This is a genomic window from Kaistia granuli DSM 23481 (assembly GCF_000380505.1).
Classification (GTDB): domain Bacteria; phylum Pseudomonadota; class Alphaproteobacteria; order Rhizobiales; family Kaistiaceae; genus Kaistia; species Kaistia granuli.
Genome location: NZ_AQYH01000006.1, coordinates 55,206 through 280,834, shown reverse-complemented (window position 1 = coordinate 280,834; position 225,629 = coordinate 55,206). Strand labels below are relative to the sequence as shown.

General features: G+C 66.1%; 220 protein-coding genes, 1 tRNA gene and 2 riboswitches (2 of these 223 cut by a window edge). Of the genes, 124 read left to right on the top strand and 97 right to left on the bottom strand.

Annotated features, from left to right (window positions below; translation table 11 throughout):
• A protein-coding gene (locus G342_RS0108920) for a heavy metal translocating P-type ATPase (protein ID WP_018182785.1) crosses the window boundary here: on the top strand, positions 1-1,675 show its 3' portion. The gene continues 599 nt to the left of window position 1, outside the view; only the last 1,675 of its 2,274 coding nucleotides appear in the window; its start codon lies beyond the left edge, outside the window; it ends in the stop codon at positions 1,673-1,675.
• A gap of 2 nt (positions 1,676-1,677) precedes the next feature.
• Positions 1,678-1,827, top strand: a complete 150-nt coding sequence (gene ccoS, locus G342_RS0108915; RefSeq protein WP_018182784.1) for a cbb3-type cytochrome oxidase assembly protein CcoS — start codon at positions 1,678-1,680, stop codon at positions 1,825-1,827.
• A 12-nt stretch (positions 1,828-1,839) separates the two neighbouring features.
• Here ccoS and G342_RS0108910 read toward each other — a convergent pair whose 3' ends face one another.
• On the bottom strand, positions 1,840-2,694 hold the full coding sequence (locus tag G342_RS0108910) for a LysR family transcriptional regulator (protein WP_018182783.1): 855 nt from the start codon (positions 2,692-2,694) through the stop codon (positions 1,840-1,842).
• A gap of 247 nt (positions 2,695-2,941) precedes the next feature.
• Between G342_RS0108910 and G342_RS0108905 the strand changes: the two genes are divergently transcribed.
• Genes G342_RS0108905 through G342_RS0108895 form a run of 3 tightly spaced genes read left to right on the top strand, consistent with a single transcriptional unit; the run spans position 2,942 to position 5,319 of the window.
• A complete protein-coding gene (locus G342_RS0108905) occupies positions 2,942-3,613 on the top strand; it encodes an ankyrin repeat domain-containing protein (protein ID WP_018182782.1) in 672 nt (223 codons plus the stop codon).
• 14 nt (positions 3,614-3,627) lie between these two features.
• Positions 3,628-4,101 carry a nucleoside deaminase gene (locus tag G342_RS0108900; protein ID WP_018182781.1) on the top strand — a complete coding sequence of 158 codons (474 nt, stop codon included), beginning with the start codon at positions 3,628-3,630 and terminating at the stop codon, positions 4,099-4,101.
• Positions 4,102-4,104: 3 nt separating this feature from the next.
• Positions 4,105-5,319 (top strand): cyanate transporter, encoded by a 1,215-nt coding sequence (locus G342_RS0108895; protein WP_018182780.1) that lies wholly within the window; start codon positions 4,105-4,107, stop codon positions 5,317-5,319.
• Here G342_RS0108895 and G342_RS0108890 read toward each other — a convergent pair.
• The 3 genes from G342_RS0108890 to G342_RS23670 are packed head-to-tail and all read right to left on the bottom strand — an operon-like array spanning position 5,316 to position 6,970.
• A complete protein-coding gene (locus tag G342_RS0108890; protein ID WP_018182779.1) occupies positions 5,316-5,654 on the bottom strand; it encodes a DUF6616 family protein in 339 nt (112 codons plus the stop codon). The genes G342_RS0108895 and G342_RS0108890 overlap by 4 nt on opposite strands.
• A 21-nt stretch (positions 5,655-5,675) precedes the next feature.
• Entirely contained in the window at positions 5,676-6,440 is a 765-nt protein-coding gene (locus G342_RS0108885; protein ID WP_018182778.1) for a DNA alkylation repair protein, read from the bottom strand.
• Positions 6,437-6,970, bottom strand: coding sequence for a MarR family winged helix-turn-helix transcriptional regulator (locus G342_RS23670; RefSeq protein ID WP_018182777.1), 534 nt, complete (start codon positions 6,968-6,970; stop codon positions 6,437-6,439). The genes G342_RS0108885 and G342_RS23670 overlap by 4 nt, the downstream gene beginning before the upstream one ends.
• Before the next feature lie 378 nt (positions 6,971-7,348).
• Between G342_RS23670 and G342_RS0108875 the strand changes: the two genes are divergently transcribed.
• The 6 genes from G342_RS0108875 (at position 7,349) to G342_RS0108850 (ending at position 13,317) form a co-directional block, all read left to right on the top strand.
• Positions 7,349-8,233, top strand: coding sequence for an AraC family transcriptional regulator (locus G342_RS0108875; protein WP_018182776.1), 885 nt, complete (start codon positions 7,349-7,351; stop codon positions 8,231-8,233).
• A 247-nt stretch (positions 8,234-8,480) separates the two neighbouring features.
• Positions 8,481-9,551: an ABC transporter substrate-binding protein gene (locus tag G342_RS0108870; protein WP_018182775.1), complete on the top strand. Its 1,071-nt coding sequence runs from the start codon at positions 8,481-8,483 to the stop codon at positions 9,549-9,551.
• 77 nt (positions 9,552-9,628) lie between these two features.
• Complete coding sequence (locus G342_RS0108865) at positions 9,629-10,450, top strand: ATP-binding cassette domain-containing protein (protein WP_018182774.1); 822 nt, start codon at positions 9,629-9,631, stop codon at positions 10,448-10,450.
• A complete protein-coding gene (locus tag G342_RS0108860) occupies positions 10,447-11,706 on the top strand; it encodes a sugar ABC transporter permease (protein WP_018182773.1) in 1,260 nt (419 codons plus the stop codon). Before G342_RS0108865 ends, G342_RS0108860 begins: the two co-directional genes overlap by 4 nt.
• A gap of 157 nt (positions 11,707-11,863) precedes the next feature.
• A complete protein-coding gene (locus tag G342_RS0108855; RefSeq protein WP_018182772.1) occupies positions 11,864-12,628 on the top strand; it encodes an SDR family NAD(P)-dependent oxidoreductase in 765 nt (254 codons plus the stop codon).
• Between the two features lie 89 nt (positions 12,629-12,717).
• The gene (locus G342_RS0108850) at positions 12,718-13,317 is read left to right on the top strand and encodes a YdeI/OmpD-associated family protein (protein WP_018182771.1); all 600 of its coding nucleotides are present in this window, start codon (positions 12,718-12,720) and stop codon (positions 13,315-13,317) included.
• Positions 13,318-13,327: 10 nt separating this feature from the next.
• On the opposite strand, the gene G342_RS26425 is transcribed toward G342_RS0108850, so the two are convergent.
• Positions 13,328-13,657, bottom strand: coding sequence for a hypothetical protein (locus G342_RS26425; protein WP_083931164.1), 330 nt, complete (start codon positions 13,655-13,657; stop codon positions 13,328-13,330).
• Between the two features lie 174 nt (positions 13,658-13,831).
• Between G342_RS26425 and G342_RS0108840 the strand changes: the two genes are divergently transcribed.
• From G342_RS0108840 to G342_RS0108755, 18 genes are all read left to right on the top strand, one after another.
• Positions 13,832-14,947, top strand: coding sequence for an NAD(P)-dependent alcohol dehydrogenase (locus G342_RS0108840; RefSeq protein WP_018182770.1), 1,116 nt, complete (start codon positions 13,832-13,834; stop codon positions 14,945-14,947).
• Between the two features lie 215 nt (positions 14,948-15,162).
• Entirely contained in the window at positions 15,163-16,275 is a 1,113-nt protein-coding gene (locus G342_RS0108835; protein WP_018182769.1) for an ABC transporter ATP-binding protein, read from the top strand.
• Positions 16,276-16,280: 5 nt separating this feature from the next.
• Entirely contained in the window at positions 16,281-17,414 is a 1,134-nt protein-coding gene (locus G342_RS0108830; RefSeq protein ID WP_018182768.1) for an ABC transporter ATP-binding protein, read from the top strand.
• 76 nt (positions 17,415-17,490) lie between these two features.
• Positions 17,491-18,399, top strand: a complete 909-nt coding sequence (locus G342_RS0108825; protein ID WP_245557244.1) for a carbohydrate ABC transporter permease — start codon at positions 17,491-17,493, stop codon at positions 18,397-18,399.
• A gap of 11 nt (positions 18,400-18,410) precedes the next feature.
• Positions 18,411-19,235 (top strand): carbohydrate ABC transporter permease, encoded by an 825-nt coding sequence (locus G342_RS0108820; RefSeq protein WP_018182766.1) that lies wholly within the window; start codon positions 18,411-18,413, stop codon positions 19,233-19,235.
• 28 nt (positions 19,236-19,263) lie between these two features.
• On the top strand, positions 19,264-20,223 hold the full coding sequence (locus G342_RS0108815; protein ID WP_026304263.1) for an acetamidase/formamidase family protein: 960 nt from the start codon (positions 19,264-19,266) through the stop codon (positions 20,221-20,223).
• Positions 20,224-20,316: 93 nt separating this feature from the next.
• Positions 20,317-21,792, top strand: a complete 1,476-nt coding sequence (locus G342_RS0108810; protein WP_018182764.1) for an aldehyde dehydrogenase family protein — start codon at positions 20,317-20,319, stop codon at positions 21,790-21,792.
• 149 nt (positions 21,793-21,941) lie between these two features.
• Positions 21,942-23,369 (top strand): ABC transporter substrate-binding protein, encoded by a 1,428-nt coding sequence (locus G342_RS0108805; protein ID WP_245557243.1) that lies wholly within the window; start codon positions 21,942-21,944, stop codon positions 23,367-23,369.
• 352 nt (positions 23,370-23,721) lie between these two features.
• A complete protein-coding gene (locus G342_RS0108800) occupies positions 23,722-24,705 on the top strand; it encodes an ABC transporter substrate-binding protein (protein ID WP_040878501.1) in 984 nt (327 codons plus the stop codon).
• Positions 24,706-24,807: 102 nt separating this feature from the next.
• Entirely contained in the window at positions 24,808-26,370 is a 1,563-nt protein-coding gene (locus tag G342_RS0108795) for a sugar ABC transporter ATP-binding protein (protein ID WP_040878500.1), read from the top strand.
• Complete coding sequence (locus tag G342_RS0108790; RefSeq protein WP_040878583.1) at positions 26,336-27,319, top strand: ABC transporter permease; 984 nt, start codon at positions 26,336-26,338, stop codon at positions 27,317-27,319. Before G342_RS0108795 ends, G342_RS0108790 begins: the two co-directional genes overlap by 35 nt.
• The gene (locus G342_RS0108785) at positions 27,316-28,371 is read left to right on the top strand and encodes an ABC transporter permease (RefSeq protein WP_018182759.1); all 1,056 of its coding nucleotides are present in this window, start codon (positions 27,316-27,318) and stop codon (positions 28,369-28,371) included. Before G342_RS0108790 ends, G342_RS0108785 begins: the two co-directional genes overlap by 4 nt.
• A 109-nt stretch (positions 28,372-28,480) precedes the next feature.
• The gene (locus tag G342_RS0108780; protein WP_018182758.1) at positions 28,481-29,536 is read left to right on the top strand and encodes an aldose epimerase family protein; all 1,056 of its coding nucleotides are present in this window, start codon (positions 28,481-28,483) and stop codon (positions 29,534-29,536) included.
• Between the two features lie 210 nt (positions 29,537-29,746).
• Complete coding sequence (locus G342_RS0108775; RefSeq protein ID WP_040878580.1) at positions 29,747-30,781, top strand: aldo/keto reductase; 1,035 nt, start codon at positions 29,747-29,749, stop codon at positions 30,779-30,781.
• A 384-nt stretch (positions 30,782-31,165) separates the two neighbouring features.
• The gene (locus tag G342_RS0108770) at positions 31,166-32,299 is read left to right on the top strand and encodes a sugar ABC transporter substrate-binding protein (protein WP_018182756.1); all 1,134 of its coding nucleotides are present in this window, start codon (positions 31,166-31,168) and stop codon (positions 32,297-32,299) included.
• A 71-nt stretch (positions 32,300-32,370) separates the two neighbouring features.
• On the top strand, positions 32,371-33,903 hold the full coding sequence (locus G342_RS0108765; RefSeq protein WP_018182755.1) for a sugar ABC transporter ATP-binding protein: 1,533 nt from the start codon (positions 32,371-32,373) through the stop codon (positions 33,901-33,903).
• The gene (locus G342_RS23665; RefSeq protein WP_018182754.1) at positions 33,900-34,958 is read left to right on the top strand and encodes an ABC transporter permease; all 1,059 of its coding nucleotides are present in this window, start codon (positions 33,900-33,902) and stop codon (positions 34,956-34,958) included. Before G342_RS0108765 ends, G342_RS23665 begins: the two co-directional genes overlap by 4 nt.
• 136 nt (positions 34,959-35,094) lie before the next feature.
• Positions 35,095-35,793 carry a FadR/GntR family transcriptional regulator gene (locus G342_RS0108755; RefSeq protein WP_018182753.1) on the top strand — a complete coding sequence of 233 codons (699 nt, stop codon included), beginning with the start codon at positions 35,095-35,097 and terminating at the stop codon, positions 35,791-35,793.
• Positions 35,794-35,804: 11 nt separating this feature from the next.
• Here the strand turns inward: G342_RS0108755 and G342_RS0108750 are convergent, their stop codons facing one another.
• Positions 35,805-36,392, bottom strand: a complete 588-nt coding sequence (locus G342_RS0108750) for an IMPACT family protein (protein WP_018182752.1) — start codon at positions 36,390-36,392, stop codon at positions 35,805-35,807.
• A gap of 426 nt (positions 36,393-36,818) precedes the next feature.
• Here G342_RS0108750 and G342_RS0108745 point away from each other — a divergent pair, with 426 nt between their 5' ends.
• The 10 genes from G342_RS0108745 (at position 36,819) to G342_RS0108700 (ending at position 48,309) form a co-directional block, all read left to right on the top strand.
• Complete coding sequence (locus G342_RS0108745) at positions 36,819-37,505, top strand: GntR family transcriptional regulator (RefSeq protein WP_018182751.1); 687 nt, start codon at positions 36,819-36,821, stop codon at positions 37,503-37,505.
• 642 nt (positions 37,506-38,147) lie between these two features.
• Complete coding sequence (locus G342_RS0108740) at positions 38,148-39,893, top strand: ABC transporter substrate-binding protein (RefSeq protein ID WP_156830865.1); 1,746 nt, start codon at positions 38,148-38,150, stop codon at positions 39,891-39,893.
• Positions 39,894-39,968: 75 nt separating this feature from the next.
• Positions 39,969-40,967: an ABC transporter permease gene (locus G342_RS0108735; protein WP_018182749.1), complete on the top strand. Its 999-nt coding sequence runs from the start codon at positions 39,969-39,971 to the stop codon at positions 40,965-40,967.
• 9 nt (positions 40,968-40,976) lie between these two features.
• Positions 40,977-41,885, top strand: coding sequence for an ABC transporter permease (locus tag G342_RS0108730; RefSeq protein WP_018182748.1), 909 nt, complete (start codon positions 40,977-40,979; stop codon positions 41,883-41,885).
• A 5-nt stretch (positions 41,886-41,890) separates the two neighbouring features.
• On the top strand, positions 41,891-42,919 hold the full coding sequence (locus tag G342_RS0108725) for an ABC transporter ATP-binding protein (RefSeq protein ID WP_018182747.1): 1,029 nt from the start codon (positions 41,891-41,893) through the stop codon (positions 42,917-42,919).
• 1 nt (position 42,920) lies between these two features.
• A complete protein-coding gene (locus G342_RS0108720; protein WP_018182746.1) occupies positions 42,921-43,925 on the top strand; it encodes an ABC transporter ATP-binding protein in 1,005 nt (334 codons plus the stop codon).
• A 90-nt stretch (positions 43,926-44,015) separates the two neighbouring features.
• Positions 44,016-44,978, top strand: coding sequence for a mannonate dehydratase (locus G342_RS0108715; protein WP_018182745.1), 963 nt, complete (start codon positions 44,016-44,018; stop codon positions 44,976-44,978).
• 10 nt (positions 44,979-44,988) lie between these two features.
• Positions 44,989-45,819 (top strand): NAD-dependent epimerase/dehydratase family protein, encoded by an 831-nt coding sequence (locus tag G342_RS0108710; protein ID WP_018182744.1) that lies wholly within the window; start codon positions 44,989-44,991, stop codon positions 45,817-45,819.
• 51 nt (positions 45,820-45,870) lie between these two features.
• Positions 45,871-47,082 (top strand): D-mannonate dehydratase ManD, encoded by a 1,212-nt coding sequence (manD, locus tag G342_RS0108705; RefSeq protein WP_018182743.1) that lies wholly within the window; start codon positions 45,871-45,873, stop codon positions 47,080-47,082.
• Between the two features lie 75 nt (positions 47,083-47,157).
• Positions 47,158-48,309, top strand: a complete 1,152-nt coding sequence (locus G342_RS0108700) for a mandelate racemase/muconate lactonizing enzyme family protein (protein ID WP_018182742.1) — start codon at positions 47,158-47,160, stop codon at positions 48,307-48,309.
• Between the two features lie 91 nt (positions 48,310-48,400).
• Here G342_RS0108700 and G342_RS0108695 read toward each other — a convergent pair whose 3' ends face one another.
• From G342_RS0108695 to G342_RS0108645, 11 genes are all read right to left on the bottom strand, one after another.
• Positions 48,401-50,509 (bottom strand): ADP-ribosylglycohydrolase family protein, encoded by a 2,109-nt coding sequence (locus G342_RS0108695; RefSeq protein WP_018182741.1) that lies wholly within the window; start codon positions 50,507-50,509, stop codon positions 48,401-48,403.
• A 25-nt stretch (positions 50,510-50,534) separates the two neighbouring features.
• Positions 50,535-51,380, bottom strand: coding sequence for a carbohydrate ABC transporter permease (locus G342_RS0108690; protein WP_018182740.1), 846 nt, complete (start codon positions 51,378-51,380; stop codon positions 50,535-50,537).
• Positions 51,377-52,222, bottom strand: a complete 846-nt coding sequence (locus G342_RS0108685) for a carbohydrate ABC transporter permease (protein WP_018182739.1) — start codon at positions 52,220-52,222, stop codon at positions 51,377-51,379. Before G342_RS0108685 ends, G342_RS0108690 begins: the two co-directional genes overlap by 4 nt.
• 64 nt (positions 52,223-52,286) lie before the next feature.
• Positions 52,287-53,603: an ABC transporter substrate-binding protein gene (locus G342_RS0108680; protein WP_018182738.1), complete on the bottom strand. Its 1,317-nt coding sequence runs from the start codon at positions 53,601-53,603 to the stop codon at positions 52,287-52,289.
• Positions 53,604-53,631: 28 nt separating this feature from the next.
• Positions 53,632-54,636: a LacI family DNA-binding transcriptional regulator gene (locus tag G342_RS0108675; protein WP_018182737.1), complete on the bottom strand. Its 1,005-nt coding sequence runs from the start codon at positions 54,634-54,636 to the stop codon at positions 53,632-53,634.
• Between the two features lie 380 nt (positions 54,637-55,016).
• Positions 55,017-56,030 carry a carbohydrate kinase family protein gene (locus G342_RS0108670; RefSeq protein ID WP_018182736.1) on the bottom strand — a complete coding sequence of 338 codons (1,014 nt, stop codon included), beginning with the start codon at positions 56,028-56,030 and terminating at the stop codon, positions 55,017-55,019.
• 11 nt (positions 56,031-56,041) lie between these two features.
• Entirely contained in the window at positions 56,042-57,064 is a 1,023-nt protein-coding gene (locus G342_RS0108665; RefSeq protein WP_018182735.1) for a hypothetical protein, read from the bottom strand.
• Between the two features lie 52 nt (positions 57,065-57,116).
• Positions 57,117-57,905 carry an ATP-binding cassette domain-containing protein gene (locus G342_RS0108660; RefSeq protein ID WP_018182734.1) on the bottom strand — a complete coding sequence of 263 codons (789 nt, stop codon included), beginning with the start codon at positions 57,903-57,905 and terminating at the stop codon, positions 57,117-57,119.
• Positions 57,905-58,891: an ABC transporter permease gene (locus G342_RS0108655; RefSeq protein ID WP_018182733.1), complete on the bottom strand. Its 987-nt coding sequence runs from the start codon at positions 58,889-58,891 to the stop codon at positions 57,905-57,907. The genes G342_RS0108660 and G342_RS0108655 overlap by 1 nt, the downstream gene beginning before the upstream one ends.
• A 119-nt stretch (positions 58,892-59,010) precedes the next feature.
• Complete coding sequence (locus G342_RS0108650) at positions 59,011-60,003, bottom strand: substrate-binding domain-containing protein (RefSeq protein ID WP_018182732.1); 993 nt, start codon at positions 60,001-60,003, stop codon at positions 59,011-59,013.
• A 169-nt stretch (positions 60,004-60,172) separates the two neighbouring features.
• The gene (locus tag G342_RS0108645; RefSeq protein ID WP_018182731.1) at positions 60,173-61,759 is read right to left on the bottom strand and encodes an FGGY-family carbohydrate kinase; all 1,587 of its coding nucleotides are present in this window, start codon (positions 61,757-61,759) and stop codon (positions 60,173-60,175) included.
• 252 nt (positions 61,760-62,011) lie between these two features.
• On the opposite strand from G342_RS0108645, the gene G342_RS0108640 reads away from it, so the two are divergent.
• Positions 62,012-63,226, top strand: a complete 1,215-nt coding sequence (locus tag G342_RS0108640; RefSeq protein WP_018182730.1) for an ROK family transcriptional regulator — start codon at positions 62,012-62,014, stop codon at positions 63,224-63,226.
• 91 nt (positions 63,227-63,317) lie between these two features.
• On the opposite strand, the gene G342_RS0108635 is transcribed toward G342_RS0108640, so the two are convergent.
• The gene (locus tag G342_RS0108635) at positions 63,318-64,133 is read right to left on the bottom strand and encodes a hypothetical protein (protein WP_018182729.1); all 816 of its coding nucleotides are present in this window, start codon (positions 64,131-64,133) and stop codon (positions 63,318-63,320) included.
• A gap of 283 nt (positions 64,134-64,416) precedes the next feature.
• Entirely contained in the window at positions 64,417-65,262 is an 846-nt protein-coding gene (locus G342_RS23660) for an SDR family oxidoreductase (protein WP_018182728.1), read from the bottom strand.
• Between the two features lie 93 nt (positions 65,263-65,355).
• Here G342_RS23660 and G342_RS0108625 point away from each other — a divergent pair, with 93 nt between their 5' ends.
• Both G342_RS0108625 and abc-f read left to right on the top strand, forming a co-directional pair.
• Entirely contained in the window at positions 65,356-66,330 is a 975-nt protein-coding gene (locus tag G342_RS0108625; RefSeq protein WP_018182727.1) for an AraC family transcriptional regulator, read from the top strand.
• Positions 66,331-66,374: 44 nt separating this feature from the next.
• Entirely contained in the window at positions 66,375-68,003 is a 1,629-nt protein-coding gene (abc-f, locus tag G342_RS0108620; protein ID WP_018182726.1) for a ribosomal protection-like ABC-F family protein, read from the top strand.
• 29 nt (positions 68,004-68,032) lie between these two features.
• Here abc-f and G342_RS0108615 read toward each other — a convergent pair whose 3' ends face one another.
• The 13 genes from G342_RS0108615 to G342_RS0108550 all read right to left on the bottom strand — a co-directional run bounded on the left by G342_RS0108615 (position 68,033) and on the right by G342_RS0108550 (position 79,720).
• Positions 68,033-68,383, bottom strand: coding sequence for a RidA family protein (locus G342_RS0108615; RefSeq protein ID WP_018182725.1), 351 nt, complete (start codon positions 68,381-68,383; stop codon positions 68,033-68,035).
• A 98-nt stretch (positions 68,384-68,481) separates the two neighbouring features.
• Positions 68,482-69,975 (bottom strand): xylulokinase, encoded by a 1,494-nt coding sequence (locus tag G342_RS23655; RefSeq protein WP_018182724.1) that lies wholly within the window; start codon positions 69,973-69,975, stop codon positions 68,482-68,484.
• 6 nt (positions 69,976-69,981) lie between these two features.
• A complete protein-coding gene (locus tag G342_RS0108605) occupies positions 69,982-70,908 on the bottom strand; it encodes a phosphotriesterase family protein (protein WP_018182723.1) in 927 nt (308 codons plus the stop codon).
• The gene (locus G342_RS23650; RefSeq protein ID WP_018182722.1) at positions 70,905-71,669 is read right to left on the bottom strand and encodes a creatininase family protein; all 765 of its coding nucleotides are present in this window, start codon (positions 71,667-71,669) and stop codon (positions 70,905-70,907) included. The genes G342_RS0108605 and G342_RS23650 overlap by 4 nt, the downstream gene beginning before the upstream one ends.
• The gene (locus G342_RS0108595; RefSeq protein ID WP_018182721.1) at positions 71,666-72,400 is read right to left on the bottom strand and encodes an SDR family NAD(P)-dependent oxidoreductase; all 735 of its coding nucleotides are present in this window, start codon (positions 72,398-72,400) and stop codon (positions 71,666-71,668) included. The genes G342_RS23650 and G342_RS0108595 overlap by 4 nt, the downstream gene beginning before the upstream one ends.
• On the bottom strand, positions 72,397-73,233 hold the full coding sequence (locus tag G342_RS0108590; protein ID WP_018182720.1) for a carbohydrate ABC transporter permease: 837 nt from the start codon (positions 73,231-73,233) through the stop codon (positions 72,397-72,399). Before G342_RS0108590 ends, G342_RS0108595 begins: the two co-directional genes overlap by 4 nt.
• Positions 73,230-74,084 carry a carbohydrate ABC transporter permease gene (locus tag G342_RS0108585; RefSeq protein ID WP_040878494.1) on the bottom strand — a complete coding sequence of 285 codons (855 nt, stop codon included), beginning with the start codon at positions 74,082-74,084 and terminating at the stop codon, positions 73,230-73,232. Before G342_RS0108585 ends, G342_RS0108590 begins: the two co-directional genes overlap by 4 nt.
• Before the next feature lie 75 nt (positions 74,085-74,159).
• On the bottom strand, positions 74,160-75,536 hold the full coding sequence (locus G342_RS0108580) for an ABC transporter substrate-binding protein (RefSeq protein WP_018182718.1): 1,377 nt from the start codon (positions 75,534-75,536) through the stop codon (positions 74,160-74,162).
• A gap of 84 nt (positions 75,537-75,620) precedes the next feature.
• Positions 75,621-76,697, bottom strand: a complete 1,077-nt coding sequence (locus G342_RS0108575) for an ABC transporter ATP-binding protein (RefSeq protein WP_018182717.1) — start codon at positions 76,695-76,697, stop codon at positions 75,621-75,623.
• A 211-nt stretch (positions 76,698-76,908) separates the two neighbouring features.
• The gene (locus tag G342_RS23645; RefSeq protein ID WP_018182716.1) at positions 76,909-77,943 is read right to left on the bottom strand and encodes a LacI family DNA-binding transcriptional regulator; all 1,035 of its coding nucleotides are present in this window, start codon (positions 77,941-77,943) and stop codon (positions 76,909-76,911) included.
• A gap of 400 nt (positions 77,944-78,343) precedes the next feature.
• Positions 78,344-78,420: transfer RNA gene (locus tag G342_RS0108560), tRNA-His, on the bottom strand.
• A gap of 156 nt (positions 78,421-78,576) precedes the next feature.
• Positions 78,577-79,077, bottom strand: coding sequence for a phasin family protein (locus G342_RS0108555; protein ID WP_018182714.1), 501 nt, complete (start codon positions 79,075-79,077; stop codon positions 78,577-78,579).
• A gap of 262 nt (positions 79,078-79,339) precedes the next feature.
• Positions 79,340-79,720 (bottom strand): phasin family protein, encoded by a 381-nt coding sequence (locus tag G342_RS0108550; RefSeq protein WP_018182713.1) that lies wholly within the window; start codon positions 79,718-79,720, stop codon positions 79,340-79,342.
• A gap of 355 nt (positions 79,721-80,075) precedes the next feature.
• Here G342_RS0108550 and G342_RS25225 point away from each other — a divergent pair, with 355 nt between their 5' ends.
• Complete coding sequence (locus tag G342_RS25225; RefSeq protein WP_018182712.1) at positions 80,076-83,342, top strand: ATP-binding protein; 3,267 nt, start codon at positions 80,076-80,078, stop codon at positions 83,340-83,342.
• Positions 83,343-83,415: 73 nt separating this feature from the next.
• Here G342_RS25225 and G342_RS0108540 read toward each other — a convergent pair whose 3' ends face one another.
• Positions 83,416-84,297: a LysR substrate-binding domain-containing protein gene (locus tag G342_RS0108540; RefSeq protein WP_018182711.1), complete on the bottom strand. Its 882-nt coding sequence runs from the start codon at positions 84,295-84,297 to the stop codon at positions 83,416-83,418.
• 266 nt (positions 84,298-84,563) lie between these two features.
• Here G342_RS0108540 and G342_RS23635 point away from each other — a divergent pair, with 266 nt between their 5' ends.
• Positions 84,564-84,917 carry a YjiS-like domain-containing protein gene (locus G342_RS23635; protein ID WP_198010760.1) on the top strand — a complete coding sequence of 118 codons (354 nt, stop codon included), beginning with the start codon at positions 84,564-84,566 and terminating at the stop codon, positions 84,915-84,917.
• 107 nt (positions 84,918-85,024) lie between these two features.
• Here the strand turns inward: G342_RS23635 and G342_RS25220 are convergent, their stop codons facing one another.
• The 3 genes from G342_RS25220 to G342_RS0108520 all read right to left on the bottom strand — a co-directional run bounded on the left by G342_RS25220 (position 85,025) and on the right by G342_RS0108520 (position 88,082).
• Positions 85,025-85,717 (bottom strand): DUF937 domain-containing protein, encoded by a 693-nt coding sequence (locus G342_RS25220; RefSeq protein ID WP_018182709.1) that lies wholly within the window; start codon positions 85,715-85,717, stop codon positions 85,025-85,027.
• Between the two features lie 80 nt (positions 85,718-85,797).
• Complete coding sequence (locus G342_RS0108525; RefSeq protein WP_026304258.1) at positions 85,798-86,622, bottom strand: universal stress protein; 825 nt, start codon at positions 86,620-86,622, stop codon at positions 85,798-85,800.
• Positions 86,623-86,711: 89 nt separating this feature from the next.
• A complete protein-coding gene (locus G342_RS0108520) occupies positions 86,712-88,082 on the bottom strand; it encodes a glutamate--cysteine ligase (protein WP_018182707.1) in 1,371 nt (456 codons plus the stop codon).
• A gap of 159 nt (positions 88,083-88,241) precedes the next feature.
• Here G342_RS0108520 and G342_RS0108515 point away from each other — a divergent pair, with 159 nt between their 5' ends.
• Entirely contained in the window at positions 88,242-88,988 is a 747-nt protein-coding gene (locus tag G342_RS0108515) for an SDR family NAD(P)-dependent oxidoreductase (protein ID WP_018182706.1), read from the top strand.
• Positions 88,989-89,033: 45 nt separating this feature from the next.
• On the opposite strand, the gene G342_RS0108510 is transcribed toward G342_RS0108515, so the two are convergent.
• Positions 89,034-89,972 (bottom strand): DMT family transporter, encoded by a 939-nt coding sequence (locus tag G342_RS0108510; RefSeq protein WP_245557240.1) that lies wholly within the window; start codon positions 89,970-89,972, stop codon positions 89,034-89,036.
• Positions 89,973-90,194: 222 nt separating this feature from the next.
• Here G342_RS0108510 and G342_RS0108505 point away from each other — a divergent pair, with 222 nt between their 5' ends.
• From G342_RS0108505 to G342_RS0108490, 4 genes are all read left to right on the top strand, one after another.
• Entirely contained in the window at positions 90,195-90,680 is a 486-nt protein-coding gene (locus G342_RS0108505) for a VOC family protein (protein WP_018182704.1), read from the top strand.
• 87 nt (positions 90,681-90,767) lie between these two features.
• Positions 90,768-91,469, top strand: coding sequence for a type 1 glutamine amidotransferase (locus G342_RS0108500; protein ID WP_018182703.1), 702 nt, complete (start codon positions 90,768-90,770; stop codon positions 91,467-91,469).
• Between the two features lie 102 nt (positions 91,470-91,571).
• A complete protein-coding gene (locus G342_RS0108495; RefSeq protein WP_018182702.1) occupies positions 91,572-92,369 on the top strand; it encodes a transporter substrate-binding domain-containing protein in 798 nt (265 codons plus the stop codon).
• A 78-nt stretch (positions 92,370-92,447) separates the two neighbouring features.
• Positions 92,448-93,260, top strand: a complete 813-nt coding sequence (locus G342_RS0108490) for an amino acid ABC transporter permease (protein ID WP_018182701.1) — start codon at positions 92,448-92,450, stop codon at positions 93,258-93,260.
• A gap of 3 nt (positions 93,261-93,263) precedes the next feature.
• Here G342_RS0108490 and G342_RS0108485 read toward each other — a convergent pair whose 3' ends face one another.
• Together G342_RS0108485 and G342_RS0108480 are read right to left on the bottom strand one after the other, a co-directional pair.
• The gene (locus G342_RS0108485) at positions 93,264-93,728 is read right to left on the bottom strand and encodes a DUF29 domain-containing protein (protein ID WP_018182700.1); all 465 of its coding nucleotides are present in this window, start codon (positions 93,726-93,728) and stop codon (positions 93,264-93,266) included.
• A 93-nt stretch (positions 93,729-93,821) separates the two neighbouring features.
• Positions 93,822-94,619, bottom strand: a complete 798-nt coding sequence (locus tag G342_RS0108480; RefSeq protein WP_018182699.1) for a FadR/GntR family transcriptional regulator — start codon at positions 94,617-94,619, stop codon at positions 93,822-93,824.
• Between the two features lie 112 nt (positions 94,620-94,731).
• Between G342_RS0108480 and G342_RS0108475 the strand changes: the two genes are divergently transcribed.
• Positions 94,732-95,868 carry an alpha-hydroxy acid oxidase gene (locus tag G342_RS0108475; protein WP_026304254.1) on the top strand — a complete coding sequence of 379 codons (1,137 nt, stop codon included), beginning with the start codon at positions 94,732-94,734 and terminating at the stop codon, positions 95,866-95,868.
• Between the two features lie 56 nt (positions 95,869-95,924).
• A complete protein-coding gene (locus G342_RS0108470) occupies positions 95,925-97,205 on the top strand; it encodes a DUF3422 family protein (RefSeq protein ID WP_018182697.1) in 1,281 nt (426 codons plus the stop codon).
• A gap of 9 nt (positions 97,206-97,214) precedes the next feature.
• Here the strand turns inward: G342_RS0108470 and G342_RS0108465 are convergent, their stop codons facing one another.
• Positions 97,215-98,144 (bottom strand): LysR family transcriptional regulator, encoded by a 930-nt coding sequence (locus tag G342_RS0108465; protein WP_026304253.1) that lies wholly within the window; start codon positions 98,142-98,144, stop codon positions 97,215-97,217.
• 127 nt (positions 98,145-98,271) lie between these two features.
• On the opposite strand from G342_RS0108465, the gene G342_RS0108460 reads away from it, so the two are divergent.
• Both G342_RS0108460 and G342_RS0108455 read left to right on the top strand, forming a co-directional pair.
• Positions 98,272-99,705: an FAD-linked oxidase C-terminal domain-containing protein gene (locus G342_RS0108460; protein ID WP_018182695.1), complete on the top strand. Its 1,434-nt coding sequence runs from the start codon at positions 98,272-98,274 to the stop codon at positions 99,703-99,705.
• 34 nt (positions 99,706-99,739) lie between these two features.
• Positions 99,740-100,912, top strand: a complete 1,173-nt coding sequence (locus G342_RS0108455; protein ID WP_026304252.1) for an FAD-binding protein — start codon at positions 99,740-99,742, stop codon at positions 100,910-100,912.
• Between the two features lie 69 nt (positions 100,913-100,981).
• Here the strand turns inward: G342_RS0108455 and G342_RS0108450 are convergent, their stop codons facing one another.
• Positions 100,982-101,317, bottom strand: a complete 336-nt coding sequence (locus tag G342_RS0108450) for a hypothetical protein (RefSeq protein WP_018182693.1) — start codon at positions 101,315-101,317, stop codon at positions 100,982-100,984.
• A gap of 120 nt (positions 101,318-101,437) precedes the next feature.
• Between G342_RS0108450 and glcF the strand changes: the two genes are divergently transcribed.
• The gene (gene glcF / locus G342_RS0108445; protein WP_018182692.1) at positions 101,438-102,742 is read left to right on the top strand and encodes a glycolate oxidase subunit GlcF; all 1,305 of its coding nucleotides are present in this window, start codon (positions 101,438-101,440) and stop codon (positions 102,740-102,742) included.
• Positions 102,743-102,786: 44 nt separating this feature from the next.
• Here glcF and G342_RS0108440 read toward each other — a convergent pair whose 3' ends face one another.
• Together G342_RS0108440 and G342_RS0108435 are read right to left on the bottom strand one after the other, a co-directional pair.
• On the bottom strand, positions 102,787-103,050 hold the full coding sequence (locus G342_RS0108440; protein WP_018182691.1) for a DUF1488 family protein: 264 nt from the start codon (positions 103,048-103,050) through the stop codon (positions 102,787-102,789).
• Positions 103,051-103,238: 188 nt separating this feature from the next.
• Positions 103,239-103,859, bottom strand: a complete 621-nt coding sequence (locus G342_RS0108435) for a TMEM175 family protein (RefSeq protein WP_018182690.1) — start codon at positions 103,857-103,859, stop codon at positions 103,239-103,241.
• Between the two features lie 142 nt (positions 103,860-104,001).
• Positions 104,002-104,113, top strand: a riboswitch (TPP riboswitch).
• 48 nt (positions 104,114-104,161) lie between these two features.
• Between G342_RS0108435 and thiM the strand changes: the two genes are divergently transcribed.
• The 4 genes from thiM (at position 104,162) to G342_RS0108415 (ending at position 108,104) form a co-directional block, all read left to right on the top strand.
• Complete coding sequence (thiM, locus tag G342_RS23625; protein WP_018182689.1) at positions 104,162-104,995, top strand: hydroxyethylthiazole kinase; 834 nt, start codon at positions 104,162-104,164, stop codon at positions 104,993-104,995.
• On the top strand, positions 104,992-105,633 hold the full coding sequence (gene thiE, locus G342_RS0108425; protein ID WP_018182688.1) for a thiamine phosphate synthase: 642 nt from the start codon (positions 104,992-104,994) through the stop codon (positions 105,631-105,633). The genes thiM and thiE overlap by 4 nt, the downstream gene beginning before the upstream one ends.
• Before the next feature lie 104 nt (positions 105,634-105,737).
• A complete protein-coding gene (gene aceB, locus G342_RS0108420; RefSeq protein WP_018182687.1) occupies positions 105,738-107,333 on the top strand; it encodes a malate synthase A in 1,596 nt (531 codons plus the stop codon).
• A gap of 186 nt (positions 107,334-107,519) precedes the next feature.
• Positions 107,520-108,104: a glyoxalase superfamily protein gene (locus G342_RS0108415; RefSeq protein WP_018182686.1), complete on the top strand. Its 585-nt coding sequence runs from the start codon at positions 107,520-107,522 to the stop codon at positions 108,102-108,104.
• On the opposite strand, the gene G342_RS0108410 is transcribed toward G342_RS0108415, so the two are convergent.
• The 3 genes from G342_RS0108410 to G342_RS0108400 form a co-directional block, all read right to left on the bottom strand.
• Complete coding sequence (locus G342_RS0108410) at positions 108,101-109,600, bottom strand: MDR family MFS transporter (RefSeq protein WP_018182685.1); 1,500 nt, start codon at positions 109,598-109,600, stop codon at positions 108,101-108,103. The two genes, G342_RS0108415 and G342_RS0108410, sit on opposite strands and share 4 nt — an antisense overlap.
• Before the next feature lie 150 nt (positions 109,601-109,750).
• Complete coding sequence (locus G342_RS0108405) at positions 109,751-111,322, bottom strand: DHA2 family efflux MFS transporter permease subunit (protein WP_018182684.1); 1,572 nt, start codon at positions 111,320-111,322, stop codon at positions 109,751-109,753.
• A 163-nt stretch (positions 111,323-111,485) separates the two neighbouring features.
• Complete coding sequence (locus G342_RS0108400) at positions 111,486-112,730, bottom strand: HlyD family secretion protein (protein WP_018182683.1); 1,245 nt, start codon at positions 112,728-112,730, stop codon at positions 111,486-111,488.
• A gap of 252 nt (positions 112,731-112,982) precedes the next feature.
• Here G342_RS0108400 and G342_RS23620 point away from each other — a divergent pair, with 252 nt between their 5' ends.
• On the top strand, positions 112,983-113,642 hold the full coding sequence (locus tag G342_RS23620) for a TetR/AcrR family transcriptional regulator (protein WP_018182682.1): 660 nt from the start codon (positions 112,983-112,985) through the stop codon (positions 113,640-113,642).
• 37 nt (positions 113,643-113,679) lie between these two features.
• Here G342_RS23620 and G342_RS23615 read toward each other — a convergent pair whose 3' ends face one another.
• The gene (locus tag G342_RS23615; RefSeq protein ID WP_083931181.1) at positions 113,680-114,300 is read right to left on the bottom strand and encodes a L,D-transpeptidase; all 621 of its coding nucleotides are present in this window, start codon (positions 114,298-114,300) and stop codon (positions 113,680-113,682) included.
• Between the two features lie 247 nt (positions 114,301-114,547).
• Here G342_RS23615 and G342_RS0108385 point away from each other — a divergent pair, with 247 nt between their 5' ends.
• The 6 genes from G342_RS0108385 to G342_RS25980 all read left to right on the top strand — a co-directional run bounded on the left by G342_RS0108385 (position 114,548) and on the right by G342_RS25980 (position 121,013).
• The gene (locus G342_RS0108385) at positions 114,548-116,299 is read left to right on the top strand and encodes an ABC transporter ATP-binding protein/permease (RefSeq protein ID WP_018182680.1); all 1,752 of its coding nucleotides are present in this window, start codon (positions 114,548-114,550) and stop codon (positions 116,297-116,299) included.
• 151 nt (positions 116,300-116,450) lie between these two features.
• Complete coding sequence (locus G342_RS0108380) at positions 116,451-116,915, top strand: DoxX family protein (protein ID WP_018182679.1); 465 nt, start codon at positions 116,451-116,453, stop codon at positions 116,913-116,915.
• A 183-nt stretch (positions 116,916-117,098) separates the two neighbouring features.
• Entirely contained in the window at positions 117,099-118,589 is a 1,491-nt protein-coding gene (hisS, locus tag G342_RS0108375) for a histidine--tRNA ligase (protein ID WP_018182678.1), read from the top strand.
• A 5-nt stretch (positions 118,590-118,594) separates the two neighbouring features.
• Positions 118,595-119,707: an ATP phosphoribosyltransferase regulatory subunit gene (locus G342_RS0108370; RefSeq protein WP_018182677.1), complete on the top strand. Its 1,113-nt coding sequence runs from the start codon at positions 118,595-118,597 to the stop codon at positions 119,705-119,707.
• On the top strand, positions 119,704-120,690 hold the full coding sequence (gene hisG, locus G342_RS0108365) for an ATP phosphoribosyltransferase (protein ID WP_018182676.1): 987 nt from the start codon (positions 119,704-119,706) through the stop codon (positions 120,688-120,690). The genes G342_RS0108370 and hisG overlap by 4 nt, the downstream gene beginning before the upstream one ends.
• 164 nt (positions 120,691-120,854) lie before the next feature.
• Entirely contained in the window at positions 120,855-121,013 is a 159-nt protein-coding gene (locus G342_RS25980; RefSeq protein ID WP_156830863.1) for a hypothetical protein, read from the top strand.
• A 1-nt stretch (position 121,014) separates the two neighbouring features.
• Here the strand turns inward: G342_RS25980 and G342_RS0108355 are convergent, their stop codons facing one another.
• Positions 121,015-121,659: a DNA-3-methyladenine glycosylase I gene (locus G342_RS0108355; RefSeq protein ID WP_018182674.1), complete on the bottom strand. Its 645-nt coding sequence runs from the start codon at positions 121,657-121,659 to the stop codon at positions 121,015-121,017.
• Positions 121,660-121,934: 275 nt separating this feature from the next.
• Here G342_RS0108355 and G342_RS0108350 point away from each other — a divergent pair, with 275 nt between their 5' ends.
• Positions 121,935-122,627, top strand: a complete 693-nt coding sequence (locus tag G342_RS0108350; RefSeq protein ID WP_018182673.1) for a L,D-transpeptidase — start codon at positions 121,935-121,937, stop codon at positions 122,625-122,627.
• 110 nt (positions 122,628-122,737) lie between these two features.
• Here G342_RS0108350 and G342_RS0108345 read toward each other — a convergent pair whose 3' ends face one another.
• From G342_RS0108345 to G342_RS0108335, 3 genes are all read right to left on the bottom strand, one after another.
• Positions 122,738-123,208: a hypothetical protein gene (locus G342_RS0108345; RefSeq protein WP_156830862.1), complete on the bottom strand. Its 471-nt coding sequence runs from the start codon at positions 123,206-123,208 to the stop codon at positions 122,738-122,740.
• Positions 123,209-123,445: 237 nt separating this feature from the next.
• Positions 123,446-124,483 carry a bifunctional riboflavin kinase/FAD synthetase gene (locus tag G342_RS23610; RefSeq protein ID WP_018182671.1) on the bottom strand — a complete coding sequence of 346 codons (1,038 nt, stop codon included), beginning with the start codon at positions 124,481-124,483 and terminating at the stop codon, positions 123,446-123,448.
• 124 nt (positions 124,484-124,607) lie between these two features.
• The gene (locus tag G342_RS0108335) at positions 124,608-125,480 is read right to left on the bottom strand and encodes a TIGR01459 family HAD-type hydrolase (protein ID WP_018182670.1); all 873 of its coding nucleotides are present in this window, start codon (positions 125,478-125,480) and stop codon (positions 124,608-124,610) included.
• 546 nt (positions 125,481-126,026) lie between these two features.
• Here G342_RS0108335 and G342_RS0108330 point away from each other — a divergent pair.
• The 13 genes from G342_RS0108330 (at position 126,027) to G342_RS0108270 (ending at position 138,122) form a co-directional block, all read left to right on the top strand.
• Positions 126,027-127,802, top strand: coding sequence for a tetratricopeptide repeat protein (locus G342_RS0108330; RefSeq protein ID WP_018182669.1), 1,776 nt, complete (start codon positions 126,027-126,029; stop codon positions 127,800-127,802).
• Positions 127,803-127,814: 12 nt separating this feature from the next.
• A complete protein-coding gene (locus tag G342_RS0108325; RefSeq protein WP_018182668.1) occupies positions 127,815-129,563 on the top strand; it encodes a hypothetical protein in 1,749 nt (582 codons plus the stop codon).
• 116 nt (positions 129,564-129,679) lie between these two features.
• Positions 129,680-131,125 (top strand): sigma-54-dependent transcriptional regulator, encoded by a 1,446-nt coding sequence (locus tag G342_RS0108320; protein WP_018182667.1) that lies wholly within the window; start codon positions 129,680-129,682, stop codon positions 131,123-131,125.
• Positions 131,126-131,248: 123 nt separating this feature from the next.
• A complete protein-coding gene (locus tag G342_RS0108315) occupies positions 131,249-131,833 on the top strand; it encodes a hypothetical protein (RefSeq protein WP_040878488.1) in 585 nt (194 codons plus the stop codon).
• Between the two features lie 117 nt (positions 131,834-131,950).
• The gene (locus G342_RS0108310; protein WP_018182665.1) at positions 131,951-132,562 is read left to right on the top strand and encodes a CDP-alcohol phosphatidyltransferase family protein; all 612 of its coding nucleotides are present in this window, start codon (positions 131,951-131,953) and stop codon (positions 132,560-132,562) included.
• Between the two features lie 2 nt (positions 132,563-132,564).
• Positions 132,565-133,542: a phosphatidate cytidylyltransferase gene (locus tag G342_RS0108305; protein WP_018182664.1), complete on the top strand. Its 978-nt coding sequence runs from the start codon at positions 132,565-132,567 to the stop codon at positions 133,540-133,542.
• Positions 133,543-133,549: 7 nt separating this feature from the next.
• A complete protein-coding gene (locus G342_RS0108300; RefSeq protein ID WP_018182663.1) occupies positions 133,550-134,191 on the top strand; it encodes a lysophospholipid acyltransferase family protein in 642 nt (213 codons plus the stop codon).
• A gap of 184 nt (positions 134,192-134,375) precedes the next feature.
• On the top strand, positions 134,376-134,684 hold the full coding sequence (groES, locus tag G342_RS0108295; protein WP_018182662.1) for a co-chaperone GroES: 309 nt from the start codon (positions 134,376-134,378) through the stop codon (positions 134,682-134,684).
• A gap of 68 nt (positions 134,685-134,752) precedes the next feature.
• Positions 134,753-136,393 carry a chaperonin GroEL gene (gene groL / locus G342_RS0108290; protein ID WP_026304249.1) on the top strand — a complete coding sequence of 547 codons (1,641 nt, stop codon included), beginning with the start codon at positions 134,753-134,755 and terminating at the stop codon, positions 136,391-136,393.
• A 136-nt stretch (positions 136,394-136,529) separates the two neighbouring features.
• Positions 136,530-136,832 (top strand): BrnT family toxin, encoded by a 303-nt coding sequence (locus tag G342_RS0108285; RefSeq protein WP_018182660.1) that lies wholly within the window; start codon positions 136,530-136,532, stop codon positions 136,830-136,832.
• Complete coding sequence (locus G342_RS0108280) at positions 136,816-137,076, top strand: BrnA antitoxin family protein (protein WP_018182659.1); 261 nt, start codon at positions 136,816-136,818, stop codon at positions 137,074-137,076. The genes G342_RS0108285 and G342_RS0108280 overlap by 17 nt, the downstream gene beginning before the upstream one ends.
• Positions 137,077-137,200: 124 nt before the next feature.
• A complete protein-coding gene (locus G342_RS0108275; protein WP_018182658.1) occupies positions 137,201-137,782 on the top strand; it encodes a DJ-1/PfpI family protein in 582 nt (193 codons plus the stop codon).
• Between the two features lie 34 nt (positions 137,783-137,816).
• A complete protein-coding gene (locus tag G342_RS0108270) occupies positions 137,817-138,122 on the top strand; it encodes a ribbon-helix-helix domain-containing protein (RefSeq protein WP_018182657.1) in 306 nt (101 codons plus the stop codon).
• 11 nt (positions 138,123-138,133) lie between these two features.
• Here G342_RS0108270 and G342_RS0108265 read toward each other — a convergent pair whose 3' ends face one another.
• Positions 138,134-138,586, bottom strand: a complete 453-nt coding sequence (locus G342_RS0108265) for a nucleoside deaminase (RefSeq protein ID WP_018182656.1) — start codon at positions 138,584-138,586, stop codon at positions 138,134-138,136.
• A gap of 116 nt (positions 138,587-138,702) precedes the next feature.
• Between G342_RS0108265 and G342_RS23605 the strand changes: the two genes are divergently transcribed.
• The 4 genes from G342_RS23605 (at position 138,703) to G342_RS0108245 (ending at position 143,733) form a co-directional block, all read left to right on the top strand.
• Positions 138,703-140,343, top strand: coding sequence for a pseudouridine synthase (locus tag G342_RS23605; RefSeq protein WP_018182655.1), 1,641 nt, complete (start codon positions 138,703-138,705; stop codon positions 140,341-140,343).
• Positions 140,324-140,881 carry a 16S rRNA (guanine(966)-N(2))-methyltransferase RsmD gene (gene rsmD / locus G342_RS0108255; RefSeq protein ID WP_018182654.1) on the top strand — a complete coding sequence of 186 codons (558 nt, stop codon included), beginning with the start codon at positions 140,324-140,326 and terminating at the stop codon, positions 140,879-140,881. Before G342_RS23605 ends, rsmD begins: the two co-directional genes overlap by 20 nt.
• An 82-nt stretch (positions 140,882-140,963) precedes the next feature.
• Entirely contained in the window at positions 140,964-142,409 is a 1,446-nt protein-coding gene (locus G342_RS0108250; RefSeq protein ID WP_018182653.1) for a M16 family metallopeptidase, read from the top strand.
• 19 nt (positions 142,410-142,428) lie between these two features.
• Complete coding sequence (locus tag G342_RS0108245; RefSeq protein WP_018182652.1) at positions 142,429-143,733, top strand: M16 family metallopeptidase; 1,305 nt, start codon at positions 142,429-142,431, stop codon at positions 143,731-143,733.
• A 243-nt stretch (positions 143,734-143,976) separates the two neighbouring features.
• Here the strand turns inward: G342_RS0108245 and G342_RS0108240 are convergent, their stop codons facing one another.
• The gene (locus G342_RS0108240; protein WP_018182651.1) at positions 143,977-145,800 is read right to left on the bottom strand and encodes a monovalent cation:proton antiporter-2 (CPA2) family protein; all 1,824 of its coding nucleotides are present in this window, start codon (positions 145,798-145,800) and stop codon (positions 143,977-143,979) included.
• 175 nt (positions 145,801-145,975) lie between these two features.
• Here G342_RS0108240 and G342_RS0108235 point away from each other — a divergent pair, with 175 nt between their 5' ends.
• From G342_RS0108235 to lpxK, 6 genes are all read left to right on the top strand, one after another.
• Positions 145,976-147,319 carry a TldD/PmbA family protein gene (locus tag G342_RS0108235; protein ID WP_018182650.1) on the top strand — a complete coding sequence of 448 codons (1,344 nt, stop codon included), beginning with the start codon at positions 145,976-145,978 and terminating at the stop codon, positions 147,317-147,319.
• A gap of 4 nt (positions 147,320-147,323) precedes the next feature.
• Positions 147,324-148,139: a 3'(2'),5'-bisphosphate nucleotidase CysQ gene (locus G342_RS0108230; protein WP_018182649.1), complete on the top strand. Its 816-nt coding sequence runs from the start codon at positions 147,324-147,326 to the stop codon at positions 148,137-148,139.
• A gap of 37 nt (positions 148,140-148,176) precedes the next feature.
• A complete protein-coding gene (locus G342_RS0108225; protein ID WP_018182648.1) occupies positions 148,177-148,413 on the top strand; it encodes a DUF4170 domain-containing protein in 237 nt (78 codons plus the stop codon).
• Between the two features lie 126 nt (positions 148,414-148,539).
• A complete protein-coding gene (locus G342_RS0108220) occupies positions 148,540-149,235 on the top strand; it encodes a lysophospholipid acyltransferase family protein (RefSeq protein WP_018182647.1) in 696 nt (231 codons plus the stop codon).
• Complete coding sequence (locus G342_RS0108215) at positions 149,228-150,565, top strand: 3-deoxy-D-manno-octulosonic acid transferase (protein WP_026304248.1); 1,338 nt, start codon at positions 149,228-149,230, stop codon at positions 150,563-150,565. Before G342_RS0108220 ends, G342_RS0108215 begins: the two co-directional genes overlap by 8 nt.
• Positions 150,562-151,578, top strand: coding sequence for a tetraacyldisaccharide 4'-kinase (lpxK, locus tag G342_RS0108210; RefSeq protein ID WP_018182645.1), 1,017 nt, complete (start codon positions 150,562-150,564; stop codon positions 151,576-151,578). Before G342_RS0108215 ends, lpxK begins: the two co-directional genes overlap by 4 nt.
• Positions 151,579-151,708: 130 nt before the next feature.
• Here lpxK and G342_RS0108205 read toward each other — a convergent pair whose 3' ends face one another.
• Both G342_RS0108205 and mutL read right to left on the bottom strand, forming a co-directional pair.
• Positions 151,709-151,933, bottom strand: coding sequence for a DUF2093 domain-containing protein (locus G342_RS0108205; protein WP_018182644.1), 225 nt, complete (start codon positions 151,931-151,933; stop codon positions 151,709-151,711).
• Positions 151,934-152,168: 235 nt separating this feature from the next.
• Complete coding sequence (gene mutL / locus G342_RS0108200; protein WP_018182643.1) at positions 152,169-154,001, bottom strand: DNA mismatch repair endonuclease MutL; 1,833 nt, start codon at positions 153,999-154,001, stop codon at positions 152,169-152,171.
• 134 nt (positions 154,002-154,135) lie between these two features.
• Here mutL and G342_RS0108195 point away from each other — a divergent pair, with 134 nt between their 5' ends.
• Positions 154,136-154,672, top strand: a complete 537-nt coding sequence (locus tag G342_RS0108195) for a hypothetical protein (protein WP_156830859.1) — start codon at positions 154,136-154,138, stop codon at positions 154,670-154,672.
• A 5-nt stretch (positions 154,673-154,677) separates the two neighbouring features.
• Here the strand turns inward: G342_RS0108195 and G342_RS0108190 are convergent, their stop codons facing one another.
• The 3 genes from G342_RS0108190 to G342_RS0108180 form a co-directional block, all read right to left on the bottom strand.
• Positions 154,678-154,902 (bottom strand): alkylphosphonate utilization protein, encoded by a 225-nt coding sequence (locus tag G342_RS0108190; RefSeq protein WP_018182641.1) that lies wholly within the window; start codon positions 154,900-154,902, stop codon positions 154,678-154,680.
• 45 nt (positions 154,903-154,947) lie between these two features.
• Positions 154,948-156,210, bottom strand: a complete 1,263-nt coding sequence (purD, locus tag G342_RS0108185) for a phosphoribosylamine--glycine ligase (protein WP_026304247.1) — start codon at positions 156,208-156,210, stop codon at positions 154,948-154,950.
• Positions 156,211-156,309: 99 nt separating this feature from the next.
• A complete protein-coding gene (locus G342_RS0108180; RefSeq protein WP_018182639.1) occupies positions 156,310-156,792 on the bottom strand; it encodes a GNAT family N-acetyltransferase in 483 nt (160 codons plus the stop codon).
• A 139-nt stretch (positions 156,793-156,931) separates the two neighbouring features.
• On the opposite strand from G342_RS0108180, the gene ubiA reads away from it, so the two are divergent.
• Both ubiA and G342_RS0108170 read left to right on the top strand, forming a co-directional pair.
• The gene (gene ubiA / locus G342_RS0108175) at positions 156,932-157,858 is read left to right on the top strand and encodes a 4-hydroxybenzoate octaprenyltransferase (protein WP_018182638.1); all 927 of its coding nucleotides are present in this window, start codon (positions 156,932-156,934) and stop codon (positions 157,856-157,858) included.
• 172 nt (positions 157,859-158,030) lie between these two features.
• Positions 158,031-159,056: a class I SAM-dependent methyltransferase gene (locus tag G342_RS0108170; protein WP_018182637.1), complete on the top strand. Its 1,026-nt coding sequence runs from the start codon at positions 158,031-158,033 to the stop codon at positions 159,054-159,056.
• A gap of 12 nt (positions 159,057-159,068) precedes the next feature.
• Here the strand turns inward: G342_RS0108170 and G342_RS0108165 are convergent, their stop codons facing one another.
• The 3 genes from G342_RS0108165 to G342_RS0108155 all read right to left on the bottom strand — a co-directional run bounded on the left by G342_RS0108165 (position 159,069) and on the right by G342_RS0108155 (position 163,692).
• Complete coding sequence (locus tag G342_RS0108165; protein WP_018182636.1) at positions 159,069-159,641, bottom strand: DUF6101 family protein; 573 nt, start codon at positions 159,639-159,641, stop codon at positions 159,069-159,071.
• 583 nt (positions 159,642-160,224) lie between these two features.
• Positions 160,225-161,652 carry an FAD-binding oxidoreductase gene (locus G342_RS0108160; RefSeq protein WP_018182635.1) on the bottom strand — a complete coding sequence of 476 codons (1,428 nt, stop codon included), beginning with the start codon at positions 161,650-161,652 and terminating at the stop codon, positions 160,225-160,227.
• 237 nt (positions 161,653-161,889) lie between these two features.
• On the bottom strand, positions 161,890-163,692 hold the full coding sequence (locus G342_RS0108155) for a DUF3300 domain-containing protein (protein WP_018182634.1): 1,803 nt from the start codon (positions 163,690-163,692) through the stop codon (positions 161,890-161,892).
• A gap of 303 nt (positions 163,693-163,995) precedes the next feature.
• Between G342_RS0108155 and fabI the strand changes: the two genes are divergently transcribed.
• Both fabI and G342_RS0108145 read left to right on the top strand, forming a co-directional pair.
• Positions 163,996-164,814 (top strand): enoyl-ACP reductase FabI, encoded by an 819-nt coding sequence (gene fabI / locus G342_RS0108150; RefSeq protein ID WP_018182633.1) that lies wholly within the window; start codon positions 163,996-163,998, stop codon positions 164,812-164,814.
• Between the two features lie 113 nt (positions 164,815-164,927).
• Positions 164,928-165,506: a histidine phosphatase family protein gene (locus G342_RS0108145; RefSeq protein WP_018182632.1), complete on the top strand. Its 579-nt coding sequence runs from the start codon at positions 164,928-164,930 to the stop codon at positions 165,504-165,506.
• A gap of 281 nt (positions 165,507-165,787) precedes the next feature.
• Here G342_RS0108145 and G342_RS0108140 read toward each other — a convergent pair whose 3' ends face one another.
• The 3 genes from G342_RS0108140 to G342_RS0108130 form a co-directional block, all read right to left on the bottom strand.
• Positions 165,788-166,045 (bottom strand): DUF1344 domain-containing protein, encoded by a 258-nt coding sequence (locus tag G342_RS0108140; RefSeq protein ID WP_018182631.1) that lies wholly within the window; start codon positions 166,043-166,045, stop codon positions 165,788-165,790.
• A 185-nt stretch (positions 166,046-166,230) separates the two neighbouring features.
• The gene (locus G342_RS0108135; protein WP_018182630.1) at positions 166,231-166,488 is read right to left on the bottom strand and encodes a DUF1344 domain-containing protein; all 258 of its coding nucleotides are present in this window, start codon (positions 166,486-166,488) and stop codon (positions 166,231-166,233) included.
• Between the two features lie 187 nt (positions 166,489-166,675).
• The gene (locus G342_RS0108130; protein ID WP_018182629.1) at positions 166,676-166,933 is read right to left on the bottom strand and encodes a DUF1344 domain-containing protein; all 258 of its coding nucleotides are present in this window, start codon (positions 166,931-166,933) and stop codon (positions 166,676-166,678) included.
• 795 nt (positions 166,934-167,728) lie between these two features.
• Here G342_RS0108130 and aroC point away from each other — a divergent pair.
• The 4 genes from aroC to G342_RS0108110 all read left to right on the top strand — a co-directional run bounded on the left by aroC (position 167,729) and on the right by G342_RS0108110 (position 170,932).
• Entirely contained in the window at positions 167,729-168,814 is a 1,086-nt protein-coding gene (gene aroC / locus G342_RS0108125) for a chorismate synthase (protein WP_018182628.1), read from the top strand.
• Positions 168,815-168,948: 134 nt separating this feature from the next.
• On the top strand, positions 168,949-169,902 hold the full coding sequence (locus G342_RS0108120) for an ATP-grasp fold amidoligase family protein (protein ID WP_198010757.1): 954 nt from the start codon (positions 168,949-168,951) through the stop codon (positions 169,900-169,902).
• 74 nt (positions 169,903-169,976) lie between these two features.
• Entirely contained in the window at positions 169,977-170,264 is a 288-nt protein-coding gene (locus G342_RS0108115) for a putative quinol monooxygenase (protein ID WP_018182626.1), read from the top strand.
• Positions 170,265-170,359: 95 nt separating this feature from the next.
• Complete coding sequence (locus G342_RS0108110; protein WP_018182625.1) at positions 170,360-170,932, top strand: NADPH-dependent FMN reductase; 573 nt, start codon at positions 170,360-170,362, stop codon at positions 170,930-170,932.
• A 136-nt stretch (positions 170,933-171,068) separates the two neighbouring features.
• Here G342_RS0108110 and G342_RS0108105 read toward each other — a convergent pair whose 3' ends face one another.
• The 9 genes from G342_RS0108105 to G342_RS0108065 form a co-directional block, all read right to left on the bottom strand.
• A complete protein-coding gene (locus G342_RS0108105) occupies positions 171,069-171,539 on the bottom strand; it encodes a DUF1203 domain-containing protein (RefSeq protein ID WP_018182624.1) in 471 nt (156 codons plus the stop codon).
• Positions 171,540-171,642: 103 nt separating this feature from the next.
• Positions 171,643-172,917, bottom strand: a complete 1,275-nt coding sequence (locus G342_RS23600) for a class I SAM-dependent RNA methyltransferase (RefSeq protein WP_018182623.1) — start codon at positions 172,915-172,917, stop codon at positions 171,643-171,645.
• Positions 172,910-173,659: a TlyA family RNA methyltransferase gene (locus G342_RS0108095; RefSeq protein WP_040878544.1), complete on the bottom strand. Its 750-nt coding sequence runs from the start codon at positions 173,657-173,659 to the stop codon at positions 172,910-172,912. The genes G342_RS23600 and G342_RS0108095 overlap by 8 nt, the downstream gene beginning before the upstream one ends.
• Positions 173,660-173,749: 90 nt before the next feature.
• On the bottom strand, positions 173,750-174,478 hold the full coding sequence (locus G342_RS0108090) for a class I SAM-dependent methyltransferase (RefSeq protein ID WP_018182621.1): 729 nt from the start codon (positions 174,476-174,478) through the stop codon (positions 173,750-173,752).
• 63 nt (positions 174,479-174,541) lie between these two features.
• The gene (dmeF, locus tag G342_RS0108085) at positions 174,542-175,507 is read right to left on the bottom strand and encodes a CDF family Co(II)/Ni(II) efflux transporter DmeF (RefSeq protein WP_018182620.1); all 966 of its coding nucleotides are present in this window, start codon (positions 175,505-175,507) and stop codon (positions 174,542-174,544) included.
• Positions 175,508-175,545: 38 nt separating this feature from the next.
• Positions 175,546-175,815 carry a metal-sensing transcriptional repressor gene (locus G342_RS0108080; protein WP_018182619.1) on the bottom strand — a complete coding sequence of 90 codons (270 nt, stop codon included), beginning with the start codon at positions 175,813-175,815 and terminating at the stop codon, positions 175,546-175,548.
• 795 nt (positions 175,816-176,610) lie between these two features.
• Positions 176,611-177,234, bottom strand: coding sequence for an SCO family protein (locus G342_RS0108075; protein ID WP_018182618.1), 624 nt, complete (start codon positions 177,232-177,234; stop codon positions 176,611-176,613).
• Positions 177,231-177,746: a copper chaperone PCu(A)C gene (locus G342_RS23595; protein ID WP_018182617.1), complete on the bottom strand. Its 516-nt coding sequence runs from the start codon at positions 177,744-177,746 to the stop codon at positions 177,231-177,233. The genes G342_RS0108075 and G342_RS23595 overlap by 4 nt, the downstream gene beginning before the upstream one ends.
• 82 nt (positions 177,747-177,828) lie before the next feature.
• The gene (locus G342_RS0108065; protein WP_018182616.1) at positions 177,829-178,527 is read right to left on the bottom strand and encodes an ArsR/SmtB family transcription factor; all 699 of its coding nucleotides are present in this window, start codon (positions 178,525-178,527) and stop codon (positions 177,829-177,831) included.
• Positions 178,528-178,600: 73 nt separating this feature from the next.
• Here G342_RS0108065 and G342_RS0108060 point away from each other — a divergent pair, with 73 nt between their 5' ends.
• Positions 178,601-178,930 carry an NIPSNAP family protein gene (locus G342_RS0108060; RefSeq protein WP_018182615.1) on the top strand — a complete coding sequence of 110 codons (330 nt, stop codon included), beginning with the start codon at positions 178,601-178,603 and terminating at the stop codon, positions 178,928-178,930.
• Positions 178,927-179,289, top strand: a complete 363-nt coding sequence (locus G342_RS0108055; protein WP_018182614.1) for an antibiotic biosynthesis monooxygenase family protein — start codon at positions 178,927-178,929, stop codon at positions 179,287-179,289. The genes G342_RS0108060 and G342_RS0108055 overlap by 4 nt, the downstream gene beginning before the upstream one ends.
• Here the strand turns inward: G342_RS0108055 and dxs are convergent.
• The gene (dxs, locus tag G342_RS0108050; protein WP_018182613.1) at positions 179,286-181,208 is read right to left on the bottom strand and encodes a 1-deoxy-D-xylulose-5-phosphate synthase; all 1,923 of its coding nucleotides are present in this window, start codon (positions 181,206-181,208) and stop codon (positions 179,286-179,288) included. The two genes, G342_RS0108055 and dxs, sit on opposite strands and share 4 nt — an antisense overlap.
• Positions 181,209-181,364: 156 nt before the next feature.
• On the opposite strand from dxs, the gene G342_RS0108045 reads away from it, so the two are divergent.
• The 3 genes from G342_RS0108045 (at position 181,365) to murB (ending at position 184,166) form a co-directional block, all read left to right on the top strand.
• Complete coding sequence (locus G342_RS0108045; RefSeq protein WP_018182612.1) at positions 181,365-181,667, top strand: Dabb family protein; 303 nt, start codon at positions 181,365-181,367, stop codon at positions 181,665-181,667.
• A 79-nt stretch (positions 181,668-181,746) separates the two neighbouring features.
• Positions 181,747-183,054, top strand: a complete 1,308-nt coding sequence (locus G342_RS0108040) for a chloride channel protein (protein ID WP_425402212.1) — start codon at positions 181,747-181,749, stop codon at positions 183,052-183,054.
• Between the two features lie 101 nt (positions 183,055-183,155).
• Positions 183,156-184,166 carry a UDP-N-acetylmuramate dehydrogenase gene (murB, locus tag G342_RS0108035; RefSeq protein ID WP_018182610.1) on the top strand — a complete coding sequence of 337 codons (1,011 nt, stop codon included), beginning with the start codon at positions 183,156-183,158 and terminating at the stop codon, positions 184,164-184,166.
• Between the two features lie 56 nt (positions 184,167-184,222).
• Here murB and G342_RS0108030 read toward each other — a convergent pair whose 3' ends face one another.
• From G342_RS0108030 to G342_RS0108010, 4 genes are all read right to left on the bottom strand, one after another.
• Complete coding sequence (locus tag G342_RS0108030) at positions 184,223-185,152, bottom strand: pirin family protein (RefSeq protein ID WP_018182609.1); 930 nt, start codon at positions 185,150-185,152, stop codon at positions 184,223-184,225.
• Between the two features lie 120 nt (positions 185,153-185,272).
• The gene (locus G342_RS0108025) at positions 185,273-185,521 is read right to left on the bottom strand and encodes an exodeoxyribonuclease VII small subunit (protein ID WP_018182608.1); all 249 of its coding nucleotides are present in this window, start codon (positions 185,519-185,521) and stop codon (positions 185,273-185,275) included.
• Positions 185,522-185,610: 89 nt separating this feature from the next.
• Positions 185,611-186,540 carry a histone deacetylase family protein gene (locus G342_RS0108015; protein ID WP_026304243.1) on the bottom strand — a complete coding sequence of 310 codons (930 nt, stop codon included), beginning with the start codon at positions 186,538-186,540 and terminating at the stop codon, positions 185,611-185,613.
• Positions 186,541-186,613: 73 nt separating this feature from the next.
• Complete coding sequence (locus G342_RS0108010; protein WP_018182606.1) at positions 186,614-187,375, bottom strand: enoyl-CoA hydratase-related protein; 762 nt, start codon at positions 187,373-187,375, stop codon at positions 186,614-186,616.
• Between the two features lie 197 nt (positions 187,376-187,572).
• Between G342_RS0108010 and G342_RS0108005 the strand changes: the two genes are divergently transcribed.
• A complete protein-coding gene (locus tag G342_RS0108005) occupies positions 187,573-188,562 on the top strand; it encodes an L-threonylcarbamoyladenylate synthase (protein ID WP_018182605.1) in 990 nt (329 codons plus the stop codon).
• Here the strand turns inward: G342_RS0108005 and G342_RS0108000 are convergent.
• Complete coding sequence (locus tag G342_RS0108000) at positions 188,559-189,557, bottom strand: DnaJ C-terminal domain-containing protein (RefSeq protein ID WP_018182604.1); 999 nt, start codon at positions 189,555-189,557, stop codon at positions 188,559-188,561. The genes G342_RS0108005 and G342_RS0108000 overlap by 4 nt on opposite strands.
• 112 nt (positions 189,558-189,669) lie before the next feature.
• A complete protein-coding gene (locus G342_RS0107995; RefSeq protein WP_018182603.1) occupies positions 189,670-190,116 on the bottom strand; it encodes an RT0821/Lpp0805 family surface protein in 447 nt (148 codons plus the stop codon).
• 130 nt (positions 190,117-190,246) lie between these two features.
• On the opposite strand from G342_RS0107995, the gene pdxH reads away from it, so the two are divergent.
• A complete protein-coding gene (pdxH, locus tag G342_RS0107990; RefSeq protein WP_018182602.1) occupies positions 190,247-190,849 on the top strand; it encodes a pyridoxamine 5'-phosphate oxidase in 603 nt (200 codons plus the stop codon).
• A gap of 23 nt (positions 190,850-190,872) precedes the next feature.
• Here pdxH and tldD read toward each other — a convergent pair whose 3' ends face one another.
• Complete coding sequence (gene tldD / locus G342_RS0107985) at positions 190,873-192,297, bottom strand: metalloprotease TldD (protein WP_018182601.1); 1,425 nt, start codon at positions 192,295-192,297, stop codon at positions 190,873-190,875.
• A gap of 114 nt (positions 192,298-192,411) precedes the next feature.
• Complete coding sequence (locus G342_RS0107980) at positions 192,412-192,768, bottom strand: lysozyme inhibitor LprI family protein (protein ID WP_018182600.1); 357 nt, start codon at positions 192,766-192,768, stop codon at positions 192,412-192,414.
• A gap of 216 nt (positions 192,769-192,984) precedes the next feature.
• Between G342_RS0107980 and G342_RS0107975 the strand changes: the two genes are divergently transcribed.
• Positions 192,985-194,256 carry a 3-phosphoshikimate 1-carboxyvinyltransferase gene (locus tag G342_RS0107975; RefSeq protein ID WP_018182599.1) on the top strand — a complete coding sequence of 424 codons (1,272 nt, stop codon included), beginning with the start codon at positions 192,985-192,987 and terminating at the stop codon, positions 194,254-194,256.
• 42 nt (positions 194,257-194,298) lie between these two features.
• Here G342_RS0107975 and G342_RS0107970 read toward each other — a convergent pair whose 3' ends face one another.
• Entirely contained in the window at positions 194,299-194,910 is a 612-nt protein-coding gene (locus G342_RS0107970; protein ID WP_018182598.1) for a pyridoxamine 5'-phosphate oxidase family protein, read from the bottom strand.
• Positions 194,911-194,932: 22 nt separating this feature from the next.
• Positions 194,933-195,409 carry an invasion associated locus B family protein gene (locus G342_RS0107965; protein WP_018182597.1) on the bottom strand — a complete coding sequence of 159 codons (477 nt, stop codon included), beginning with the start codon at positions 195,407-195,409 and terminating at the stop codon, positions 194,933-194,935.
• Positions 195,410-195,812: 403 nt separating this feature from the next.
• On the opposite strand from G342_RS0107965, the gene coxB reads away from it, so the two are divergent.
• The 8 genes from coxB (at position 195,813) to G342_RS0107925 (ending at position 202,336) form a co-directional block, all read left to right on the top strand.
• The gene (gene coxB, locus G342_RS0107960) at positions 195,813-196,697 is read left to right on the top strand and encodes a cytochrome c oxidase subunit II (RefSeq protein ID WP_018182596.1); all 885 of its coding nucleotides are present in this window, start codon (positions 195,813-195,815) and stop codon (positions 196,695-196,697) included.
• 90 nt (positions 196,698-196,787) lie between these two features.
• Positions 196,788-198,410 carry a cytochrome c oxidase subunit I gene (gene ctaD, locus G342_RS0107955; RefSeq protein ID WP_018182595.1) on the top strand — a complete coding sequence of 541 codons (1,623 nt, stop codon included), beginning with the start codon at positions 196,788-196,790 and terminating at the stop codon, positions 198,408-198,410.
• Positions 198,411-198,470: 60 nt separating this feature from the next.
• Positions 198,471-199,403, top strand: coding sequence for a heme o synthase (cyoE, locus tag G342_RS0107950; RefSeq protein WP_018182594.1), 933 nt, complete (start codon positions 198,471-198,473; stop codon positions 199,401-199,403).
• A gap of 11 nt (positions 199,404-199,414) precedes the next feature.
• The gene (locus G342_RS26250; protein ID WP_198010756.1) at positions 199,415-199,573 is read left to right on the top strand and encodes a hypothetical protein; all 159 of its coding nucleotides are present in this window, start codon (positions 199,415-199,417) and stop codon (positions 199,571-199,573) included.
• 7 nt (positions 199,574-199,580) lie between these two features.
• The gene (locus G342_RS25970) at positions 199,581-200,177 is read left to right on the top strand and encodes a cytochrome c oxidase assembly protein (protein ID WP_018182592.1); all 597 of its coding nucleotides are present in this window, start codon (positions 199,581-199,583) and stop codon (positions 200,175-200,177) included.
• 21 nt (positions 200,178-200,198) lie between these two features.
• On the top strand, positions 200,199-201,038 hold the full coding sequence (locus tag G342_RS25965) for a cytochrome c oxidase subunit 3 (protein ID WP_018182591.1): 840 nt from the start codon (positions 200,199-200,201) through the stop codon (positions 201,036-201,038).
• 122 nt (positions 201,039-201,160) lie between these two features.
• Positions 201,161-201,562, top strand: a complete 402-nt coding sequence (locus tag G342_RS0107930) for a DUF983 domain-containing protein (protein ID WP_018182590.1) — start codon at positions 201,161-201,163, stop codon at positions 201,560-201,562.
• Between the two features lie 12 nt (positions 201,563-201,574).
• The gene (locus tag G342_RS0107925; RefSeq protein ID WP_018182589.1) at positions 201,575-202,336 is read left to right on the top strand and encodes an SURF1 family protein; all 762 of its coding nucleotides are present in this window, start codon (positions 201,575-201,577) and stop codon (positions 202,334-202,336) included.
• Positions 202,337-202,349: 13 nt separating this feature from the next.
• Here G342_RS0107925 and G342_RS0107920 read toward each other — a convergent pair whose 3' ends face one another.
• The gene (locus tag G342_RS0107920; protein WP_018182588.1) at positions 202,350-202,961 is read right to left on the bottom strand and encodes a YqgE/AlgH family protein; all 612 of its coding nucleotides are present in this window, start codon (positions 202,959-202,961) and stop codon (positions 202,350-202,352) included.
• A 131-nt stretch (positions 202,962-203,092) separates the two neighbouring features.
• On the opposite strand from G342_RS0107920, the gene G342_RS23590 reads away from it, so the two are divergent.
• The 4 genes from G342_RS23590 to G342_RS0107900 all read left to right on the top strand — a co-directional run bounded on the left by G342_RS23590 (position 203,093) and on the right by G342_RS0107900 (position 205,198).
• Positions 203,093-203,929, top strand: a complete 837-nt coding sequence (locus G342_RS23590) for a protein-disulfide reductase DsbD domain-containing protein (protein WP_018182587.1) — start codon at positions 203,093-203,095, stop codon at positions 203,927-203,929.
• A 78-nt stretch (positions 203,930-204,007) separates the two neighbouring features.
• Positions 204,008-204,490, top strand: a complete 483-nt coding sequence (locus G342_RS0107910; protein ID WP_018182586.1) for a peroxiredoxin — start codon at positions 204,008-204,010, stop codon at positions 204,488-204,490.
• A gap of 46 nt (positions 204,491-204,536) precedes the next feature.
• Positions 204,537-204,803, top strand: coding sequence for a type II toxin-antitoxin system Phd/YefM family antitoxin (locus G342_RS0107905; RefSeq protein ID WP_018182585.1), 267 nt, complete (start codon positions 204,537-204,539; stop codon positions 204,801-204,803).
• A 2-nt stretch (positions 204,804-204,805) separates the two neighbouring features.
• Positions 204,806-205,198 (top strand): type II toxin-antitoxin system VapC family toxin, encoded by a 393-nt coding sequence (locus tag G342_RS0107900; RefSeq protein ID WP_018182584.1) that lies wholly within the window; start codon positions 204,806-204,808, stop codon positions 205,196-205,198.
• A 24-nt stretch (positions 205,199-205,222) separates the two neighbouring features.
• Here G342_RS0107900 and rnhA read toward each other — a convergent pair whose 3' ends face one another.
• From rnhA to thrC, 7 genes are all read right to left on the bottom strand, one after another.
• The gene (gene rnhA, locus G342_RS0107895) at positions 205,223-205,693 is read right to left on the bottom strand and encodes a ribonuclease HI (RefSeq protein WP_018182583.1); all 471 of its coding nucleotides are present in this window, start codon (positions 205,691-205,693) and stop codon (positions 205,223-205,225) included.
• Positions 205,690-206,655, bottom strand: coding sequence for a homoserine kinase (locus tag G342_RS0107890; RefSeq protein ID WP_026304237.1), 966 nt, complete (start codon positions 206,653-206,655; stop codon positions 205,690-205,692). Before G342_RS0107890 ends, rnhA begins: the two co-directional genes overlap by 4 nt.
• A 10-nt stretch (positions 206,656-206,665) precedes the next feature.
• The gene (gene ispH, locus G342_RS0107885) at positions 206,666-207,652 is read right to left on the bottom strand and encodes a 4-hydroxy-3-methylbut-2-enyl diphosphate reductase (RefSeq protein ID WP_018182581.1); all 987 of its coding nucleotides are present in this window, start codon (positions 207,650-207,652) and stop codon (positions 206,666-206,668) included.
• Positions 207,653-207,791: 139 nt separating this feature from the next.
• Entirely contained in the window at positions 207,792-210,680 is a 2,889-nt protein-coding gene (locus tag G342_RS0107880; protein ID WP_018182580.1) for an EAL domain-containing protein, read from the bottom strand.
• Positions 210,681-210,814: 134 nt separating this feature from the next.
• Positions 210,815-211,402 (bottom strand): GNAT family N-acetyltransferase, encoded by a 588-nt coding sequence (locus G342_RS0107875; RefSeq protein ID WP_018182579.1) that lies wholly within the window; start codon positions 211,400-211,402, stop codon positions 210,815-210,817.
• Between the two features lie 115 nt (positions 211,403-211,517).
• On the bottom strand, positions 211,518-212,792 hold the full coding sequence (locus tag G342_RS0107870) for a M16 family metallopeptidase (protein WP_018182578.1): 1,275 nt from the start codon (positions 212,790-212,792) through the stop codon (positions 211,518-211,520).
• Between the two features lie 41 nt (positions 212,793-212,833).
• Positions 212,834-214,240, bottom strand: a complete 1,407-nt coding sequence (gene thrC, locus G342_RS0107865; RefSeq protein WP_018182577.1) for a threonine synthase — start codon at positions 214,238-214,240, stop codon at positions 212,834-212,836.
• Between the two features lie 168 nt (positions 214,241-214,408).
• Between thrC and G342_RS0107860 the strand changes: the two genes are divergently transcribed.
• The 5 genes from G342_RS0107860 (at position 214,409) to gcvPB (ending at position 219,980) form a co-directional block, all read left to right on the top strand.
• Positions 214,409-215,059 carry a hypothetical protein gene (locus G342_RS0107860; RefSeq protein WP_018182576.1) on the top strand — a complete coding sequence of 217 codons (651 nt, stop codon included), beginning with the start codon at positions 214,409-214,411 and terminating at the stop codon, positions 215,057-215,059.
• A 144-nt stretch (positions 215,060-215,203) separates the two neighbouring features.
• Positions 215,204-215,302: riboswitch (glycine riboswitch) on the top strand.
• Positions 215,303-215,471: 169 nt separating this feature from the next.
• Positions 215,472-216,620, top strand: a complete 1,149-nt coding sequence (gene gcvT, locus G342_RS0107855; protein ID WP_018182575.1) for a glycine cleavage system aminomethyltransferase GcvT — start codon at positions 215,472-215,474, stop codon at positions 216,618-216,620.
• A 26-nt stretch (positions 216,621-216,646) separates the two neighbouring features.
• Entirely contained in the window at positions 216,647-217,018 is a 372-nt protein-coding gene (gcvH, locus tag G342_RS0107850) for a glycine cleavage system protein GcvH (protein ID WP_018182574.1), read from the top strand.
• A gap of 41 nt (positions 217,019-217,059) precedes the next feature.
• Positions 217,060-218,403 carry an aminomethyl-transferring glycine dehydrogenase subunit GcvPA gene (gene gcvPA / locus G342_RS0107845; protein ID WP_018182573.1) on the top strand — a complete coding sequence of 448 codons (1,344 nt, stop codon included), beginning with the start codon at positions 217,060-217,062 and terminating at the stop codon, positions 218,401-218,403.
• Positions 218,400-219,980 carry an aminomethyl-transferring glycine dehydrogenase subunit GcvPB gene (gene gcvPB / locus G342_RS0107840; protein WP_018182572.1) on the top strand — a complete coding sequence of 527 codons (1,581 nt, stop codon included), beginning with the start codon at positions 218,400-218,402 and terminating at the stop codon, positions 219,978-219,980. The genes gcvPA and gcvPB overlap by 4 nt, the downstream gene beginning before the upstream one ends.
• A 178-nt stretch (positions 219,981-220,158) precedes the next feature.
• On the opposite strand, the gene G342_RS0107835 is transcribed toward gcvPB, so the two are convergent.
• From G342_RS0107835 to G342_RS0107825, 3 genes are all read right to left on the bottom strand, one after another.
• The gene (locus G342_RS0107835) at positions 220,159-220,578 is read right to left on the bottom strand and encodes a DUF1284 domain-containing protein (RefSeq protein ID WP_018182571.1); all 420 of its coding nucleotides are present in this window, start codon (positions 220,576-220,578) and stop codon (positions 220,159-220,161) included.
• Positions 220,579-220,594: 16 nt separating this feature from the next.
• Positions 220,595-221,275, bottom strand: coding sequence for an HAD family hydrolase (locus G342_RS0107830; RefSeq protein ID WP_018182570.1), 681 nt, complete (start codon positions 221,273-221,275; stop codon positions 220,595-220,597).
• A 204-nt stretch (positions 221,276-221,479) separates the two neighbouring features.
• Positions 221,480-222,925, bottom strand: coding sequence for a vWA domain-containing protein (locus G342_RS0107825; protein ID WP_156830855.1), 1,446 nt, complete (start codon positions 222,923-222,925; stop codon positions 221,480-221,482).
• Positions 222,926-223,125: 200 nt separating this feature from the next.
• Between G342_RS0107825 and G342_RS0107820 the strand changes: the two genes are divergently transcribed.
• Positions 223,126-224,250, top strand: a complete 1,125-nt coding sequence (locus tag G342_RS0107820) for a site-specific DNA-methyltransferase (protein WP_018182568.1) — start codon at positions 223,126-223,128, stop codon at positions 224,248-224,250.
• 59 nt (positions 224,251-224,309) lie between these two features.
• Here the strand turns inward: G342_RS0107820 and G342_RS0107815 are convergent, their stop codons facing one another.
• Positions 224,310-225,218, bottom strand: coding sequence for an NAD(P)/FAD-dependent oxidoreductase (locus G342_RS0107815; RefSeq protein WP_018182567.1), 909 nt, complete (start codon positions 225,216-225,218; stop codon positions 224,310-224,312).
• A protein-coding gene (locus G342_RS0107810) for an Rrf2 family transcriptional regulator (RefSeq protein WP_026304236.1) crosses the window boundary here: on the bottom strand, positions 225,208-225,629 show its 3' portion. 40 nt of this gene lie beyond the right edge of the window; 422 of the gene's 462 nt are visible here — the last part of the coding sequence; the start codon falls outside the window, past its right edge — the gene reads right to left on this strand; its stop codon occupies positions 225,208-225,210. Before G342_RS0107810 ends, G342_RS0107815 begins: the two co-directional genes overlap by 11 nt.

Sequence of the window (225,629 nt, the reverse complement as noted above, 5' to 3'; positions counted from 1 at the left end):
CACCTACCAGAACGGCCCGCATGCCTATTTCGACGCCGCGACCTCGCTGCTGTTCTTCCTGCTGATCGGCCGCGTGCTCGACCACATGATGCGCGAGAAGGCGCGGAAGGCGGTTAGCGGTCTCGTGCGGCTGGCGCCGCGCGGCGCCACCGTGCTTCGCGAGGATGGCAGTCGGGATTATCTGCCGGTCGGCGAGATCGAGCCGGGCATGGCCCTCATGGTTGCCGCGGGCGACCGCGTGCCGGTCGACGGAACGGTCGCCAGCGGCGCCTCCGAGCTGGACTGTTCGGTCGTCACCGGCGAGAGCATGCCGCAGCCGGTTGGGGCCGGCTCCGAACTCAAGGCCGGCATGCTGAACCTGACCGGCGGCCTGACCATGGTCGCGACCGCCCGCAGCGAGAACTCCTTCCTCGCCGAGATGGTCCGGCTGATGGAAGTTGCTGAGGGCGGCAAGGCGCGCTACCGGCAGCTCGCCGATCGCGCGGCGCAGCTCTATTCGCCGGTCATCCATGCGACGGCCTTGCTGACCTTCATCGGCTGGTTGGCGATGACCGGCGACTGGCACCGGTCGATCGGCATTGCCATCGCGGTGCTCATCATCACCTGTCCCTGCGCTCTCGGCCTCGCCGTTCCGATCGTCCAGGTCGTCGCCGCGCGGCGCCTGTTCGAGAACGGCATCATGGTCAAGGACGGTTCGGCGATGGAGCGCATGGCCGAGATCGACACCGTCGCCTTCGACAAGACCGGCACGCTGACGCTTGGCCGCCTCCGGCTGGAAGCGGGCGGGGCGATCGATCCGGCCGCCGCCGCGATCGCCGCGTCGCTCGCCGCGACATCGAACCATCCTGTCTCGCGGGCAATTGCCGCTCGTTACGGCGCCGGCGCGGCCGGACTGCATTTCACGCGGCTGGCGGAAATCCCGGGCCAGGGCATCGAGGCGGAAGCCGATGGCGCCGTCTATCGGCTCGGCCGTGCCGACTGGGCGCTCGGCGCGGCAGGCAGGCCGGGCGAGGGCACGGTGCTGAGCCGCGATGGTCAGGCGCTCGCGGCCTTCGCTTTCCGCGACGATCTGCGCCCGGAAGCCCGGGAGGCGGTCGCCGACCTGCGCCAGCAAGGGATCGCCACGCTCATTCTCTCCGGTGATCAGCCGCCGGCGGTCGCCGCCGTCGCCCGCGATCTCGGCATCGGCGACTATGCCGCCTCCGTGCTGCCGGCCGAAAAACTGGCGCGGGTCACCGCGCTCGCCGCGGCTGGCCACAAGACCCTGATGGTCGGCGACGGCCTCAATGATGCGCCGGTGCTGGCGGCCGCCCATGTCTCGATGGCGCCGGCGACCGCCGCCGATATCGGCCGCAACGCCGCCGATTTCGTCTTCCTGCGCGCCGGCCTCGGCGCGGTGCCGCTGGCGCTGGCCGTCTCCAGGGAGGCCGGCCGGCTCATCCAGCAGAATTTCGGCCTCGCCATCCTCTACAATCTGATCGCGTTGCCGATCGCCATAGCCGGCTTCGTGACGCCGCTGATCGCCTCGCTGGCTATGTCGCTGTCGTCGATCGTCGTGGTGGCGAACGCCCTGCGTCTCAAGGCCGGGCGCGAGGACCGCCGGAAGGCATCGCGGTCGCCGGCGTTGCCGGCCGCCCAGGCCGACACTCGGGCCATCCCGGCCGGATCGCGCTAGCCATGGACAGTCTGGTCTTCCTCATCCCGCTGGCATTGGTCTTCGGCGTGGTGGCGCTCGGGATCTTCTTCTGGTCGCTGCGCAGCGACCAGTACGAGGATCTCGACGGCGCCGCCGAACGCATCCTGCTGGATGACGAAGACGACGCCTGACCGGATGCTGGCCTATGCGCCGGCGTGCTGGAAGCGGTCGGCGAGGACCGCTGTCATTGCCGCCACCAGCGCTTCGACCGCTCCGGATCGTTCCCAGGAATAGAGCGAGACCACCATGGCGGGTTCCTGGTCGAAGCCGGCGAGCCTCCTGACGCGTCGGCCCGCCGTCGCGCCGATCGGCAGCAGCGACAAGCCCAGCCCTGCCTCGACCGCGACGACGACACTCTGCAGGCTGCTGGCGGTGAAGGCGATGTACCAGCCGCGCTGCTCGCGCTCGATCCGTTCGAACATCGTTTCGCGATAGAGGCCCCCGGGCGGAAAGGCCACCAGCGGCACGGGATCGGGCCAGGGGCGGGAGTTGTCGCTGCTTTCGAACCAGCCGATCGCCTCCGGAAACGTCGCCCGATGATCGGCGCTGGCGGTCGGTTCCTTGACGATGATGATGTCGAATTCGCCGTTTCGGAAGCGCCGGGTCAGATCGCGGCTGAGGCCGGTCGTGACGTCCAGGCGCATTTCCCGGTGCTGTTCGGAGAAGCTCGCGAAGGTTCGGGTCATCGCCAGGGTCACGACGTCGTCGGGAACGCCGATGCGGATGGCTGCCGTGCCGACCGGGTCGGCGAGCAGGACTTCCGCCTCCTGCTGCAGCGACAGGATCCGACGCGCATGGCCAAGCAGCCGCTCGCCGGAGGCGGTCGGCTGGACGGGCCTCGCCGTGCGATCGATCAGGTCCCTGCCGATCGCCTGTTCCAGGCGGCCGAGCTGCTGGCTGATGGTCGATTGCGTCATGTGCAGCCGATCGGCGGCCTGCGTGAAGCTGCCGGTGTCGGCGATCGCCACGAAGGCGCGCAGCAGGCGGGGATCCAGCATGGGCGATCATCTCCGGGACAATCCGCGCTCCATCCGGCGTAGCCGGACGCTGCGCTCCAAAGCAGACATTCATATCCATAATGAAGACTATCAGGACATTTAATTTCTGAATATTGATCCGATTTGCTACGAAGTCGGCGTCGCGTCGGCGCGGCCTTCGCCTCGACGCCCTTGCGCGGACCGCGGACAGTTCGGATATGCGCGCTGCGCGGTCGCATGCTGCTATCAATCCCTCGCAGAGGTGATCATGTTGAAGACTTCCATCCTCGTCGCTTTCGCCTTTCTGGCGATCGCCATTTTTCCCCTGACGGCGTCTGGACAGGAAATGCAAGAAATCAGTCTGCATGCGGCGGCGGCGAAGGATGATGCCGCGAAAATTCGCGAGCTATTGGCCGGGTCGGCGGCGATCGACGCGCGCGACGAGAACGGACGCACCGCGCTGCTGGTTGCCACCCACGGCAACAAGATCCAGGCGGCGAAGGCGCTGATCGAGGCCGGCGCTGACGTCAATGCCAAGGACAATATCCAGGATAGCCCGTATCTCTACGCCGGCGCGCGCGGCCATCTCGAGATCCTGAAGATGACGCTGGAGCATGGCGCCGATCTCAAAAGCACCAATCGCTATGGCGGCACGGCGATCATTCCCGCCTCGGAGCGCGGACATGTCGAAACCGTGCGCACGCTGGTCGAGGCGGGTACCGAGATCGATCATGTCAACAATCTCGGTTGGACGGCCCTTCTGGAGGCGATCATCCTTGGAGACGGTGGCGAGCGCCACCAGCAGATCGTCCGGCTTCTGCTGGCGGCCGGCGCCGACCCCAATCTGGCCGACCGCGAGGGTGTCTCTCCCCTTCGCCATGCGCGCGACCGCGGGTTTGGAACCATCGAGACCCTTCTCGTCGCGGCGGGCGCCCGCTGAAAGGAACTAAGACCATGACCGACACGCAGCGCTTCCTCTGCGACGCGATCGAACTCGCCTATGACAATGTCGAAAAGGGCGGCCGCCCTTTTGGCGCCGTCGTCGTCAGGGAAGGCGAGATCGTCGCCACCGGGGTGAACGAGGTCATTGAGAGCCACGATCCGACCGCGCATGCCGAGCTGATGGCGATCCGCGCCGCGAGCCGGAAACTCGGTTCGCCCAATCTCGACGGCTGCGTCGTCTATGCCAGTGGCCATCCTTGTCCGATGTGCATGGCCGCGATGCGCCTGGCCGGGGTCCGGGAGGTCTACTACGCCCATTCGAACGAGGACGGTGCTCCCTTTGGCCTGTCCACGGCGGCAATCTATGCCGATCTCGCCAAGCCCTTCGCCGAGCAATCCATGCGGATCCGCCACGTCCCGACCCGGTTGGAGGCTCGGCCGGAGCTCTATGCGGACTGGAAGCGGAAACAGGGCGGGCAAGCCTAGATCGTGACCCGGATCGAAAGCCCGAAGCTTGCCGGGTGGCTCCTGCTCGGCGCGGTTGCCATGGTCGGCCTCAATCTGCGGCCCTTTCTCACCGCGGTCGGCCCGCTAGCCTCCGGCATCCGCCACGACACCGGCCTTGACCTGCAGGGCATGGCGCTGCTGACGTTGGTGCCGATGCTGCTGATGGGTGTCTTTGCGTTCGCCGGCCCGTATCTGCAGCGCATTCTCGGCGCGCGCCGCGCTGTCCTTGTCGCCCTCGCCATCCTTGGTGTCGGCTCGCTGCTGCGCCTGTTCGCCGGCACCGGCGCGGCGCTGCTCGGGACGGCGGCGCTGTGCGGCCTCGGCGTCGCCATCGTGCAGGCGGTGTTTCCGGGCATCATCAAGCAGCAGTTTCCGCAGCGCGTCACAGCCGTGACGGGGCTCTATTCCTCGATGCTGATGGTCGGCGGGGCGCTCGGTGCGCAGATCGCGCCAATCGTTGCGACCGTCTCGGGCAGCTGGCGAGTCGGCCTGGCGTGGATCGCGCTGCCGGCGGTCGTCGCGATCGCCATGGCGGCGCGCCTGCTGCCGCGCGACCCGACGGAGCGGCCGTTGCAACAGCCGATCTCGACGCTCTTGAAGCGGCCGCGAACCTGGCTGCTGATGGCGTGCTTCGGTCTGGTGAATGGTGGCTATTCCTCGATCGTCGCCTGGCTGGCGCCCGCCTATCAGGAGGCCGGCTGGTCTGGCGCGGCGAGCGGCGGGCTGATGGCGATCATGGCCGCGAGCCAGGCCGTCGCGGCGCTGCTGGTGCCGATGCTGGCCGCGCGCGGCTTGGATCGCCGTCCCTGGATTTGGCTGGCGCTGTCCATGCAGATCGCTGGCTTCGCCGGCCTCGGCCTATGGCCGGTGGCGGCGCCGGTGCTCTGGGCGGTGCTGGTCGGCGCCGGCCTCGGCAGTGGCTTTGCGCTGTTGATGGTGGTTGCGCTGGACCATCTGCGCGATCCGGCGCAGGCCGGCGCCCTCTCGGCCCTGATGCAGGGAGGCGGATTCCTGATCGCCGCGATCCCGCCCTGGATCGTCGCCGTGGCGCATGATCTGACCGGCAGCTTCGCGGCGGGATGGTTCCTGCATCTCGGTTGCGCGGCGCTGGTCGCCGTCCTCGTGGTTCGCCTCGCGCCGGAGGGCTATGCGACTTCCATGCGCGTTGCCGGGTCCGCCGAGGCAAAGGCCGTCTAGACGGCCGCGAGCTGAGCGAGATGGCCCGGCAGGTCGGTGCCGAGGCCGGCCGCGTTGATCGTCTCGAAATAGTCGTGCCATCCGGACGCGGCAATTCCCGAGAGCAGCGCATCGAGCGCCGCCTCGTCTGGAAAGCGCCAGATCGCGAAGAACCGCTGTGGCGCCGGGTGAAGCTTCGTTGCATCCGTTTCGCCGAGGGCTATGGCCTCGACGCCGAGCGCCGACAGCTCGGCCATCCCGGCGCTGACCGCTTCGAAGAACTGGTTGCGATCGATCGGATCGAGCGCCAGCCAGGCAGGCTTCGGAGTGTAGAGCTCGGCGAGATAGTGCGACATGCGGTGTCCTTTGGCAGTTTTTCAGGTCTTGGAACCGATCGAGCGCTGCGCTCGTCGGCAGATGCGCGCGGTCGCGGCAGTCGGGCTTTCCCGCGACCAGCGGGCGCAGAGATCTCGGACCCAGTCCGGCTGGTCCTTGGCCGCGTCGTTCAGCCAGTTGCCGACTGAATCCTGCACATAGGCCGCCGGGTCCGAGCGCAGCGCTTCCAGGACCGGCAGGGCTTGTTCCGGCCGCTGCTTCAGGGTGCCGATATGCGCGCACCAGACGCCGCGCGGCCGGATCGCCTCGCAGGCGAAACGCCTCAGCCGTTCGGAGGGATCGCTCGTCCATGGCACGAGCCTGGCGATCGCCTCGTCGAGATCGGCCGTCAGATGGGGGCGCACCGCCATCCAGGACCATTCCCGCACACCGAAATGAACATCGTCAGCGAGGGGGCGGATCCCGTCCAGCCGATCGGCGAGGGTCAGGCCGGCCCTGTCCCCGATCGCAAAGCAGGCCCATCCTCGGACCGTGTCGGAGGGATGATGACGCAAAGCCTCGATGGTGGCTTCGGCCAGCCTTTCCCGGATCAGCCGGCCGGCGAGGGCCATGCGCCGGGAAATGCCGGCACCTGACTGCTCCCTCATGTGCGCGGCAGCCTCTTCGCCCATTTCGGGCAGGGCCGCTCGCATCAGCACGGCGAAATCGACGGCGAGGCATTCGGTCAGGGTGGTGGTTTCGAACCTGCCCGAACTGAGCTCGGCAAGACGGTCGGGCTTGATATCGGCGACGCGCCGGCCGTTCATGAAGGGCGTCCGACGGTAGTGTCGGCTGCTGCCGCATTGGCCGCGGCGTCGGTATTCTGCCAGACGCGCCGAAGCAGCTGGCTCAGGACCTGCCGCTCCTCGGCGTCGAGACCGGCGAAGAGTGATCCGATCCACTGCGTGTGTTCGCGAAACAGCTCGCCGGCCGTCGAAAGGCCTTTTGCGGTCAGCCGGACAACTACCTTGCGGCGATCTTCGCGGTCGTCGTGCCGTGCCAGGAAGCCGTCCCGCTCCAGTCCGTCGAGAAGTCCGGTGATCGTCGCGCGGGTGACGCCGGCCCGTTCGGCCAGTTCATGCGGGGACAGGCCGCCCGCCTGGTCGTGCAGCAGGAACAGCAGCACGAACTTGCCCTCGGACAATCGATACGGGGCGAGACGCGCGGCGCAATCGCGGTCGATCGCGGAGGCGAGCCCCAGCAATTCGAAGCAGAGCTGGATGCTGCCGGCTTCCGGCTGTTTCCGACGTTGGACTTCGTCCAGCAGGGCGAGATGCTTTTGTTCGAGCATGGTCATGTGGCGGCATATAGTATGGCGCCTAATTACGGGTCAATACCATTTCGGCGTAATGATGCGAGTCCGCAGCCGGTATCGACGCGATGGCGGCGAGGGCTGGCCGAAACGGCCCGATGGCAGCGTCGGTGGGTGGCGGAAGCGATGGTTCCGTCGTGGCTATCACATTGGCGATCGCAGCCGGTCGGCTCGAATTGCGCCTGAAAAGGCGAGGCACATCAAAAAAGTATCAGTCAGATGATGCCGGTTTGGTAGCATGGGGCTTCATAGCTCCCTACGGTCAGGGCATGCAGAGAACCACATAAAGCTGGCCTGCTGGGAGTTCCGAGACAAGACCGGCGAAGACCCGGCATGTAGCGGTTTTGGGTGGGGAGGTCCGCCATGACGCCTGATCTGGAAGTTGTACAAATCTGTCGCGGCGAGTCCTTCAAGGCCTGGTCGCACGGCTATCCGTTTCGTACCGTTCGCTGGCATTTTCATCCCGAATACGAACTGCATCACGTCGTGGCGACGCGCGGCCGCTATTTCGTCGGTGATTTCATCGGCGAGTTCGAGCCGGGAAATCTGGTGCTGACGGGGCCGAACCTGCCGCACAACTGGATCAGCGATCTGCCGGAAGGCGCGACGGTGCCTCTGCGCTGCCGCATGGTCCTGTTCTCCCAGGAACTCATCGGCAGCCTGATCAATCTGCTGCCGGAACTGTCGGCCTTCGACCGCGTGCTCGAGATGAGCCGGCGCGGCGCCCTGTTCTCGACGGAGACGGCGGCCGAGGTCGCGCCGCTGATCAAGGAAATGACCGAAGCGCAGGGCATCCGCCGGATCGAGCTGTTCGTCAGCCTGATGGGCATACTGAGCCGGTCGCCCGACATGCGGCCGCTGGCCAGTTCGCACTATCTGCCGGACCCCTCCGGCTACATGTCGGTCGGCATCAACAAGGCGCTCGCCTATGTCGGCGAACATCTGACCGAGCCCTTCAACGAGACCGATCTCGCCGCGATCGCCGGCCAGAGCCCGAGCGCCTTTTCGCGCAGCTTCCGGCGGCATACCGGCATGGCGCTGGTGCAGTTCGTGAACCGCCTGCGGATCAACCTCGCCTGTCAGCTGCTGATGAGCAACGCGGCGCAACCGATCACCGAGATCTGCTACGCGGTCGGATTCAACAATCTGTCCAACTTCAATCGCCAGTTCCTGGCGCAGAAGGGCATGCCGCCCTCGCGCTTCAGGACGTTGCTTGCGGAGAATTCAAAGGTGGCACAGGCCGCCTGAGCAGCGGAGGAGCAGGGAGGAACCCATCATTGACGAAGGCCCAAGGCGAGGCGTCTGCCCGCTTCGCCGCCGGGGACGCTTGTTCAAAAATTCAAGAAGGAAGCGGGGCAAGGCGAAACGACAAACGGCGCTCTGCAAACGACCGGACCGGACTGGGACCGGCGTCGGACTGCCGAAAAGTCGATCTTCGCGGACCTCTGCGCTGACAGCTTCCCATAACCAAGATTTTTCAAAGGGAGAAGACCGAATGACCCATTTCGCTTGGAAACGAGCCGGCGCTCTGGCGCTCGCGGCCAGCTTGCTCGGCGGCGCCGCCACCCTGGTTCAGGCCGCCGAAGTCACCGACGCGACCGTCGCGTTCCTGATGCCCGACCAGGGCTCGACCCGCTATGAGGAGCACGACTATCCGGGCTTCAAGGCCGAGATGGCCAAGCTCTGCCCCGACTGCAAGGTGATCTATCTGAACGCCGGCGCCGACGCGACGCGCCAGCAGCAGCAGTTCAACTCGGTCATCTCGCAGGGCGCCAAGGCGATCGTGCTCGATCCGGTCGACTCGGCCGCCGCCGCCTCGCTGGTGCAGCTCGCCCAGAGCCAGGGCATCAAGGTCGTCGCCTATGACCGCCCGATCCCTGACGCCAAGGCCGACTTCTACGTCTCCTTCAACAATGAGGGCATCGGCAAGGCGATCGCGGAATCGCTGGTCGACGAACTCAAGGCGCGCAACGTCCCGGCGGACGCCGGCGGCGTGCTGCAGATCAACGGCTCGCCCACCGACGCGGCGGCCGGCCTGATCAAGAAGGGCATCCATTCCGGCCTCGACAACAGCGGCTACAAGATCCTGGCCGAATACGACACGCCGGACTGGACGCCGGCCAAGGCACAGGAATGGGCGAGCGGTCAGGTGACCCGCTTTGGCGACAAGATCGTCGGCATCGTCGCTGCCAATGACGGCACCGGCGGCGGCGCCATCGCGGCCCTCAAGGCTGCCGGCGTCGATCCGCTGCCGCCCGTCACAGGCAATGACGCGACGATCGCTGCCCTGCAGCTGATCATCGCCGGCGACCAGTTCAACACGATCTCCAAGCCGAGCGAGATCGTGGCCGCCGCCGCCGCCAACGTGGTCATGCAGCTCCTGAAGGGCGAGACGCCGAAGGCCGAGATGGAACTCTACAACACGCCGTCGCAGCTCTTCACCCCGGCGGTCGTGACCAAGAAGAACCTGAAGGCCGAGATCATCGACAAGAACATCACCCCGGCCGAAGTGCTCTGCGTCGATCGCTATGTCGACGGCTGCAAGGAACTGGGTATCGTGAAGTAAGGGGATGCGCCCGGCTTCTCCGGAGGCCGGGCGACCTCATGCAGCGTTGCGCGTTTCCTGAAGAGGCTTGCCAAGGCATGACAGACAGACTGCAAGGCGCCCCTGCCACCGGCGAGCCGGTTCTCAGCCTCAGGGGCATTTCAAAGCATTTCGGCGCCGTCTCGGCGCTTACCGATATCGATCTCGACGTACATGCGGGCGAGGTCGTGGCGCTGGTCGGCGACAACGGCGCCGGCAAGTCGACGCTGGTCAAGATCCTTTCCGGCGTGCACCAGCCGAGCGCCGGCACGATCCGCTTCCAGGGCGAGACGGTGACGCTGGACGATCCGAGCGCGGCGTTGTCGCTTGGCATCGCCACCGTGTTCCAGGACCTCGCGCTCTGCGAGAACCTCGACGTCGTCGCCAACATCTTCCTCGGCAAGGAGCTCAATCCGTTGCAGATGGACGAGGTCTCCATGGAGACCCGATCCTGGACGCTGCTGAATGAATTGTCGGCGCGCATCCCGAGCGTGCGGGTCGCGGTGGCCTCGCTTTCGGGCGGCCAGCGCCAGACCGTCGCCATCGCCCGCTCGCTGCTGCTCGATCCGAAGCTGATCCTGCTCGATGAGCCGACGGCGGCGCTCGGCGTTGCCCAGACGGCCGAGGTGCTCGACCTCATCGAGCGTGTGCGCGATCGCGGCCTCGCCGTGGTGATGATCAGCCACAACATGGAAGATGTGCGCGCCGTCGCCGACCGGATCGTCGTCCTGCGGCTCGGCAAGAACAATGGCGAGTTCACGCCGGATGCCTCGAACGAGGCGCTGGTGAGCGCCATCACCGGCGCATCGAACAACTCGGTTTCCAGGCGCGCCGGTCGACGGCAGGCCCAGGCCGCCCAGCATCCGGAGAGCGGCCAATGACCGACAACAGCAAATCCGGCGCTCCCGCAGCCCCGATGCTCGACCGCCGCGACGAGCGTGTCGCCCATTCCGCCAGCATCGGCGACAGCATCCGCGCCTTTCTCGACCGGATCCGTTCCGGCGATCTCGGCATGCTGCCGGTCATCGTCGGCCTCGTCATCATCTGGACGGTGTTCTCGATCCTCAACCCCGTCTTCCTGACGCCGAACAACCTGGTCAACCTGCTATTCGATTCCTCGACGGTCGGCATCATTTCGCTCGGCATCGTCTGCATGCTGATGGTCGGCGAGATCGACTTGTCGGTCGGTTCCGTCAGCGGCGTCGCGTCGGCGATCCTCGGCGTGCTGTGGGTCAACCAGGGCGTTCCGGCCGGCTTCGCCATCCTGGCGGCGGTCGCCGCCGGCGCCCTGATCGGCTTCCTCTATGCGCAGCTCTTCAATCGCTTCGGCATGCCGAGCTTCGTGGCGACTTTGGCTGGCCTTCTGACCTTTCTCGGCCTGCAGCTCTATCTGCTCGGCACGACGGGCTCGATCAACCTGCCCTATGGCTCGCCGCTGGTCCGCTTCGGCCAGCTGATGGTGATGCCGGCCATCGTCTCCGTCATCCTGGCCGCCGTGCCGGGCGTGGTGATGCTCTATACAGGCTACCGCACCGCCGCCCGCCGCCGGGCCGCCGGTCTTTCCTCGCAGTCGTCGACCGGAATCATCACGCGCGCCGTCGCCGTGACGGTGGTGGCGGAACTGGTCGTCGCCTACCTCAACCAGGGCCGCGGCGTGCCGTGGATGTTCGGCCTGTTCGTCGGCCTCGTCCTGGCGATGCAATACGCCCTGACCCGCACGCGCTGGGGCCGGTCGATGTTCGCCGTCGGCGGCAATCGCGAGGCGGCACGGCGCGCCGGCATCAATGTCCGGGCGATCTACACCAGCGCCTTCGTCTGCTGTTCAACGCTGGCGGCCTTCGGTGGCGTCATGGCGGCGTCGCGGCTTGCCTCGTCGAGCCAGCAGGCCGGCACCGGTGATGTCAATCTGAACGCCATCGCGGCGGCGGTCATCGGCGGCACCAGCCTGTTCGGCGGACGCGGCAGCGCCTATTCGGCCCTGCTCGGCATCATCGTCATCCAGTCGATCTCGAGCGGCCTGACCTTGCTCGATCTGTCGTCGTCGCTTCGATACATGATCACCGGCGGCGTGCTCGCCATCGCTGTGATCGTCGACTCGCTCGCCCGCAGGTCCCGCGTCAGCCACGGCCGCGCCTGATCCGGCCCCGTGGGTGCCGGCGGCCAAGCCGGCGCCCATCCTTTGAAAGCTCCGTCGCCGCCGACGCGTCGCGGCGCGCTGGTTGCTGTCCCCATGCCAGTCATCTCCAGGACTGGTCCCTCCCGCTCATTCAAAATCTGCAAGAAGGAAAACGATCGTGATTCCCAGGAGAGGCGAAGGCCAGGCCGTTCTGATCACAGGTGCATCGCGTGGCATCGGCCGCGCGATCGCGCTGCGCTTCGCAGCCGAAGGCTACCATGTCGTGGCGATGGACATTCCCCGTCAGGAAGGCGAGATCAAGGAGGTCCAGGACCTGATCCGCAAGGATGGCGGCAAATGCGATCTCGTCTTCGGCGATGTCAGCAATCCGGAATCGGTCAAGTCGTTCGTCGGCGAGGCGAGGGCGCTTGCCGGCCATATCGACGTGCTGGTCAACAATGCCGGCGTGCTGTCGCTGGCCAAGGTCGACGACATCGAGCCCGATGAATGGGACCGCATGTACGACGTCAACACCAAGGGCACGTTCCTGGTCTGCAAGGCGCTGCTTGACCAGTTCCGCGAGGCCGGCAAGGGCCGCATCGTCAACATCGCCTCGATCGGCGGCAAGCGCGGTGCGCCGCTGCAGGCGCACTACTGCTCGTCCAAGGCCGCCGTCATCGGCTTCACCCACATCCTGGCGCAGGAAGTGGCCAAGGACGGCATCACCGTCAACGCTGTCTGTCCCGGCATCATCGACACCGATATGGGCCGGAACAATTATCGCGATGCCGCGGCCCTGCAGGCGGTCAAGGACAAGACCGCGATGGGCCGTCTCGGCTATCCGGACGATGTCGTCGGTGCCGTCGCCTTTTTCGCCTCCGACGACGCATCGTTCATCACAGGACAGGCGCTGAACGTCTGCGGCGGCATCATTTTCCACTAGCGCTGTCGGCCAAGGGCCCCGAAACTCCGTGCCGTTTCGGGGCCGTCGGTTCGCCGTCGGCTTGCATGGCGGCGGAAGGGGCGCGATCGATGGCACCGGTGAAGGTCGATCCGGACAAGGTCCATGAATTCCAGGACCTTGACGGGTTCTATCAATGGCTCGGCCGCCATCATGCCGAGGCGGACGAGGTCTGGATCAAGATCCACAAGGTCGGCTCCGGCCTGAAGTCGATCACGCCGAAGGAGGCGATCGACGCTGCGCTCTGCTGGGGCTGGATCGACGCGGTGCGCAAATCGCTCGATGATCGCAGCTATCTGCAGCGCTATACGCCGCGCGGCAGGCGCAGCATCTGGAGCCAGATCAATGTCGACAATGTCGGCCGGTTGATCGCTGAAGGCCGGATGACCGAGTTCGGACTTCGCCACGTCGAAGCCGCCAAGGCCGACGGCCGATGGGATCGCGCCTATCCAAGCGGTCGCAACCTGAAAATCCCCGACGATCTGCAGGCGGCGATCGATGCCGAACCCGAGGCCAGCGCGATGCTGGCGAGGCTCAGCGAGCAGAACCGCTTCGCGCTCGCCTTCCGCATACATGACATGAAGACTGAGGCCGGTCGCCGGAAGAAGATCGAGGGCTTCGTCGCCATGCTGAAGCGCGGCGAGACGATCTATCCCCAACGGCAGAAATGATCTTCATCGGCTAGGCGACGCCATAGTCCCCGTGCCAGTCCTGCAGCGCCGGCAGCGCCAGTCCGTCTTCGTCGAACAGGTGGACGTATTCCGCCTCCGCCGCATATCCGGTCGCCGAATCGTCGGCGAGGTCGAGGATGCCGCGGAACGAGCCGGTGATCCTCTCGCCTGACTTCAGCCGCGCGAACCGGAGATTCTCGTAGACGCTCCTATGCGGGTAGAGCGCATAGCACTGGAACACCATCGCCATACCGCGCGAGGACGGCAGCAGGTGGTCGCATCGTTCGCCGGCAATGTGGATCTCGCCGGAGGACACCTCCCGAGGGAAAGCGTGCCCCATTATTGATTCTATTATTGGGATGATAGATTGACGGATCGAGGTGCCGTACGTATCGTCAGCTCAATCGGGGAGCAGCTGGCGTTATAAGCTGGCGCGAATTGCATAGATCATTCGTGGTGAACGGCTCTGCCTGGCTTGTCCGGAGAAGCCTGCATCAAGCTTAAGTGGGGGAGCATGAGCTATCGTATCAGGGCTGCGCTGGTAAAGAAGAAGTCGGGTCCTTTCGTCGTCGAGATGGTTGACCTGGCGGAGCCGCGCGATGATGAAGTTCTGGTCAAGATACTGGCCACCGGCGTTTGCCATACGGATATCGGCGTTCGCAACCAGAGCTATCCTGTGCCGCTGCCGGCCGTTCTTGGGCATGAGGGGGCTGGTATCGTCGAGAAGGTCGGCCGGAATGTCACCAAGGTCGTCCCCGGTGATCATGTCATCGTCACCTATGATTTTTGCGGCCGTTGCGAGAACTGCCAGCAGGGGCAGCCCGGCTTCTGCGTCGAATTCTATGCGCGCAATCTGAGCGGCGCGCGGGTCGACGGAACCTCGCCGATCATCGCCGACGGCCATGTCATCAGCGGCTGCTTCTTCTGCCAGTCGTCCTTTGCCGACAAGGCGATCGCCTCCGAGCGCAATGTCGTGAAGATCCGCAAGGATGTCCCGATCGAGATCATGGGGCCGCTTGGTTGCGGCATCCAGACCGGGGCCGGGGCGGTGATCAATTCGCTGGCGCCGCGGGCCGGGTCGAGCATCGCGATTTTCGGCGCGGGAGCCGTGGGGCTCTCGGCGGTCATGGCGGCGAAGATCGTCGGCTGCACCACCATCATCGCGATCGACCTCAATGAGGGTCGTCTCCAGCTGGCCCGCGAACTGGGCGCCACGCATGTCGTCAACGGCGCGAAGGTCGATGCGGTCAAGGAGATCCAGGCGATCACCGATGGCGGCGCGCAGTACTCGCTGGAGTGCACGTCCGTGCCGCGCGTATTCCGCCAGGCGGTCGACTGCCTGCGGATCCCCGGCACCTGCGGCCTGATCGGGGCGGCGGCGTTGGGCGTCGAGGTCAATCTCGAGATGAGCAAGATCCTGTTCGGGCGCACGATCAAGGGCATCATGCAGGGCGACTGCGTGGCCGATGTCTTCGTTCCGAAACTGATCGAGTTCTGGCGTGCGGGCCTGTTCCCGTTCGACCGCCTCACCAAGCTCTACGATCTCAGCGAGATCAATGAGGCCGTCCACGCCGCCGAGAGCGGCGAGGTGGTCAAGCCGATCGTCACGACGTCACGCGCGGCCGCCTAGCGTCGTCGGCAGGTGGGCGGCCTAGCCGCCTGCCTGGCAATCCCGGTCTGTCCGGGCTCATGCAAGTCATTGATATTTAATGCTGTCTACAATCAGGGCATCGCCTGGCGCGATTGCGGGCAGGACAAGCTTCTTCGACTGAATTGGTACGGTTTTTACTAAGATGGCATGAGTTTTGCTGCTCGGCATTTGTCTAGGTAGGGAGATTGGCTTTTATGGCGACGGTTGAATTCCAGTCCGTTTCGAAGCGGTACCAGCCCGGCACGCCGATGGCGGTCATCGACCTCAACCTGGTCTGTCAGGAAGGCGAGATGCTGGCCCTGCTGGGGCCGTCCGGCTGCGGCAAGAGTTCGACCCTGAAGATGGCAGCCGGCCTGGAGGAACTGACCGAGGGCGAGATCCTGTTCGGCGGCGTTCCGGTTTCGCGGCTGCCGGCCGGCCAGCGCAATATCGCGATGGTGTTCGAGGATTACTGCCTCTACCCGAACCTCACGATCGCCGAGAACATCGATTTTCCCCTTTCCGTGCGGGGCTACAGCAAGGCCGTGCGCAAGGAGCGCGTCGACGAGGTTCTTGCCATGCTCGGCCTGACCGACATGGCGGACCGCAAGGTGCATGATCTCTCCGGCGGCGCCCAGCAGCGCATTGCCATCGGCCGCGCCGTGGTGCGCGATCCAGCCTTGATCCTGTTCGACGAACCGCTCTCGCATCTGGATGGCGAGCAGAAGATCCATCTGCGGGCGGAGATCTCCCGGCTGCAGAAGTCGAGAGGGGTCACCTCCATCCTGGTCACACATGACCAGACCGAGGCAACGGCGATGGCCGATCGCATCGCGATCATGCGCGGCGGCGTGCTGCAGCAGGTGGCGCCACCCTCCCGGCTCTATGAGCGCCCAGCCAATATTTTCGTCGCCAACTTCATTGGCGAGCCGCCGATGAACCTCTTTCCCGCCTCGGTCTCGGCCGTCGTCGGCCACATCGATGTTCCCATTCTCGCGGCCACCATCGCGGTCGGCGACGAGCGTCGCCGGATGCTGGAGGCGCGGCAGACGCGCGATCTGGTCGTCGGCCTGCGGCCCGAGCATCTGATCGTCGAAACGGTCTCGGCTGATCGGTCGGTGAACGCGATCATCCGCTACCGCGAACCGCGCGGCGACGCGGATTCACTGGTTCTCGAAATCCTCAATCGGAGCGGCGACACGCTGGTCGCCGAACTGCCGGGTCCGACGCTGTTCCGGGCCGGCGACGGTGTCCATCTGCGCATCCCAGCCGAGCGGATGCACCTGTTCGACGCGGATACGGAGTTCAACCTGGAGCTGGATAAGTGACCGCGATGGCGACTTCATTTCCGACGATCGACCGGCGGCCGCGTGATGGCCTCGCCGTGGCCGGGCTCAGCAAGCGGTTCGGCGGCAACGAGGTCATCCAGAACGTAAGCCTTGCCGTGGCTCCGGGCGAGGTGCTGGCCCTGGTCGGGCCGTCCGGCGCCGGCAAGACGACCTTGTGCCGGATGATCGCCGGTCTGGAATCGCCGGATCGGGGTTCGTGCCATCTGGCGGGCCAGGATGTCGGCGCGGTCGCGCCGGGCGACCGCCGCGTCGCCCTGATGTTCGAATCCTATGCGCTCTACCCGCATCTGACGGTGCGGGAGAACATCACATCGCCTTTGCAGGCGCGCTCCAGGGGCCGGTTGGCCGAGGGCGTGAAGGAGGCCGTCGACCAGCTGCTGACGCTGCTCGAGATCGCCCATCTCGGCGACCGGCAGCCGGTTGCCCTGTCCGGCGGCCAGAAGCAGCGCGTGGCACTCGCCCGCGCCCTGGTGCAGAACCCGAGCGCACTGCTGCTTGACGAGCCGATCTCCCATCTCGATGCCAAGCTCCGGCACAAGCTGCGCGGCGAAATCCGGCGCCGGCTGAGCGGCAAGGACCATCCCTCTATCTGGTCCACCCCGGATGGGCTGGAAGGATTGTCGGTCGGCGACCGGGTCGCGGTCCTGGCCGAAGGGCGGATCGAGCAGATCGGCACGCCCGAGGATATCTGGCTGCGGCCGGCCAGCATCAAGGTGGCGAAGCTGTTCGGCGATCCGCCGATGAACGTCCTGAAGGGCGAACTGCACTCGCAGGGCGAGATGAGCTTCTTCCGCGGTCCGGAAGTCTCGATCGAGCTGCCACCTTCGCTGGCGGCGAGGGCCAAGTCCGGTGCCGATCGCGGGGTCTATCTCGGCGTGCGGCCGGGCGCCCTGACGCTCGCCGAGGTCGGTGCGCCGGCCGGAGTGCCGGCCCAGGTCTATTCGAACGAAGCCTTCGGCAAGCACTCGATCGTGACCCTGCGCACCGGCGCCGGCGACCTCGTCAAGATCAAGCAGAAGGACCACGTCGCGCTGACACTCGGCGCGCCGGTCAGCTTCCTGTACGGCGCCGGCGAGTTCTTCCTGTTCGATGGGAAGACCGGATCGCTGACGACCTAGAAATGCTCGGGCGTCGCATGGCGCAGCTCGATGAATATTGGCGCGCCTTGGGCGTGTTTTGGAACTGGAGGCGACGGTGACCTTGACCATTACCGGTGATGTGGCGGCGAGACCGAAGCGGGCGTCGTGGTATCCATATCTGCTGATCGCGCCGACGATGATAACGCTCTGCGTCGTCTCGCTCGTTCCCTTCATCTATGCGGTCTATCTGAGCTTCCACAGCGCCAAATACGGGCGCGTGACCGACTTCATCTGGTTCGACAACTACAAGGCGCTGATCTCGAATCCCGATTTCTGGAATTCGATGTATGTCGCCGGCATCTTCGTCGCCATCGCGGTGCCGATCGAATTCATGCTCGGCATGGCCGGCGCGCTGGTCCTCAGCAAGGGTGTCAAAGGCCGCTCGATCTTGGTGCCGCTGCTGTTCATCCCGACGATGATGGCTCCCATCGTGGTCGGCCTGCTCTGGAAGATCATGCTCGCCGGCTCGTGGGGCGTGCTCTCCTACAATGTCATCGAGCGCTTCAACATTGTCAGCGGGACGTCGATCTTCGCCTCCGAGCAATACGCGCTCTACGCCCTGATCTTCATCGACATCTGGCAGTGGACGCCGTTCATGATGCTGGCGTTCTTCGCTGGCCTTCAGGCCTTGCCGCAGGGGCCCTACCGGGCGGCGGCCGTCGACGGCGCCGGCGCGTTCCAGATCTTCTTCCGCCTGACGATGCCGCTGATGGCGCCGCTGCTGTTCGTCATCGGGCTGCTGCGCTTCATCGATGCCTTCAAGGTGTTCGACACGATCTTCATCTTGACCCGCGGCGGGCCCGGCACGGCGACGGAGTCGCCCAGCCTGCTTGCCTACAAGATGACGTTCGACTTCTGGAACATCGGCGAAGCCTCGGCGCTGGCGGTATTCGTCTGGCTGATCTTCTTCATCGCCTGCAACGTCTTCTATCAGATTGCCAAAAAGAAACTGAACGCGTTCTGAAGGAAACGACCATGAACAACAGCACTCCGCTCGGAACGTTCTTCAGAACAGCGATCGCCGTCATTTGCGCCCTGACCATCCTGTTTCCGGTCATCTGGATGGTCTCGATGATGTTCAAGCCGGCGGACGTCATGTTCGCGCGGCCGACGCAATTCTTCTTCTCGCCGACGCTCGCCAATTTCGACTACGTGATCGCGCAGGGCTTCCTGAGCAATCTGGTGACCTCGCTGCTGCTGGGTGTCATCTCGACGGCGATGGTGGTGGTGATCGGCACGCCGGCCGCCTACGCCTTCGCCCGATTCGAAATGAAGAAGAAGGACGATCTGTTCCTGTTCATCCTGGCGAGCCGCATGGCGCCGCCCGTCTGTCTGGTCATTCCCTTCTATCTGATCTACGCGAAGATCGGCCTGCTCGACACGTTTGTTGGCCTCAGCCTGGCCTATATGACGTTCAATCTGTCCTTCTACGTCTGGGTGCTACGCAGCTTCTGCCGCGATCTGCCCGTGGAGCTGGAAGAAGCGGCGATCCTGGAAGGCTGGTCGAAGCCGCAGGTGTTCTGGCGCGTTGTCTTCCCGTTGCTTCGGAACGGCATCGTCGCGACCTCGGTGCTCTGCTTCATCTTCGCCTGGAACGAGTTCCTCTTCGCTTTCATGCTGGGCGGAAGTTCGGTTCAGACCCTTCCGGTCGCCATTCCAAAGCTGATTACCGCGCAAGGCGTGCGCTGGGGCGAGGTCGCCGTCGTCGGCGTCGTCTCGCTGGCCCCGGTGCTGGCCGTCGTCGTCCTGCTTCAGCGTCACATCGTGCGCGGCCTGACCATGGGCGCGGTCAAGGGCTGAGCGATCGAAGCCAGGGGAGGGCACATCGGTGGCAGACCATAAACTCGAAGCAACACCCGAGACCGTGCGATGGGGATACTGGGACGGTAGCCTGGCGCCGGTCCTGACCATCGCGTCCGGCGACCGGGTCGTCATCGATACCGTATCGGGCGAGCCGGAGGACATGCCGGACGCGGCGCTGGGCTTCACGATCCTCGATGCGCATCGGGCGGTGCTGGACAAGGGCGCGAGGGGAAGCGGTCCGCATTTCCTGACCGGACCGATCGCCATCGAAGGGGCCGAGCCGGGTGATGTCCTCGAGGTTCTCGTCGAGAGCATAGACTATCTGCAGGATTGGGGCTGGAACGTGCAGCTGCCGCTGCATGGCACGCTTCCGGAGGATTTTCCGGAACTGCGCCGCCTGCATGTGCCGATCGACATGGATCGGGGCGAGGTGGCCATGCCCTGGGGCCAGACGCTCGCGCTCGCGCCGTTCTTCGGCAATATCGGCGTCGCGCCACCGCTGGCGCATGGCCGCCTTTCCTCGGTCCAGCCGCGCGCCTTCGGCGGCAACATGGACAACAAGGAACTGGGCGCCGGTACGACCATCTATTTTCCGGTGTTCCGGCCGGGAGCCCTGTTCTCGGTCGGCGATGGCCATGCCCTTCAGGGTGATGGCGAGGTCTGCCTCAGCGCCATCGAGACGGCGCTGCGTGGGTCGTTCCGCTTCGTCCTGCACAAGGGCAGGTCGCTGAAGGCGCCGCGCGCCGAGACCGCCGAAACCTGGATCACCATGGGGTTCGACCCCGATCTCGATGACGCCGCCAAGCAGGCGCTGCGCGAGATGATCTCGCTGATCGGCGAGCTCTCCGGCCTGTCGCCGCAGGACGCCTACACGCTCTGTTCGATCGCCGCCGATCTGCGGATCACGCAGACCGTCGATCAGGAGAAGGGCGTTCACTGCGTCATTGCCAAGAAAAACCTGCCGGCAAGACCTGGCGGCAACTGAGACGACAGCGTCGCCGCGCGGAACGAACGTGCGGCGGGCGCAGGCATGCAGCGACAACAGACGGCTGAGGCCGGCATTACGGGGGATCTCGGGATGAATCCGAATTCATATGAGACGACGGACGGCATCCGTACCTACAAGCTGTTCATCAATGGCAGCTGGGTCGCCTCGTCGCGCAACCAGCTCGCCGACAGCCTCAACCCGGCGACCGGCAAGGTCTTCGCCCGCACGCACCAGGCCGGCGCCGAGGAAGTCCTGAGCGCCATCGACGCGGCCGAGAAGGCGAACGCCACCTGGGGAAAGAGTGTGGCCAGTGAGCGCGAGCAGATGCTGCTGCGCACCGGCGACGTGATCGCGCGCCGCACCGAAGAGATCCGCGACATGCTGATCAACGAATGCGGGTCCGTGTCGAACAAGGCGATGTGGGAGATCGACTATGTGACCGACCTGCTGCGCAGCGCCGCCGGCGATGTGCGGCATGTCATGGGCGAGACGATGCCGGTCACCATTCCGGGGCAGCTCTCCATGTCGGTCCGCCGCCCGCTCGGCGTGGTGGCGGGCATCGCGCCGTTCAATTCGCCCTTCCTGCTGTCGATGAAGAAGATCGCCTTCGCGCTCGCGGCCGGCAACACTTTCGTGCTGAAGCCGTCGGAGGAAACGCCGATCTCCGGCGCGCTGATCGCCGATCTGTTCCAGGAGGCCGGTCTGCCGGCCGGTGTGCTGAACGTCGTGCCGGGCGTGCCGGACGAGGTCGGAAAATTGCTGATCTCCGACCCGCGGGTGCGGCTGATCACCTTCACCGGATCGACCCGGACCGGCCGCTATCTGGCGGTTGAGGCGGCGAAGCATCTCAAGAAGTTCACGCTTGAAATGGGCGGCAAGAGCCCGCTCGTCGTGCTGCGGGATGCCGATCTCGACTATGCGGTCAATGTCGCCACCTTCGGCGCCTTCCTGCACCAGGGCCAGGTCTGCATGGCGAGCTCGAAGGTGGTCGTCGAGGCGCCGCTGTTCGAGGAATTCTGCAAGCGTTTCGCTGCCAAGGCGGCCACGCTCGTCGTCGGCGACCCGCATGACACCAAGACCTTCATCGGCCCGCTCATCCGCCGGACGCAATGCGATTTCATCGCCGGCCAGCTGGAGGACGCACGGGAGAAGGGCGCCGTCGTGCTGACAGGCGGCACCTTCGAGGACAGGTTCTTCCAGCCGACCGTGCTGCGCGATGTGAACAGCGACATGCGGATCTACCACGAGGAGAGCTTTGGCCCGGTTGTCTCGGTGATCCAGGCGGAGGACTCGGAAGAGGCGCTGCGCATCGCCAACGATACGCGCTACGGCCTCTCGGCGGCGGTCATCACCAACGACATGCAAAAGGCGCTCGATTTCTCGCTGCGTCTCGAATCCGGAATGGTCCACGTCAACGACACGACCATTTCCGACGAGCCGCACGTGCCGTTCGGCGGCGTCAAGGACAGCGGCTTCGGTCGCGAAGGCGGGAAGTTCTCCTGGGAAGAACTGACCGAGATCAAGTGGATCACCGTGCAACTCGGCCAGAGGGATTTCGGCGTCTAGCCGAAAGAGCCGGCACGGCGAACGCCCGGGATACGGGACGAAGACGAGACGCCCACCGCGCCAAGGCCAAGACTGCGGGCTGATGGCGCGGAAGAGCAAGAAAATCGACAGCAGGGACAACAAGACCAAAACAAACAGGAGAGTTCGACATGGGATACTCTTTACGGGTTCTGAGGGGAACGACGGCGGCCGCGGCCATCCTAGCGGCGATGTCCTTCGCGGTCGGATCGGCCAGCGCGGAGGGGACGTTCTCCTACAAGGAGGCGGCCAAGCCCTATGCCGGCACGACGATCAAGGTGCTGGACGAAGTCACGCCACTGCAGGAGACGCTCGCCACCCTGGTGCCCAAGTTCACCGAAGAGACGGGCATCAAGGTCGAGTACGAGCTGCTGAGCCATCTCGACGTCATCAACAAGGGCCAGGCGGACATGCTGTCCGGCCGCGGCAACTATGATGGCGTCATGCTGCACGGGTTCCAGATGGGCCCGATGCTGGAAGCCGACGCGATCCTGCCGATCAATGATCTGATGGCCAATCCGGCGATCAGCAATCCCAATCTCGACCCGGCCGACTTCATCCAGACGCCGTTCAAGACGCTCGCCTTCTTCGGCGACAAGCAATACGGCTTCCTCAACTGGAACTACAATTACGTCTACTGGACCCGCGCCGATCTGATGAACGACGCGACAGAGAAGGCCGACTTCGAAAAGAAGTACGGCTATGCGCTGGCTCCGGCCAAGACGCTCGAACAGCTGCGCGACATGTCGGAATTCTTCACCCGCAAGAAGGGCGAGAACCTCAAGGGCCAGCCGCTCGACAGCGATTTCTACGGCATCGTGCTGGAGGGCCTGAAGGGCCAGACCTCCGTGTCGCTGTTTATCGGCAATCTCCTGCACAATTTCGGCGGCGACATCGTCGATGCGCAGGGCAAGCCGACCTTCAACACGCCCGTCGTGATCGACGCGCTCAAATTGTGGGCGGAACTCTGGAAGTACGCGCCGCCGGGAACCGCCGAATACTCGGTCGTCGACGTGCCGACGGTGATGGGCAACGGCATTGCGGCGCAGTCGCTCGCCTATTCCGACTTCGTGCTCGGCATCGACAAGGAAGGCAGCTCGCCGCTGCATGGTCAGTTCCTGTATGCGGCGCCGCCGGTCAAGGAAGGCGTCGACGCCAGCAAGCGTTCGATCGAATCCGAACCGTCGATGATCGTCATCAGCCGGTTCAGCGAGAAGCCGGAGGCGACGTTCCTGTTCCAGCAATGGCTGGTCGACAAGCAGCAGCAGCAGGCCCTGCTCGAGGCCGGCAATGGCGGCGTGCCGATCCGTGTCAGCTCGTGGGGGCATCTCGGTTCGCTTGAGAAGAGCAATCCGACGCTCCTGACCGCCATGAAGTCGAGCCTGGAAGTGTCGCGCTCGAAGCCGCCGATGCCGAACTATTTCCAGATCATCGATGTGCTGTCCGACGTCGTGCAGAAGGTCGGCCTCGGCATTCTGACGCCGGAAGAAGCGGCCGCTCAGGGCCAGGCGGCGCTGGAGAAGCTCTGCGGAGAAAGCTGCCTGCTGGCGGCAAAATAGCCAGCTCCCAGCTGCCAATGGTCGGCGCCGACGCGTGCTGACCAGACCAAGCAAGAGCCCGAGGATCGGTTACGATCCCCGGGCTTTTTCTATGTCCGGATGCGGTTCTGCCGCCTCACCGCGACCTTCCACGCGCGCCGCCATCCCGCGCCGGAGCAACACGGCGAATACGCCTCTCACCACAACGTTTATCCTGTCTGACCCTGCGGAAGAGTGTCGATTGACATTTGGGTGACGTAGTGGAAATGTAATGTCTATACAAAATATTGTATCGTATTACAGAACAATAAGGCCCGGTTAGGAACTGCAACAGCAGCCGCCGGTTTCAGGGAAGAAAGTGGGAGGAGAGGCCATGTTGATTACGAGACGTACATTGCTGACGGCTTCGGCCGGCGGACTGGTTCTGGCCGGGCTCGGCGGACGGGCGGCACTCGCCGATCTCGCCAAGCTGAAGCAGAAGGACAGCTACAAGATCGGCTTCGCGCAGACGGAGAGCAACAATCCGTGGCGCCTCGCGCAGACCGCGAGCATGAAAGACGAAGCTGCGAAGCGCGGCTGGCAGTTGGTCTATACCGACGCCGCCGGTTCGGCCGCCAAGCAGGTCGCCGACGTTCGCTCGATGATCGCTCAGAAGGTCGACGTCATCCTGCTGGCGCCGCGCGAAGAGAAGCCGCTCATCCCGGCCGTCATGGAAGCGAAGAAGGCGGGCATTCCGCTCTTCCTCATCGACCGCAATGTCGACGCGACGCTGGCGACCGCCGGCAAGGACTATGTCGCCTTCATCGGCTCGGACTTCGTCAAGGAAGGCCACCAGGCCGCCGAGGCGCTGACCAAGGCGGTCAACGGCCAGGCGAAGATCATCGAGCTGCAGGGCAGCACCGGTTCGTCGCCGGCGAACGACCGCATGAAGGGCTTCGCCGACTACATCAAGGACCACCCCGGCATGCAGATCATCGCGTCGCAGTCCGGCGACTTCGCGCGCGACAAGGGCCGCCAGGTGTTCGAGACGCTCTACCAGGCCCATCCGGACGCCACCGCGCTCTACTCGCACAATGACGAGATGACCATGGGCGCTATCGCGGCGATGGAAGCGGCCGGCAAGGTTCCCGGCAAGGACCTGATCATCGCCTCGATCGACGGCACCAAGGACGCGACGCAGGCGCTGATCGACGGCAAGGTCTATGTCGTGGTCGAGTGCAATCCGAAGTTCGGACCGAAGGCATTCGACGCCGTCGAGCGTTATGGCCGCGGCGAGACCATCGATACCTGGCTCGTCAACGACGACCGCGTCTTCACCAAGGAGAACGCGGCCGGGTACATGCCGGAAGCGTATTGATCGACAGGAACGAGGGGCGCCGTCCTTCGCGGCGGCGCCCCGCTTTCGGTCGGGGATGCTCGCCATTCCCCAGATTTCCGCGACAGTCCTCCAAGGTCACACATGGATACAGCATCTCAGGTGCCGCTGCTTTCTATGCAGGGCATCGACAAGAGCTTTGGTGGCGTTCCGGCGCTGACAGGCGCATCGCTTGAGGTGGCACCGGCCGAAGTCATGGCCCTGATCGGCCAGAACGGTGCCGGCAAGTCGACCATGATCAAGATCCTCAACGGCGCCGTCGCCAGCGATGGCGGCGCGATCACCTTCGCCGGCGCGCCCTGGACGGCAAATTCGCCGCAGGCGGCGCAGCGTGGCGGCATCTCGACGATCTTCCAGGAGATCAACCTGATCGCCTTCCGGTCGGTGACGGAGAACATCTATCTCGGCCGCGAGATCAAGTCTCGCTTCGGCTTCCTTGATTGGCGCGCCATGCACGAGGGCGCGCGCGGCCTCCTGGCGCGTTTCGACGTCTTTGTCGATGTGCGGGAGCCCCTGATGAATTTCTCGACCGCCATCCGGCAGATGGTGGCGATCGCTCGCGCCGTCTCGTTCGAGGCGCGCCTGGTGATTATGGACGAACCGACCTCGTCGCTCGACGAGGCCGAGGTGCAGATCCTGTTTCAGACCATCCGGCAATTGAAGGCGCAGGGCGTCGCCGTCGTCTTCGTCAGCCATAAGTTGGACGAGCTTTATGCCGTCTGCGACCGGGTGACGATCATGCGCGACGGTCGCACCGTCGCCGTCGCCAACATGGCGGATATGGGCAAGCTGCAACTGGTCGCGGCGATGCTCGGCCGCGATCTCGCAGAAATCCGCAAGGCAGGTTCGACCGCCTTCGGCGAGGGCGGTCAGGCGATCGGCGGCGAACTGCTGGCAACGAGCGGTCTCGCGGTCGGCCGCCGGGTGCAGTCGGCCGATATCGCCGTGCGCAGCGGCGAGATCGTCGGACTGGCGGGATTGCTAGGCTCGGGACGCTCGGAAACGGCGCGCGCCGTCTTCGGCGCCGAGCCGCATCGGGCCGGCGAGGTTCGCTTTGCCGGCCGGAAGGCCGATTTCGCTTCGCCGCGCGAGGCAATCGCCGCCGGCCTCGGCTTCTGCACGGAGGATCGCAAGATCGACGGCATCGTTCCGGAAATGTCGGTGCGCGAGAACATGACGCTGGCGTTGCTGCCGGCGCTGGCCCGTTCCGGCATCGTCGACGAGGCCCGCCAGGCCGAAATCGTCAAACGCTTCATCACCGAGATCGGCATCAAATGCTCCAGCCCGGAGCAGAAGATCCGCGAGCTCTCCGGGGGCAACCAGCAGAAGGTGCTGCTGGCGCGCTGGCTCTGCATGGATCCGAAGCTGTTGATTCTCGACGAGCCGACGCGCGGCATCGATGTCGGCGCCAAGGCCGAGATCCAGCGCCTGATCCGTTCCTTCGCCGAGCGGGGCCTGGGCGTGCTGATGATCTCTTCGGAGCTCGAAGAGATCGTCGAGGGCGCCGACCGCGTCTTCGTGCTGCGCGAGGGGCGCACCGTCGAGGAATTCGACAAGGACCAGATCAGCGAGTCCGCGCTGATGAATGCGATGGCGCATGGCGGCGACGCCGATGCGACGTCCCCGAAGGGGGCGGCCTTTGTCTGACATATCGGTCTTTCTCAAACGCTGGGGCGCGGTGCTGGCGCTTGTGCTGCTGATCCTTTTCAACCTGGCCTTCACGCCCCACTTCGCCACCACCCAGACGCTCGCCATCAACCTGACGCAGGTCGCGGTGGTCATGGTGGTCGGCGTCGGCATGACGCTGGTCATCGCGACCGGCGGCATCGATCTTTCGGTCGGCTCGCTGATGGCGATCGCCGGCGCCCTCTCGCCGATGATTTTCACCGGGCAGCTGTTTCCGGTGCCCAACCTCTATGTCGGCATCGCACTCGGCATCGTATTGCCGGTCATGGTGGCCGGCATGTTCGGCTATTTCAACGGCTGGCTGATCACCCGCTTCTCGATCCAGCCGATCATCGCCACCCTGGTCCTGTTCATCGCCGGGCGTGGCATCGCGCAGGTCTGGACCAATGGCGATTTGCAGGTGTTCAAGGTGCCGGAGTTCCAGCAGATCGCCATCGGCCGGCTGCTCGGCGTGCCGTTCCAGGTCTGGATCATGGCGGTGATCGTGATCGCCGCCACCTGGACGCTGCGCAAGACGGTGTTCGGCCGCCAGGTGCTGGCGATCGGCGGCAATGAGGCGGCGGCGCGGCTTGCCGGCGTCCCGGTCGCGCGGGTCAAGACCATCGTCTACGTCGTCTCCGGGGTTTGCAGCGGCATTGCCGGCCTCATCGTCATCGCCATGAACTCGGCCGCCGACGCCAATCTGATCGGCCTCGGCATCGAGCTCGACGCCATCGCGGCAGTGGCGGTCGGCGGCACGCTGCTGACCGGCGGCCGCGCGACCATCCTCGGCACGCTGATCGGCGCGCTGATCATCCAGCTCGTCCGCTACACCCTGCTCGCCAATGGCGTGCCGGACTCGGCGGCCCTCATCGTCAAGGCCGGGTTGATCATCCTGGCCGTCTGGCTGCAGCGACAGGACAGGGCATGACCTCGATCGCCACCTTCCGCGGCGCGACGCGCGAGTTCCGCTTCCCCCAGGGGCTCGGCGTCGTCCTGCTCCTGCTGGCGCTGGTGGCCTTTGGCGGCTGGCGCTACGAAGGCTTTCTCGGCAGCTATAACGTGCTGTCGGTGCTGCGCTATTCCTCGATGTTCGCGCTCGTCTCGCTCGGCATGTGCTTCGTCATCATGACCGGCGGCATCGATCTGTCTGTCGGTTCGGTCGCAGCGCTCGGCTCGGTCGTCTCGGCGATGCTCAGCCCCTACGGCCTGCTGCCGGGCCTAGCCGGCGGCCTGCTGGTCGGGGCGGCGGCGGGCGCGATCAACGGCCTGATCATCACGCGCCTCAAGATCCTGCCGTTCATCGCCACGCTCGCCGTCATGCTGGCGGCCAGCGGCACGGCGCTGCTGCTCGCCGGCAACCAGTCGGTCTCCGTCTCCTATGAAACGGCGTTCATGACGCTCGGCCAGGGCGATTTGCTGGCGCCGCTACGTCCCGAATGGATCGACGCCGAGGATGCCAACTGGTTCGCCGGGCCGCTTGGATTGCTGTTCGGCTTCCCGACTCCGGCCTGGATCGCGCTCGCCGCCTATGTGCTCGGCGCCATCGTCATGCGCTGGCGCGCCTTCGGCCGCCACGTTCTCGCCGTCGGCGGCGGCGAGGAAGCGGCCCTGCTGATGGGGCTGCCGGTCGGCCGCACGGTCTTCATCGTCTATCTGATCTCGGGCAGCCTGGCCGGGCTCGCCGGGGTCATCCTCGCCGCCCAGTTCGGCGCCGGCCAGCCGGTCGAGGGCGCCGGGTGGGAATTGTTCGCCATCGCCTCGGTGGTGGTCGGCGGCACACTGCTCACCGGCGGCAAGGGCTCGATCGTTGCGACGCTCGCCGGGTCGCTGCTGCTTGGGCTGATCTACACTATCCTCAACTTCGAGAATGGCATGGGCTGGATCTCGCTCTCCGCCTACTGGCAGTCGGTCGTCCGGGGCGCGTTTCTGCTGGTCGTCGTCATCGTCCAGGCAAGCTTCATGAAGAACACCAAGAGCTGACGCGCTGCGTTCGTGGCGGTCCATAGACCGGAGCCTGCCTGACGCGGGCGTCCATCACCATGCCCTCGCGCCGAAGCGAGGCGGCAACCAGGCTCGGGGGAGAGCGACAATGATCGAGAGCTTCGTGTTCGGACATCTGGACGGGGAAGTCGTCCGCGGCTTCGTCCTGCGCAATCGCAACGGCCTGTCCGCCAAGCTGATCACCTATGGTGCGCGGCTGACCGAACTCCATGCGCCGGACCGTTCCGGGGAGATGGCCGACATCGTGCTCGGCTTCGACGACGTCGCTTCCTATGTCGCCACCGACACCTATTTCGGCGCCACCTGCGGTCGCTATGGCAACCGCATCCGCGACGGGCGCTTCTCGCTCGGCGGTGAGGCGTTCCAGCTTTCGCTGAACGAGGGCGCCAACCACCTGCACGGCGGCATCGCCGGCTTTGACCGCAAGAATTGGGACGCGACCGTCGACGAGGCGACCAATACGGTCACCTTCTCGACGGTAGCGCCGCATGGCGAAGAGGGGTATCCCGGCACCGTGCACCTCTCGTCGAGCTATCGGTTGACCGACGACAATCGGCTGGAGATCGCCATTCGCGGCATGACGGATCGGCCGACGATCCTGAACGCCGTGCACCACACCTACTGGAACCTGGCCGGCCACGGCTCCGGCGATGTCCGCGACCAGGTGCTCGTTCTCAATTCCGATTTCTACACGCCGATCGACGCCGAACTCCTGACCACCGGCGAGATCCTTGCGGTCGCCGGCACGCCGTTCGACTTCAGTGTTCCGAAGCCGATCGGCGCCGACATCGATGCGCTGGCCGATGTCGGTACCGGCCATCTCGTCGGCGGCGGCTACGATCACAACTGGTGCCTGAAGGGGGAGGCTGACGATCTCCGGCTGTGCGCCCGCGTCGTCGACCCCGCCTCGGGTCGTGGCCTCGAGTTGCACACCACCGAGCCCGGCGTGCAGTTTTATACCGGCGGCTATCTGAACGAGACGGTGATCGGCAAGTCCAACACGCCCTATTGCCGTTTCGCCGGCTACACGTTCGAGACGCAGAAGTTCCCCGACACCCCGAATTTCGCCCACTTCCCGAGCACGACCGTGCTGCCCGGCGAGGTCTACGATCACCGGATGTCGATCCGGCTGTTCGTCGAGTAGCGGGCAGGGGACACTGTGCTCCCTGGTTGTCGTAAACGTCATGTCCGCTCTTGTGGGCGTGCGGTTTCTCGCGTCCCATCCCGAGTTGCAACGCCTGCCGGCTCGCCCGATTCGGTGCGCCAGGCCGTGCGGGCGTTTCTCTTGATCTTGCCGTCATGCGCGTGGGATGGCGCGCCGCGAATTCACACCCACCTCAACACCGGATGAGTGATCTCGATGAAAGCCTCTGACAAGAAGCTCCTCAAGCGTTCGAATATCGAACTGACCCTGCTCGGTCTCGGCACCGCACCGTTCGGCGGCCTGTATGCGCCGGTTGCCCTGTCGGATGCCGAGGGTGCGATGCGCGCCGCCTGGGACGCCGGATTGCGCTATTTCGACAGCGCGCCGATGTATGGCCTCGGTCGGGCCGAGCATCTGATGGGGCATTTCCTGCGCGAGCAGGATCCGGACGCCTTCCGCGTCTCGACCAAGGTCGGCCGTCTCATGAGCTTCGAGCGCCCGGGCCGTGTCCTGCCGCCGGAAGCGCCGAAGAACGAGTTCGATTCCGGTTGGAGCAACGGCCTGCCGTTCCGCGAAGTGTTCGATTATTCCTACGACGCGATCCTGCGCTCCTATGACGACAGCCGTCAGCGCACCGGCCTCGGCCGCCTCGATATCCTGTTCCTGCACGACATCGGCCGCGTCACGCACGGCGAGTTGCACGACCACCACTGGGGCGCGCTGACCAAGGGCGGCGGCTTCAAGGCACTGGCCGAGCTGAAGGCGGCCGGGCTGATTGCCGGCTTCGGCCTCGGCGTCAACGAGTGGCAGGTCATCCGTGACGCCATGCAGGAGGCCGATCTCGACGTCTGCCTGCTCGCCGGCCGCTATACACTGCTGGACGGCGATGCCGCCGAGACCTTCCTGCCGCTGGCCAAGAAGCACGATGTCGATCTTGTCATCGGCGGCGTGTTCAACTCCGGCATCCTGGCGTCGACCTCGGGCCGCAAGAAGTTCAACTATGTCGACGCGCCGGCCGAGGTGCTCGCCAAGGTCGAGAAGCTGGAGGCCGTCTGCCGCCGCTTCGACGTGCCGCTGCCGGCCGCCGCGATCCAGTATCCGCTGCGCCATCCGGCCGCCACCGTCGTCGTCATCGGCGCCAAGACGGCGGCGCAGGTCAACGGCAATGTGGAGTGGTTCGAGCGCGACATCCCGGAAGAGCTCTGGACGACGCTCGAGGCCGAGGGCCTGATCCCGGCGCTCTGAGTTTTTCTCGACAAGCGGAACCGCTCCAGCATCGGAGCGGTTCCTGCAAGGGGACGGTAGTCCCCACTCGGGGGGCGTGCCCTGACGCCATCGTGGCGATGCTGCTCCGCGTTGCGCAATCCGGCTTGGCCGGCTGCCTCGATCGAGCCGAGCATTCTCGGCCATCGACCCAGGGCTGTCGCGCGGACACGCGGCACAGCCCTTTCTATAACCTCCGAAGCCCGGTCAGATCTGCGCTGGGCCTTCTCCCTCTACCCCTGCCGAAACCCAGACGTCGAAATCCAACGATCGCCGTGCGATTGCCGTCGCGTTCTGCTCGTCCCATACTTGTCTGATGACATGACGTATGATAACCGGTTGACCAGTCAATCATGGGAGGTGAATTTGACTATTCTGAAATCACTCAGCCTGGGTGTCGCCGCCGGCGCGCTGCTGGCGCTTTCGGCCGTTGCGGCGAACGCTGCCGACGGGCCGGTCGCGATCGCCGGTGCTTCGTTCTCGACGGAACTCTGCGAGCCGTCCGATCCGGCGGCGGTGAAGGACATCCCGGCCGCCGTTTCGGGCTTCACCGGCTATGCTTCCGAGCCCGGCACATGGCTTGAGCAGCCCGCCGCCAGCGCGCTGACCGGCAAGCGCGTCGCGCTCTCGGTCATGGGCCTCGGCCAGCCCTATTTCTTGGCGATCAAGGGCCACTGGGAGCAGCTGGCGGCCAAGTATAAGTTCGACCTGAAGGTCTATGACGGCCGCTTCGACGCCGGCACGGTGCAGAAGCTCGTCGATGACATCATCTCGGACGCGCCCGACGCGGTCGCCTTCGCGCCGCTCGATAGCGGCGCCGCCGTGCCGCAGGTCAAGCGCATGCTCGACGCTGGGCTGAAGGTCGTGACCTACAACGTCCAGCCGACCGAGGTCGTCGCACCGCGCGTCTTCGCCAATGATTTCGACGGCCCGCGCCTCGTCGGCTGCAACGCCGCCCGCTACTACAAGGCGAAGTTCGGCGACAAGCCGGCCATCATCGGCATCGTCGACCTGCCGCAGCTGCCGCAGGTTCAGGACCGCAAGAACGGCTTCCTTTACGGCTTCAAGTCGCTGATCCCGACCGCCGTGGTCGCGCAGTCGGTCGATGGCGGCGGCGTCATCGATAAGGCCAACCCGGCAGCGGCCGACCTGCTGCAGGGCAATCCCGAGCTGAACGTCATCTTCGGCATCAACAACGACTCGTCGCTCGGCGCCATCGCCGCGATGAAGGCGGCCGATTCCTACTCGCCGGACTGGGGCGTCGTCGCGTCGGTCGACGGCTCCGAGCCGGTGATGGCCGAGCTCGGCAGCGATGCCTCGCCGCTGAAGGCCGAGAGCGGCTACCCGCCCTATGACTTCAGCCTCGCGACGTTCAACCTTCTCGGCGCCACCGTCGAGGGCAAGACGAACCCGAACACCCAGGTTGTCGTCGGCTACCCGCCGATCAATCCGACGGAAGAGGGCATCAAGGCCTGGCTGACGCAGCAATATCCGCGCTGACCGTCTCTCCGGCGCGGCGGTGGTGCATCCGCCGCCGCGTCCTCCCTGTCACGCCGCTCAAGGAATGCCTGATGTCGTCGATGGATCTGGCGGAGCCCGCGCCGAAGACCGAGGCGGGACGCCCTGTTCTCCAGGCCTTCGGGCTCTCCAAACAATATCCGGGTGTGCGCGCGCTCGCCGGCATCGACTTCGACCTGATGCGCGGCGAGGTGCATTGCCTGATCGGCGAGAACGGCGCCGGAAAGTCTACCTTCGTCAAGATCCTCGCCGGCGCGATCCAGCCGGATAGCGGCGAGATCTTCGTGCGTGGAACGAAAGCGGAAATGCATGGCCCGCGCGACGCCAAGGAACTCGGCCTCGCCTTCATCTTCCAGGAGTTGAGCGTCGTCGACGGGCTGACGGTCGCTGAGAACATCGTGCTCGGCTCCGAGCCCGGCCGGCGCGGCCGCTTCGACGCGAAGTCCGCCACCGACACGGCGCGAAACATCCTGCTCGGCATCGGCTTCGACGCACTCGATCCCGACATCCGGGTTGGGCGGCTCTCGACGGCCGAGAAGCAGGCTGTGATGATCGCCAAGGCGCTCTGCGCCAATGCCGACGTTATCGTTATGGACGAGCCGACCTCGCCGCTCGAGGAGCAGGAGGTGCGCCGCCTGTTCCAGGTCATCGCCACGCTGAAGCAGCAGGGCAAGGCCATCATCTATGTCTCGCACAAGATGCGCGAGATCGAGGAGATCGGCGACCGCGTCACGGTGTTCAAGGACGGCGCCAGGGTGGCGACGCTGACGCGCGCCGAGGCGACGCCGCGCGAGCTGATCCGCCTGATGGTCGGCCGCGACCTCGGCGACGTCTTTCCCGTCAAGGACCGGCAGCCAGGCAGCCCGGTTCTCAAGGTCCGGGGGCTGTCGGGTGAGCGCATTCGCGATATCGACCTGGTCGTGCGTGCCGGCGAGATCGTCGGCGTCGCTGGGCTGGTCGGGGCGGGGCGCACGGAGCTGCTGCGCTCGATCTTCGGCGCCGACGAGGTGTCGGACGGCTCGGTGTCGGTCGACGGCAGCCCGGTGCCGGCCAATTCGGTCCGCGCGGCGATCGCCGCCGGCATCGGCCTGGTGCCGGAGGAACGGCGCGGCCAGGGCATCGTCGGCGTGCTCAGCGTCTTCGACAACGTCCTGCTGCCCTGGCAGGAGTTTCCCGCCAGTCGGCGGGAAAATAGCGGCGCGCCCGAGGCGGTGGCGCGTCACGCGGTGGAGAGCATGAACGTCAAGACGCCGACGCTCCAGCAGCGCATCAGCCTCCTGAGCGGTGGCAACCAGCAGAAGGTCGTGGTCGGCAAGTGGCTGACGATGAAGACGCGGGTGCTGCTGCTCGACGAGCCGACGCGCGGCATCGATATCGGCGCCAAGCGCGAGATCTACAAGTTGATCCACGACCTGGCGAAGGCTGGGCTGGCGATCCTTCTCGTGTCGTCGGAGCTGCCCGAAGTGCTGGGGCTCTGCGACCGCATCATCGTCCTCAACAACGGGCAGGTGGTGGGTGAATTGCCGGGCGACGCCTCGGAGGCGGAGGTGATCGAACTCTCGATGCTGCATGGAGACCAGCCATGAACGCACCCTTCGGCAGCCATCCATCCAAGAATAGCCTTAAGAACGGCGAGGGGAATTCCGTGCAGAGACCATCCGTCTGGCGATCGATCGTCGCCGACCGTCAGAAGCTGCAGACGATCGTCACGCTGCTGGTGTTGCTGCTGATGATTCTCGTCTTCAGCTTCTTCAATCCCCGCTTCCTGACGCTGTCGAACTTCCAGAATCTGGCGCGCAACACCGCGCCGCTGATCATCGCCGCCAGCGCCATGACCGCCGTCATGATCGCGCGTGGCCTCGATCTCTCGGTCGGCAGCGTGCTGGCGGCCTGTTCGGTCGTCGCGGCCAGCCTCGCGGTCAAGGGCGTGCCGCTGCCGCTCGCCTTCCTCGCGGCGCTCGCCTTCGGAGCGCTGATCGGCTTCCTGAACGGCGCCATCATCGTCAGGATGCGGGTCAGCCCGATCATCGTCACACTCGGTTCACTCAACATCGCGCGCGGCATCGCCTATCTGATCACGCCGAGCGCCATTCTTGTCGGTCTGCCGCCGAACTGGTCCGCCATCGGCACGGCCAAGCTCGGCCCATTCCCGATGCCGATCCTGATCGCGGCGGTCGTCGCGCTGGTCTATGGCTGGGCCAGCCAGCGCACCAAGTTCGGCAAGCATGTCTATGCCGTGGGCGGCAATGAGGAGGCGGCTCGGCTTTCCGGCGTCCCGGTTGAGCGCACGCTGATCTCGCTCTATGTGCTGAGCGGCATGATGGCGGCGCTGGCGGGAATCGTGCTCTCTTCGCGCGTCGGTTCGGGCGATCCCAACATCGGCGTCGGCTTCGAGCTGGAGGTGATCGCAGCCGTCATCATCGGCGGCACCAGCCTTTCCGGCGGCGAGGGCCGCATCATGGGAACCGTGATCGGCGCCATCATCGTCGGCGTGCTGTCGAACGGGCTCAACCTCTCTGGCGTCGAGCCGTTCTGGCAATATGTGGCCCAGGGCCTGGTCCTGATCGCCGCCGTCGTCGTCGATAAGCGCGTGAATGAGCGTGTCCTGAAGATCGGTCGCCGTCGCGCGCGGCCGGCCTGATCGGCGGACGTTCCGGCGGAAAAGATGCGACGATGTTGGCCTGAGACCGCAACTCGGCGTATGAGGCCATGGTGAACGATCGAAGGAAGGGCGAGTACCGCCGTTCGGGACATCATTGAAAGGAAAAGTCGCCGCGATGGAAATCAATCCGAACAAGGTCAGCCGGCAGGGGCTCCCATCCCAGGTCGCCGCCTTTGTGCGCTTCGAAATCCTGCGCGGCAACCTGAAGCCGGGCGACAAGCTGCCGACCGAGCAGGAGTTCGCGGCGCAGCACGGTGTCAGTCGCGCCGTCATCCGCGAGGCGATCGCCAAGCTCCGGCATGAGGGGCTGGTCGTCTCGCGCCAGGGCATCGGCGCCTTCGTCGCCTCGCCCGAGGCGGCCAACTCGCTGACGCTGGAGCCGAACAGCCTGGCCGTGCCGGAGGACTACCGGCATCTCTACGAGCTCCGGCTGATGCTGGAGACTGGCGCGGCCGAACTGGCGGCGATCAACCGGACCGACGAGGATCTCGTCGAAATGGTCCGCTGCATCGACAACATGGCGGCGGTCCGGGATCTGCATAGCGCCTATGTCGAGACCGACATCAGCTTCCATCGCGCGGTCGCCGGCGCGACCAAGAACCCGTTTGTCTCGCTGTTCATTGCCTTCGTCGACGTGAAGCTGCAGGAGAGCATCCTCGTCGCGCTGCGCTCGCTCGATTTCACCAAGACGCAGGCGATCTCGCATGACGAGCACCAGCGGATCTACGAGGCGATCCGCGCGCAGGATCCAGCCGGTGCCGCCGCGGCGATGCGCTCGCACCTGTCGAATTCGGCGCGTCGCCTGGGTCTCTAGAGAGAACCGGATCAGCGAGCGCGAGCCATGACCGCGCGGCCGCTGGTGAGGTCGGCGACCAGCGCCTCGACGGCGTCGATTTCCGTCTTGTGGATCGCCACCACGATGTCGCTGCCGGACTCGTCGTAGCGCTGGCTGAGTACCTGCGTCGACGGCAGTGTCGCGAGGCGCGCCTGGACCAGTGCCAGATCGCCGAACGGAACGCTGATGGTAGCCTCCTCCGTCGCGATCAGCGGCAGCGTCTCGGCCGCGCGCAGGCAGGCCGCCGCCGTTCCGCCATAGGCGCGCACCAGCCCGCCGCTGCCGAGCAGGATGCCGCCGAACCAGCGGGTGACGACGACGGCGACGCCGTCCAGCGACTGCCCGTCGATGGCCTGCAGGATCGGCTTGCCGGCCGTTCCGCTCGGTTCGCCATCGTCCTGGAAGCGATAGTGCTGCCCGATGCGCCAGGCCCAGCAATTGTGGTTCGCCGTCGGGTCGGAGTGGTTCGTGATGAAGGCCTTCGCAGCCGCCTCGTCCGACACCGGCCCGGCGAACGCCAGGAATCGGCTCTTCTTGATCTCCTGCGAGAAGGTCTCGATTCCTTTGAGGGTGAACATCAACGTCCCTGTCGCATCGTCCTGAATCGCACCGGTCCCTCGCCGCCCGTCGACCTTGCCGTCGGCGGCCTCGACCGGATCAAGACCCCGCTCCGGAGTGATGCCCCATTTCGCATGACGAGCGCCAGTGCATCGAGGTGCTGATCCGCGCCCAGATTCGCCGACGATGAGTGGCCTCTCTTTCGTTTCTTGAAGCCGGCGCGCGTCGTTGGCGGCTCATCCATGGCCGATGATGACGCGAGGATGACATCGCGACAGCAAAGGTTATCGATCCCTTCTGGAGGAGATGGTGCTCTCGACTCGACATCTCGTGCAAACTTCGGCATGAATCATACACGAAATCGGATGGATCGCGTGTTCTTGCCCTCGGGTGTTCATCGCGCATGCGGACGAGGTTGAGGCGCGGTGAGCATCGTTGTTCCCAGCTTGGACTTTCCGGCCTCGCAGACGTTGGATCATGAATCCGCGCTGCACGAGGCCATCCGCGAGGACATTATTTCCGGGCGCCTGCCGGCCAATGCCCGCCTGGTCGTCGCGGATCTCGCCGAACGGCACGGCACCTCGACCAACCCGGTCCGCGAGGCGCTGCAGCAACTTCGCGGCGAGGGCTTCGTCGTCATGGTGCCCAATCGCGGCGCCCGGGTGCGCCCGATCGACGAGGATTTCATTCGCGACATCTACGAGATCGAGGTGCTGATCGAGCCGGCGCTGACGCGCTGGTTCGTCGGCATCGCCACCGATGCGGACATCGCAGCGCTCGAAGCGCTGCACGCGGAAATGCTCGACCTCAACTATTCCGATCCGGTCCGCCATGGCTGGCTCGATACGCAGTTCCACCACACCATGTATGAGCGCCACTACAACCGGCATGCCGTTGGCCTCTGGTGGAAGCATCGCGAGATCCTGCGTGCCATCGGCCGCCGGCATCAGACCTCGCGCGGGCGTCAGGCGGCGGTCATGCGCGAGCATGGCGAGGTGCTCGAGGCGATCAAGGCGCATGACGAGCACGCGGCCGCGGCGATCGTGGCGCGACATGTCGAGGGATCGGGCCGGCACATCATCGAGCAGATGCGCGCCGCGCGTCGTGCCAGCCCGAAGGAGGGGATGGTGTAGATGCCGAGGTTGGCGCGAGGCTCGTCGACGACGGGCGCGGGTGGCGGAAGGTGGTCACCGGCTGAACCTTTCCGGTTGTGAGAAGTTCAAAAGTGAACCTGCAGGAGGGTTGATCTGATACGCGAAATAAAAGACAGTTTGGAGATTGACCAAGTCGCACAAACGACTTAACGCTAAGGTTACAATATAGAATTGCGGGCTGTATCATGTTGCGGTGCCGCAACGGGAGGGGGTCGTTCAGTGTCGAATGAAGATCATTCGGCCGTCGATAAAATCGTTATGGATTATATATTGGGCTTGTATTCTTTGTGAATACTTGTTGCCATTTCCATGGCGTCACCAATCCGTTGAAATAGGGGGCGAGCGGAGGCGATCGAGGAAATCGGCTCGACGTTCGTTCAGGTTACTCGGTGCGGATGTCGGTGGGCGAAGCTGGATCTTTGCTCGCCACGATATGATGATTTTCTATGTTGATGTCCGTGTCGTTTGTTGACTGCCGGATCCGTAAAACAAGAAAATGTGGCGGTCATTCCTTGAGGTGAATTGAAATACTGAAGTTGTTCCATTCGACAGGCAAGGGAGGATTTCTGTCATATGGTCAATCTGAAAAGTATTGCAGGCGCACTCGTGGTCGTTGCGGCCATGTTGGCGCCGTCCGCGTCGTTCGCGCAAAATGCGGGGCTACCCGCCGCGCAGGAAATCACGCCAAAGGGGGATCTGCCCGCCGTTCCGCGCGACCAGAGCCTGGTTCTGGCCTGGGGCGTCGCCGGCGGCACGTCGATCGGCACCACCAATCCGTGGGTGCTGCCGGGCTACACCCATCAGGAGGGCAACAATCTCCTGTTCGAGCCTCTGATGTATTACGGCATCTTCAAGGGCGAATACATTCCCTGGCTGGCCGACAGCATGGAGTATACGAGCCCGGACTTCACCTCGCTCGAAATCAAGCTGAACAAGGACGCCAAATGGAGTGACGGCAAGCCGGTCACCTCCAAGGACGTCGTCTATACGTTCGAAGGCCAGATGCAGCGGGAGACGCTGCCCTACCACGCGCACTTCAACCAGTTCGTCGACAGCGTCACCGCCAAGGACGACCTGACCGTCGAGGTGAAGTTCAAGCAGCCGGCGCCGCGCTTCAAGTTCGAGGTGCTGACGGAGAAGTTCGATACCGGCCTGCCGATCGTTCCGGCGGAATGGATGTCGGCCCAGGAAGATCCGACCCGGGCGGTCGGCCTCGACCAGATGCCGCATTCCGGGCCCTATAGCGTCGTGGCCTGGAACGCCAACCAGAAGATCCTCGACCTGCGGCCCGACTGGTGGGGCGTGAAGGCCGGCCGTTCGGCGGAGCCTGCCGTCAAGCGGGTCGTGATCGTCAACATCCTGAACCAGCCGATCGACTCGGTTGCCCAGCGTCTGGTCAACAACGAGTTCGATTCATCGGTCGACATGCGGGCCCAGATCATTGCCAACATCCTTGAGCAGAACAAGGATATCCAGTCCTGGACCGGGGCCGAGTCGCCCTATGGCTATCTCGACTGGTGGCCGAATTCGCTCTGGATGAACACCGAACTCGCACCCTACAACGATGTTCGCGTGCGCAAGGCGATCAGCCTCGCCGTCGACCGCGAGCGCATCAACGAAGTGCTCTACGACGGCGCCAAGATCGCTACCATCTATCCGTTCCCGCTCTATCCGAACCTGCAGAAGTTCGCGGACTCGGAAGCCGTGAAGGCCGAAGAGGCGAAGTACGAGCCTGGCAAGTTCGACCAGGAGGAAAGCGCCAAGCTGATGACGGAGGCCGGCTTCACCAAGAACAGTGACGGCCTGTGGGAGAAGGACGGCAAGACCCTCGACGCGACCATCCAGGCGTTCGAGACAATCCATGGTGATATCGCGCCGATCCTGGCGGAAATGCTGCGCCAGGCAGGCTTCGATTCCAATGTGAACTTCGGAACCGACGCCTTCCAGAACATGGTCGACGGCAAGGCAGGCCTCTACCTGTTCGGCCACGGCGCCAGCCTGTACGACCCGTTCGAGGCGTTGAACCTCTTCCACGGCAAGTATAGCGGCACCATCGGCTCCGCCGCCGGCAACAACCGGTTCTCGCGCTACAAGAATCCGGAGTTTGACGCTCTCCTGGACGAGATCTCTCCGCTCGGTTCGGAGGATCCCAAGTTCCAGGAGGGGGCTGCCAAGGCTCTCGGCATCTACTGGCGCGACGTCATCGACGTGCCGGTGATCCAGTGGCTGCACCGCATTCCCTACAACAACCACTACTGGAAGAACTGGCCGAGCTCGACCAACCTCGCCGGTGGTTCGAACGGCGCGTTCTGGGCCCATACCGGCCTGCCGATCGTCACGGCGCTTCAGCCCGCGGGCGCGAAGTAGTCCGCTTGCGAAGAGGGGTGCGCGCCGCGTTGGCGCGCACCATCCCGATCGGCAAGAACCAGCAGGAATGTGCCCGTGACTCTCAAGTTCGTCTTCCGACGCCTGGTCTTCCTCGTTCTCGTCATATGGGCGGCGTCGACCATCGTCTTCTTCATCCCCCGCCTTTCGAGCCGCAACGCGCTGCGTGAACGGTTCGGCGAACTGGCCCGCACCGGCGGTTTCTCGCCCGGCGACATGGAGAAGATCATCGCCTCGATGCAGCAGCAGTTCGGCCTCGATCAGCCGCTTCTGACGCAATACTGGCAGTATCTCCACAATATCGTTCGCCTGGATTTCGGCTATTCGCTCTACCGCTACCCGTCGACGGTCTCCGACCTGATCGCGCAGTCCCTGCCATGGACGATCGGCCTGCTGCTGGTCTCGACGATCCTGAGCTTCGTCATCGGCAATCTGCTTGGCGGGATCGCGGCCTGGCCGCGGGCGCCGAAATGGATGCGCAGCATCGCCACGCCCTTCATCCTGCTGACGGGCGTCCCGCCCGTGATCATGGCCATCCTTCTGATCTTCTTCGTCGGCTTCAAGCTCAAATGGCTGCCGCTGGGCGGTGCCTATTCCGTCGGCCAGGTGCCGAACCTTTCCTGGACCTTTGCCCTCGACATGCTCCGGCATCAGATCCTGCCGGCGCTCGCCCTCATCTTCGGCTCTGTCGGCGGCTGGGTGCTCTCCATGCGCGGCATGGGCATCACCATCCAGGGCGAGGATTACGTGAACTTCGCCGAGCACAAGGGGCTCACGGGCGGCCGCATCTTCCGCGACTACTACATGCGCAATGCGCTGCTGCCGCAGGTCACCGGCTTCGCGCTGGCGCTCGGCACGGTCGTGACCTCGGCCATCATCGTCGAGGGCCTGTTCGGTCTGCCCGGCATCGGCACCATGCTCAATCTCGCCATCCGCTCGAACGACTTCCCGACGATCTACGGGATCGTGCTTTTCATCACGATCACCGTGGCCGTGCTGATGACCATCGTCGAGTTCCTCTACCCGCTGCTCGATCCCCGCATCCGGAACTCCTAGGAGGGCACCATGTCCACTATCGCGATGTCGCCCCCCGTCGAGAAATCAATCGAGCGTCCGGGAAAGCTGATCCTCGTGCTGCGCTACCTGCGTCGCAACAAGGGCCTCGCCGTCGGACTGATCATCCTCTTCGGTCTCGTGGCGTTCACGGTCATCGGCCTCATGACGGTCAACACCAAGAACGCCTATCCGCTCTCCGTGGCACTCAAGAAGCCACCGAGCTGGAAATACCCCTTCGGTACCGATTTCTTCGGTCGCGACCTGCTCGCCGCCATGGTGGTGGGCATGTGGCAGACCGCCTTCATCGGCGTGGTGGCGGGCGGTCTCGGAACGTTTATCGGCGTCGTTCTCGGCTTCACCTCCGCCTATTTCGGCGGCTGGATCGACGGCACGGTCCGCACGGTCTGCCAGGTTCTGGCGCCGATCCCGGTGCTGCTGATCCAGGTCGTGATCGCCGGATCGCTCGACAAGCGCGACGTCACCATCATAACCATGGCGTTGATCGTCGTGCTGCTCGCCTGGATGGGGCCGACGCTGGTGATCCGGGCGCAGGTCCTGACGATGAAGGAACGGCAGTTCGTCGCCGTGGCGAAGCTCTCCGGCGTCAGTGATCTCGGCATCATCTTCAAGGAAATCCTGCCCTGTTTGCTGCCGTTCATCGCGGCCGCCTTCGTTGCCCAGGTCTTTGTGGCGGTGTTCGCCGCGTTCTATCTCGCCGTGCTCGGCCTCGGGCCGCTGCGCGAGCCGCTGCTCGGCAACATCATCTGGGCCGCGCAGAGCCAGGGCGCCATCTTCAACGGCTGGTGGTGGTGGCCGATCATCCCGTCGATCGCGATGATCCTGATCCTCGGATCTCTCGCCCTGATCAATATGGGACTGGACGAACTGGCCAATCCCCGCGTGCGCAGGACGGAGTGACCACGATGAACATCATGCAAAGCGCAGCGGAACCGCGCCCGCAGATTCGGCCTCTCGGCACCATGGCAACCGATCCGATCCTCCATGTCCGCAATCTCGAGGTCACCTACTACACGGATTCCGGCCGCGCCAAGGCGCTCGACAATGTGAGCTTCACGCTCAATGCCGGCGAGAAGCTCGGCATGGTGGGGGAGTCTGGCTCCGGCAAGAGCACGCTCGCCCTTGCCATGATGCGGATGATCAAGCCGCCGGGCCGGATCGAGGGCGGACAGGTGATCGTCGGCGATGTCGATCTGATGGCGCTCGACCAGGAGGGCATGCGCAACGCTCGCCTGAGCCGGATCGCCTATATCCCGCAGGGTGCCATGAACTCGCTCAACCCGGTGATGCGGATCGGCGCCCAGATGGCCGATGCCGTGCGGTCCCATCTGCCGAACGAGCCCAAGCCTGCGATCGAGGCGCGCTGCAAGCGGGCGCTGCAATCGGTCGATCTCGATGCCAGCGTGTTCCGGATGTACGCCCACGAACTGTCCGGCGGCATGAAGCAGCGCGTCTGCATCGCGATCGGTATCCTGCTCGACCCCGATGTGATCATCGCCGACGAGCCGACCAGCGCGCTCGACGTCGTCACCCAGCGCCAGGTGATGGAGACGATCGACAACGTCCAGAAGGCGATCAACGCGGCAGTCATCCTGATCGGCCACGACATGGGCCTGATGGCGCAGTTCGTCGACAGGGTGGCGGTGATGTATGCCGGCCGGCTCGTCGAGATGAGCACGGTGCGCGAGATGTTCACCGATCCGAAGCATCCCTATTCGCGCGCGTTGATCGAGAGCCTGCCGAGCCTCGACAACAAGGGGGTCTTCCAGGGGATTCCCGGCCTGGCGCCCTCGCTCCTTCGCCTGCCGAGCGGCTGCGCCTTCCACCCGCGCTGTGCCAGCGTCATGCCCGTCTGCAGCACGACCCGTCCGGAGGCGCAGATCCTGCCCGGCGGCCGCAGCGTGACCTGCCACCTTTATGATGGGGAAGTCTGACATGGCCGACCTCTTGCGGCTGGAGAACGTCTCCAAGGTCTATTCGCGCGGCCTCCTGCATGCGCAGTCCAATGTCGCGCTCAGCGATTTCTCGCTGACTTTGCGCGAGGACGAGCCGACGATCCTGACCGTCGCGGGCGAGAGCGGTAGCGGCAAGACCACGCTGGCCATGCTGTTGCTCGGCTTCACGCAGCCGACGACCGGCCGGATCATCTATCGCGGGCGGGATATCTCGACGCTGCGCGGCGCCGACAAGATGGCGTACCGCCGGGAAGTGCAGGCCGTCTTCCAGGATCCGTTCGCCGTCTTCAACCCGTTCTACACCGTCGACCATCTGCTGACCGTGCCGATCCAGCGCTTCAAGCTGGCAAAGTCGAAGGCGGATGCCCGCGCCAAGATGGAAGAAGCGCTGACGGCGGTGGGGCTGCGGCCAGAGGATATTCTCGGGCGCTTCCCGCACCAGCTTTCGGGCGGCCAGCGCCAGCGCATCAATGTCGCGCGGGCGCTGCTGCTGAAGCCGAAGCTGCTGATCGCCGACGAGCCGGTATCGATGGTGGACGCGTCGCTGAGGGCCACAATCCTGGAAACGCTGCGCAACCTGCAGCGCGACCATGGCGTCTCGATCATCTACATCACGCATGACCTGACCACCGCCTATCACATCGCGAAATCGATCATCGTGCTCTATCGCGGTTCGGTGATGGAAGCGGGCGACGTCGACACGGTGATCAAGGACCCGCAGCACCCCTATACGCAGCTGCTCGTCGACTCGATCCCCTGGCCCAACCTGGACCAGCGCTGGGGGGCTCAACCGATCAAGGCGCGCGAGGCGGGCGGTGGTGGAAGCGGATGCCGCTTCCGCTCGCGTTGTCCGCAGGCGATGGACATCTGCGCGACCGAGCCGCCCTTGTTCGAGATCAGCCCGACCCACACCGCATCCTGCTTCCTCCACCACAAGCAGCCGGAGGTCGCGATGGAGCGCCTCTCCCAATTGCTGCCTGCCTGAACCACCCCGGAGCTCGCTCCGGCCCTTCCCAACTGCTCATCTCTACCCTGCCGGTCATCCTGACCGGTCCAAGACACGGGACTTTCTAGCATGCTCGAAATAGCCGAATTCATCAGCCCGGCACCGTCGCCGGTGTGGAAGCTCGCCAAGCAGGCGGGCGTCGATCTGGCGGTCGGCGGACTTCCGTCCGACGATCTCCGGCCCGGCGAGGCGCCCTGGGACTACGCGCCGCTGAAGCGGATGAAGGAAAACTACGAGGCCGGCGGTTTCGAACTCCGTGTGATCGAGGCGCGGCCGCCGCTCAACAAGGCCAAGCGCGGACTGCCCGGCCGCGACGAGGAGATCGCCACCGTCTGCACCCTGCTCGAGAACATGGGCAAGCTCGGGATTCCGGTCTGGTGCTACGAGTGGATGACCGATTTCAACTGGGTGCGCACCAATCTGGCCAAGCCGTCGCGCGGTGGTTCGGTGGTGACGAGCTTCGACGTCAACGATGTGCCGGACAATCTGACCGACAATCCGCCGATCGACGAGGAAGCGCTCTGGACCAATCTCGAATACTTCCTCCGCAAGGTCTTGCCGGTCGCCGAAAAGGCGAACGTCAAGCTGTCGATGCACCCCGATGATCCGCCGCTGTCGCCGATCCGTGGTGTCGGCCGCATCATGCGCTCGATCGACAACTACCGGCGCCTGATCAATCTGGTCGACAGCCCGATGAACACCATCACGCTCTGCCAGGGAAACTTCACCCTGATGACCGACGACCTGCCCGCTGTCATCCGCGAGTTCGGCAAGAAGATCACCTTCGTGCATTTCCGGGACGTGATCGGCACGCCGACCCGCTTCGAGGAAGCATGGCACGACGCCGGCAAGACCGACATGCTGGCCTGTATGAAGGCCTATCGCGACATCGGCTTCGACGGTGTGCTGCGGCCGGATCACGTGCCGACCGTCGAGGGCGATAGCAACGAGAATGCCGGCTACTCCGCTTTCGGGCGGCTGTACGCGATCGGCTATATCCGTGGCCTGCACCAGGCCGTTTACGCCGAATAGGACCTGGCTCATGAAGATCGCCATTACCGGAGCGACCGGCAGGATCGGTCGTGCCATCACGGCCGAAGCCCTGCGCCAGGGCCATAGCGTCGTCAGTATCGATCGCGTCGCGCCGGCGGCACCGGAGGAGCGGCCGAATTGCCGCTTCGTCCAGGCCGATATTGGCGACTACGACGCGCTCGTCGCGGCCTTTGCGGGCTGCGACGCGCTGATCCACATGGCGGCGATCCCGGCGCCGATCGGCTATCCGGACCATGTCGTGCACAACAACAATGTGGTCGGCAGCTACAACGCGATGCGGGCAGCGATCGAGGTCGGGATCCGCAGGATCGTGCAGGCGTCGAGCGTCAATGCGATCGGGCTCTCGTTCAGCCGGGCGCCGCATTTCGACTATTTTCCCATCGACGAGGAACATCCCAACCACAGCGAGGAGCCTTACAGCCTCTCCAAATGGATCTGCGAGCAGCAGGCCGATTGCTTCGCCCGTCGCTACGAGGATATCCGCATCGCCTCGATGCGCTTCCATCTCGTCGTCGAGCAAAAGGCGGACGCGGTCGCCGCGTTCGGCGTCGCGACCGAGGCGGCGGCCCTGCATCTTTGGGCCTATACGCGCTATGACGCCGCCGCCCGGGCCTGCTTGCAAGCGCTCGAGGCGTCCTTCACCGGCCATGAGGTGTTCTACATCATCGGACCGGACAGCCTGCTGGACATCCCGTCTCGCGAAGTCGCCGCGCGCTTCTTCCCCGATGTGCCGATCCGTGGCGACCTCGACGGCCACCGAAGCTTCTTCTCGTCGGCCAAAGCCGAGCGTCTGCTCGGCTGGCGCCACGACCCGATCTGATCCGCCCCCCACTCGGGCCGCCGCGGCCCATGTCGATCTAGGCAGAATCCAATGAAAATCACCGACGTCAAAGTCATTGTCTGTTCGCCCGGGCGCAACTTCGTCACGGTCAAGATCTTCACCGACGAAGGCCTCTACGGCATCGGCGACGGCACGGTGAACGGCCGTGAACTCGCCGTCGTCAGCTACCTTCAGGATCACGTCGCGCCGCTGCTGATCGGGCGGGATCCGGCGCAGATCGAGGACATCTGGCAGTATCTCTATCGCGGGGCCTACTGGCGGCGCGGACCGATCACCATGGCCGCGATCTCGGCCGTCGACATGGCGCTCTGGGACATCAAGGGCAAGGCGGCGAACATGCCGCTCTACCAGCTGCTCGGCGGCGCCTCGCGCGAGAAGGTGATGGTCTATTCGCATGCCCAGGGCATGAGCATCGAGGAGGCCGTCGACGCCGTCGGCAGGAAGCGCGAGGAGGGCTATGTCGCCATCCGCGCCCAGGTCGGAATTCCCGGCCTTCCCGCCATCTACGGGACGGGCAAGGGGTCCGAGCAGGGCAAGGGCGGCATGGTCGATGCGCTGCCGAACGAGGAGGTGTGGTCCACCTCCAAATACATGGTCCACATCCCGAAGCTGTTCGCCCGCCTGCGCGACAGCTATGGCGACGACCTTCACCTCCTGCACGACACGCATCACCGGCTGACGCCGATCGAGGCGGCGCGTCTCGGCAAGGATCTCGAGCCGTTCCGGCTGTTCTGGCTGGAGGATCCGGTTCCTGCCGAACTGCAGGAAGGTTATCGCCTGATCCGCCAGCACACGACGCAGCCGATCGCGCTCGGCGAGGTCTTCAACACGATCTGGGATGCGAAGCTGCTGATCGAGGAACAGCTGATCGACTATATCCGCGCCACCTCGGTGCATGCCGGCGGTGTCACAGGCTTGCGGCGCATCTTCGACTTCGCCTCGATCTACCACGTCCGCACCGCCTGCCATGGCCCGATGGACGTCTCGCCGGTCGCGATGGGCGCGAATGTGCATATCGATCTCTGGGTGCCCAATTTCGGCATCCAGGAATTCTCCGGCTACACGCCGCTGATGCACGAGGTCTTCCCGCATGCCTGGAAACAGGATGGCGGCTATCTCCATCCGGGCGAGGCCCCCGGCCATGGCGTCGATATCGACGAGCCGCTGGCCGCCAAATATCCGTACGAACGGGCCTATCTGCCGGTCAACCGGCTCGAGGACGGCACGATCTGGCACTGGTAGCCATACATTGCGTTCGCAGCGGTCCGGCGCCGAGCCGGGCCGCCCCGTTCATCTCCCGGTCCGGATATCCTGATCATGAAAATCACCGCCATTCGTCCCTATCCGGTCTGGGTGGGCACGCGTAACCAGCTGATCGTCAAGGTCGAGACCGACGAGGGCATCTTCGGATGGGGCGAAAGCGGCCTGTCCGGACGCGAGAAGGCTGTCGTCGGGGCGCTCGAGCACTATCGCGAATTCCTGATCGGCCGCGATCCCCGGCGGATCGGCGCTCTCTGGCAGGAAATGTATCGCAGCCAGTATTTTGAGGGCGGCCGCGTGCTGCAGGCGGCGATCTCGGCGATCGACATTGCCCTCTACGACATTCTCGGCAAGGCGCTCGGCGTGCCGGTCTATCAGCTCCTGGGCGGCAAGCAGCGCGACCGGATCCCGACCTTCGCGACGACCTCGGCGCCGCCCGGTCCGGAAATGATCGAGCAGGCGAGGGGGCTGATCGAGGCGGGCTGGAACGCCATGCGCCTGTCGCCGTCCGGCCATGGCGACAGCTCGATCTATGAGCCGCGCGAACACATTGCGGCAACCGCGAAATGGTGCGTCAAGGCGCGCGAGGAACTGGGCGAGGAAGTGGTGCTCGGCATCGACTACCATCACCGCCTGTCGGTCGCGGAAGCCGCGAGCTTCTGCCAGAAGATGCCGTCGGGAACGCTCGATTTCCTCGAGGAGCCGATCCGCGACGAGACGCCGGAGGCCTATGAGGCGCTGCGCCGGATGGTCGACGTGCCCTTCGCTATCGGCGAGGAATTCGCCTCGAAATGGCAATTCCTGCCGTTCATCGAGCGCGACATCCATCAGTTCAACCGGATAGATGTCTGCAATGTCGGCGGCCTGACCGAGTCGATGAAGGTCGCCGGCTGGAGCGAGGCGCACTATGTCGACATGATGCCGCACAATCCGCTCGGGCCGATCTGCACGGCGGCGACGGTGCATTTCGCGGCGGCGGTGCCGAACTTCTCATGGCTTGAGACCCGCACCTCGACGGCGGAGCAGCTTGGCTTCGACAATTCCGAGTTCTTCCCGGTGCAGCCTCGCATCGAGAAGGCCCATTATCCCGTTCTGGACGCGCCCGGACTGGGGGTCGAGGTCAACGAGGAACTGATCCAGAAGCAGAGCTTCAAGTTCTGGGAAGCGCCGCACCTGAAGCGGAACGATGGCTCAGTGACGAACTGGTAGGCCAGTCGCAAGGGAGAGCTGGCCCGACATCGGGATCGCCTTCAATCGGTTCATCGCGCAGAGGGACGAGCCCTCTGCGCGATGATTTTCGTCAGGCGGCCGAGATCTTGACCGCGTCGGTCGAGAGGGCGCCTTCATAGACCGTCAGGCCGATGCCGCCGTCCTTGAACGCTTCGGCGCTGTCGTCCGTCGCCTCGATGGTGACGCCGCCGACCGTTGCCGAGATCGTCGATCCGACGACCTTGGCGTGGACCGGAATCGCCTTCTCCAGCACGAACTCGAACGGCCTCGTCGCCAGGATCACTTCCTTCTCGTCGCGCACGCGCACGATCTGAAGCTGGTTGTCCCGCGTGATGCGGATGGCATAGTAGCGACGCAGGCCCTGGACGCGCAGCGCGACGCCGCCATGCACGGCGAGATGGATCATGATGTCGGCGTCGAGCGCGTAATCGGTCCATTCGCGGGTGCCGTGCGAGACGATGCCGTCTCCCAGCGACTGCGAGATGCGGAAGCTCGGCGGGAAGCGCTTCGAGAAGAAGCTGACGCCGTTGACCCAGGCCATGCGCCAGAAATCGCCGTCGCCGGCCGGACGCTTCAGCGTCACTTCCGCCGCGCCGTCCCAGCGCAGATAGTCGACCAGGATCTTGCCGTCGGCGCGCGGACCGGAGGCGGTCAGCACGACGCCGATCTCGGCGATCGGCTGGCCGTCGAGCTCCGGCAGGCGCCACGAGAGCACGGTGTCGGCGCCGGGGGCGAGCGTCACCTTGTCGCCGTCGACGTCGCGCAGCTTGTCGGCGCCGTCATAGACGCGCAGACGCAGACGAGCTTCGACGGCGCCCCTGTTGGCGGCCGGCGCCACGAGGCGCGCCGTCACCACCTGGCCCGGATAGACCAGCGGCGTCGCCATCAGGTCGTAGGTGCGCATGTTGAGCAGCTCGGGCGGCGAGAAGGTCGGCGTGATCGCCGCCGCTTCCTGGCCGGGGCCGAGCGCCTCGTAGCCGATCGAGAGCGCGCGGGCCGGGCCGAACTCCTCGTTGGCGACGCGGAGGAACGCGTTCGCGGTGAACCCTGCTTGCGGGCGGAATCCCTGCTGGCTGCCCGGCAGCGAGAAGTGGAACTGCGCGCCGTCCTTCGGCTTGTCGAGGCGGCCTTCGCCGGCGAGCAGGCGGCCGAGATTGGCGAGGTAGTAGGAAACGCGGACGGCGTCGTTGATCGAATTGCCGCCATCGGCCGAGGAGATCAGCAGCCGGTCGGCGATCGGGCCGCGCCAATCCGGGCCGGCCTCGATGCCGTCGAGGCCGAGCATGATGCCCATCAGGCAGCCCACATTGCCGGCGTTGCAGTCGGTGTCCCAGCCCGACGTGTTGACGATCATCTGCGCCTTCTGGAAATCGTCTGGCGCATAGAGCACCGACATGATCATCAGCGCGTGGTTCGGCACGACGTGGCAGTTGCCGGGATATTTGTCGTAGCCGTAGTGGTCCTGGATCAGCTGGCGGGCGACGCGCCAGTCGGCGTTCTCCTTGTGCCAGCGGCGGACGTCGGCGATCAGCTTGGCGATCAGGCTGTCGGCCGGAATGACCGAGAGGCCAACGTCGAGCAGGTGGTCGATGTCGCGGCTCTTGAAGGCTTCGGCTTCCATCGCCGCCCAGAGCATGGCCGCATAGACGGATTCACCGTCATGGCTGACCTTGCCGGCCTGCTCGGCGAGCTTTGCCGCCAGCTTCGGCTGGTTCGGCGCGACGAGTGCCCAGCCGTCGATGAAAATCTGCGCGCCGATCTGCTCGGCGACTGGCTCACCATTGACGGCGATCGAGCCGGAAGCGGGGGCGGGGATACCCTTCTTCAGGTTGATCCAGGCGGTGTGCTCGGTCGAGTTGCCGACGCCGCCCCACCATAGGATCGAGCGCTCCTCGACGATGTAGTTGAGCCAGGCCTTGCCGATGTCCTCGGCCGAAAGGTCCGGCGAGATGCCGTAGTCTTCCAGCGCACGGACGAAGGTGAAGGTGCCGGCGACGTCGTCATCGGTGACGACGAGCGGCTGGTCGAGGCGATCGTGGACGTAATAGTCGATCGGCCCGAGCTCTTCCATGATGCGCTGGTAGGTCCAGCCCTCGAACGGGCGGCCGAGATAGACGCCGATCAGCTTGCCGAGAACGCCGGCATAGACGCGGTCCAGATAGTCGTTCGGTAGGGTCAATGTTGCCTCCATGGAAACTTTGTTCTCAGCCCTTCACCGAGCCGCCGGCCATGCCTTCGATGAAGCGGCGCTGCAGCAGGACGAAGAGGATGACGACGGGAAGGACGATGATCAGCGCGGCGGCCATGATCTCACCCCAGTCCGAGCTGTACTGGCCGCTCAGCAGGAAGAAGGAGACGATCGCCGTCATGTTGTCGGCGCCCTGCAGGAAGGTCGTGGCGATCAGGAACTCGTTCCAGGAATAGAGCCCGATGATCAGCGCGACGGTCAGGATGCCGGGTGAGACGATCGGCAGCATCACCCGGGTGAAGATCTGCCAGTGATTGGCGCCGTCGATCTGCGCCGCTTCTTCCAGCTCGCGCGGAATGGCGAGGAAATAGGTGCGGAGCAGCATGACGGCGAAGGGCGAGAAGATCGCCGTGTAGATCAGCGCGACGGCGAAGGGGTTGTTGATCAGCCCGAGCTTGGCGAAGCCGAAATAGAGCGGGAACAGGAAGAGCTGGATCGGCGCCGTTGTCGTGCCGAGCAGGTAGAAGGTGACGATCTTCCAGCTTTCGATCTTGCGCCGGGCCAGTACATAGGCCGTCAGCGACGACGTCGAGCACACCAGGACTATGGTGGTCGCCGTCAGGATGGCCGAGTTCAGCATCGTGGTGGAGAAGCGAGCGTCCTCCCAGGCGCGGGTGAAATTGTCCCAGCGGAACGTTTCGGGCCATGCCAGCGGGTTCTGCACGATCTGCGCCGCCGGCTTGACGGAGTTGAGCACCAGCAGCGCGATCGGAAACAGCGTGATAACAAGCGCGATGCTGAGCACCGCATAGGTAAGGGTGAGGGTCGTCCGGCTCTCGACCAGTTTCACTTCGTGCTTCACGACTGGAACTCCCTGGTCTGCGCCCGGATGTAGAAGGCGGTCGCGACCAGGCCGAACAGGCTGATGACGACGGCGACGGCCGCGGCCTTGCCGACGGCAAGGTCGTAGAAGGCGCTGCGATAGGCGAGGGTGGAGAGCACTTCGCTGGAGAAGGCCGGGCCGCCCTGGGTCAGGATGTAGACGAAGTCAAAGACGAGGAACGACCAGATCACGGTCATGATCATCATCAGCGTGATGGTCGGCCGGATCGCCGGGATCAGCACGTGGCGCATGATCTGCCAGAAGCTGGCGCCTTCCAGGCGAGCGAATTCGATCTGCTCCTGCGGCACCTGGCGCAGCGCTGCGAAGAAGATCACGCAGAGAAAGCCCCACCAGTGCCAGAGATCCACCGTGGCGATGCCGAGCAGCGCCGTGGAGGGCTGCGTCAGCGGATCGATCGTGGGGAAGCCCATGCGCTGCAGCATGCCGTTCACGCCGGAGACCGGGCTGAAGATCATGCCCTGCCAGACGCGCGCCAGGATGGCGGTGGCGATGATCATCGGCAGGAAATAGATGACCTGGAAGAACATGCTGCCGCGGCGGGCGACCAGGAGCAGCGTCGCCGCCAGTAACCCCATGAAGATCGGGATAGTCAGGAACAGGCCCGTCCAGATCAGATTGTTGGTGAGCGCGGTCCAGAACACGCGATCGAACCACAAGGCCTGGAAATTCTGCAGCCCGACAAAGACGGGCGTCGTGATGCCGTCCCAGCGGAAGAAGGCCAGTGCAACGGTCAGGAGTGCCGGAATGAAGATGATGACGACATTGATGAGCAATGTCGGGACGAGATAGAGCCGATGCATGCTGAGGTCTCCGCTGGAGGGAGCGGCGGCGCCGATCGCGCCGCCGCTCCGTCTGGCGTGGGGGTTACCGGGCGGGGATGGCGGGCACCTTGCCGTCGGCCTTTTCCTGCAGGAACGTCGCGTTCAGCTGCTCCAGGAACTGCGCGGTGGTGCTGCGGCCGAGCCAGACTTCCTCAATGCCGCTGACCAGGTAGGAATTGGTCGCCGGCGGCAGGAAGGTCCAGGTGGTGTAGCCGTACTGGTTGTCGCCGACGGCCTCGGCGAGCGTCTTCATCGCCTCGGTGTAGATCGGCAGGCCATTGTCGACCTGCACCTTGGAAAGATCCGCCAGCGGCGTGTTCCACTCGCCCGGCCAGGACGAATTCATGACGCCGTAGACCTTGTCGGAGAAGATGTAGTCGATCGCCGCCGCGGCGCCGTCGGCATTCTTCGAGGTGGCCGCGACCGAAAAGGTCGAGCCGACGCCGAGCGGATAGACCGGACCGCTGACGCCCTCGGCGCTCGGGAAGCCGACAAAGCCGACTTCGGCATTGGCGGGCGGGAAGTAGGTATTGACGCGCTGGAACTGCCAGGTGCCAGACGGCATCATGCCGGCCTGTCCGGACGCCATCTGGGCGAAGGACTGCTCGTCGCTGAGCGAGAAGTAGTTCGGGCCGAAATAGCCCTTCTGCCACCAGCTGTTCAGCGTATCGATCGCCTTGACGAAGGGCTCGGCCGTCCAGGGCAACTCGCCCTTCAGCGCCTTGTAGACATTCTCGGGGCCGGCGATCGAGTTGAGCGCGATCGAGACATAGTGCTCGTTGGCCGGGCGCCAGTTGGCGTTGCCCGAGGCGAAGGGCACGATCTTCTCGGCGAGCATGGCGTCGGCCAGCGTCTCGAGCTCGGCGATCGTCGTCGGAGCCTTCCAGCCGTGCTTCTCAAACAGGGTCTTGTTGTAGAAGAGGCCGAGCGTCTCGTAGGTCTTCGGCAGCGCATAGAGCTTGCCGTCATACTTGCCCATCTCGAGGAAGACCGGGAGGATCCGGTCGTTCCAGCCATAGCGGGTGACATAGTCGTCCAGCGCCAGCAGCTGGCCGGCGCGGGCCATCGGCGCGACATAGGTCGGACCGGCCGTGTAGACGATGTCCGGGCCATTGCCGGAAAGCAGCGCCACCCGCATCTGCTTGTCGAGCTCGGTGCCGCGATAGTCGATGGTCAGGTTGAAGTCCGGGTTCGCGGCGTTGAAGGGCTCGATGATGCCGGACTTGATGTAGCCCTGCTGCTTCGGATCGGCGCTCTCATACCACCAGGTGATGGTCTTGCCCTGGGCAAGGGCGGGGCCGATCAGGGCGCTGCTGGCCAGCAGTCCGAGCGTGCCGGCGATGAATGTGCGTCTCTTCATTGGTTTCCTCCTGGGATCAATCTGACGTCTAGACGGTGCCGCGCTCGATCAACTGGAACGGCATTTCCTCAATGGTGCCTCCACCCGAGCGGGACCCGCTCAAGCGCTCGATCAGGATTTCGGCGGCCTTCTCGCCCATCCGGTCCTGAAACTGTGCGACCGTGCTGAGCGGCGGGGTGACCAGCCGGGCAGCCGATATGTCGTCGAAGCCGAAGACGGCGATCTGGCCGGGAATGTCGATGCCGCGCTCGCGGATCGCCTGCATGACGCCGATCGCCATCAAATCATTGGCGGCGAAGATCGCGGTCGGCGCGTATCCCGTCGCCATGATGGCCTCGGCGGCGCGGAATCCGCCCGTCTCGCTGAAGGCGCTCTCGATGGCGACCAGCGGCTCGATGCCGGCGCGGCCGAGCGCCTCGCGATAGCCCTCGACGCGCACACCCTGCGGGCCACCGCTGCCGGCAACCATCGCGATGCGCCGATGGCCCTTGGCAATCAGATGCTCGGTCACGGAAATCGCGGCGGCGTGACTGTCGACGAAGATGTCGTCAATGGCCAGATCGCCGCCCCGCTTCTTGGCCGATTCAATCCGGACCACCGGAATGCCGATATTGAGCAGGGGCACGAAGTCCTGGACGCGCACGGTGAAGAAGACACCGATGACGCCGTCGACGCGGCCTTGCCGCGCCCAGTCGAGGAAGTGCCGCTCGCGCGCCGGAACGCCGTCGGTGTTGACCGCGATGACATCGTAGTCGTGGTCCTGGGCGATCTTCTGCACGCCGCGGATGAGGCCGGGATAAAAGGGGTTGGTGATGTCGGGAACGATGCAGGCGATCGTCATCGTGCGGCGCGTCTTCAGCGCCTGGGCGAAGCGGTTCGGCACGTAGCCGAGTTCCTCGGCAACGGCCCGGATCCGCTGGACGGTCTCGGCGGAGACCGACTGCGTGCTCGCGCCCCCCAGCACCATCGACACCGTTGCCTGGGAGACCCCGGCCCGGATGGCGACATCTTTCTGCGTCGGTCTGTTCGACACTGCGCGTCCTCTTATACGTATTATTTATACGTATAAGTAGCGCTGGGAGGGAGTCAAATGGATTCCTGCGTCCGGATATCGAGACGATCTTGATGCCGAGGGATCGGAGCGCGAAGGCCTGGTCCAAGGGCGGTGTGCCCGACCAGCCTGCGGCGACGAGGGGGCGACGGAACTAGGTCCCCCGCGCTCGCCTTCGAAGCGCCAGCGATGATCGCAGGACCCGATCGCCACCGGCACAGCTTGGAGGAACGTTGGAAATGCGCGCGCAAATCCGCTGATATCGAGCCAGGCGGAAGGGTCCCGCGCCAACGGAGGGTTGGTCCAAGGGGAAGTCGGCTCCGCGATCAGGCTTCCCGCTGGCGCCCGGCCGGTTCGCTGGGCTACCGCCATCCCCAGGTCTGGGCCAGATCCAGGCATTTCCGCCAGCTCTCGACCGTGACCGTGGTCGAAATGCTGCGCAGGGACGCCGCCGCGGCCGCGTGGGCGAGCCGGACGCTGTCCTCCAGCGCCCACGCCTCATGCAGACCATAGAGCATGCCGGCGGCGAAGGCGTCGCCCGCGCCATTGGCGCCGACGACCAGCTCCGGCGGGATGGCGACGGACGGCTTGATCAGCCGTTGGCCGTCGCGGCTGACCGCGATGGCGACCGCCGGGCAGTGGACCACGACGACCGACATCGCCCCCTTCTCCAACACCCTGAGGGCGGCCTGCTGGCAGGCGTCGATGTCCGTCACCCCGTGCTGCACGGTCGCCATGCCGGCAAGCGCGCCGATCTCGTGATCGTTGACGATGATGAAGTCGAGATGCGGCAGGCAGGGCAGGGTGAGTTTGAGCAACAGCTCCTTCTCGATGCTCGCCAGCTCGAGATTGGTCTTCAATCCGGCGGCGCGGGCCATCTTCAGGACCGTGACCCAGCCGCTTTCGTCGCTGCCATGCGGGGCGTCGAGCTGGCGGTGCACGCCGGGAAGCCCGAGGTGCAGGTAGCGGGCACGGGTCGCGGAGAAATCGAACTGCTCCGGCGTCAGCAGCCCGGCCGCGCCGACGCTGTAGACATGGGTGCGGCGATGGGTGATCCGCGACACATAGGCGTCGCAGAACTGGGTCCCCATGGCGTCGGTCACGGTCAGTTGGTCCGTACCGATGCCGAATTCTTCCGCGAGCGAGACGAGGTATCGTCCCGCCTCGTCGCTGCCGACCACGCCGATCGTGTCGACCGGCATGTCCGGATCGAGGCGCTTGATGTCGATAGCCAGGTTGCAGGCCGAGCCGCCGCCATGGCGTTCCTCGCCGACGATCTCGGCCATGCCGTCTTCCTCGGGCCAGTGCGTCACGACCCGATTGTAGTCGACGCACCAGGTGCCCCCGGTGACGATACCCCGGCGATGCTCGGACATGGCGCCTAACCCTAGCCTGCCTTGAGGGGCTTTTCGGTGATCTCGCTATCGGCCGCCAAATCACGCAACGGCGTGATGCCGCTCTTCTGCAGGCTGCCGTGATAGGCCTTGACCGCCTCGACCGGCTGCAGGGTGCCGTCGGTGATGGCGCGCATGAAGGTGATCATCGCCAGAGGATCCTCGGCGAGGTTGATCTTGCGGCCGAACAGGGCGACCCGGGCGCCGTAGCGCTCGGCCTGGGAGAGCAGCTCGAAGCAGTCGCGCGTGGTCCCGGCGCCGCCGCCGAGCACGCCGACGACGATGCTGCTGTCGTAGGACGCCAACTCTTCGAGCGCCTTCGGGCCGTTATAGGCTATCTTCAGGAACCGCGGCCGGTCGGCCTTCATGACGCCGGCGAGGCAACGCATGATGCAATCGTTGATGTAGTGCGGCACCAGGTCGGGATCGACGCCGCAGGCGACGTTCGGATTGAACACTTCGAGGAAGTACTTGAAGTTGTTGCGGGCCGCGTCGTCCCGGAAGTCGGTGAAGGCCTCGAGCGACGCCATATCGTGTTCGAGGTCGTTGTTGAAGGTAATCGAATAGAGGCCGAGATCGGTGCCGGTGATTGGCGCTCCGGGCGCCGGATCGATCGAGCCGGTGGTGACGCGCGGCAGTGACGCCGTACGGAAGGCGCGCGAGGGCTGCTTGACGTAGCTGGCGCCGCGGCCGACCCAGACGTCCGTCGTGTCGTTGGCGCGGATGGCGGGCTTGATCGCGCTGCCGCGATAGACGCCCATGTCGATCAGCGTTTCCATGTTGGACGCCGACGTCAGCATGATGTCGACGATGTCCTGCTCGACCACGGCGCGGATGTTGTCGAGGAATTCCGCCCTCGTGTAGTAGCGGTTCCAGCTGCCGTCCTTCTCGCGCTTCGGCCCGCAGGACGTGATGCTGGGGCCCATGTCGCCGTCCTTGGCGTCGGCAATGATGAAGTCGCTGCGGCTGTAGTTGCCGGAACGGATGCGCTCCAGCTTCTGGTCAAGGCGGAACATGGAATTCTCCGGTTTCGGATGACAGGGCGATGCCCGTCGGGATGGATGGCGACTAGATTTCGACCGCGCCGGTCATGATGGCGACGACATCGGCCATCGAATGGGTCTTGGGGCTGACGACCCCCGCCCGCCGGCCAAGCCGCATGATGTGAATGCGGTCGGCCAGCTCGAAGACGTTCGGCATGTTGTGGCTGATCAGCACGACGGGCAGGCCGCGATCGCGGATCGTCTTGATCAGCTCCAGCACCTGGCCGGTCTCCCGCACGCCGAGGGCTGCGGTCGGTTCGTCCATGATGACGAGCTTGCGGGCGAAGACGGCGGCGCGGGCGACGGCGACGCCTTGCCGCTGGCCGCCCGAGAGCGTCTCGACGGGGCTGTTGATCGAGGGCAACCGGAACTTGAGCTCCGCCATGCTGCGCTCCGCCTCGGCGCGCATGCCGGGCTTGTCGAGGCGGCGGAACACGGTGCCCATGATGCCGCCGCGGCGGCGCTCGCGGCCGAGAAACAGATTGCTGGCGATATCGAGCGCGGGGGCGACGGCGAGGTCCTGATAGACCGTCTCGATGCCACGCTGGCGCGCATCGAGGGGGCCCTTGAAGTGCACCGGCTGCCCATCGAGCAGGATCTCGCCGCTGTCGGGGCGCACGGCGCCGGTCAGCGCCTTGATCAGCGTCGACTTGCCGGCGCCGTTGTCGCCGACGACGGCGAGGATCTCGCCGGCGCGCAGTTCGAAATCGACGCCGTCGAGGGCGACGAGGTGGCCATAGTGCTTGGTGATGTTGCGCGCCTCGAGGACGACTTCGCCTCGGGTGGCGTCACGGGCGGCTGGAGCGAGCGACATCAGCGCCTCCTGCGGGACATCTGGTCGAGCGCGACCGCGACGATGACAAGGACACCGGTGACGAGATCCTGCCAGAGCGGATCGATGCCGGCGAGGGTGAGACCGTTGCGCAGCACGCCGACGATCAGGGCGCCGATCAGCGTGCCGACCAGGCCGCCGCGTCCGCCGAACAGGCTGGTGCCGCCGATTACCACAGCGGTGATGGAATCGAGATTGGCGGTCTGCAGCGAATTGGGGTCGGCGTTGGGGATGCGTCCGAGCGCCAGCCAGGCGCCGATGCCATAGAGGAAGCCGGCGAGTACATAGACCGAGAGCAGATGGCGGCGCACCGGGATGCCGACGAGGCGGGCGGCTTCCGGATTGTTGCCGATGGCATAGACGTGCCGGCCCCACTTCGTCTCGTTCAGCAGATACCAGACGACGGCGTAGAGCAGCAGCATGATCATCACGCCATAGGTGACGACGAAGCCGAACGGTTTGACACTGTTGCCGGTCCAGCCGAGGAACGCGTCGCGGACCGGGAAGGCGCCGCCGGCCGAGATCAGGCGCAGCGCGGCGGTCAGGATGCCGAGAATGCCGAGCGTGACGATGAAGGGCGGCAGCTTCAGGCCGCTGATCAGCCCGCCCGCCGCGGCGCCGGCCGCTGTGCAGACGAGCACGGCGAAGGCCATGGAGAGGACGGGATCATAGCCGTTCGCCACTAGCTTGCCGGCGATGATCGTGCCCAGCACGGCGATGGCGCCCACGGCGAGATCGATGCCGGCGGTCAGGATGATCAGCGTCTGGCCGATCGCCAGCGTGCCGATGATCACCGTCTGCTGCAGGATGATCGAGAGGTTCTGGCTGGCGAGAAAGCGTGGATTGGTCAGTGCGAAGATGGTGCCGAAGACGAGCAGCACCAGGAGCGGACCCACGGAGGGCGTGCCGACGATGCGCGCCATCAGCCCGGCGCGCGGCGTGGCCACAGTCGCGGAAGAAGCAGTCATCTGAACCTCAAGCCTGACGGGTAAGCAAACCATCAAACCTCCCGGTCGAGCCAAGCCCCCGACCCGTGGCGCGAAGCGCTATCAGGTCGAAGGATTGGCTCTTCCGGGAGATGGTGTCGTCAGTCGCCCCAGCAGTTCTCGAGGCCCCAGGCGGTGTCCTTGGACTCGATGCCGTCCACCGGCTTGTCGGTGATCAGATACGAGCCGGTATCGACGAAGCCGCTCGGCTTCTTGCCGGAGGCAGCGTATTCGGCGACGGCGTCGACGCCCATGGCCGCCATCTTGTAGGGGAACTGCATGACGGTGGCGGCGATCTTGCCGTCCTTGACGTCACGCACGCCGGCGCAGCCGCCGTCGATCGAGGTCAGCATCACCGCGTCTTCCTTGCCGAACGACTTCAGCGCGGCGAAGGCGCCGGCGGCGGCCGGCTCGTTGATCGTGTAGACGGCGTTGATGTCGCCATTCTTGGAGAGAAGGTTCTCCATGCCGACCTGGCCCTTGTCCTGCGCGCCATTGGTGATGGCGGAGCCGGCGATCGAGGGATCGCCCTCGGCAATGCCGAAGCCCTTCAGGTAGCCGTCATGACGGAACGTGTCGACCGTGCCGCCCGGGGTGCCATCGAGCATGGCGACGACGGCCTTCATGTCGCCCATCGCCTTACGGGCATAGGCGCCCTGCTGCACGCCGGCCTGGAAGTTGTCGGTGGCGAACGTCGCGTCGACGGCGTCGGCCGGGTCGGTGGCGGTATCGAGGGCGATCACCAGGACGCCCGCGTCGCGTGCCTTCTTGATGATGCCGAGCATGCCGGACGAGTTGTTCGGGGTGACCAGGATGCCCTTGGCGCCGGCGCTGATCAGATCCTCGATCGCGGCGACCTGGCCTTCGTTGTCGCCGTCGAACTTGCCCGCGCGGGCGATCAGCTTGACATTCTTGGCCTTGGCCTGCTCCTCGGCGGCCTGGCGCATCTTGACGAAGAACGGGTTCACCTCGGTCTTGGTGACGAGGCCGACGATGACCTCCTCGGCCGAGGCGGCCTGCATGGCGGCGCCGCTGAGCGCGAGGCCGAAGATCGTGACTTTCAATCCGGCCTTCAGCGCGGATACAGGCGACATACGACTGCGATTGGAGATCATGCAATCCTCCCAGATTTGCGTTGAACTGGAGCTCTTTAGCTTCTCGTTCCCGCCTTTCTCCTCAAAGGCTGACGAGGATTAATTCACTCATTTTGGATAAAGTCAAACACACTAAGCTATCTTTTGTATATTTCTGATCTTAATTAAATCAGCGATCCGAAGCCCCGCCGGCGCGCGTCGACGCGAGGCGGCCGAGATCGTGCATCGCCGCGTGCAAGACGGCATCGGCGCTGAGGTTCTGGTAGTGCTGATAGAGCGCGCGATGCGCCGCCGCGTTCGCCGCGCGAGGCTCGTAGGTCTTGAACGCGCGCGCGCCGAACCGCGCCGCGCCGTCCTGGAAGCTCGCGACAATGCCGGCGGCGACCGCGCCATGGATCGCCGCGCCGACGGCGGTCGGATGCTCGATCTCCGGCACCTCGATGACGCGTTCGAGGATGTCGGCCAGGATCGCCACCAGCTCCGGATTGTTGCGGGCGAGGCCGCTCGTCATCAGGATCCGCTCGATCGCGAAGCCGGCGGCCTCGAAGCGGCCGACAACGTTGCGGGCGCCGTGACAGAGCGCCTCCATCAGCGCGCGGTAGATGTCGACGGCGGTCGTCTCCATCGAGAGGCCGAGCAGCAGCCCGGTCAGCTCGGAATCGGCGAACGGCACCCGGTTTCCGTTCCACCAGTCGAGCGCGAGGAGGGAGTTGGCGGCCGGGGCGAGTGCCGCCGCCTCGCGATTGTAGGCTGCAAAACTCTCCGCTTCGCTGGCGCCGCGTGGAAATGTCTTCACGAACCAGCTCAGCGTGTCACCGAAGCTCGCCTGGCCGGCCTCGTAGCACCACAATCCGCGCACAGCGCCGTCTTTCGCCACGCCCTCGATGCCGGCGGGGAGGGGGCGGAATTCGTCGCTGAGCAGGAGATAAGCGGCCGAGGTTCCGAGCGCACCGACGAGGCAACCGCTCGAGACGGCGTGGATTGCCGGCAGCACGACATGGGAATCGATCGTCGCAACGCTGACAATGGCCGGGCCTTCGATGCCAGTCTTTTGACGCCAGCTTTCGGTCAGCGCGCCGGCGGTGGCACCGGCCGCGAGCGGCGGCGCCAGTTTTGGCGCAAGCCCCGCCACCACGCTTGAGGGATAGCCGGCCTCGGTGGAATACTGCGCCTTGTAGGCGGCCAGGCCGAGGCCGCGCGCCTCGATGCCGGTCAGTTGCCAGACCAGCCAGTCGCCGCCCTCGATGAAGCGACCCGTCTCGGCCCAGATATCCGGCGCCTCGGCCTCGATCTGCGCCGCCTTGGCCAGCAGCCATTCGCCGGAGAGCTTGCCGCCGAAATTGGCCAGGAATCCGCCGCCTGTCTTGTTGATGGCGTCGGCATAGGGCTGTGCGGCGCGATGCTTCCAGAGCTTCACATAGGCATGCGGATTTCCCGGATGGATCTCCGACAGCGGCGTGCCCGTTTCCGTCGCCGGCAGGGGCGAGCTCGCGGTGAAGCCGGCGCCGATGGAGAGGATCTGCCGCCCGCCGCCGAGCACGGTCAGAATATCCGCCGCTGCCTCGAGATAGTCCGCCGCGACCTGCAGAGCCCAGCCGCGCGAAAGCGGTGTGCCGTCGGGCAGCGTCCGCGTCAGGATCCCGTGGCGATAGGCGTGAACATGGCTTTCGACCTGATGTCCGCTGGCGGCGTCGATCAGCACGCCGCGCGCCGATTCCGAACCGTAATCGAGCCCGATGAGAAAGGAGCGCGTCATCGGCCCACCATGCTCGTCTCGTCCCTCGGGACACGGTGCTGAAACATGGGGGCACTCTCGCTGGAGATCGGCGGTCGACCCCGCATCGATCGCTTCGATGCGGTTCGTGGCTATCCCTATTAAATAGGATATTTTCAATAAATCGGTCAATAATGTAAATTATTGAACATAAGTGGTGCGTGGACCTTTCGATTTCCGGCTTCATCTCTTCAGCGTTTGTCGATAAACCTCAGCTGGAAACAGGAGCTTCGAATGCTGAAGGACGCAACGTCGGCGGATCTGTCCTCGCTGGCCAATGCGGGGGAAATTCTGTCGCTGGTCGCCTCGCGCGCGGCGACGTCGCGTTCGGACCTGCTCACCGCTTCGGGGCTGTCCCGCGTCACCGTCACGCAGCGGCTGGGCGCGCTGCTCGCCGCCGGTCTGGTGCGCGAGACCTCCCGGACGCTGCCGAGCGGCGGCCGACCGACACGCGTCCTCGCCGTCAACGAGACGGCCGCCTTTTTGCTGGTCGCCAATATCGGCGAGACGCATATCCATCTCGCCGCGATGGATTTGACGCCCGCCGTGATCCGCCAGAGCACGATTCCGTTCAGCGTCGCCGAGGGCCCCGCCGCCACGCTCGGGCGCATCGCCGCCGAGCTGGGAAGGCTTGCGCAGGAGGCAAGGTCCAGCCACGGCGTCCTGCTCGGCGTCGGGCTGAGCCTGCCGACGCCGGTCGACTTCAAGCGTGGGCGCGTCGTCGGCCCCTCGGTGCTGTCGGGCTGGGACGAATACGACATCATCGCGCGCCTGCAGGGGGCGCTGGGCGCTCCCTTCTATGTCGAGAACGACGTGAACCTGATGACGCTCTACGAGTACCGGCACAATTTTCCCGGCGTCGACGACATGCTGTTCATCAAGGCGGGCACAGGCATCGGCAGCGGCTTCATCGCCAGCGGCCAGGTGTTTCGCGGCGCGCAGGGGGCCGCGGGCGATATCGGCCACATCCAGTTCCTTTCCGACGATGCGCCGCTCTGCCGTTGCGGCAAGTTCGGCTGCGTCGAGGCGCGGGCGGCTGGCTGGGCGATCGCCCGCGACCTGTCCCGGCTCGGCTTTCCGGCCGAAAACGCCCGCGACGTCATCGGGCTGGTCGAGAGCCAGACGCCGGAGGCGATCATGCTGCTTCGCAAGGCCGGCCGGACGATCGGCGAGGTTGCCTCGGACGTCGTCAGCATCATCAATCCGAGCCTGATCGTCGTCGGCGGCACGCTGGCGCGCGGCGGCGAGATCCTCTTGTCCGGCATTCGCGAGCTGATCTACCAGCGCTGCCTGCCGCTCGCCACGCGCGATCTTCGCATCGTCCTGGCCGAGCCGGATGCCGACAGCGCTCTGTTCGGCGCCGCCCATCTCATCCTTGACGACGTGTTCAGTCCGGCCAAGGTCGGTGGATTGATCGCCCGGTTCGGCATCGCGGGCCCGCGATCATGATCTCGCGGTTGCTGTCGGGGTCCCATCCACACGCATCCTGTCTTCCAGACGCGTCTGACCGAGCGCCCGCACCTGTCCAGACGTTCGAGATCTATGGACTGCCAGGGATCGGTGGCACGGTCAGGCCACTCTGAAAGCTGCTGGCCGTCCAGTCATAGATAGCGGCATTGGTCCGGAGGTTGCCGAGCCGGGGAGCCGACAGATCGAGAATGTCGACAATGACGATGGTCCACATCACGGATAGCAGCACAAGCAGCACCCGCGACTGCTTTTCCTTCAGACCCTGCTGGTAGCCAAGACATCCCATGCTGAGAAGCGTCATGGCGAGCAGGAGCAACAGGATCTGCCGTGGCAGGCTGGTCTCGAAGGCGAAGCGTTCGCTGGTCGCAGCGTCGAACATGTCATTGAGGGCCGCCATCAGGGATGCTGAGATCGGGCCGGGCTGTTCGCGCACCAGACCGGAAAGCTGGCCCCAGATTTCCGACTGCATCGCATTGGTGCGGTCGATGATTGTCGCGACGGTGCCGGATCCGTTCTCAGCGAGGATGAAGTCTTTGCGGATGCCGTTATAGGTCTCGATCAATCTCGCGATTTCCTCGCTCCGCGGCGCGCCGATGGCCTTGGCACGCAGCCACGCCGTTCCGATCGCATTCGCTTCGATCAGGGTCCCTTGTCGACGCTCGGCATAGCGTGTGTTTGCGAAGGTCAGCGTCAATGCGAGGACGAAGGCCAGGAGCCCCAGCATGCCGCCGACCACAACGCCAACGGTCTCGGACTGTCCAGCGGCCGGCGGCCGCGACAGCCCGAGACGGATCCCGATTTCCAGGGCTGCGAGTTGGGCGACGAGCAGCAGCGCGCCAAACAGTAGAACGCTGATTTCCGCGATCGAGGCAAGAAATTCTATCATGATCAGATGCAGCCAACGGTGTGGGGATCCAGATCTTGGCCGCAACTAGGCGCCCATACCGGTGAACGAAGCGTAAAATGGGGTGATGGAGGGAATACTGGCTTGTGGTGGACTTTATGCTTCCGGCGCCCATCCTTGCGCGACGGCACCGGGCGAGCCGCCCGAACGCGGGCCGGTGCGAAAGGGTCCGATGTCGCGACGGCGGCCGTTCTCATCTCGGTTGCCGATCCGGACCGTCACAACGGGCTGATCCGGGGGGCAGCCCCCCGCGCCAAGGCGAACCTCACTGTGCCATGTCGCGCCAGACTGTCTGCCCCATCAGACGTCCCATTCCGTCCTGATACTGCTCTTCGGAGGTCGACCAGCGGAGGCGGGCATATTCCTCGACATCCGGCCCGACGACATAGCGCAGCCGGTGTGACCGATCCGCGGCGGCTTCAAAGATCGCATCGACGACCGAGCGTTCTTCCGTCGATGCGAACGGATAGTCGATCATCGATTGCAGCGCGTGGTCGAAATAGGCTCGGTAGGCGTCCGGCACCGGCGCTTCGGCGGATGCCGCCATGCCCGAACTGGTAAAGCTGGTGCTTCGCATCGCGCCCGGCTCGACCAGCTTGATCCGGATGTTCTGCGATTCCAGCTCGTAGGCGAGGGACTCGGAAAGGCCTTCGACCGCTTGCTTGGAGGCGACGTAGATCGACAGCAGCGGCACGCCTACCAGGCCGACGCCCGAACTGACATTGACGATGGTGCCGCCCTTGCGCTGGCGCAGATAGGGCAGCACGGCGCGCGTTACGTTCATCAGCCCGAAGACATTGGTTTCGAAGATCTGACGGATCGCCTCCGTGGGCGTTGCCTCGAACACCGATACCATGGTGATACCGGCATTGTTGACGACGGCGTCGAGAGCACCAAAGCGCTCGATGCCGGCCCGGATGGCAGCATCGATGCTGCGAGGGTCGGACACGTCGAGCGCGTGGACGAGAACCCGGTCGGGATAGGCGGCGGCGAGGTCAGGCTCCGGCTTGCGCATGGTGGCGACAACATTCCAGCCCTGGGCGGCAAAGTGCGAGGCGGTCATCTTGCCGAGGCCGGTCGAACAGCCGGTGATGAGGATGGTCTGGGTCATTTCCTGGCTCCTTTGGTGGGATGGCCAAGGACTAGCTCCAGGAGACGGTTCGATCTATAATGCATTATCCTGATATCGTTATGGATCGTCCCAATGGATGCGTTGACTGATGTCATCCGCCTGCTGCGGCCCGCCACCGTTCTGCTTGGGAGCCTGTCCGGTTCCGGGCAATGGGGCGTGCGGGTGCCCGAGCAGCCGGGTCCGACCTTCTATTTCGTCACGGAAGGTCGCTGCTGGTTCCAGGCGGATGGGGAGACCGCGCTCGATTTGCGGCAAGGCGACTACATTCTCTCCGCCAGGCCGATGAGTGACTGCTTCTTCAGCGATCCGGGTGCCGAGATCCATCTCTCCGACGAGAGCTTCAAGGCGGAGCACCATGTCGACGGCGAGGTCCGCGTCGGCGACATCGGCACCGCCCCCACCACGCGAATCCTCGGCGGGCTCATCCAATGCGAACCCGCCAATGCCGACTTGCTGATCGGCCTGTTGCCACGCTTTGTCCATGTGCCGGCGGCGGAGCAGACTGCGGCCCGACTGCGGGCTCTGGTGTCGATCATCCGGGAGGAGGCGGACGACACCCGGTCCGGCCGCGACGCCATCCTGTGCCGCCTGATCGAGGTGATGCTGATCGAAACCCTGCGACGGGGCGCGCCGGAATGGTCCCCCCATGTCGGCCTGCTTGGCGGGCTGGCCCAGCCACAGCTGGCCCAGGCTCTGGCCCATATCCACGCCGATGTCGCGCGCGGCTGGACGGTCGGCGAGTTGGCGCGTCGGGTCGGCATGTCGCGCTCGGTGTTCGCACGGCGCTTCGCCGAGGCGGTCGGTGTCGCGCCGGTCGAATATCTGCTGGGCTGGCGGATGGCTCTCGCCAAGGATGCGCTGCAACGGGACGCCGGTACGCTGGAGGAAGTCGCCCTGGCCGTCGGCTACCAATCGGCAAGCGCCTTCAGCACCGCCTTCAGCCACCGCGTCGGCTGCCCGCCAAGCGAATACGCCTCGGCGGCAAGACCCCGATTCGGCTTGGCCCCGGTCGCGCGGGCGTCGGAAAATTTGGGCGGCTTCGCCTGAATGGCTATAAGGCCGCTCCAGATCCTCCCAGACGCCGCGGACCCATGATTCGTCTCGATAACATCAGCAAGCAGAACGGCCACCAGATCCTGTTCATCGATGCCTCGATGGGACTGCAGAAGGGCGAGAAGGTCGGCCTCGTCGGCCCCAATGGCGCCGGCAAGACCACGCTGTTCCGGATGGTGACGGGTGAGGAGAAGCCGGATGACGGCCAGGTGTCGATCGATCCGGGCGTCAGCATCGGCTATTTCAGCCAGGATGTCGGCGAGATGTCGGGCCGCAGCGCCGTATCGGCGGTGATGGACGGCGCCGGGCCGGTCAGCGAGCTGGCGGCCGAGATGGCCGAGCTCGAGGCCGCCATGGCGGATCCGGACCGGATGGACGAGATGGACGCCATCGTCGCGCGCTATGGCGACGTTCAGGGCCGTTTCGAGGAACTGGACGGTTATGCGTTGGAGGGCCGCGCGCGCGAGGTTCTCGCGGGGCTGCGCTTCAGTGAAGAGCGGATGGACGGCGATGTCGGCGCTCTGTCGGGCGGCTGGAAGATGCGTGTGGCGCTCGCCCGCATCCTGCTCATGCGCCCCGACGGCATGTTGCTCGACGAGCCGAGCAACCATCTTGATCTGGAGAGCCTGATCTGGCTGGAGGAATTCCTCAAGGGCTATGACGGCATCTTGCTGATGACGTCGCATGACCGTGAGTTCATGAACCGCATCGTCAACAAGGTGGTCGAGATCGACGGCGGCTCGCTCACCACCTATGCCGGCAACTATGACTTCTACGAGCAGCAGCGCGCGCTCGGCGAGAAGCAGCGCCAGGCGCAGTTCGAGCGCCAGCAGGCCATGCTCGCCAAGGAGATCAAGTTCATCGAACGGTTCAAGGCGCGCGCCTCCCACGCCGCCCAGGTGCAGAGCCGAGTGAAGAAGCTGGAGAAGATCGACCGGATCGAACCGCCGCGTCGCCGCCAGTCCGTGCAGTTCGAATTCCGCCCGGCGCCGCGCTCCGGTGACGACGTCGTCAGCCTCAAGAACGTGCACAAGGGCTATGGCGCGCAGTCGATCTATGCCGGGCTGGATTTCCAGGTCCAGCGCAAGGAGCGCTGGTGCATCCTGGGCGTCAACGGCGCGGGAAAGTCCACGCTGCTGAAGCTGGTGACGGGGGCGTCCGAGCCGGATCAGGGCAGCGTGACGCTCGGCGGTAGCGTGAAGATGGGCTATTTCGCGCAGCACTCGATGGAACTGCTCGACGGTGACGAGACGGTGTTCGAGTCGCTGGAAGGATCGTTCCCGCAGGCCGGCCAGGGCTCACTCCGGGCGCTCGCCGGCTGCTTCGGCTTTTCCGGCGACGATATCGACAAGCGCTGCCGCGTGCTGTCGGGCGGCGAGAAGGCCCGCCTGGTCATGGCCAAGATGCTGTTCGACCCGCCGAACTTCCTCGTTCTCGACGAGCCGACCAACCATCTGGATATGGCGACGAAGGAGATGCTGATTGCGGCGCTGTCGGAGTTCGAAGGCACGATGATCTTCGTCTCGCATGACCGCCATTTCCTGGCGGCGCTCTCCAATCGCGTGCTGGAACTGACGCCGGATGGCATCCACCAATATGGCGGCGGCTACACCGAATATGTCGCCAGCACCGGCAGCGAGGCGCCGGGGCTGCATCCGGCAAGCTAGCCGGGCCCCGGAGCGCCTCCTGTCGCGCTTCAGCCGGGCAGGGCGGCGGTGATCATCACCTCGACGCGGTACTTGTCCTTGGCAAGGCGGGCCTCGCCGGTGGCGCGGGCGGGCGTGGCGGCCGGATCGACCCAGGCGTCCCAGACGGCGTTCATCGCCTGGAAATCGCGGATGTCGGCGAGCCAGATCGTCGCCGAGATCAGATGCGACTTGCTGGTGCCGGCGAGCGCCAGCAGGCGATCGACATCGGCGAGTGCGGCGCGCGTCTGCGACGCGACATCCTCGCCGTCGCGTCCGACCAGGCCGGAGAGATAGACGACGCCGTTGTGGATGACGGCGTTGCTCATGCGCGGGCCGGGTTCGATCCGGGTGATGGTCATCGAGATTTCCTTGTCTTGGCGCGACGGGGTGTCGGCGTGAGGCATCGTTCCGGCGAGGGCAGGGCCCCGCCGGTCGGCGCGGATGGGTTTGGGGCGGTCTAGGCCGACTGTGGCGGCGGGATTCCGACGGTATGGCCGGCGAGGTCGAGATAGCGGCGGTAGGCTTCGGCATAGGACGGGGCGCGGCCGGGATCCGGCTCGAAGCGCTGGCCGAACGCGACGGTGCGCCCGACCACGTCGGAGAGTGTGCCGGCGCCGAGACCGACCTGTGCCATCAGCGCCGCACCGACGCTGGAGGCGTCGAGTTCCTCGATGCGCACCAGCGGCCGCTGCAGCACGTCGGCCAGGATCTGGCACCAGCGGTCGACGCGGGCCCCGCCCTCGGCGACGCGGATCTCGTCGACATGGCCACCGAGCGCCTGGAACATCTCGACCGACTGGCGGACGTTGAAGGCGACGCCCTCCATAACGGCGACGACCATCTCGGCGGCGCCATGTGATGAGGAGAGGCCGGAGAAGGCTGCGCGCGCTTCCGGGGCGGAGTAGGGGGTCGCGGCGCCTTCGAGGAAGGGCGCGAAGGCAAGGCCGCGCGCGCCGGGCGGAACCTCGGTGCTGAAGGCGACCATGTCCTCGAACTTCAACGGTGTGTCGCGCCAGGACGACAGCAGCCGGTGCAGCCAGGCGAGGCTGAGGCCGCCGCTCATGACGAGACCAAGCCAGATCGAGAGGCCCGGTTCGGCGTGGCTGATGTGCCAGAAGCCCCGATGCGTACGGGCGGCTGGCAGGCCGGCTTCCGAAAGCACGACATGGCCGGCGGTGCCGAGGGTGACGCCGAGCACGCCCGGTTCCACCACGCCACAGCCGACGGCCAAGGCCGCGACGTCGCCGCCACCGGGGACCACCGGCGTCCCGGCTGCGAGGCCGGTTGCTGCGCTGGCGTCTTCCGTGACCGCGCCGGCGATGGCGCAGGCGGGCAGGATCGCCGGCAGGATCTTCGGATCGAAGCCGGCGGCGTCCGCCAGTTCGGCGATCCAGCTCGATGTCTCGACATCCATCAGGCCGGTGGCGGAGCCATCCGAAGGGTCGGTCGCCTCGACGCCGGTCAGTTTCCAGAGAATGAAATCCTTGACCAGCAGGACGCGTCGCGTCCGGGCGAGCCGGTCGGGCTCGTGCCTCGCCAGCCAGGCGAGCTTGGAAAGCACGGCGATCGGATTCAGTTCGGTGGCGGCGCGCTGGCGCAGGAGGTCGCCGAGGCGCTGGTCGAGATCCCGTGCCTCCGCCACCGCGCGGGTATCGAGCCAGATGATCGCCTCACCGAGGATGCGGTCCTCCGCGTCGAGCAGCACGAAGCCGTTCAACTGCCCCGACAGGCCGACACCGGCGATTGTCGTGCCGTCAGCCTGCCCGAGCGCATCGCGGCAGGCGGCGCAGGTCGCCGCCCACCAGTCTTCGGCCGATTGCTCGACAAAGCCGGAGGCCGGCGTGCGGGTCGGATAGGGCCGGCTGGCGCGGGCCAAAACGGACCCGTCGCCACCGACGACCACCACCTTGACCGCCGAGGTCCCGATATCGATGCCAAGCGTTGCCTGCATGTCGGATCAGCGCTCGCCGGCGAAAAAGCGACGGGGATTGTCGATGAACAGCATGGTCAGCTCGGCCTCGGTGAAGCCTTCCTGCAGCAAGCGGGCGCGGAACGAGGTAAGCACGAAGTCGAGGCCGGGGCCGCCGCCATAGGCGCGCCAGTAGCTCGGCCGGCCGAGATCGTTACCGATCAGCAGGCGCTGGCCGTAGCCGCTATCGATCATGTCGCGCAGCAGCGCGACGCGGCGGCTTTCCGGGCCGTATTTCGACTTGCCGAAGCTGTCATAGCCAATATAGACGCCCATCGCCGCGATGCGCTTGTGTTCGGGGGCGTCGGGATTGCGGTCCATGTGGCTGAGCGCGATGCGGTGCGCGTCGACGCCCTGCTCGATCAGAAGGTCCGACTGCTCGTAGCCCATCGTGCCGGCGGTGGTGTGGGTGATCACCGGTCGGCCGGTCTCGCGATAGGCGGCGGCGGCGACACGGACGAGCTTCTGACCCATCTCGTTGAAATTATTGTATTCCGTGCCGCACTTGATGATGCCGGCCTTGATGTCGGTGCCGTCGATGCCGACCGTTAGGTCGCGCACCGTGTCGCGGATCATGTCGGCTTCAGCGACGGCATGGCCCCAGCGGCCCATGTAATGCGGCCGGTTGTAGCCGGCGGTCATGATGACGTTGACCTCGGGCACCTTGTCGGCGATCGCCTTGATCTTGCCGACGTTACGGCCGAAATCGACGGCGGTCAGTTCGCAGAGGGTGCGGCCGCCGGCCTTGGCGAAGCTCTGCAGCTCTTCGGCCGACTTTTCAACCGAGTCGAGCGCGAAGTCGGGGTCCTTGCTATGCAGCCAGGTCGGCGGCTCGACATAGAGATGCTCGTGATAATCGGTGATGCCGAGCTGGTCGGGCGTGATCGGCCCGTTGACGGTCATGATTTCAGTCATTTGTCTTCTCCTGGGATCAGGCCGTGCCGGGCGAGAAAGCCCTGCCAGAGGGTGGCGGAACGGTCGGCGGCAAGCGAAATCCAGCGCTCACCCTTTTCGGCGGTGGCCGATGTCGGGTCGCCGAACACACCGGTACGCATGAAATTTCCCATCGAGAGCTCCGACTTGCCGTAGTCGGGCGGCACCGGCGGATAGTCGGCCGCAGCGCGGTCCATGTGGACCAGTTCCGGCGCGATCGCCAGCATCAGTGAAGTCTCGATTTCCTCGGCGTGGATGTCGTCGTGCCAGGGCTTGCTGTCGGCCTCGGCGAGCATCTCCTTGAGGCCGCCATACATGCCGTAGAGCATCTTGATGTCGAGCTGGTCGTGGATCAGCTCGCGCAGCGCATGCTTGATCGGCTGCGGGTTGGAGCCATGGCCCGAGACGACGTAGACGGCGTGGATGCCCCAGCGGTCGAGGCTCTCGGCGACGTCGCGGATCATGCGCATATAGGTGTCGAAGCGCAGCGTCAGCGTCGCCGGCACGTCGCGCCAGACCCAGGCATAGCCGAGCGGCACCGCCGGCAGGACCAGCCCACAGCTCTTCTTGGCGATCTCGAGTGCCATCCGTTCGGCGATCAGCGTGTCGGTGTTGGTCGGCAGGTGCGGGCCATGCTGCTCGGTCGAGCCGACGGGCAGGATGGCGAAGGGCACGCGCTCGATGAAGCGTTCGATTTCCGGCAGCGTGGCGCGGCCGGCGTCGAGGAACATCGGTTCGCTCATGCGGCTTTATCCTCCTGGGTGAGGCTCGCCCGATAGGCGGGATCGGCGTCGTAGCGTTCCTGGTCGATCGAGACCGGGCCGCGGTAGCCGGGCGCGCGGCCGGCCAGCCAGAGGGCGGCCGGGTCGAGGATGGAAGGCGGCGCCAGCTCGGCCCGCTCGGTCTCGGTAAGGTGCGCGAAGAAGCCGGTATCGATTTTCACCGAGGGGAACAGCGTGTTGACGTTGACACCGTTCGGGCCGAGTTCGAGCGCCAGCACGCGGGCCAGCATCTCGACGCCGCTCTTCGACGTGCAATAGGGCGCGTCCTCGGCCTTGGCCTGGTCGAGGAAGGCGAGCGAGGACGTGACGAAGACGATGTTGCCGTGGCCCTGCGCCGCCATGCGGCGGCCGGCGAGCCGGCCGGTCAGGAACGCGCCATCGACATTGACGCGCAGGATGCGCTGCCAGTCGGCATAGGGCAGGTCGATCGCGGCGCGATGGGCGAGGTCCGTCAGCGCCGCGTTGCCGATGACGGCGGAGACCGGGGTCCGGTCCCATGCCGCTTCCAGCGCCGCGTCGAAAGCGGGTTCGTCCGTGATGTCGGCGACGGCGTGGCGATAGGTCGAATCGGCGAGCGCCGCGCCGCCGAGGTCGATGCCGGTGACGAGCCAGCCTTCGGCGAGGAAGCGTTCGGCGAGCGCCCGGCCTATGCCGCGCGCAGCTCCGGTGATGACGATGTGACGGCGGCTCATTTCACCGCTCCCGAGGCGAGGCCGGAGACGATATGGCGCTGGGCGAAGCCGACGAAGAGCAGAGCCGGGATCATCGAGCAGACCGAGACGGCGGCGATCAGCGGCCAGTCGAACGACATGGTGCCGGCGAGCGACGCCACGGCGACCGGCACGGTCTGCGAGCCGCGCGAGGTCAGGATGAAGGCGAGCAGGAACTCATTCCACGACAGGATGAAGACGACGATCGCGACCGAGGCCAGCATCGGCCGGGCGATCGGCACGATGACGAGCAGCAGGATCTGCAGATGCGTGGCGCCGTCCAGCATCGCCGCCTGGTCGAGATCCTCCGGCACGCTGCGGAAATAGGTCATCAGCATCCAGACCGCGAGCGGCAGCGTGATGGTGAGATGCGCCAGCGAGACGGCGAAGCGCGTGTCGAGCAGGCCGATCGACTTGAACAGCACGTAGAGCGGCAGGATGACGGCGAAGAGCGGCGCCATGCGGATCGACAACACCCAGAAGGAGAGGTTGTCCTGCACCTTGCCGCGGATGCGGGTCAGCGCATAGGCGGCCGGCGTACCGAGCAGAAGCGTCAGCACGACATTGCTGAGGGCGATGGTCAGGCTGTTGCCGAAAGCACCGAGGAAGCCCTGCGCGACGATCTTCTGGTAGGCGGAGAAGTCCGGCGTGAAGATCAGCTTGGGCGGCAACGCCAAGGCCTCGTTGCGGGTCTTCAGCGAACCAAGCGCCAGCCAGGCGATCGGCAGCAGCACGAAGACCAGCGTCGCGCCCAGGAAGGCCAGGCGGCCGAGGCGGGCGAACGGATTCTGTCCGGCGGGACCCGAATGGCTCATGACGGCATCCTCAGGAAGCGGCGATAGACGATCGAGGCGCAGACGGTCGTGACGACCAGCATGACGACGCCGAGGGCGGCGGCGCCGCCGAAGTCGAAGCCCTGGAAGGCGGTCTTCCAGCCGAGCAGCGACAGCGTCTGGGTCGAACGGCCGGGGCCGCCCTTGGTCATCACGTAGATCAGCTCGAAGGTGTTGAGCGCGTCGATGACGCGGAACAGGAGGGCGATGACGACGGCGCTGCGCATCATCGGCAGCGTCACAAGCCAGAATTCCTGCAGCGCGCTGGCGCCATCGAGGCGGATCGCCTCGTAGTGGTCGCGCGGGATCGCCTGCAGCGCCGCCAGGAAGATCAGGAACATGAAGGGCGTGCGGCTCCAGACGTCGGCGATGACGATCGAGATCAGCGCACCGGTCGGGTTGGCCAGCATGTTGGTTGTGATGCCGACATTCGGCAGCACGAAGGCGCCGAGAAAACCCATCTCGCCATTCATCAGGAAGCGCCAGGTGAAGCCGGCAACGACGGGCGGAATGACCAGCGGCATGACGACGATGGCGCGGATGAAGCCTGGCGAATTGGGACCGGAGAGTGCCAGCGCCAGTCCGAAGGCGAGGATCAGCATCAGGATCGTCGACAGCACGAGATAGAGCGCCGTCACCTGCACGGCCGAGGCGAAGCTCGCCGACCTGAACAGGGTCGCGAAGTTCTGGACGCCATCGAAATAGACGCTGGGATCGGTGACGATCCAGTGCGTCACGCTCATCCAGACGAGATAGCCCGATGGGAACAGCACCACGATTCCGAGCGCGAGCACCATCGGAGCCAGGAACCAAAAGCGCCAGTCTTGCAACATCTTGCCGCGAACCTCAGGCCATCGGGGAGAGAGGGCCGGCGCAAGCGCCGGCCCGTTGGGATCGGGACGGACCCGTTACTTCTTGTAGTAGCCGGCCCGCTCCATGCGGTCGGTCGCCCAGACCTGGAGGTTGTTCAGCGCCTCGTCGGTCGTGGTCGAGCCGGAGATCGATTCCGACGCGGCGGTGCCGATCTTGTCCATGAACTCGGTCAGCTCGGGGATGTAGGGGAAGTAATGCGGTTCGGCGTCGTTGAACGAGGCCTCGATCGCGTCGAGCGTCTCCTTCGGCCACTTACCGGTCAGGATCGGACCATGCATGATTTCCGGATAGGTCGTGTAGGGCCAGCCGATCTGGGTCGCGAAGTTTTCCATCACGGGCTGGCTGGTCAGGAAGGCGAGCGCCTTGTAGGCGGCCTCCTTGTCCTTGGCGTATTTGCTCATGCCGACCGAGAAGGTCCAGAAGCTCTGGATCGCCTTGCCGGACGGGCCGACGGGCGACGGGGCGAAGACGCTGTTCTCCTTGACGGCGGCGACTTCGGAGCTGCCGAGACCGGCGAAGCCGTTGATCGCCGACGGCATCAGCACGACGGCCTTGCCCTGGGCATAGAGGTTCATCATGTCGACCCAGGTGTGGGTCGCGATGCCGGGCGGGCCGAACTCCTTCGACCAGCGCACGAAGGTATCGAAGCCGGGCTTGAACTTGCCGGTGAAATCGGGCTTGGCGCCGGTTTCCTTGATCTTGGCCGGCGTGTCGGCGCCGCCCTCGAACCAGGCGGAATCGCCAGCATAGGCATAGACGAAGCCGGTCAGGTCGAGCGACGGCTCTTCGCCCGGCGCGCCGCGCATGGTCAGCGGATAGACGTCGGTGATGCCGTCCTTGGCGAGGCCGTCCTTGACCGTCTGCAGAGCCTTCTCGAGCTCCTCGGTGGTCTTCGGGAAGCTGGTGATGCCGTATTTGTCGAAGATGTCCTTGCGGTAGAGGACGCCGGCGCCGAACGAGTAGTAGGGCAGGCCCCAGAGCTGGCCGTCGACGCGGTTGGCTTCGAGGAAGGGGGCGTAGACCTTCTTGGCGTCGAAATAGTCGGTCGCCTTGTCGGCATAGCCGTCGAGGGGCTCGAGATAGCCGGCGGCGGAATAAGTCTGCACGGCGCCGTCGCTGCCGAGCATGACGAGATCGTAGTTGCCGGTGCCGTTGACGAGATCGAGCAGCACCTTCTGGCGCGCCACGTCCTCGTCGGCATATTCCATGTTGATGACGATGCCTTCCTTCTTCTCGAAGTCGAGCAGCGCCTGGGTCTTCTCGGTGCCCGAGGGACCGAACAGATCGGCCCAGGCAAAGCCGGCGCCGAAGCCGACGACATTGATCGTCGTCTCGGCCTGGGCCGGCGCCGCAGAGGCGAGCAATCCGGCGACGAGCGCGGCGGAGCCGCCTGTCAGAAGCTTTTTCAGCATGGAGGATCTCCCGTTCTGGTTCGCCCGTCTGGTTGGTCCGGGCGGCTGGTGTAGTCCGGTCTGCGTTCTTGGTGGCAGTCCCGGTCAGTGGTTCGGCGCGCCGGCGACGGAACGTCCGTCGGCGGCGAAAAGATGGATGGCGTTCGGCTCGGGCCGCAGATTCACGCGGTCGCCCGGCTGCGTGGTGGCGTTCTCGCCCGCCTTGACGATCAGCGTGTCGGCGCTCGTCTCGACATAAATCAGCGTTTCGCTGCCGAGGTGCTCGACGGCGGCGACGGTGCCGGCGATCGGACCTTCATTGGCGACTGTGAGATGCTCCGGTCGAATGCCGAACAACGCCACCTTGTCGGTCGCGGCGGCGTTGACCTCGATGTCGGAACCGCTGGCGAGCTTGAGGCGGATCGAGCTGCCGCTGCGCGAGATCTCGTCGGCCTTGATGAAGTTCATCTTCGGCGAGCCGAGGAAGCCGGCGACGAAGGCGTTGGCCGGGCGACGATAGAGCTCCAGCGGCGTGCCGACCTGGGCAACGCGGCCCTGGTCGAGGATGACGATGCGGTCGGCCATGGTCATCGCCTCGACCTGGTCGTGTGTGACGTAGATCATGGTGTTGCCGAGCGTGCGGTGCAGCTTGGTGATGCCGACGCGGGTCTCGACCCGGAGTGCGGCGTCGAGATTCGACAGCGGCTCGTCGAATAGGAACACGTCCGGCTGGCGCACGATGGCTCGGCCGATGGCAACGCGCTGGCGCTGGCCGCCGGAAAGCGCCGCCGGCTTGCGGTCGAGCAGCGGCGTCAGCTGCAGCATCTTCGCCACCTCTTCGGCCCGGCGACGACGTTCCGGCTTCGGCACGCCGGCGAGCCGCAGGCTCATCGTCATGTTCTCGGCGACCGTCATGTGCGGATAGAGCGCGTAGGACTGGAACACCATGGCGACGCCGCGCTTTGCCGGCGCCACATCGGTGATCCGGCGGTCGTCGAAGTGGATGTCGCCGGAAGTCGCCTGTTCGAGGCCGGCGATAACGCGCAGCAGGGTGGACTTGCCGCAACCGGACGGGCCGACGAAGACGACAAATTCGGAATGGCCGATCTCGAGATCGATGCCGCGCAGCACGGGCACTTCGCCAAAGCTCTTGGTGACGCCGGTGATCCGGATGGCGACCATGTTTCCCCGTCTTTCTGGCAATAGAGGCCCGGCCCGGTGGCCGGGTCGCAGCGCGGTCGATCGATTTATTGGAGCGCTCCAATAGATGTGATCTCACCGGATGCGGCCGGGCTTGTCAAGCCGGCGCAGTGTTGATTCGAACATCGCGCACAGAGGGAACCCTTGCGTCGCGGGCCGGACCAGGGAAATAGCCGGAATTGGCGCGCTGCGCTCAGGCGGCGCTGACGACCGAGGCGAGGCGGGTCGAGCGCCGGGGCACCAGGCGCGGTGGCACCAGGATCTTGCTCACCGGCGCATCGGGGGCGTTGAGTCGCTCGATCATGGCGGCGACGCCGGCCGTGGCGAGATCGCGCGCCGACTGATGGATCGTGGTTAGCGACAGGGTCTCGGTGCCGGCGAGCGTGACGTCGTCATAGCCGACGACGGAGAGGCCGCCCGGAATGGAGATACCGCTCTTCATGCATTCGTTGATCAGGCCGATCGCCGTCATGTCGTTGCAGGCGAAGACGGCGGTTGGGCGCGGCGCGGCCTCGTCGAGGATCCGCCGCGCCGCTTCGGCGCCGGCGTCGATCGTATAGGCGCCGTCGAGAATGCGGATCTCGCGCTCCAGCCCGTGCTTCTGCATCGCGGCGCGATAGCCGTCGCGCCGCCGCTCGGCGCCGGGCGAGGCGCCGCCGTCGATATGGGCGATGCGGCGATGGCCGAGGGAGACGAGATGCTCGACCGCCATCATGCCGCCGGTGACGTCGTCGGTGGTGACGCTGTCGACATTCACCACTTTGAGCAGGCGGCCGACATAGACGACGGGGATCCACTCCGCGACGCGGGCGATCGTCTTCTTCTCGTAGGGCGCGCCGATCAGCAGGATGCCGGAGACGCGGTGGGCGAGTAGGGTGCGGATGGCGTTTTCGGCGTCCGTATCCGTGTCGGCGTCAATCGACAGCAGCACGCTGTAGCCCTGCTCGCGGGCGACCAGGCTGGCGGTCTTGGCGATCTCGGCCTGCAGGCCGTTCTCGATCTGGCCGACGACGACGCCGAGATAGGCGGCGTCGGCGCTCGCCAGCGAGCGTGCATGCATGTTGGGCTGGTAGTTCAGTTCCGCCGCGGCGGCGACGATCCGCTCGCGCGTTTCCGGCCGCACAGCGCCTTCGCCGCGGATCGCCAGCGAGGCGAGGCTGCGCGATACACCGGCGTGTTTGGCAATGTCGGCAAGCGTGGCGCGGCGCGGCTGGTCGGATTTCTTCATCGTTCTGGATAGGTCATGGATCCGATTGTATTTCGGCCGGAGCACGGGCCGCGGTCAAGCATTGTTGTGCTCCACCGACAAATCGATAGCGGCGGCTCAGCCCATATTGCGGCTTGTCGGTGAGTTGAGATTCGTGTTGCTGGGGGGGCTGCACTGCAGCGACATCGAGACCGGTCACCAAGGTGGCGCGGCCACCACGACCATCGATGTCGAAGCGCGCTGTCCAGCCGGCCGCTAACCCCAGCCGCGCGGCTGGCCGCATTCGCAGTTGCCGGGCCGGTATGCGGACGGGTCGAGGCTGTCGCGCTAATCCATGGAGATCTAAGCGGATGGCGGAGGGCGCGAAACTTCGATGCGCGTCCGTCTCGACGCAGGAGAGCTCGAGCGCGGGAGGATGCTTTGGTACAGTTGGGTGGGCTCGAACCACCGACCTTCGGAGCCACAATCCGACGCTCTAACCAACTGAGCTACAACTGCCTGCCAAAAGCGAGCGGAACCTAGAATCAAAGCTGGCGGGTTTCAAGTGCGGAATTCGACTTATCCGCAGAAGCTTTGCTCGCTTGCAAAAACGGCCCGGAATTGCTTCCGGGCCGGGTCGTCCAGAGCCGGGCAGGTTGGCCTGCCGGTCGCGGCTCAGCCGTTCTGGAAAGCCTTGAAGGCCTTCTCGGCGCCCTGGCGCACCGGGCGCACGGCGTCGGTCGAGAACTTCTGGGCGAAGGCCTGCAACTCGCGCGACTGCTCCGTCAGCGTCTCGAACTGCTTGCGGGCGAAGGCGGCCTGCAACTCCACGGCTTCGGCGAACGAAGTCACTGCCATGAAATCACGGGCGAAGGCATAGGTGGCGTCGGTATGGGTCTTGGCATTATCGAGCGACTTGTGGGTCAGGGCGACAAGGCCTGAACGCGTCGTCTCGTAGCTGTCCTCGAACGCTTCCGTCGTCTCTTCGGCGGCGGTCTTCAGCTTGGCATAGGCTTCCTTGGAACCGGAAACCGCCTTGTCGGCTATGTCGCGGAACACGGCCGGCATCTCGACGCTCGGCATGGAAATGTTGAACGCCTCGAACGGGGCGTCGAAGCCCTTCGCAGCCTTGGTACCCTTGGCGTTCTTCGGAGCGGTGGCGGTGGTGTCGGACATGAACGAAAGTCTCCTTCGGGCTCTGTGGCCGTCGCGGAGCTTCATCCTGGATCTCGACCTCGGACCCATTCCACTCCGATCGACTTGACCCGAATATAAGCCGGTTCATGATGCATTGCAACATTTTGTTGCAATGCACAAAAATCGAATGGTTCCAAGGCTCTAGTATGCAAACTGTCCGCCGGAAGCGGCGCGATGGCGTCGCCTTGCGCGGATTGCCATCCGCGACGCCATGCGGTTGGGTCGAGCCTGGGCAGGTCGCCTATTTCTTGGCCTGCTGCTGAACGTCGGCCGCGGCCTTGCTCATCGTTTCGGCGATGTCCCGGGTCTGGGTCTGGGCGACCTCGGCCTGCTTCTTCAGAAAGGCCTGCTGGATCTGGGCGATCTCCTCGACCGTGCGGGCCCGCACCATCTGCTGGGCGAAGTCGAACGACGCTGCGACATTCGCCTCGAGAAACGCCAGTGCCTGACGGTTGACGTCGCGGGCACTCGACTGCATCGACTTGGCCGACGTCTCCGATTTCTCGACAGCCTTGGCGGTGGCCCCCATGAAATCGTCGAACGCCTTCTTGGCCTGATCGACGCTCTTGTCGGCGAAAGCGCGCATTTGTTCCGGAATTTCGAACGCGGTTTTGTCGGCCATCGTTTTGCTCCCGCTAGGATGACACTGCGACAATAGAGCCTGTACGGGCGGACGCAAGGCGAGCCGTCGCCAGGCCGGGATTTCCGGATCGGCAAGGATCCGCCCGCTTCGGCGAGGATCGTTCGCATCCAAGCTTTCAAACGAGCAGGACATTAACCACCTGATGCAAGAGATAAGGGGGTGGCCGGCGGTTTCGTGGACCGGAGCCCCTGCGACCTATATTAGATTGTCGCTAAGGAACGGGCGCGTGGACGACGAAACTGCGTTTGTTGAGCGACGGGACGGGCGCCGAAGAGCGCCCTGAAACGCATGGCCGGGCAACAGGCGCCGGCATCGCGGGAAGAGTGGCAGCGGAATGAGCGGACGCAATCTTGCCTATCTCGATCTGTCGGCGCTGCCGGCCGTCGGATCGGCATTGCTGTCGCCGCGCCCCAGCTTCGTCTGGGCGGCGGACGGCCGGCGTCTGCTCTGGGCGAATGCCGCCGGCGTCGGTTTCTTCGGCGCCGCCGACATGGACGGCCTGCTGGAGCGCCGCTTCTCGGAAACACTGCCTTCTACCACCCAGATCGCCCGCTTCGCCCGCGCACTGGCGCTCGACGCGCCGCGGCTGGAGCGGATCAGCTTCGTGGCGAACGGCCGGCTGCAGAGCCTTGCTGCCAGCTGCACGCGCATTCGCCTCGCCGATGGCGCCAGCGCCGTCCTGATCGCGCTGGAAGCGCCGCGCGGCGCGCAGCCGTCCGTCGTGGAGCGGGCCGAGCGTCTCGCCGACGCCGTGGTGGGCGCCGATTGCCTCGTTGCCATTCTCGACGCCAGCGGCGATGTCGTGGCGGCATCCGGTGGCTTGGATGCCCTGACGGCGGCCGAAAGCGCCATCGAAGGGCTTGTCGCCGGCATCGGCCGCAGCCCGGATCGCCTGTTCAAGCGCGCCATCCGCGTCGAGGATGGCCGCCGTCCGGCCGGCATCGCGCGTTTCGAGCTGGACGGCCAGCCGTTCCATCTGCTGATGGTCGGACCGGCGGAGCAGGTCGTGCTGGAGCCGGCGCGGGTGACGCCTCCTGTCGTCGAAGAAGAGATTCCGGTCTCGCCGGCCGAAGTGGCCGAGCCGGCGGCGCCCGTCCTGCCCGAGGCCGCATCGGATCCCGTTGCGGATGAGTTGACGCTAACCGAAGTCGAGTCGGTGGAGCCCGAGAGCGTGACGGAGGTCGCTGCCGACACGCAGGGCGCCATCACCGAGCCGGCCTCAGAAGCGGCTGCCGTCGGGCCGGACTCGGACATTTCGGTTGCCGAGCCCGAGATCGAAGTCACCGAAAGCGCCGCGACGCCGGACGATGCATCCGATGCGCGCACCCCGCTATCCATGGCGGATATCGTCGAGGCGGTGAGCGAGACCAGCGCGCTGATCGAACCGGTCGAACCCGTCGCTTCCGACGCCGGATCGCAGTCCCGCTCGATAGAGGAGGCGATGGTCGAGCCTGTCGTGGAGACCGCCGCCGAGCCGGCTTTCCATTTCACGCCGCCGACCGGACCCGTCCGTTTCGTCTTCCAGATGGATGCGGCCGGCCGCTTCAGCTTCGTCTCCCCCGAGTTCGCGACCGTCGTCGGACCGGTCTCGGCCGCGATCGTTGGCGCGAGCTGGGGCGATGTCGCCGCCGCCAGGGAGTTGGACGAAAAGGGGGCCATCGCCGCCCTGATCGCCCGTCGCGACACCTGGAGCGGGGCGACGCTGAGCTGGCCTGTCGACGGCGTCGACCAACGCGTATCCGTCGACCTCGCGGCGCTGCCGGCCTTTTCGCGTGATCGTGCTTTCGAGGGCTATCGCGGCTTCGGCGTCATCCGTCCGTCCGAAGCCCGGCGCGAGCCGCCGGTCCCGGTCGAGGAGAAGCGTTCGACGGTCGTCACGCTGCCGAAGCCGCAGCCGGTGGCCGAGCCCACCAATGTCGTCCGCCTGCCGCGTTCGTCCGTCACGTCGGGCGACGTCGAGCGACTGACCATGCCGGAGCAGGACGCCTTCCGGCGCATCGCCGTGGCACTCGGCGCCAAGGTCGGCCCTGTCGATCCGGTGCCGCCGACGCCCGAAGCGGACGCGCCAACGGTCGAAACACCTCCGGTCGAGTCAGTGACGTCCGAAGTATCTGCCGCCGATCCCGAGGCGGTCGCGACCGCCGCTGAACCGTCTGCCGTCGGGCCGAGCGAAGAGTTTGTCGCAGCCGAGTCGCAGCCGGAATTGCCGACTGCCGAGGGCCCGCAGTCGGAACTGCCGGCGATCGAGGAACAGCCGCCGGAGCCCGAGCCCGCGGCTTCCGATGTTGCCTCCGTCGAACCCGTGCTGGCAGCGGCGACGTCACAGCCTGCTAACCCGATCGTCGAGCCGCCGGCTCCAGACGCCGAAGCGCCTCGCCGCGCCATCGAGGCGGCCGTACCGCCTGTCGTGTCGGAACCCGTTGCCGATGTGCCGCCTTCTCCCCCGGTGCCGGATCCGCGGTTGATGGCGGACCTCGCTTCCGCCGGACATAAGATCGCCGAGCTGGAAGCCATCCTCGACACGGCGACCGACGGCGTGGCCGTGGTCGACGCCGAAGGACGGATCGTTCGTATCAATCGCAGCGCCGAGGCGTTGTTCGGCGTCGAGACGGGTGATGTCGCGGGCCTGCCCTTCACCCATCTGCTCGCCGAGGAAAGCCGCAAGTCGGCGCTCGACTATTTGGAGGGCCTCGCCCAGAACGGCGTCGCCAGCCTCCTGAATGATGGCCGCGAAGTGATCGGCCGCGTGCCGCAGGGCGGGCTGATCCCGCTGTTCATGACGATGGGTCGGCTCGGCGAAACCGGCAAGTTCTGCGCCGTGCTGCGCGACATCACGCAGTGGAAGAACGCCGAGGAAGAGCTGATCAACGCGCGCCGGGCGGCCGAGACGGCTTCGATGCAGAAGTCCGATTTCCTTGCCAAGATCAGCCACGAGATCCGCACGCCGCTCAATGCCATCATCGGCTTCTCGGAAGTGATGATGGAGGAGCGCTTCGGCCCGATCGGCACCGACCGCTACAAGGAATATCTGCGCGATATCCATGTGTCGGGCGCGCATCTGATGAGCCTGCTCAACGACCTGCTCGATCTGTCGAAGATCGAGGCGGGCAAGATGGATCTGAATTTCGAGGCGGTGGCGCTCAACGAGATCGTCATGGAATGCGTGGCGCTGATGCAGCCGCAGGCCAATCGCGAGCGCATCATCATCCGCACCAGCCTGTCGAGCCAGGTGCCGAGCATCGTCGCCGACCCGCGCTCGATCCGCCAGATCGTGCTCAACCTGGTCTCCAACGCGATCAAGTTCACGCTTGCCGGTGGCCAGGTGATCGTGTCGACGGCGCTGGAGGAACGGGGCGAAGTCACGCTGCGCATCCGCGATACCGGCATCGGCATGTCGGAGAAGGATGTCGAGACGGCCCTGATGCCGTTCCGCCAGGTCGCGACCTCGGCCAAGCATCGCAGCGGCGGCACCGGCCTCGGCCTGCCGCTCACCAAGGCGCTGGTTGAGGCGAACCGCGCCGCCTTCCTGATCGACAGCGCCGTCGGGCAGGGGACGCTGATCCGGGTCACCTTCCCGTCGACGCGGGTCCTGGTGGGCTGACGGTCGGCCCCTCTCAAACGAACGCTTCTCTCTGCTGCCGGGAGAGGGGTGGGTGGGCGGCTTTTGCGGCCCTTTACTCGGCGGCGATCTGCATCGAGAGATTATCGAGCGACGACACGATGTGTTCGGCGAGCGCATCGACGAGCGGTGTCGTGGGCTTGTTCCAGGCGCGCACCAGTCCGATTTCGCAGGGCGGCAGGCGCGGGAAGCCGTCGGCTTCGCCGAGGACGCGCATGCCGGGCCGGAGCGCCGATTCCGGCAGGACCGAGATGGCGAGGCCAGCCAGCACGGCGGCGGAAATCGCGGTCGAGTTGTTGCTCGAATAGAGGATGCGATAGCGCCGGCCGATCGGCCCGAGCGCCTCGATCGCCGATTTGCGCCAGCAGCAGGTGTCCCGGCCAAGCGCCAGCGGCAGCACGTCTTCCTGCTCGATCTGGTGATGGTTCGAGACGACCCAGAGCAGGGGTTCCTGCCGCACCACCTCGGACATCGGCGTGCCCTTGATGTTGGTGATGATGCCGAGATCGAGTTCGCCGGCGCGCAGGCATTCGAGCAGCTGCACGGTCGGCTCGCAGACCACCGTCACCTCGACGCGCGGATTGGAGCGCGAGAAGCGCGCCAGGATCTCCGGCAGGAAGCGGTCGGCATAATCATCCGGCGTGCCGAGGCGCACCCGGCCCGTCAATTCGTCGTCGTCGAACGCCGCCATCGTCTCGTCGGAGAGGCGCACCATCCGGCGCGCATAGCCGAGCAGGCGCTCGCCGTCCTCCGTCAGCTTGGCGCTACGGCCGTCGCGGCCGAAGATCGGCTTTCCCAACCTTTCCTCGAGGCGGCGCATCTGCATCGAGACAGCGGATTGCGTCTTGTGGACCGTCTCGGCGGCGCGCGTGAAGCTGCCGGCATCGGCGATCGCCACGAAAGTCCGGAGCTGGTCCAGGTCGAGCATGTTGGCCATCGGCGTTTCCTCGCAGGATGCATGAAGCAGGGATTTTGATGTCGCCGGTGGAACCCGGGGCATTCAGGCAGCGCTTCGGAGGGTCATCCGAGGGGCAGGAATTCCCTGCGTCATGCATCATCAATTCCAATGGCTGATATTAAAAACATTCGTTGGAATGATCAATCGCAAGGTGGCATCTTTCAATCGTTCCCAAGACGCGTGCCGGGTAGCCCCTTCAAATGAGCTTGAAGGAACCCTGTCACGCCTGCCCGATGGAGGCCGACATGAGCACTTGCGAGACCTTTTCCACCGAAGTTCGCCCCGCGCGCAATCGCACGCTTCCGGCGCTCGGCGCCGCTGTCCTTGCCGCCGTCGTGGCGCGCTACCAGGTCTGGAAAAATCGCCGTTCGGTCGCCCGCCTGCTGGAGTGGGATGCCCATATGCTTGGCGATATCGGCCTGACGGAAGGCGACGTTTATTCCGCCCTGGCGACGCGCGCCAACGAGGATGCTTCGACGCAGCTCCAGATGCGGTCGCTGGAGCGCCGTTTCGCCAACGAGGCGCAGGCGCATGACCGCCGGGTGCACGCCGCCCAGATGCGCGCCAGCGGGTCCGCCCGCTACCAGCGCAAGGCCTAAGGGCGCGACGACGCGCCTTCACCCCGCTCACCCCAGCAGCCGGAACCCATTGATCCCCTTGCGGTTCCGAAACTTGGCCCGCCGCGTCTGTGGCGGGCCTTTTTCATTCAACTCTTTTGGGCCGGCCCGGCGAAGCGGTCGAAGATCATCTCCATCGACTTGCGGTAATTGTCCTGCATGCTCTTGCCGGCGTCGAACAGGCGATCGATCACTTCCTCGTTGCTCATGGGGCCCGGCTCCGGCTCGGGTTCCTTCTCCTTGCCGAGGAAGCTTTCCATTAGCGTGACAAAGGGGAGGTCGGGTCGCTGCGCCGGCTTGGGTTTCGGTTTCGCGGCGCCGCCGGTCATGTCGCGCATCATGGCGAGAAACGGGTTGTCGTAGGTCTCCGTCTGCCGCTGCAGCCCGCCCATCATCATGTTGGCCATGACGGGCATCATGCGGCGGACGACGTCGTGCGCGATCCCCGTCGTCGCCTCGACCTGCAGCGCCACCGCCTTGGCAACCTCGGGCGAGCCGAACATGCGCTCCAGCATGCCGTCGCCCTCGGCCCTGGCCGAAGGCGTCAGGGCGGCGAGGGGATTGTCGAAATAGGATTTGTACTGGCCAGAGCCGACCTGTTGCCAGAACGCGGCGACGCCGAACGGATCGGCAGCGCTGCGCCGCATGCCTTGCCAGAACGCCGGCATCATTGCCTCGAAGGCCTTGGACTGCTGGTCAGTCGAAAGGCCGAATTCCTTGGCCATCATCGACGCGAACGCGCCTTGCTGGGCCTCCAGCATCAGATCGTAGATCGTCTTCATCGGATTGCTCCTGCCGCCGCGCCCAATCATGATCGGCGCGGCGGTCGGTCCGCGTCAAACGAAACTGCTCGTCGTGTTGATCAGTGCGTCATCAGCACCGGCAGGGCGAGCCCGGTCAGCATGCCGCGTGTCGCGCCGCCGAGGATCCATTCGAGCAGGCGGCTATGGCCATAGGCGCCCATGACGATGATGCCGGCATCGGCATCGATCGACGCCTGCCGGATCGCCTTGGCGACGTCCTTGCCGGGATTGGGCACCTTGCGGATGCTGCTCTCGATGCCGTGGCGTAGCAGATGGCCGCAGAGGCGTTCGCCGGTCGGCAGCTTCTTGCCGTCGTCGACGACGACGACCTCGACATGCTTGGCCATCTTCAGGAACGGCATGGCGGCGCGGACGGCGCGCGATGCCGTGATGGTGCCGTCCCAGGCGATCATGATGCGATCCGGATTGATCGTCGTCGGGCCGTTGCGCGGCACGATCAGCAGCGGCGCGCCGGCGTTGAACAGGACCGCCTCGATCAGGGCCTCGCGCACCGGCTCCGGCCGCTCGGGATCATCCTCGCCGATGACGACGAGATCGGCGAGGCGGACCTCGTGCACGATGCCGTCCAGCCCGCCGCCGGCCATCACGTCGACGAGATGGGCCTCGGCCTCGATGCCGGTCTCGGCCGCGATGGCGTGGAAGGCCGCGATCGCCGTTTCCGCTTCCTTCAGCGCCTGGTTGCGGGCGCTGATCATGAAGTCGGCCGGCACGGGAGCGACGGCATAGCCGGGAACGATCGGATCATAGGCCAGCGACAGCCCGGTCAGATGTGCCCCCAGACGCTTCGCCAGGTCCGCCGCCGCCCGCGCGGCGGGGCGATTTCCGGCGAGGTCGACGACGACGCTGATGTCCTTGATGTCCATGATGCGCTCCATTCCCAAGATCAATCTGCGGACGAGTCTAGAGTCTACTCTGCCCGAAGAGATTGAGAAGGATCAAATGCTGCGCGCGGTTAATAGGCGTGGCGGCGGAAGACCTCGCGGATGTCGCCGTTCCAGCTCGTCCGATACTCGCCGAGCAGGCGCTCGGCCGGCGTCAGCCCGCTGGCGACCGTCTCCTCGACGGGCTGCAGATAGACCGTCTCGTCATGGCCGTCGCTGTTCAATTGTTTGCGGGCGGCGAGGCCCTTGCGGGCGATCTCGACCATCTCGCGGGCGATTTCGCGCACGGTGCGGTTGCGGAACGGGGTCTTGAGCGCCGTCATGGGCACGCCGTCGCGCAGCGCCTGGCGCTCGTCCGCCGTCCAGTCCCTGACCAGTTCCCAGGCGGCGTCGAGCGAAGCCTGGTCGTAGAGCAGGCCGACCCAGAGCGCCGGCAGAGCCGTCAGTGTGCGCCACGGCCCGGCATCGGCGCCGCGCATCTCGATGTATTTCTTGAGCCGCACATCGGGGAACAGCGTGGTGAGGTGGTTGTTCCAGTCCGACAGGGTCGCCACTTCGCCGGGCAGGCCCGGCAGCTCGCCCTTGAGCAGGTCGCGGAACGACTGGCCGGCGACGTCGTGATAGGTGTCGCCACGCTTGACGAAATACATCGGCACGTCGAGCGCCCAGTCGACATAGCGCTCGAAGCCGAAGCCCTCCTCGAACGCGAAGGGAATGAGGCCGGAGCGCTGGTTGTCGGTGTCGCGCCAGATCTCGGCGCGGTTCGACAGCAGCCCGTTGGCGGTATTGTCGATGAAGGGCGAATTGGCGAAGAGGGCGGTCGCGATCGGCTGCAGGGCCAGCGACACGCGCATCTTCTTGACCATGTCGGCTTCATCGGAGAAGTCGAGATTCACCTGCACGGTCGAGGTGCGGAACATCATGTCGAGGCCGCGCGTGCCGACCTTCGGCATGTAGCGCGCCATGATCTCGTAGCGCGATTTCGGCATCACCGGCGTTTCTTCCAGCGACCAGATCGGCGATGTGCCAAGGCCGATGAAGCCGACGCCGAGCGGCTCGGCGCATTCGCGCACCTGGGCGAGATGCGCGTGCAGTTCGCGGCAGGTCTGGTGGATGGTCTCGAGCGGCGCGCCCGAGAGCTCGAACTGGCCGCCGGGCTCCAGCGAGATGGCGCCGCCACCGACCGGATCGACGAGGCCGATGATCAGGCCGCGATCCTCGATCGGCTGCCAGCCGAGCAGGCCTTCCATCAACCTCAGGATGCGCTCGATGCCATGCGCGCCCTCATAGGGAACGGGCGTCAGATCCTGGATGTTGAAGCCGAACTTCTCGTGTTCGGTGCCGATCCGCCATTGCGTCTTGGGTTTTGACCCGCTGGCAATCACGTCGACAAGTTCGTCGCGCGATTCGACGATTGTGGAATCGGTAGCGTCGCGGGCCATGAGTACTCCGAAGCAATTAGGCGCGGCACCTTAGCGGCGCGCCGTCGGAACGGCAATGGACTGGGCATTGGCCCGGAAACTCGCCGTTCGCCGGTGGACCGGCGCACCCAATCCGTGCACCGATACGATACGGCCAGCCATGATCTGAGGAGGATTCACATGAGCGATTCGGCAAGGAAAGTTGCAATCATAACGGGTGGAACGCGGGGCATCGGCGCCGCGATCGCCCGGGCGCTGGCGGCGCGCGGCGTCGATCTCGTCCTGTCCGGCCGGCATCGCGACGAGCCGGTGGAGGTTCTGCTGCGGGAACTCGGCGCCATCACCGGCGTCCTCTTCCACGCGGCCGACGCGGCCGAACCGGCGAGCGCCCCGGCGATCGTCGATGCGGCGCTCGCCCGGTTCGGCCGGATCGACTATCTCGTCCCGTCCGCCGGCGGCGCCGTTCCCGGCACGGCGCTGACCGTCTCGCCGCAGGCGTGGGAGAATGCCTTCCGCGTCCATGTCCACGCCCCCTTCCATCTCTTCCGCGCCGCCCATGCGGCCTTGGCGAAGCAGGGTGGCGCGATGCTGCTGATTTCGTCAGTCGCCGGTTTGCGAGGCTGCCCCGCCACGGTCGCCTACCAGACCGTCAAGGGGGCGCTGCCGCAGATGGGGCGCGCGCTCGCCCGCGATCACGGCCATGAGGGTATCCGCGTCAACACGATCTGCCCGGGCATCATCGAGACCCGTTTCCACGAGGCGATGACGTCGGAAGCGCGTGCCAACAACCTCGCCAACCGCATTCCGCTGCAGCGTTTTGGCTCGCCCGAGCAGGTGGCGACCGCGGCCGTCGAATTGCTGACCAACGAGTTCATCACCGGCGAGCAACTGGTCATCGATGGCGGCATGAGCATGCGGATGGTCTGACAAGGCTCCCCGGGAGGCTTGGGTCTCCCGGGGGCTTCTCGGGCGTCAGCGACGTCCAAGCACGATGATGTTGCCGATCATCACCAGTCCGAGGCCGGCGATGGCGAACAGCGTCCAGTGGTAGCCCTCGGCGAAGGTCGAGATCAAAAGCGCGAAGACGGGGAACAGCACCGTCGAATAGCCGGCCCGGCCGGAGCCGATGCGGCCGAGCAGCGTGAGATAGGCAAAGAACGCCACCACCGACGACAACAGCGACAGCCAGAGCCAGGACGCGATGTACTGGAAGGTCGGGTCGATGATGAAAGGCTTGCCCAGCGCCGCCGCGGTCAACGCCAGGATCGCCGTGCCATAGGCCATGCCCCAGGCGCTGGCCGAGACGACCGGGATGCCGCGCTTCTGTGTAGTGGCGGAAATCATGTTGCCGATGCAGAAGAACAGCGTGCCGCCGATGCAGAGCAGCAGGCCGATCGCCGCGTCATGGTCGATCTCGGTGCCGGCGATCTCCGGCCAGAACATCAGTGCCACGCCGCCAAAGCCGAAGGCCGCGCCGAACAGGATGCGGCGATCGACCGGCTGGCGCAGGAAGACGGTGCCGAGCAGCATGTTGAAGACCGACGCCAGCGAGAAGATGACGGCGAGCAGGCCGGAGGTGAGCTTAGCGCCGCCGACATAGAACTGCAGGAAATTCATCGAGAAGATGAAGAAGCCGAGCCCGACGAAACGCAGATGATCCGCGAGCGGGAAGGCGAGGCGATGGCGGCGGAGGATCGCCCAGCCGAACATCACCAATGAGGCGAGCAGGAACCGCCAGGTCAGCGCCACCTGCGGCGCGACCACGCCCAATTGCAGCTTGAGCGCGATCCAGCTGGTGCTCCACGCAAACACCGTCACCGCATAGAGCGAATAGTCGAGGCGGGTCATCGAAGCGTTGGGAAAATTCGACCGCATCGAGGCGGGGGCGGTAGCAGTCACGGGGGAGGTCATGGGGCAGTCCGCATTGCAGGGGACAGGCACCGAGATCAGGAATGGCGGGCGGCGTCCAGCAAATCTTTGTGCGCGGAACCATCACGCGGACTGATGGGTGACCGGGAGTGCCTGTTTCCCAGCGACGAACCGTTGGGCCGATCTGCAAAATGCGTCTCACGTTGTCGAATTCCGCGGCCTTCGCTCGTCGTCTCCCCGTAGACCCAACAGGGAGTGAACGACATGCAGAAGATCACGCCGTTTCTCTGGTTCGACGGCCAGGCCGAGGAAGCCGCCAATTTCTACGTTTCCGTGTTCCGGAATGGCAAGCTGGGCCACGTTTCGCGCTATGGCGAGACGGGACCGGGCCCGGCCGGCAGCGTCATGGTCGCCTCGTTCGAGATCGAGGGGCTGACCTTTACCGCGCTGAACGGCGGCCCCCATTTCAAGTTCACGCCTGCCGTCTCCTTCGTCATCGACTGCAAATCGCAGGACGAGGTCGACTATTTCTGGGAGAAGCTCGGCGAGGGCGGCCGGGCCGACCAGTGCGGCTGGCTGCAGGACAAGTTCGGCCTGTCCTGGCAGGTGATACCGACGGTGCTGATCGAACTGCTCGGTGATCCCGACCCGGCCAAGGCGCAGCGCGTCATGGGCGCGATGATGCAGATGACCAAGATCGACATCGCCAAGTTGCGCGAGGCCCATGCCGGCTTGGCCGCGTTGGCTTGACCGGCGCAGGAGGCGCGACGGCGGGCTGGTGGAATCGTTCGGTTCGGCATCTATTGATCGATGCCCCGCCACGCGAGCCGTCATCCCATGCGCATTCTCGTTGTCGAAAACTACCACGCCACATCGCTCGGCCTGATCCGGCCGGTGCTGGCCGCCGCCGGCGCCGTGATCGACATCTGCCGGGCGCATGAGGGCGATCCGTTGCCGGACGGACCCGAAGGCTATGACGGGATCATCGTACTCGGCGGCGGACAAAGCGCTGTCGACGACGACGATCACCCCTATTTGCCGCGCCTCGCCGCCCTGATGCGGGCGTTCGGCGATGCCGACAAATCGGTACTCGGCATCTGCCTCGGCGCGCAGATCCTGGCGCGCGGCTACGGCGCAGAGAACGTCCTCGATCGGCCGGTCGAATTCGGCTGGCAGGACGTGACGCCGACCGAGGCCGGCCGCGCCGATCCGGTGCTCGGCGTCCTCGACGGCGCCGCGCCACTGTTCCACTGGCATTCCGATACGTTCAGTCTGCCGGAAGGCGCCGTGCACCTGGCCACCAGCGCCATGACGCCGAACCAGGCCTTCCGCATTGGTCGCGCCGTCTACGGTACGCAGTTCCATTTCGAGGCCGATACCGCGCTGGTGCGCGAGTGGAACGAGGTCTTCGCCGACGTCGCCCTGTCGATCGATTCAGACTGGCCGGCGCGCCATGCGCGCGAGGAGGGGCCCTTGGGCGATCGCGCCGACGAGCTCGGCCGGGCGCTGGCGCGGGCCTGGGTCGCCACTATCCGCTGAACGGATTCGTCAAGCGCCGGCCGAAACGCTAATGCTGGTGCATCCGCGCGGCCTGGGGGGCTCGCGGCATCCGCATCCTCAATCGAACGCTGGAACCTCGCCATGCGCTTTTGGAAGACTATCGCCCTCGCGGCCGCTGCCGTGACCCTCGGCGCCACGGCCGCGTTCGCCGCCGATCTGCCGGATCTCAAGGGCCGCACCATCGTCGCCGTCACCGAGAACGCCTACACGCCGCTGAACTTCGTCGATCCGAAGACGGGCCAGGGCATCGGCTGGGAGTACGACGCCTTCAACGAGATCGCCAAGCGCCTCAACGCCAAGGTCGACTGGAAGCTGGCGAGCTGGGACACGATGATCCAGGCGGTGCGCGACGGCCAGTTCGACGTCGGCATGGATGGCATCACCATCAATGACGAACGCAGGAAGCAGGTCGATTTCTCCGACCCTTACATGGTTTCTCAGCAGCTGATGCTGGTGCGCGCCGATGAAAGCCGCTTCACCGATGCCGCGAGCTTCAAGCCGAACGACAAGCTGCTTGTCGGCGCGCAGGCCGGCACGACGAATTTCTTCGTCGCCGTCTACAACGTCCTCGACGGCGACGAAAAGAACCCGCGCATCAAGCTGTTCGATACGTTCGGCGCGTCGGTGCAGGCGCTGAAGACGGGCGACGTCGACACGGTGCTGATGGATAAGACCTCGGCCGATGGCTACATCGGCGCCTCGCCGGGCTCGTTCAAGGTGGTCGGCGAGCCGCTCGGCACCGAGGAATTCGGTTTCATCCTGAGGCCCGGCTCGGATCTGACCGCGCCGATCAACGCAGCCATCGCCGCGATGAAGGCCGATGGCAGCTTCGACAAGCTGAACCAGAAATGGTTCTACGAGTACCGCGCCGGTCAGTGATCCTCGTCTCGGGGTAGCAACACCGTCGCCCAGTGCCCTCTCTCCCTGCGGGAGAGGGGGCTGCCGCCTGAGTTTTCCATGTCGTCACCACCACAAAAGACTCGCCGCGAAATTCCCTATTGGCTGCTGGCCATCGGCTTGCTCGGCGTTCTGTTCCTCTGGCTGATCGCCTCCAATGGCGATTATGCGACGATCTTCGGCGCCGTTCGGCAGGGCGTGTTCGTCACGCTCTGGGTGACTTTCGTCGCTTTCGCGCTCGCGACCGCCCTCGGCCTGCTGATCGCACTTGCCCGCACGTCGCGGCACCGGATCCTGCGCGAGATCGCCACCTTCTATGTCGAGATCGTGCGCGGCATCCCGATGCTGGTGCTGTTGTTCTACATGGCCTTCGTCGGCGCGCCGCAGCTGGTGGCGTTCTGGAACTGGGCCCTGGCGATGCCGATCGAGCATGGCCTGTTGCCGGGGCTTTCCGTGCGCGATTTCAGCATGACGGCGCGGGCGATCGCGGCGCTCACCATCGGCTATTCGGCCTTCATCGCCGAGATCTTTCGCGCCGGCATCGAGGCGGTGCCGAAGGGGCAGACGGAAGCCGCCGCCGCCCTCGGCCTGTCGCGGATGAAGACGTTCCGCCTCGTCGTGCTGCCCCAGGCGACGCGCACCGTGCTGCCTCCGCTCGGCAACGATTTCGTCTCGATGATCAAGGATTCGGCGCTGGTTTCGGCGCTCGGCGTGCAGGACCTGACCCAACTCGGCAAGGTCTACTCGTCCTCGACCTTCCTGTTCTTCGAGACCTACAACGTCGTGGCGTTCCTCTACCTGGTCATGACCATCAGCCTGTCGCTGCTGGTCCGCGGCCTGGAGCGCCACATGGCGAAGAGCGACGCCCGGTAGCGGTCAGTCGGGCAGGAAGTCCGGATCGCGAAGCTGGTCGAGCGTCCACGGGCACTCGGCCGGGAATGTCTCGCGCGGCAGGCCTGTCTCGATGGCAGCTTCACGGACGGCTCGACCATACATCCGGTCGACGATCGATTTTGCCTTGGCGGCCAGGGTATGGCTCTCGCCCTCACGGTCCTCGATCTGGTGCCGTTCGCGAACGATGGTGATTTCCCAAGAGCTGGAACGCTTCTGGGATTGGTATTTCCATTTCAGGAGGTGAGCGAGGAGAAGGCGGTAGGCGGATTCGAGCGCATGCAGCTTCTCGCTTCCCATATCCTCGAGTTCCTCGATCAGATTGGGGAGGTCCACTTCCTGTATCCGCTTCTGGCGCAGCAACTCGATCTGCTCGCAGAGCCAGAGATAGACATCGTCCTCATAATCGGTCGGTGTCTCGTAGAGCGGCGTTTCCTTGGCGAGGCCCATGCGGGTTCCTCCGGGCGCAGTGCGATAGTCGCATCATGCCATGGTTCCGGAACGGCACCGAGTCCTCGTTCATCACCCGATGGCTGGCCGATCTCAGTCCTTGCGCACCGGCCGTTTCGCCGTTGCGCGTTCCTCGAACTGCATCAGACGCAGCGTTCCGATCTCGGCGCGGGCGCCGGCCTCGGCTGCGTCCTTCATCGAGGCGGCGACATAGTCGATATGGTCGATCGCAGCCTGGCGCGCGGCTTCGGGATCGCCGGCGCAGATGGCGTCGCGCAGCGCCTTGTGCTGGGCGAGCAACTGGTCGCGCGAGCCGGCCTGACCATAGAGGCGGCTGCGGTTGTAGAACACGCCATCGGCGAGCAGCCGGTAGCAGGCGCGCAAAACGTGGATGATGACGATGTTGTGGGTCGCCTCGCCGATTGCCTGGTGGAACTCGACGTCGAGCGCCGCCTCGCGCCGGAAATCGTCCTTGCCGTGCTCGGCCTCCATTGCCTCGATGATGCGGCCAAGGATGGTGCGGTCGGCTTCGGTGGCGCGCTCCGCCGCCATGGCGGCCGCGCTGGCCTCCATCTCGCGGCGGAATTCCAGATAGTCGCCGCCGGCCTTGGGCGACTGCGCGATCAAATCGACGATCGGCGCGGCGAAGACCGAACCTTCGATGGCGGCCACATACGTGCCGCCACCGGGCCGGCTCTCGACCAGTCCGCGCCCCTCCAGTGCCTTCAGCGCATCGCGCAGGATCGGTCGCGACACGCCGAGCGTCGCCGACAGGTCGCGCTCGCCCGGCAACTTGTCGCCGGGATGCAGAACGCCCTCGAGCACGAGCATCTCGATCTGGCGGGCGACCTCGTCGGCCGTGGCGCGGGAAGGAATCTGTTGAAACACCATGCGGAAGAGCCTATCAGCAGAAATCAGGAAGTGGTCAAGAAATTGATCCAGTTGGCGGGTGCGGCCCGCTTTTCAAGAAATCAGACCAAATTGGAGCGGCGCCATGGGCGGCTTGAAGGACGCAACGAGCATTGCAGACCTGAGATTGTTGGCGAAGCGCCGCGTTCCACGCGCCTTTTTCGACTATGCCGATCGCGGCTCCTACAATGAGGAAACGATCGACGCCAACTCGGCCGACTTCAAGGCGCTGAAGCTGCGCCAGCGCGTCATGGTCGACGTCTCGAACCGCTCGACCGAGGTGACGCTGCTTGGCGAGAAGTTCGCCTATCCCTTCGCCTTCGCCCCAACGGGCCTCACCGGCATGCAGCATGCCGATGGCGAGATCCTCGCGGCCAAGGCGTGCGAGAAGGCCAACATCCCGTTCGCGCTGTCGACCATGTCGATCTGCTCGATCGAGGACGTCGCCGCTGCCACCTCGCGGCCGTTCTGGTTCCAGCTCTACGTGATGAAGAACCGCAACTTCGCCAAGCAGCTGGTCGAGCGCGCCATCGCCGCCAAGTGTTCGGCGCTGATCCTGACGCTTGACCTGCAGGTGCAGGGCCAGCGTCACCGCGACATCAAGAACGGCATGACGGTGCCGCCGCAGATCAAGCTGCACAACGTGCTCGACATGGCGACCAAGCTGCCGTGGGCTTTTCAGGTACTGGGTAGCAAGCACAAGACCTTTGGTAATCTGAACGGCGTCGAGGGTATGAGTGGCGTCAAGTCGCTGGGACAGTGGATTTCCGGCCAGTTCGACCCGGCGCTGAACTGGGACGACGTCGCCTGGATCCGCTCGATCTGGCCGGGCAAGCTGATCCTGAAGGGCGTGCTCGATGTCGGCGACGCCCAGAAGGCGGTCAGCACCGGCGCCGACGCCATCGTCGTGTCGAACCATGGCGGCCGCCAGCTCGATGGCGCGCCGTCGGCGATCTCACGCCTGCCGCGCATCGTCGACGCCGTCGGCAACCAGACCGAAATCCTGTTCGACAGCGGTATCCGTTCGGGCCAGGACGTCCTGCGCGCGCTGGCGCTCGGCGCCAAGGGCTGCATGATGGGCAAGGCCTTCCTGTTCGGCCTCGGCGCCGGCGGCGAGGCGGGCGTCTCCAAGGTGATCCAGATCATCGGCAAGGAGCTCGACGTCTCGATGGCCCTGACCGGCCGCCGCACGCTGGCCGAGATCGACGACACCGTCATCGACCGGGGTTGAGCCCGTCGCGTCCCGGCCCTACTGCTTAGGCAGTTGGGCGCGGGATAGAGGGCACAATGCGCGAGGGACCCAGGCGTTTCGAGGACCATCCGCTCCGAAGCGCCGTCCTGCACGAGATCCATGCGCGGCCCTTCCACATGATGGAAGCGCCGCGCATCGTCCTGAACTACGCCTTCATGACGGATGCGGCCCAGGCGACGGCCTCGCGCGAAAGCCTCGTGGCACTTTGCGCCCGCAACGGCCTGCCGCAGCCGGCCGCCGATGCGCGCCATCATGTCGTCGATCTCTCGGGCGGCACGCTGCGCTGGGAGAGCCACGCAGAATTCACCACCTATAGCTGGGATGTCCGCGTTAGCGTTGGGGCCCTGCCGGCCGAGACGCCGTTCGGCGACGCCTTCGAGGCGCCAGGGCCGCTGATGGTGGCGGTGCGCCTCGATCTCGTTGCCGATGATCGTCCCGTCGCCGACATTCTCGCTTCCTACGATCCGGGCTCGCTCGCCGTGTCGGAGGTCGCTGGCGGTCGCGGCCTGATCGCCAGCGACTTTCGCGAGGATGGCGACGGCTTTACGCGGCTGCTCGTCATCGATCGCGGCTTCGAACCGCAGGAGGCTGGCCCCGTCGTCCAGCGCCTGCTGGAGCTCGAGACCTATCGCATGCTCGCCATGCTGGGCCTGCCGGAAGCGCAACGCCTGCAGCCGGAGATCCGGCGCATCGAGACCGAGCTGGTTGCCAATACGGGCCGTTTCCGCGCCAGCGAAGGTTTCGAGGCCAACCGCCGCCTGCTCGACGACCTGACGGCGCTGGCCGGTGAGCTGGAAGCGGGTGCGGCCGAGAGCGCCTTCCGTTTCGGCGCCAGCCGCGCTTATTCCGAGATCGTCCATATGCGCCTCAACGCGATGAACGAGCGCCCGACCCCGGGCTATTCGAGCTTCACGGCCTTCCTGGCGCGGCGGATGGCGCCGGCGATGCGCACCTGCCAGACCGTGGAGAGCCGGCAGCAGGATCTGTCGCGAAAACTGGCTCGGGCGGCGGCGCTGTTGCGCGCCCGCGTCGATGTCGAGCTGTCGCAGCAGAACCGCGCCCTGCTCGACAGCATGAACCGCCGCGCCCGGCTGCAGCTCCGTTTGCAGCAGACCGTCGAGGGCCTCTCGGTGGCGGCGATCAGCTATTACATCGTCGGCCTGGTCGGATACCTGGCCAAGGGATCGTCGATCTTCGGGACCCATTTCGATCCCGCCTATGTCACGGCGGCCGCCGTGATCCCGGTGGCGCTGTTCGTCTGGTATCTCGTCCGCCGTATCCGCTCCCGCCATGATGACGGGCAGGGCGCCGACTGAGCCCCGGGGTTAGCCCTTCGCTGTGACGAGGATCTTATCGAGCCCTTCGTCCCAGTGCGGACGCTCGCCATAGAGGCCGGCCAGATGGTCGATGAACAGCCTCACCTTGGCGGCGAGGAAGCGACGGCTTGGATAAACGGCATGCACCGCCACATGCCGCGAGGCGCGATAGGCCGGCAGCACCATGGCGAGACGTCCCTCGCGAAGGTCAGGGCCGACATCCCAGGTCGAGCGGAAGGCGATGCCAAGCCCGGCCAGCACGGCCTCGCGCACCACTTCGTTGGAATTCGTCCGTAGTCTTCCCTCGACATGCACCGTGACCGGTCCGTCCGGTCCCTCCAGCCGCCAAGGGTCCTGGCTGGCGGTCGCCAGCAGCGAATGCTTGGCAAGGTCGGCGATCGTCTGCGGCGTACCGTGTTCGGCGAGATAGGCCGGCGTCGCGCAGAGCAGCCGGTGATTCGGCGCCAGCCGCCGCGCCACCAGGCTCGAATCCGTCAGTTCGGCGATGCGGATCGACACATCGATGCTGTCCTTGACCAGATCGACGAACTCGTCCGACAGCACGAGATTGACGGTCAGCCCGGGATTGGCGGCCAGGAACGCGCCGAGATGCGGCGCCACATGCAGCCGGCCGAAGGTCGTCGGTGCCGACACCTTGAGCGTGCCGCGCGCCACGTCGGAGCGGCGGCTGACGAAGGATTCCGCTTCGTCGATCGAGGCGAGGATCTGCACGACGCGGTCGTGGAATCCGCGCCCGGCCTCGGTCAGCGCGATCTGCCGGGTGGTTCGCTGCAGCAGGCGCGTGCCGAGGCGGTCCTCAAGCCGTTTCAGGCGCTTGGAGACGACGGCGGGGGAAAGACCGAGCTCGCGTCCCGCCGCCGAAAGGCTTCCGGCGGTGACAACGCGGGCGAAGATCTCCATATCAGTCAGGGTGCTCATTGGCGGCCATACTGGCAAAAAAGTGGGGCGACTTTCAATCCTGCGGAAAGGATGATTGTTTTCCATCCCGGCTTGGGTACAAAACCGTCCGCGCTTAGATTGCTTCTGAAGTGGGAGGGAGGATGCCATGTCCGCGATAGAGATTCCGAAGCCGGACCCGCGCATTCTCGCGCGCCGCGAGGCGATCCTCGCCGGCCTCGCCAAGCTGGTGCCGTCGACGTCCCTGATCACCGAGGAAGATGAGCGCCGCGCTTTCGAGACGGACGCGCTCACTGCCTATCGTCGCATTCCGCTCGCCGTCGTGCTGCCGGAAACCACCGAGCAGGTTTCCAAGGTGCTAACATTCCTGAACCAGGAAGGCGTCAAGGTCGTCGCCCGCGGCGCAGGCACGTCGCTGGCTGGCGGCGCCATCCCGAGCGAGGACGCCGTCGTCCTCGGCGTGTCCAAGATGAACCGCATCCTCGATGTCGACACCGACAACCGGACGATCCGCGTCGAGGCGGGCGTGACCAATCTCGGCGTTACCGGCGCCGTGTCCCATCTCGGCTTCTTCTACGCGCCCGATCCGTCGAGCCAGCTTGCCTGCACCATCGCCGGCAATATCGCCATGAACTCCGGCGGCGCGCATTGCCTGAAATACGGCGTCACCACCAACAACGTGCTGGGCGTCAAGATCGTCATGATCGACGGCACCGTGCTGGAGATCGGCGGCGCGCATCTGGATGCGCCCGGCTATGACCTGCTTGGCCTGATCGTCGGCTCCGAAGGCCAACTCGGTGTCGTCACCGAGGCGACATTGCGCATCCTGCCGATGGCCGAAGGCGCGCGCCCGATGCTGATGGGCTTCCAGTCGGCCGAGGATGCCGGCGCCTGCGTTGCGGCGATCATCGCCTCCGGCATCATTCCGGTGGCGATCGAATATATGGACCGGCCGGCGATCCAGGTCTGCGAGGCCTTCGCCCATGCCGGCTATCCGCTGGATGTCGAAGCTCTCTTGATCATCGAGGTCGAGGGTTCGGAAGCCGAGATCGAGGATTTGATCGGCCGCATCACCAAGATCGCCGCCGACTACAATCCATCGGGCCTGCGCATCTCGCAGTCGGAGGCGGAGAGCGCCGCGATCTGGAAGGGTCGCAAGTCCGCCTTCGGCGCCATGGGCCGGCTCGCCGACTACATCTGCATGGACGGCACCATCCCGACAGGCCAGCTTTCGGCCGTGCTGACCGGCATCGCGAAGATTTGCGACGGCTACGGCCTGCGCGTTTCCAACATCTTCCATGCCGGCGACGGCAATCTTCATCCGCTCGTCCTTTTCAACGCCAATGATCCGGCCGAGCAGGACAAGGCCGAGCGCTGCGGCGAGGACATATTGAAGCTCTGCGTCGATCTCGGCGGCTGCCTGACCGGCGAGCACGGCGTCGGCATCGAGAAGCGTGACCTGATGACCTACCAGTTCAACACGATCGACCTGGACCAGCAGATGCGGGTGAAGAGCGCGCTCGACCCGCAATGGCTGCTCAATCCGCACAAGGTGTTCCCGCTCGCGGGGCGCCCGGTCTGATGCCCGAAATTCTGCCTTTCCAGGAAGCATGCCGATGACGTCGATCCTTCTCCCCGATACCGAGGCCGAGATCGAGGCGATCGTGCATGAGGCGGCCCAGTCGCGAAGTGCGCTTGCCATTCATGGCGGCGGCACGCGTCCGATCGGCGGCCCCGTCCACGCGGAACGCGCGCTGTCGACGCAGCAGATGTCCGGCATCACGCTCTATGAACCCTCGGAGCTCGTCCTCTCGGCCCGCGCCGGCACCCCCTTGGCCGAAATCCAGGCAACGCTCGCCGCCAACCGCCAGCGCCTGCCGTTCGAGCCGATCGACTATCGTCATCTGCTCGACAATCACGGCACGCCGACCATCGGTGGCGTCACCGCCTCGAACAGCTCCGGTCCGCGTCGTATCCATTCGGGCGCCGCGCGTGACGCGCTGATCGGCATCCGCGCTACCACCGGACGCGGCGAGACGATCAAGTCCGGCGGCCGTGTCATGAAGAACGTGACCGGCTATGACTTCGTCAAGCTGATGGCCGGCTCCTGGGGCACGCTCGGCGTGCTGACCGAGGTGACCTACAAGCTGCTGCCGGAAGTCGAGACCGAGACGACGCTGCTGCTGTCCGGTCTTTCGGCGGAACGCGCTGTTGAGGCGATGACGGCGGCTCTGGCGACGCCGTTCGAGGTGACGGGCGCGGCGCATCTGCCTGCGACCGGCGGCGCGCCGTCCCGCACCGTATTGCGGCTCGAGGGCTTTGAGGCATCGGTCACTTACCGGACCGCGCGTCTTGATGCCGTGCTGCGGCCGTTCGGGACCTTCGAGATGGTCGCTGCCGAGGCATCGCGTGTGCTTTGGAAGAGCATTCGTGACGTGGAAGTGCTGGAGACGCCGCGAGAAGCGGCGATCTGGCGGATTTCCGTGCGACCAAGCGATGGCCCTGCCGTTGGAGCGAGATTGGCTGCGGCTCTGGGCAGTTCGTTGCTGTATGACTGGGCGGGCGGATTGATCTGGGCGAGCGCTTCGCCGGAGGGCGACGGAGGCGCAGCGATCGTCCGGGCCACGGTCGCGACCGTTGGCGGCCACGCCATGCTGGTGCGCGGCTCGCCGGCCCTGCGGTTAAGCGTGCCGGTGTTCCAGCCGGAGGCGCCAGCCGTCGCCGCGATATCTCGCCAGATCAAGGCGACGTTCGATCCGGCCGGGGTGCTCAATCCGGGGAGGATGTGAGCGATGCCAAATGCTTGTGCTTCGAGTTGCGCGCCGGCGCCGATGGACGCCGGCGCCGGCCTTTCGGCTTTACTCGGTGAAGCGGACCACGCCCACTTCACAAACGTCGACGCCCTCGACGGTTGCCTCGCTGTCGTCGACGAAGACACCCTTGAAGTCGAATTTGCAGTAGCCGCTGCCATCATCCATGTTGATGGTGACCGAGCCGCCGGCCGGAACCAGATCCTCGCCGAGGATGTCCTCTTCCCAGTCGGTCGTTCCGACATTCGAAGCGTAGAACTCGTTCAGATCGCTGCTGGTCTCGTTGATGATCTTGACCTGGCGGTTTTCCGCGTTGGCCGCGCCGGCGAGAATGAGCGAAGAGACGACAACCGCACCGACGGCCGTCCAAAGACGAAACTGCATAGAACATCCCCTGGTTGCGCCGACGAGATGTCGCGCTCGCCGCCAATGCCAGATGCCCCGTGGTCGCGCAAGCACGATTGCGGGCTGTCCATAACCCCGCGCGCAGCGGCAGAGTGATCCATGCAAACCTCCTTCTCCCTTGCCCAGCTCGCCGACCCGGATGTCCGTGAATCCGAAAAGATTCTGCGGACTTGCGTTCATTGCGGCTTCTGCACCGCGACCTGTCCGACCTATGTGCTGCTGGGCGACGAGCTCGACAGTCCGCGCGGCCGCATCTACCTGATCAAGGACATGCTGGAGGGCGGCAAGCCCGCCAACGAGCAGGTTGTGAAGCACGTCGATCGCTGCCTGTCCTGCCTCTCCTGCATGTCGACATGCCCGTCCGGCGTGAACTACATGCACCTCGTTGATCATGCCCGCGCGCATATCGAGGAGACCTATGACAGGCCATTCGCCGACAAGGTGATCCGCTCCACGATCGCCGCCGTGCTGCCGCACCGCAATCGCTTCCGCCTGGCGCTGGTCGGCGCCGCCGCCGCGCGTCCCTTCGCCGGCGCGATCGGCCGGGTGCCGGGCTTCAAGCGCATCAGCGCCATGCTGAAGCTCGCGCCGCGCTTCCCGCACGGCCGCACCGCCTCGGAAGGACCGGGCACGTTCCCGACGCAGGCCGAGAAGCGCGGCCGGGTCGCGCTGCTCTCCGGCTGCGTCCAGCCGGTGCTCGATCCCGGCATCAACGAGGCGACGATCCGGCTGCTGAACCGCGTCGGCGTTGAGGTAGTGATCGCCAAGGGCGAGACCTGCTGCGGCTCGCTCGCGCACCACATGGGCAAGTCGGACCAGGCGCATGCGACGGCGAAGCGGACGATCGATGCCTGGATCGCCGAGATGGAAGGCGAGGGCCTCGACGCGATCATCATCACCGCCTCCGGCTGCGGCACGACGATCAAGGACTATGGCTTCATGTTCCGCGAGGACGCTGCCTATGCCGAGAAGGCGAAGCGAGTCTCTGCGATCGCCAAGGACATCACGGAATATCTGGAGAGCCTGAAGCTCGCGCCGGTCGTGGCGCCGAAGGCTCTCACCGTCGCCTACCATTCCGCGTGCTCGATGCAGCATGGCCAGCAGATCAAGACGACGCCGAAGACACTGCTCGCGAAGGCCGGCTTCACGGTCCGCGATGTACCGGAAGGGCATCTCTGCTGCGGGTCCGCCGGCACCTACAACATGCTGCAGCCGGAGCTCTCGCAGCAGCTGAAATCGCGAAAACTCGGCAACATCGCCAAGGTGGCGCCGGATGTCGTCGCCACCGGCAATATCGGCTGCATCACGCAGCTTTCCGACGGCGCGGGCGTGCCGGTCGTCCATACGATCGAACTGCTCGACTGGGCCTATGGTGGTCCGAAGCCTGCCGGCATCACGAGCTGAACCCATTGCCGGCGGCCTGCTTTGGCTGCCGGCTCCGATGCGTTTCAGAAATCGCGCGCCGTCAGTGTGTAGGACGCATGCGCGTGGCGGGAATAGATCCGGGCGGCGGCCGTTTCGATCCGCGCCCGGTTCGCGTCGAAGGCCCGCAGCGCGGACGCTTCGTCGTGGAGCGCATCGGGCTGCATTCGTGCCAGCGCGTCGGCCTCCAGGAAGAACGACACCTCCAGCGACTGGTCGTGCCCCCAGAACTGGATGCGATGGTGCGTTTCGCTGTAGCTGCGGCTACGATTGGGAAATTGGAGGTTCATTCCCCCAGTATACGCTCAATCGTGGCGGACGGTTATCTCTATCGAATGGACGGCAAGGCGGCTCGTCCTCGGATGAGTTTCAGTTCGCGGGCCTTATGGCAACGATGTGAATATATATTGAACCCTGGATTTGCTTCGATCGGGCGGGGATTGTCTTGGCTGGCTTGTGATTTCACCAGCGGCGTCGATCAGGCGCCGGTCGACGGATGGTCGCCGCCATCCTTGGCCGGGTGGGCCAAGAGCAATTCGTGTTCGACCCGGCGATCCGGAATTAGCCAGATCAGCGCCACGCCGACATAGCAGGCGATCGCGATCCACGGATTGAGGAAGGCGAGCGCGATCGCCGCCGCGTAGATCACGACCGAGATCTTGCCCTTGCGGTCACGGCCGAAGGCCGTCGCCAGTGCCGAACCCTCGCCCTCTAGCCGGATCAGCGCGCGGGCGAGGATGTAATAGGCAATGCCCGACATCATCAGGACGAAGCCGTAGACAGCCACGGGCACGGACTCGATGTGGTTCTCGCCCATCCAGGCTGTGGTGAACGGTGTCAGTGAGAGCCAGAACAGCAGGTGCAGATTGGCCCAGAGCACGCCGCCGCGAACATGATGCACGGCATGGAACATGTGATGGTGGTTGTTCCAGTAGATGCCGATCATGATGAAGCTCAGCACATAGCTGAGAAAGACCGGCAGCAGCGGTAGCAGCGTGTGGATGTCCGCCTGGTGCGGCACCTTCAGCTCCAGCACCATGATCGTGATGATGATGGCGATGACGCCGTCGCTGAATGCTTCGATCCGGCCCTTGCCCATGGCGTGCTCCGTTGCTCGCAACTTACGCTACGCGCTCGGCCGGATACTCTCCAGCCCCGCCATGTCGGCGTGGCCGCTTTCCGGTTCGGGCCGTGCAAGGCAAGCGGCTCTTGCGTGCGCGCCTGCCCATGCTAGGTTCCCGGCTGTCTCATCGGGGTGCCCTGATTCATCTGAATCCTGGCTGAGAGGTCTTCGGACTAACCCGCGAACCTGATCCGGATCATGCCGGCGGAGGGATTGAGTCAAGCGCCGAGATGCTCTTGCCATCGTTCCGTCCTGCGTCACAGCAAAGGACGTTTTCCATGTCTTCATCCGAAACGCCGCGCGTCTCGATCGCGGAAGCCGCCGATGCGCTCGATGCCATGCGGGCCGCCCGGCCTCTGGTGCAGAACATCACCAATTACGTCGCGATGACCATCTCGGCGAACGTGCTGCTCGCCATCGGCGCGTCGCCGGCCATGGTGCATTCCGATGCCGAGGTCGATGAGTTCGTCGCGATCTCGAACGCGCTGGTCATCAATATCGGCACGCTGTCGCCCGACTGGCTGCCCGGCATGCGCAAGGCCGCCGCTCAAGCGGTCGCCCTCGGCAAGCCCTGGGTGCTCGACCCCGTCGGTTGCGGCGCGACGAAATTCCGGACGGATTTCGCCGTCGAGATGAGCCGCGCCAGCCCGGCGATCATTCGCGGCAATGCCAGCGAGATCATGAGCCTGGCGGGAGCCGCGGGCGCTGGCGGCAAGGGCGTCGATTCGACTGCGTCCTCCGATGCGGCGCTCGATGCCGGCAAGGCGCTGGCGAAAGCCAGCGGCGCGGTCGTCGCCATCACCGGCGAGACCGACTACGTCACTGATGGCGAGCGCGTCGTGGCCATCACCGGCGGCAGCGCGTTGATGCCGCTCTCGACGGCGCTCGGCTGCGCGCTGTCGGCGACCGTCGCTGCCTTCGCCTCGGTTCGTCCGCCCTTCGAGGCGGCGATCGCAGCACTCGCCGTTTATGGCGCCGCCGGCGCCGCTGCCGCGGCGCAGGTCAACGGACCCGGCCATCTTCCGGCCGAGCTCTGCGACGCGCTCTACGGAGCCGACGCCGCGCTACTCAAGCGCTACGCGACGATCACCCTTCTGGAGACTGCCCGATGACGATGCCGTTCGACCTCTCGCTCTATCTGATCACCGATTCGGGCCTCGCCGGCCCGCGCGGCGTTGTCGAAACGGTGCGTCAGGCGATCACCGGCGGCGTCACCCTGGTGCAGTTGCGCGACCCGGATGCGACGACGCGCACGTTGGTCGACACCGCGACGGCGCTGCTGGATGTCCTGCGTCCGTACGGCATTCCGCTGATCGTTAATGATCGCGTCGATGTCGCGCTCGCCGTCGGCGCCGAGGGCGTCCATGTCGGCCAGAGCGACATGCCGACCGACAAGGTACGCCAATTGATCGGCCCGGATCGCATTCTGGGCCTCTCGACCTCGACCTTCGAGCAATTGGCCGGCGACGATCTCGGACCGGCCGACTATCTCGGCATCGGCCCGCTCTTCGCCACGTCGACCAAGCCGAATGCCTCGACGCCGATCGGCTTCGACGGGCTGGCGGCGATGGTCGCCAAGGCCAGTCTGCCCGTCGTCGCCATTGGCGGCATCAAGGCGGAGCATGTCGAGCGGGCGCTCGCGGCCGGCGCCGATGGCGTGTCGGTGATCTCGGCCATCATGGCCGCCGAGGATCCGGCGCGCGCCGCCCGCGACTTTGCCGACCGGATCGAGCACTTCCGTTCGCAATAGGGCGACTTATTCCAAATCGGAACAAGTTCTGCCCTCTGCATGCAGGTTCAGTTGAAGACGGCGGCGTGGCATAGTCCGCGCCACGTGCCACCGAGGAGTTGTCCATGTCCGCCACCAACGCTGAACGTCTGGTCGTCAAGGGAGCCCTGGGCCCCCGTTTCGACGAGATCCTGACGCCCGAGGCGCTCGCCTTCGTCGCCGAACTGCATGGCCGTTTCGACGCCAAGCGCCGCGCTCTGCTCGAGTTCCGCAACGAGCGCCAGGTCTTCTTCGACAAGGGCGGACTGCCCGACTTCCTGCCCGAGACCAAGGCGATCCGCGAAGGCGACTGGAAGGTGGCGCCGATCCCGGCCGACCTGCAGGACCGCCGCGTCGAGATCACCGGTCCCGTCGATCGCAAGATGATCGTCAACGCGCTGAATTCCGGCGCGAAGGTGTTCATGGCCGACTTCGAGGACGCGTCCTCGCCGGTCTGGGCCAACATGGTCGAGGGCCAGCTCAACCTCAAGGATCGCTGGGAGAACCGGATCGACTTCACCGATCCGCGCAACGGCAAGGATTACAAGCTCGGCCCCAACCCGGCCGTGCTGATCATCCGCCCGCGTGGCTGGCATCTGCCCGAGCGCCACATCTCCTTTGACGGCATGGACGCGTCCGGTTCGCTGGTCGATTTCGGTCTCTATGTCTTCCACAATGCCAAGGCGGCGCTGGCACAGGGCTCGGGCCCGTATTTCTACCTGCCGAAGACCGAGAGCCATCTGGAAGCCCGGCTCTGGAACGACGTCTTCACCTATGCCGAGGAAGCGCTCGGCCTCGCGCACGGCACGATCAAGGCGACCGTCCTGATCGAGACGCTGCCGGCGGCTTTCGAGATGGACGAGATTCTCTACGAGCTGAAGGACCACATGGCTGGCCTCAATTGCGGCCGCTGGGACTACATCTTCTCGTTCATCAAGACGCTGCGGAACAACAAATCGTTCCTGCTGCCGGATCGCGGCCAGGTCGTCATGGGCAAGGCGTTCCTGCTCGCTTATTCCGAACTGCTGATCAAGACTTGCCACCGCCGCGGCGCCTTCGCCATGGGCGGCATGGCGGCGCAGATCCCGGTCAAGAACAATCCGGAAGCAAACGCCGCCGCCTTCGCCCGCGTCAAGGCGGACAAGGAACGCGAGGCCAATGCCGGTCATGACGGCACCTGGGTCGCGCATCCGGATCTCGTGCCGGTCGCGATGGAGGTGTTCGACCGCCTGATGCCGACGCCGAACCAGCTCTCGAAGCTGCGCTCGGAAGTTTCCTTCGGCCAGAAGGACATGCTGGAGGTCCATCCGGGCACCCGCACCGAAGAGGGCCTGCGCCACAACATCCGCGTCGGCGTCCAGTATATCGAGGCGTGGCTGCGCGGTCGCGGCGCGGTGCCGATCTACAACCTGATGGAAGACGCGGCGACGGCCGAGATCAGCCGCGCGCAGATCTGGCAGCAGCTGAACTTCGAGGCGACGCTGGAAGATGGTCAGAAGGTGACGGAAGAGCTGTTCCGCCGCGCGCTGGCCGAGGAGATGGAAGTCGTGAAGGGCGAGGTCGGGCCGGACAATTACGCCGCCGGCCGCTTCCCGGAGGCGATCGATCTGTTCGCCAAGCTCTCCACCGCCAAGACCTTCGAGGCGTTCCTGACGGTCCCCGCCTACAAGCTCATCGACTGAGCCGATTGACGCGCAATCCGCGTCCACTAAAAATGGCGGCGGGCTGATACAGCCTGCCGCTTGCGCCCTTCGGGGTAGGGTGAATGTATCCGATCCGTTGAACCTGATCCGTTTGCACAGGCGAACGCTTCAGCAATGCAAGCACTGACGTGGCTGCGTTCGCCGACAGGCAAAGGATACGGTTCCATGCGCGATTTCCGCGATGCCAAGCCCATGGCAAAGGCGCTCCGCGCCGCGATGGCCGAGCGCCAGATAGAACTTTCGCACAACGAAACCCTCGAGATCGTCGCCCGACAATTCGGCTTCGACGACTGGAATGTGCTGGCGACCCGCATCGAGGCGTCAGGCACCGACGCTCCGGGTACCGCCGCGCCCCCGGAAGGGCTGCGCTTCAACCAGATCATCCCGATCCTGCGCATCTTCGACATCGCCAAGGCGATGGAGTTCTACCGGGATTTCCTTGGCTTCACCGTCGATTGGGAACATCGCTACCACGAGGGAATGCCGCTCTATGCGCAGATTTCGCGCGCCGGCATGATCCTGCATCTCTCCGAGCACCATGGCGATGCCAGTCCCGGCTCGACGGTGTTCGTCTGGATGCGCGGCATCGAGGCGTTCCATCGCGAACTGCTCGGCAAGAAGTATGGCTATTCGCGTCCCGGGCTCGAAGAGACCGGCTACGACGCGCGGATGGTCGAAGTGCCGGATCCGTTCGGCAACCGCATCCGCTTCAATGAAGCGAATGCCGGCGCCGAACGCAGCCAGGCCTAGACTTCGATGCTGGAGGGCGCGGGCGCGCGTCCTCCACGCAGCGGCCGCTCTTCCATGATCATCAGCAGGGCGAGCGAGATGGCGATGCAGACCGTCGCCGCGATGAAGACGCCGCTGAAGGCGCCCGCCAGCGAGATGCCGGCTTCCGCCGCCGCGGCGATCTTCGCTTCGACCGATGTGCCGGTGCTGCCCGAGATCGCGCCGAGGCCGCCCAGGAAGATCGCGCCGAACACGGCCACCAGGATGGCGCTGCCGAGCGAGCGCATGAAGTTGATCGTCGCCGTCGCCGTGCCGAGGTGATGCGCCTGGACGGCATTCTGCGCCACGACGATCGTCACCGGGAACAGCGTGCCGAGCCCGGCACCGATGAAGGTCAGGATGATCTCGATCGGGACGATGCTGAGCGAGCCGGCGAAGACGGCAAGCACGGCGGTCAGGATCATCGCGATGATCAGGCCAACCGTCGGCGAGCGCTTGTAGTGCTGGACGCGGGCCATGACGCGACCCGAGAACTGGGCGCCGAACACCGTGCCGATCGAGAGCGGGATCAGCGCGAAGCCGGACTCGGCCGCCGACAGATGCAGGACGGACTGGAAGAACAGCGGCATGTAGATCGAGAGGCCGACCATCGTGCCGATGCCGAAGAAGCCCGCCAGCGTCGCCGTCGCCACCACCTGGTCGCGCAGCACGCCGACCGGCAGGAACGGCTCCGGCGCGGTCAGGACGCGGGTGACAAACAGTCCCCAGGCGACCAGCGAGGCGGCGAGCAGGCCGACGATCGGCAGCGAGGTCCAGGGATAGGAAACGCCACCCCAGCTCAGCGCGAGCAGAAGCAGAACGGCGGCGGTGACGAGCAGCACGGCGCCGATGACGTCCAGCTTATGCGGGCGGTCGTTGCGCGGCAGTTTCTTCAGCGCGTTGAAGGTCATGGCGAAGGCGATCAGCCCGAGCGGCAGGTTGATCCAGAAGATCACCGACCAGTGCAGCGCCTCGGACAGGACGCCGCCGAGCACGGGACCGGCGACGCTCGCCAGCGCGAACACGGCGCCGAAATAGCCCATGTATTTGGCGCGTTCCTTGGGCGAGATCGCGTCGCCGATGATGGTGTGGGCGAGCGAGATCAGTCCGCCGCCACCGAGGCCCTGCAGGAAACGGGCGAGGATCAACCCGGTCATGGTCGGCGCGATGGCGCAGGCGATCGAACCGATGATGAAGATGACGATGGCGATCAGCAGCACGGTGCGGCGACCGTGAATGTCGCTCAGCTTGCCATAAAGCGGCGTGACGGCGGTCGCCGACAGCAGATAGGCCGTCACTACCCAGGCGATGTTCTGCAGATCGCCGAGCTCGCGGCCGATGGTCGGCAGCGCCGTCGCGACGATGGTCTGGTCGAGGGCCGCCAGGAACATCGCCAGCATGACGCCGAGGATGATGGAGCGGACAGTGGCATGGTCGAGCGGAGGCGGGCCGGGGCGCGCGGAGACGGAAGCATCCATGGAAGGGTCGCCAATATAGTTTGGCCAGCCGGGGAGGGGCAGGTCAGGAAAGGTACCGGATGAATCTCGGTTCGATCGGGTATCGAACCTTAGACCCGATGTCCGGCGATCTCAATCCGGGCGGCGACGATCTCGCCACTCGGATCCGGTTCAGTGTCCGCCGCCGCCGCCGGCAGGCGCCGCCTGCGGCTTGCTGGCCAAGGGCACCAGCAGGACGATCAACCCGAACATCACCGCGAGCACCAAGAAGACGTCGGAGAACGCCATCACCAGAGCCTCGCGCTTCACGGCTAGCGTCAGCGTCTTCAACGCCGCCACATTGGCATCCGAGCCGAGGGTCGCCGCGAAGCCCTTGGTCATCATGTCGAGCCGCTCGGTCGCCGCCTCGCGTCCCCACTGCACCTGTTCGTGCAGGCGGGTGATGTGCAGGTCCCAGCGATTGTTGAGGACGGTGGTGATGACGGCGAGGCCGACGGCGCCGCCGAGATTGCGGGTCAGGTTGAACAGGCCCGAAGCGTTCTTCATCCGCTCCGGCGGCAAGGTGCCGAGCGCCAGCATCGACACCGGCATCATCGACGTCATCAGGGCGACGCCGCGCATCGCCTGCGGAATGAAAAGCTCGCTGAACGCCCAGTCCTTGGTGATCGGCACGAGCTCCAGGCAGGACAGCGCGAACAGCGACAGTCCGAACGCCATCATGTAGCGGGGGTCCATCTTCTGGCCGAGCCGGCCGACGATCGGCGCGGTGATCATCATGAACAGGCCGGTGACGAACATCGTCTCGCCGATCTGCAGCGAATCATAGCCGCGTACGCGGGCGAGATAGACCGGGTAGAGATAGACGAGGCCGTAGAGGCCGACGCCGAGCATGAAGGAGAACAGAGCCCCCGTTGCGAAGTTGCGGTTCTGGAAGGCGCGCACATCGACGATCGGCTCGTGGGCGCGCAGCACCCGCCAGAAGAACAGGATGCCGGCGACCACCGCGACAACCGCCAGCGCGGCAATGGTCTCGTCCTGGAACCAGTCGTTTGCCGAGCCTTCCTCCAGCACGTATTCGAGGCTGCCGAGGAACAAGGCGAGCGTGATCAGCCCGATATAGTCGAAATGCTGCAACAGCTTGAGGTTCGGCTTGTCCCAGTCGACGCAGGCGAGCACGCCGATCGTGACGAAGACGCCGGGGATGACGTTGATGAGAAACAGCCAGTGCCAGGAGAAGATGCTGGTCAGGTAGCCGCCGATCGTCGGGCCGACGGTCGGCGCCAGCGTTGCGATCAGGCCGACGATCGCCGAGACCATGGCGCGGCGGTTGGGCGGGAAGATCGTGAAGGCGGCTGCGAAGACGGCCGGGATCATGCCGCCGCCGATGAAGCCCTGGGCGGCGCGCCAGACGATCATCTCGCCGATCGAGCTCGACGTGGCGCAGCCGATCGACGTGATGGTGAAGCCGCCGGCGGCGATGGCGAACAGATAGCGGGTCGAGAGCGCGCGGCCGAGAAAGCCTGACAGCGGGATCATGATGATCTCGGCGATCAGGTAGGCCGTCTGCACCCAGGAGATCTCCTGCGCGCTGGCGGACAGGCCCGCCTGGATCTCGGTCAGCGACGACGACACGATCTGGATGTCGAGGATCGCCATGAACATGCCGACCGCCATGGCAACGAAGCCAAGCGTGCGGCGTGGCGTCATCTCCGGCAGGGCGGGTGGTAGCTGGGGACCGGCCATGATCGTCTCCTGGGGCTCATGCCCCGAATTCCGGGTCAGTCACCCGGCGCACGGCCGTGCATGGACGGTCGGATGGAACGAGAGGGGGCGGGCCGGCCGGTAGGGACGACACTGCCCGGCCCCTCTCGAAGCTCTCCCCGCGAGGGGAGAACGTCTTGCTGGATCAGTTCTTGGCGGCCACGACGGCGCTGTCGCCGGTGCGGCTGTCGATATCAACGACCACCGAGAGGCCGGGGCGCAGATGGCCCTTGGCGGCTTCGGAGGCCGGAATGCGGATGCGGACCGGCACGCGCTGCGTGATCTTGGTGAAGTTGCCGGTGGCGTTGTCCGGCGGCAGCAGGCTGAATACGGCGCCCGATGCCGGAGCGACGCTCTCGACAGTCCCGACGATCGGCGCTTCGGCGAAGGCGTCGACGCTGACGCTGGCGGTCGCGCCCGGCCGGATGCGGTCCAGCTGCGTTTCCTTGAAGTTGGCGTCGACATAGACGTCCTGCAGCGGCACCACGGCCAGCAGGCGCTGGCCGGTGGCGACGTACTGCCCCGGATTGACGGCGCGATTGCCGACGACACCATCGAAGGGAGCCCGCACCACCATGTGCTCGAGGTCGAGCTTCTTCTGGTCGAGCGACGTCTGGTTCTGGTCGAGCGCCCGCTCGGCCTCGACGCGCTGCGCCCGGAGAACCTCGACATTGGCCTCGGCCGTGGTGAGGCCGGCCTTGGCGGACAGGACGGCCGCGGCCGATTTGTCCTTGGTCGCCTGCGCCTGCTGCAGGGCCTGCTGGGTCGCAAACTGGTTCTTGGCAAGCGCGGTGGCGCGCGCCAGGTCGGCGACGGCGAGTTCCGAATCGGCATCGGCCGTGGTGATGGCCGTGCGGGCCTGCTCGACGCTCGCCAGGCCGGCATCGATCTGCTTGTCGATCCGGGCGATGGCGGCCTGCTGCGCCGCGATCTGGTTCTCTGCCGCCGCGACATCCAGCTTCTGGTCGGAATCGTCGAGATAGACGAGCGGATCGCCAGTCTTCACGGCCGTGTTGTTGGCGACGGAAACCTTGGTGACATAGCCGGCGAGACGCGGCGCTACGGTCGCCATATCGGCGCCGACATAGGCGTCGTCGGTCGAGACCATGAAGCGGCCGACCGTCCACCATTCATGTCCGAAATAGCTGCCGGCGGCGAGGGCGAGGACACCCGCCGTGAGAAGGAGAAACCGCCGTCGCCCGCCGCGCTTTGCCTGGGGTGCGGCAGCTGGGATCTTGGTCATGCCGTCAGTACCGGGCGTGGAGGGGCGCTCGGCAATCGGCTGGGCCGCGGGCGGCGGCGGTGTAACATCGGCGGTCTGGCGCTGGAACGGCTCCAACTCGGAGACGCCGCTATCGTCAGGGTTCTCGACAAGTGCGACTTTTGCCATGACTCGTCTCCTGTCCTTCTGCCCCGAATAGGCTTTGACCGAACGGTTCGGTCAGCGGGAGCTTGAATTAATCCCATCGAACGACTAAATCAAGATCGAACTGAACGGTTCGGTCAAAAAATCGTGCACTGCACCATCTGGACGGCGTCGGTTGGATCTGGTCGCTGCTTCTTGGTAGTCTGGATCAACTAATAGAGCGGGCGTGAATCGGAGCCGGATATCGGTTTCGGACCGCCAAAGGGGAGATATATCGTGGCATTCGTCGATGAACCGCGCACTGCCGACGAGGGTGGGGCGGGGCAGGATTCGCGAAAGCGCGAGCAGATCATGCGCGGCGCCAGTCAGGTCTTTCTTGAGAAGGGCTTCGACGCGGCCAGCATGAACGACATCGCGCGCGCGGCCGGCGTCTCGAAGGGCACGCTCTATGTTTACTTCGCCAACAAGGAACGGTTGTTCGTCGAGCTGATTTCGTCGGAGAAGCGGGAAGAGCTGTTCCGCATCGTCACGCTCGATTTCGACAATCATGATGTCGAGGCGGTTCTGAAGAAATTCGGCCGCGAGCTCTGCGCCATCCTGACCAAGCCCTACTACGTCAAGGCGATGCGGTCGGTGTTCTCGATCATCAACCGGATGCCGGAGATCGGGGTCGAGTTCTATACCAACGGGCCGGCGCTCTGCACCGATCTGCTGCGCCAATATCTCGAGGCGCAGACCAAGGCGGGCGTGCTCGTCATTGACGATTGCGCGCTGGCCTCGCAGCAGTTCGTCGAATTGTCGCAGAGTGGCATCATGCGTCGCGTCCTGTTCGGCGTCATCGATACGCCGGACGCGGAAGAAATCGGACGGCGCGTCGATAGCGCCGTCGTCGTGTTTCTGAAGTCGTATCTCGCACCCGTCGCCGCCCGGGTCTGACGGGATCCGGGCGGACGAAGCCGCCCGGGCAGGCGCGTCAGCGGACGACGACCCGGGTGCCGACCGGAACGCGCGAATAGAGGTCGCTGACGTCGGCATTGACTAGGCGGATGCAGCCGGACGAGACGTTGTGGCCGATCGTCCAGGGTTCGCTGGTGCCGTGAATGCGGAAGATCGTGTCCTTGCCGCCGCGATAGAGATACATGGCGCGGGCGCCCAGCGGATTCTTGGGGCCGCCTTCCATATAGGCCGGCAGGACGCGGCCCTTCTTGCGCTCGCGGCGGATCATCTCCGGTGGCGGGGTCCAGCCGGGCCATTCCGCCTTGCGGCCGATCTTGACGTCGCCCTTCCAGCCAAATCCATCGCGGCCGACACCGACGCCGTAACGCATCGCCTTGCCGTTGCCCTCGACGAGGTAGAGGAACTTCTCGTCGGAATGGATGACGATCGTGCCGGGCTTTTCGTTGGTATTATAGCGGACGCGCTGGCGCTGGTACTTGTAGGGAAGCGCGGCGCCGGGCCCGGAAACCTTCGGTCCGAAATTGTCGCTGCCCTGGAACAGCATCTTGAAGAAGTTCTCGGCATGCGCGCTGCCGCCGGCGGTCAACGAGACCGCTCCAGCGAGAAGCGAGGCTGCTAAGACGCGTCTGAAGTTCATGATGTCCCCCATCAAGGCCAATCGCGCCCATGGGGCGCGGATTCCGAATAAACGCACGATAGGATCGCAGTCTTCCAGCGGCAACCTTCGTGCGAGTCACGGGGCCGTGATTGTGATTGCGATCACAGAGCCTGCATTCTCCCGTCAGCTCATTAAGGTTCGGTAACGCGGCGGCAATCTCGTCGTCAGACAGCCGTCGCGATAGTAGGCCCGACAGACAGGCGACCTGTGCTGGTTGGAGATCTACATGGACAAGCTCAAGTCGGCACTGGCGTCCGTGCTGCGGATCGCGCTTCCCTATTTTCGCTCCTCCGACATGTGGGTGGCGCTCGGCCTGCTCGCCGTGGTCATTGGGCTCCGGCTGTTCAACGTCTGGCTCGACGTCAAATTCAACTACTGGAACAACGATTTCTATACGGCGCTGCAGAAGAAGGACTGGACGACCTTCGCCTATCAGATGTTCGTCGTCTTTTCCTGGATCGCGGCGCTGACGATCATCACGACAGTCTACCAGATCTATTTCGCCCAATGGCTGCAGATCCGCTGGCGCAACTGGCTGACCCACAAATACCTGAACGGCTGGATGTCGAACGGCACGCATTACCGGATGCGGCTGGCGGGAAACCCGGCCGACAATCCGGACCAGCGCATTTCCGAGGATACCGATCGCTTCACCGATGGCGTGCTGTCGATCGGCGTCGCCCTGCTCGGCCAGATCGTCACGCTCGCCACCTTCATTGTCATCCTCTGGAGCCTCTCCTCGACGGCGCCGTTGATCATCTTCGGTCAGAGCTACGCCATTCCCGGATATCTGGTCTGGCTGGCGCTCGGCTATGCCGTGCTCGGGACGGTGCTGACGCACTGGATCGGCAAGCCGTTGGTCTCGCTGAACTTCCAGCAGCAGCGCTATGAAGCCGACTTCCGCTTCGCCCTGGTGCGCCTGCGCGAGAATGCCGAGGAGGTCGCGCTGCTGAAGGGGGAGCCGGCCGAGCGGGTCGAGCTCTATCATCGCTTCGGCTCGGTCCTGACCAATTTCTACCAGATCATGACACGTACGAAGAAGCTGACCTTCCTGACGGCCGGCTACAGCCAGCTCGCCGTCATCTTCCCGTTCATCCTGATCAGCCCCCTCTATTTCGCCGGAACGATCGAGCTCGGCGGCCTGACGCAGGTCGCCTCCGCCTTCGGAACGGTGCAGGCCGCCTTGTCCTTCTTCGTCACCGCCTATTCGACCATCGCCGCGTGGAAGGCGGTCGTCGATCGTCTGGACGGTTTCGAGCATGCGATCGAACATGCCGAGGAGCTGGAGCGGGCGGGGCCGTCGCTGGCCGCGAACGGGACGGATGCCGGTCTCGTCATCCACGATCTTGCCGTCCGGCTGCCGGATGGTCGCGAGATCGTCCAGGTGCCGGATCTCCGCGTTGCGCCGCAGGAGCGCGTGTTGGTCGTCGGCCCCTCCGGTTCCGGCAAGACCAGCCTGTTCAGAGCGCTCGGCGGTGTCTGGCCGTTCGGCGACGGCGCGATCCGGATCCCTGAAGGCGCCAACCTGCTCATCCTTCCTCAGGACGCCTACATGCCACTCGGCACGATCCGCGCCGCACTCGCCTATCCGGCGGCCGCCGAGACGATCCCGGCCGATCAGGCCTCGGATGCGCTGGCCGCGGTCGGATTGTCCGGTCTGATCCCCCATCTCGACGAGGACGCGCATTGGGCCAATCGCCTGTCGGGCGGCGAACAGCAGCGCATCGCGATCGCCCGCGCCATCCTGGCGAAGCCCGATTGGCTACTTCTCGACGAGGCGACCAGCGCGCTCGACGAGAAGGCCGAGGCTTCCGTCTATCAACTGATCCGGGCACGCCTGCCCGAGGCAACGGTGATATCCATCGGCCATCGCTCCAGCCTGACGGCTCTGCACGATCGCTTCCTCGAACTGGTCGAGAATGGCGGCGGCAGCCATGTCCTGGTTGAACGGGCGGAGCCGACGCTGGTGCCGGCCTGAGATCGCATTTTCCATCCGGCCCGATCGACGCAATTGTTTACCTCAGGCGAACGGTGTGTCGTGTCGTGGCTATGTTTCGGTGCCCTGTGTAATGCGGTAATGTTGAAATCAGAACAATCTGAACAGCCCATGATGGCGCCTGGAGATTTCAATGTCCGATACCACTTCACAGAAGTTGATCGTGCCCGCCTTTAGCGGGATTTATTCGGCAACACCGGTTTTCGAGGCGCTGCTGCGCTTTGTTGTCGGTTTCTGGCTGGTGCCGCATGGCGCCCAGAAGCTGTTCGGCCTGTTCGGCGGCGGCGGCATTTCCGGTACGGCTGGCTTCTTTTCTCAGATCGGCCTCGAGCCGGCGGTTCTGCTGGCGACGCTCGCTGGCCTCGGTGAGTTCTTCGGCGGCCTGTTCCTAGCGATCGGCTTCCTGACCCGTCCGTCGGCGCTGGTCGCGGCCTTCGTGCTGCTCGTCGCGACGCTGTCGGTCCATATCGGCAACGGCTTCTTCATGGCCAATGGCGGCTTCGAATTCGCCTCGCTCTGGTTCTTCGCCGCACTCTATTTCGTCTTCAAGGGCGGCAACCAGTACTCGGTCGACGCCAAGATCGGCCGCGCTGTCTGATCGTTTCGATCCCGCAAGATGTGGAAAGGCCGCCTTCGGGCGGCCTTTTTGCATCGTTCGTCATCGGCCGGTGAGGTTGCCCGTTCATGGTCGATGCGGTACGAAACCGCCGCTGAATGCGGTACGAAATGTACCAATTGATGCGGTACAGGACGTATCGCGCGAGAGACGGGATCGACGGACATGGCCGAGAAAGACAAGACGAACGCCCTGAGGGCGCGCCTGCCGCGCGGGCTCGTCGATCGCCATGCCGGCGCGATCAAGACCGCCGACCGGATGCTCTCAACGATTCGGGGCGTCTATGAGCTCTACGGCTTCGAGCCGGTCGAGACGCCGCTGATCGAATACACGGACTCGCTCGGCAAGTTCCTGCCGGACCAGGACCGTCCGAACGAGGGCGTGTTCTCGTTCCAGGACGATGACGAGCAGTGGCTGAGCCTGCGCTACGACCTGACGGCGCCGCTCGCCCGCTATGTCGCCGAGAACTACGACCAGCTGCCGAAGCCCTATCGCAGCTATCGCAATGGCTGGGTTTTCCGCAACGAGAAGCCGGGCCCGGGCCGCTTCCGCCAGTTCATGCAGTTCGATGCCGACACGGTGGGCGCCGCTTCGCCGGCCGCCGACGCCGAGATGTGCATGATGATGGCCGATACGCTGGAAGCGCTCGGCATCCAGCGCGGCGACTATCTGATCCGTGTCAACAACCGCAAGGTTCTGGATGGCGTCATGGAAGCGATCGGCCTCGCCGGACCGGAGAACGCCGGCAAGCGGCTGACGGTTCTGCGCGCCATCGACAAGCTCGACAAGTTCGGCCCCGAGGGCGTGAAGCTCCTGCTCGGCGAAGGCCGCAAGGACGAGAGCGGCGATTTCACCAAGGGCGCGGGCCTCGACGGGGCCGGTGTCGCCACGGTGATGAAATATGTCGCGGCGCAGTCGAGCGTCGGCAACGAGGCGACGGTCGAGAGCATCCGCCAGAACATCGAACTTGGTCCGTCCGGCGTGGAGGGTTTGAATGAACTCGACCAGATCGCCGTAATCACGTCTGCGGCTGGCTATGCCGACCGCATCAAGATCGATCCTTCGGTCGTGCGCGGCCTCGAATATTACACCGGCCCCGTCTTTGAGGCGGAACTGCTGTTCGAGACCGTCAACGAGAAGGGCGAGCCGGCCCGTTTTGGTTCGGTCGGTGGCGGTGGTCGCTATGACGGGCTGGTCGGGCGTTTCCGTAGCGAGTCGATCCCAGCCACCGGCTTCTCGATCGGCGTCTCCCGCCTGATGGCGGCGCTAACGGCGCTCGGCAAGGTTTCCGAGGAAGCCGAGATCGGCCCGGTCGTCGTGACGATCTTCGATCGCGACCGCGTCGGCGAGTACCAGAAGATGGTCAAGGACCTGCGCGATGCCGGCATCCGCGCCGAGCTCTATCTCGGCGGCTCCGGCCCGAAGGCGCAGCTGAAGTACGCCGACAAGCGCAACGCGCCCTGTGTGATCATCCAGGGCGGCGACGAGAAGGCCAAGGGCGTCATCCAGGTCAAGGATCTGGCGCTCGGCAAGCAGCTGTCGGCGGAGATCACCGACAACGCCACCTGGCGCGAGGCACGTCCGGCCCAGGTCGAGGTACCCGAGGCGGATCTGGTCGCGGCGGTGCGCGAGATCCTAGCGCGGCAAGCGGGGTGACGGAAATGGTCGATACGACGCAACTGCGCGTTCTTCTTTCCGAGGCGGGCTACCGCTTCGTCGAACCGCCGATCGTCTCCGACGCTGACGTCTTCCTCGACGTGGCGGGCGAAGACCTACGCCGCCGACTCTATCTGACGACGAGCGCCGACGGACGCGAGCAGTGCCTGCGGCCGGAATTCACCATTCCGGTCTGCTTGCAGCACATCGCCACCGGCGACGCGCACCGCACCGCCGACTACGCCTATCTGGGGCCGGTGTTCCGGCAGCGTCCGGGCGGTGTGAACGGAGAGTTCCTGCAGGCCGGCATCGAATCCCTCGGCCGCACCGACCGGATCACGGCCGATGCCGACGTGCTGGCGCTGGCGCTCGACGCGGTGCGGCTCTACGGCCTCGACGAGCCGATCGTGCGGATCGGCGATTCCATGCTGTTTTCCGCCGTCATCGATCAGCTGGGCATCGCCGCCGTCTGGAAGCGCCGGCTGTCGCGCGCCTTCGGCGATCGCGCCCGGCTCGATGCGACGATCGAGCGTCTGTCCGGTGGCAAGTCCGCCGAGGCGCCGGCGCATGCAGGCTTCCTCGCCGCGCTCGACGGCACCGACCACGACGCCGCGCACCGGATCGTCGAGGACCTGCTGTCGATCGCCGGCATTCGCGCCGTTGGTGGCCGTTCGGCCGGCGAGATCGCCGATCGCTTTCTCGAGCAGTCGGCGCTCGCCGCCGGCGGTGGTCTCGATGACCGCGCCCAGGCGGTACTCGGCCGGTTCCTGCGCATCGTCGGCAAGCCTGCCGCCGTGCTCGAGGATCTGAAGGCCCTTTCGGCCGACGAGAAGCTCGGCATGGATGCCTCTATCGACGGCTTCGAGAAACGCGCCGATGGCCTCGCTCGGCGCGGCATTGATCTGGAGCGGCTCGATTTCGCCGCCGATTTCGGCCGCCGGCTCGATTATTATTCGGGCTTCGTATTCGAGATCTATGACAAGGCGCTGCCGGCCGGCCAGCAGGTCGTTGGCGGCGGTCGCTATGACCGGCTGATGCCGCTGCTCGGCGCCAAGTCGACGGTGCCTGCCGTCGGCTTCGCCCTCTGGCTCGATCGCGTGAAGGAAGTAACGGCATGACCGACGCTCCGCTCGTTCTCGCCGTCCCCTCCAAGGGCCGGCTGCAGGAAAATGCCAACGCCTTCTTCGCCCGCGCCGGGCTTCCGGTGGTGCAGCAGGGCAGCGCCCGCAGCTATCGCGGCCGCATCGGCGGCCTCGCCGACGTCGAGGTCGCCTTCCTGTCGGCGTCCGAGATCACCCGCGAGCTGGCGGCCGGATCGGTCCATCTCGGCATCACAGGCCGCGATCTCGTCGAGGAGGAGGTCTCCGACTTCGCCCAGCGACTGGATCTCGTGCTGCCGCTCGGCTTCGGCCATGCCGATGTCGTGGTCGCGGTGCCCGAGGCCTGGATCGATGTCCGCTGCATGGCGGACCTTGACGACGTCGCCGCCGATTTCCGCGCCCGTCACGGCCGCTGGCTCACGGTCGCGACCAAATACGTCAACCTGACTCGGCGCTTCTTCACGCAGCATGGCATTGCCGACTACCGCATTGTCGAGAGCCTCGGCGCGACGGAGGGAGCGCCGGCATCCGGGGCCGCCGACCTGATCGTCGACATCACCTCGACCGGCTCGACGCTGACCGCCAACGCGCTCAAGGTCGTCGGCGACGGCATCATCCTGCAATCCGAGGCGCATCTGGTCGCTAGCCTGTCTGCGACCTGGAGCGGGGCTGCGCGCGGCGCTCTGCGCACCATCATCGACCGGATCGAGGCGGAGGCCGCCGGCCGCTCGCTGCGCGAGATCCGCGCCGACGTTGTCGATCCGGAAGGTGCGGCCAAGGTCGCCGCCGACCGCTTCGGCGCGACGACGCCGTTCGGTCTGCCTGCTGGCCAGCTCCTCCTGCATTGCCCGGCCTCGAAGGTCTATGCCTGTGCCGAGTGGCTGCGGACCGGAGCCGGCGCGCGCACGGTCGGCGTCACCCGTCTCGAGACGGTATTTTCAGCGACGAGCCCCCTGGCGGAGCATCTGCTGGGGCGGATCGACGGCCGCGCCTCGGCCTGATCGGCTGCGATCGAGGACAGGGGATCTATGACAGGCATCGCCGCGTGACGCGGCGATGTCGGATGTCATGCGTTCCCTGCATTGCTGCATTGCAATAAGAAATTTTGCATTGCGAAGAAATCAGCTTACCTTTGCGTCATCATCTTCGAACAGGAGAGATGCCGATGTTTAAGTCCCTGAAGAAGTTGCGTCGCAGCTGGTCCGAATATGTCAACTACGATCCGGAAGCCGCGCAGCTCGCGCAGGCTGGGGATCTGATCGATCTCGAAATGATCCAGCGCGATCTCGACCGCCGCGGCCGGCGCTCCTACGGCAGCTACTGAGCTAACCTGACCTGCCGGGCGGCGTCAGCCGCTGGCGGAGCTGCGTGGCTTCGGTCCGGCAGTGGCAGCCGTCGAGGTGATCGTTGACGAGCCCCATCGCCTGCATGAAGGCATAGACCGTCGTCGGCCCGACAAAGCTCCAGCCGCGTCGTTTGAGATCCTTGGACAATCGCACCGAGGTCGGTGAGGTGCTGTTGGCAGCGAGGCTCGCCTTGTCGAACCGTGCCGGGCGTTCGCTCGCCGGCGGCTCGAAGCTCCACACATAGGCGGCGATCGAGCCTTCGCTTTCGATCAATTCGAGCGCTCGCCTGGCATTGTTGATCGTCGAGACGATCTTGCCGCGATGGCGAACGATCCCGGTATCGGCGAGAAGTCTCGCTATATCCGTCTCGTCGAAGCGCGCGACCTTCTCGGGATCGAAGCCGGCGAAGGCCTGGCGGAAATTTTCCCGCTTCTTCAGGATGGTCAGCCAAGACAGGCCCGACTGAAAGCCTTCGAGGCACAGCTTCTCGAACAGGCGGCGGTCGTCCGTGACCGGCCGCCCCCATTCCTTGTCATGATAGGCTTGATACATCTCGGTGCTGCTGGACCACCAGCAGCGCGCCAGTCCGTCATCGCCGGCAACAAGTCCATCGGGAAGGGGCATGAGGCACTCGCGGATCGTGTGGAAGTTCGTGCTTTGTTCCCATATGTAGCGGCATCGAGATGGGAAGGGCAAGGCCTCGTCGTGCGGCATGCCGGCATAGGACTTCGTTCACCATCCGGGCAGACGCCCGCCGCTTGTTCATGTTTCCTTTGCCGGCGGTATCTAGCGTCCGGGAACGGCTGGCGCCGCGCTCGCGCGGCGCGGGCCTGTCCGGTCGCAAGACCGGGCTATGCAACTCCGCGTCGCTCCGATGCGGACCCGATCCGGATCGTTCCATGCGAAGCCCGCTGCAGCTTGTCGCTCTGATCTTCATGATCCTGCCCGGACTGACGGTCGCGGCCGTCGCCGATGATCGCTATACGCCACGGCCGCCGGTGCTGCTTGAGGAGGGGTATCGGGACGCTCCGCCGATGCGGCAGCGCGGGGACGACCGCTCGCTCCGCCGGGCGCGGCCTGCGGAGCGCAGCGTCGGGCTGGTGCCTCGAGCGGTACAGCCCAAGGCACGTAAGGCGCGACGGGAATTCGACCCGGCCTTCCTGCCGACGGTGGTCGACTATGCCGGAGCCGAGTCTCCGGGCACGATCGTGATCGACACGTCGTCCCGCTATCTCTACCTGGTCGAAGCGGACGGAACGGCGCGCCGCTACGGCGTCGGTGTCGGCAAGGCGGGGTTCGACTGGGTCGGCACCCACAGCGTCACGCGCAAGGCGGAGTGGCCGAGCTGGGTACCGCCTTCCGAGATGCGCAAGCGCAGGCCGGGCCTGCCGGTGCGCATGGAGGGCGGCCCGGACAACCCGCTCGGTGCGCGGGCGCTCTATCTCGGCTCGACGCTCTATCGAATCCACGGCTCGAACGAGCCCTGGACGATCGGCAAGGCGGTCTCTTCAGGGTGCTTCCGGATGCGCAACGAGGATGTTGTCGATCTCTACGACCGCGTCGATGTCGGCGCGCGCGTGATCGTACGCTAGCGTGCCTCTGGTGAAGGGGATGCCGGTTCACGGGCTGAGAACGAGGTATCGGCGCTCAAAACAAAACGGGCGCCCGAGGCGCCCGCTTGACTGGATGATCCGTGAAAGGCCTAGAACGGCCAGAGCTTGCTGACGTCGAACTTCTTCTTCGTCTTCGGGGGCTCGGTCATCGGTGCGTTCGGATCGGCGGCGCGATAGGCGACCGGCGGCTCGGTCAGGTATTTGCGCGTCGCGTTGCCTTGGGCGTCGAAGGAGCCGCCCTTGCCCTTGTGCAACGCGTCCCAGGCCTTCTTGCCTTCGGCGCGCCGGGCTTCGGAATACTCTTCCTCGCGGCGGCTGAAAGTTGTCTGGCCCGGCGCCAGCTTGAGGTTCGGCGCGCCCTCGCTGTTCGGAGCGACCGCATCGTTCTCGCGCTGCTTGCGCTTGGCGACGTCCGGATCCTTGGGCCAGTTCATCTCGCCGGCCGCCGATGCCGTCGCTGTCGGCGGCGGCAGGCTCTTGTTCGGCGGGACGACGATGCCGCCACGCGGCTTGTAGTCGATCGGCGGCCGATCGTCGCCGCCGAGGCTGGCGATGCTCATGACGTCCGTCAGCGTCTGCTTCTCAGGCGATACGCCGGTACCATAGGTGGTCCCCGAACATCCTGCGAGCGCGGTCGCCATAAGGGCGCCAACGGGCAGAAGCAGAAAACGCTGAACAGTCGATGCGGACATGTCGATCGGTCACTCCTGGGCGCGCTCGAATCGGCACACCTTAGCCTGTGTCACGGTTAAACGCAGAAAAGCGGGCAAAATTCCGGCACGGTCAAGCGCGTCCTTCTAGCGGATGGGCAGGGCTGGGGCAACATCGGCGGATGGCGCGATCGTGGCCAGTCGCTGGTCCAGCGAGGTGCCTGGCCCCGTTTCGGCGAGAATCCGGCGGGCCGCGTCGGAATCCCGATCCATCTGTGCGATCAGCGCCTCGATGGAGGCGAACCGCTCTTCGCCGCGCAGAAAACTATGGAACGTGACGACGACCTGCTCGTCATAGAGCGTGTCCGCGAAGTCGAACACATGCACCTCCAGCAGCACGGCGCCGTTGTCGAAGGTCGGGCGACGGCCATAGCTTGCGACCGCGGCATGCGTGGTGCCGTCGGCGCGGGTGAGCGTCACCGCGTAGATGCCGAGCGCCAGCCCGCAATCGGCGGGGAGGCGCACATTGGCCGTTGGATAGCCAAGCTCGCGCCCGCGCTTGTCGCCGTGCTGGACGGTTCCCATCACGAACCAGCGGTAGCCGAGCTCGGAATTGGCTCGTTCGATGGCGCCCTGTTCGAGGCTCTGCCGCACGCGACTGGACGAGAACGATGTGCCGTGATCGTCGATGACGGCGCCGAGCACCGAGAGAGCGAAACCGTGCTCGGTGCCCCGATGCGCCAGAAAGGCGGGCGAACCGAGCCGGTCATGGCCGAATTGGAAATCGTGACCGATGATCGCGGCAGTGATGCCGAGCCGGCCGACCAGGATATCGTCGACGAAGTCGTTGGCGCTGGTCTTGGCGAATTCCCGGTCGAAACGGGCGACGACGATGCCGTCCAGGCCGAAGGCGGCGGCCAGCCGGGCCTTGGCCTCGACGGTGGAGAGGCGGAACAGCGGCACGTCCGGCCGGAAGACGGTGCGCGGATGCGGCTCGAAAGTCAGGAGGAGCGCGGGAGCCTGGCGGGCGCTGCCTTCGCTGCGCGCCGCTTCCAGCAGGGCCTGATGGCCGCGATGCATGCCGTCGAAATTGCCGATCGCCACGGCCCCGCCGCGAAACTCGGCCGGAACGGCGTCGAGCGGCAGGATGCGGGCGGGCGGCAGGTGCGCGGTGGCGCTTGTCATGATGGCTCCAGTTGAGCCGGCCGGCGTGGCGTCGGCGGCAGCGGCCGGAAACTGGCCTCTCGCCCCGACAGGGTCAAGACGGGAGTTCCAGGTACTCCGGGCGAAAAGTTCGCCCGACCTCCACTCACCATGCGAGATGAGGAATGAAGGCGCGAACGGCGAGCTTGTTGTCGACGAGGAAGCGATGCACGGCACCCGTATCCGGACACGCTTCGGGGCCGAAGCTCTCCGAATGGATGCCACCGGTAACGAATAACACGTCGAGGTCCTGCTGGCAGGCGCCCCGAAGATCGGTCGGCGCGCCGTCGCCGATCGCCAGCACCTTGTCCTTCGCGACGGGGCTGCCCTGAATGGCGGCCGCCTTTTCGAGGGCAGCCTCGTAGATCGGAGCGTTGGGCTTGCCGGCGACGAAGCTGGTGCCGCCCAGTGCAGTATAACGCTCGGCCAGCGAGCCGGCGCACCAGACGAAGCGGTCTCCGCGCTCGACCACGATGTCGGGATTGGCGCAGATCATCGGCAGGTCGCGCTTGCGCCAGGCGGCGAAGCGGCCGGCATAGTCGTCCGGCGTCTCGACACTGTCGTCGAACAGGCCCGTGCAGGAGATCAGCTCGGCTTCGTCTTCGCCGACCAGTTGCAGCGGCAGCCCTTCATAGAGCGATTTTTCCCGCTCATTGCCGACATGGAAGGTCTTGGCGGCGCCGCGGGCCGCGAGCAGGCCGCGCGTCACGTCGCCCGAGGTGACGATGCCGTCATAGCAATCCGACCCGACGCCGAGACCGTTCATCTGGTCGATGATATACTGGTTGGTGCGCGGCGCGTTGGTGATGAGGACGACGATGCCGCCTTGCGCGCGATAGCGCCGCAGCGCCTCGCAGGCCGGCGCAAACGAATGCACGCCATTGTGGATGACACCCCAAACGTCGCTCAGCACGACGGGATATTGGGAGGCGAGTTCCGACAGTCCGGTGACTGCGATGGGGGAAGTCGTGTTGGTCATGCGCCCGGGCGTATTGCTTCCGCTCGCAAGGGTCAAGCTCGGCCAATCGCTTTGCTTCGATCGCGCGATCGGGGCGGGGCGAGCTCCGGATGGCCATCCTCGCCGCGTGGCCTGGGCCTGGCGGCTCGTGCCGCCTGCGGCAAAGCGCTCGGGCGTGCCGTCCGGCCATGATCTCGACACGAAGGCAGTGCCGGGTGGCGTAACGTAAGGAACGGTTGAAAACAGGGGAGCGCCCGTTTTCCCGGTTCGGCCTTGCTTCGCGTCATGATACGCAAGTTTATGATTTTATTGGTGTCTCAGTCTGGTGTCTCGTTTTTCATCTTCTGATTGTGATGTCTGGATGCCTGCACCTTCGGATCTTTGGTCGGCACGCTGCTTGGCGTGGCCTGATGACCGGCCATCCTTCGATCACACGAGGGCTGGCTGGGGGGACGTGATGGCCAGTTCGAGACAGAGGCCGCTCCCGGCTGATATCGCCGGGGTTGCGCCGATGCGTGGCCCGACCGCGGCTACCACCCTTGGCGCCAAAATCGAAGAGCCAGGGCCTTGAACTACATGCCCACGGCCGACGGAACCGTACCTGCGACCGAATCGGCCGTTCCGCCATCCGAAGTGCGCGCCGTCCTGGACAAGCTGCTGACGAGCCCCGAATTCGTCGCCTCGCCCCAGCTTTGCGCCTTTCTCGCCTATATCGTCGAGGCGCATCTCGCCGGCGAGGATCATCTCCTGAAGGGGCAGAACATCGGCACGGCGGTCCTCGGGCGGCCGGTCGGGTTCGATTCCCAGCGTGACCCGATCGTTCGCGTCGAGGCCAATCGCCTGCGGCGCACGCTGGTCGCCTACTACATGGGGAGTGGCGCCGGGGACGCGGTCCGGATCGTCGTCGGACGCGGCTCCTATGTGCCGCGCATCGAGCGCGTGGTCGCGCCGGCCTTGCCGCCGCCGGATCGACGGGATGTCCGGCCTGGTCATCGCCCGGCTCCAGAGCTGGTCGCACGCTCGTCTTGGCGAAGCGGCCGGCTGGCGATCCTGATCGCCGCCGTCGCGCTGGTTTCGATCGCCGTCGCCGGTTATGGCGCCCTCAGCCGGCTGGATCCGAAACCCGCCGCGAAACCGGTCGTCGTCGAGACGGCGCAGGCCGCCGTGCTCACAGCCGCGCCGCAGGCCGGCCAGCCCTACCTGCCCAGCGTCGAGGTCAGTCCCTTCACCATGCATGCCGCCGGCAAGGCGGCGGAACGGGGAACGGAGCTGGCGTCGATGCTCACCGTGGCGCTCGCCGGCTTCCCCGAATTGCGGGTGCTGGCGAATGGCGGCGATGCGGCCGATTTTCGGGTCGATGGCGAGGTCACCCTCGGCGACGCCGCGAACACCGTCGCGATGCGCCTCTCCGTCGCCGATACCGCGGACGTCATCTGGAGCGCCAATGTCGCGCTGAAGCCGGAAGAGCTGACGTCCAATGCCGGCTTCGAGCGGGTCGTGGAGATCGCGACCACCGCCATTGCGCCCCAATTCGGCGCCATCGCCCAGCACCTGGCGAGCGGCGAGGACAGCGAAGGCGTCCAGGCCCTGGCCGACTACGACTGCCTGATCAATGCGCAATTGCAGCACCATCGTCTCGAGGACGGCAACTGGAAGAAGCTGGAAGTCTGCCTGCGCGAGTCGATCGCGCGCTATCCCAATTTCGCCACCGCGACGGCGTCGCTCGCCCTGCTTCTGATCGAGGGCTATCGCCTGAACCCGGCCGAGAGCGCGGCGCAGGCATCGCTGGTCGAGGCCGACAGCTTGGCGCGTCGCGCGCTGCAGCTCGAACCCGCCAATGTGCGCGCCATGACGGCGGTCGCTGCCGCCGCGCTGGGCAAGGACGATCTCGACGCGGCCAAGACCATGGCGCTGCGCGCGATCACGGCCAATCCGCTCGATCCGCTGTCGCGCTCGCAATACGTCCTGGCCCTGATCGCTTCGGGCTATCAGGACCAGGCTCTCGCCCAATCGGTGATCGCGCGCCAGATCGATCCGGCGCATGTGGGCTTCTACGATTCCCTCGATTACCTGGCGCATTTCGGCAAGGGCACGCAGCCGAACCCGTTGCGAAGCGCCGTCGTCGCCGATGTTCCACATCTGCCCTATGGCGCCATGGCCCGCGTCCTGGCGTATGATTCCAGTGATCAGCATGCGGCGCGGGATGAAGCCAAGGCGGCGCTCTACGCCCTCATGCCGCTGTTCGCCGATGACATGCCGGCGGCGCTTCGCCGGCAGTTCCCCCCGTCACCATTCACGCAGCGCCTCGAAGCCGCCTTGCGGAAGGCTGGAGTGGGCAGCTGACATGGTGGCTCGATGAACCACGATGCCGTGAGCGATGTCGTGCCCGCCGATCCGGGGGCGGAGGACATTCGCGCCGCCCTGTCGGCAATCCAGGCGTCCTCGGCCTTCTCCGCGTCCAGGCAACTGAGCCTGTTCCTCGCCTATGTCGTCGAGAAGGCGCTCGCCGGCGAAGCCGACAGGATCAAGGCCTACAGCATCGCCACCGAAGCGCTCGGGCGGCCGGAGACCTTCGATCCTTCGGCGGATCCCATCGTCCGGGTCGAGGCGGGCCGGCTGCGCAAGGCGCTGGAGGCGTACTACCAGGGCGAGGGGGCTCAAGCCTCGCTCCGGATCACCATTCCGCGCGGCAGTTATGTGCCGCGCTTCGAGCGCGTGGAGGTGGAGCCGCTTCTCGCGGCGGAGCCCGCCCCCCGTCCCGACGAGGCGGTAAGCGCTTCCGCCCCGCAGGACGGTCGCGCTGCACGGCGCTGGCGTGTCTGGGCCGCGGGCGCTCTGGTCTTGATCCTGTTGCTCGGTGCGCTGGGTGTGTTCGTCGTTCGCAACTATGAGGGCATGCGGCGCAGCGAGGCGGGATCGACGGCGGTGTCGAAGTCCGAACCCGCCGCCGTGCAGCCGGCTCTCAAGCCGATGGCGCCCCGCATCCACGTGGTGCCGTTCGCGGTTGCCGACGACATGGCGACCGGCATCACCGGCAGCCAGTTCGCCACGAAGATGGCGACGGCAATCTCGCGCTTCGACGAGGTGACGGTGGTAACCCGTCTGGACGGCGATGCCGACTATGTGGTGAGCGGCACCCTGGCAGAAGGCCAGGACGGGATCTCCGCCGCGACCCTCTTGACGGACCGTGTTTCGGGCCGGGTGATCTGGTCGTCGCAGATCACCGTGCCGCGCAATCCCATCCTGCCTTCGTCGACCATCGACGAACTGGTGGGGGATGTCGCCGTCGCCATCGCCCAGCCCTATGGCGTCGTCATGTCGGACCGGCTGGCGCGGACGGACCGTCCGGATGACGGCTTTCCTTGCCTCATCCAGTCGTTCAACTACTGGCGCGATTTTACGGTCGCGACACATGCCGATGTGCGCAGCTGTCTGGAGGCGCTGACGCGCCGCTATCCGACCTATGCGCTGGCCTATGCCATGCTGACCTTCATCTATCTCGACGAGGAGGGGCTCGGCTTCAACGTGCGTCCGCATAGCTCCGCCGTCGACAGTGGCGTCAAGGCCTCGGCCATGGCGGTCCAGCTGGCACCGACGAGCGCGCGGGCCCAGCAGGCCCTGCAATATGCCTATTTCGCCACCGGTCAGATCGACCGCGCCATCGAGACCGGCAAACGGGCGATGTTGCTGAACCCGCTCGATACCGATGTCCGCGCTTCGCAGGGACAGGTCCTGATCGTCGCCGGGCTCTACTTGCTGGGCGCCCGGCTGATCGAAGAGGCGGCGGCCCACAACACGGCCTATCCGCCCTGGTACGATCTCTATTTGGCGCTGGCCGCCTTCCAGTCGGGCAATGAACCGGCCATGCGGTCGCTGATCCGGCGGGTCAGCCTGCCGGGGCATCCGCTGGCCGCCACGCTGGCTCTGATCGCCGGCGGCGCCGATGGGACGCCGGACGCACGGGCGAAGGCGCTCGCCAATATCCGCGAACACGTCCCCGAACTGGTCGACGACCCGGCCCTGGCGCTTGGGCGGATCATTCCCAATGCCGAGCTGGTCGACAAATTGGTCGCGGCCAGTCGGGCGGCGGGACTTCAGAAGTGAATAGCGCAGTGATCTTGGTGGGATGCGGCGCGTTTCTGAACGCTTTGTTTACCCTGTTCTGAGATTGTTCGGCTGTCGCGGCGGATGTTTCGCGGCGGAAGAGGGGTCTTCCAGGCATGGGATTCGGTGGTGGCTCGCGAGAGCCCGTTCAGGTTCTGATCGTTGATGCCGATCCGGTTCAGCGGCGCACCGTTTCCGCGCATCTGGCGGCGGAGGCCGGAGTGCGTTTCGTGCCGATGGCTTTCGCGACCAAGGCCGAGGCGATCGAATGCCTCGCCGACCGTACTCAGTCGATCATCGTCGCCGATCTGGAGACCGTGGGCGGCGTCGACGAGTTGGGCAGCCTCTCCGGCAATGCGTCCTCGATCATCGCCATGAGCGCACGGGGTTCGGTACACGCCGCCGTCGCTGCCATGCGCGCTGGCGCCGTGGATTTCCTGCCGAAGCCGTTCGGGGCGGCGGCGCTGCTCGACAGGTTGGAGGCGGCCATCGCGCAATGGTCGGTCGCCAAGCCCGGCGCGGCCGATCGTCCGTCATCCGACGCCGCGCCGCTCGAGGTGCCCGTGCCGGTATCCGGGCCGACGCTGGCGCGCGAGGACTTCGAAGGGTTCATCGGCCGATCGTCGGCGATGGCGCTGGTCTATGACCAGATCAGCCGCATCGCGCCGTCGCGCGCGCCGGTCTTCGTCACCGGCGAGAGCGGCACCGGCAAGGAGCTCTGCGCCGAGGCCATCCATACCCGCTCGGGCCGCGCCGGCCGTCCCTTCATTGCCATCAATTGCAGCGCGATTCCCAAGGATCTCATGGAAAGCGAGATCTTCGGCCATGTGCGCGGCGCCTTCACCGGCGCGACCGAGACACGCCAGGGCGCCGCGGAACTGGCCGATGGCGGGACATTGTTTCTCGACGAAATCGGCGAAATGGACCTCGCCCTGCAGGCCAAGCTGCTGCGCTTCATCCAGAGCGGCGTGGTGCAGCGGGTCGGTGACGTCGCGACGCGGCGGGTCGATGTCCGCATCGTCTGCGCCACCCATCGCGATCCCGTCACTGAGATCGCGGCCGGGCGCTTCCGCGAGGACCTGTTCTATCGGCTGCATGTGCTGCCGATCCAGCTGCCGCCGCTGCGCGAGCGTCCCGAGGACATCCTGCCGCTGGCCTCCGCCTTCCTGTCGCGCTATGCGGCCGAGGAAATGCGGGGCTTCCGCGGTTTTGAGCCGCCCGCGGCTGCCCTTCTCAAGCAACATCCCTGGCCGGGCAATGTGCGTGAACTGCAGAACGCGATCCGGCGCATGGTCGTGCTGCACCAGGGCAGCGAGGTGACGGTCGCGATGCTGCCGCCGCCGATCCGCAATGGCGTCCCGGCGCGCACGACGGAATGGACGGCGGTCAGCCGCGCCTTGTCCGCGGCGGTCGCGCCGTTCTGGGAGCAGGAACGCACCATCATCGAGAGTGCCATCGAGGCGCATGGCGGCAATATCGCCCGCGCCGCCGCAGCTCTCGAGATCAGTCCTTCGACCATTTATCGGAAGCGGCAGGCCTGGCTGGATCGTCGGACGGCATAAGCCGTTGGCGAGCCGAATTAATCGTCATCTGTTGAAGCTCTTGCGCACGACGCGGGGGAACGGCATGTTCGCCCGAAATGCAGTTGCACGGGCGCTGGCTGCGTCCGATACGAGGGGAAAGTCATGAAGGACTGGGCATCCCGGATTTCCGGGATTGCAGTGGCGGGCGCGTTGCTTTTCGCTGTTACGGGGACGGCTGGGGCGGGGGAAGTCGCCGACAAGGCCGCGGAGGCGGAGACGCTGCTGCAGGCCGGCAAGACCGCCGAAGCGCAGGCCGCCCTCGATAGCGCGATCGAGGCTTTCTGGAAGGCGGTGCCGTTGACGCTCCGCAATGCGCGTTTCGTCGACGACGTGAAGGGTTTTGGCGACTTTACCGCCCATGCCGGTTCGAACTTCGCGCCGTCCAGCACGCTGCAGATCTATGTCGAACCGCAGGGCTTCGGCTGGGCCGAGGTTGATGGCGGCTACAAGATCGCCTTCGCCTCCGAGATCGAGATCCGCAATGCGGGCGGCCAGATCCTGACGAAATCGTCGGCGCCGGCGCGGCTCGAGAAGATCGGCCGCAACAAGAATCGCGAGTTCCAGATCTCGGTCGGCTTCCAGCTGCCGGCGTTGAAGGCGGGCGATTATGTGCTGGTCCTCACCGTCACGGACGAGGCGACGGGCCGCTCGGCCCCGGTCGAACTGCCCTTCTCCATCTCGGGCTGACAAAGGTCTTGCTATGATGGCGGCCTGTGTGTCCGTCATCATAGCTCCGCCACCTGGTCCGTCGCATGAGGGACGTGTCGGACGGAAGTCCTCCCTCGATCGGTTTCGGCGCCCTGCATGATCTCCGTCTATGAATTGAAGCCGCGCTTCCAGGCCTTGTTGCGCCCGCTTGTTAGCCTCCTGGTAACCAGGGGCGTCACCGCCAACCAGGTAACGCTGGCCGCCATGGTCGCCAGCGTCGCGACCGGGCTGGCGCTCTGGGGGCTGGCCGGATGCCGCCTCAGCCTGCTGCTCCTGCCGCTGGTGCTGTTCCTGCGGATGGCCCTCAACGCCGTAGACGGCATGATCGCCCGCGAGCACAACCAGCAGAGCCGGCTTGGCGCCATTCTGAACGAGGCCGGCGATGTCGTTTCCGATGCCGCGCTCTACCTGGCGCTGGTGCCGGCCTTGGCGCCGTTCGGCGCGCATGGCTGGCCGATCGTTCTCTTCGTCGTCGCGGCGATCCTGACCGAGTTCGTCGGCGTGCTCGGCCAGACGATCGGGGGAGGGCGCCGCTATGATGGCCCGATGGGCAAGTCCGATCGCGCCGCCGCCATCGGCCTGATCGCCTTCCTGATCGCCGTCGGCGTACCCGGCGGCGGCTGGATCGACGGCGCCGTGCTGCTCCTGACAGCGCTCGCGATCTGGACCTCGTTCAACCGCGCCCGGCGCGCCCTGGCGGGGAACTGATCATGGACGGGTCGATCTTTTCCTTCACCCTGTTTGGCTGGACCGGCGCGAACATCGTGACCCTGGCGCTGGTCGTGCTCGGCCTCGCCGTCGCCACGGCCCTCGTCTGGTCGCGGCCGGAGCCCTCCGGCGAGGATCCGAAGGCGATCGAAAAGCATCGCGAGCTTCGCGCCCGCATCGGCAGCTGGTGGGTGATGGTGGCGCTGCTGGTCGGCGCGCTGGCGCTTGGGCCCACGGCGATGATCGTGCTGCTCGGCTTCGTCAGCTACCTGGCGCTCAAGGAATATCTGACGATCATCCCGACCCGGAAGGCGGACCGGGTGGTGCTGCTCGTCGCCTATCTCGCCGTGCCGATCCAGTACTATTGGATCGGCATCGGCTGGTACGGCATGTTCGTCATCTTCGTCCCCGTCTACATGTTCCTGATCCTGCCGGCTGCCATGGTGCTGCGCGGCGAGACGCAGGGCTTCCTGAAGGCCGCCGGCACGCTGCACTGGGGGCTGATGATCACGGTCTTCTCGATCGGACACGCCGCCTATCTGCTCGTCCTGCCGCCGCCCGGCGCTCCCTCCGGCATGGGTCCGGGGCTGCTGATCTTTTTGTTGATCGCGACCGAGTTCAACGACGTCGCCCAGTTCCTCGCCGGCCGCCGCTTCGGCAGGCGCAAGATCACGCCCAAGGTGTCGCCCAACAAGACCGTCGAGGGTTTTGTCGGCGGCCTGATCGCGACGACGCTGCTCTCCATGGCGCTGGCACCGCTGCTGACGCCGATCGGCCTGCCGCAGGCCGCCGCGATCGGCGTGCTGCTGGCGACCGCCGGCTTCTTCGGCGACATCGTCATGTCGGCGGTGAAGCGCGACCTCGGCATCAAGGACACCGGCACGATCCTGCCCGGGCATGGCGGCATCCTCGACCGCATCGACAGCCTGGTCTTCACCGCGCCGTTCTTCTTCCACGCCGTCCGCTACTTCTATTTCTGAGACGCGCATGACCTCTCGCGACGTGCTTCGCCTGCTCTTTTTCGCGCTCCTCGTCCGGCCGTTCCTGCTGGTCGCGATCGGGCTCTCCGTGCGCCATCGCGAGCGCCTGCCCAAGGACGGGCCGGTGATCATCGCGGCCAATCACAACAGCCATCTCGACACGCTGGCGCTGATGTCGCTGTTTCCGCTCGCCAAGCTCAGGAAGGTGCGGGCCGTCGCCGCTGCCGACTATTTCCTGAGGAATCGCTGGCTGAAATGGCTCGCCGTCGATCTGATCGGCATCCTTCCGATCGAGCGCGTGACGGGCCGGGGCGGCGTCGATCCGCTGGCTCAGGCGCTCGCCGCCCTCGATGCCGGTGACATCCTGATCATCTTTCCCGAGGGCTCGCGCGGCGAGCCCGAGATGCGCCAGGCGTTCAAGCGCGGCGTCGGCCATATCGCCCGGCGGCGGCCGGAGATCGCGGTCTTGCCGGTCTTTCTGCGCGGCTTCGGCAAGGTGCTGCCGAAGGGCGACCATCTTCCGGTCCCATTCTTCTGCGACGTGGTGATCGGCCAACCGATGACCGGCGCGGGCGAGGGCTTCATGCAGCGTCTCGAACAGACGGTCGATGCGCTCGGCCGCGAGACGCCCAGCTCCGAATGGGCGTAAGGGGACACCCCTTTCGGTCGTCGACCAAAAAAGCGATGACGGCGCCGATGCCGTCTCCTTGACAATCCTCCCCCCGCCTCCTAGATCCACCCTGCTGCTAGCACTCGCCCTTGGTGAGTGCTAATGCGCCATCATTAGCGGGCGATCCGAAGCGGGTCGCCCTGCACGCGAGGAGAGAACAAACATGGCATTCCGTCCTCTGCATGACCGCGTCGTCGTCCGCCGCGTTGCGTCGGAAGAGAAGACTGCCGGCGGCATCATCATCCCCGACACCGTCAAGGAAAAGCCGCAGGAAGGCGAAGTCGTCGCTGTCGGCCCCGGCGCTCGTGACGAGGCTGGCAAGCTGGTCGCTCTCGACGTCAAGGCTGGCGACCGCATCCTGTTCGGCAAGTGGTCGGGCACCGAAGTCAAGATCGACGGTGAAGAACTCCTCATCATGAAGGAGTCGGACATCCTCGGCGTTATCGACGGCAAGGCCGGCAAGGGCAAGTAAGCGCGCGGGGCGTTCCGCCCTCGACGCGTTTTCCGATTGCCTGCCACAACCTCTAAGGAGCTCATTCAATGGCTGCTAAAGAAGTAAAGTTCTCCGCCGACGCGCGTGAAAAGATGCTGCGCGGCGTCGACATTCTTGCCAACGCTGTCAAGGTGACGCTCGGCCCGAAGGGCCGCAACGTCGTCATCGAGAAGTCGTTCGGCGCTCCCCGTATCACCAAGGACGGCGTCTCCGTCGCCAAGGAGATCGAGCTCGAGGATCGTTTCGAGAACCTCGGCGCGCAGCTGGTTCGTGAAGTCGCTTCCAAGACCAACGACAAGGCTGGCGACGGCACCACCACCGCGACGGTTCTCGCTCAGGCGATCGTCAAGGAAGGCGCCAAGTTCGTTGCCGCTGGCATGAACCCGATGGACCTGAAGCGCGGCATCGACATGGCCGTTGCGGAAGCCGTCAAGGATCTCGTCGCTCGCTCGAAGAAGATCAAGACTTCCGAGGAAGTCGCTCAGGTCGGCACTATCTCCGCCAATGGCGAGAAGGAAATCGGCCAGATGATCGCTTCGGCGATGCAGAAGGTCGGCAACGAGGGTGTCATCACCGTCGAGGAAGCCAAGACCGCCGAGACCGAGCTCGAAGTCGTCGAAGGCATGCAGTTCGACCGCGGATACCTGTCGCCGTACTTCGTCACCAACGCTGAGAAGATGGTGGCTGAGCTCGACGACCCCTACATCCTCCTGCACGAGAAGAAGCTCGGCAACCTGCAGGCGATCCTTCCGGTCCTGGAAGCCGTCGTCCAGTCGGGCAAGCCGCTGCTGATCATCTCGGAAGACGTCGAAGGCGAGGCTCTGGCCACGCTCGTCGTCAACAAGCTCCGTGGTGGCCTCAAGGTCGCAGCCGTCAAGGCTCCGGGCTTCGGCGATCGCCGCAAGGCCATGCTCGAGGACATCGCTGTCCTGACGGCTGGCCAGGTGATCTCGGAAGATCTCGGCATCAAGCTCGAGAACGTCACGCTCGCTCAGCTCGGCCGCGCCAAGAAGGTCACGATCTCCAAGGAGAACACGACCATCGTTGACGGCTCCGGCAAGAAGAAAGAGATCGAAGCCCGCGTCAACCAGATCAAGGCTCAGATCGAAGAGACGACGTCGGACTACGACAAGGAGAAGCTCCAGGAGCGTCTCGCCAAGCTCGCTGGCGGCGTCGCGGTCATCCGCGTCGGCGGCGCGACGGAAGTCGAAGTCAAGGAGCGCAAGGACCGCGTCGACGACGCGCTGAACGCAACCCGCGCTGCTGTCGAAGAAGGCATCGTCCCGGGCGGCGGCACGGCTCTGCTGCGCGCCAAGAAGGCTGTCGAGAAGCTGAAGTCCGACAATGCCGACATCACTGCCGGCATCAAGATCGTGCTTCGCGCCCTTGAGGCACCGATCCGCCAGATCGCCGAGAATTCCGGCGTCGAGGGTTCGATCGTCGTGTCGAAGGTTCTCGAAGGCAAGGGTGACACCTTCGGCTTCGACGCACAGTCGGAGACCTACGTCGATCTCGTCGCTGCCGGCATCATCGATCCGACCAAGGTCGTCCGTACGGCTCTGCAGGACGCGGCTTCCGTGTCCTCGCTGATCGTCACGACCGAGGCGCTGATCGCCGACAAGCCCAAGAAGGACGGCGGCATGCCCGCTATGCCTCCGGGCGGCGGCATGGGCGGCATGGACTTCTAAGAAGTCCTGTCCTCAAGTCTACGGAGGGGCGCGGCGCAAGCCGCGCCCTTTTTCGTTCCGGGGCGTGTTCAGGGCCGCGGGCGGAGGTCCGCCCATGGAAGATGCCAGTCTGCGTATATGATGGTAATATACGTGGATGATCGATTTCGCCCGCATTGTCGGCTTCGACTGGGATCCGGGAAATCTGACGAAAAGCGCTGACAAGCACGGCGTGTCGGCGGCCGAGTCGGAAGAGGTGTTCTTCAATCAGCCGCTGCTCGTCGTGGACGATGCTGCCCACAGCCGCCTGGAGATCCGGCTGCATGCCTTGGGCAGCACCAATGCCGGGCGGCGACTGCACGTCAGTTTCACCTTGCGGGCGGACGACACTTTGATCCGTATCATCTCTGCCCGCGACATGAGCGAGCGGGAAAGGAGGCGCTATGAGCAAGAAGCTTGAACCCATTCCGCCCTTCAAGGACGAGGCCGAGGAGCGCGCCTTCTGGGAAAGCCACGACACGACCGACTATATCGACTGGGGCAAGGCCGAGCGCGTTGTGTTGCCCAACCTGAAGCCGAGCACGACGTCGATCTCGCTGCGCCTGCCGGTGAGCCTGCTGGACCGGATCAAGGTGGAGGCCAACAAGCGCGATGTGCCCTATCAGTCGCTGATCAAGACCTGGCTGGCCGAAAAGGCCGGTTGAGCGGCTTCAGGGGGGCCGGCCGATCCGACGCGTGGGCACGTCTGGTAGTATGGGGGTGTTACCCGTTCGTCTTGGCGACCGGCTACGGTCGGGACGCCTGAGAATGCGTGGAGGAGACCCGTCTATGGCCAAGAAGATCATTTTCATCGTCGGTGACTATGTCGAAGACTACGAAGTCATGGTGCCGTTCCAGCTGCTCGCGGCAGTCGGTCACCACGTCGACGCCGCCTGTCCCGGCAAGCCCGCCAACGGCAAGGTCGCGACCGCGATCCATGATTTCGAAGGCGACCAGACCTATTCCGAGAAGCGCGGCCACAATTTCGCGCTGACCACCGACTTCGCCTCGGTGAAGGAGGGAGACTACGACGCCCTCGTCATTCCGGGCGGCCGGGCGCCGGAATATCTGCGTCTCGACGACGGCGTGATCGCCCTGGTCAAGGCGTTCGTCGCCGCCGGCAAGCCGATCGCCGCCGTCTGCCATGGCGCCCAGGTGCTGGCGGCCGCCGATGTCATCCGAGGCCGCACCATTTCCGCCTATCCGGCCTGCGCGCCGGAGGTTCGCCTGGCCGGCGGCACCTACGCGGATATTGCCATCCATGACGCGATCACCGACGATATCTTCGTCACCGCGCCGGCCTGGCCTGCCCATCCGGCGTGGATGGCCCAGTTTCTCGCGCGCCTCGGCACCAAGATCAGCCATGGCTGATGACGCCGGCGCGCGTTCCCGGGGGAGGTGCGCCATGTGTCATATCTTCGCTTCAACGGATCCAGCCCTGTTTGCGCCGGTGACGCGGTCTGTCCGCGTTGCCGGCGTCGTCACCAGCATCCGTCTCGAGGCGATGTTCTGGTCGCAATTGGACGAGATCGCCGCCAGCCAGTCCATGCCGACGGCGCGCTTCCTGTCGACGCTCTATGACGAGGTGGTCCAGCTCCGCGGCGAGATCGGCAATTTCGCCTCGCTGCTCCGGGTCATCTGCTCCAGGCATGCCGAGGCGCGGCCGCAAGGGAACGAGATGCCCCGGATGCGAGAGACCTCGGCCGCCTGAGCCGGCCGCCCCTAGCGCCGCTCGCGGAAGAATTCCCGCAGCATGTCCGCCGCCGTCGTCGCGGCGATGCCCTCATAGACCTCGGGCGCGTGATGGCAGGTCGGCTGGCTGTAGAAGCGGACGCCGCTCTCCACCGCACCGCCCTTCGGGTCGGGGGCGCCGTAATAGAGCCGACGGATACGGGCGAACGAGATCGCCGCCGCACACATCGGGCAGGGCTCCAGCGTCACGTAGAGATCGCAATCCGGCAGGCGCTGCGATTCGAGCGCGGCGCAGGCCGTGCGGATCGCCAGCGTCTCGGCATGGGCGGTCGGATCATTGAGCTCCAGCGTGCGGTTGCCGTCGGCGGCGAGGATGACGCCGTCGCGCACGATCACGGCGCCGATCGGCACCTCGCCACGCGCCGCCGCCTGGCGCGCCTGCTCCAGCGCGGCGCTCATGAAAGGGTTGGTAGCGCCGCTCATTCCCGCTCGTATCGTCTGTTTCGCTCTGCCAATGTCGACTTGTCGCATTTAGTTTGCATCTAGCGGTATCCACCCGGCTGCAAAATGCTCTAAGGAACCGTTTCAAGGATGGATAGATGAAGCCGCCGCAGAAACGCACGAAGGTCAGCTCCGCGCAAGACGATGCGCAGGACGACGCACAGGACGCCCGCATCGCCAAGGTTTTGGCGCGCGCCGGGCTGTGCTCGCGCCGGGACGCTGAACGTTTGATTGAAGAAGGTCGTGTCGCCATCAATGGCCGCGTCCTGACCAGCCCCGCCGTGAATGTCGGGCCGCACGACCGTGTGACGGTCGACGACGAACCGCTGCCCAGCAAGGAGCGGACGAGGCTGTGGCTCTACCACAAGCCGAAGGGCCTGGTGACAACCGCGCACGACCCTGAGGGGCGTCCGACCGTGTTCGAGGCGCTGCCGGCGCATCTGCCGCGCGTCATCGCCATCGGCCGCCTCGACATCAACACCGAGGGACTGCTGCTGCTGACCAATGACGGTGGTCTGGCACGCGTCCTGGAGCTGCCTTCGACCGGCTGGATGCGGCGCTACCGCGTCCGCGCCTGGGGTGACATCCTGCAGCCGGATCTCGACAAGCTGAAGGACGGCGTCGAGATCGACGGCGTCATGTACGGCGCCATCGAGGGCACGCTGGATCGCATCCAGGGTTCCAACATCTGGGCGACGATCGGCCTGCGCGAGGGCAAGAACCGCGAAGTGAAGAAGGTGCTGTCGAGCATCGGCCTCGACGTCAATCGCCTGATCCGCATTTCCTATGGTCCGTTCCAGCTCGGCGACCTCGCCGAGGGCGAGGCCGTCGAGATCAAGGGCCGCGTCCTGCGCGACCAGCTCGGCGAGAAGCTTGCCCGTGATTCCGGCGCCGATTTCGATGCGCCGCTGCGCGAGGAAGAGGAAGCTGCGCGCCGCAAGACGCGCAAGGCCGGCGGCCGGACCATCTCCCGGGGCCCGATCAAGCCGCTCGCCCAGGTCAAGCCAACCGGCGAGCGTCCATCGCGCATCGTGTCGGAACGGGTCGAGGAAGCGGAAGCCGGCGGACGCCGTGGCGGCCGTCCGGGCGCGGAGCCGCGTGGCGAAGGTCGCCGTGGCCGCGACGAGCGTCCGGCCGAGGGTCGTCCCGCCGGCCGTTCGCGCCATGGCGACGACGCCAAGCAGGCCGAATTCGGCGCTGGCGAGCGCCGTGGCCGTTCCGCCCCGCGCAGTGACGCGCGCCGAGACCGTGACGAGCGTCCGGCCGAGGGTGGCGCGCCGTCGAGAACCTCGCACCGCGGCGCTGCCCGGGGCAGGGGACGCGGCGAGGGTGGCGGTGAAGGCGATCGTCGCGACTTCCAGGACGGCCGCCGTTTCGAGGGTGGTCTGCGCGCGGCGCGCCCGGTGACGGGCCGCAATCCGGATGGCGACAGCCGGCCGGCGCGCGGTCCGCGCGGCGGCCTCGTCAAGAGCGGCGGCGGCAAGGGCGGCCCCAAGACGGGTCATTCGTTCGACAAGCGCCCGGTGACGGGCCGCAATCCGGATGGCGACAAGCATCGCGGCGGCAGGCCGGGCGGCGGTCGTCCGGGCGGCAAGCCTTCGGGCGCTGGCGGCCGGCCTTCGGGCGGCGGCAAGCCGTCAGGTGGCGGTGGCAGGCCTTCGGGTGGCGGTAGTAGGCCTTCGGGCTCGGGTGGTGGTTCAGGCAGGTCAGGTGGATCGGGTGCGGATCGTCGCCGGTGAGTTTCGTGGCCGCGCGCTCGCGGCACCGCGCACGCAGACGATCCGGCCGACGGCCGATCGGCTGCGTGAAAGCCTCTTCAACGTGCTCGCGCATGGCTATGACGACGTCGTCGTCGACGCGCGCGTGCTCGATCTCTTCGCCGGCACTGGCGCGCTCGGCCTCGAGGCCGTGTCGCGCGGCGCCCGCTATGCCATCTTCGTCGAGGAAGGCGTCGAGGCGCGCGGCCTGATCCGCGACAATATCGAGGCGCTGGGGCTGACGGGCCGCACCAAGCTGTTGCGCCGCGACGCGACCAAGCTCGGCCCCGCCGGCACGGTCGATCCGTTCCAGCTCGTCTTCGCCGATCCGCCCTATGGCCGCGGCCTCGGCGAGCAGGCGCTGCGATCGGCGGTCGAAGGCGGCTGGCTGGCGCCCGGCGCGCTGGTCGTGCTCGAGGAGGAAGCCAAGGCGCAGATCGAGGAAATCCCGGGCCTTGAACGCCTGGAAATCCGGCAGGCCGGCGACAGTCAGCTTGTCTTTCTAAAGTTTAATGTTTGATTGCGACAATATTGTCGCAATCTAGCCGCAACTGCTGCATAACGTCGACCCTCGAGTGGCACGCCGACCAAATCGAGGGTGAATGGCCTCTATCTCCCATACGACTCTGGCTGCGCGGAAGCGCGGACCAGCCGCCCTGTTCATCGCCGTCAGCATCGGCATGGCAGCCCCGGCTTTCGCCGTAGAGAAGACAGCGCCGCCGGCGCCGATCGAGACCAGCAAGCCCGAAGACAGCAAGCTGCCGCGCATCGCGCCGGACGCCAGCACCTTCCAGCTCGCCAACGGCCTCGACGTCGTGGTGATCCCGGATCATCGCGCCCCGATCGTCACCCACATGATGTGGTACAAGATCGGCGCGGCGGATGATCCGCCGGGCAAGTCGGGCATCGCGCATTTCCTCGAGCATCTGATGTTCAAGGGCACGAAGAACCATCCGGCCGGTGAATTCTCGGCTAAGGTTTCCGAGGTCGGCGGCGTCGAGAACGCCTTCACCTCCGCCGATGCGACGGCCTATTACCAGACGGTCGCCAAGGACCAGCTCGGCATGGTGATGGGCTATGAGGCCGATCGCATGCAGGGGCTGCAGCTGACCGATCCGGTCGTGCTGCCCGAGCGCGACGTCATCCTCGAAGAGCGGCGGATGCGCACGGACAACAATCCGGGCGCGCAGCTTTCCGAGGCGATGGGTGCCGCCCTGTTCCAGAACCACCCCTATGGCGTGCCGATCATCGGCTGGGCGCATGAGATGGCCGAGCTGACGCGCGAGGACGCCGTCGCCCAGTACGAACGCTACTACACGCCGAACAACGCGATCCTGGTTGTCGCCGGCGACATCACGGCGGACGAGGTGAAGAAGCTCGCCGAGGAGACCTATGGCAAGCTGCCGCGTCGCGCCGAGCCAGCGCCGCGCAACCGCCCGAAGGAGCCCGATCCGCTGACCGAGCGCAGCGTCGTGCTGCGCGACCAGCGGGTGAGCCAGCCGTCCTGGACCCAGATCTACCTGGCGCCGTCCTACATCTCCGCCCAGCCGGGTGAGGCCGAGGCGCTGGATATCCTGGCCGACGTCATCGGTAGCGGCGCCACCAGCCGTCTCTATCGCAGCCTCGTCGTCGAGCAGGCTCTCGCCAGCGGCGCCGGTGCGTATTTCTCCGGTGACGGCCTCGACTATGGCCGCCTCGGCTTCTACGCGACGCCGCGTGGCGATGTCGCGCTCGACAAGGTGAGTGCTGCGGTCGAAGCGGTCCTCGCCGAAGTGCGCGAGCATGGCATCACCGAAGAGGAACTGGCGCTGGCCAAGAAGCGGACCCGCGCCGCGACGATCTACAGCCAGGACAACCAGGCGATGCTCGCCCGCATCTTCGGTTCGGCCATGATCAACGGTCAGTCGCTCGAGGACGTGCAGGATTGGGCTCGCCGCATCGACGCCGTCACGCTCGCCGACGTCGCCAGGGTCGCCAACAAATATCTCGACAAGCGCCGTTCGGTCACGGGCTCCCTTTTGCCAGCAACGGCCGATGGCCGCAGCTGATCGTCAGAGGATAAACACGATGGCAAATCTGCTGGCGCGGTTCGGCCTCGCCTTCCTGGGTCTCATCCTGCTCGTCCCGGCGAGCCAGGCGATGGAAATCCAGCGCGTCGTCAGCCCGGGCGGCGTCGAAGCCTGGCTGGTCGAGGACTACGCGGTTCCGATCATCGCGGTGAACTTCGCCTTTTCCGGCGGTTCGGCGCAGGATCCGATGACGAAGCCCGGCATCGCCAACATGCTTTCCGGCCTGCTCGACGAGGGCGCCGGCGACATGGACAGCAAGGCCTTCCAGGCCAAGCTCGATGACCTCTCGATCAGCCTCTCCTTCGACGCCGGCCGGGACGAGTTCTTCGGCACGCTGAAGACGCTGGAAGAGAACAAGGACGAGGCCTTCAATCTGCTGGCACTCTCGGTGCAGAAGCCCCGCTTCGATACCGAGCCGCTGGAGCGCGTCCGCTCGCAGATCACGATCGGCATCAACGAAGCGAAGAAGCAGCCGGAATCGGTCGCCGGCGACGCGATGCGCGCCGCAGCCTATCCCGGTCACCCCTATGGCCAGCCGGGCGAGGGCACGCTCGAGAGCGTCGCGGCGATCACCGCCGATGACCTGCGCGCCTATCGCGACAAGACCTTCGCCCGCGACAATCTGAAGGTCGTCGTCGTCGGTGCGATCAATGCCAAGGGCGTCGAGGCGATGCTCGACCAGGTGTTCGGACCGCTGCCGGCCAAGGCCGATCTGGTCGCGATCGCCAATGTCGCGCCGAAGGCGGGCAATATCGACATCGACATGCCGAACCCGCAGACCGTGATCCGCTTCGGCGGCCCGGGTCCCAGCCGCGCCGCGCCGGAGTTCATGGCCTCCTTCGTCGCTAATCACATCCTGGGCGGCGGCACCTTCTCCTCGCGCCTCTATGAGGAGGTCCGCGAGCGTCGGGGCCTCGCCTATTCGGTCGGCACCATGCTGATGCCGTCGCGCCATTCGGCCGTCATCGTCGGCAGCACGGCGACGCGCGCCGACCGCGCCGGCGAGACCGTCGATCTGATCAAGAGCGAGATGGCCCGCCTCGCCAAGGATGGTCCGACCGCCGACGAACTCGCCAAGGCGAAGAGCTTCCTGACCGGCTCCTACGCGCTGCGCTTCGATTCCTCCTCCAAAATCGCCCGGCAGCTGCTCGGCATCGCGCTGGAAGATCTCGGCATCGACTATGTCGAGAAGCGCAATGCGCTGGTCGAGGCGGTGACGCTCGAGGACGTCAAGCAGGCGTCGCAGAAGATGTTCAGCACCGGCACCGACCTGGTGGTTCGCGTCGGCCCGCACGAGAGCTGATCGGCGATATCCGACGTCATGATTTCGGGACGCGACCGCAAGGCCGCGCCCCGTTGCGTTTTGGGGAAGGCGTTGACGCCTCCTGGACGTTCTTGCGCGTCCACTCGCTCCGCCGTCATCCAGGCTTGACCCGGGATCCATCCTTCCACAGCCGCGCTTCCGGGAGTTGTGCACCAATTCCCTGTTTCTCGGCTGCCTGGTTCCCCGCCTTCGCGGGGATCACGGAGCGGACGGCCTCGGCCCTCAATTCTCCCGGTCGGATGTCGCCGAGGCGGCTTCCTTGTTGAGCGACTTCGCCTCGCGCTTCGGCACCGTGAGCGGTTCCGGCTGGACGGTCGGCGGCACGACGAGATCGCGACCGGCCGTCAGCATGCCGCCCGCCTGCTGGGTCGCCAGCCGGTCGGCGTCGCGGGCCCGCAGGTTGCTCTCGATCGTGGCGATGCGCTCGTCGTCGACGCCGAGCCCCGCCAGCGCCGCGCCGCCGAAGGCGAAGGCGGATTCCAGCGTCTCGCGGATCTGGTAATTCACGCCCTTGTTGAGCAGCCGGAGCGTATGGCGCCGGTCGAACGAACGGACATAGAGCTGCACGAACGGAAATTCCGACTGGATCAGCTCGACGATCTTGTCCGTCACCTCCGGCACATTGGTGCAGATGGCGACGATCTGCGAGCGCTCGATGCCGGCGGCGCGCAGCACGTCCAGGCGCGTTCCATCGCCGAAATAGACCTTGAAGCCGAAACGCGAGGCGGCGCGGATCATCTCGGCGTCGGAATCGATCGCCGTCACGTCGACGCCCTCGGCGAGCAGGAACTGCGCCGAGATCTGGCCGAAGCGGCCGAAGCCGATCATCAGCACACGGCCGCCGGCGCCGTCGAAATCCTCGTCCAGCTCTTCCGGCTTCGGCGGCGGCAGCACCCATTTCAGCGCCAGGACGCCGAGCGGGGTGAGCGCCATCGAGATGATGACGGTCGCCGTCAGCATGGCGTTGATGTCGGCCGTGAAGATGCCGGCGCTGTTGGCGGCGGCGTAGAGGACGAAGGCAAACTCGCCGCCCTGCGCCAGCAGCGCCGCGCGGGTGAGCGCCTCGGCGTGATCGGCCTTGAGCAGGCGGGCGATGACGTAGATGCCGAGCGCCTTCAGAGCCATGTAGGCGATGACGCCGAAGACGATGATGCGCCAGTCGCGCGCGATCACGCCGAGATCGAGCGACATGCCGACGCTCAAAAAGAACAGGCCGAGCAGGATGCCGCGGAACGGCTCGATATCCGCCTCAAGCTGGTGGCGGAAACTCGATTCCGACAGCAGAACGCCGGCGAGGAAGGCGCCCATCGCCATCGACAGGCCGCCGATCTGCATGGCGAGCGCCGCGCCGAGCACGACGAGCAGCGCCGCCGCCGTCATCACCTCGCGCGCCTGCACATTGGCGAGGATGCGGAACATCGGGTTGAGCAGCCAGCGGCCGGCGGCGATCAGGGCGGCGAGCGAGCCGAGCGCGATGGCGATAGACTGCCAGCTCGACTGGTCCGGCTCGGCCGATCCATGTGAGCCAAGCAGGGCCACGATCGCCAGCATCGGCACGATGGCGAGGTCTTCGAGCAGCAGGATCGAGATGACGCGCTGGCCGGCCGGCGTCGCGGTGTCGCCGCGCTCCTCCAGGATCTGCATGACGATGGCGGTCGAGGACAGGACAAAGCCCATGCCGGCGATGAAGGCGACGGCGGGCGGGAAGCCGGCGACGACGCCGAGCCCGGTCAGCAGCGCGCTGCAGCCGACCACCTGCGCCAGGCCGAGGCCGAAGATCTCGCCGCGCAGGCTCCACAGCCGCGACGGCCGCATCTCGAGGCCAATGATGAAGAGGAACAGCACCACGCCGAGCTCGGCGACATGCAGGATTGATTGCGGGTCGGTGAAGAGCCGCAATCCGTAGGGGCCGATGACGAGACCGGCGGCGAGATAGCCGAGCACGGTGCCGAGCCCCAGCCGCTTCGAGATCGGTACGGCGATGACGGCGGCGCCGAGCAACGCCACCAGCTGGACGAGATCGGTTCCCTGGGTATCGACCGCCATGCGGCCTCGCTGTCTGGATGGAAGGATGCCGCCACGATGGGGCCAAGACCCCACGATGGGGCCAAGACCGGCACTTAGCAAGCGCGCATCGGCGGCTGTGCCAGCCGCGCCGGATTGTCGCCGGGGTTGTCGCTAGCCCTTGCGATCCCTACACAAGGGGGAACGGAGAAGTACCATGACCGCCCTGCCAGATCAGTCCCGCCTCGTCGATACCGCAGCCAAGCTCGTCGAGGCCGCGAAGCGGGCTGGCGCCGACGCCGCCGATGCCGTCGCTTTCCGCCGGATCGGCCTTTCGGTCGATATCCGCAACGGCGCCGTCGAGGAAACCGGGCGCTCGGAGGGCGATGAACTGGCGTTGCGCGTGTTCATCGGCAATCGCCACGCCAGCGTTTCGACCAACGGGTTGTCGCCCGCTGACGAACTGGCCGAGCGTGCCGTCGCCATGGCGCGGGTGGCGCCGGAGGATCGTTTCGCAGGTCTCGCGCCGGCCGACCGGCTCGCCCGTTCGTTTCCGGAGCTGGATCTGCTTGATTCGGAGATCCCCTCCGTGGAGGCGCTGATCGAGCGCGCGACGCGCGCCGAAGGTGCCGCGCTGGCCGTGCCCGGCGTCTCGAAGTCCGGCGGCACCTCGGCCGGCTGGTCGCTCGCCGGCGCCGTGCTGGTGACATCGCACGGCTTCACCGGTTCCTATCTCGGCTCGCGCCACAGCGTGTCGGCCACCGCCATCGCCGGCGAGGGCACCGGCATGGAGCGCGACTATGACAGCGCCTCCAAGATCCATGCCGCCGATCTGCCGGATCCGGCCGAGATCGGCCGCAAGGCGGCCGAGCGCGCCGTTCGCCGCCTGAACCCGACCCAGATGCCGACCGGCAACGCCACCGTCGTCTACGACCCGCGCGTCGCCGTCAGCTTGCTCGGTCATCTCTCCAGCGCTGTCAATGGCGCCGCCATCGCCCGCAAGACCAGCTTCCTGCAGAAGGCGCTCGGCGAAGCTATCTTCGCCCCCGGCATCCGCATCACAGACGATCCGCACCGCATTCGCGGCCTCGCCTCGCGGCCCTTCGATGGCGAAGGCGTTGCCTCGGCGCCGTTCGACCTGATCACTGACGGCGTGCTGCAGCGCTGGTTCCTCGACAGCGCCACGGCGCGCGAGCTCGGCCTGGAGACGAACGGGCGCGCCGTCGGCGGCGGCAGCAATCCGCATCCGAGCGCCACCAATCTGACGCTGCTGCCGGGCGCGCAATCGCCGGAGGGGCTGATCGCCGATATCGGCGAGGGGCTCTATGTCACGGAGCTGATCGGCCATGGCGCCAATGGCGTGACGGGCGATTACAGCCGCGGCGCCAGCGGCTATCGCATCACCGGCGGCAAGCTGGCGGAAGCGGTGAGCGAGATCACCATCGCCGGCAACATGCGCGACATGTTCCGTCGCCTGACCGCCGCCAGCGATCTCGAATATCGCTACGCCTTCAATGCGCCGACCGTGGCGATCGAGGGCATGATGATTGCCGGACGCTGAGCGAGTGCTAGACAGGACCGCCGATCTGGAGCTGATCGTCGAGGCCGCCCAGGAAGCCGGGCGGATCGCGCTTGGCTATTTCAAGCGCGACCCGAAGGTGTGGATCAAGGGCGCCAGTTCGCCGGTCAGCGAGGCCGATCTCGCCGCCGACCACTATCTGCGCACGACGCTGATGGCGGCGCGGCCCGACTATGGCTGGCTATCCGAGGAGACCGCCGACACGCCGGACCGGCTTGGACGCCGCCGCGTCTTCGTCGTCGACCCGATCGACGGCACGCGCGGCTTCATCGATGGGCATCCCGACTGGTGCGTCTCGGTCGCGATCGTCGAGGCGGATACGCCGGCGGCGGCGGCCCTATTCGCCCCGGTGAGGGCCGAGTTGTTCGAGGGCGTCGTGGGCCAGGGAGCGCGGCTGAACGGCGCGCGACTCGCCGTCAGCGGCAGGAACAGGATGGAAGGTGCCCGCATCGCCGGGCCGGCGCGGCACCTTCGGGCCATGTCCGCGCGCGGCATGGATGCGACCGAGCGCCGCTTCACCCCCTCGCTCGCCTACCGTTTCGCGCTGGTCTCTGCCGGCCGCGTCGATGTCGCGACGGCACGGCCGGGCGCCTATGATTGGGATCTTGCGGCAGTGGACCTTTTGGTGCACGAAGCAGGCGGTACGCTGCGCGATCTTGAGGGCGCGCGGCTCCGATTCAATGGCGCGGAACCGCGCCATCCGGCCCTGATCGCCTCGACGCCCGCGCTTGCTTCGGCGGCCGAGACCATCATCGCGGAAGCCGAGGCCGGACGAGGCGCCTTGGGATCTACTGCGTCCTAGACGCGCGGCACCGGTTTGGACAAGGAGACGTCGACACATGCCTGGTACGGACAAGCAGCTTCTGCATCTGGTGTTTGGTGGTGAGCTGAGCTCGGTCGGGTCGACGGAGTTCGCCGATCTGTCGAAGCTCGACGTCGTCGGCATCTATCCGAACTACAAGACCGCCTATGACGCCTGGAAGCAGGCGGCGCAGGGTTCGGTCGACAACGCGCAGACGCGCTATTTCATCGTGCATCTGCACAGGCTGCTCGATCCCGACGCGACGACGGGCTGAGCACACCGCCTTCGCGCCATGGCGCCCGGGGCGGATATTAATACCGTCGCGGTCGCGGCGGCCGGAAGGGACAGATCGAACTTGGCGGACGCACAGGCAAAGAGGCGCAGCAAGCGCCCAGGCCTCTTGAAGAGGATCGCGACATCGGACCAGGCGACCCGGCTCGCCGGTCGGTCGGCGGCGGCGTATCTGCGTTTTGTCCGCCGCACCAGCACGCTCGAATTCGAGCCCAGCGATCCCTACGAGTTCTTCGGCCATCTGCTGCCGGGCATCGTCGCCATGTGGCACGGTCAGCACCTGATGGTGCCGTTCATCCGCCGCGAAGGCCATGATGTCCGCGTCATGATCTCGCGCCATCGCGACGGCGAGATCAACGCCATCGCGGCCGAGAGCCTCGGCCTCGGCACGGTGCGCGCCTCGGCGGCGCGCTCGGCCTCGCGCGTCATCGAGAAGGGCGGCCTGCGTGGCTTCCTCGAGATGAAGGCGGCGCTGGCGCAGGGCGCGACCGTCGCCATGACCGCGGATCTCTCCAATGTGAAATCGCGCCGCGCCGGACCCGGCATCATCATGCTGGCGCGCGCCTCCGGCCGGCCGATCGTGCCGGTCGCGGTTGCCACCAGCCGGCATTTCGTCCTGAAGAACTGGGACCGCACGACGGTCAACCTGCCCTTCAGCAAGGGTGTCTGCGTCTTCGGCGTGCCGATCTACGTGCCGGACGATGCCGACGAGGCGCTGGTTGAGCAGAAGCGGCAGGAGCTGGAGAACGAGCTTAACCGCGTGACCGAGCGAGCCTATCAGCGCGTCGGCAAACCGAATGTCTGAGCGCCCAGGGCCGGCCTTGACCGCCTATCGTCTCGCCGGCCACCTGGCGCGCCCGCTGGTGCCGCTGCTCCTCGCCTACCGGACCGCCAAGGGCAAGGAAGACCCGGCCCGGCGCGGCGAGCGTTATGGCCAGGCCGGCCTGGTTCGGCCGGCCGGACCGCTGGTTTGGGTCCACGCCGCCAGCGTCGGCGAGACCAATGCCGTGCTGCCGCTGGTAGCCCGCATCGTCGAGGAGGGGCTGAACGTCCTCTTCACCACGGTCACCGTGACGAGCGCGGCCGAGGCGGCGCGACGCCTGCCGAAGGGGGCGCTGCACCAGTATGCGCCGCTCGACATCGTGCCTTATATCGACCGCTTCCTCGACCACTGGAAGCCGGACCTCGCATTGTCGGTGGAATCGGAGATCTGGCCCGTCACCATGAGCCGGTTGGCGACGCGCGGCATTCCGCACGTCTTCGTCAATGCCCGCATGTCGGAGCGCTCGTTCAGGCGCTGGCAGCAGATCGCCAGCGGACGTGGCAACCTGTTCGGCAAGGTGACGATGGCGCTGGCGCAGAGCGACGGCGACGGCGAAAGGTTGGCGGCGCTCGGCATGCGCAACGTCCGCGTCACCGGCAATCTGAAATTCGACGTGCCACCGCCGCACGCCGCGCCCGAGACGGTCGAGCGCTTCCAGCGCCTGGTCGAGGGCCGCTCGGTGTTCGTCGCCGCCTCGACGCATGAGGGCGAGGAAGAGGTGATCGCCGCGGCGCATAGGGTGCTGCGCCATCGCCGGCCCGATCTCCTCACCATCATCGTGCCGCGCCATCCCGTGCGCGGCGCCGCGATCCGCGAACAGCTCGCGGCCAAGAGCCTTGTCGTGGCGCAGCGCAGCCTCGACGAGGCCATCACGCCCGGGACCGACATCTATCTCGCCGATACGCTGGGCGAGCTCGGCATCTTCTATCGGGTGGCGCCGATTGCCTTCATCGGTGGTACGCTGGTGCCGGTCGGCGGCCACAATCCGATCGAGCCGGCGCAGCTGAACGCCGCCATCCTGCATGGTCCGCATGTCCACAACGCGGCGGAAATCTACGCGGCCCTCGATCGCAGCGGCCGCGCCGAGGTGGTCCGCAGCTCCGAGCAGCTCGCCAAGGTGCTCGATGACCTCTTCGCCGATCCGAATGCGATGCGCCGGCGCGCCACCAAGGCGGCCGAGGCGATCGCCACCTTCACCGGCGCGCTCGACGCGACGATGCGGGCGCTGGTGCCCTATCTGGAACCGCTGGCGATCGCGGCGCGGCTGGAAGATCGCGGCGATGCACCCGGCAGCAGGGGGAAGCTTCGTTGATCCAGGCGCCGCGCTTCTGGTGGCTGCAACGCGTCTCCGTGCCGGCGTTGCTGCTGGCGCCCTTCGCCGCTCTCTATGGCCTTGTCGCCGGCCGTCGTCTGCGCCGCGCGCCCAGGGTGGCGGCCTCGGTGCCGGTCATCTGCGTCGGAAACTATGTCGTCGGCGGCGCCGGCAAGACGCCGACCGCGCTGGCGTTGGCCCGGATCGCCAAGGCGCAGGGTCTGAAGCCCGGCTTCCTGACGCGCGGCTATGGCGGCAAGGCGCCCAAGCCTCTGCTGGTCGATCCCACCCTACATGGCGCTTCGGAAGTCGGTGACGAGGCCCTGCTGCTCGCCGCCGCCGGTCCCGTCGTCGTCTCGCCCGACCGACCGGCCGGGCTGCCGCTGCTGGCGCAGCATGGCGTCGATCTCATCATCATGGATGACGGCTTCCAGAATCCGTCGCTGCACAAGGATCTGTCGCTTATCGTCGTCGATGGCGCGGCGGGCATCGGCAATGGCCGCGTCTTCCCGGCCGGTCCGCTTCGGGCGCCGCTTCGGGCGCAGATCGTCCGCACTGACGCCGTCATCGTCGTCGGCGAGGGCAAGCCTGGCGACAAGATGGTGCGCCGGATCGCGCGGGCAGGGCGCACGGTGCTGAAGGCGAAGCTGGAGCCTGCGTCCCGGCGGGTCTGGGGACCGCGTTCCTTCCTGGCCTTCGCCGGCATCGGCAGGCCGGAGAAATTCTTCAACACGCTCGACCGTGCCGGCGTGCCGCTGACCGACGTGAAGGCATTTCCCGACCACCACGCCTATTCGGCCGAGGATGCGCGCAAGCTGCTCGCGCGCGCCGAGGCGGAAGGTCTCGAGCTGATCACCACCAGCAAGGACTACGCGCGTCTCGCCCGCGCCGAAGGCGATCTCGCCACCTTGCGCCAGCGCACCAAGGTGTTCGAGGTGCAGATGACGTTCGAGAACGAGGCCCGCATCGCGGCGATGATCGCCGAGGTCGTGCGTAGGATTCCGACAAGGTAGGGGGCTGCCTGACGGGGGCGCGCCCCTCCGTCATCCCCGCGAAGGCGGGGATCCATGCAGCGCAAAGCGTTCGGCGCGGCAGGCAACCCGCTGAATGGATCCCGGGTCAAGCCCGGGATGACGACAGCTCTTAGCTCCAGGTCAGGCCGAGCTGCTTGTGGCGGGCGAGGCAGGTCGCGGGGTCGGCATAGGCTTCCTGATGCGCGACGTTCCAGTATTTGAGCTCGTCGAGCGGAATGGCCACCCCGGTCACCGCGCAGCGCACGAAGGCGCCTGGCGACAGGATCTGGTAATCGCCATCGAGATAACGAATGCGCGCTTCGCCGCCGCGCCCGGCTGGTTCAATACGGTTCATGAGCGCGAATATCGTGCGGATCGCGTTCCGGCGCAACTGGCCGGAGTGTCGCTGCCGGCGTCGGGTGGAAATGTTCCCGCGGGCCGAATGGTTCTTTCCTCACCTCTCCCTCCGGGAGAGGTCGGCTCGAAGAGCCGGGTGAGGGTTTAGGGGCCAATCCGGTGAGAGCGTAAACCCTCACCCGCCGGCCTGCGGCCGTCGACCTCTCCCTCAGGGAGAGGCGAGGGAACGCTCCCTACCGCCGGCCGAACAGGCGCTCGATGTCGGAGAGCTTCAGTTCGACATAAGTCGGTCGGCCATGGTTGCACTGGCCGGAGCCCGGCGTCGCTTCCATCTCCCGTAGCAGCGCATCCATTTCCTCCGGCCGCAGCCGGCGGCCGGAGCGGACCGAGCCGTGGCAGGCCATGGTCGCGGCGACGTGGTCGAGCTTTTCCTTGAGCCGCGTCGTGTCGTCCCATTCGGCGAGATCGTCGGCGAGGTTGACCAGCAGCGCCCGCGTATCGAGTTCGCCGAGCAGCGCCGGCGTCTCGCGCACGGCCACGGCGCCGGGGCCGAAGCCCTCGATGACGAGGCCGAGCTCGGCGAATTCGTCGGCGCGCTTCAAGAGCCGGCCGACATCGTCCTCCGGCAGGTCGATGACATCGGGGATCAGCAGGATCTGCCTGGCGATGCCCGAGCGCGCCAGCGCCGTCTTCATCCGCTCATAGACCAGCCGTTCATGCGCGGCGTGTTGGTCGACAATGACCAGGCCATGGCTGGTCTGGGCGATGATGTAGTTCTCGTGCAATTGCGCCCGCGCGGCGCCGAGCGGCCGGTCGCTCTGGTTGATCTCGGCCGGCGTGTTGGCGCGCGCATCGGCCGAGGGCACGTCGACGCTGGCGAAGGCCGGCTGCACCGGCTCGGCGAAGCCCGTGGCGGCCGCCGTGACGTAGGCCGGCTCCGGGCTGCTGCGCCAGGCGGCGAACGAGGTAGGCGCCACGGCGGCCGGCGCGGCGGGCCGCCAGCCGTTGGCGGCTGGAGCGCCGGTACGGAAGGCGGCCAGCGTCGCGTCGCCGCCCGTGGTCGCCGAGCGATGGCCGGCCTGGTGGATGGCGTTGCGCAGCGCGCCGACGATCAGCCCGCGCACCAGGCCGGGATCGCGGAAACGGACATCGGATTTGGCCGGATGCACGTTGACGTCGACGCCGTGCGGCTCCAGATCGATCCGGAGCGCCGCGACCGGGTGGCGGTCCCTCGACATCACGTCGGCATAGCCGGCGCGCAGCGCCCCCATCAGCAATTTGTCGCGCACCGGGCGGCCGTTGACGAACAGGAACTGGTGCAGCCCGTTGCCGCGGTTGAAGGTCGGCAGCCCGGCATAGCCCGACAGGCGGATGCCTTCGCGCTCCGCCGCGATGGCGAGCGAATTGTCGACGAAGTCCTGGCCGAGGATCTGGCCGAGCCGCTCGACGAAGGGCTCGTCGCCATGCGCGACGGGATAATCGATCGCGCTGCGGTCGCTGCCGGCGAGCGAGAAGCGCACTTCCGGATGCGCCATGGCGAGGCGCTTGACGATGTCGGTGACGGCGGTCGCCTCGGCCCGCTCGCCCTTCAGGAATTTGAGCCGGGCCGGCGTCGAGAAGAACAGGTCCGTGACCTCGACCCGCGTGCCGGAGTTGAGGCCGGCCGGGCGTGGCGGATGCACCAGGCCGCCCTCGACGACGATCTCCCAGCCATGCGGTTCGCTGGCATGGCGCGAGGCGATCGAGAGGCGCGCGATGGCGCCGATCGAGGCCAGCGCCTCGCCGCGAAAGCCGAGCGTGCGGATATCGAGCAGGTCATCCGTCAGCTTCGAGGTGCAGTGGCGGTCGATGGCGAGCGCGAGGTCCTCGCGCGTCATGCCGCCGCCGTCATCGGTGACGCGGATCAGCGCCGCGCCGCCGCCGGCGGTGACGATCTCGACCCGCTTCGCGCCGGCGTCGATGGCGTTTTCCACCAGTTCCTTGACGACGCTCGCCGGCCGTTCGACCACCTCGCCGGCGGCGATGCGGTTGATCATGTCTTCGGTCAGGCGATGGACGACGGTCATAGAATTCAATCTGGCTGTTGGCCGGCGATCCTGCCGGATTCGCCCGATCGAGGGAAGCGCCGGAGCCGGCCGGCGCTGCCGGGGCTGGGACAGGGGAGATGGGCTCGTGTCACGGATCGGACGGTCGCAGAGATTTGATCGCTGTTCCGGCGTGCCGTTCTCCGCAAGCGGGCGTATTGCTTGTCGCGTCGAATGCTCTTGTAGGGTGCATGCCGATGACGCTCGATGAGTATATCGAAGCCTCCAAGAGCCTGGAGGAGGCCCGTCAGAGACGGGTCGATTCTTACCGGCCGTTCCTTCAGTTCCTGATTGGCCATCTCACCTTCACAGGAATCATCCTGGTTGGCGCCCTGGCCTCGCTGCCGAAGACCGGGGCGGAACTGACGCCCCCGATGGCGGCTGCGCTGGGCGGTGTTGTCGCCTGGATGGCGATTTCGGCGCTGGCCGCCAGCCTGGTCGCCTTGGTCGTTCAGGGGCTCCGGTTGCTCTTCCTCAAGCGCGGGCGACAAGCCGCCGACGAATGGATCAAGACGACCTATGCGCTCTGCGTACTGCCGATCGTTCCCGGCTTCATCGCGGTCCTATACTGCGTGCGCGCCGGCGCCGCCCTGCTTGGTAAAACGCCGGTCCTGCCGCAGCTCTTCGACGCCTTCAAGAACCTGTTCGTTTGAACGGCTCAGGCCTTCTTGACGAACTCGGCGCGCAGCACGAGGCCCTTCACCTGCTTCGTATTGCATTCGAAGGTGTCGGCATCGTCGATCAGGCGGATGTTCTTCACCACCGTGCCGCGCTTGATTGTCTCGGAGGTGCCCTTGACCTTCAGATCCTTGATCAGCGTCACGGAATCGCCGTCTTTGAGCTGGGTGCCGTTGCTGTCGCGTACGATGATTTCGTCGGTCATTCTCTATCCTTGGTAACAACAGAAGATCGGGGGCTTGCGACCGCCTCAGACGGCGCGCCAGCCGATGTCGCGGCGGGCGAAGCCGTCCGGCCAGTCGATCGTGTCGACGGCCGCATAGGCGCGGCTCTGCGCCTCGGCGACGGTGGCGCCGAGCGCCGTGACGTTGAGCACGCGGCCGCCATTGGCGACCAGCCTGCCGTCGACCAGCGCGGTGCCAGCCTGGAATACCTGTGTCTCGGGCAGCGCGTTGGCCGCCTCGACGCCTGAAATCGGTGTGCCCTTGGCGTAGTCGCCGGGATAACCCTTGGCCGCCATGACGACGGTCAGCGCCGCTTCCGGCCGCCAGCGCGTGGTGACGCCGGCGAGCTTGCCCTCGCTGGCGGCGAGCAGCAGTTCGAGCAGGTCGCTCTCCAGCCGCATCATCAGCACCTGGCATTCCGGATCGCCGAAACGGACATTGTATTCGATCAGTTCCGGTCCCTTGGCGGTGATCATCAGGCCGGCGAACAGCACGCCCTTGAACGGGGCGCCACGCGCCGCCATCGCCTTCATCGTCGGGCGGATGATCTCGTTCATCGTCCGCTCGATCATCGCATCGGTCATCACCGGCGCGGGCGAATAGGCGCCCATGCCGCCGGTATTCGGGCCGGTATCGCCGTCGCCGACGCGCTTGTGGTCCTGGGCGGTGGCGAGCGGCACGGCGTCGACGCCGTCGCAAATGGCGAAGAAGCTCGCCTCCTCGCCGATCAGGCACTCTTCCACCACGACCTCGGCGCCGGCCGAGCCGAAGGCGCCGTCGAAGCAGGCGTCGATGGCGGCATGCGCCTCGTCCAGCGTCTCGGCCACGACGACGCCCTTGCCGGCGGCGATGCCGTCCGCTTTGACGACAATCGGCGCGCCCATCTTCGTCGCATAGTCGCGCGCAGAAGCGGCTTCCGTGAAGCGCTGATAGGCGGCCGTCGGGATGTTGGCTTCGGCGCAGAGATCCTTGGTGTAGCCCTTCGAGCCTTCGAGGCGCGATGCCTCCCGGCTCGGACCGAACACCTTGATCCCGGCGGCATCAAGCGCGTCGGCGAGGCCGGCGACCAGCGGCGCCTCCGGGCCGACGATGACGAAGTCGATCATGTTGTGGCGGCAGAAGTCGATCACGGCGTGATGGTCGAACGGATCGAGCCGGACCAGCTCGGCGAGCGCGCCGATACCCGGATTGCCGGGGGCGGCGAAGAGCTGGCCGAGGCGCGGCGACTTGCGCAAGGCCCAGGCCAGCGCATGCTCGCGGCCGCCCGATCCGATCAGGAGAATGTTGATGCGCGTCTCGGTCATGCCAGCTGCCCGTCTTTGAATCCCGTGCGCGGCGCTTAGCAAGCGGGGGGCCGCTTGTCGAATCCCTTAGCGGAACGGCGGCGGCTAATGGAGGTCCTTCGCCAGGAATACGGTGCCGGCGATCGGGGTCGCGTAATAGGGCGCGATCGTCCGGAATCCGGCGCTCCGGTACAGCGACAGCGCCGTGGTCATGCTGGGCAGCGTATCGAGCCGCATCTCGCGATAGCCGATGCGCTTCGCTTCGCCGATGACGGCGGCGACCAGGGCGCGGCCGAGACCCAGGCCGCGGCCATCGGGCGCGACATAGAGGCGCTTCATCTCGCAGAGGCCCAAACCGGGCAATGGCCGCAATCCGACACAGCCGAGCGGCACGTCCTCGGCATTGCGCGCCAGCAGCAATTCGCCATCGGGCGGCGCGTATTTTCCCGGCATGGCGGCGATCTCCGCCTCGAAATCCTGAAAGCAGAGATCGATGTCGAGCGAGGCCGCATAGGCGCGAACCATGGCGACGACGACGCGGAGATCGTCCTCCGTTCTGGCTGGGCGGATCGCAAAGGGCGCGGGCATGCAGAAGCCTAGCGCCGCCCTCGGGCCGAGACAATCAGCGGAGGCGGCTCCCCGAAGCGGCTTGCATCAAGTGGTCGCGTGGCGCGGCCCCCGAACCGGTGTATGAAAGGGCCTCCTACGAGCGAAGCGGAAGCGCCTGATGAGCCTGAGCCATGGAACCGTCTCCGATGCCGACCGCGGCAACTGGGTCGATCATTTCGCGCCGCAATGGCTCCGGCCCTATGCCCGCCTCGCCCGCTGGGACCGGCCGATCGGCTGGCGGCTGCTGCTGCTTCCCTGCTGGTGGGCGGCGGCGCTCGCCAGCAACGTCGCCGGATCGACGCTGCCCAATATCGGGCACCTGATCCTGTTCCTGATCGGTGCCGTCGCCATGCGCGGCGCCGGCTGCACCTATAACGACATCGTCGACCGTGAACTGGATGCCGGCGTGGCGCGCACGCGCTCGCGGCCGATCCCGAGCGGCCAGGTCAGCGTTCGCAACGCCAAGATCTTCCTGGTCCTGCAGGCGCTGGCCGGGCTCGCCGTGCTGCTTTGCTTCAACTGGTTCTCGGTGGCGCTCGGAGTCGCCTCGCTCGCGGTCGTCGCGGCGTATCCCTTCATGAAGCGGATCACCGACTGGCCGCAATTCGTGCTCGGCCTCGCCTTCTCCTGGGGCGCGCTGATCGGCTGGTCGGCCGTGTTCGGCAGCCTGTCGCTGGCGCCGCTGCTGCTTTATGCCGGCAGCGTGCTGTGGACGATCGGCTACGACACGATTTACGCGCTGCAGGATATCGAGGACGACAAGATCATGGGCGTGCGCTCGACGGCCCGCCTGTTCGGCGACCGCGCCCCCCAGATGGTCGGCCTGCTCTATGCCGGTTCGACGCTGTTCTGGGCCGGGGCGCTGGTCGCCGCCGGTGTGGGCTGGATTGCCTGGCTCGGGCTGGCGCTCCTCGCCGCGCATCTCGCCTGGCAGGTCGCGACCGTGCGCCTGGACGACGACGCCTTGGCGCTCCGCCTGTTCAAGTCCAATTGGCCGGCCGGCCTGGTTTTCTTCGCCGGTCTCGTCCTCGACGGGCTGGTCTAGCACTCAGAGCATTCTCGCGGCCAAGGCGGCAGTATCGCGGCAATGTCGCGTTCCGCAGACCCGCGTTCACAGACAAGTCATTTGATGATTGGCCCGTGCTGTAGCGCTATCGGAGCCGACATTGCGTTCAGCTGGAGATTTTCACCGCCACTTTGTTTGGGAGCGATAGCATATGTCGACAGAAGCACTTGCATCCGTCTCCGACGTCAATCCCGCGGCCATCGTCGATGCCATGCTGGGATTTCACAAGACAGCGGCGCTGAAGGCGGCGATCGAGTTCGACGTCTTCACCGCGATCAATTCAGGCGACGACACCGCCGAGCGGCTCGCGGCGCGCACCGGGGCCGCCGAACGCGGCATGCGCATCCTCTGCGACTATCTGACGACATCGGGATTTCTGGAAAAGGACGGCGTGCGCTACGCGCTGCCGCCGGCGAGCAAGATCTTCCTCGACCGCAATTCACCCGCCTATATGGGCAGCGTCTCGGATTTCCTGACCGCCCGCGAGAATCTCTCCTTGTTCCTCGATGACCCCGCTTCCTATGTCCGCAATGGCGGTTCGGTCGGCATGGCCAATATCGCGCCGGACAATGCGATCTGGATCAAGTTCGCCGAGGCCATGGTGCCCTTCGTCGGTGCCAGCGCCGCCGGTGTCGCCGCCGAGGTCGCCTCCTGGCCCCATCCGCCGCGCAAGATTCTCGATATCGCCGCCGGTCATGGCTATTTCGGCATTTCGGTCGCCAGGGCGCTGCCGCAGGCGCAGATCGTCGCCGTCGACTGGGCGTCCGTGCTGGCGCTCGCCACTGCCAATGCCGAGAAGGCCGGTGTCGCATCGCGCTACCGGACCGTCGCCGGCAGCGCTTTCGACATCGATTGGGGAAGCGGCTACGATCTGGTGATGCTGCCGAACTTCCTGCACCATTTCGATATGGTGACCTGCGCCGGCCTGTTGCGGAAGGTGCGGGCGAGCCTGGCGCCCGGCGGTCGCGTGATCGCGGTCGAGTTCGTGCCGAACGAGGACCGCGTCTCGCCGCCATTTCCGGCGAACTTCGCCATGGTTATGCTAGCGACAACGCCGAAGGGCGATGCCTACACCAAGAGCGACCTGACCGAGATGGCGCAGCGCGTCGGCTTCAGCGGCGTTTCTGTTCGCCCGCTACCGCCATCGCCGGCGAGCTTGGTTCTGTTCGAGGACTGAGATCCGTCGCCGTCAGTCGCGAGCGATGATCTCGCGGGCGTACAGCGTCTCGACTTCCTTGTAGAAGCCGGTCTTGCGGCGCTTCAGGAAGCGCGGGCGGCGGCCTTTCAGCGACGACGGGGCGCGGCGCGCCTTGGCCTCGCCGACGACCAGCGGACCGAGTTGCTCGAGCGGGGTGCGGACGGTGCCATCGCCATCGACGATCAGCAGCGGCAGGCCGAGCGCGCGGCCCCAGGCCTGCCAGTCGGCGGCGACATCCTCGCCGTCGCCGAGATCCTCGACGACGACCAGCGGCAGCGACATGGCAGGGTCGCGGTGCATCAGTTCGACGACCGTGCGGACCGCGCCGGTCTCGGCATCACCGATCATGCGCACGGCGACGCCGCGAAAGGCGCTGACGGGGGTCGAGAGGGTCGTCGGAATGCCGCCCAGGCGACGCTTGACGATGGCCAACTCGCGGTCGATGTAGACGGCCGGCGTGGTTGCCGAGGCCGGACCGGCGAGCGTGGCGGAGTAGCGGACCGGAAGCGCGAAGGGATCGAGTCGCAGGTCGTTGCCGCGTGCCTGAACCGTTGCGTTTGCCATTGCCTTGCACTCCATCGCTGCCTCGCTTCGGTCCGGTTAACAGGACCTTAAAGGGTCGGCCCGCTCGACCGGGCCCGCTCTCTGTTGAAGCGACAATGCCATGCGAACCGCCATCCAGAGCTTAAGGGACATGGTTAATGCCCGTCCGATGGTGGGCAGGGTTAGCGGCTGGTGATCGAAGACGGTTGACGCTTTCTTGCCAAAATAAGGCAGTGGCGGCGAAGCTGGCGGCAGCCGGCCATTTGCGTCGGATGCAGGAAGCGGAGGCTCCAGGTGCATCCGGCGAGGCATCCACAACGAGGCCGTGCAGGCGCGTCCGCCCGCCGGGCGGAGAGAGCCATCGGACGGCGGAGGGCGTCAACGTTCTGGTCTGCGGTCTGTCTCGCCGTCAAGATTTCGGGATGGGGCAGGGGGGACCCGCTCTGCCGCGCACAGTCGCCATCCGCGCGAAAGGCGGGGATCCATGCAGCCGCGCCATGGGACGTTTCATACGGTAGCTAGCCGGTTGTATGGATCCCATGACGGCGAGGGTGGTGGAAGGCCGGACCCCTCCTCGGAAAGACGGTCCGGGCGCGGGCGGCCGTCAAAGGCGCAGCATCTTGCCGGGGTTCAGGATGCCGTTCGGATCGAGGCCGAGCTTGATCGTCCGCATCATGTCGATGGCGACCGGGCCCTTCGCCGCGGGCAGCAGGTCGCGCTTCAGGCGGCCGATGCCGTGTTCGGCCGAGATCGAGCCGTGATAGCGGGCGACGATACCGTGCACGAGGGCGTTGACCTCGTCCCAGCGCGCCAGGAATGTTTCTTTGTCGGCATGGACCGGCTGGGTGATGTTGAAATGGATGTTGCCGTCGCCGAGATGGCCGAACGGCACCGGCCGGCAGCCGGGGACGAGCGCCTCGACGGCCGCCGTCGCCTCCTTCAGGAATGCCGGCACGCTGGCGACCGGCACCGAGACGTCGTGCTTGATCGAGCCGCCCTCTGGCTTCTGCGCTTCCGACATGCCGTGCCGCATGCGCCAGAACGTGTCCCGCTCGGCGAGCGACTGCGCGATCGAGGCGTCGACGAGGATCTCGCGCTCGAGGGCGGTGCCGAGGATGTCCTCGATCTCGCCGCGCGCCGCCTCGTCGGAATGGCCGGACGAGATCTCCATCAGCGCGTACCAGGGCGCGGGCGTCGCCACTGGCTCGCGCGAGCCGGGGATGTGACGCAGCACGAAATCGACGCCGATGCGCGGCATCAACTCGAAGCCGGTCAGATCATGCCCAGCGCGGTCGCGCGCCAGGTTGAACAGGGCGAGCGCCGCTTCGGGATTGGCGAGCGCCGCGAAGGCGACGGCTTGCCCCTTCGGCCGCGGGAAGAGCTTCAGCACGGCGGCGGTGATGATGCCGAGCGTGCCTTCGCCACCGATGAAGAGCTGCTTCAGATCATAGCCGGTATTGTCCTTGCGCAGCGCCCCGAGCCCCTCCCAGACGCGGCCATCGGCCAGCACGACTTCGAGCCCGAGCACGAGGTCGCGCATGTTGCCATAGGCAAGCACGGCGGTGCCGCCGGCATTGGTCGAGATGTTGCCGCCGATCCGGCAGGAGCCTTCCGAGCCGAGCGAGAGCGGGAACAGCCGGTCGGCCGCTTCCGCTGCCGCCTGGACGTCGGCGAGGATCGCGCCGGCCTCGACCGTCATCGAATAGCCCTCGGCATCGACGGCGCGGATCCTGGTCATGCGGTCGAGCGACAGCACGATCTCGCTGCCGCTCGAATCGGGAACCTGACCGCCGACGAGGCCGGTATTGCCGCTCTGCGGCACGATCGCGGTGCCGGTTTCGTTCGCGAGCGCGAGGATGGCCGACACCTCGGCGGTCGAACCGGGCCTGAGCACAAGCGGCGTCTCGCCCAGATATTTGTCGCGCCACTCCATCCGGTAGGGCTTGGTCGCCTCGGGATCGGTGAGGGCGGCTCCGGGGGCGACGAGGGCGGTGAAGCGGGCGATGAGCTCGGGCGTAGGGCGATTGGGCATGATGGCGGATTTGATCCTTGGCTGGCGCCGGGCAGGATACGCGCCTTCACGCCGCCACCGAAAGCCGGCAATTGCGGGTTGGAAATGCCGCCGGCCGGCTCTTCGGCAGGCCGGCGGCACGGGATGGTCCCCCTGTGAGCGTTGGAACGCTCGACCCTCCCTGATGGTGTCCTCCGCCGGACCGGGATCCGGCAGGGTGGATGGCGCGGCGCGCGCGCCATCCATGGTCAGCGGCGACTAGCGGCAGTCGTTCTGGCCGGGCCGGCAGTTGCGGTTGCGGTTCTGCTGCGGCCGGTTGCGGTTCTGGTTGTTCGACCGGGCGCGCTGCTGCTGCGGCCGGGCGTTTTGCTGCGGCCGGGCATTCTGGCGCCGCTGCTGCTGCGGGCGAGCATTCTGCGCCGGACGCTGCTGCGGCCGGGCGTTCTGCGGCCGCTGCTGCGGACGAGCATTCTGCGCCGGGCGCTGCTGCGGCCTGGCATTCTGCGGCCGCTGCTGCGGACGGGCATTCTGCGCCGGGCGCTGCTGCGGCCTGGCATTCTGCGGCCGTTGCTGCGGACGGGCATTCTGCGCCGGACGCTGCTGTGGGCGGGCATTGTCGGGACGCTGCGGCCGCGTTCCCTCCGGCCGATTCGGTCGATTGGGTCGGCTCTCCGCGCCGGGCCGCGTCTCGGGACGATTCGGACGCGTGTTCGCCGGCCGATCGGGCCGATTCGGACGCCCCGTCTCGGCGCCGGGCCGCTCCGGGCGGTTCGGCCGGTTCGGACGCGCGTTTTCCCCGGCGGGCCGCTCGGGCCGACCGTTCTCGGCGCCGGGCCGGTTCGGCCGGTTCGGACGGGCATTCTCCCCGCCGGGCCGCTCGGGACGATTCGGGCGACCGCTCTCAGTGCCGGGACGCTCAGGCCGGTTGGGGCGACCGCTCTCGGTGCCGGGCCGGTTCGGACGACCATTCTCGGTGCCGGGCCGATTCGGGCGGCCGTTCTCCGTGCCGGGCCGACCGGGCCGGTTGTTGTCGCCGGGACGGCTCGGGCGGTTGTTGTCGCCGGGGCGGCCGGGGCGATTGTTGTCACCCGGCCGTCCATTGTCCGGGCGACCCGGACGATTGGGCCGGTCCGGGCGATTCGGCCGGTCGGGATACCAGGCGCCCGGCGGGCGTGGACGATGCGGCGGGCCGGGACGCCAGCCGGGGCTGCCGTGCCAATGGTGATTGACCCAGACATTGTTCCAGCCGCGATTGTTCCAGCCCCAGCGGTTGTTCCAGCTCGAGCCGACCAGGACGGCGGTGCCGAAGAGCAGCGCGCCGGTGGCGGCGGTGGTGAAGACATCGGCGGAATTGTAGACCGGCACGTAGATCCGCTCCGGCTGGGCCGGGGCGATCGAGATGACGCGGGGCGCGCTGGGCGTCTCCTGCACGACGGTGACGACCTGCTGCGGCGTCGTCTTCAGATTGCCGACCTTCTCGGCCTGCGCGCGCAGCAGCTGGATGACGGTGGCGACGTCTTCCGGCTGGCGGTCGAAGGCGAAACCGAGCGACTCGGTCCATTCCTCGTGGTCGACCAGCATTTCGATGACTTCCGGGAAGCGCAGCAGCGCCACGACCGGGGCCTCGAGGCCGAGCTTCTCGGCATCCGCGTAATCCCCGGCCTCGGCGGCCTTCGGATTGTCATAAAGCCACTGCTCCGCCTTCAGGAGCTGGTCCGGCATGGTGCTGGCCGAAAGCACCAGCGCCAGAAGCGGATCGGGATAGAGCGCGATCGGGCCCAGCAGGAATTCAAGGTCGCTGACCGTGTAGAGGTCGTCGTCCGCAGCGACATTCGCCGCCGCGCTGGCCGCTTCGTTGTCGCCTGGAACATTTTGCGGCAGCGCCGGCTTCGGCGCCTCGGGGGTGGCGGGCGTCTCAGTCTGCGCCAGTTTCGCGGCCGGCTTCAACGTTTCGGCCAGGACAGGATAGACCGTGGTCGACCAGCCGAGCAGCGCCGCCGCGGCGACGCGGGAATAATTGCCGGTTCCGAACCAGACCTTGTCTTTTACTTTTGGCGCCACATCCGGGCCCTCCCTGTCGGTCGCATGGCCTGACAATTCGCATATTAGCCGATTTATCGGAAGCTTTCCGCTTCGTCAGGCTGGATAGATGGTTAAGTTTGGGATGCGGAGCCACGGCGTGGGATTCGCCGCCTAGAGCGACCGTCGCGCCGGTTCCTGAGCCGGCTGAGAGACGCCGTTGCGGCGTTCCGCAACAGACTTACACCGAGTGTGATGAGCGGCCGGCCGCTTCGTCTTGAAGCGTAAGGGGGGCTGTGCGATAGGAAGCGCGCCTCCGGACGCTACGAAGAGGGAAAAATAGGCATGATTGAAGCAGGCGGTTTGTTGAAGGGTAAGCGCGGGCTCGTGCTGGGTGTCGCGAACAACCGGTCGATCGCCTGGGGAATTGCCAAGGCAGCCCATGACCACGGCGCGGAACTGGCCTTTACTTATCAGGGCGATGCGCTGAAGAAGCGCGTGGAGCCTCTCGCGGAGGAACTCGGCGCCCTCGTTGTCGGCCATTGCGACGTCACCGACGCGGCCTCGATCGACGCGGTGTTCGCCGAGGTCGAGAAGCAGTGGGGCAAGCTCGACTTCCTCGTGCATGCCATCGGCTTCTCCGACAAGGACGAGCTGACCGGCCGCTATGTCGATACGACCGAGGGCAATTTCACCAAGACCATGCTGATTTCGGTCTATTCGCTGACGGCCGTGACGCAGCGCGCCGAGAAGCTGATGACCGATGGCGGCTCGATCCTGACGCTGACCTACTACGGCGCCGAGAAGGTGATGCCGAACTACAACGTCATGGGCATCGCCAAGGCGGCGCTCGAGTCGAGCGTCCAGTACCTCGCCGTCGATCTCGGCCCGAAGAACATCCGCGTCAACGCGATCTCGGCCGGTCCGATCAAGACGCTGGCCGCTTCCGGCATTGGCGACTTCCGCTACATCCTGAAGTGGAACGAGTACAACGCACCGCTGCGGCGGACCGTGACGACGGAAGAGGTCGGTGATTCCGGCGTCTATTTCCTGTCCGATCTCTCGCGCGCCGTCACCGGCGAGGTGCATCACGTCGATTCGGGCTATCATGTCGTCGGCATGAAGGCCGTCGACGCGCCGGACATCTCCGTCATCAAGGACTAGTTCCGGCTGGTGCTCCGCGAGCGGAGCGCCGCCTACGGCCCGTCGGGCGCCGGCAATCCCGGCGCCGCTTCCCTCGATCCGATGCCCTGGCCGGCGCCAATGCGGAGTTCGTCATGCCGATCCTCGTCTTCATCCGGCATGGGGAGACCGACTGGAACGCCGAGGGCCGCTTCCAGGGGCAGCGCGACATTCCCTTGAATGCGCGCGGTCGTCTGCAGGCTCAGCGCAATGGCCGCGTCCTGCTCGAACGCATGCCCGAAGCCGCCGGCTTCGATTTCGTCGCCAGCCCGCTCGAACGTACCCGCCAGACGATGGAAATCGCCCGCGGCGCCATGGGCCTCGACCCTTCCGCCTATCGTCTCGATCCGATCCTGAAGGAAATCACCTTCGGCAATTGGGAAGGGTTCACCGGGCCCGAACTCGAGATGCGCTGGCCCGAGCAGGTGGCGGCACGCGAGGGCGACAAATGGGGCTTCGTGCCGCCGTCCGGCGAGAGCTACGAGATGCTGTCGATCCGGATTGCGACCTGGCTGGCCGGCCTTGACCAGGATGCCGTCGTCGTTTCGCATGGCGGCGTCTGCCGCGTCCTGCGTGGAATGCTGCTGGGCCTGGACAAGAACGTCACGCCCAACCTCAACGTACCGCAGGACAAGGTCTTCGTCTGGGACGGCAAGGTCGCCAGCTGGCTCTGATCTCCGTCGGTTGCAAAGGCTGGCTGGCACGTCTGATCCGGCTCGACGCGCAAATTCTTCCCATGGATTGTCTTCGAGCCGGGGCAGCGATGTCGCTGCGCGTCGCTCGCCGAACTGCGTCATCGCCCGGATCGCCGGGGGAGGGCGGACCCGCGCCTTGGCGGGAGGCCCTTCGCCGTGGCGTACCGGGAGCGTCGCACAAACAAAACGACGCCCGGAGGGGTGCCGGACGTCGTTTCGGAGGTCAGTCAGTAGACAGAGATGAGATCGGTTGGGGCCGATCAGTCGTTGGCGGGGTTCGGATTGAACGCGCCGAGACCTTCGGTGCCCTGGTGGGAGACGCCCACCGTCTGGCCCGGAAGGATGCCGAGCAGCTGCTTGCCATTGGCGAAGCTGAACGTCTGGCCGTCCTGCAGGGTCAGCGTGCCGTTGGTGGCATTGACGCTGATGACGGTGCCTTCGGTCTGCTCGGCTGCGATGGCAGCGGCGCCGGAGGCGAGGAAGGCAACCGAGGCGGCGGCGAGGATAAGATTACGCATTTGTAGTCTCCTGGTCGAACCGGTGTTCGACGACATTGTGCCCGTTCGAAGGGGGCGTTCCCGCCCGGCGGGGGAGGCCGGGCGGGAAGAGCAGGCCTGTCCGGCTGGGGGAAGCCGGAGGTGGCCAACGGGCTGTTCAGTTGAGGTCAGTTCATTCAGATCGAGATGAGATCTGTTCGGCTCGATCAGTCGTTGGCGGGGTTCGGATTGAACGCGCCGAGACCTTCAGTGCCCTGGTGGGAGACGCCCACGGTCTGGCCCGGAAGAATGCCGAGAAGCTGCTTGCCATTGGCGAAGCTGAACGTCTGGCCGTCCTGCAGCGTGAGGGTGCCGCTCGCGGCGTTGACGCTGATCACGGTGCCTTCGGTCTGCTCGGCTGCGATGGCAGCGGCGCCGGAGGCGAGGAAGGCAACCGATGCGGCGGCGATGATAAGGTTACGCATTTGTAGTCTCCTGGTCGAACCGGTGTTCGACGACATTGTGCCCGTTCGAAGGGGGCGTTCCCCGCCCGGCGGGGGAGGCCGAGCGGGAAGAGCAGGCCTGTCCGGCTGGGGGAAGCCGGAGGTGGCCAACGGGCTGTTCAGTTGGGGTCAGTTCATTCAGATCGAGATGAGATCTGTTTCAGCTCGATCAGTCGTTGGCGGGGTTCGGATTGAACGCGCCGAGGCCTTCAGTGCCCTGGTGGGACACGCCCACCGTCTGGCCCGGAAGGATGCCAAGCAGCTGGGTGCCGTTGGCGAAGCTGAACGTCTGGCCACCCTGGAGGGTCAGCGTGCCGGTCGAGGCATTGACGCTGATCACGGTGCCTTCGGTCTGCTCGGCTGCGATGGCAGCGGCGCCGGAGGCGAGGAAGGCAACCGATGCGGCGGCGATGATAAGGTTACGCATTCTGTATTCTCCTGGTCGAATTTTGCTTCGACACGTTCTGCGGTGCGGCCCGAACCACGGGGTTGGTTCGATTTCTTTCCGCTTCCGATGAGCTGAAATTGGGCAGCGGCCGATCCGGTTACAAGGGACCTATTTTTCGTCTCCGGGGCCTCGACAAAACCAATAACCGATGCGCATCCACATTTATGGCCAAATTCGTCTAATTCTTTCCGCACAATCCGCCTGATAATAGAATCTTGTTCCAAAACAGAGGGTCATTGTTCACCAGATTTTATGTGACTGTTCAATAAACAGCATTGCTTATTATTTACATAGCTCACTTGTAGGCGGCTTGGCATGTGGCAGGGTTGGCCGCGTTGGAGCGAAGCCGGTATCCGATCGAGGAATCACGCCGCAAAAGTCAGGGAGCCGATCAAATCGGTGTGAACGACTATCGGCATGGCGACGGGGGAACGTGGCATTCGGACGATGCGGCGAGCGCCATGCCAGAAACGACAACGGCGCCCGGAGGGGTGCCGGGCGCCGTTTTCAGAGAGCAGGGTCGACGCGGAGATCAGGAAAGGCGTCGCTTCGCTCCCGACCCGGATCGAAGGCGGTGCCTTGTCCGAATTGAGTCTCATTTAAAGTCGTTGTCGCTGATTATAGCGAAGCTTACGATCAGTTCAAGTGATTGTGTGCGGTGCTCATCCTGCGGTCGCTGGGCCAGCGGTTTTGCACGCCGGCGCACGTCCGGCGTTTGACGGGACGCTGCGGTCTTTCTAGAACCGGGGGCAGTCTTCGGGAGCCCCATCGTCCATGTCGCACAATACCTTCGGCCACCTGTTCCGTGTCACGACCTGGGGCGAGAGTCACGGACCCGCCCTCGGCGCCGTCGTCGATGGCTGCCCGCCGCGCATTGCCCTATCCGAGGCCGAGATCCAGGCCTGGCTCGACAAGCGCAAGCCGGGCACCTCGCGTTTCACCACCCAGCGTCGCGAGCCCGACGAGGTGCGCATCCTCTCCGGCGTGATGCCGCAGGAAGACGGAACTCTGCTCACCACCGGCACGCCGATCGCGCTCGAGATCCAGAATGTCGACCAGCGCTCCAAGGACTATGGAGACATCAAGGACCGTTACCGGCCCGGCCATGCCGATTTCACCTATGACGTGAAATACGGCATCCGCGATTATCGCGGCGGTGGGCGTTCTTCGGCCCGCGAGACGGCGGCGCGCGTCGCCGCCGGCGCCATTGCCCGCAAGATCGTCCCGGGCATGAGCGTGCGCGGCGCGCTGGTGCAGATCGGCCCGCACAAGATCGACCGTTCGCGCTGGAACTGGAACGAGGTCGACCAGAACCCGTTCTTCTGCCCCGATGCCGAAACGGCCAAGGTCTGGGAGGCCTATCTGGACGGCATCCGCAAGGCGGGCTCGTCTGTTGGCGCCGTCATCGAGATCGTCGCCGAAGGCGTGCCGGCCGGCCTCGGCGCGCCGGTCTATGCCAAGCTCGACCAGGATATCGCCAGCCATCTGATGTCGATCAACGCCGTCAAGGGCGTCGAGATCGGCGAAGGCTTCGACGCCGCCGCGCTGACCGGCGAGGAGAATGCCGACGAGATGCGGATCGGCAATGACGGCAAGCCGCTGTTCCTCTCCAATCATGCCGGCGGCATCCTCGGCGGCATCTCGACCGGCCAGCCGATCGTCGCGCGATTCGCTGTCAAGCCGACGTCGTCGATCCTGACGACGCGTCGCTCGATCACCGCCAAGGGTGAGGAAGTCGACGTGATGACCAAGGGCCGGCACGATCCCTGCGTCGGCATCCGCGCCGTGCCGATCGGCGAGGCGATGGTCGCCTGCGCCGTCGCCGACCACTATCTGCGCCATCGCGGCCAGAACGGCTGAGCCGGCAAAACTCTACTCCAGCAGGACTGGGGCCCTTCACCGTTTCCTGGAAGCGGTGAAAGGCCGTTGAGATATGCGCGCTTCGCGGTCGGCTGACCGGCGCGCGGAAGATCGGGCTCCGGGGGGAGTTGAGAGTGTTGCCACGCCATCGGCGAACGCCGATCCGCGATATCGTTCGCATTCTGAAGCGCTACCGGCGTGCCCATGGCCGTTATCCCAGCCTCTTCCGGCCGCAGCGCTTCTCGGAAAAGATCCAGTGGCGCAAGCTGTTCGATCCGAGCCCGCTCTATTCGGTGTTCTGCGACAAGCTCGCCTGCCGCGACTTTATCGAGGCGCGGCTCGGGCCGGGACATTTGCCGCCTCTCCTTTGGTCGGGCGACGATCCGGCGGCGCTGCCGTTGGAACGGCTCCCAGTGCCCTTCGTCGTCAAATGCGCGCATGGCAGCGGCATGAACGTCTTCGTCGACGATCCAACGCGGGCGGATTTCGTTGGCATCCGCGCCAGGCTGGCTGCCTGGCAGGCGCAGAATTTCGGCCGCGCCCTGCAGGAGCCGGGCTATGTGCCGGTGCCGCCGCGCCTGCTCGTCGAGGCCATGCTGACTGAGGACGACGGCGCGCTGCCCGCCGAGTACAAGCTCTTCCTGTTCGACGGCCGGGTCGAGCTGATCATGGTGCGGATCAATGACGGTCCCGACAGCCATCGCAACCTGTTTCTGCGGCCGGATGGATCGCGCGCCGACGTCCGATTCGATGCTCCGCTCCATGGGGGGGCGCTGCCCGAGGCCGATCTCGCGGCGATGTTCGCGATGGCTGAGCGGCTCGGGGTGGGGCTGGATCACGTCCGGGTCGATTTTCTCGTCTCGCGCGGCAGGATCCTGGTCGGCGAACTCACCGTCTATTCCTTCAGCGGCCTGACGCCCTGTGAACCGGCGAGCTTCGATCTCGAGCTCGGTCGCGCCTGGACGATCCAAGCGCCACTGCGGCGGGCGCTCGCCGCCATGCTGGGCCTGGCGCGCCCCGACGAGGACGGACATTCAAGTCGGGACGGGCAGCAGCGTGCCGATCTCGCGGCCCAAGCCGGTGAGTAGGCACGCCTGCCGCAGCATTGCCGCGATGCCGGAGCAGCCTGCTTTCCTTCAGACGTGAAAATGGGAGGCTTGTGATGAGCGTGGCACGGATCGGTGAATTTCGCGCGGCCGACGGCCAGGGTGACGCGCTGGCGGCGTTCCTCGCCTCGATCCGGACGATCATCCTCGATGCCGAGGGCGCCATCTCCTGCGAGGTGCTGCGCGACCAGGCGGATCCGAACCGCTTCCTGGTGATCGAGCGCTGGCAGACGGCGGAGGCGCACCAGGCCTCGGTGAAGAACATCCCGCCGGACCTGTTCAAACAGGCGATGGCGCTTTTCGCCGCCACGCCGAAGGGCAGCTATTTCGACAGCGTCGCCTGAGCCAGATTGGTTGACGGACCGTTCACTGTCCGGCGATCTGATAAGCACTATATATAATGTCAATTGCTTATTGGATCCGTACAGGACGTTTCGTTTTGCTCAAGCTTCAAACCATCGTCGCGTCGACCCGCCCGGGTCGCGCCGGCCTTTCCATCGGCGCCTGGTTCCACGACATCGCCACGGCGCGCAAGGAATACCAGGCCGGACTGATCGATCTGAAGGCCGTCAACCTGCCGATGTTCGACGAGCCGCATCATCCCCGGATGCGCCAGTATGTGCACCAGCACACCAAGGACTGGAGCGCGACGATCGACGCGGCTGACGCCTTCGTCTTCGTGATGCCGGAGTATAATCACGGCTTCACCGCGCCGTTGAAGAACGCGCTCGACTATCTCTCGCATGAATGGGCTGACAAGCCGGTCGGCTTCGTCAGCTATGGCGGCGTCTCCGGCGGCACGCGCGCCGTTCAGCTGCTGAATCCGGTCACCGGGGCGCTTGGCCTGGTTCCCGCCGGCGAGGTCAACATCCCGTTCTTCGCGCAGTACCGCCAGGACGAGGCGTTCCAGCCGCCTGCGAGCTTCACCGATTCGGCCAATCTGATGCTGGACCGCATCGCCAAGCTCGGTGCGACCCTGAAGGCCGGTCGCCGGGAGCTGGTGGCGGCCTGAGAGGTCGTCCAGCCGGACAGGATGAAATCTGGCGGCCTCGGGCCGCCATTTTTCTGTCTGCAGGTTGCCTAGCGTTTTAGAGCGAGTGGATGCTGGGGGCTGGGCCGTTCGGCGTTCCCTCAGGCGGTGAACGGCTCTAGCCCCGCTCGATCCGGCACTGGAAACAGTTGTTGGTCGAGGAGCGGAGATGGACGAAGGCGATGTCGTCGCGTGCCAGCAATTCGCCTGCCTCGTCGCCGATCGCCGCGCGCGGCACCACCTTGCCGCTGCCATAGACGATACGCTCGTCGGTCGAATAGCCGCGGATGATATAGGCGGCGGATGTCAGCATCGGCGGCGAGGCATCGCTCGGCTCGCACCGGACGCAGGCGTTGGCGCACAGGAAGATCGGTCCCAGCTCGGCATACGGGTTGACCGTCTCGAACGGCCGATGCGCCAGGATCAGATAGGCCGCGCCGGCCGGCACGGTGCGAAGGCAATGCCGGCAGGGCACGCCCTGGCCGTCCGAGATCCGGCGCTCCGCCGTCTGGCCGTTGGCGTCCGCCCCGCCGCCGCGATAGTGCGCGGCGACACGGCTCGGAATGGCGACATAGCGAATGGCGGGCATCGAAGCCTCCTCGTCAAAATGGAGGCTTCGATGGAACGACAGGCTGCTCGCTGCCGCTATCCGGATCTTGCGATTGAATCGCCGGCGGGGATTGCCAGGCCGATCAGCTTAGGCGGACCCGTCTTGCCGTGCTCGCGCCCTTGCGTGCGAGCTCGAAGGTGGCGACCACCTCGATATGGCCGGACCACAGGAACTGGTCGACTGGCGTCACGCGGGTCAGCTTGTAGCCGCCGTCGATCAGGATGCGGGCGTCGCGCGCCAGCGTCGCCGGATTGCAGGAGACGCCGACGACCTTCGGCACGACGGATTTCGCCAGCGTCTCGGCCTGCGCCTTGGCGCCAGCGCGCGGCGGATCGAACACGACGGCCTTGAACTCCTTGAGCTCGACCGCCGCCATCGGATTGAGGAACAGGTCGCGCCGGCGGGTGGTGACCGCCCGGATGCCCTTGGAGAAGCGCATCGAGCGATCGAGCGCCTCCAGAAGCTTGGTCTCGCCCTCGACGGCGAGCACCGGGAAGCGCCGCGCCAGCTTCAACGTGAAGGTGCCGATGCCGGAGAAGAGATCGAGGACGGGCCCGCTCGATTTGCCGATGGCGCTATCGACGAGATCGGCCATGGCGAGTTCGGAGGAGGCGGTCGCCTGCAGGAAGCCCCCGGGGCTCGGATAGAGCACGATCGGATCGTTGCGGATCTCCGGGACGCGGCTCATGACGATTTCGGCGCCGTCCACCGTCAGCCGGCAGATCGCGCCGTCGACGGCGGCGCGTCCAAGCGCCTCATAATCGGCGCGGCCCGGCTTGCGGGCGCCCTCGAGCGAAACGTCGAGGCCGGTATCGGTCGAAACCACGGTCATGCGGGCGCGCTTGCCCTGGTCGACCAGCCGGTTGGCCAGCGCCGCGAGCTTGTCGCGCCGCGTCTCGATCTCGGGCACCAGCAGCGGGCATTCCTCGATCGCCAGCACGTCGTGGCTGTCGCGCTTGTTGAAGCCGAGCACGAGGCCCTTGTCCTCGCGCGCCAGCGTGAACACGGCGCGGCGGCGCGAATGCGGCCCGACCGGTACGACCGGATCGACCTCGGTCTCGATGCCGCGCTGGGCGAAGGCGTGGACGACGAGATCGCGCTTCCAGGCCTGGTATTTCTCCGGCGCCCAATGCTGAAGAGCGCAGCCGCCGCAGACGGTGAAATGCTTGCAGGCGGGCTCGATGCGGTCGGGGCTTGGTCGGACGATCGAGACAAGATGACCGCGCTCGCCCTCGATTTCAGCCGTGACGACCTCGCCGGGAAGTGTGAACGGCACGAAGACTTTGGTGCCGGAAGCGGTTTCGGCAATGCCGTCGCCTTCATGGCCGAGGGCGGTGATGGTGAGCGTCTCAGCCATTGTCTTTCCTTACGCCGAGCAGGAATTCGTGATTGCCGTCGCCACCGGCGATCGGGGAGGGGATGAGGCCGTCGACGACCCATCCCGGCTCCGCGGCAATCCAGTCGACGATGCGCTGGACGGCGGCCTCGCCTTCGCTGGCGTCGCGAACGAGGCCATTCTTGGCGATGCCGTCCTTGCCGACCTCGAACTGCGGCTTGACCAGAAGAACGCCCCAGCTGCCCGGCTCCGCCAATTCAAGCGCGGGCGGCAGGGCCAGCCGGAGCGAGATGAACGACACGTCGCAGACGATGGCGTCGAAGGGTTCGCCGATGTCTTCGGCGGTCAAATCGCGGACATTCAGGCCCTCGCGCATGGTGACGCGCGAACGGCCGGCGACGCGCGGATGCAGCTGGCCGTGCCCGACATCGAGTGCATGGACATGACGAACATTGCGTTCGAGCAGAACTTCGGTGAAGCCTCCGGTCGAGGCGCCAAGGTCGATCGCCGTGCGGCCGGTGGCGTCGTAGCCGAAATGGTCGAGCCCGGCGACGAGCTTGAGCGCGGCGCGCGAGACGTAGCGCTGCGCCGGGTCGTCAATCTCAAGCGTAGCGTTCGGGCGGATGGTCGCGGCCGGCTTGGTGATCAGGACGCCGTCGACGCGGACATGCCCGCGCAGGACGGCGTCGCGCGCCTTGGCACGCGAGGCGACCAGCCCGCGCGCGAGCAGGACCATATCCAGGCGATGTGTGGTGTCGTTCATGGCGCGAGTGATGGCGTGCGCGGCGGCCGAGCGCAAGGGGGCCATGGGGCCGCAGGGGCACTTCCTGTCCCGGATCGGCGTGTTGGCAGCCTATCGATGCGCTCCGATCAGCAAGAACATCGGCCGGTCGCGTTCCGGCGCCCAGTCGGGATGGGCGGCGATTTCGGCGTCGGTCGGCGACCATTCCTCGACATGGTCGAGGGTGAAGCCGGCGCGGATCAGGAGGGTCAGCAGCGTGCCCATGGTGCGGTGCTGCTTGACGACGCCCTTCGCCAGCCAGTCGGTCGTGCGCTCGCCCTCTTCGCTGTAGCGGTCGAGCGGCCAGATCCTGCGGCCCTCGGCGTCGGTGGCCCAGTCGGGCCTTGTCGGCGCCATGTAGATCGGGTGCTCGATCGACAGCACGAAGCGGCTGCCGGGCAGCAGCGCGCGATGCAGCGTCGAAAGCAGGTCGGCGAGATCGGCGATGTAGTGCAGCGTGAGCGAGCTGTAGGCGAAATCGAACGCGGCCGGCGGCAGGTCGAGATGTTCGAGATCGGTGCGCTCGTAGCGGATGCCGGCGTCCGACGTCATCGAGCGGGCGCGCGCCAGCATCTGCTCGGAGACGTCGAGGCCGAGTACCTCCGCTGCGCCCTGTTCGCGCGCGTAACGGCAGAACCAGCCATAGCCGCAGCCGAGATCGACGACGCGCAGGCCCTTCAGCTCCGGCAACATGGCGCGCAGCGATGGCCATTCGGCGGCGCCGGCAAGGCCCTCGACCGAGCGGCCGAGCTGGCTGTAGCCCTCGAAGAAGGCCGGGTTGTCGTAGATATTCTGCGTCATCGCTGTCTCCATCCCGTCGTCGGCGGCGGGAGGAGCCTTATCACAAATGGGATCGAGACGGGATCAGCCGGCCGCCAACCGCCGCACCTCGACAGTGACGTGCGACAGCCCCTGCAGGCCGGCGAGCGTCGCCTTGTAGGCCTCGGGCGTCTGCGGCGCCGTGGCCACCAGGCTGATCACGGCAGCGTTGTGGCCGGGGCCAACGCGCCAGAGGTGCAGGTCGGTGACCCGGGCGCCCGCCCGCTCGATCCGCTCGCGCATGGTCCTGGCCAGGTCCGCGTCCGGCACGGCGTCGACCAGCACCCGGCCGCTGTCCCGCATCAGGCGCACCGACCAGCTGGCGATCATCACGGCGCCGAGGATGCCGATCGCCGGATCGAGCCAGACCCAATCGAGGAAGCGGCCGGCGAGCAGCGCGCCGATCGCCAGAACCGAGGTCACTGCGTCGGCCAGAACATGCAGGTAGGCGGCGCGCAGATTGTGGTCGCGCGCATGCCCATGATCATGGCCGTGATCATGGTGGTCATGGCCCGCGTGCGGATGGTCATGGTGGTGGCCGTGCGCATGGCCGGGGGTGCCCTCGTGCAGCAGCAGCGCGCTGACGAGATTGACGGCGAGGCCGATCACGGCGACGACGATGGCCGGGTCGAAATCGATCGGCACCGGTCGCGCCAGCCGCCAGGCCGCATCGACGGCGATCAGGATGGCGACGACGCCGAGAATGATGGCGCTGGCGAAAGCGGCGAGATCGCCGACCTTGCCGGTGCCGAAGGTGAAGGCCGGGTCGCGGGCATGGCGGCTTGCATAGCCATAGGCGAGCGCCGCGACGAGCAGGGCGCCGGCATGGGTCGACATGTGGAAGCCGTCGGCGAGCAGCGCCATCGAGCCATAGGCATAGCCGGCGACGATCTCGGCGACCATGGTCAGCGCCGTGATGCCGACGACGATCATCGTCCGGCGCTGGTTGCGATGATGCGAGGCGCCGAGAAAGATGTGCTCGTGGCCGCCGAGGGTTTCGGTCGCGTTCATCGGAAAAACTCCTTCCGGCAAATATCCGGGCGCGCGGCTCAGAGGTATTTGCTGACTTCCTTGATCTCGTTGACGAGCGCGCGGGCCTCGTCGGCCGGCAGCGTGCCGGCAGCCGCGCCGAGATGCTCGTCGATGTGATGGTGGATCAGCGTCCGCTTGGTGCTTTCGATCGCCTTGATCACCGCCTGCATCTGCTGGGCGATGGCCAGGCAGTCGCGGCCGTCCTCGACCATGGTGATGACGCTGGCGAGATGGCCGGAAGCACGGCGCAGGCGTTGCAGGATCTCGGGGTTCTGGGCGTGGCTCATGTTGGTATCCTATCCCCCTGGAGGGGATGTGGGAAGCGGGAGATTGGGAGCGGTTCGCGGGGCTGTTTAGGGGCTGTGTAGGAAAAGGGTTCGGGGCGGGGAAGGGCGCTGGCGGGGGAATCCCAGTCGCAGCGGCAGGGATGCCAATGGGAATGGCATCCAAGCCACCGTATCACCTCCGTCATTCCCGCGAGGGCGGGATCCATGCATCCGTGATCCCGGGAGGTTGGCTCGGTTGGCAACCCGACTGGATGGATCCGGGGGCTCCGCCCGGGATGACGGCGAGCGTGTCGCGCAGGCTGGCGCTTCATCCGGACGGGACGTAGCAGCGGCGAACTGTGCAGGCGTCGCGCCTTTCGACCGAGGCGGGGCGCCGAATTCGCCGCGATCCCGGAGGTTGGCGTGCGGCGGACTACACAATCCGGCTGGCTGGATCTCGGTCCGGAGGTCGGGATGACGACGAGTGGGGGTAGGCGTCGGGCTCCGACGACAAAGGCGCCCCTTCACCTCTCCCTGAGGGAGAGGTCGACGCACGAAGTGCCGCGGGTGTGGGTTTCCGGCCTCGGAAGTCTGCCCCTCGGTGGAAGGCTTCGCCCTCTCCCGACCCTCGATCGTCATCCTGGCGAAGGCCGGGATCCATCCATCTGCGAGCAAGGGAGGTTGGCGGGTGGCGGCTCACCGTGCAGCGGCTCACATAAATGGCGACCCTGCTGGGGCGCGCGCTGCTAAACCCTGACGGTCCGGTTCGCACATTCGCCCGGGCGGCCCCGGACGAATCCATCCGTCGATCACGGATCAGCTGGCGACGAGGCGCTTCAGCTTCTCCATGATCGTCACGTCCTTCTCGTGATAGTCGGCGGTGCCGACGAAGTTTGCGTTGGAATCGAGCAGGTACACGGCGGCGCTGTGGTCCATCGTGTAGTCCTCGCCCTCACCGACCTTCTTCGAATAGACCTTGAAAGCCTTCAGCATGCCGTCGATCTGCTCGCGGCTGCCGGTCAAGCCGACGATGCGGGAATCGAAGGCATGCAGGTAGTTCGCCATCTGCTCCGGCGTGTCGCGCTCGGGATCGACGGTGACGAAATAGACCTTGAGCTTGTCGCCGTCCGGGCCGAGCTGCTTCAGCCATTGCGTCGCCTGGTAGAGCGTTGTCGGGCAGACGTCGGGACAGAAGGTGAAGCCGAAGAACATCGCCGACGGGTGGCCCTGCAGCGCCGCCTCGGTGACGGGCTGTCCCTTCTGGTCGACGACGGAGAACGGCCCGCCGATCGAGCTTATCTGGGCGATCGGGTTGGTGCTCTTCGGGAACAGCGTATAGGCGCCGATGGCGACGACGACGATCGCGACCAGCGCCCAGAGCACGTAGCGGACGGTGCGCAGCGTCTTGTGGGGATTGTTCCCCTTTTCCGTGTCGGTCATTCGGACGATCCATGCTGGCCCGCGCCATGCGCGGAATGATCCATCTCGGGCTTGCCGGCCGGTCCCGGCGCGCCGATCGGCGAGACGGTGAGGGCCACGTCGACGGCGCCGGCCTTGGCGAAGGTCAGCGTCAGCGGCACGCTCTCGCCCTGCTTGAAGGGCGCCTTGGGCCGGATGAACATGACGTGATAGCCACCGGGCTCGAGCGTCAGGACGCCGCCGGCGGGGATTTCCACGCCGCCCTCGACCGGCCGCATGGTCATGACTCCGTCCTCGGTCTTCATCATGTGAAGCTCCGTCTTCTCGGACGCCGGCGAGGCCACCGACACCAGTGTGTCGGGCCCGGACCCGGTGTTGCGGATCGTCAGATAGCCGCCGCCGACGCGCGCGCCGGGCGGTGTGGCGCGCGACCAGGGCTCGCTGATGACCAGCGAGCCGGCGGTGACGTCTGCAAGCACCGGCGCGGCCAGCGATGCGGCGAGGAGAAGCGAAAGGGCGATGCGTTTGATCATGCCGCAGAGATAACCCTGCCGTGGAAGCTTGGAAAGCGTGTCCGAATGCCGCGAGGACGGCGAAGGCGGCTGCCGGAGGCGGCTAGGCCTCAGTGGAGGCCGTAAACGTGTCGCCGAACGTGGCGCGCATGGCGGCGAGCCCGTCGGCGGGAAAGGCGATCACCCGGCCGGGGCCGCGCCGGGCCCAGCCGCGTTCGAGCACGCGGTCGAGCAGCGCGGCCCCAAGAGCGCCGCCGAGATGGCTGCGCCTTTCGCTCCAGTCGAGGCAGGTCTTGCAGACGGGACGTCGGGCCTGTTCCAGCCGATCCATGTCGATGCCGAAATCGACGAAGAAAGCGCGGCCGCTGGGGGCGACGTGGAGATCGTCGTCGCCGGCGATCCATCCCGCGCGCTTCGTCGCGGCGAGCAGGGCTACGCCACGCTCGCCGGCGAGGTGGTCGTAGCAGATGCGGGCGGTGCGGAGTTCCGCGTCGCGAGGGCCAGTTCGGACCCGCTTGGCGCCGGTGCGTTCGGCGAGCCCCATCAGCGCTTCCAGAACGCGCGCCACCTCGGGATCGGAGAGGCGGAAATAGCGGTGGCGGCCCTGGCGCTCGGCGGTGAGGAGGTTGGCGGCGTCGAGGCGGGCGAGATGGCTGCTCGCCGTCTGGATGGTGACACCGGCAGCTTGCGCCAGCTCGCTCACCGTCAGGGCGCGGCCGTCCATCAGGGCCGTCAGCATGTTGGCGCGGGCGGGGTCGCCGATCAGGGCGGCGACGGAGGCGATGACGGGACCTTCCTTCATAGTTCGATGCTAGTCGAACTATCCGTGTCGATCAATGCGCTAGGGTGGCCGCGTTTTCGACAAGGAGCCGACCATGATCACCTGTTTCATCCGCTACGAGATCGATCCGTTCAAGACGGAGGCCTTCGACGCCTATGCACGCAACTGGGGTCAGGCCATACCGCGCTGCGGCGCCGATCTGATCGGCTACTACGCGCCGCAGGAGGGTTCGAGCACCACTGCCTATGGCGTCTACAACATCGAGAGCCTCGCCGCCTACGAGGCCTATCGCGCCCGCCTGCGCGACGATCCGCTCGGGCGGGAGAATTATGAATTCGCCCGCAAGGAGCAGTTCATCCGGCGCGAGGACAGGCTGTTCCTGCGGCTCGCCTCGACGCCGCATGCGGCGCTGGTGAAGCCTTGATCGCCGTCATCTTCGAGGTCTGGCCGGCGAAGGGCGAGGCGCAGCACTATCTCGATCTCGCCGCGGCGCTGAAGGCCGATCTGGAGCAGTTGGACGGCTTCGTCTCCGTCGAGCGCTTCGAGAGCCTGGCGGAGCCGGGCAAGCTGCTGTCCCTGTCGTTCTGGCGGGATGAGGCGGCGGTCGCGGCCTGGCGCAATCGTCCGGCCCATCGCGCGACACAGGCCAAGGGCCGTGCCAGCGTTTTTCGCGATTATCGCCTGCGCGTCGCCAACGTGCTGCGCGACTATGGACTGGAGAACCGTACCGAAGCGCCCGACGACAGCCGGCGGGCGCATGCGGATCGGGACGCCGGGATCTAGGCCCGACGGAAGGCGGCGGCTTCGTCGCCGCGGCCCAGCGCTTCGAACACGGTGGCGACGATGCCGCGCGAGTCGAGACCGCTGGCGGCGATCATCGCCTCCGGCTTGTCGTGGTCGACGAATTCGTCGCGCATCACCAGCGTGCGGATCTTCAGGCCGCGATCGAAGGCGCCGGCGCCGGCCAGGAAGGCCAGCACCTGGGTGCCGAAGCCGCCGACGGCGCCTTCCTCGACCGTGATCACGACTTCGTGATTGCGGGCGAGATCGAGCACCAGGTCGGTATCGAGCGGCTTGGCGAAGCGGGCGTCGGCGACGGTCGCCGACAGGCCGTAGGTGTCGAGCTCCTCTGCCGCCTTCAGCGCGTCCTTGAGCCGTGTGCCAAAGGAGAGGATCGCGACCTTGGTGCCCTCGCGCAGGATCCGGCCCTTGCCGATCGGCAGGAGCTCGCCGCGCGCCGGCATGTCGATGCCGACACCCTCGCCGCGCGGATAGCGGAACGAGGAGGGGGCATCGTCGATGGCGACCGAGGTCGCGATCATGTGCACCAGCTCGGCCTCGTCGGACGGCGCCATGACGATCATGCCGGGCAGAGCGGCCAGGAAGCCGGTGTCGAACGAGCCGGCATGGGTGGCGCCGTCGGCGCCAACGAAGCCGGCGCGGTCGATGGCGAAGCGCACCGGCAGCTTCTGGATCGCCACGTCATGCACGATCTGGTCGTAGCCGCGCTGCAGGAAGGTCGAGTAGATCGCGCAGAACGGCTTGTAGCCTTCCGAGGCCAGGCCGGCGGCGAAGGTGACGGCGTGCTGCTCGGCGATACCGACGTCGAAGGTGCGCTGCGGGAAGGCCTGGCCGAACAGGTCCAGCCCGGTGCCGGAGGGCATCGCTGCCGTCACGGCGACGATCTTGTCGTCGGCCTCGGCCTCTTTGATCAGCGCTTCCGCGAAGACGCGGGTATAGCTCGGCGCGTTCGGCGTCGCCTTGGCCTGCTTGCCGGTGATGACGTCGAAGCGGTTGACCGCGTGGTACTTGTCGGCGGCCGCCTCGGACGGGGCGTATCCCTTGCCCTTCTGCGTGACGACATGCAGCAGGATCGGCCCTTCCGGCGCGTCGCGCAGATTGCGCAGGATCGGCAGCAGATGGTCGAGATTGTGGCCGTCGATCGGCCCGACATAGTAGAAGCCGAGCTCTTCGAACAGCGTGCCGCCGGTGAAGAAGCCGCGCGCATACTCCTCGGTCTGCTTCGCCTTCTCGTGCAGGAAGCGCGGCAGCTTGCGGGCCAGCTGCTTCGCCACTTCGCGGAAGGAGCGATAGGCGCGGCCGGAAACCAGCCTCGCCAGATAGGCGGACATCGCCCCGACCGGCGGCGCGATCGACATGTCGTTGTCGTTCAGGATGACGATCAGGCGCGAACGCTGCGCGCCGGCATTGTTCATCGCCTCATAGGCCATGCCGGCCGACATCGCGCCGTCGCCGATCACGCAGACGACGGCGTTGTCGCCGTCCGAAAGGTCGCGCGCCACCGCCATGCCGAGGCCGGCGGAGATCGACGTCGAGGAATGCGCCGCGCCGAACGGGTCGTATTCGCTTTCCGAGCGCTTGGTGAAGCCCGACAGGCCGCCGGCCTGGCGCAGCGTGCGGATGCGGTCGCGTCGCCCGGTCAGGATCTTGTGCGGGTAGGCCTGGTGGCCGACGTCCCAGATGATCCGGTCGGCCGGCGTGTTGAACACGTAGTGCAGCGCCACCGTCAGCTCGACGACGCCGAGGCCGGCGCCGAGATGGCCGCCGGTGATCGAGACGGCGTCGATGGTCTCGGCGCGCAGTTCCGCCGCCAGCTGCGCAAGCGAGCTCTCCGGCAGCTTGCGAAGGTCCGCGGGCGTGGCGACAGTGTCGAGAAGGGGCGTTTCGGGCTTGCCGGTCATCTATCAAGCGAAGCTGTTATATGAACGGGCACGGTTACACGACGCGGCGACCAGAGGCAACGCGGCCGGTCGCCCAAGGGCGCGGCCAAATCTCGCGTGGTTGCGGATATGCGCGTGACCGCTACTGTGGTCGGCGCAGACATTCGAGGGGCAGGCATGATCCGGCATACGGTGGTTTTCCGATTGAAGCATCCGAAGGGATCGGAGGCCGAACGACAGTTTCTCGCCGATGCGCGGGTGCTGGCGGCGATTCCCGGCGTCGACAATTTCGAGCAGCTGCGCCAGGTTAGCGCCAAGAATGACTATGATTTCGGCTTCTCTATGGAGTTCACCGACCCGGCTGCCTATTCGCGATATGACGATCATCCGGACCATGTGACCTTCGTGCGCGACCGCTGGGTGCCGGAGGTGGAGTCGTTCCTCGAGATCGACTATGTCCCGTTTGGGGAGGCCGACTGAGGTCCTCGATGGATATCCCGCGCCGATTGGCCTCGTTCCGTGGTCGCCAGGCGATACCACACGGAGCAGCCTCTTGCTTTTGCGATTGAAACTGAAGCGTCCGCGTCTGCGGAAGCTGTCCGACCAGCCGCAGCCGGCCTGGCTATCCCGCGACCTCTGGCGTCGGCGCATCGTGTTCTGGGTCGGCGCCGCCGCGACGGGACTGGTCAGCGTCTGCTTCGCCTACGCCGCCGATCAGGCGCAGCTGCTCTTTCACTGGTTGGCCAGCCAGGCGGTCTGGGTTCCGCTCCTCCTCGCGCCGCTCGGCTTCATGTTCTGCGCCCATCTGGCGCGCACGGTGTTTCCGGGCGCGGCGGGCAGCGGCATCCAGCATGCCATCGCCGCCTGCGAGATGACGGATAGCGTGGCGCGCAGCAAGCTGCTCTCGCTGCGCGTCGCCATCGGCAAGATCTTCCTCACGCTGGTCGGCATCGCATCCGGCGGATCCATCGGTCGCGAGGGGCCGACGGTCCAGATCGGCGCGGCGATCATGCTGAAGGCCGGCCAGATCGGGGGAGCCGACCGCGCCCGCGGCCTGATCCTGGCCGGGTCGGCGGCCGGCATTTCGGCTGCCTTCAACGCGCCGCTGGCGGGCATCGTGTTCGCGATCGAGGAGATGAGCCGGTCCTTCGAGCAGAAGACGGCGAGCCTCGTCCTATCGGCCGTCATCATCGCCGGTCTCGTCTCGCTCGGACTGGTGGGCAACTACGACTATTTCGGCCAGGCCTCGGGCCATGTCGTCGGCGTCGAGGGCTGGCTCATGGTCGGCCTGTGCGGAGTCGTCGGCGGATTGTTCGGAGCGCTGTTCGGCCGGGTGATGCTCTGGTCGACACAGCAGATCCGGCGCTGGACCCGCGTGATGCCGTTCAAGCGGACGCTTGTCATTGCCGGCCTATGCGGGCTCGGTGTCGCGCTGATCGGCCTGGCCACGGGCGGCAGCACCTTCGGCACCGGCTATGACCAGGCGCGCGCGGCGATCGAGGGCGAGATACTGCCCTGGTATTTCGCGCCGGCGAAGTTCGTGGCGACGCTACTCTCGTCGGTGTCGGGCATACCGGGCGGCATCTTCGCGCCGTCGCTGGCGGTAGGCACCGGGGTCGGCAGCCTGTTCGCCCTGACGCTGGGCGGAAGCGCCGGCATCGCGGCGCTGCTGGGCATGACCGGCTATTTCGCCGGCGTCGTCCAGGCGCCGATCACGGCGTTCGTCATCATCCTGGAAATGACCGGCGACAACGGCGATGTCATTCCGATCATGTGCGCTTCAGTACTGGGCTATGGCGTTTCGAACTTGCTGATGCCGCAATCGCTCTATCACGGTCTAGCCAGCATGCTGACATCGAACGACTGAGCCGCATCGGGGGGCGCCGCCCGGCCGACGATCGACACGGGCGGTGCGATCGGCCATAGGAACTCCCGCCCCGACGGCTTGGCCTTCTGCCCGGAACGACAATGCACGAGATACTGACCGATTATCCGCTCGACGACTGCAACAGCTTCGGCTTCAGCGCCCGCAGCCGCCTGGCGGTCCTGGTCCGCTCCGAGGAGGACCTGCGGTCGGCCCTAACCGATCCGCGCCTGAAACACCTGCCGCGCCGGCTGATCGGCGGCGGCAGCAACATCGTGCTGAGTTCCGATTTCGACGGAGTGACGCTGCTGATGCGGATCGCCGGCCGGCGTCTGGTGCAGGAGAATTCGGATCACTGGCTGGTCGAAGCCGCGGCCGGAGAGATCTGGCACGATTTCGTCCGCTGGACCCTTGCCGAAGGCTATCCGGGGCTGGAAAACCTCGCGCTGATCCCCGGCACGGTCGGCGCCTCGCCGGTGCAGAACATCGGCGCCTACGGCATCGAACTGGCAGATCGCTTCGATACGCTGCGCGCTTTCGATACCGAGACCGGTTCCTTCGTGGCCTTCGGCCGGGAGGATTGCGCTTTCGCCTATCGCGACAGCGTCTTCAAGCATCATCCCGGTCGTTACGTCGTCACCAGCGTCCGCTTCCGCCTGCCGCGCCCGTGGCAGCCGGTGCTGACCTATCCGGACATCGCCGCGACGTTCAACGCCGCCGCCGCCGTCCGGCCCGAGGCGGTGTTCGACGAGGTCGTCGCCGTGCGCGGCCGCAAGCTTCCCGACCCCGCCGTGATCGGCAATGCCGGCAGCTTCTTCCAGAATCCGATCGTGCCGGCGACGCTGCATGACGCGCTCAAGGCCGATTACCCGAAGCTGGGTGGCTATCTCCAGCCGGACGGTCGCATCAAGCTGTCGGCCGCCTGGCTGGTCGAGCAGAGCGGCTTCAAGGGCGTCCGCCTCGGCCATGTCGGCGTCTACGACAAGCACGCGCTCATTCTCGTCAATCACGGTGGCGGCTCGGCCGCCGAGATCACGGCGCTCGCCGGCGAGATCAAGGCCGGCGTGCGGGCGAAATTCGGCGTGCAACTGGTCGAGGAGCCGGTGTTCGTCTGAGTTCCGACATCCCCAGGCCGAGCCGGCCAAAGTGGCAGGCCGCTCACGGTTCTGAGCTACGGCCCCTCGGGCAGCGGGATGAATTCCTTCTCGTCGCCATAGACCTTGTGGAAACGGCCCGCCTTCCAATCGGCCTTGGCCTGCTCGATGCGGTCCTTCGACGAGGAGACGAAGTTCCACCAGATGTGGCGCGGGCCGTCCATCGGCGCGCCGCCGACCAGCATCAACCGGGTGGCGGCACGCGCCGTGACGAGGATCGGGTCGCCGGGGCGCAGCACCAGCAGCCGGCCGGCCTCGAACACGTCACCGGCGATTTCGATCTCGCCCTCGAAGATGTAGATCGCCCGTTCCTCGTGCTGGGTGTCGACCGGCAGCTTGCCGCCCGGCTGCAGCGCGACATCGGCATAGATGGTGTCGGAGAAGGTCTCGACCGGCGAGGTCTCGCCATAGGCGGAGCCGATGATCAGGCGGAGGTCGACGCCGTCGCCGGTGATGACCGGCAGGTCGCCCCGGCCGTGATGGTGGAACAGCGGTTCCACCTCTTCCTGGTCCTTGGGCAGCGCCACCCAGGTCTGCAGGCCGCCGATGCGGCGGTCATTGGCCTTCTGGCGGAATTCCTGGCTGGAGCGCTCGGAATGGGCGATGCCGCGGCCGGCCGTCATCCAGTTGACGTCGCCCGGCCGGATCGCCTGTTCGACGCCGGTCGAATCGCGGTGGATGATCTCGCCGTCGAACAGATAGGTCACGGTGGCGAGGCCGATATGCGGATGCGGCCGCACGTCGAGGCCTTCGCCGACGGGCAGGTCGCCCGGGCCCATCTGGTCGAGGAAGATGAACGGCCCGACCATGCGCCGCTTGGCGGTCGGCAAGGCGCGCTTGACGGCGAAGCCGCCAATGTCGACGGAACGCGGCACGACGACCAGCTCGATGGCATCGCTCGAGGCGGCGTCGCCGAAGATCGGGTCAATATCGGGCAGGCGGCTCATGGCACTCTCCTTCACATGCGGTGCGACACCGATAATGGAGGCGTGCAGTATTGACCGATAGACACGGTTCCGGCGACGGCTTGTTCAACGATCGCGCCGCCGGGCGTGGGGCGCGCCGGGCTAGTCGAGGTCGAGCGGCTCGGTGCCGGTCGCCTGGCCGTTGGCGCCGGTGCGGATCTTCTCGACCTTGGCCTCGGCCTGCTTCAGCAGCGCGTCGCAGTGCTTCTTCAGCGCTTCGCCGCGCTCATAGATCTTGATCGATTCCTCGAGCGGCACGTCGCCGCGCTCGAGATGGCCGACAATGGTCTCCAACTCGGCCAGGGCCTTTTCGAAGGAGAGGCTCTCAAGGGCGGTCTGGGCGTCGGACATGAACGGGTCTCCGGATTGTGCGGCGAACCTTTTCGGTCATCGGGCGGCGCGATGCAAGCCGTCCGGCCCAGGGGCCTTCCGCGACACCGTCAGCCGGCCCGCATCAGCCTTTCGACATGGACGGCGGTCGATGCAGCGAGCGCCTTCAGATCGTAGCCGCCTTCGAGGATGCTGACGATCCGGCCCAGCGCTGGCCCGGCCGCGCTTTCCATCAGCCGATCGGTCGCCCAGGCGAAATCCGCCTCGTCGAGCATCAGCTCGCCGAGCGGATCGCGGTGGTGGGCGTCGAAGCCGGCTGAAAGGATGAGCAGTTCCGGCTGGAAGGCGTCCAGCGCCGGCAGGATGCGGCTCTCGAAGGCATGGCGGAATTCGGCGCTGCCGGCGCCGGGCGGCAGCGGCGCATTGACGATGTTGCCGGCGCCGATCTCGCTGGCCGCCCCCGTTCCCGGATACAGCGGCATCTGGTGGACCGAGGCGTAGAGCACGGACGGATCGTCCCAGAAGATCGCCTGCGTGCCATTGCCGTGATGCACGTCCCAGTCGACGATCGCTACGCGCTCGATGCCGTGGCCGCGCTGGGCGTGGCGGGCGGCGATCGCGGCCTGGTTGAAGAAGCAGAAGCCCATGGCGCGGTCGGGTTCGGCGTGGTGACCGGGCGGCCGCATGGCGCAGAAGGCGTTTTGCGCGTCGCCGTCCATCACGGCGTCGACCGCCTGGCAGGCGCCGCCGACGGCGATCAGCGCCGCCTCCAGGGTCTTCGACGACATCGTCGTATCGGCGTCGACGCGGATCATGCTCTCGGAGGGGCTGTAGTGGCGCATGGCGTCGAGATGGGATCGCGGATGGCAGAGCAGGATCATCTCGACATCCGCCATCCGGGCCTCTTCGCGGATCAGCGCGGCGAAGCGGTCCTCCGCCAGCACCGCCTCGACGGCGCGGATGCGCTCGGGCCGTTCGGGATGGCCGAACGGCACGAGGTGCTCGGCGAATACCGGATGATGGATCAGCAGCGTCGCCATGTTGGGTCCCCGGTCGTCGGTTGATCCGCCCATCGGATCGCCGCAGGCCATGCCCTCGGCGTCGAGCGGCCGCTCAGTGCGCCTTGCGCATGTAGGCGACCAGCTTGTCGCGTGCGAGGGGCGAGCGCAGCCGGTCGAGAATATGCACGATTTCCTGATCGATGCGGGCGAGCACGTCGCGCCGGTCGCCGCGCATCAGCCGGCGGGTCAGGCCGGCGGTCTCCATGGAACGGCTGGTCAGGCTCTTCGCGATGGCGATCGCTTCCCTTTCCACGTCGTGGGCGGCGACGACACGGTTGACCAGGCCGGCGTGATAGGCGCGCTCGACGTCGAAGCGTTCGCCGAGCACGAGGAATTCGAACGCCCGCTGCGCCCCCATCGCGCGGGGCGCGAGCAGTGTCGCGGCGCCGCTCGGTATCAGGCCCAGCTCGACGCAGGTCGATTCGAACGCCGACCATTCGCTCGCGACGACATAGTCGCAATGGAAGAGGATGTTGGCGCCCATGCCGAGCGCCAGGCCGTCGACGGCGGCGATCAGGGGCTTTTCGATCGTCGCTATGGTCTTCAGGAAACGGACGATGCTTTCATCCAGCCGACCACTATCGGCGAAGTTCAGAAGCTCGCGGAGGTCGTAGCCGATCGAGAAGACACCGGGCGCGCCGAGCAGGACGAACGCCTTGTTGCGGCCGTCGCGCTCGCCCCGGACGAGCGCATCCGAAATGGCCGCCAGCATGTCGGCCGTCAGCGCATTCTGAGTTTCCGGTCGATCGATCCGAATGACGGTAATGCCGCCCTTCGAGTCGATGGCGATCGGCAAACTCATGCTATCGGTCATGCGCTTTCGGTCCCTGCAACGGAGGGAGGAGAATTGGACCGCTGATGCCTTCAAGTAAAGTAGCCGAACGAATTTGATTGCAATTTTGAGAGGCCCAATCGTCACAGGCCCCGACCGCGCCATGCGGTGGGACTTGACTGGCGGGGCGTGTCGGTCCTTCTGGCGTCTCGCGCTCCAGACGTTTCCGGGAGATTGGCTTGGCCGCTCACAAACCCTCCAATATTCGCCCCGCCGACGATGTCGACGCGCTGAAGGACGCCGTCGCGGCGCTGGAGGCGGGCGAGATCGTCGGCATGCCGACCGAGACCGTCTACGGTCTGGCGGCGGATGCCACCAATGGCGAGGCGGTCGCGCGGATCTATGCCGCCAAGGGGCGACCGAGCTTCAATCCGCTGATCGCCCATGTCGCTGACCTCGCCGCGGCGGAACGGCTTGTCGTGTTCGACGCCGTCTCGCGCCGTCTTGCCGAGGCGTTCTGGCCGGGCCCGCTGACGCTGGTGCTGCCGAAGCGCCCAGACGCCGGCATTTCCGACCTCGCCACCGCCGGGCTCGACACGCTGGCTGTGCGGATGCCCTCGCATCCGGCCGCCCAGGCCCTGCTCAAGGCTTTTGGCCGCCCGCTCGCCGCCCCGAGCGCCAACCGGTCCGGCCATGTCAGCGCCACCACGGCCGGCCATGTCGCGGCCGATCTCGGCAGGCGGGTAGCGATCGTGCTCGATGCCGGGCCAAGCCATGTCGGCGTCGAATCGACCATTCTCGCCGCGACTCCCACAGGACTGGCATTGCTTCGGGCAGGGGGGCTGCCACGCGAAAGCATCGAGGCGGTCGCCGGAATGCCGGTGGAGCGGGTCGAGCTGGATGATCCCGAGGCGCCGACGGCGCCGGGACAACTGGTCTCGCATTATGCGCCGGGCGCGATGGTGCGGCTCGATGCGGTGGAGGTTCTGGCCGGAGAGGCGCTGATCGCCTTCGGACCGACGCTTCCCCGCCATGCCGAGTTGGCGTCAGCCGTCATCAATCTGAGCCCGCGCGGTGACCTGATCGAAGCTGCCGCACGCCTGTTCTCGGCGCTCCGCGAGCTGGACGGCAAGGCGGCGACGATCGCCGTGGCGCCGATCCCTGCCAAGGGCCTCGGCGAAGCGATCGTCGACCGGCTGCGGCGCGCGGCGGCGCCGCGACCGGCTTAGCCTTCGAACTCCGGCCCGCGCGCCGAATAGAAGTTCGTATCGCGCCAGCGCTGCATCATCGCCTCGAATTCCGGATCGACCGTGTCGGGCAGGACGATCTTCAGCGCGACCAGCAGATCGCCATGACCGCCGACGCTGGTCGGTAGCCCCTTGCCCTTCAGGCGCATGACGCGGCCGCCGTCGGAACGGGCGGGGATGGTCATCGTGCCGGAGCCGGTCAATGTCGGCACGCGGACGCGGGCGCCGAGCACGGCTTCGTCGAGCGTGACGGGCAGGTCGAGACGCAGCGCATCGCCGTCGACCTTGAACAGCGGATGCGGCACGAACTCGACCGTGACCAGCGCGTCGCCGGACGGGCCTCCGGTCGGGCTCGCCCAGCCCTGGCCGCGCAGGCGGATCACGCGGCCGGGCCGCGTGCCGGCCGGAATCGAGATCTCGAGCGTCCGGCCCGTCGGCAGTTCGACGCGGACCTTCTCCTCGCGGACGATCTGCTCCAGCGTCACGGCGACGGTGGCGGAGACGTCCTCGCCGCGACTGCGCGACTGGGCCGAAGCACGCGCGCCGCCGGAGGCGCCGCCGAAGCCGCCGGTCTGGCCGCCGAAGCCGCTGAAACCGCCGCCCTGGCTGCCGCCGAAGCCGAACAGGTCGTTGAGGATGTCGTCGGCACCGCCATTGCCGCCGCCGCTAGAGGACCAGCGGAAGCTGCGGGCGCCGGAACTGGACGCGGCGCGCGGATCGAAGCCTGAATAGCCCTCGAACCCCTGGAACTTGGGTTTGCCTTCCGCGTCGATTTCGCCGCGGTCGAACTGGCCGCGCTTTTCCTCGTCGCTGAGAATCTCATAGGCCGAATTGATCTCGGAGAACTTCTCCTGGGCCTTCGGGTCATCCTGATTCTGGTCGGGATGATGCTTTTTGGCGAGACGGCGGAACGCCTTCTTCACCTCGGCCGCGGTCGCCTTCTTGTCGACGCCGAGCACCTGATATGGATCACGCATGGGAAACCCCCTCTAAGGGCAGGATTCATCCCGGCCCGCCATGCGGCACCGGAACTCTCCATAACATAGGGAGGCTAGGAATTGATTCCAATCGCCTCGAATCGTTTGAACTCTAGAGAAGTGCGCTGTCTTCGGGAACGACCTCGAAGAGCTGCCACATGCCGTCCGGCGCGCGGCAGGCGTCGCCCTTGTAGCGGCGAATGCCGCGCACGTCGCTGACCGTCAGCGAGAAGGGCCGGCAGTTGCGGCCGTCCGGCTCGTCGCGGGCGACGCGAACCGGCGACAGCGTGCCGTTCGAGCCGGTATCCGGATTGGTCCAGTCGATGATATCGCCATTGGCCGAGCCCGGGATGAAGGTCGAGGCCGTCAGGCGGATGTGCTCCCAGTCGGACGGGGCGACGGCTTCGACGACCGAGCGGGTCGGCGGCGTCGGCTTGGCCGGCGCGATCGAGGCGGTCGTCATCGGATCGATGTCGGATTCCGGACCGCCCGGCATCAGGCTGCATCCGGCGAGGCCGCATCCGGCAATCAGCAGAATCGGGCGGAGGCCGCCAATCATCCGCATTCCTGCTTGATCCCGTCTTGTCTGGTCATGTGCCGTCCGGTCGATATATGTCTGTCCCGTAGCAGCACGAATGACCCCCCAGCGGACGCCCTGCGGATCGCAGCATCGGAAAAGATGATTAAGGATGAGTGACTTCACAGCCGCGACCGATCCCTTTGCCCTTTTCGCAGCCTGGCTGCTGGAGGCGGAGGCTTCGGAACCGAACGATCCGAACGGCATGGCGCTGGCGACCGTCGACCCTGACGGGCTGCCGGATGTGCGCATGGTCCTGATGAAGGATTTCGACGAGCGGGGGATCGTCTTCTACACGAACTATGGCAGCGCCAAGGGGCAGGAGCTGCTGGCGACCCCCAAGGCGGCGGTGCTGTTCCATTGGAAGAGCCTGCGCCGGCAGGTCCGCGTGCGCGGCCCGGTCGAACAGGTGACGGCGGGGGAGGCCGATGCCTATTTCGCCACCCGCGCCCGGCACAGCCGGCTCGGCGCCTGGGCGTCGAAGCAGTCGCAGCCGCTCGAATCGCGATTCGCGCTGGAGAAGTCGGTGGCGAGCTTCGCGGCGAAATACGCCATCGGCGAGATCCCGCGCCCGGCGCATTGGTCGGGCTTCCGCATCACGCCGACCCAGATCGAGTTCTGGAAGGACGGCGCCTTCCGCCTGCATGACCGGGTGGTGTTCCGCCGTGCGACGCCGGGCGACGGCGAATGGAGCCGCGAACGCCTCTATCCGTGAGGCGTTCGCGACGAGGCTGAGACTCAGGCGGACGTGCCGCCGACGGTAATCTGGTCGATGCGGATGGTCGGCTGGCCGACGCCGACCGGCACGCCCTGGCCGCTCTTGCCGCAGGTGCCGATGCCGAGGTCGAGCGCCATGTCGTTGCCGACCATCGAGACGCGCTTCATCGCTTCCGGCCCGTTGCCGATCAGCATGGCGCCCTTCACCGGCGCGCCGATCTTGCCGTCCTCGATCATGTAGCCTTCGGTACAGGAGAACACGAACTTGCCGCTCGTGATGTCGACCTGGCCGCCGCCGAACGAGACCATGTAGAGGCCCTTCTTGACCGAGGCGAGGATCTCGGCCGGATCGTCCTTGCCGCTCTTCATGATCGTATTGGTCATGCGCGGCATCGGCACATGCGCATAGGACTGCCGCCTTCCGTTGCCGGTCGGCTGCATGCCCATCAGGCGGGCGTTCTGGCGGTCCTGCATGTAGCCGACGAGGATGCCGTCCTCGATCAGCGTCGTCGCCTGGGTTGGCGTGCCCTCGTCGTCGAAGGAGAGCGAACCGCGCCGGTCCATGATCGAGCCGTCGTCGATGACGGTGACGCCCTTGGCTGCCACCTGCTGGCCCATCAGTCCGGCGAAGGCGCTCTCGCCGCGGCGGTTGAAGTCGCCCTCGAGGCCATGGCCGACCGCCTCGTGCAGCATGACGCCCGGCCAGCCGGGGCCGAGCACGACGTCGAAGGTGCCGGCCGGGGCGGGGACCGCTTCCAGATTGACCAGCGCCTGGCGCAGCGCCTCGTCGACGGCGAGGTGCCAGCGATCGGTGGTGACGAACTGGCCGAAACCTTCGCGGCCGCCCATGCCGTAGGAACCCTGCTCCTGGCGGTCACCCTCGCCAGCGATGATCGAGACGCTGACGCGCACCATCGGCCGCACGTCGCGCCGATAGGTGCCGTCAGGACGGAGGATCTCGATCACCTGCCAGGAACCGGCGAGCGACGCGCTGACCTGGCGGACGCGCTGGTCCTTCGCCCGCGCATAGGCGTCGATCGCCTCCAGCAGCTTCACCTTGTCGGCGAAGCTCGGGCTGCCGAGCGGGTTCTCGTCGGTGTAGAGGATGCGGTTGGTGCCCTGGGGCGGCTCGGCAAGCGTGCCGGTATGGCCGCGCTTGACCGAGGCAACGGCTTCGCCTGCCCGGCGGATGGCATCGAGCGACACCTCGCCGGCATGGGCATAGCCGACGGCTTCTCCCGCGACGGCGCGCAGGCCGAAGCCCTGGCGGGTGTCGAAGCTGGCGCCGGAGAGCCGGCCATTGTCGAAGACGAGGCCTTCCGACTGCGCATATTCGAGATAGAGCTCGCCGTCGTCGGCGCCGGAGAGGGCTTCGGCGACAACGCTTCGGGTCGCGTCGCGGTCGAGGCCGGCGCGCGCGAGAATGGAAAGTTGTTCATCGGCCATGGGGAACTCCGGGGATCGTAGCTGAGCCGTTGAGATAGGGGATCGCGCGTACTTTCGCACCCCCTTGCCGTCGAGCGGCGGCCACGGGTGACGTTTCCCCGTGTCGCCTTTCGTTCATTGCTGGTCGGCGAGCGCATCCATTGCCGAGGTGATCTCGGCCCGAAGCGCGGCGATCCGCGCGTGATAGACCCTGCCGAGACAGGCGACGTCACTGCCGCAGGCGGTTCTCAGCTTCAGGAAATCGCTGGCTGCGTCGCGGCGGGCGGCGTTCGCGCCCATCAGCATGGGAACCTTGTTGTAGGCGAACCAGAGCGCGGCCATCTCGGTATCGCGCTCGGAGAGTTCCGGATCCCCGCAGATCGCGATTTCATCCGGCGCGTTCGCCTTGGCGCAATTGAAGCTGGCGGCCCGGACCGGGACGATGGAGGCGAGGGTGACGCTCGTCAGGACAAGAAGGGCGAGGCGGTTCATGACGATGTGCCTTTGCTGGAAGGGGCTGGGCGCTGCGGAGCTTGATGGGACGTCGGGCGGTTGTCGAGGACCAATCCGCGCGCGGTCCCCATTGCGTTGGGGGGGGCGAATGGCCCATACGCTGCGGCACGAACTATTGACGGGCTGATTGCTGACCACCGCGTCGTCGCTGACGCGGGTCCGTGTCGTGATCGCTGCGAATGGATGGAGAACAGCATGGCGACGGCATTCGGGCTGGACAAGCAGGCCCTGACGATTATCCCCGTTGACGGTCCGCTGAATGGCCGTGTCACGCCGCCGGGATCGAAGTCGATCACCAACCGGGCGCTGCTGCTGGCGGCGCTGGCGAAGGGCACGAGCCGGCTGACCGGCGCGCTCAAGAGCCTCGACACCAAGCTGATGGCCGGGGCGCTGCGCGCCATGGGCGTCACCATCGACGAGCCCGACGCCACCACTTTCATCGTCACCAGCTCCGGCCGCCTGAACCCGCCGTCCGAGCCGCTCTTCCTCGGCAATGCCGGCACCGCGATGCGCTTCCTCAGCGCGGCGGTGACGCTGGTCGACGGAACCGTCGTCGTCGACGGCGACGCGCATATGCGCAAGCGGCCGATCGGCCCGCTGGTCGAGGCGCTGCGCTCGCTCGGCATCGACGCCAGCGACGCCGGCGGATATCCGCCGGTCACCGTGCATGGCAATGGCGCCTTCGGCACCGGCCGGGTCGAGATCGATGGCGGCCTGTCGAGCCAGTATGTCTCGGCGCTCCTGATGGCGGCGGCGTTCGGCAACGGTCCGATCGAGGTGACGCTGACGGGAAGCGAGATCGGTGCGCGCGGCTATGTCGACCTGACGATCGCGGCGATGCGCGCCTTCGGCGCCGAGGTCGAGCAGGTCGACGCGGCGAGCTGGCGCGTCCAGCCGACCGGCTACAAGGCGACTGACTATGTCATCGAGCCGGATGCGTCGGCCGCGACCTATCTGTGGGCGGCCGAGGTGCTGACGGGCGGCACGATCGATCTCGGCGTCGCCTCCGACGCCTTCACCCAGCCCGACGCCAAGGCGCGCGAGGTGATCGCTATGTTCCCGAACCTGCCGCCGGTCATCGACGGGTCGCAGATGCAGGACGCGATCCCGACCATTGCCGTGCTCGCCGCCTTCAACCAGACGCCGGTGCGTTTCGTCGGCATCGCCAATCTGCGCGTGAAGGAATGCGACCGGGTCGCCGCCGTGGCGACGGAGCTTTCGCGCATCCGCCCCGGTCTCGGCACGGAGGAGGGCGATGATCTGATCGTCGCGTCCGACCCGAAGCTCGCCGGCCAGGTGCTGCCGACGCGGATCGAGACCTATTCGGACCACCGCATCGCCATGAGCTTCGCGCTCGCCGGCCTGAAGATCGGCGCGATCACGATTCTCGATCCCGGCTGCGTGGCGAAGACCTATCCGACCTATTGGGAAGCCCTGCGGGGGCTCGGCGTCGGCTTGTCCGACTAGCCGAGCGAAAATGGAGCGGCGGCGCTTCGGCGCGGCCGCGCCTCAGTAGAGGTTCTGGGCGTAGCGGGCGAGCATCTCTGCCTGCGTCTCGGCCTGCTCGGTCGAGCGCGTGTGATCCCTGAGCATCTCGCCCATGGTCGGCAGGCGGTCCCGGGCGATCTGGCTTTCCTCGGCCCAGAGCTTCGAGCGCATCAGTGCCTTGGCGCATTGCAGATAGGCCTCGCGCACCGTCACCACGACGACGGTGGCGGGAATCTTGCCCTCGGCCATATGGGCGGTGCGCAGCGCGAGGTCGTCGTCGATGATAGCCGTGCCGTTGACCCGCAGCGTCTCGTCGACGCCGGGGATCAGGAACAGCAGGCCGATGCCCGGCCGCTCGACCAGGTTCGACAGCGAGTCGATGCGGTTGTTGCCGATGCGGTCGGGGATGACCAGGGTCGTGTCGTCCCGGACGGTCACGAAGCCCGGGTGATCGCCGCGCGGCGTGGCGTCGCCAAGCCCGTCGGCGCCCTGGGTCGCGAGGATCAGGAAGGGCGACAGCTCGATGAACGACCGGCAATGGCGGTCGAGGTGGTCGAGCTGCTTGGCGACCGAACGGCCCTTGGGCGCGCCATAGAGGGCCCGCAGTGAATCCATCGTCTCAATGCGGGCCATGGGCGGGTCCTTCGTCGAGCTATCAGGGCAGGGCGTCGAAGCCCGGCCCGAAGCCGGTCAGCGAGATCGGGATGCCGATACCTTCTTCCGGCGTCTGGAAGATGACAAAGGTCGCCGTCTTGCCGTTGCGCAGCTTGCCGATGAGGTCGTCGTCGAGGATGACCTCGGCGAGGCAGCCGTCCGGCAGGCAGCGCACGAAGCCGGCCCGGCCCATCTCGTTCTGGTCGATCTTCAGGCCGAGGCCGGAGGGCAGCAGCACGCCGAGCGGCGCCAGCACGCGCATCACCTTGGCCTTTTTGTCGGCCGTCTTCAGGACGATGACGGAGAGGCCGACATTGTCGCGGTCCTCGGCCGTCACGAACTGCATCATCGAGCAGACTTCGCCCTGCGCGCCCGGGGGCTTGTCGCAGCGCGTTTCCCAGTCGCCATGCATGCCCTTGGAGACGCCCTGCGCCGTCGCCGCGCCCGGCACCGCAGCCGCAAAAGCGGCGGCTGCCAAGGCTGCCTGGACGATTCGCAGGGGCCGCAATGCGCCAAGACGCACAGTCGGAAATACCTTCACCGGAGCGATCTCCTCAATTCACACATGTGTCGTACATCCATGCACGACGATGGACGCCGCAGTAACCCTCGCGGGGCGCTTCTTCGAGCGCGATTTGCCGCATCTGTTGTCACGATCCCCCGTTGCTAGGCAAAGGGGCATGTGGTTTGTCTCGGTCGATATTCGGCCGAATCCGAACGCTTCGCATGGCAGAAAACGCCTTCGGCCTATACTGTTGTGGAAAATGGCGCAACGGAGGCCGTTTTCGGATTTCGCTGCGCTGATCGGCTTCGATGCCGCGATGGCATGGATAGGGAGTGAACACGTGACGAAGGCGATCACGCGTCTCAGGACAGTTTTGATGACGGCTGCGGCGTCCGCCGCGGCCATGGGTGGGTTGACGGGTGCCGCGCTGGCTGCCCAGCCGACCCCGTGGGCCGTGTGGTCGCAGGCCGCCGCCTCGCCGATTCAGGGCATGATCGAGCGCTTCAACCTCGGAATCACCATCGCCATGGTGGCCGTGGTGCTTGTCGTTCTGGCTCTCATCGCGTACGTGGCGGTTCGCTTCAACCGGAAGGCGAACCCGGTGCCGTCGAGGACGTCGCACAACACGATGATCGAGGTGGTCTGGACGCTGGCGCCGATCCTGATCCTGATCGGCATCTCGGTTCCGTCGTTCTCGCTGCTGTTTGCGCAGGCGGATCCGGCTCGTATCGTCCAGGATTACGATCCGGCCAAGACGATGACAATCAAGGCGACCGGTCTGCAGTGGTACTGGAATTATGAATATTCCGACCATGACGGCGTCGCGTTCGACTCGACCATGCTCGAGGACAAGGATCGCACCGATCCCGTGAACCAGCCGCGCCTCCTGGCCGTGGACAACGAGATGATCGTGCCGGTTGGCACGGTGGTTCGTCTCCAGGTCATTGGCGCCGACGTCATTCACTCGTTCGCCATGCCGTCCTTCGGCCTCAAGCTCGACGCCGTCCCCGGTCGCCTGAACGAGACCTGGTTCCTGGCCGAGCGCGAGGGTGTGTATTACGGCCAGTGCTCCGAGCTCTGCGGCATCAACCATGCCTTCATGCCGATCGCCATCCGCGTCGTGACGCCGGAACAGTTCCAGACCTGGGTCGCCCAGGCCAAGGACGACCTGCCGGCCGCCTACAAGGCACTCGCCGCGGCGATCGCCAAGGACAAGGTCGCCCAGGCCCACGGAACCGCCGTCGAGGTGGCCGCCCGCTAAGGTGGCCGCGTCGTCGCAGGATTGAAATGGATCGGCTCCGGCGCGCGCTCTGCGCCGTGATGCCGCTGGAACAAAAAAAGGGAGCAGGCCATGGCCACGGGTGCTGCACACGCTGCTGATCACCACGACCATCCGACGGGTTGGCGTCGTTGGGTCTATTCGACCAACCACAAAGACATCGGCACGATGTACCTGATCTTCGCGATCTTCGCGGGTCTCATCGGCGGCGGACTTTCGGTCGGCATTCGTCTGGAGCTGCAGCAGCCCGGCATGCAGATCTTCAACAATCCGAACGTGTTCAACATGTTCACGACGGCGCACGGCCTGATCATGATCTTCTTCATGGTCATGCCGGCGATGATCGGCGGCTTCGGCAACTGGATGGTGCCGATCATGATCGGCGCGCCGGACATGGCGTTCCCGCGCATGAACAACATCTCGTTCTGGCTGCTGCCTCCCTCGCTGCTGCTTTTGATCATCGCGCTGTTCGTTCCGGGCGCCACGGGCCACAACGGCCCCTCCGGCGGCTGGACGATCTACCCGCCTTTCTCCGGCTCCGGTCCCGAAGGTCAGCCCGGCCCTGCCATGGATTTCGCGATCCTGGCGCTGCATATTTCGGGTGCGTCGTCGATCCTCGGCGCGATCAACTTCATCACCACGATCTTCAACATGCGCGCTCCCGGCATGACGCTGCACAAGATGCCGCTGTTCGCCTGGTCGGTGCTCATCACCGCCTTCCTGCTGCTGCTGTCGCTGCCGGTGCTCGCCGGTGCGATCACCATGCTGCTGACCGACCGCAATTTCGGCACCACCTTCTTCAAGCCTGAAGGCGGCGGTGACCCGATCCTGTTCCAGCACCTGTTCTGGTTCTTCGGTCATCCGGAAGTGTACATCATGATCCTGCCCGGCTTCGGCATGATCAGCCACATCGTCTCGACCTTCTCGAAGAAGCCGATCTTCGGCTATATCGGCATGGCCTATGCCATGGTCTCCATCGGCGTCGTCGGCTTCATCGTGTGGGCCCACCACATGTACACGACGGGTCTCTCCTTTGAGACGCAGGCCTATTTCGTCGCCGCGACGATGGTCATCGCGGTGCCGACGGGCATCAAGGTGTTCTCCTGGATCGCGACGATGTGGGGCGGCTCGATCGAGTTCAAGGCGCCGATGCTCTGGGCGATCGGCTTCATCTTCCTGTTCACCGTCGGCGGCGTGACGGGCGTGATGCTGGCCAATGCCGGTCTCGACCGTTCCTTCCATGACACCTACTTCGTCGTGGCGCATTTCCACTACGTGCTGTCGCTCGGTGCCGTGTTCGCGATCTTCGCCGGCTGGTACTACTGGTACCCGAAGATGTTCGGCTACATGTACAATGACACCATCGCCAAGACGCATTTCTGGGTGATGTTCGTCGGCGTGAACCTCGTCTTCTTCCCGCAGCATTTCCTCGGCCTGGACGGCATGCCGCGCCGTATCGTCGACTACCCGGATGCGTTCTGGGGCTGGAACTTCGTGTCGTCGATCGGCTCGTACATCTCGGCCTTCGGCGTCCTGATCTTCCTCTACGGCGTGATCGACTCGCTGCTGAAGAAGGTGCCGGCTCCGGACAACCCCTGGGGGTCGGGTGCCACCACGCTCGAGTGGCAGCTTTCGTCGCCGCCGCCCTTCCACCAGTGGGAAGTCCTGCCGCGCATTGGTGACGTGAAGCACTAAGCGCAACAATCAGGGGCCGGGATGCGTCCCGGCCCTCTTTTACGAGTGATAGTGACTACAATGTCTGACGTGCACCTGAACCGGATCGACGCTGTGGCGGGCAACCTCGCTAGCCCTTCCGACTACCTCGCGCTGTTGAAGCCGCGCGTGATGTCGCTCGTCATCTTCACGGCGTTCGTCGGCATGATGCTGGCGCCGGGCGGCATTCACCCGGTTCTTGGCTTCACGGCGCTGCTCTGCATCGCCATCGGCGCCGGCGCCTCCGGCGCGCTCAACATGTGGTACGACGCCGACATCGACCGGGTGATGAAGCGTACCCGCACGCGTCCGATCCCGATGGGCAAGATCACCGAGGGCGAGGCGCTCGCCTTCGGGCTGACGCTGGCCTGCTTCTCGGTCGCGCTGCTCGCCCTCTTCGTGAACGTCGTGGCCGGCGCGCTGCTGGCCTTCACCATTTTCTTTTATGCCGTGATCTACTCGATGTGGCTGAAGCGCTCGACGCAGCAGAACATCGTCATCGGCGGCGCCGCCGGCGCCTTCCCGCCGGTCGTCGGCTGGGCGGCCGTGACGGGCTCCGTCAGCTATGAGAGCCTGGTGCTCTTCCTGATCATCTTCATGTGGACGCCGCCGCACTTCTGGGCGCTGGCGCTGTTCAAGTCGGACGACTACCAGCGCGCCGGCGTGCCGATGATGCCGGTCGTCTCGGGCCTCGCTGAGACCCGCAAGCAGATCCTGATCTACTCCGTGCTGCTGGCACCGATCGGCGTGCTGCCGACCATCCTCGGCTTCGCCTCCTTTGGCTATGGCGTGGCCTCGACTGCGCTCGGCCTCGGCTTCGTCCTGCTCGCCTGGCGCGTCTATCGCATGCCCGACAGCGACAAGCTGATGCTGCCGGCGCGGCGCCTGTTCGGCTACTCGATCATCTATCTTTTCCTGCTCTTTGCCTTGCTGCTCGTGGATCGCTGCCTTGGCTTGCTGGGCTTTGTCGCATGAAGGACATGACCATGAGCGAAGACGGCGTTCGACTTACCCCGGAACAGAAGAAGCGCCAGCGCGCCCGCTCGATCGCCATCGCGGCGGTGCTGGTGGCCCTCGTCGTGCTGTTCTATGTCGTCACCATCGTCAAGATGGGCCCTGGCGCCATTACCAACCGGCCTTTGTGAGGACGCGATGAGCAAGCAACCGCAGACGAAGCGGTCCTATGGGTTGACGGCGGCCGCCTGCGGCGTGTTCGTGCTCGCCATGCTCGGCGCGGCCTTCGCGTCGGTGCCGCTCTACAGCATGTTCTGCCAGCTGACCGGCTATGGCGGCACGCCGGTGCGCGCCGATTCCGCGCCGGAGAAGCCGCTCGAGCGGACGGTCACGGTGCGCTTCGACGGCAACGTCGCCAACGGCATCGGCTGGGCGTTCCGTCCCGAGCAGCGCCAGATCTCGGTCAAGCTCGGCGAGATTCACGTCGTGAATTTCTTCGCCGAGAACCGTACCAACAAGACGTCGACCGGCACCGCGACGTTCAACGTCACGCCGGACCTGACCGGTCAGTATTTCAACAAGATCGCCTGCTTCTGCTTCACGTCGCAGACGCTGAAGCCCGGCGAGAAGGTCGAGATGCCCGTGACCTTCTTCATTGATCCCGCCATGGACGCCAACGCCCAGGCGCGCTTCATCGATACGATCACACTGTCCTACACCTTCTTCCCGACCGAGGACGAGACCCAGGCGCCTGTCGCTTCGGTCAAGACCCCGGAATCGGGAAAGGCGCTTTGAGAAAGACCGGGGAGCATCTCCATGGCTGAGGCCCACGCCAAGCAACACGACTATCATCTCGTCAATCCGAGCCCGTGGCCGTTCGTGGCCTCGGTCGGCGCGTTTGTGCTGGCGATCGGGTTCATCACCTACATGCATGGCGGCTCGCTGCTCTGGCTGGTGCCGGGCGTGCTGGTGGTGCTCTACACGATGTATGCCTGGTGGGCCGATGTCATCGCCGAGGGCCAGCAGGGCCATCATACTCGCGTGGTGCAGCTGCATCTGCGCTATGGCATGATCCTGTTCATCGCCTCGGAAGTGATGTTCTTCGTTGCTTGGTTCTGGTCGTTCTTCGACGCCAGCCTGTTCGCCAGCGAGGCCCAGAACGTCGCGCGCTACGAGTTCACCGGCGGACATTGGCCGCCGAAGGGCATCGAGGTGTTCGATCCCTGGCACCTGCCGCTGCTCAACACGCTGATCCTGCTCACCTCGGGCACGACGCTGACCTGGGCGCACCATGCGCTGCTGCACAATGACCGCGAAGGCCTGAAGTGGGGTCTGATCTGCACTGTCGTGCTCGGCGCGATCTTCTCCTGCGTCCAGGCCTATGAGTATGCCCATGCGGCGTTCTCGTTCGGCGGCAACATCTACGGCGCCACCTTCTTCATGGCGACCGGCTTCCACGGCTTCCACGTCCTGGTCGGTACGATCTTCCTGCTCGTCTGCCTGCTGCGGGCGATCGCCGGACAGTTCACGCCGAAGGAGCATTTCGGCCTCGAGGCGGCTGCCTGGTACTGGCACTTCGTCGACGTTGTCTGGCTGTTCCTCTTCTTCGCCATCTACGTCTGGGGCGGCTGGGGCGCGCCGATGCACGGCGCCTGAGCCGAGCCAATCACGTCACGGGCGGCTTCGGCCGCCCGTATCTTTTTGGGGCACCGCCCTCCGGCGAGACCCCCCCGATCGACCCAGGCGGCTTCCTGCCGGCCGCCGGTCAGGAGCACGCCTTGAGCGACCCATCCGAGCCGATCCGCGACAAGGCGCTGTATCCGCCGCTGACGCCTTCCAGCACCGGCTTGCGCGGTCGTTGCCCGCGTTGCGGCGAAGGCCGCCTGTTCAGCGGCTTCCTGCAGGTGGCGCCGCGCTGCGCCAATTGCGGCCTCGATTATGCCTTCAGCGACGCCGGCGACGGTCCCGCCGTTTTCGTCATGCTGATCGTCGGCTTCATCGTCGCGTTCCTGGCGCTCTATGTCGAGTTCACCTTCCAGCCGCCATTCTGGCTGCACGCGCTGCTCTGGATTCCGCTGGTGGTGGGGCTGGCCCTCGCCATGCTGCGGCCGCTGAAGGGCTTGATGATCGCCATCCAGTACAAGCACAAGGCGGAGGAGGGGCAGCTCGAACAGGGCTGACCCGATGCGCGCATGACCCAATCTTCCCGACGCTCGCCGATCCGCAAGCTCGTCTGGCCCACGATCGCGACGCTGATCGCCTTCGCGATCCTTTGTTCGCTTGGCACCTGGCAGTTGCGACGCATGACCTGGAAGGAAGCGCTGATCGCGCAGGTCGACAGCCGGCTCAAGGACGCGCCGGTTGCCGCTCCCGGCCCGGACATGTGGAAGACGCTCGATCTCGCCGAGGCCGACTACACGCCCGTCACCGTCTCTGGCAGTTTCCTGAATGACGCCGAGGCGCATTTCTACAGTGCGCTGATGCAGCCCCGCGGCCCGATCGGCGGTGTCGGCTGGTTCGTGTTCACGCCGCTCCGCACCGATGACGGCTGGATCGTCTACGTCAATCGCGGCTTCGTGCCGGATGCGATGAAGGACGCCTCGAAGCGCGCCGCCGGCCAGTTGCCGGGCCGTGTGACCGTCACGGGGCTGTTGCGCCGGCCCGAGAATCCCGGCCAGTTCCAGGCCTCGCCGAACCTGGTGACCAATCAATGGTTCGCGCGCGAGCCGGCCCGTTTCGGCGCCGCCAGCGGTTTTCCCGCGGATCAGGTCGCTCCCTATTCCATCGATGCCGACGCCACGCCCAATCCGGGCGGCCTGCCGCAGGGCGGCGAGACGACAGTCAGCTTCTCGAACAATCACCTGCAATATGTGGTGACGTGGTTCGGGCTCGCCCTGGCCCTGCTCGGCGTCTATGGCGTCTTCGTCTATGGCGTGCTGAAGCGGAAGGACTGAACGGCGATTGGCCTCAGCCGTGCCCGGATTCGCCGGAGAGCATGGCGGGATCGATGCCAATCAGCGCCATGGCGCGATCATATTTCGAGCTGAGATCGTGGTCGAAGATCAGCTCCGGGCGAGCGGCGCAATGCAGCCAGCCATTGGCGCGGATCTCGGCGTCGAGCTGCCCCGGCGCCCAGCCGGCATAGCCGAGTGCCAGCATGGCCTTCTTCGGCCCGGAACCCGCGACGATCGCCTTCAGGATCTCCAGCGTCGCCGTCAGGCAGATCTGGTCGTCGATCGGCAGCGTCGAATTTTCGATGAAATAGTCCGCGCTGTGCAGGACGAAGCCACGCCCGGTTTCGACCGGGCCGCCGCGCTGCACGATCATCCGGTTGGCGACCGGCGGCAGCCGGATCTCCGGCCCTTCGGGGATGATGTCGAGCTGCATCAGGAGGTCGACGAAGTCGATCTGTGGGGCGACCTGGTTGATGACGATACCCATCGCGCCATCGGCCGAATGGGCGCAGATATAGACGACGGATCGGGCGAAGCGGCCATCCTCCATGCTCGGCATGGCGATGAGGAGTTGCCCGTCGAGATAGCTTGGCTCGGAAAGCGAGCGGGGCTGGTTCCCAATCATGATGCAAAGCCTAGCACGGGCGGTCCAAAAGGAAAGTCCGCCTTGTCACGGCAAGGTTGGGACACGAACAAATGATGGGAGCGCTGAAGCTCGGTCTGGAGATTGCCAAAATGCGCGTCTAGCCTGCTGTCATGCAGATCCGCAATCTCACCGCAGCCCTCGTCCTTGTCTTCTCTGGCGCGCCGGCCCTCGCCACGACGGGGCCGTGGGTCGCCGCCGACAATGTGCGGGTGAGGCTGGTCGCCACCGCCCCGGAGGCGGATGGTTCGCTGCACGGCGCGATCGAGATCAAGCTGGAGCCCGGCTGGAAGACGTACTGGCGGTCGCCGGGCGATGCGGGCGTGCCGCCGCGATTCGATTTCTCGGACTCGGTCAACGCCCGCGAGGCCACCGTCAGCTTTCCGGCCCCCGAACGCGACGATGACGGCTATGCCGCCTCCAACGTCTATCGGGATCGGGTTGTCCTGCCTGTGCATATGACCGTCGCCGAGCCCGGCAAGCCGGTGCGGCTCGACGTCGTCCTCGATATTGGTGTCTGTGAGGACATCTGCATTCCCGTCAACCTGCGCGCTCGGCTGGAGCTTTCGGCCGACCCTGCCGACGAGGAGGGCGCCCCGATCATCGCGGCGGCCCGTGCCGCCCTGCCGGGCCCCGGCCGCCCTGGCGAGTTCGAGCTAAAGTCGCTCCGGCGTGTCGGCGGGCCGGACAAGAAACCCGAATTCGAGGTCGAGTTCGCCGCCGCCAATCCGTCCGAGGCGGTGCTGTTCGTCGAGACGCCGGGTGACTGGTACGCCGATCCGCCGAAGGCGGTCGCTGCGGATGGCGGTCGGTCGGCCTTCCGCTTCGCCGTCGACCGCAAGTCAGCCAGCGGCGCGATCGGCGGGGCCGAGATCCGCCTGACGCTGACCGAGGGCAAGGTCGCGACAAGCCGGACTTTCAAGCTCGACGGCGACGGCGTGACGCCGTAACCTTTCGGGAATGATGCGTTGCCGCATCATTCCTTTCCCGTCCAGCCCTTCCTTCCAAACTTTTGCATGGAGAACGAGATGGCTATCTCGGTCGGCGACCGTATCCCCGCCGCGAAGTTTCGCGTCATGACCCCCGACGGTGCCGTTGAAAAGACGGAGGCCGATGTGTTTGCCGGCAAGAAGGTCGTGCTCTTCGCCGTTCCCGGCGCCTTCACGCCGACCTGCCACAAGAACCATTTGCCCGGTTATATCGACCAGGCCGCCGCCATCAAGGCGAAGGGTGTCGACACGATCGCCGTGGCCGCCGTGAACGATCATTTCGTCATGGGCGCCTGGGCCAAGGCGACCGGCGCCGAAGACAAGATCCTGTTCTTGGCGGATGGTTCGGGTGAGTTCACCAAGTCGATCGGCCTCGAATTCGACCTGACCGCCGGCGGCCTCGGCACGCGCTCCAAGCGCTACGCCATGATCGTCGAGGACGGTGTCGTCAAGGCGCTCAACGTCGAGGAAGCGGGCGGCGTCTCGGTCTCCGGCGCGGCCGCGGTGCTCGAGCTTCTCTAGACCAGCTTGTGTCGGGCGCGGAAACCTTCTAGCTAATAAGGAGCTGATGGGTTTCCGCGCCATGATCCGAGTGAAGATGCATGCAGCGAAAACAAACCTGTCGAGGCTTGTCGCACAAGCGCAAGCCGGTGAAGACGTCGTTTTGATGCGCGGCAACGACACGATCGCCCGCATCGTGCCGATCCAGGACGCCGATCTCGGCGCCGCTTCAACCATTCCCCGCACACCCGGCCGCCTCAAGGGGCTGATCGATTTCGACGATCGCTTCTTCGAGCCCTTTCCCGAGACGGCTTCGTCAGCATGGGATCACTAGGGATGAGGCTGCTTCTCGACACGCATGCCTGGTTCTGGTGGATGATGGGCAGCCCACGTCTGTCCGCGCCAGCGCGTGAGGCGATCGCCGACCCCGCCAATGAGCCGCTGATCAGCGCGGCGTCCGTGCTGGAACTGCTCGACAAGGCGAGGGCGGGCATCCTCTCCAACATGCAGCGCCTGACCGACGACATCGAGGGCGAGATCGAACAGGAGCGCTTCGGGCGGCTGCCGATCACGACGCTGCATGCGGCGCGCGCGGAAATGTTCGCGAGTGCGCATGATGACCGGTTCGACCGCATCCTGATCGCGCAGGCGTTGATCGAGGATGTCGCTCTGGTTTCCAGCGAAAAGCGCTTCGACGCCTTCGGCGTGCGCCGCCTGTGGGACCGCTGATCCCGTGCGGGCTTCGGCAGTCGCCTAGCCCGGGCTGAAGCTCTTCTTCTTCGTCTTGAAGGGCGCCATGCCGTCGCGCGCGAGCTGGTCTGCCCGTTCGTTGGCCTCGTTGCCGGCGTGTCCCTTGACCCAGTGCCAGGTCACCTTGTGGCGCTGCAGGGCGGCGTCGAGGCGCTGCCAGAGGTCGATGTTCTTGACCGGCTTCTTGTCGGCCGTCTTCCAGCCATTGCGCTTCCAGCCGTGGATCCAGCCGGTGATGCCGCCCTTCACATATTGCGAGTCGGTGTGGATATCGACCGTCGAGGGCCGCTTCAGGGCGTCGAGTGCCTCGATCGCCGCCGTCAGTTCCATGCGGTTGTTGGTGGTGTCGGCCTCGCCGCCCTTCAGGTCCTTCTCATGCTCGCCCGAGATGAGAACGGCACCCCAGCCGCCCGGCCCGGGATTGCCGGAACAGGCGCCGTCGGTCCAGATGGCGATGCGGTTTTCTTCAGTCACAAGCTCAATCCATATGCGCTGACATCCTTCACCGACCGGTGAAAGCGCAGCTTCTTCCAATACTCGAGCGGGTCCTTCGGCGCGACAAGGGCGCCGGGCGGAACGTTCAGCCAATCGTAGAGCCGGGTCAGCAGGAAGCGCAGCGCGGAGCCACGCGCGAGCAGCGGCAGCGCCTGCAGCTCCGCCGCCGTGAACGGGCGGATCTTCTGGTAGCCGTTCAGCAGCGCCCGCGCCTTGGTCACGTTCAGCGAGCCGTCCGGCTCGAAGCACCAGGCGTTCAGGCAGACGGCGACGTCATAGGCGAGAAAGTCGTTGCAGGCGAAATAGAAGTCGATCAGGCCCGACAGCTCGTCATGCAGGAAGAAGACGTTGTCAGGGAAGAGATCCGCATGGATGACGCCGTGCGGCAGGTCGCTCGGCCAGCACGCCTCGAGTATGTCGAGCTCGGCGGCGATCTCGGCGGCGAGGCCTTGCTGCACCTCGTCGGCGCGCGCCGAGGCGCGATCGAACAGGGGGCGCCAGTCGTCGACCGTCAGCGCGTTGCGGCGGGTCAGCTCGAAGCCCTCGCCGGCGATGTGCAGCTTCGCCAGCGCGCCGCCGACGGCGAGGCAGTGTTCTGTGCGCGGACGACGCACCCACATGCCCTGCAGGAAGGTGACGATCGCCGCCGGCCGGCCGGCGAGCGTGCCGAGCGCGTGGCCCTCGCGGTTGCGCACCGGCTGCGGGCAGATGATGCCGCGCGCTGCCAGATGCTCCATCAGCCCGACGAAGAAGGGGAGGTCGTTCGCGTCGACCCGCTTCTCGTAGAGCGTGAGGATATGCGGACCGGCGTCGGTGACGAGCAGGTAGTTGGTATTCTCGACGCCTTCCGCGATGCCCTTCAGGGAGAGGACGGAGCCGATGTCGTAGCCGGCGATGAAGCATGCGAGCTCATCGTCAGCGATCTCGGTATAGACGGCCATCAGGAGATGCTCATTCTGCGGCTGGAAGGCGGAGTTCACGAGGCAGGTTGAAGGCGATCGTTTCTTCGGCGTTGCGCACCACCTCGACCGAGACCGCGTAGCGGGCGGCGAAGGCGTCAATCATTTCCTCGACGAGGATTTCCGGCGCCGAGGCGCCGGCCGTGACGCCGACTCGCTTGATGTCGCCGAGCTGTGCCCAGTCGATGTCGGCGGCGCGCTGGATCAGCACCGAGACGGGGCAGCCCTCGCGCTCGGCGACTTCGCGCAGGCGCTGCGAGTTCGACGAATTGGGCGCGCCGACGACGATCATCGCGTCGACATCGCCGGCGATCCGCTTGACGGCTTCCTGGCGGTTGGTCGTCGCGTAGCAGATATCTTCCTTGTGCGGCGCGGTGATCGCCGGGAAGCGTTCCGTCAGCACCTTGACGATGGCCGAGGTATCGTCGACCGACAGCGTCGTCTGGGTGATGAAGGCGAGCGCCTCGGGATTCCTGGGCGTGTAGGCGAGGGCATCGGCGACGGTCTCGATCAGGGTGACCGTGCCTTCCGGCAGTTGACCCATCGTGCCGATGACCTCGGGATGTCCGGCATGGCCGATCAGGACGATTTCGCGGTCGCGCTTGAAGTGGATCTGCGCTTCCTTGTGCACCTTGGAGACGAGCGGGCAGGTGGCGTCGAGGAAGAACATCTCGCGCGCCTTGGCGTCGGCCGGCACGGATTTCGGCACGCCATGGGCGGAGAACACGACCGGCTGGCCATCGTCGGGGATCTCGTCCAGCTCCTCGACGAAGACGGCGCCCTTGTCGCGCAGCCCGTCGACGACATAGCGATTGTGGACGATCTCATGCCGGACATACACGGGCGCGCCGAAACGCTCGAGCGCCAGCTCGACGATCTGGATCGCGCGATCGACGCCGGCGCAGAAGCCGCGCGGCGCGCAGAGCAGGATCTCAAGCGGAGGCTTGGCGGAAGGGGAGCTGACGGCGGTGTCGGCCATGCTGGGTTCTCGGATCGACATGAGACGGGAATAGAGGGACCGACAGGGGCGCTGTCAAGCGGCGGGCCACATTGTCCGCCGCTCCGCCGTCGGGAAGCTACACTCTATCCAGGCGGCGGCGTTGATCCGCCGCGTGGCTTCACGCGATCAGGGCCTCTTCCTCGCGGAAGATCAGCTTGCCGGCTTCCGGCGCGGTCATCGCCTGGCCGAACAGGAAGCCCTGGGCGAACTCGCAGCCGAGATCGTAGAGGTCGAGCGCGTCGTCCTCCGTCTCTGCGCCTTCGGCAACGACGTCCATCTCCAGCTCGTGCGCCAGGCCGATGATCGCCCTGAGGATGACGCGCTTCTGCTTGGCCGACGGGCCGCGCACGAAGCTCTGGTCGATCTTCAGCGTCTCGAACGGGAAGCGCTGCAGATAGGAGAGCGACGAATAGCCGGTGCCGAAATCGTCGAGCGACAGCCCGGCGCCGAGCTCGCGGATGCGGGTCAGGACCTGGGCCGCGTATTCCGGATTCTCCATCACCAGGCTCTCGGTCAGCTCGAGCTTGAGCGAACCGCGCGTCACGGCCGAGCGGGAGAGCACCGATTTCACGTCGTTGATCAGGTCGTGGCGCAGCAGCTGCCGGCTGGAGACGTTGACGGAGACGAACAGTGGCACGTCGCGGCCCAGCTGCTCCTGCCAGTCGGAGAGCTGTTTGGCGGCGCGTTCCAGCACGAACAGGCCGAGCGGGATGATCAGGCCGTTGCGTTCGGCGAGCGGGATGAACTCCGCCGGCGGAATGCGGCCGTGCTGCGGATGATCCCAGCGCGCCAGTGCCTCGAAGCCGGCGATGGTGCGGTCCTCAAGCCGGACGATCGGCTGGTACAGGACCTTGATCTCCTCGCGGCCGATGGCGCGGCGAAGATCCGCCTCAAGCGTCAGCGCGTCGGCGCCGTGCTGGCGCAGCGCTGGCCGGAACGCCTCGATGCGGTCGCCACCGAGACGCTTGGCGTAATACATGCCGATTTCGGCGTCCTTGACGATCTCCAGCGCGTCGTTCTGCTTGCCGTCATGCATGGCGATGCCGATCGAGGCGGTCAGGAAGATCTCCTTGTCGCCGAACGAGATCGGCGCGCGCAGCGTGCGGCGGACCGAATCGGCGAAGCCGGCGATGCGCTCGGGCTCGCTCTCCGAGATCAGCAGGAAGGCGAACTGGTCGCCGGAAATGCGGGCCAGCGTATCCTGCGGCTTCAGGAGGCGGGTGAGGCGGCGGGCGATCGTCAGCAGGATCGAGTCGCCGACCGACAGACCGAAGCCGTCATTGACCTGCTTGAAGCGGTCGATGTCGAGCACGAAGACGGAGGGACGCGCGGTGCCTTCGGTCTGGGTCCGGGTCACGGCCGATGCCAGCCGGTCCATGAACAATTCGCGGTTCGGCAGCCCGGTCAGGTTGTCGTGCACGGCGTCGTGCAGCAGCCGCTCTTCCGCCGTCCGCTCTTCGGTGACATCGGCCAGCGTGCCGACGCAGCGGGTCACCTCGCCGTCCGAGCCGAGCACGGGGCGGGCGCGTAGATAGAACCAGCGATAATGGCCGTCCTCGGCGCGCAGGCGGAAATCCTGGGCGATGCGACCGCGGCGCTGCTCGATGACAGCATCGAGCGTCGCCTTGAAGCGGTCGCGGTCGGAGGGATGCAGCACGTCGAGCCAGTCGCGCGCCGGGCCTTCCAGCGTGCCGTGCTTCAGGCCGAGCAGGTCCTCGGCGTCGGAGCCGGTATAGATGCGGTCGCGCGAGACGTCCCAGTCCCAGACGATGTCGCCGGCGCCGGTGAGCGCCAGCGCGCGCCGCTCGGTCTCGCCGATCGCACCCTGCGCGATGGCGCCGCCAGCGAAGGCATGCTGCATCACCGTGAAGCCGATCAGCAGCACGATCAGGACGAGGCCGCCGTTCAGCGCCGGCTGGATGACGTCGTTGGTGAGGTTGCCCGTCACGGTCAGATAGGCGCCGAGGATCCAGACCATCAGCAGCACCCAGGTCGGGATCAGCATGATGGCGCGGTCGTAGTGGTGGATCGCCAGATACAGGATGACGACGAAACCGAGCGTGACGGTCAGACCGAAGGAGAAGCGCGCGACGCCGGCGGCGATCCCCGGCTCGAACACCGCGACGCCGAGCAGGATCAGCAGGCCAACCAGCCAGGCGATGGTGGCGTGGCTGTAGCGCGCGTGCCATCGGTTCAGGTTCAGATAGGTGTAGGTGAAGATCAGCAGCGTCGCCGACAGCAGCACCTCGGCGAAGGCGCGCCACATCTTGTCGTCGCCGGGCGCGATCTGGATCACCTTGTTCCAGAAGCCGAAATCGATGGCGAGATAGATCAGCACGGACCAGGCGAGCGCCGCCGTCGCCGGGAACATCGCCGTGCCCTTGACCACGAAAACGATGGTGAGGAACAAGGCTAGCAGGCCGGAAATGCCGAGGACGATGCCATGATACAGCGTGTAGCTGTTGATGGCGTCCTTGTAGTTGTCGGGATCCCAGAGATAGAGCTGCGGCAGCACGGGGGTGCGCAGTTCAGCGACGAAGGTCACGACGGCGCCGGGATCGAGCGTGACACGGAAGACATCGGCTTCCTGGCTCGGCTGTCGTTCCGGCGCGAAGCCCTGGCTCGGCGTCACGGTCGCGATGCGCGAGGCGCCGAGGTCGGGGATCAGCAGGCCGGAATTGGCGAGACGGAAATGTGGCGCCACCAGCAGGCGGTCGATCTGCTCGTCGCCATTATTGGCAAGCGCGAAGGAAACCCAGTAGGAGGTGCCGCCCGCTTCGTTCGAGCGGACCTCGATGCGGCGGACAATGCCGTCGGCCCCGGGCGCGGTCGAGACCTGGACACGGTCGGACGGGTCGCGCGAGGCGCGTTCGACCGCCCGGGTAAGGTCTAGGGTCGTACCGTCGAGCGGGACGTTGACCGCGTCGAGCGCCTGCACGTGCGTGGCTGTACCCACGACCGCGAACAGGACAAAAAAGACCGCGGCGACGATGCGGTTAAGCAACAAACAAACCTCCAGAGCCCGAAGGCCGTCGAGAAGTACTATCCGGGCCGGAGCAGCACAAGGAATTTTCGGCCGCGTGACACGTTAGCGACAGCCTATCGGGGCCAGTTGGCGCGACCCGACCGGGCTTTCGGCTTTCAGGGTCGAGGATCATCACTGACAATCGCGTAGAGGAGGTGGTCCTGCCACCGTCCCTCGATGCAGAGGTAGCGACGCGCGTAGCCTTCTCGCGAGAATCCGGCTTTTTCGAGAAGACGGATCGAGGCGGCGTTGTGCGGCAGGCAGGCGGCTTCCAGCCGATGCAGCCGCAGCGTGTCGAAGACGAAGGGAATGACGGCCCGGACCGCCGCCGTCATCAGGCCCTGGCCGGCATACGGGGCGCCCATCCAGTAGCCGAGCGAACAGGATTGCGTCACGCCGCGCACCACGTGCGACAGGGTCAGTCCGCCCACCAGCTGGCGGCCGTCGGCGGTGAAGACGAGAAACGGGTAGCCGGTCGATTCGCGGATTTCACGCTGGTAGCGGCGCAGGCGGCGCTTGAAGGCGCTGCGCGTCAGATCGTCGACCGGCCAGAGCGGTTCCCACGGCATGAGGAAAGCGCGGCTCTCGGCGCGCAGGCTCGCCCAGGCGGCGAAATCCGACATCGCCGGCGCGCGCAGGAATACCTTGCCGGCGCTGATCTCCGGCATCGGATGAAAAGGCACGACGGACCGCAGGAATTCCATTTGTTGCGCCGCGCCCCCGCTCGCATCTTGCCAACCAGCGTGACCTATCCAGGCTGGATCGATCGATCCCAATTCCAGGCGCCCGCCGGGCGCCGCTGCCCGTCCAGCCGGTCGTTCAGGCCACGATCGGCGAGCCGAGGCGCGCTGCGATCTGATCGCGGTCGATCAGCTTGTCGATCGGGCCGATGGCGGCGATGGTCGGCGGGCTGCCGGTAAAGATGCGCTGCGCGAGGTCGCGCACCCGCGCGACGCTGACGTCGTCGATGCGGGCGACGATTTCCTCGACGGGAATAGGGCGGCCGAACAGGAGCATCTGCCGCGCGACCTGGCCGGCACGGGCGGCCGGGCTCTCCAGGCTCATCAGCAGGCTGGCGCGCATCTGGGCGCGGGCGCGGCCGAGCTCGGCTTCGGTGATGTCCAGGCTCGCACGCTCCAGCTCGCCGAGCATGACCGGCATCAATTCCTCGATGTCGTCGCCGCCGGTCGCGGCATGGATGCCGAACAGGCCGGTATCGGCGAAGCTCCAGTGGAAGGCGTAGACAGAATAGCAGAGGCCGCGCTTCTCGCGCACTTCCTGGAACAGGCGCGAGGACATGCCGCCGCCAAGCAGCGAGGCGAGGATCTGCACCGCGTGGAAGTCGTCGGACTTGTAGGGCATGCCCTCGAAGCCGAGCAGGATCTGCGCTTCCATCAGGTCGCGCGTCTCGCGCAGGTCGCCACCGCGATAATGGGCGGCGATGCCGTCGGTGAGCTCGGCAGAGGGAAGCGAGGCGAAGCGGTCTTCGGCCAGCTTGACCAGCTTGTCGTGGTCGATGGCGCCGGCGGCGGCCAGCACCATGTTCGGGCCGTGATAGTGGCGGTCCAGATAGGTCGAGAGATCATCCGAACGCGTGCGCCGCACGGTCTCTTCGGTGCCGAGAATGGTGCGGCCGATCGGCTGGTCGGGATAGGCGCCCTCGACGAAGAAGTCGAAGACCCGGTCCTCGGGCGTATCGAGCGAGGCGCCGATTTCCTGCACGATGACATGCTGTTCGCGCTTCAGCTCCTCGGCGTCGAAAGCCGAATTGCAGAGGATGTCGCTCAGGATGTCGACGGCCAGCTCGGCATCCGGCTTGAGGATGCGGGCATAGTAGGATGTCGTCTCGACGCTGGTCGCCGCGTTCAATTCGCCGCCGACCGCCTCGATCTCCTCGGCGATATCGGTGGCGGAGCGCCTGCGCGTGCCCTTGAAGGCCATGTGCTCGAGCAGATGCGAGATACCGTGTTCCGACGTCTCCTCCCGTCGGGAGCCGGCGCCGACCCAGACACCGAGGGCCGCGCTTTCCAGGTGATTCATGTCATGGGTCGCGACGGTCAGTCCCGACTTGAGTTTCGTCACCTGTACGGTCATGCGCGGCTCACCGGCATGAGGAATGCTTCAAGCGCCATGCTTCACACCTTTTCGTGGATGGCGCGGGCGCGGGCTTCGACGAAGCGGGCGATGGCACCGATATCGTTGGGAAGAACGGTGAAACGCTCCTCCCTCTGCATGAGATCCCCGAGCCAGGCGGGCAGGGCCGGGTCGATGCCGGTGGCGGCCTCGACGGCGGCCGGGAACTTGGCCGGATGCGCGGTGGAGAGCGTCACCATCGGCGATGCCGCTTCCGGCTGGCGCGCGGCGACGGCCAGCGCGACGGCGGTGTGCGGGTCGGCCAGGTAGCCGGTGGCGGCCAGCGTGTCGCGCATAGTGGCGTCGGTTTCGGCCTCGTTGGCGCGGCCGGCGGCGAACTCGCCGCGGATGCTTTCGAGCGCGGCTTCCGGAACCGTGAAGGCGCCCGACTGGCCGAGGCTGTCCATCAGGCGTCGCACGGTGTCGCCGTCGCGGCCGGCGGCCTCGAACAGCAACCGCTCGAAATTCGAGGAGACCTGGATGTCCATCGAGGGCGACTGGGTCGGCACGACGCCTGTCGTCTCGTAGCGGCCGCTTTCCAGCGTGCGCGCCAGGATGTCGTTGGTGTTGGTGGCGATCACCAGCCGGTCGATCGGCAGGCCGATCTTCTTCGCGACATAGCCGGCGAACACGTCGCCGAAATTGCCGGTCGGCACCGTGAAGGAGATCGAGCGGGCCGGCGCGCCGAGCGAGAGCGCGGCGGTGACGTAATAGACCACCTGCGCGACGATGCGGCCCCAGTTGATCGAGTTGACGCCCGAGAGCGAGACCCGATCGCGGAAAGCGTGGTCGTTGAACAGGCCCTTCACGATCGCCTGGCAGTCGTCGAACGTGCCTTCGAGCGCGATCGCGTGGACGTTGGCGTCATGCACCGTCGTCATCTGGCGCTGCTGTACCGGCGAGACGCGGCCATGCGGGAACAGGATGAAGATGTCGGTCGCGGCGCGGCCCCGGAAGGCCTCGATCGCTGCGCCACCGGTGTCGCCGGACGTCGCGCCGACGATGGTGGCGCGGCGGCCGCGTTCGGCCAGCACATGGTCCATCAACCGGGCGAGCAACTGCATCGCCACGTCCTTGAAGGCGAGCGTGGGCCCGTGGAAGAGTTCGAGAATGAAGCTGTTGGGTCCGGTCTGGACCAGCGGCGCGACGGCCGGATGGCGGAACGTCGCATAGGCCTCGGCGCACATCCGCTTCAGATCGGAATCGGCGATCTCGCCGGCGACGAAGGGATGGATCACCGCATAGGCGACTTCATCATAAGGCCGGCCGGCGAGGCCGGCGAATGTCGCGGGCGAAAACGACGGCCATGTCTCCGGAACATAGAGGCCGCCATCACGCGCGAGCCCAGCCAGAAGAACGTCGGAGAAGCCGAGCGCGGGGGCAATGCCGCGCGTGCTCACATATTTCACGGAAGAAACGCCTCCACATGCGGCCAGACTTGTGGCAAGCCGCCCTTTGCTGCAACCCTATCGTCGCGGGATGCGGCGGGCAAGGTGCGGCGGGTCGTCAGCCACTAAGTCGCCAAAGATCAATCGGACTGTTATAGACGTCGCGCATCAGCGTCGAGGATTATTGGGATGCATGGTTCTTCTTTCGGTGGCTCGGCCGCTTCGCGCCGCCTGCTGGCCTTCGTTTCGGTCGCCGCACTGGCTGGCCTGGTTGCCGCCTGTTCGAGCGTGAGCGATGGCTCGTCGTCCGGCGGCAACGTCGTCAACAACGCGTTGTTCGGGGCGCCGAACAAGAATCTGGAAAACGCGACGATCGTTTCGGCCGAGAATTTCGGCTACTCGGTCAATTGCCCGCCGGTCGCGATCCGGCCGGGTACGGAGGAATACAAGGTCTTCGCCCCCGGCAAGCCTGACCCGCTGACCGGCGCCAGCCCGCCGGTGATCTACCAGGTGTCGATCACCGACACGGCGCGCGAATGCGTCAAGACCAACGGCGGCGTCATCGTCAAGCTCGGCATCAAGGGCCGTGTCGCCTCCGGTCCGGCTGGCAAGGCGCAGACGGTCAATGTGCCGGTCCGGGTCGTCGTCATGGAAGGGCGGGACAAGGTGCTGAAGTCCGAGCTGCATCGCATTGCCGTGCCGCTGCAGGCTCCCGAACTCGCCGCCGATTTCACCAAGATCGACGAATCGATCATGGTCCCCGTCTCCGAGGGCAACACCGACTTCCACATCTATGTCGGCCTCGACGACAAGGCGACGCCGGGCAAGCGCCGCGGCTGATTGCGGACGTGGCACGCGGGCATTCGCCCGGCCACCAGCAAGGTTCGCGCGCGCCGATTGACAGCGCGGCGCGCGCACCTACAGTAGCTTCCAGGCTGGGTCCGTGTCGCGACCCGGCTGAGCCGATGCCGCAAGGCGGAGGCTGAACGACCGCCGGGAGAGACCGAAGGGGTGAAAGCCCCATCGGCGCCGAAGGAGCAACCGCCCCGGAAACTCTCAGGCCAACGGACCGGACGGTCGGCGACGCTCTGGAAAGCAGTCTTTCCGCCATGAGGCGGGAGACTCACCGAAGGAGTAGCCGCGTCTGCCGCATCGGCAGCGCGGGAAATCTCTCAGGTTCTCAGACAGAGGGGGCGCGGAACAGGCCATTTGGGCCTGCCCGTGCCAATGACTCTGTTCAGGGACCCGGTGCATGGCTGATTCGGCCGCTACAGACCTTCTGCTCGAGACGCCGCTTGCCGGCCTCCATCGCGAATTCGGCGCCCGCATGGTGCCCTTCGCCGGCTATTCCATGCCGGTGCAATATCCCCTCGGCATTCTTTCCGAGCACAATTGGACCCGCGCCAGCGCCGGCCTTTTCGACGTCTCGCATATGGGGCAGGCCTATCTGGTCGGTCCCGATCACGCGACGACCGCCCGAGCACTCGAGGCGCTGACGCCGGGCGACTTCCAGGCGCTGTCGCCGGGCCGCATTCGCTACACACTGCTGACGACGCCGGAAGGCGGCATCATCGACGACCTTATGGTGACGCGATCGGCCGACCCGTCCGAGGACGGCACGCTCACCCTCGTCGTCAATGCCGGTCGCAAGGCGATCGACTACGCCCATGTCGTGGCCAACCTGCCGGACGGCGTCACGCTGGAAGTGGCGGAGGGCCTGGCGCTGATCGCGCTGCAGGGACCCAAGGCGGCCGAGGTTTTGTCCCGCCATTGTCCCGAGACGTCCGCCATGGGGTTCATGACGGCTGCCCGCGTCACCGTCGACGGCGTCGACTGCCATGTCAGCCGTTCCGGCTATACCGGCGAGGACGGCTACGAGATTTCCGTCAAGGCCGGCGACGTCGAGGCGCTGGTGCGCACGCTGATCGCCGAGCCCGAAGTCGAGCTGGTCGGCCTGGGCGCGCGCGATTCGCTGCGGCTTGAGGCCGGGCTCTGCCTCTATGGCCACGACATCGACGAGGCGACGTCACCCGTCGAGGCCGATCTCGGCTTCGCGATCGCCAAGCGGCGGCGTGCCGAGGGCGGATTTCCCGGCGCCGGTCGCATTCTCGGCGAGCTCGCCGCCGGTCCGGCGCGGCTGCGGGTCGGCATCAAGCCGGAGGGCAGGGCGCCTGCGCGCGAGGGCACAGAGATCCGCGACGCTTCCGGCACCACCATCGGCATCGTCACCTCGGGCGGCTTCGGGCCGACCGCCGGCGGGCCGATCGCCATGGGCTATGTCGCCGCCGGCAGCGCCGCCATCGGTACGCCAGTGACCCTCGTCGTCCGCGGCAAGGACCTCGCCGCCACCGTCGCGCCCATGCCTTTCGTGCCGCACCGCTATTTCCGCAAACAAGCCTGAACGGCCTTTCCAGGGAAGATCACCACATGACCGTCTACTTCACCAAAGACCACGAATGGGTTCGCCTCGAAGGCGATTCCGCCCTTGTCGGCATTACCGACTATGCCCAGTCCCAGCTCGGCGACGTCGTCTATGTCGAGCTGCCGGAAGTCGGCAAGACCTTCGCCAAGGGCGACGAGGCGGCCGTGGTCGAATCGGTCAAGGCTGCGAGCGATGTCTACGCGCCGGTCTCCGGCCTCGTCATCGCCGTCAACGCCAAGCTCGCTGACGCCCCCGGCACCATCAACGAGGCGGCGGAGGGCGATGGCTGGTTCATGAAACTCACGTTGACCGAGCCCGGCGAGCTGGAAAACCTGCTCGATGAGACCGCCTACAAGGCGTTCGTCGAGACGCTCTGACGCGACCGTGTCCTCCCGAAAAACCTCAGAACGGTAGTCCGATGCGCTATCTCCCCCATTCCGATACCGACCGGCAGGCCATGCTGGCCCAGATCGGCGTCGGCTCGATCGACGATCTCTTCGCCGATATCCCTAGGGATCTCCGGGTCCACGGGCTCGATTTGCCGAAGGCAGCCGGTGAGATGTCGGTCGAGCGCACGCTCGGCCGCCTTTCCGCCCAGAACGTCGCGGCCTCGTCGGTGCCGTTCTTCGTCGGCGCCGGCGCCTACAAGCACCATGTGCCGGCGACGGTCGACCACCTGATCCAGCGTTCGGAGTTCCTGACCTCCTACACGCCGTACCAGCCGGAAATCACCCAGGGCACGCTGCAGGTCCTGTTCGAGTTCCAGACCCAGATCGCGCACCTGACCGGCATGGAGGTGGCGAACGCCTCGATGTATGACGGCTCGACGGCCACCGTCGAGGCGGTGCTGATGGCGCACCGGCTGACCAAGCGCAACAAGGCGGTGCTGTCCGGCGGGCTGCATCCGCACTATCGCGCCGTGGTCGAGTCGCTGTCGCCGATGGCGGGCGATACGGTGACGTCGCTGCCGGCTGATCCCCGTGGCACCGAGGACATCCTCGCCGCGATCGACGCCACCACCTCCTGCGTCGTCGTGCAGTCGCCCTCCGTCTACGGCCATCTGATCGATCTCGCGCCGATCGCGGCGAAGGCGCATGAGGTCGGCGCGCTGCTGATCGCCGTCTTCACCGAGGTCGTCTCGCTCGGCCTGATCGAGCCGCCGGGCGCGCAGGGCGCCGACATCGTCGTCGGCGAGGGCCAGTCGATCGGCAACGCGCTCTCCTTCGGCGGGCCCTATGTCGGCCTGTTCGCGACGCGGCAGAAATTCGTCCGCCAGATGCCGGGCCGCCTCTGCGGCGAGACGGTCGATGCGGAGGGGAGGCGCGGCTTCGTGCTGACGCTCTCGACCCGCGAGCAGCATATCCGCCGCGATAAGGCGACGTCGAATATCTGTACGAATTCAGGGCTTTGCGCGCTGGCGTTCACGATCCATATGACGCTGCTCGGCGAAACGGGCCTGGCGCGACTGGCGCGGATCAATCACGCCAATGCCGTGAAACTCGCTGAATCGCTTTCTGCGCTGAAGGGCGTAAGCCTCTTGAATGACTCGTTCTTCAACGAGTTCACCATCCGGCTTCCCGGCGACGCCGCTGATCTCGTCGAGAAGCTGGCAGCGAAGGGCGTACTCGCCGGCGTGCCGGTCTCCAGGCTGGAGCCCGGCAAGAGCGAACTCGCCGACCTGCTGCTCGTCGCCTCGACCGAAGTGAACACGGATGAAGACCGCGCCGCCTTCGTGGCCGCGCTCGCGGAGGTGCTCGCATGAGCATGAACAGCCAGGGCCGTCCCACCGTCGCCGCCACCGCCGCGACCTCGGCCATTCCCGATACCTTCACCGGCAACCGCGCCCTGCAGATCGAGGAGGCGCTGCTGTTCGAGGTCGGACGCCACGACGTCACCGGCGTCGATCTCGACGAGCCGGCGGATTTCGCGCCCCGTCTCGGCAAGCTCGCGCGCAAGCTGCCGATCGATCTTCCCGGCCTCTCGGAGCCGGAGACGATGCGCCACTATGTGCGGCTCAGCCAGAAGAACTACTCGATCGACAGCGGCCTCTATCCGCTCGGCTCCTGCACGATGAAGCACAATCCGCGCCTGAACGAGAGGATGGCGCGGCTGCCCGGCATCGGCGACGTGCACCCGCTGCAGCCGCTCTCGACCGTCAAGGGCGCGGTCGAGCTGATGACCGAACTCAGCCGCTGGCTGATCGAGATGACCGGCATGACGTCGGTCGCGCTGTCGCCCAAGGCCGGCGCGCATGGCGAGCTCTGCGGCATGATGGCGATCAAGGCCGCCATCGCCGCCAAGGGCGAGACGCGCAACATCGTGCTGGTGCCGGAATCGGCGCATGGCACCAATCCGGCCACCGCAGCGCTGATCGGCTTCAAGGTCGTCACCGTGCCGGCGCGGCCCGATGGCACGGTCGACGTGGCGGCGGTCAAGGCGCTGCTGTCGCCCGACGTCGCCGCGATCATGCTGACCAACCCGAACACCTGCGGATTGTTCGAGCGCGACGTGGTCGAGATCGCCGCGGCCATCCACGCGGCCGGCGCCTATTTCTACTGCGACGGCGCCAATTTCAACGCCATCGTCGGCAAGGCCAAGGTCGGCGAGCTCGGCGTCGACGCCATGCACATCAACTTGCACAAGACCTTCTCCACCCCGCATGGCGGCGGCGGACCCGGCGCCGGGCCGGTCGTGCTTTCTGCCCGTCTCGCCGCCTTCGCGCCGCTGCCCTTCATCCGCATCGAGGCGGACGGACCGGTCCTGGTCGAGACCGAGGAAGCGCTTCGGCCTGGCGAGACGCCGTTCGGCCGCATGACCGCCTTTCATGGCCAGATGGGCATGTTCGTGCGGGCGCTTTCCTACATGTTGTCGCATGGGTCGGACGGCCTGCAGCAGGCGTCGGAAGATGCCGTGCTCAACGCCAACTATGTCCGCGCCGGCCTGCGCGACCTGATGAGCCAGCCCTCCGGCGACCGCACCTGCATGCACGAGGTGCTGTTCGACGACACGTTCCTGGAGGGGACGGGCGTCACGACGCTCGACTTCGCCAAGGCGATGATCGACGAGGGCTATCACCCGATGACGATGTATTTCCCGCTCGTCGTGCATGGGGCGATGCTGATCGAGCCGACGGAATCGGAATCGAAGGCCTCGCTCGACCTCTTCATCGCGACGCTGCGCGATCTCGTGATGAAGGCGAAGGCGGGCGAGCTCGAGCGCTTCCAGCAGGCGCCCCGCTTCGCCCCGCGCCGCCGTCTCGACGAGACGCGCGCGGCGCGTTCGCCAAAACTCAAATGGGAGAAGCCGGAACCGTGGGTGGAGGCGGCCGCCGCGGAGTAGGGGGAGGCTGGACCGGGGTTAGGCCCTCTCCCCAACCCTCTCCCGCAAGCGGGAGAGGGAGTTCGCCTGCGTTTGACGATGGGCGTCCGCGCTCATGACACGCACGGCCGAAAAGCCCTCGCCCGCTTGCGGGAGAGGGTTGGGCGTGGGGCTTTGTAGCTTTACAGCCTTCTGGCGACTACCCGAGACGGGTGTCCTGATAGCCGCCGCCGGCGACGCTGTCGCAGAGGCCGGACCATTCGCAGCCGCCGCAGGCCGTGCGCGTCGTGCCGGCGGCGAAGGCGGCGCGGAAGCGGGCGAGCGTCATGGCGTCGAGCGAGAGGCGGAAGCCGGGCGCGACGGGCGTTTCGAGCAGGGCCGACACCGATGCGGCCGCCTCGGCGTCACGCTCCAGCACGCTCTCATTGTGGCAATGCGGCTCCTCGGTCGGCAGCAGCGGCGCGCAGACGTCGTCCGGCCCGTCGATGAGGAGGATGTCCTCGCCGCGCGTCAGCCGCGCGGCGATCTGGTCGTAATTGGCGCAAAACGCCGGCGTGTAGCCCTTGCCGACATAGGTCAGCATGCACAGGAGGTGATGGGCGCGAAGCCGGACCGTCATCGATGCGCTCCGAGGGTCAGTCCTCGTCGGGGTTCCAGGCGGCCAGCGCATCGACCATGGCCGGCAGGTCGGCCATGCGGTTGATCACCGTCACGGCGCCGGCGGCGGTCAGCGCGTCGGCATGGCCGGGCCAGGAGTGCGAACCGCCGGTGAAGCCGATGACGCGCATGCCGGCGGCGCGGGCGCCGTGGATGCCATGCGTCGAATCCTCGACGACGACGCAATCCTTCGGGTCGACGCCGAATTCGGCCGCGCCATGCAGGAAGACGTCGGGCGACGGCTTCGGCTGCTTGTTGCGGACGGCGACGGCCGAGAAGATGTAGGGGCGGAAGCGGTCATAGAGCTTCGTCTTGGTCAGCGAGATCTTCAGCCGCTCCGGCGAGGAGTTCGAGCAGATGCAGCGCTGGTAATCCAGCTTGTCGAGCATCTCCTGCACGCCGGGGATGATCTGGAGGTCCTTGGCCAGCCGCTCGTCCAGTTCCTTGTCGGTCTCGGCATGGAAGCCTTCCGGCAGGGAGTGACCGAGATCGGCCTCGATCAGCTTGGCGATCCGTTCCCACGTCAGGCCGGCGAAGCGATGCGACATCTCCTGCACCGAAATGTCGTAGCCGATGGCGGCGAGCCGCTCGCTATCGACGCGCGAGGCGATGATTTCAGAATCGACGAGCACCCCGTCGCAATCGAAAAGGACAAGCATGGAGGACTTTCCGGTCGGTCTGCGGGATCCCGGGGGCCCGGATGGACCGGGCAGAGATCGCGCGTTGCAAAAGTGCGATGAGAGCAGGCTCGATCGGTGGAGACGATCGAACCCGCCAACCAAGCGGGCTCTCTACCAGATCAGGGGCGGACTGTCTTGGCCTGTTCTGCCGCTTTCCGACCGGGATCGGCCCGTCGAGTCCGGCTAGCGCACCGTCAGCGGCGCGCGGGCGAAGATCGCCGTGCCGTCGCCGGCGATGTAGCGCAGTTCGTAGCTGCCGGCTTCCTGCGGCACGACGATGGCGACGGACGAACGGTCGGGCCGGATCCGGGCCATGGTGACGTGGTCGCCGGCGGCCATGTCGCTGCGGGCGATGACGATGTCGTCATAGCGGGCGGCGGGGCCGGTCCAGTCGACGGTGATCCGGCTGCCGGGCTTGGCGGTCGCCGGGCCCTGGATCGAGGCGTTGGGCGGATCGACCGTGAAGGTGGCCTTGGCGGTGATCGCGTCGTCGGCAGCGGAGAGATAGCGCGCCTCGTAGCGGCCGGGGGCTGTCGGGGCGATGAAGGTGAGGGCGCGGCCGTCCTTGTTGACGGGAATTGCGTCCAGCTTCGAGCTGTCGGCAGCGTCGAGCGGGGCGATCCGGATCTCGTCCTTGGCGGCGGCCGGGCCGGACCAGCTGACCTTCAGCGGTGCGCCGGCGCCGACGTGATCGTCAACGAGGACCGTGGTCGGCCGGACCTCGACCTCGATCGACTGCGTCGCAAGCACGACGTTGAGCTGCGGATGGTAATAGCGAATCTCGTAGGTTCCGGCTTCGGTCGGCGCGCGCAGCTTGCGCAGCTTGCCGTCCTTGGCGACGAGCACGCTGCGGATTTCCGATCCGGCCGGCAGTCCCGGCCAGACGATCTGGACGCGATCGCCCTTCGCCTTCGGACCGTCATAGGCGACATCGAACACCGAGGACTGGACCACCTTGGCCGGCGCCTCGATATGGGCGGAGGGCAGGTTCGGCGGCGGCGCCTTGGCGGCGGCGAGCGCCGCGGCGAGGCCACCGGCGACATCGGTGCCGTCCTTGGCATTGATGAACTTGCCGCCGGTCTTTTCGGCGAGGCAGGCGACCCGTTCGATCTCCTTGTCCTCGAGGCCGAGGCCGATCACCTCGACCGTCAGGTCCTTGGCGCGTTCGGCCAACGATTCCGCCAGCACGCAGGGATTGGCGTCGCAGGCCTCGACCTTGTCGACGAAGACGATGACGGTGGCGCGGGCGCTCTTGTAGTCGAGTGCGTTGGCGGCGCGCTCGACGGCGACAGCCAGCGGCGCCTTGCCGCGCGGCAGCAGCTTGGCGGCGGCGGCCGCGACGACGTCATTGCCGTCACGCTGCGGCTTCACCACGACGGCGGCGTCCGTGCAGCTCGTCTTGCTCTTGGCGCCGAAGGCCAGCATGCCGATGCGGGCGCTGGTCGGGAAATCGGCCACGGCCTCCGCCACGCTCTCTGCCACGAGGTCGATCTTGCGGTCGCGGCCGAGTTTGCCCGCCATCGAGGCGGAAGCGTCGAGGACGAGCATCACGTCGTCGGCCAGGACCGTGACGCTGGTGGCGCAAAGAACAGCCAGCGCAGCCGGCAAGGCAAGGAAACCGCGGATCATGATGGCCCCGATGATGCGACCCGGCGACGGGTCTTTCGTGGCGAAACCATAGCCCAAGAGTTTCGGCAAAACGATGTCGAAGGCACGAAAAAACGTGCAATCGGGTGCGGTTACAATTGATTAACCATGCTTGCTAACGGGTCCTTCACCCTGTTCGCTAACCATAGGCGCATGTTTTTGTTGCGTCGGGGAGTTGGGAAATGAAGGCACTTGCGCGCAAGCCGGTCGAGGTCGCGAACCAGGCACCCTGGCTCGACACCATCATCAAGGGCGATTGCGTCGCCGCGCTGGAGAAGTTGCCTTCCGCGTCGGTCGATCTCGTCTTCGCCGATCCGCCATACAATCTGCAGCTGGAAGGCGGGCTGACCCGTCCGGACCATTCCGTCGTCGACGCCGTCGACGACCATTGGGACAAGTTCGACAGCTTCGAGGCCTATGACGCCTTCACCCGCGCCTGGCTGCTCGCCGTGCGCCGCGTGCTGAAGCCGGATGGTGCGCTCTGGGTCATCGGCTCCTACCACAACATCTTCCGTGTCGGCGCGACGCTGCAGGATCTCGGCTTCTGGATCCTGAACGACGTCGTCTGGCGCAAGTCGAACCCGATGCCGAACTTCCGCGGCAAGCGCTTCACCAATGCGCATGAGACGATGATCTGGGCCTCGCGCGGCCAGGGCTCCAAATACACGTTCAACTACGAGGCTATGAAGGCCTTCAATGACGACGTGCAGATGCGCTCCGACTGGCTGCTGCCGATCTGCACCGGTCACGAGCGGCTGAAGGACGGGGAGGGGCACAAGGTGCATCCGACCCAGAAGCCGGAAGCCCTGCTCGCCCGCGTCATGCTCGCCTCGTCGAAGCCCGGCGACGTCATCCTCGATCCGTTCTTCGGGTCGGGCACGACCGGCGCCGTCGCTAAGCGCCTCGGCCGCCATTTCGTCGGCGTCGAGCGCGAGCAGACCTATATCGACGCGGCGCGCGCCCGCATCGACGCCGTTGAGACGGCGCCCGCCGCGGCGCTCGAGCTCCTCAAGGGCAAGCGGCAGGAGCCGCGCATTCCGTTCGGAACGCTGCTGGAGCGCGGCCTGATCGTTCCTGGCGCCGTGCTGACCGATTCACGCGGCCGTCATCAGGCCCGCGTCCGGGCCGACGCCTCGCTCGAATCCGGCCCGCTGATGGGCTCGATCCACCGCGTCGGCGCGCTGGTGCAGGGCTTCGACGCCTGCAACGGCTGGACCTTCTGGCATGTTCACCACAAGGGACGCCTCACCTCGATCGACGATCTCCGCAAGATCGTCCGCGATGAACTGGCTGCAGCCGGAGGCTGAGCCGACACCGCGAAGCCCCGGCTTCGCGGTGTCCTGACAAGCCGCTGGCGTGCCTCGTCTCAGGCCGCCAGCGGTTCGAATATCAGCGCCTGGTGCAGCGCCGTTCCGGCCATCACGCCGTCCGCCGAGGCGAAAGTGGCGTTGTGCATCTGGCGCGCGATGTCGCCGGCGGCATAGACGCCCGGCACCGTCGTCATCTTCATGGCGTCGGTGCGGATCACCGGCCCCAGCATGCCTTCGTCGAAGGCGCAGCCGAGTTGCTCGGCGATAGCGCTCGCCATCCGCGTCCGCGAGCCGGTGAAGATCGCGTCGAGCTCGACCACGCGGCCATCTTCGAGCCGCACGCCCGTGAGCTCCGTCTCCGTTCCTTCCAGCGCCACGACCTTCGCCGGTTCGATCGCGACGTTCCGGCGACGCAGCTTGTCCTGCGTCTCGGCATCGGGCATCGCGCCGCCATGGAGGAAGAAGGTGGTCGGTCCCCAGTCCGGGATCATCAGCGCCTGGTGCACCGATTTTTCCATGACGTTCAGAACGCCGAGCCGCCGACCCCGGAATTCATGGCCATGGCAATACGGGCAGTGCAGCACCGATTTGCCCCACTTGCCGGCGAGGCCGGGCAGGTCGGGCAACTCGTCGACGACGCCGAAGGCCAGCACCAGCTTGGCCGCCGTGAGCGCGTCGCCCTGGCCGAGATCAATAGCGAAGCCGTCCGGGACCGCATGGGCATGGATGGCCGAGCCGTCGACGAAATGGACGGTCGGATAGGCGGCGAGCTTGTCACGGGCCTCGGCGATCATGGCGCGTGGCGCCGCGCCGTCCTGGCCGAAGAAGCCGTGCGACGCGGCGGCGAAGCGGTTGCGCGGCGTGTGGCTGTCGACGACGCAGACCGAGCGGCCGGCGCGGGCAAGCTGCATCGCCGCGGAAAGCCCGGCATAGCTGCCCCCGATGATGATGGCGTCATACGGCATGGCTGATGTCCTTCCTGGTTCCGCGCTTGGCGAGGTAGCGCTGATGGAAATCGGCGGCGAGCGCGGCGAGGGTCACCGTGCGCAGACGCTCAAGCAGCAGCTGTTCGGCATCCCGGAAGGCCGTCTCCAGCGAGGCGTTGACCGCCTGCTCGACCAGGCATGCCGGATTCTCCGACCGGTGGCCGAGCGCGAAGACGGGGGGCGAGCCGATCGCCGCGTAGATGTCGTCGAGGGTCACCGAGGCGGGATCGCAGATGACGGTCCAGCCGCCGCCATGCCCCTTCTCGGAATGGACGAAGCCCGCGTCGCGCAGGCCGGCCATGATGCGCCTGACGACGACCGGATGGGTCGACATCATCTCGGCCAGGCCCTCGGAGGTGATCGGCTTGCCGGCTTCGATCATGTGAAGGA

Coding starts and splice junctions, on each gene's coding strand:
- ccoS (WP_018182784.1), top strand. CDS start 1,678: ATGGACAGTCTGGTCTTCCTCATCCCGCTGGCATTGGTCTTCGGCGTG.
- G342_RS0108910 (WP_018182783.1), bottom strand. CDS start 2,694: ATGCTGGATCCCCGCCTGCTGCGCGCCTTCGTGGCGATCGCCGACACC.
- G342_RS0108905 (WP_018182782.1), top strand. CDS start 2,942: ATGTTGAAGACTTCCATCCTCGTCGCTTTCGCCTTTCTGGCGATCGCC.
- G342_RS0108900 (WP_018182781.1), top strand. CDS start 3,628: ATGACCGACACGCAGCGCTTCCTCTGCGACGCGATCGAACTCGCCTAT.
- G342_RS0108890 (WP_018182779.1), bottom strand. CDS start 5,654: ATGTCGCACTATCTCGCCGAGCTCTACACTCCGAAGCCTGCCTGGCTG.
- G342_RS0108885 (WP_018182778.1), bottom strand. CDS start 6,440: ATGAACGGCCGGCGCGTCGCCGATATCAAGCCCGACCGTCTTGCCGAG.
- G342_RS23670 (WP_018182777.1), bottom strand. CDS start 6,970: ATGACCATGCTCGAACAAAAGCATCTCGCCCTGCTGGACGAAGTCCAA.
- G342_RS0108875 (WP_018182776.1), top strand. CDS start 7,349: ATGACGCCTGATCTGGAAGTTGTACAAATCTGTCGCGGCGAGTCCTTC.
- G342_RS0108870 (WP_018182775.1), top strand. CDS start 8,481: ATGACCCATTTCGCTTGGAAACGAGCCGGCGCTCTGGCGCTCGCGGCC.
- G342_RS0108865 (WP_018182774.1), top strand. CDS start 9,629: ATGACAGACAGACTGCAAGGCGCCCCTGCCACCGGCGAGCCGGTTCTC.
- G342_RS0108860 (WP_018182773.1), top strand. CDS start 10,447: ATGACCGACAACAGCAAATCCGGCGCTCCCGCAGCCCCGATGCTCGAC.
- G342_RS0108850 (WP_018182771.1), top strand. CDS start 12,718: ATGGCACCGGTGAAGGTCGATCCGGACAAGGTCCATGAATTCCAGGAC.
- G342_RS26425 (WP_083931164.1), bottom strand. CDS start 13,657: ATGGGGCACGCTTTCCCTCGGGAGGTGTCCTCCGGCGAGATCCACATT.
- G342_RS0108840 (WP_018182770.1), top strand. CDS start 13,832: ATGAGCTATCGTATCAGGGCTGCGCTGGTAAAGAAGAAGTCGGGTCCT.
- G342_RS0108835 (WP_018182769.1), top strand. CDS start 15,163: ATGGCGACGGTTGAATTCCAGTCCGTTTCGAAGCGGTACCAGCCCGGC.
- G342_RS0108830 (WP_018182768.1), top strand. CDS start 16,281: ATGGCGACTTCATTTCCGACGATCGACCGGCGGCCGCGTGATGGCCTC.
- G342_RS0108820 (WP_018182766.1), top strand. CDS start 18,411: ATGAACAACAGCACTCCGCTCGGAACGTTCTTCAGAACAGCGATCGCC.
- G342_RS0108810 (WP_018182764.1), top strand. CDS start 20,317: ATGAATCCGAATTCATATGAGACGACGGACGGCATCCGTACCTACAAG.
- G342_RS0108805 (WP_245557243.1), top strand. CDS start 21,942: ATGGGATACTCTTTACGGGTTCTGAGGGGAACGACGGCGGCCGCGGCC.
- G342_RS0108800 (WP_040878501.1), top strand. CDS start 23,722: ATGTTGATTACGAGACGTACATTGCTGACGGCTTCGGCCGGCGGACTG.
- G342_RS0108795 (WP_040878500.1), top strand. CDS start 24,808: ATGGATACAGCATCTCAGGTGCCGCTGCTTTCTATGCAGGGCATCGAC.
- G342_RS0108790 (WP_040878583.1), top strand. CDS start 26,336: ATGCGACGTCCCCGAAGGGGGCGGCCTTTGTCTGACATATCGGTCTTT.
- G342_RS0108785 (WP_018182759.1), top strand. CDS start 27,316: ATGACCTCGATCGCCACCTTCCGCGGCGCGACGCGCGAGTTCCGCTTC.
- G342_RS0108780 (WP_018182758.1), top strand. CDS start 28,481: ATGATCGAGAGCTTCGTGTTCGGACATCTGGACGGGGAAGTCGTCCGC.
- G342_RS0108765 (WP_018182755.1), top strand. CDS start 32,371: ATGTCGTCGATGGATCTGGCGGAGCCCGCGCCGAAGACCGAGGCGGGA.
- G342_RS23665 (WP_018182754.1), top strand. CDS start 33,900: ATGAACGCACCCTTCGGCAGCCATCCATCCAAGAATAGCCTTAAGAAC.
- G342_RS0108755 (WP_018182753.1), top strand. CDS start 35,095: ATGGAAATCAATCCGAACAAGGTCAGCCGGCAGGGGCTCCCATCCCAG.
- G342_RS0108750 (WP_018182752.1), bottom strand. CDS start 36,392: ATGTTCACCCTCAAAGGAATCGAGACCTTCTCGCAGGAGATCAAGAAG.
- G342_RS0108740 (WP_156830865.1), top strand. CDS start 38,148: ATGTTGGCGCCGTCCGCGTCGTTCGCGCAAAATGCGGGGCTACCCGCC.
- G342_RS0108730 (WP_018182748.1), top strand. CDS start 40,977: ATGTCCACTATCGCGATGTCGCCCCCCGTCGAGAAATCAATCGAGCGT.
- G342_RS0108725 (WP_018182747.1), top strand. CDS start 41,891: ATGAACATCATGCAAAGCGCAGCGGAACCGCGCCCGCAGATTCGGCCT.
- G342_RS0108720 (WP_018182746.1), top strand. CDS start 42,921: ATGGCCGACCTCTTGCGGCTGGAGAACGTCTCCAAGGTCTATTCGCGC.
- G342_RS0108715 (WP_018182745.1), top strand. CDS start 44,016: ATGCTCGAAATAGCCGAATTCATCAGCCCGGCACCGTCGCCGGTGTGG.
- G342_RS0108710 (WP_018182744.1), top strand. CDS start 44,989: ATGAAGATCGCCATTACCGGAGCGACCGGCAGGATCGGTCGTGCCATC.
- manD (WP_018182743.1), top strand. CDS start 45,871: ATGAAAATCACCGACGTCAAAGTCATTGTCTGTTCGCCCGGGCGCAAC.
- G342_RS0108700 (WP_018182742.1), top strand. CDS start 47,158: ATGAAAATCACCGCCATTCGTCCCTATCCGGTCTGGGTGGGCACGCGT.
- G342_RS0108685 (WP_018182739.1), bottom strand. CDS start 52,222: ATGCATCGGCTCTATCTCGTCCCGACATTGCTCATCAATGTCGTCATC.
- G342_RS0108680 (WP_018182738.1), bottom strand. CDS start 53,603: ATGAAGAGACGCACATTCATCGCCGGCACGCTCGGACTGCTGGCCAGC.
- G342_RS0108670 (WP_018182736.1), bottom strand. CDS start 56,030: ATGTCCGAGCATCGCCGGGGTATCGTCACCGGGGGCACCTGGTGCGTC.
- G342_RS0108665 (WP_018182735.1), bottom strand. CDS start 57,064: ATGTTCCGCCTTGACCAGAAGCTGGAGCGCATCCGTTCCGGCAACTAC.
- G342_RS0108660 (WP_018182734.1), bottom strand. CDS start 57,905: ATGTCGCTCGCTCCAGCCGCCCGTGACGCCACCCGAGGCGAAGTCGTC.
- G342_RS0108655 (WP_018182733.1), bottom strand. CDS start 58,891: ATGACTGCTTCTTCCGCGACTGTGGCCACGCCGCGCGCCGGGCTGATG.
- G342_RS0108650 (WP_018182732.1), bottom strand. CDS start 60,003: ATGTCGCCTGTATCCGCGCTGAAGGCCGGATTGAAAGTCACGATCTTC.
- G342_RS0108645 (WP_018182731.1), bottom strand. CDS start 61,759: ATGACGCGCTCCTTTCTCATCGGGCTCGATTACGGTTCGGAATCGGCG.
- G342_RS0108640 (WP_018182730.1), top strand. CDS start 62,012: ATGCTGAAGGACGCAACGTCGGCGGATCTGTCCTCGCTGGCCAATGCG.
- G342_RS0108635 (WP_018182729.1), bottom strand. CDS start 64,133: ATGATAGAATTTCTTGCCTCGATCGCGGAAATCAGCGTTCTACTGTTT.
- G342_RS23660 (WP_018182728.1), bottom strand. CDS start 65,262: ATGACCCAGACCATCCTCATCACCGGCTGTTCGACCGGCCTCGGCAAG.
- G342_RS0108625 (WP_018182727.1), top strand. CDS start 65,356: ATGGATGCGTTGACTGATGTCATCCGCCTGCTGCGGCCCGCCACCGTT.
- abc-f (WP_018182726.1), top strand. CDS start 66,375: ATGATTCGTCTCGATAACATCAGCAAGCAGAACGGCCACCAGATCCTG.
- G342_RS0108615 (WP_018182725.1), bottom strand. CDS start 68,383: ATGACCATCACCCGGATCGAACCCGGCCCGCGCATGAGCAACGCCGTC.
- G342_RS23655 (WP_018182724.1), bottom strand. CDS start 69,975: ATGCAGGCAACGCTTGGCATCGATATCGGGACCTCGGCGGTCAAGGTG.
- G342_RS0108605 (WP_018182723.1), bottom strand. CDS start 70,908: ATGACTGAAATCATGACCGTCAACGGGCCGATCACGCCCGACCAGCTC.
- G342_RS23650 (WP_018182722.1), bottom strand. CDS start 71,669: ATGAGCGAACCGATGTTCCTCGACGCCGGCCGCGCCACGCTGCCGGAA.
- G342_RS0108595 (WP_018182721.1), bottom strand. CDS start 72,400: ATGAGCCGCCGTCACATCGTCATCACCGGAGCTGCGCGCGGCATAGGC.
- G342_RS0108590 (WP_018182720.1), bottom strand. CDS start 73,233: ATGAGCCATTCGGGTCCCGCCGGACAGAATCCGTTCGCCCGCCTCGGC.
- G342_RS0108585 (WP_040878494.1), bottom strand. CDS start 74,084: ATGTTGCAAGACTGGCGCTTTTGGTTCCTGGCTCCGATGGTGCTCGCG.
- G342_RS0108580 (WP_018182718.1), bottom strand. CDS start 75,536: ATGCTGAAAAAGCTTCTGACAGGCGGCTCCGCCGCGCTCGTCGCCGGA.
- G342_RS0108575 (WP_018182717.1), bottom strand. CDS start 76,697: ATGGTCGCCATCCGGATCACCGGCGTCACCAAGAGCTTTGGCGAAGTG.
- G342_RS23645 (WP_018182716.1), bottom strand. CDS start 77,943: ATGAAGAAATCCGACCAGCCGCGCCGCGCCACGCTTGCCGACATTGCC.
- G342_RS0108555 (WP_018182714.1), bottom strand. CDS start 79,077: ATGTCCGACACCACCGCCACCGCTCCGAAGAACGCCAAGGGTACCAAG.
- G342_RS0108550 (WP_018182713.1), bottom strand. CDS start 79,720: ATGGCCGACAAAACCGCGTTCGAAATTCCGGAACAAATGCGCGCTTTC.
- G342_RS25225 (WP_018182712.1), top strand. CDS start 80,076: ATGAGCGGACGCAATCTTGCCTATCTCGATCTGTCGGCGCTGCCGGCC.
- G342_RS0108540 (WP_018182711.1), bottom strand. CDS start 84,297: ATGGCCAACATGCTCGACCTGGACCAGCTCCGGACTTTCGTGGCGATC.
- G342_RS23635 (WP_198010760.1), top strand. CDS start 84,564: ATGAGCACTTGCGAGACCTTTTCCACCGAAGTTCGCCCCGCGCGCAAT.
- G342_RS25220 (WP_018182709.1), bottom strand. CDS start 85,717: ATGAAGACGATCTACGATCTGATGCTGGAGGCCCAGCAAGGCGCGTTC.
- G342_RS0108525 (WP_026304258.1), bottom strand. CDS start 86,622: ATGGACATCAAGGACATCAGCGTCGTCGTCGACCTCGCCGGAAATCGC.
- G342_RS0108520 (WP_018182707.1), bottom strand. CDS start 88,082: ATGGCCCGCGACGCTACCGATTCCACAATCGTCGAATCGCGCGACGAA.
- G342_RS0108515 (WP_018182706.1), top strand. CDS start 88,242: ATGAGCGATTCGGCAAGGAAAGTTGCAATCATAACGGGTGGAACGCGG.
- G342_RS0108510 (WP_245557240.1), bottom strand. CDS start 89,972: ATGACCTCCCCCGTGACTGCTACCGCCCCCGCCTCGATGCGGTCGAAT.
- G342_RS0108505 (WP_018182704.1), top strand. CDS start 90,195: ATGCAGAAGATCACGCCGTTTCTCTGGTTCGACGGCCAGGCCGAGGAA.
- G342_RS0108500 (WP_018182703.1), top strand. CDS start 90,768: ATGCGCATTCTCGTTGTCGAAAACTACCACGCCACATCGCTCGGCCTG.
- G342_RS0108495 (WP_018182702.1), top strand. CDS start 91,572: ATGCGCTTTTGGAAGACTATCGCCCTCGCGGCCGCTGCCGTGACCCTC.
- G342_RS0108490 (WP_018182701.1), top strand. CDS start 92,448: ATGTCGTCACCACCACAAAAGACTCGCCGCGAAATTCCCTATTGGCTG.
- G342_RS0108485 (WP_018182700.1), bottom strand. CDS start 93,728: ATGGGCCTCGCCAAGGAAACGCCGCTCTACGAGACACCGACCGATTAT.
- G342_RS0108480 (WP_018182699.1), bottom strand. CDS start 94,619: ATGGTGTTTCAACAGATTCCTTCCCGCGCCACGGCCGACGAGGTCGCC.
- G342_RS0108470 (WP_018182697.1), top strand. CDS start 95,925: ATGCGCGAGGGACCCAGGCGTTTCGAGGACCATCCGCTCCGAAGCGCC.
- G342_RS0108465 (WP_026304253.1), bottom strand. CDS start 98,144: ATGAGCACCCTGACTGATATGGAGATCTTCGCCCGCGTTGTCACCGCC.
- G342_RS0108460 (WP_018182695.1), top strand. CDS start 98,272: ATGTCCGCGATAGAGATTCCGAAGCCGGACCCGCGCATTCTCGCGCGC.
- G342_RS0108455 (WP_026304252.1), top strand. CDS start 99,740: ATGACGTCGATCCTTCTCCCCGATACCGAGGCCGAGATCGAGGCGATC.
- G342_RS0108450 (WP_018182693.1), bottom strand. CDS start 101,317: ATGCAGTTTCGTCTTTGGACGGCCGTCGGTGCGGTTGTCGTCTCTTCG.
- glcF (WP_018182692.1), top strand. CDS start 101,438: ATGCAAACCTCCTTCTCCCTTGCCCAGCTCGCCGACCCGGATGTCCGT.
- G342_RS0108440 (WP_018182691.1), bottom strand. CDS start 103,050: ATGAACCTCCAATTTCCCAATCGTAGCCGCAGCTACAGCGAAACGCAC.
- G342_RS0108435 (WP_018182690.1), bottom strand. CDS start 103,859: ATGGGCAAGGGCCGGATCGAAGCATTCAGCGACGGCGTCATCGCCATC.
- thiM (WP_018182689.1), top strand. CDS start 104,162: ATGTCTTCATCCGAAACGCCGCGCGTCTCGATCGCGGAAGCCGCCGAT.
- thiE (WP_018182688.1), top strand. CDS start 104,992: ATGACGATGCCGTTCGACCTCTCGCTCTATCTGATCACCGATTCGGGC.
- aceB (WP_018182687.1), top strand. CDS start 105,738: ATGTCCGCCACCAACGCTGAACGTCTGGTCGTCAAGGGAGCCCTGGGC.
- G342_RS0108415 (WP_018182686.1), top strand. CDS start 107,520: ATGCGCGATTTCCGCGATGCCAAGCCCATGGCAAAGGCGCTCCGCGCC.
- G342_RS0108410 (WP_018182685.1), bottom strand. CDS start 109,600: ATGGATGCTTCCGTCTCCGCGCGCCCCGGCCCGCCTCCGCTCGACCAT.
- G342_RS0108405 (WP_018182684.1), bottom strand. CDS start 111,322: ATGGCCGGTCCCCAGCTACCACCCGCCCTGCCGGAGATGACGCCACGC.
- G342_RS0108400 (WP_018182683.1), bottom strand. CDS start 112,730: ATGGCAAAAGTCGCACTTGTCGAGAACCCTGACGATAGCGGCGTCTCC.
- G342_RS23615 (WP_083931181.1), bottom strand. CDS start 114,300: ATGAACTTCAGACGCGTCTTAGCAGCCTCGCTTCTCGCTGGAGCGGTC.
- G342_RS0108385 (WP_018182680.1), top strand. CDS start 114,548: ATGGACAAGCTCAAGTCGGCACTGGCGTCCGTGCTGCGGATCGCGCTT.
- G342_RS0108380 (WP_018182679.1), top strand. CDS start 116,451: ATGTCCGATACCACTTCACAGAAGTTGATCGTGCCCGCCTTTAGCGGG.
- hisS (WP_018182678.1), top strand. CDS start 117,099: ATGGCCGAGAAAGACAAGACGAACGCCCTGAGGGCGCGCCTGCCGCGC.
- G342_RS0108370 (WP_018182677.1), top strand. CDS start 118,595: ATGGTCGATACGACGCAACTGCGCGTTCTTCTTTCCGAGGCGGGCTAC.
- hisG (WP_018182676.1), top strand. CDS start 119,704: ATGACCGACGCTCCGCTCGTTCTCGCCGTCCCCTCCAAGGGCCGGCTG.
- G342_RS25980 (WP_156830863.1), top strand. CDS start 120,855: ATGTTTAAGTCCCTGAAGAAGTTGCGTCGCAGCTGGTCCGAATATGTC.
- G342_RS0108355 (WP_018182674.1), bottom strand. CDS start 121,659: ATGCCCCTTCCCGATGGACTTGTTGCCGGCGATGACGGACTGGCGCGC.
- G342_RS0108350 (WP_018182673.1), top strand. CDS start 121,935: ATGCGAAGCCCGCTGCAGCTTGTCGCTCTGATCTTCATGATCCTGCCC.
- G342_RS0108345 (WP_156830862.1), bottom strand. CDS start 123,208: ATGAGCATCGCCAGCCTCGGCGGCGACGATCGGCCGCCGATCGACTAC.
- G342_RS23610 (WP_018182671.1), bottom strand. CDS start 124,483: ATGACAAGCGCCACCGCGCACCTGCCGCCCGCCCGCATCCTGCCGCTC.
- G342_RS0108335 (WP_018182670.1), bottom strand. CDS start 125,480: ATGACCAACACGACTTCCCCCATCGCAGTCACCGGACTGTCGGAACTC.
- G342_RS0108325 (WP_018182668.1), top strand. CDS start 127,815: ATGAACCACGATGCCGTGAGCGATGTCGTGCCCGCCGATCCGGGGGCG.
- G342_RS0108320 (WP_018182667.1), top strand. CDS start 129,680: ATGGGATTCGGTGGTGGCTCGCGAGAGCCCGTTCAGGTTCTGATCGTT.
- G342_RS0108315 (WP_040878488.1), top strand. CDS start 131,249: ATGAAGGACTGGGCATCCCGGATTTCCGGGATTGCAGTGGCGGGCGCG.
- G342_RS0108310 (WP_018182665.1), top strand. CDS start 131,951: ATGATCTCCGTCTATGAATTGAAGCCGCGCTTCCAGGCCTTGTTGCGC.
- G342_RS0108305 (WP_018182664.1), top strand. CDS start 132,565: ATGGACGGGTCGATCTTTTCCTTCACCCTGTTTGGCTGGACCGGCGCG.
- G342_RS0108300 (WP_018182663.1), top strand. CDS start 133,550: ATGACCTCTCGCGACGTGCTTCGCCTGCTCTTTTTCGCGCTCCTCGTC.
- groES (WP_018182662.1), top strand. CDS start 134,376: ATGGCATTCCGTCCTCTGCATGACCGCGTCGTCGTCCGCCGCGTTGCG.
- groL (WP_026304249.1), top strand. CDS start 134,753: ATGGCTGCTAAAGAAGTAAAGTTCTCCGCCGACGCGCGTGAAAAGATG.
- G342_RS0108285 (WP_018182660.1), top strand. CDS start 136,530: ATGATCGATTTCGCCCGCATTGTCGGCTTCGACTGGGATCCGGGAAAT.
- G342_RS0108280 (WP_018182659.1), top strand. CDS start 136,816: ATGAGCAAGAAGCTTGAACCCATTCCGCCCTTCAAGGACGAGGCCGAG.
- G342_RS0108275 (WP_018182658.1), top strand. CDS start 137,201: ATGGCCAAGAAGATCATTTTCATCGTCGGTGACTATGTCGAAGACTAC.
- G342_RS0108270 (WP_018182657.1), top strand. CDS start 137,817: ATGTGTCATATCTTCGCTTCAACGGATCCAGCCCTGTTTGCGCCGGTG.
- G342_RS0108265 (WP_018182656.1), bottom strand. CDS start 138,586: ATGAGCGGCGCTACCAACCCTTTCATGAGCGCCGCGCTGGAGCAGGCG.
- G342_RS23605 (WP_018182655.1), top strand. CDS start 138,703: ATGAAGCCGCCGCAGAAACGCACGAAGGTCAGCTCCGCGCAAGACGAT.
- G342_RS0108250 (WP_018182653.1), top strand. CDS start 140,964: ATGGCCTCTATCTCCCATACGACTCTGGCTGCGCGGAAGCGCGGACCA.
- G342_RS0108245 (WP_018182652.1), top strand. CDS start 142,429: ATGGCAAATCTGCTGGCGCGGTTCGGCCTCGCCTTCCTGGGTCTCATC.
- G342_RS0108240 (WP_018182651.1), bottom strand. CDS start 145,800: ATGGCGGTCGATACCCAGGGAACCGATCTCGTCCAGCTGGTGGCGTTG.
- G342_RS0108235 (WP_018182650.1), top strand. CDS start 145,976: ATGACCGCCCTGCCAGATCAGTCCCGCCTCGTCGATACCGCAGCCAAG.
- G342_RS0108225 (WP_018182648.1), top strand. CDS start 148,177: ATGCCTGGTACGGACAAGCAGCTTCTGCATCTGGTGTTTGGTGGTGAG.
- G342_RS0108215 (WP_026304248.1), top strand. CDS start 149,228: ATGTCTGAGCGCCCAGGGCCGGCCTTGACCGCCTATCGTCTCGCCGGC.
- G342_RS0108205 (WP_018182644.1), bottom strand. CDS start 151,933: ATGAACCGTATTGAACCAGCCGGGCGCGGCGGCGAAGCGCGCATTCGT.
- mutL (WP_018182643.1), bottom strand. CDS start 154,001: ATGACCGTCGTCCATCGCCTGACCGAAGACATGATCAACCGCATCGCC.
- G342_RS0108190 (WP_018182641.1), bottom strand. CDS start 154,902: ATGACCGACGAAATCATCGTACGCGACAGCAACGGCACCCAGCTCAAA.
- G342_RS0108180 (WP_018182639.1), bottom strand. CDS start 156,792: ATGCCCGCGCCCTTTGCGATCCGCCCAGCCAGAACGGAGGACGATCTC.
- ubiA (WP_018182638.1), top strand. CDS start 156,932: ATGAGCCTGAGCCATGGAACCGTCTCCGATGCCGACCGCGGCAACTGG.
- G342_RS0108170 (WP_018182637.1), top strand. CDS start 158,031: ATGTCGACAGAAGCACTTGCATCCGTCTCCGACGTCAATCCCGCGGCC.
- G342_RS0108165 (WP_018182636.1), bottom strand. CDS start 159,641: ATGGCAAACGCAACGGTTCAGGCACGCGGCAACGACCTGCGACTCGAT.
- G342_RS0108160 (WP_018182635.1), bottom strand. CDS start 161,652: ATGCCCAATCGCCCTACGCCCGAGCTCATCGCCCGCTTCACCGCCCTC.
- fabI (WP_018182633.1), top strand. CDS start 163,996: ATGATTGAAGCAGGCGGTTTGTTGAAGGGTAAGCGCGGGCTCGTGCTG.
- G342_RS0108145 (WP_018182632.1), top strand. CDS start 164,928: ATGCCGATCCTCGTCTTCATCCGGCATGGGGAGACCGACTGGAACGCC.
- G342_RS0108140 (WP_018182631.1), bottom strand. CDS start 166,045: ATGCGTAATCTTATCCTCGCCGCCGCCTCGGTTGCCTTCCTCGCCTCC.
- G342_RS0108135 (WP_018182630.1), bottom strand. CDS start 166,488: ATGCGTAACCTTATCATCGCCGCCGCATCGGTTGCCTTCCTCGCCTCC.
- G342_RS0108130 (WP_018182629.1), bottom strand. CDS start 166,933: ATGCGTAACCTTATCATCGCCGCCGCATCGGTTGCCTTCCTCGCCTCC.
- aroC (WP_018182628.1), top strand. CDS start 167,729: ATGTCGCACAATACCTTCGGCCACCTGTTCCGTGTCACGACCTGGGGC.
- G342_RS0108115 (WP_018182626.1), top strand. CDS start 169,977: ATGAGCGTGGCACGGATCGGTGAATTTCGCGCGGCCGACGGCCAGGGT.
- G342_RS0108105 (WP_018182624.1), bottom strand. CDS start 171,539: ATGCCCGCCATTCGCTATGTCGCCATTCCGAGCCGTGTCGCCGCGCAC.
- G342_RS23600 (WP_018182623.1), bottom strand. CDS start 172,917: ATGGCTGAGACGCTCACCATCACCGCCCTCGGCCATGAAGGCGACGGC.
- G342_RS0108095 (WP_040878544.1), bottom strand. CDS start 173,659: ATGAACGACACCACACATCGCCTGGATATGGTCCTGCTCGCGCGCGGG.
- G342_RS0108090 (WP_018182621.1), bottom strand. CDS start 174,478: ATGACGCAGAATATCTACGACAACCCGGCCTTCTTCGAGGGCTACAGC.
- dmeF (WP_018182620.1), bottom strand. CDS start 175,507: ATGAACGCGACCGAAACCCTCGGCGGCCACGAGCACATCTTTCTCGGC.
- G342_RS0108080 (WP_018182619.1), bottom strand. CDS start 175,815: ATGAGCCACGCCCAGAACCCCGAGATCCTGCAACGCCTGCGCCGTGCT.
- G342_RS0108075 (WP_018182618.1), bottom strand. CDS start 177,234: ATGACCGACACGGAAAAGGGGAACAATCCCCACAAGACGCTGCGCACC.
- G342_RS23595 (WP_018182617.1), bottom strand. CDS start 177,746: ATGATCAAACGCATCGCCCTTTCGCTTCTCCTCGCCGCATCGCTGGCC.
- G342_RS0108065 (WP_018182616.1), bottom strand. CDS start 178,527: ATGAAGGAAGGTCCCGTCATCGCCTCCGTCGCCGCCCTGATCGGCGAC.
- G342_RS0108060 (WP_018182615.1), top strand. CDS start 178,601: ATGATCACCTGTTTCATCCGCTACGAGATCGATCCGTTCAAGACGGAG.
- dxs (WP_018182613.1), bottom strand. CDS start 181,208: ATGACCGGCAAGCCCGAAACGCCCCTTCTCGACACTGTCGCCACGCCC.
- G342_RS0108045 (WP_018182612.1), top strand. CDS start 181,365: ATGATCCGGCATACGGTGGTTTTCCGATTGAAGCATCCGAAGGGATCG.
- murB (WP_018182610.1), top strand. CDS start 183,156: ATGCACGAGATACTGACCGATTATCCGCTCGACGACTGCAACAGCTTC.
- G342_RS0108030 (WP_018182609.1), bottom strand. CDS start 185,152: ATGAGCCGCCTGCCCGATATTGACCCGATCTTCGGCGACGCCGCCTCG.
- G342_RS0108025 (WP_018182608.1), bottom strand. CDS start 185,521: ATGTCCGACGCCCAGACCGCCCTTGAGAGCCTCTCCTTCGAAAAGGCC.
- G342_RS0108015 (WP_026304243.1), bottom strand. CDS start 186,540: ATGGCGACGCTGCTGATCCATCATCCGGTATTCGCCGAGCACCTCGTG.
- G342_RS0108010 (WP_018182606.1), bottom strand. CDS start 187,375: ATGACCGATAGCATGAGTTTGCCGATCGCCATCGACTCGAAGGGCGGC.
- G342_RS0108000 (WP_018182604.1), bottom strand. CDS start 189,557: ATGCGTGATCCATATCAGGTGCTCGGCGTCGACAAGAAGGCGACCGCG.
- G342_RS0107995 (WP_018182603.1), bottom strand. CDS start 190,116: ATGATTGGCGGCCTCCGCCCGATTCTGCTGATTGCCGGATGCGGCCTC.
- pdxH (WP_018182602.1), top strand. CDS start 190,247: ATGAGTGACTTCACAGCCGCGACCGATCCCTTTGCCCTTTTCGCAGCC.
- tldD (WP_018182601.1), bottom strand. CDS start 192,297: ATGGCCGATGAACAACTTTCCATTCTCGCGCGCGCCGGCCTCGACCGC.
- G342_RS0107980 (WP_018182600.1), bottom strand. CDS start 192,768: ATGAACCGCCTCGCCCTTCTTGTCCTGACGAGCGTCACCCTCGCCTCC.
- G342_RS0107975 (WP_018182599.1), top strand. CDS start 192,985: ATGGCGACGGCATTCGGGCTGGACAAGCAGGCCCTGACGATTATCCCC.
- G342_RS0107970 (WP_018182598.1), bottom strand. CDS start 194,910: ATGGCCCGCATTGAGACGATGGATTCACTGCGGGCCCTCTATGGCGCG.
- coxB (WP_018182596.1), top strand. CDS start 195,813: ATGACGGCTGCGGCGTCCGCCGCGGCCATGGGTGGGTTGACGGGTGCC.
- ctaD (WP_018182595.1), top strand. CDS start 196,788: ATGGCCACGGGTGCTGCACACGCTGCTGATCACCACGACCATCCGACG.
- cyoE (WP_018182594.1), top strand. CDS start 198,471: ATGTCTGACGTGCACCTGAACCGGATCGACGCTGTGGCGGGCAACCTC.
- G342_RS26250 (WP_198010756.1), top strand. CDS start 199,415: ATGAGCGAAGACGGCGTTCGACTTACCCCGGAACAGAAGAAGCGCCAG.
- G342_RS25970 (WP_018182592.1), top strand. CDS start 199,581: ATGAGCAAGCAACCGCAGACGAAGCGGTCCTATGGGTTGACGGCGGCC.
- G342_RS25965 (WP_018182591.1), top strand. CDS start 200,199: ATGGCTGAGGCCCACGCCAAGCAACACGACTATCATCTCGTCAATCCG.
- G342_RS0107925 (WP_018182589.1), top strand. CDS start 201,575: ATGACCCAATCTTCCCGACGCTCGCCGATCCGCAAGCTCGTCTGGCCC.
- G342_RS0107920 (WP_018182588.1), bottom strand. CDS start 202,961: ATGATTGGGAACCAGCCCCGCTCGCTTTCCGAGCCAAGCTATCTCGAC.
- G342_RS23590 (WP_018182587.1), top strand. CDS start 203,093: ATGCAGATCCGCAATCTCACCGCAGCCCTCGTCCTTGTCTTCTCTGGC.
- G342_RS0107910 (WP_018182586.1), top strand. CDS start 204,008: ATGGCTATCTCGGTCGGCGACCGTATCCCCGCCGCGAAGTTTCGCGTC.
- G342_RS0107905 (WP_018182585.1), top strand. CDS start 204,537: ATGGGTTTCCGCGCCATGATCCGAGTGAAGATGCATGCAGCGAAAACA.
- G342_RS0107900 (WP_018182584.1), top strand. CDS start 204,806: ATGAGGCTGCTTCTCGACACGCATGCCTGGTTCTGGTGGATGATGGGC.
- G342_RS0107890 (WP_026304237.1), bottom strand. CDS start 206,655: ATGGCCGTCTATACCGAGATCGCTGACGATGAGCTCGCATGCTTCATC.
- ispH (WP_018182581.1), bottom strand. CDS start 207,652: ATGGCCGACACCGCCGTCAGCTCCCCTTCCGCCAAGCCTCCGCTTGAG.
- G342_RS0107875 (WP_018182579.1), bottom strand. CDS start 211,402: ATGGAATTCCTGCGGTCCGTCGTGCCTTTTCATCCGATGCCGGAGATC.
- G342_RS0107870 (WP_018182578.1), bottom strand. CDS start 212,792: ATGACCGTACAGGTGACGAAACTCAAGTCGGGACTGACCGTCGCGACC.
- G342_RS0107860 (WP_018182576.1), top strand. CDS start 214,409: ATGCATGGTTCTTCTTTCGGTGGCTCGGCCGCTTCGCGCCGCCTGCTG.
- gcvT (WP_018182575.1), top strand. CDS start 215,472: ATGGCTGATTCGGCCGCTACAGACCTTCTGCTCGAGACGCCGCTTGCC.
- gcvH (WP_018182574.1), top strand. CDS start 216,647: ATGACCGTCTACTTCACCAAAGACCACGAATGGGTTCGCCTCGAAGGC.
- gcvPA (WP_018182573.1), top strand. CDS start 217,060: ATGCGCTATCTCCCCCATTCCGATACCGACCGGCAGGCCATGCTGGCC.
- gcvPB (WP_018182572.1), top strand. CDS start 218,400: ATGAGCATGAACAGCCAGGGCCGTCCCACCGTCGCCGCCACCGCCGCG.
- G342_RS0107835 (WP_018182571.1), bottom strand. CDS start 220,578: ATGACGGTCCGGCTTCGCGCCCATCACCTCCTGTGCATGCTGACCTAT.
- G342_RS0107830 (WP_018182570.1), bottom strand. CDS start 221,275: ATGCTTGTCCTTTTCGATTGCGACGGGGTGCTCGTCGATTCTGAAATC.
- G342_RS0107825 (WP_156830855.1), bottom strand. CDS start 222,925: ATGATCCGCGGTTTCCTTGCCTTGCCGGCTGCGCTGGCTGTTCTTTGC.
- G342_RS0107820 (WP_018182568.1), top strand. CDS start 223,126: ATGAAGGCACTTGCGCGCAAGCCGGTCGAGGTCGCGAACCAGGCACCC.
- G342_RS0107815 (WP_018182567.1), bottom strand. CDS start 225,218: ATGCCGTATGACGCCATCATCATCGGGGGCAGCTATGCCGGGCTTTCC.